This window comes from Ideonella sp. FW305-24 (assembly GCF_058788035.1).
The window spans coordinates 1,006,210-1,227,569 of sequence record NZ_JBYTAI010000001.1 but is presented as its reverse complement, the minus strand read 5'-3'; the positions used below and the strand labels follow the sequence as shown (position 1 = coordinate 1,227,569).

Annotated in this window: 212 protein-coding genes, 3 tRNA genes and 1 riboswitch (2 of these 216 only partly in view); of the genes, 134 read left to right on the top strand and 81 right to left on the bottom strand. The window is 68.1% G+C overall.

Annotated elements, in window-relative coordinates:
• From rbsK to AC3WR5_RS05455, 8 genes are all read left to right on the top strand, one after another.
• Positions 1-731 carry the 3' portion of a ribokinase gene (gene rbsK / locus AC3WR5_RS05490; RefSeq protein WP_492482477.1) on the top strand. The gene continues 220 nt to the left of window position 1, outside the view, so only the last 731 of its 951 coding nucleotides appear in the window; its start codon lies beyond the left edge, outside the window; the stop codon is at positions 729-731.
• Positions 728-1,117 carry a D-ribose pyranase gene (gene rbsD, locus AC3WR5_RS05485; protein ID WP_492482475.1) on the top strand — a complete coding sequence of 130 codons (390 nt, stop codon included), beginning with the start codon at positions 728-730 and terminating at the stop codon, positions 1,115-1,117. Before rbsK ends, rbsD begins: the two co-directional genes overlap by 4 nt.
• 27 nt (positions 1,118-1,144) lie before the next feature.
• On the top strand, positions 1,145-1,543 hold the full coding sequence (locus AC3WR5_RS05480; protein WP_492482473.1) for a gamma-butyrobetaine hydroxylase family protein: 399 nt from the start codon (positions 1,145-1,147) through the stop codon (positions 1,541-1,543).
• 23 nt (positions 1,544-1,566) lie between these two features.
• Positions 1,567-2,298 carry a bifunctional demethylmenaquinone methyltransferase/2-methoxy-6-polyprenyl-1,4-benzoquinol methylase UbiE gene (ubiE, locus tag AC3WR5_RS05475; RefSeq protein WP_141287230.1) on the top strand — a complete coding sequence of 244 codons (732 nt, stop codon included), beginning with the start codon at positions 1,567-1,569 and terminating at the stop codon, positions 2,296-2,298.
• A gap of 80 nt (positions 2,299-2,378) precedes the next feature.
• The gene (galE, locus tag AC3WR5_RS05470) at positions 2,379-3,395 is read left to right on the top strand and encodes a UDP-glucose 4-epimerase GalE (protein WP_492482471.1); all 1,017 of its coding nucleotides are present in this window, start codon (positions 2,379-2,381) and stop codon (positions 3,393-3,395) included.
• Positions 3,396-3,466: 71 nt separating this feature from the next.
• Positions 3,467-3,994, top strand: a complete 528-nt coding sequence (locus tag AC3WR5_RS05465; protein WP_492482469.1) for a hypothetical protein — start codon at positions 3,467-3,469, stop codon at positions 3,992-3,994.
• Positions 3,995-4,011: 17 nt separating this feature from the next.
• The gene (gene ubiB / locus AC3WR5_RS05460; protein WP_492482467.1) at positions 4,012-5,565 is read left to right on the top strand and encodes a ubiquinone biosynthesis regulatory protein kinase UbiB; all 1,554 of its coding nucleotides are present in this window, start codon (positions 4,012-4,014) and stop codon (positions 5,563-5,565) included.
• A 130-nt stretch (positions 5,566-5,695) separates the two neighbouring features.
• Positions 5,696-5,851: a DUF3309 family protein gene (locus AC3WR5_RS05455; RefSeq protein WP_141287234.1), complete on the top strand. Its 156-nt coding sequence runs from the start codon at positions 5,696-5,698 to the stop codon at positions 5,849-5,851.
• A gap of 76 nt (positions 5,852-5,927) precedes the next feature.
• Here the strand turns inward: AC3WR5_RS05455 and AC3WR5_RS05450 are convergent, their stop codons facing one another.
• Positions 5,928-7,043, bottom strand: coding sequence for a polyamine ABC transporter substrate-binding protein (locus AC3WR5_RS05450; RefSeq protein WP_141287240.1), 1,116 nt, complete (start codon positions 7,041-7,043; stop codon positions 5,928-5,930).
• A gap of 156 nt (positions 7,044-7,199) precedes the next feature.
• On the opposite strand from AC3WR5_RS05450, the gene AC3WR5_RS05445 reads away from it, so the two are divergent.
• From AC3WR5_RS05445 to AC3WR5_RS05430, 4 genes are all read left to right on the top strand, one after another.
• The gene (locus tag AC3WR5_RS05445) at positions 7,200-7,538 is read left to right on the top strand and encodes an FmdB family zinc ribbon protein (protein WP_492482465.1); all 339 of its coding nucleotides are present in this window, start codon (positions 7,200-7,202) and stop codon (positions 7,536-7,538) included.
• A gap of 12 nt (positions 7,539-7,550) precedes the next feature.
• Positions 7,551-8,210 carry a DUF502 domain-containing protein gene (locus AC3WR5_RS05440; RefSeq protein WP_492482463.1) on the top strand — a complete coding sequence of 220 codons (660 nt, stop codon included), beginning with the start codon at positions 7,551-7,553 and terminating at the stop codon, positions 8,208-8,210.
• A 139-nt stretch (positions 8,211-8,349) separates the two neighbouring features.
• Entirely contained in the window at positions 8,350-10,140 is a 1,791-nt protein-coding gene (aspS, locus tag AC3WR5_RS05435; protein WP_141287237.1) for an aspartate--tRNA ligase, read from the top strand.
• Between the two features lie 240 nt (positions 10,141-10,380).
• The gene (locus AC3WR5_RS05430; protein ID WP_492482461.1) at positions 10,381-11,037 is read left to right on the top strand and encodes a hypothetical protein; all 657 of its coding nucleotides are present in this window, start codon (positions 10,381-10,383) and stop codon (positions 11,035-11,037) included.
• On the opposite strand, the gene AC3WR5_RS05425 is transcribed toward AC3WR5_RS05430, so the two are convergent.
• Positions 11,018-13,906: a protein kinase domain-containing protein gene (locus tag AC3WR5_RS05425; RefSeq protein ID WP_492482459.1), complete on the bottom strand. Its 2,889-nt coding sequence runs from the start codon at positions 13,904-13,906 to the stop codon at positions 11,018-11,020. The two genes, AC3WR5_RS05430 and AC3WR5_RS05425, sit on opposite strands and share 20 nt — an antisense overlap.
• A gap of 396 nt (positions 13,907-14,302) precedes the next feature.
• Here AC3WR5_RS05425 and AC3WR5_RS05420 point away from each other — a divergent pair, with 396 nt between their 5' ends.
• Positions 14,303-14,959: an OmpA family protein gene (locus tag AC3WR5_RS05420; protein ID WP_492482458.1), complete on the top strand. Its 657-nt coding sequence runs from the start codon at positions 14,303-14,305 to the stop codon at positions 14,957-14,959.
• 88 nt (positions 14,960-15,047) lie between these two features.
• On the opposite strand, the gene AC3WR5_RS05415 is transcribed toward AC3WR5_RS05420, so the two are convergent.
• Positions 15,048-15,626, bottom strand: coding sequence for a Uma2 family endonuclease (locus AC3WR5_RS05415; RefSeq protein WP_492482456.1), 579 nt, complete (start codon positions 15,624-15,626; stop codon positions 15,048-15,050).
• A 66-nt stretch (positions 15,627-15,692) separates the two neighbouring features.
• A complete protein-coding gene (locus tag AC3WR5_RS05410) occupies positions 15,693-16,382 on the bottom strand; it encodes a hypothetical protein (protein ID WP_492482454.1) in 690 nt (229 codons plus the stop codon).
• 154 nt (positions 16,383-16,536) lie between these two features.
• Here AC3WR5_RS05410 and nudB point away from each other — a divergent pair, with 154 nt between their 5' ends.
• The 3 genes from nudB (at position 16,537) to clsB (ending at position 19,183) form a co-directional block, all read left to right on the top strand.
• Entirely contained in the window at positions 16,537-17,046 is a 510-nt protein-coding gene (nudB, locus tag AC3WR5_RS05405) for a dihydroneopterin triphosphate diphosphatase (RefSeq protein WP_141289275.1), read from the top strand.
• 68 nt (positions 17,047-17,114) lie between these two features.
• Positions 17,115-17,870 carry an endonuclease/exonuclease/phosphatase family protein gene (locus AC3WR5_RS05400; protein WP_231011604.1) on the top strand — a complete coding sequence of 252 codons (756 nt, stop codon included), beginning with the start codon at positions 17,115-17,117 and terminating at the stop codon, positions 17,868-17,870.
• On the top strand, positions 17,870-19,183 hold the full coding sequence (clsB, locus tag AC3WR5_RS05395) for a cardiolipin synthase ClsB (RefSeq protein ID WP_492482451.1): 1,314 nt from the start codon (positions 17,870-17,872) through the stop codon (positions 19,181-19,183). Before AC3WR5_RS05400 ends, clsB begins: the two co-directional genes overlap by 1 nt.
• A 9-nt stretch (positions 19,184-19,192) precedes the next feature.
• Here clsB and AC3WR5_RS05390 read toward each other — a convergent pair whose 3' ends face one another.
• The gene (locus tag AC3WR5_RS05390; RefSeq protein ID WP_492482450.1) at positions 19,193-19,684 is read right to left on the bottom strand and encodes a DUF805 domain-containing protein; all 492 of its coding nucleotides are present in this window, start codon (positions 19,682-19,684) and stop codon (positions 19,193-19,195) included.
• A gap of 146 nt (positions 19,685-19,830) precedes the next feature.
• Here AC3WR5_RS05390 and AC3WR5_RS05385 point away from each other — a divergent pair, with 146 nt between their 5' ends.
• From AC3WR5_RS05385 to AC3WR5_RS05370, 4 genes are all read left to right on the top strand, one after another.
• Entirely contained in the window at positions 19,831-21,750 is a 1,920-nt protein-coding gene (locus tag AC3WR5_RS05385) for a PAS domain S-box protein (RefSeq protein ID WP_492482448.1), read from the top strand.
• 84 nt (positions 21,751-21,834) lie between these two features.
• Entirely contained in the window at positions 21,835-22,263 is a 429-nt protein-coding gene (locus AC3WR5_RS05380) for a response regulator (RefSeq protein WP_141289469.1), read from the top strand.
• Positions 22,264-22,279: 16 nt separating this feature from the next.
• Positions 22,280-24,811 (top strand): two-component system response regulator, encoded by a 2,532-nt coding sequence (locus AC3WR5_RS05375; RefSeq protein ID WP_492482446.1) that lies wholly within the window; start codon positions 22,280-22,282, stop codon positions 24,809-24,811.
• A gap of 33 nt (positions 24,812-24,844) precedes the next feature.
• Positions 24,845-25,306 (top strand): metallophosphoesterase family protein, encoded by a 462-nt coding sequence (locus AC3WR5_RS05370; protein ID WP_492482444.1) that lies wholly within the window; start codon positions 24,845-24,847, stop codon positions 25,304-25,306.
• Between the two features lie 31 nt (positions 25,307-25,337).
• On the opposite strand, the gene AC3WR5_RS05365 is transcribed toward AC3WR5_RS05370, so the two are convergent.
• From AC3WR5_RS05365 to hutC, 5 genes are read right to left on the bottom strand one after another with little or no spacing between them, the layout of a single operon-like run.
• A complete protein-coding gene (locus AC3WR5_RS05365; protein WP_492482442.1) occupies positions 25,338-26,735 on the bottom strand; it encodes a formimidoylglutamate deiminase in 1,398 nt (465 codons plus the stop codon).
• Complete coding sequence (hutG, locus tag AC3WR5_RS05360) at positions 26,732-27,544, bottom strand: N-formylglutamate deformylase (protein WP_141291831.1); 813 nt, start codon at positions 27,542-27,544, stop codon at positions 26,732-26,734. Before hutG ends, AC3WR5_RS05365 begins: the two co-directional genes overlap by 4 nt.
• 50 nt (positions 27,545-27,594) lie before the next feature.
• Positions 27,595-28,872: an imidazolonepropionase gene (gene hutI, locus AC3WR5_RS05355; RefSeq protein WP_492482440.1), complete on the bottom strand. Its 1,278-nt coding sequence runs from the start codon at positions 28,870-28,872 to the stop codon at positions 27,595-27,597.
• 4 nt (positions 28,873-28,876) lie between these two features.
• Positions 28,877-29,527 carry a HutD/Ves family protein gene (locus tag AC3WR5_RS05350; protein WP_492482438.1) on the bottom strand — a complete coding sequence of 217 codons (651 nt, stop codon included), beginning with the start codon at positions 29,525-29,527 and terminating at the stop codon, positions 28,877-28,879.
• Entirely contained in the window at positions 29,524-30,243 is a 720-nt protein-coding gene (gene hutC / locus AC3WR5_RS05345) for a histidine utilization transcriptional repressor HutC (protein ID WP_492482436.1), read from the bottom strand. Before hutC ends, AC3WR5_RS05350 begins: the two co-directional genes overlap by 4 nt.
• Before the next feature lie 95 nt (positions 30,244-30,338).
• On the opposite strand from hutC, the gene hutU reads away from it, so the two are divergent.
• The 3 genes from hutU (at position 30,339) to AC3WR5_RS05330 (ending at position 35,268) form a co-directional block, all read left to right on the top strand.
• A complete protein-coding gene (gene hutU, locus AC3WR5_RS05340; protein ID WP_492482434.1) occupies positions 30,339-32,045 on the top strand; it encodes a urocanate hydratase in 1,707 nt (568 codons plus the stop codon).
• 6 nt (positions 32,046-32,051) lie between these two features.
• A complete protein-coding gene (gene hutH / locus AC3WR5_RS05335; protein WP_492482432.1) occupies positions 32,052-33,602 on the top strand; it encodes a histidine ammonia-lyase in 1,551 nt (516 codons plus the stop codon).
• Between the two features lie 73 nt (positions 33,603-33,675).
• The gene (locus AC3WR5_RS05330) at positions 33,676-35,268 is read left to right on the top strand and encodes an alkaline phosphatase D family protein (RefSeq protein ID WP_492482430.1); all 1,593 of its coding nucleotides are present in this window, start codon (positions 33,676-33,678) and stop codon (positions 35,266-35,268) included.
• 3 nt (positions 35,269-35,271) lie between these two features.
• Here the strand turns inward: AC3WR5_RS05330 and AC3WR5_RS05325 are convergent, their stop codons facing one another.
• From AC3WR5_RS05325 to AC3WR5_RS05305, 5 genes are all read right to left on the bottom strand, one after another.
• Positions 35,272-36,312, bottom strand: coding sequence for an asparaginase (locus AC3WR5_RS05325; protein ID WP_492482428.1), 1,041 nt, complete (start codon positions 36,310-36,312; stop codon positions 35,272-35,274).
• 13 nt (positions 36,313-36,325) lie between these two features.
• Positions 36,326-36,622 (bottom strand): hypothetical protein, encoded by a 297-nt coding sequence (locus AC3WR5_RS05320; RefSeq protein WP_492482426.1) that lies wholly within the window; start codon positions 36,620-36,622, stop codon positions 36,326-36,328.
• A gap of 134 nt (positions 36,623-36,756) precedes the next feature.
• The gene (locus tag AC3WR5_RS05315) at positions 36,757-39,195 is read right to left on the bottom strand and encodes a YgiQ family radical SAM protein (RefSeq protein ID WP_492482424.1); all 2,439 of its coding nucleotides are present in this window, start codon (positions 39,193-39,195) and stop codon (positions 36,757-36,759) included.
• Between the two features lie 200 nt (positions 39,196-39,395).
• Complete coding sequence (locus tag AC3WR5_RS05310; protein WP_492482422.1) at positions 39,396-40,496, bottom strand: DUF748 domain-containing protein; 1,101 nt, start codon at positions 40,494-40,496, stop codon at positions 39,396-39,398.
• Between the two features lie 90 nt (positions 40,497-40,586).
• A complete protein-coding gene (locus AC3WR5_RS05305) occupies positions 40,587-41,051 on the bottom strand; it encodes a C40 family peptidase (RefSeq protein WP_492482420.1) in 465 nt (154 codons plus the stop codon).
• Between the two features lie 45 nt (positions 41,052-41,096).
• On the opposite strand from AC3WR5_RS05305, the gene AC3WR5_RS05300 reads away from it, so the two are divergent.
• Positions 41,097-41,969: a DUF429 domain-containing protein gene (locus AC3WR5_RS05300; RefSeq protein ID WP_492482418.1), complete on the top strand. Its 873-nt coding sequence runs from the start codon at positions 41,097-41,099 to the stop codon at positions 41,967-41,969.
• A gap of 27 nt (positions 41,970-41,996) precedes the next feature.
• On the opposite strand, the gene AC3WR5_RS05295 is transcribed toward AC3WR5_RS05300, so the two are convergent.
• The 5 genes from AC3WR5_RS05295 to AC3WR5_RS05275 all read right to left on the bottom strand — a co-directional run bounded on the left by AC3WR5_RS05295 (position 41,997) and on the right by AC3WR5_RS05275 (position 47,268).
• Positions 41,997-42,707 carry a hypothetical protein gene (locus AC3WR5_RS05295; RefSeq protein WP_492482416.1) on the bottom strand — a complete coding sequence of 237 codons (711 nt, stop codon included), beginning with the start codon at positions 42,705-42,707 and terminating at the stop codon, positions 41,997-41,999.
• A 188-nt stretch (positions 42,708-42,895) separates the two neighbouring features.
• Positions 42,896-43,810 carry an arginase gene (rocF, locus tag AC3WR5_RS05290; protein WP_492482414.1) on the bottom strand — a complete coding sequence of 305 codons (915 nt, stop codon included), beginning with the start codon at positions 43,808-43,810 and terminating at the stop codon, positions 42,896-42,898.
• Between the two features lie 130 nt (positions 43,811-43,940).
• Positions 43,941-44,879, bottom strand: a complete 939-nt coding sequence (locus AC3WR5_RS05285) for an LOG family protein (RefSeq protein ID WP_141290095.1) — start codon at positions 44,877-44,879, stop codon at positions 43,941-43,943.
• 75 nt (positions 44,880-44,954) lie between these two features.
• On the bottom strand, positions 44,955-45,716 hold the full coding sequence (locus AC3WR5_RS05280; RefSeq protein ID WP_492482629.1) for a HesA/MoeB/ThiF family protein: 762 nt from the start codon (positions 45,714-45,716) through the stop codon (positions 44,955-44,957).
• Positions 45,717-45,837: 121 nt separating this feature from the next.
• Positions 45,838-47,268: a S41 family peptidase gene (locus AC3WR5_RS05275; RefSeq protein WP_141289333.1), complete on the bottom strand. Its 1,431-nt coding sequence runs from the start codon at positions 47,266-47,268 to the stop codon at positions 45,838-45,840.
• A 220-nt stretch (positions 47,269-47,488) separates the two neighbouring features.
• Between AC3WR5_RS05275 and AC3WR5_RS05270 the strand changes: the two genes are divergently transcribed.
• Together AC3WR5_RS05270 and AC3WR5_RS05265 are read left to right on the top strand one after the other, a co-directional pair.
• Positions 47,489-47,563, top strand: a tRNA-Arg gene (locus AC3WR5_RS05270).
• Between the two features lie 223 nt (positions 47,564-47,786).
• Complete coding sequence (locus tag AC3WR5_RS05265; RefSeq protein WP_492482412.1) at positions 47,787-48,770, top strand: aldo/keto reductase; 984 nt, start codon at positions 47,787-47,789, stop codon at positions 48,768-48,770.
• Here the strand turns inward: AC3WR5_RS05265 and AC3WR5_RS05260 are convergent.
• Genes AC3WR5_RS05260 through AC3WR5_RS05245 form a run of 4 tightly spaced genes read right to left on the bottom strand, consistent with a single transcriptional unit; the run spans position 48,758 to position 56,954 of the window.
• Positions 48,758-49,420 (bottom strand): GntR family transcriptional regulator, encoded by a 663-nt coding sequence (locus AC3WR5_RS05260; protein WP_492482410.1) that lies wholly within the window; start codon positions 49,418-49,420, stop codon positions 48,758-48,760. The two genes, AC3WR5_RS05265 and AC3WR5_RS05260, sit on opposite strands and share 13 nt — an antisense overlap.
• Positions 49,421-49,430: 10 nt before the next feature.
• A complete protein-coding gene (locus AC3WR5_RS05255; RefSeq protein WP_492482408.1) occupies positions 49,431-53,717 on the bottom strand; it encodes a translocation/assembly module TamB domain-containing protein in 4,287 nt (1,428 codons plus the stop codon).
• A gap of 13 nt (positions 53,718-53,730) precedes the next feature.
• A complete protein-coding gene (locus AC3WR5_RS05250; protein WP_492482406.1) occupies positions 53,731-55,788 on the bottom strand; it encodes an autotransporter assembly complex protein TamA in 2,058 nt (685 codons plus the stop codon).
• Positions 55,785-56,954: a vWA domain-containing protein gene (locus AC3WR5_RS05245; RefSeq protein WP_141288551.1), complete on the bottom strand. Its 1,170-nt coding sequence runs from the start codon at positions 56,952-56,954 to the stop codon at positions 55,785-55,787. Before AC3WR5_RS05245 ends, AC3WR5_RS05250 begins: the two co-directional genes overlap by 4 nt.
• Before the next feature lie 220 nt (positions 56,955-57,174).
• Here AC3WR5_RS05245 and AC3WR5_RS05240 point away from each other — a divergent pair, with 220 nt between their 5' ends.
• Entirely contained in the window at positions 57,175-58,392 is a 1,218-nt protein-coding gene (locus tag AC3WR5_RS05240; RefSeq protein ID WP_231011538.1) for a GGDEF domain-containing protein, read from the top strand.
• 12 nt (positions 58,393-58,404) lie between these two features.
• Here AC3WR5_RS05240 and AC3WR5_RS05235 read toward each other — a convergent pair whose 3' ends face one another.
• Together AC3WR5_RS05235 and AC3WR5_RS05230 are read right to left on the bottom strand one after the other, a co-directional pair.
• Positions 58,405-60,438 carry a S9 family peptidase gene (locus AC3WR5_RS05235; RefSeq protein ID WP_492482403.1) on the bottom strand — a complete coding sequence of 678 codons (2,034 nt, stop codon included), beginning with the start codon at positions 60,436-60,438 and terminating at the stop codon, positions 58,405-58,407.
• Between the two features lie 76 nt (positions 60,439-60,514).
• The gene (locus AC3WR5_RS05230; RefSeq protein ID WP_141288554.1) at positions 60,515-61,369 is read right to left on the bottom strand and encodes an AAA family ATPase; all 855 of its coding nucleotides are present in this window, start codon (positions 61,367-61,369) and stop codon (positions 60,515-60,517) included.
• 203 nt (positions 61,370-61,572) lie between these two features.
• Between AC3WR5_RS05230 and AC3WR5_RS05225 the strand changes: the two genes are divergently transcribed.
• The gene (locus AC3WR5_RS05225; protein WP_141288555.1) at positions 61,573-62,223 is read left to right on the top strand and encodes a c-type cytochrome; all 651 of its coding nucleotides are present in this window, start codon (positions 61,573-61,575) and stop codon (positions 62,221-62,223) included.
• Positions 62,224-62,429: 206 nt separating this feature from the next.
• Positions 62,430-63,683 carry an HD-GYP domain-containing protein gene (locus AC3WR5_RS05220; RefSeq protein WP_231011540.1) on the top strand — a complete coding sequence of 418 codons (1,254 nt, stop codon included), beginning with the start codon at positions 62,430-62,432 and terminating at the stop codon, positions 63,681-63,683.
• A gap of 184 nt (positions 63,684-63,867) precedes the next feature.
• Here the strand turns inward: AC3WR5_RS05220 and AC3WR5_RS05215 are convergent, their stop codons facing one another.
• Positions 63,868-64,299, bottom strand: coding sequence for a DUF1841 family protein (locus AC3WR5_RS05215; RefSeq protein WP_492482400.1), 432 nt, complete (start codon positions 64,297-64,299; stop codon positions 63,868-63,870).
• Between the two features lie 43 nt (positions 64,300-64,342).
• Here AC3WR5_RS05215 and AC3WR5_RS05210 point away from each other — a divergent pair, with 43 nt between their 5' ends.
• Positions 64,343-64,921 (top strand): malonic semialdehyde reductase, encoded by a 579-nt coding sequence (locus AC3WR5_RS05210; protein ID WP_492482398.1) that lies wholly within the window; start codon positions 64,343-64,345, stop codon positions 64,919-64,921.
• Positions 64,906-65,673 carry a sulfite exporter TauE/SafE family protein gene (locus AC3WR5_RS05205; RefSeq protein ID WP_492482396.1) on the top strand — a complete coding sequence of 256 codons (768 nt, stop codon included), beginning with the start codon at positions 64,906-64,908 and terminating at the stop codon, positions 65,671-65,673. Before AC3WR5_RS05210 ends, AC3WR5_RS05205 begins: the two co-directional genes overlap by 16 nt.
• Here the strand turns inward: AC3WR5_RS05205 and AC3WR5_RS05200 are convergent.
• From AC3WR5_RS05200 to AC3WR5_RS05175, 6 genes are read right to left on the bottom strand one after another with little or no spacing between them, the layout of a single operon-like run.
• On the bottom strand, positions 65,650-66,288 hold the full coding sequence (locus AC3WR5_RS05200; RefSeq protein ID WP_492482394.1) for a YceI family protein: 639 nt from the start codon (positions 66,286-66,288) through the stop codon (positions 65,650-65,652). The two genes, AC3WR5_RS05205 and AC3WR5_RS05200, sit on opposite strands and share 24 nt — an antisense overlap.
• Positions 66,285-66,866: a YceI family protein gene (locus AC3WR5_RS05195; RefSeq protein WP_141289357.1), complete on the bottom strand. Its 582-nt coding sequence runs from the start codon at positions 66,864-66,866 to the stop codon at positions 66,285-66,287. Before AC3WR5_RS05195 ends, AC3WR5_RS05200 begins: the two co-directional genes overlap by 4 nt.
• 39 nt (positions 66,867-66,905) lie before the next feature.
• Positions 66,906-67,754 (bottom strand): PhzF family phenazine biosynthesis protein, encoded by an 849-nt coding sequence (locus tag AC3WR5_RS05190; protein ID WP_492482392.1) that lies wholly within the window; start codon positions 67,752-67,754, stop codon positions 66,906-66,908.
• Positions 67,751-68,977 carry an aminotransferase-like domain-containing protein gene (locus AC3WR5_RS05185; protein ID WP_231011541.1) on the bottom strand — a complete coding sequence of 409 codons (1,227 nt, stop codon included), beginning with the start codon at positions 68,975-68,977 and terminating at the stop codon, positions 67,751-67,753. The genes AC3WR5_RS05190 and AC3WR5_RS05185 overlap by 4 nt, the downstream gene beginning before the upstream one ends.
• Positions 68,974-69,717, bottom strand: a complete 744-nt coding sequence (locus tag AC3WR5_RS05180; protein WP_492482390.1) for an aspartate/glutamate racemase family protein — start codon at positions 69,715-69,717, stop codon at positions 68,974-68,976. Before AC3WR5_RS05180 ends, AC3WR5_RS05185 begins: the two co-directional genes overlap by 4 nt.
• Complete coding sequence (locus AC3WR5_RS05175; RefSeq protein WP_492482388.1) at positions 69,714-70,658, bottom strand: DMT family transporter; 945 nt, start codon at positions 70,656-70,658, stop codon at positions 69,714-69,716. The genes AC3WR5_RS05180 and AC3WR5_RS05175 overlap by 4 nt, the downstream gene beginning before the upstream one ends.
• A 101-nt stretch (positions 70,659-70,759) precedes the next feature.
• Here AC3WR5_RS05175 and AC3WR5_RS05170 point away from each other — a divergent pair, with 101 nt between their 5' ends.
• The gene (locus tag AC3WR5_RS05170) at positions 70,760-72,256 is read left to right on the top strand and encodes an aminotransferase-like domain-containing protein (RefSeq protein ID WP_492482386.1); all 1,497 of its coding nucleotides are present in this window, start codon (positions 70,760-70,762) and stop codon (positions 72,254-72,256) included.
• 130 nt (positions 72,257-72,386) lie between these two features.
• Positions 72,387-73,538: an ABC transporter substrate-binding protein gene (locus AC3WR5_RS05165; protein ID WP_141288257.1), complete on the top strand. Its 1,152-nt coding sequence runs from the start codon at positions 72,387-72,389 to the stop codon at positions 73,536-73,538.
• Positions 73,539-73,548: 10 nt separating this feature from the next.
• On the opposite strand, the gene AC3WR5_RS05160 is transcribed toward AC3WR5_RS05165, so the two are convergent.
• Complete coding sequence (locus AC3WR5_RS05160; protein WP_492482383.1) at positions 73,549-75,513, bottom strand: aminotransferase class I/II-fold pyridoxal phosphate-dependent enzyme; 1,965 nt, start codon at positions 75,511-75,513, stop codon at positions 73,549-73,551.
• Positions 75,514-75,826: 313 nt separating this feature from the next.
• Here AC3WR5_RS05160 and AC3WR5_RS05155 point away from each other — a divergent pair, with 313 nt between their 5' ends.
• Together AC3WR5_RS05155 and AC3WR5_RS05150 are read left to right on the top strand one after the other, a co-directional pair.
• Positions 75,827-76,630, top strand: coding sequence for an iron-containing redox enzyme family protein (locus AC3WR5_RS05155; RefSeq protein WP_492482381.1), 804 nt, complete (start codon positions 75,827-75,829; stop codon positions 76,628-76,630).
• Positions 76,631-76,667: 37 nt separating this feature from the next.
• Positions 76,668-79,292: a PAS domain-containing hybrid sensor histidine kinase/response regulator gene (locus tag AC3WR5_RS05150; protein ID WP_492482380.1), complete on the top strand. Its 2,625-nt coding sequence runs from the start codon at positions 76,668-76,670 to the stop codon at positions 79,290-79,292.
• 10 nt (positions 79,293-79,302) lie between these two features.
• Here AC3WR5_RS05150 and kefC read toward each other — a convergent pair whose 3' ends face one another.
• The 3 genes from kefC to kefF all read right to left on the bottom strand — a co-directional run bounded on the left by kefC (position 79,303) and on the right by kefF (position 82,368).
• Positions 79,303-81,345, bottom strand: a complete 2,043-nt coding sequence (gene kefC / locus AC3WR5_RS05145) for a glutathione-regulated potassium-efflux system protein KefC (protein WP_492482378.1) — start codon at positions 81,343-81,345, stop codon at positions 79,303-79,305.
• A 30-nt stretch (positions 81,346-81,375) separates the two neighbouring features.
• Positions 81,376-81,546, bottom strand: coding sequence for a hypothetical protein (locus AC3WR5_RS05140; protein WP_492482376.1), 171 nt, complete (start codon positions 81,544-81,546; stop codon positions 81,376-81,378).
• Between the two features lie 216 nt (positions 81,547-81,762).
• Positions 81,763-82,368, bottom strand: a complete 606-nt coding sequence (gene kefF, locus AC3WR5_RS05135) for a glutathione-regulated potassium-efflux system oxidoreductase KefF (protein ID WP_492482374.1) — start codon at positions 82,366-82,368, stop codon at positions 81,763-81,765.
• A gap of 120 nt (positions 82,369-82,488) precedes the next feature.
• Between kefF and AC3WR5_RS05130 the strand changes: the two genes are divergently transcribed.
• A complete protein-coding gene (locus tag AC3WR5_RS05130; RefSeq protein WP_492482373.1) occupies positions 82,489-83,112 on the top strand; it encodes a ParA family protein in 624 nt (207 codons plus the stop codon).
• Between the two features lie 9 nt (positions 83,113-83,121).
• Here AC3WR5_RS05130 and AC3WR5_RS05125 read toward each other — a convergent pair whose 3' ends face one another.
• Entirely contained in the window at positions 83,122-84,225 is a 1,104-nt protein-coding gene (locus tag AC3WR5_RS05125; protein WP_492482370.1) for a M14 family metallopeptidase, read from the bottom strand.
• 192 nt (positions 84,226-84,417) lie between these two features.
• On the opposite strand from AC3WR5_RS05125, the gene AC3WR5_RS05120 reads away from it, so the two are divergent.
• Complete coding sequence (locus tag AC3WR5_RS05120) at positions 84,418-85,872, top strand: NAD-dependent succinate-semialdehyde dehydrogenase (protein WP_492482368.1); 1,455 nt, start codon at positions 84,418-84,420, stop codon at positions 85,870-85,872.
• A gap of 3 nt (positions 85,873-85,875) precedes the next feature.
• Here the strand turns inward: AC3WR5_RS05120 and AC3WR5_RS05115 are convergent, their stop codons facing one another.
• Positions 85,876-86,493 carry a DUF4337 domain-containing protein gene (locus AC3WR5_RS05115; protein ID WP_492482366.1) on the bottom strand — a complete coding sequence of 206 codons (618 nt, stop codon included), beginning with the start codon at positions 86,491-86,493 and terminating at the stop codon, positions 85,876-85,878.
• A gap of 92 nt (positions 86,494-86,585) precedes the next feature.
• Positions 86,586-87,245 carry a dihydrofolate reductase family protein gene (locus AC3WR5_RS05110; RefSeq protein WP_492482364.1) on the bottom strand — a complete coding sequence of 220 codons (660 nt, stop codon included), beginning with the start codon at positions 87,243-87,245 and terminating at the stop codon, positions 86,586-86,588.
• Positions 87,246-87,464: 219 nt separating this feature from the next.
• On the opposite strand from AC3WR5_RS05110, the gene AC3WR5_RS05105 reads away from it, so the two are divergent.
• The 3 genes from AC3WR5_RS05105 to AC3WR5_RS05095 all read left to right on the top strand — a co-directional run bounded on the left by AC3WR5_RS05105 (position 87,465) and on the right by AC3WR5_RS05095 (position 90,617).
• The gene (locus tag AC3WR5_RS05105; protein WP_492482362.1) at positions 87,465-87,950 is read left to right on the top strand and encodes a MaoC family dehydratase; all 486 of its coding nucleotides are present in this window, start codon (positions 87,465-87,467) and stop codon (positions 87,948-87,950) included.
• A gap of 121 nt (positions 87,951-88,071) precedes the next feature.
• Positions 88,072-88,758, top strand: a complete 687-nt coding sequence (locus AC3WR5_RS05100) for a response regulator (protein WP_141289535.1) — start codon at positions 88,072-88,074, stop codon at positions 88,756-88,758.
• 62 nt (positions 88,759-88,820) lie between these two features.
• Positions 88,821-90,617 (top strand): sensor histidine kinase, encoded by a 1,797-nt coding sequence (locus tag AC3WR5_RS05095; protein WP_492482360.1) that lies wholly within the window; start codon positions 88,821-88,823, stop codon positions 90,615-90,617.
• A 53-nt stretch (positions 90,618-90,670) separates the two neighbouring features.
• Here the strand turns inward: AC3WR5_RS05095 and AC3WR5_RS05090 are convergent, their stop codons facing one another.
• From AC3WR5_RS05090 to AC3WR5_RS05080, 3 genes are all read right to left on the bottom strand, one after another.
• Complete coding sequence (locus tag AC3WR5_RS05090) at positions 90,671-91,498, bottom strand: segregation and condensation protein A (RefSeq protein ID WP_231011610.1); 828 nt, start codon at positions 91,496-91,498, stop codon at positions 90,671-90,673.
• Positions 91,499-91,572: 74 nt separating this feature from the next.
• Positions 91,573-91,779 (bottom strand): DUF3460 family protein, encoded by a 207-nt coding sequence (locus tag AC3WR5_RS05085; protein WP_141288805.1) that lies wholly within the window; start codon positions 91,777-91,779, stop codon positions 91,573-91,575.
• Positions 91,780-91,813: 34 nt separating this feature from the next.
• Positions 91,814-92,044, bottom strand: a complete 231-nt coding sequence (locus AC3WR5_RS05080; protein ID WP_492482357.1) for a hypothetical protein — start codon at positions 92,042-92,044, stop codon at positions 91,814-91,816.
• Between AC3WR5_RS05080 and AC3WR5_RS05075 the strand changes: the two genes are divergently transcribed.
• Entirely contained in the window at positions 92,043-92,294 is a 252-nt protein-coding gene (locus AC3WR5_RS05075; RefSeq protein WP_492482355.1) for a hypothetical protein, read from the top strand. The genes AC3WR5_RS05080 and AC3WR5_RS05075 overlap by 2 nt on opposite strands.
• Positions 92,295-92,355: 61 nt before the next feature.
• Here the strand turns inward: AC3WR5_RS05075 and metG are convergent, their stop codons facing one another.
• Positions 92,356-94,401 (bottom strand): methionine--tRNA ligase, encoded by a 2,046-nt coding sequence (gene metG / locus AC3WR5_RS05070; protein ID WP_492482353.1) that lies wholly within the window; start codon positions 94,399-94,401, stop codon positions 92,356-92,358.
• 165 nt (positions 94,402-94,566) lie between these two features.
• Here metG and AC3WR5_RS05065 point away from each other — a divergent pair, with 165 nt between their 5' ends.
• Both AC3WR5_RS05065 and AC3WR5_RS05060 read left to right on the top strand, forming a co-directional pair.
• Positions 94,567-95,040: a nuclear transport factor 2 family protein gene (locus AC3WR5_RS05065; protein WP_492482351.1), complete on the top strand. Its 474-nt coding sequence runs from the start codon at positions 94,567-94,569 to the stop codon at positions 95,038-95,040.
• A 19-nt stretch (positions 95,041-95,059) separates the two neighbouring features.
• The gene (locus AC3WR5_RS05060) at positions 95,060-95,521 is read left to right on the top strand and encodes a CYTH domain-containing protein (protein WP_492482349.1); all 462 of its coding nucleotides are present in this window, start codon (positions 95,060-95,062) and stop codon (positions 95,519-95,521) included.
• Between the two features lie 52 nt (positions 95,522-95,573).
• On the opposite strand, the gene AC3WR5_RS05055 is transcribed toward AC3WR5_RS05060, so the two are convergent.
• Together AC3WR5_RS05055 and AC3WR5_RS05050 are read right to left on the bottom strand one after the other, a co-directional pair.
• Complete coding sequence (locus AC3WR5_RS05055) at positions 95,574-96,134, bottom strand: Mpo1 family 2-hydroxy fatty acid dioxygenase (protein ID WP_492482347.1); 561 nt, start codon at positions 96,132-96,134, stop codon at positions 95,574-95,576.
• Positions 96,135-96,262: 128 nt separating this feature from the next.
• Positions 96,263-97,255: a 2-dehydropantoate 2-reductase gene (locus tag AC3WR5_RS05050; protein WP_492482627.1), complete on the bottom strand. Its 993-nt coding sequence runs from the start codon at positions 97,253-97,255 to the stop codon at positions 96,263-96,265.
• Between the two features lie 297 nt (positions 97,256-97,552).
• On the opposite strand from AC3WR5_RS05050, the gene AC3WR5_RS05045 reads away from it, so the two are divergent.
• The 4 genes from AC3WR5_RS05045 to AC3WR5_RS05030 all read left to right on the top strand — a co-directional run bounded on the left by AC3WR5_RS05045 (position 97,553) and on the right by AC3WR5_RS05030 (position 101,342).
• Positions 97,553-99,652 carry a TonB-dependent siderophore receptor gene (locus AC3WR5_RS05045; RefSeq protein WP_492482345.1) on the top strand — a complete coding sequence of 700 codons (2,100 nt, stop codon included), beginning with the start codon at positions 97,553-97,555 and terminating at the stop codon, positions 99,650-99,652.
• Between the two features lie 58 nt (positions 99,653-99,710).
• Positions 99,711-100,256, top strand: a complete 546-nt coding sequence (locus AC3WR5_RS05040) for a deoxycytidylate deaminase (protein ID WP_492482343.1) — start codon at positions 99,711-99,713, stop codon at positions 100,254-100,256.
• 126 nt (positions 100,257-100,382) lie between these two features.
• Positions 100,383-100,751, top strand: a complete 369-nt coding sequence (locus tag AC3WR5_RS05035) for a hypothetical protein (protein WP_492482341.1) — start codon at positions 100,383-100,385, stop codon at positions 100,749-100,751.
• Between the two features lie 162 nt (positions 100,752-100,913).
• On the top strand, positions 100,914-101,342 hold the full coding sequence (locus AC3WR5_RS05030) for a DUF1801 domain-containing protein (protein ID WP_231011557.1): 429 nt from the start codon (positions 100,914-100,916) through the stop codon (positions 101,340-101,342).
• A 13-nt stretch (positions 101,343-101,355) separates the two neighbouring features.
• Here the strand turns inward: AC3WR5_RS05030 and AC3WR5_RS05025 are convergent, their stop codons facing one another.
• The 4 genes from AC3WR5_RS05025 to AC3WR5_RS05010 all read right to left on the bottom strand — a co-directional run bounded on the left by AC3WR5_RS05025 (position 101,356) and on the right by AC3WR5_RS05010 (position 106,122).
• Positions 101,356-103,281, bottom strand: coding sequence for a sensor domain-containing diguanylate cyclase (locus AC3WR5_RS05025; protein WP_492482339.1), 1,926 nt, complete (start codon positions 103,279-103,281; stop codon positions 101,356-101,358).
• A gap of 97 nt (positions 103,282-103,378) precedes the next feature.
• Positions 103,379-104,530 (bottom strand): alpha-hydroxy acid oxidase, encoded by a 1,152-nt coding sequence (locus tag AC3WR5_RS05020; RefSeq protein ID WP_141291942.1) that lies wholly within the window; start codon positions 104,528-104,530, stop codon positions 103,379-103,381.
• Between the two features lie 83 nt (positions 104,531-104,613).
• Positions 104,614-105,579 carry a LysR family transcriptional regulator gene (locus AC3WR5_RS05015; RefSeq protein WP_492482337.1) on the bottom strand — a complete coding sequence of 322 codons (966 nt, stop codon included), beginning with the start codon at positions 105,577-105,579 and terminating at the stop codon, positions 104,614-104,616.
• Positions 105,580-105,612: 33 nt separating this feature from the next.
• Positions 105,613-106,122, bottom strand: a complete 510-nt coding sequence (locus AC3WR5_RS05010; protein WP_492482335.1) for a hemerythrin domain-containing protein — start codon at positions 106,120-106,122, stop codon at positions 105,613-105,615.
• A gap of 111 nt (positions 106,123-106,233) precedes the next feature.
• Here AC3WR5_RS05010 and AC3WR5_RS05005 point away from each other — a divergent pair, with 111 nt between their 5' ends.
• On the top strand, positions 106,234-106,650 hold the full coding sequence (locus tag AC3WR5_RS05005) for a YbaN family protein (protein ID WP_492482333.1): 417 nt from the start codon (positions 106,234-106,236) through the stop codon (positions 106,648-106,650).
• 3 nt (positions 106,651-106,653) lie between these two features.
• On the opposite strand, the gene dinB is transcribed toward AC3WR5_RS05005, so the two are convergent.
• On the bottom strand, positions 106,654-107,943 hold the full coding sequence (gene dinB, locus AC3WR5_RS05000; protein WP_492482331.1) for a DNA polymerase IV: 1,290 nt from the start codon (positions 107,941-107,943) through the stop codon (positions 106,654-106,656).
• A 234-nt stretch (positions 107,944-108,177) separates the two neighbouring features.
• Between dinB and AC3WR5_RS04995 the strand changes: the two genes are divergently transcribed.
• The 4 genes from AC3WR5_RS04995 (at position 108,178) to AC3WR5_RS04980 (ending at position 113,855) form a co-directional block, all read left to right on the top strand.
• Positions 108,178-110,760, top strand: a complete 2,583-nt coding sequence (locus tag AC3WR5_RS04995) for a GAF domain-containing hybrid sensor histidine kinase/response regulator (protein ID WP_492482329.1) — start codon at positions 108,178-108,180, stop codon at positions 110,758-110,760.
• A gap of 230 nt (positions 110,761-110,990) precedes the next feature.
• Positions 110,991-111,881 carry a DUF6502 family protein gene (locus AC3WR5_RS04990; protein ID WP_492482327.1) on the top strand — a complete coding sequence of 297 codons (891 nt, stop codon included), beginning with the start codon at positions 110,991-110,993 and terminating at the stop codon, positions 111,879-111,881.
• A complete protein-coding gene (locus AC3WR5_RS04985) occupies positions 111,865-113,067 on the top strand; it encodes a DUF5666 domain-containing protein (RefSeq protein WP_492482325.1) in 1,203 nt (400 codons plus the stop codon). Before AC3WR5_RS04990 ends, AC3WR5_RS04985 begins: the two co-directional genes overlap by 17 nt.
• A 287-nt stretch (positions 113,068-113,354) precedes the next feature.
• Positions 113,355-113,855 (top strand): hypothetical protein, encoded by a 501-nt coding sequence (locus AC3WR5_RS04980; protein ID WP_141290853.1) that lies wholly within the window; start codon positions 113,355-113,357, stop codon positions 113,853-113,855.
• Between the two features lie 55 nt (positions 113,856-113,910).
• On the opposite strand, the gene argH is transcribed toward AC3WR5_RS04980, so the two are convergent.
• Complete coding sequence (gene argH / locus AC3WR5_RS04975) at positions 113,911-115,344, bottom strand: argininosuccinate lyase (protein ID WP_492482323.1); 1,434 nt, start codon at positions 115,342-115,344, stop codon at positions 113,911-113,913.
• A gap of 125 nt (positions 115,345-115,469) precedes the next feature.
• Between argH and AC3WR5_RS04970 the strand changes: the two genes are divergently transcribed.
• From AC3WR5_RS04970 to AC3WR5_RS04960, 3 genes are read left to right on the top strand one after another with little or no spacing between them, the layout of a single operon-like run.
• Entirely contained in the window at positions 115,470-116,546 is a 1,077-nt protein-coding gene (locus AC3WR5_RS04970) for a sensor histidine kinase (protein WP_492482321.1), read from the top strand.
• Between the two features lie 11 nt (positions 116,547-116,557).
• Positions 116,558-117,373: a LytR/AlgR family response regulator transcription factor gene (locus AC3WR5_RS04965; protein WP_492482319.1), complete on the top strand. Its 816-nt coding sequence runs from the start codon at positions 116,558-116,560 to the stop codon at positions 117,371-117,373.
• A 4-nt stretch (positions 117,374-117,377) separates the two neighbouring features.
• A complete protein-coding gene (locus AC3WR5_RS04960; protein ID WP_231011572.1) occupies positions 117,378-118,694 on the top strand; it encodes a hypothetical protein in 1,317 nt (438 codons plus the stop codon).
• Between the two features lie 130 nt (positions 118,695-118,824).
• On the opposite strand, the gene ppc is transcribed toward AC3WR5_RS04960, so the two are convergent.
• Positions 118,825-121,671: a phosphoenolpyruvate carboxylase gene (gene ppc, locus AC3WR5_RS04955; protein ID WP_492482317.1), complete on the bottom strand. Its 2,847-nt coding sequence runs from the start codon at positions 121,669-121,671 to the stop codon at positions 118,825-118,827.
• A gap of 78 nt (positions 121,672-121,749) precedes the next feature.
• On the opposite strand from ppc, the gene hemC reads away from it, so the two are divergent.
• The 5 genes from hemC (at position 121,750) to AC3WR5_RS04930 (ending at position 126,142) form a co-directional block, all read left to right on the top strand.
• Positions 121,750-122,730, top strand: coding sequence for a hydroxymethylbilane synthase (gene hemC / locus AC3WR5_RS04950; RefSeq protein ID WP_231011576.1), 981 nt, complete (start codon positions 121,750-121,752; stop codon positions 122,728-122,730).
• Positions 122,731-122,756: 26 nt separating this feature from the next.
• Positions 122,757-123,500, top strand: coding sequence for a uroporphyrinogen-III synthase (locus AC3WR5_RS04945; RefSeq protein WP_492482314.1), 744 nt, complete (start codon positions 122,757-122,759; stop codon positions 123,498-123,500).
• A 123-nt stretch (positions 123,501-123,623) separates the two neighbouring features.
• On the top strand, positions 123,624-124,772 hold the full coding sequence (locus AC3WR5_RS04940) for a uroporphyrinogen-III C-methyltransferase (protein WP_492482313.1): 1,149 nt from the start codon (positions 123,624-123,626) through the stop codon (positions 124,770-124,772).
• Between the two features lie 24 nt (positions 124,773-124,796).
• Positions 124,797-126,032, top strand: a complete 1,236-nt coding sequence (locus AC3WR5_RS04935) for a heme biosynthesis HemY N-terminal domain-containing protein (RefSeq protein WP_492482311.1) — start codon at positions 124,797-124,799, stop codon at positions 126,030-126,032.
• A 33-nt stretch (positions 126,033-126,065) separates the two neighbouring features.
• Positions 126,066-126,142: transfer RNA gene (locus AC3WR5_RS04930), tRNA-Arg, on the top strand.
• A gap of 455 nt (positions 126,143-126,597) precedes the next feature.
• On the opposite strand, the gene AC3WR5_RS04925 is transcribed toward AC3WR5_RS04930, so the two are convergent.
• On the bottom strand, positions 126,598-126,924 hold the full coding sequence (locus tag AC3WR5_RS04925; RefSeq protein WP_141288570.1) for a winged helix-turn-helix transcriptional regulator: 327 nt from the start codon (positions 126,922-126,924) through the stop codon (positions 126,598-126,600).
• A gap of 122 nt (positions 126,925-127,046) precedes the next feature.
• On the opposite strand from AC3WR5_RS04925, the gene AC3WR5_RS04920 reads away from it, so the two are divergent.
• Both AC3WR5_RS04920 and AC3WR5_RS04915 read left to right on the top strand, forming a co-directional pair.
• Positions 127,047-127,373, top strand: a complete 327-nt coding sequence (locus AC3WR5_RS04920) for a nuclear transport factor 2 family protein (protein WP_141288569.1) — start codon at positions 127,047-127,049, stop codon at positions 127,371-127,373.
• Complete coding sequence (locus AC3WR5_RS04915; RefSeq protein WP_492482308.1) at positions 127,370-128,152, top strand: SDR family oxidoreductase; 783 nt, start codon at positions 127,370-127,372, stop codon at positions 128,150-128,152. Before AC3WR5_RS04920 ends, AC3WR5_RS04915 begins: the two co-directional genes overlap by 4 nt.
• A gap of 316 nt (positions 128,153-128,468) precedes the next feature.
• Here AC3WR5_RS04915 and AC3WR5_RS04910 read toward each other — a convergent pair whose 3' ends face one another.
• Complete coding sequence (locus tag AC3WR5_RS04910) at positions 128,469-129,362, bottom strand: LysR family transcriptional regulator (RefSeq protein WP_141288567.1); 894 nt, start codon at positions 129,360-129,362, stop codon at positions 128,469-128,471.
• 205 nt (positions 129,363-129,567) lie between these two features.
• On the opposite strand from AC3WR5_RS04910, the gene AC3WR5_RS04905 reads away from it, so the two are divergent.
• A complete protein-coding gene (locus AC3WR5_RS04905) occupies positions 129,568-130,107 on the top strand; it encodes an isochorismatase family protein (protein WP_492482305.1) in 540 nt (179 codons plus the stop codon).
• Positions 130,108-130,577: 470 nt separating this feature from the next.
• Positions 130,578-131,687 (top strand): NAD(P)-dependent alcohol dehydrogenase, encoded by a 1,110-nt coding sequence (locus AC3WR5_RS04900; protein WP_492482303.1) that lies wholly within the window; start codon positions 130,578-130,580, stop codon positions 131,685-131,687.
• A gap of 292 nt (positions 131,688-131,979) precedes the next feature.
• Here the strand turns inward: AC3WR5_RS04900 and AC3WR5_RS04895 are convergent, their stop codons facing one another.
• A complete protein-coding gene (locus AC3WR5_RS04895) occupies positions 131,980-132,321 on the bottom strand; it encodes a hypothetical protein (RefSeq protein WP_492482301.1) in 342 nt (113 codons plus the stop codon).
• Positions 132,322-132,448: 127 nt separating this feature from the next.
• On the opposite strand from AC3WR5_RS04895, the gene AC3WR5_RS04890 reads away from it, so the two are divergent.
• From AC3WR5_RS04890 to AC3WR5_RS04880, 3 genes are all read left to right on the top strand, one after another.
• On the top strand, positions 132,449-133,384 hold the full coding sequence (locus tag AC3WR5_RS04890) for an NAD(P)-dependent oxidoreductase (protein WP_492482299.1): 936 nt from the start codon (positions 132,449-132,451) through the stop codon (positions 133,382-133,384).
• 148 nt (positions 133,385-133,532) lie between these two features.
• A complete protein-coding gene (locus AC3WR5_RS04885) occupies positions 133,533-134,594 on the top strand; it encodes a Bug family tripartite tricarboxylate transporter substrate binding protein (RefSeq protein WP_492482297.1) in 1,062 nt (353 codons plus the stop codon).
• A gap of 153 nt (positions 134,595-134,747) precedes the next feature.
• Positions 134,748-134,824 (top strand) — tRNA-Arg (locus AC3WR5_RS04880).
• 358 nt (positions 134,825-135,182) lie between these two features.
• Here the strand turns inward: AC3WR5_RS04880 and AC3WR5_RS04875 are convergent.
• Positions 135,183-136,463: an MFS transporter gene (locus tag AC3WR5_RS04875; protein ID WP_170200937.1), complete on the bottom strand. Its 1,281-nt coding sequence runs from the start codon at positions 136,461-136,463 to the stop codon at positions 135,183-135,185.
• 264 nt (positions 136,464-136,727) lie between these two features.
• On the opposite strand from AC3WR5_RS04875, the gene cyoA reads away from it, so the two are divergent.
• The 8 genes from cyoA (at position 136,728) to nifE (ending at position 145,378) form a co-directional block, all read left to right on the top strand.
• Positions 136,728-137,768 (top strand): ubiquinol oxidase subunit II, encoded by a 1,041-nt coding sequence (cyoA, locus tag AC3WR5_RS04870; protein WP_492482295.1) that lies wholly within the window; start codon positions 136,728-136,730, stop codon positions 137,766-137,768.
• 112 nt (positions 137,769-137,880) lie between these two features.
• Complete coding sequence (gene cyoB / locus AC3WR5_RS04865) at positions 137,881-139,884, top strand: cytochrome o ubiquinol oxidase subunit I (RefSeq protein WP_492482293.1); 2,004 nt, start codon at positions 137,881-137,883, stop codon at positions 139,882-139,884.
• A 33-nt stretch (positions 139,885-139,917) separates the two neighbouring features.
• On the top strand, positions 139,918-140,544 hold the full coding sequence (gene cyoC / locus AC3WR5_RS04860) for a cytochrome o ubiquinol oxidase subunit III (protein ID WP_492482291.1): 627 nt from the start codon (positions 139,918-139,920) through the stop codon (positions 140,542-140,544).
• On the top strand, positions 140,541-140,963 hold the full coding sequence (gene cyoD, locus AC3WR5_RS04855) for a cytochrome o ubiquinol oxidase subunit IV (RefSeq protein ID WP_492482289.1): 423 nt from the start codon (positions 140,541-140,543) through the stop codon (positions 140,961-140,963). Before cyoC ends, cyoD begins: the two co-directional genes overlap by 4 nt.
• Before the next feature lie 99 nt (positions 140,964-141,062).
• Positions 141,063-141,890: an SURF1 family protein gene (locus AC3WR5_RS04850; protein ID WP_492482288.1), complete on the top strand. Its 828-nt coding sequence runs from the start codon at positions 141,063-141,065 to the stop codon at positions 141,888-141,890.
• Positions 141,853-143,214, top strand: coding sequence for an ATP-binding protein (locus AC3WR5_RS04845; protein ID WP_492482286.1), 1,362 nt, complete (start codon positions 141,853-141,855; stop codon positions 143,212-143,214). The genes AC3WR5_RS04850 and AC3WR5_RS04845 overlap by 38 nt, the downstream gene beginning before the upstream one ends.
• Complete coding sequence (locus AC3WR5_RS04840) at positions 143,204-143,740, top strand: response regulator transcription factor (RefSeq protein ID WP_141289892.1); 537 nt, start codon at positions 143,204-143,206, stop codon at positions 143,738-143,740. The genes AC3WR5_RS04845 and AC3WR5_RS04840 overlap by 11 nt, the downstream gene beginning before the upstream one ends.
• Before the next feature lie 189 nt (positions 143,741-143,929).
• A complete protein-coding gene (gene nifE, locus AC3WR5_RS04835) occupies positions 143,930-145,378 on the top strand; it encodes a nitrogenase iron-molybdenum cofactor biosynthesis protein NifE (RefSeq protein WP_492482283.1) in 1,449 nt (482 codons plus the stop codon).
• A 24-nt stretch (positions 145,379-145,402) separates the two neighbouring features.
• Here the strand turns inward: nifE and AC3WR5_RS04830 are convergent, their stop codons facing one another.
• Positions 145,403-146,689, bottom strand: a complete 1,287-nt coding sequence (locus tag AC3WR5_RS04830) for a M16 family metallopeptidase (protein WP_492482281.1) — start codon at positions 146,687-146,689, stop codon at positions 145,403-145,405.
• 205 nt (positions 146,690-146,894) lie between these two features.
• Between AC3WR5_RS04830 and nifN the strand changes: the two genes are divergently transcribed.
• The 13 genes from nifN to AC3WR5_RS04765 all read left to right on the top strand — a co-directional run bounded on the left by nifN (position 146,895) and on the right by AC3WR5_RS04765 (position 156,224).
• On the top strand, positions 146,895-148,373 hold the full coding sequence (gene nifN, locus AC3WR5_RS04825) for a nitrogenase iron-molybdenum cofactor biosynthesis protein NifN (RefSeq protein ID WP_492482279.1): 1,479 nt from the start codon (positions 146,895-146,897) through the stop codon (positions 148,371-148,373).
• Between the two features lie 29 nt (positions 148,374-148,402).
• Positions 148,403-148,825 carry a nitrogen fixation protein NifX gene (nifX, locus tag AC3WR5_RS04820; protein ID WP_492482277.1) on the top strand — a complete coding sequence of 141 codons (423 nt, stop codon included), beginning with the start codon at positions 148,403-148,405 and terminating at the stop codon, positions 148,823-148,825.
• Positions 148,822-149,313 carry a NifX-associated nitrogen fixation protein gene (locus tag AC3WR5_RS04815; protein ID WP_141289926.1) on the top strand — a complete coding sequence of 164 codons (492 nt, stop codon included), beginning with the start codon at positions 148,822-148,824 and terminating at the stop codon, positions 149,311-149,313. The genes nifX and AC3WR5_RS04815 overlap by 4 nt, the downstream gene beginning before the upstream one ends.
• Complete coding sequence (locus AC3WR5_RS04810) at positions 149,306-149,524, top strand: CCE_0567 family metalloprotein (RefSeq protein ID WP_492482274.1); 219 nt, start codon at positions 149,306-149,308, stop codon at positions 149,522-149,524. Before AC3WR5_RS04815 ends, AC3WR5_RS04810 begins: the two co-directional genes overlap by 8 nt.
• A gap of 20 nt (positions 149,525-149,544) precedes the next feature.
• A complete protein-coding gene (fdxB, locus tag AC3WR5_RS04805; RefSeq protein ID WP_492482272.1) occupies positions 149,545-149,850 on the top strand; it encodes a ferredoxin III, nif-specific in 306 nt (101 codons plus the stop codon).
• 3 nt (positions 149,851-149,853) lie between these two features.
• Positions 149,854-150,507 carry a nitrogen fixation protein NifQ gene (locus AC3WR5_RS04800; RefSeq protein WP_492482270.1) on the top strand — a complete coding sequence of 218 codons (654 nt, stop codon included), beginning with the start codon at positions 149,854-149,856 and terminating at the stop codon, positions 150,505-150,507.
• An 8-nt stretch (positions 150,508-150,515) separates the two neighbouring features.
• Complete coding sequence (gene modA, locus AC3WR5_RS04795) at positions 150,516-151,268, top strand: molybdate ABC transporter substrate-binding protein (RefSeq protein WP_492482268.1); 753 nt, start codon at positions 150,516-150,518, stop codon at positions 151,266-151,268.
• A gap of 28 nt (positions 151,269-151,296) precedes the next feature.
• Positions 151,297-152,004, top strand: coding sequence for a molybdate ABC transporter permease subunit (gene modB / locus AC3WR5_RS04790; protein WP_231012477.1), 708 nt, complete (start codon positions 151,297-151,299; stop codon positions 152,002-152,004).
• Positions 152,001-153,125, top strand: coding sequence for a molybdenum ABC transporter ATP-binding protein (gene modC / locus AC3WR5_RS04785; protein ID WP_492482267.1), 1,125 nt, complete (start codon positions 152,001-152,003; stop codon positions 153,123-153,125). Before modB ends, modC begins: the two co-directional genes overlap by 4 nt.
• 45 nt (positions 153,126-153,170) lie before the next feature.
• Positions 153,171-153,536: a hypothetical protein gene (locus AC3WR5_RS04780; protein WP_141290286.1), complete on the top strand. Its 366-nt coding sequence runs from the start codon at positions 153,171-153,173 to the stop codon at positions 153,534-153,536.
• Positions 153,537-154,238: 702 nt separating this feature from the next.
• Positions 154,239-155,081 carry an SPFH domain-containing protein gene (locus AC3WR5_RS04775; protein ID WP_141290287.1) on the top strand — a complete coding sequence of 281 codons (843 nt, stop codon included), beginning with the start codon at positions 154,239-154,241 and terminating at the stop codon, positions 155,079-155,081.
• A gap of 95 nt (positions 155,082-155,176) precedes the next feature.
• A complete protein-coding gene (locus tag AC3WR5_RS04770; protein WP_492482264.1) occupies positions 155,177-155,602 on the top strand; it encodes a PaaI family thioesterase in 426 nt (141 codons plus the stop codon).
• 157 nt (positions 155,603-155,759) lie between these two features.
• Positions 155,760-156,224 carry a hypothetical protein gene (locus AC3WR5_RS04765; protein ID WP_492482262.1) on the top strand — a complete coding sequence of 155 codons (465 nt, stop codon included), beginning with the start codon at positions 155,760-155,762 and terminating at the stop codon, positions 156,222-156,224.
• A gap of 9 nt (positions 156,225-156,233) precedes the next feature.
• Here AC3WR5_RS04765 and AC3WR5_RS04760 read toward each other — a convergent pair whose 3' ends face one another.
• A complete protein-coding gene (locus tag AC3WR5_RS04760; protein ID WP_492482260.1) occupies positions 156,234-157,178 on the bottom strand; it encodes a LysR family transcriptional regulator in 945 nt (314 codons plus the stop codon).
• A gap of 96 nt (positions 157,179-157,274) precedes the next feature.
• Here AC3WR5_RS04760 and AC3WR5_RS04755 point away from each other — a divergent pair, with 96 nt between their 5' ends.
• Positions 157,275-157,613 carry a protocatechuate 4,5-dioxygenase subunit alpha gene (locus AC3WR5_RS04755; protein WP_141291695.1) on the top strand — a complete coding sequence of 113 codons (339 nt, stop codon included), beginning with the start codon at positions 157,275-157,277 and terminating at the stop codon, positions 157,611-157,613.
• Positions 157,614-157,624: 11 nt separating this feature from the next.
• On the top strand, positions 157,625-158,461 hold the full coding sequence (locus tag AC3WR5_RS04750; protein WP_492482258.1) for a class III extradiol dioxygenase family protein: 837 nt from the start codon (positions 157,625-157,627) through the stop codon (positions 158,459-158,461).
• A gap of 98 nt (positions 158,462-158,559) precedes the next feature.
• On the opposite strand, the gene AC3WR5_RS04745 is transcribed toward AC3WR5_RS04750, so the two are convergent.
• Positions 158,560-159,066, bottom strand: coding sequence for a hypothetical protein (locus tag AC3WR5_RS04745; protein ID WP_231012454.1), 507 nt, complete (start codon positions 159,064-159,066; stop codon positions 158,560-158,562).
• 307 nt (positions 159,067-159,373) lie between these two features.
• On the opposite strand from AC3WR5_RS04745, the gene AC3WR5_RS04740 reads away from it, so the two are divergent.
• The 16 genes from AC3WR5_RS04740 to AC3WR5_RS04665 all read left to right on the top strand — a co-directional run bounded on the left by AC3WR5_RS04740 (position 159,374) and on the right by AC3WR5_RS04665 (position 173,867).
• Positions 159,374-160,621, top strand: coding sequence for an IscS subfamily cysteine desulfurase (locus AC3WR5_RS04740; protein ID WP_492482256.1), 1,248 nt, complete (start codon positions 159,374-159,376; stop codon positions 160,619-160,621).
• A 46-nt stretch (positions 160,622-160,667) separates the two neighbouring features.
• The gene (iscU, locus tag AC3WR5_RS04735; protein WP_141290469.1) at positions 160,668-161,129 is read left to right on the top strand and encodes a Fe-S cluster assembly scaffold IscU; all 462 of its coding nucleotides are present in this window, start codon (positions 160,668-160,670) and stop codon (positions 161,127-161,129) included.
• A 61-nt stretch (positions 161,130-161,190) separates the two neighbouring features.
• Positions 161,191-161,610, top strand: coding sequence for an iron-sulfur cluster insertion protein ErpA (gene erpA, locus AC3WR5_RS04730; protein WP_492482253.1), 420 nt, complete (start codon positions 161,191-161,193; stop codon positions 161,608-161,610).
• Positions 161,611-161,617: 7 nt separating this feature from the next.
• Complete coding sequence (locus tag AC3WR5_RS04725) at positions 161,618-161,941, top strand: HesB/IscA family protein (protein WP_492482251.1); 324 nt, start codon at positions 161,618-161,620, stop codon at positions 161,939-161,941.
• 139 nt (positions 161,942-162,080) lie between these two features.
• Complete coding sequence (hscA, locus tag AC3WR5_RS04720; protein ID WP_492482249.1) at positions 162,081-164,006, top strand: Fe-S protein assembly chaperone HscA; 1,926 nt, start codon at positions 162,081-162,083, stop codon at positions 164,004-164,006.
• 65 nt (positions 164,007-164,071) lie between these two features.
• Complete coding sequence (fdx, locus tag AC3WR5_RS04715) at positions 164,072-164,491, top strand: ISC system 2Fe-2S type ferredoxin (protein WP_141292005.1); 420 nt, start codon at positions 164,072-164,074, stop codon at positions 164,489-164,491.
• A gap of 170 nt (positions 164,492-164,661) precedes the next feature.
• Positions 164,662-165,804, top strand: a complete 1,143-nt coding sequence (gene nifV, locus AC3WR5_RS04710; protein ID WP_231012450.1) for a homocitrate synthase — start codon at positions 164,662-164,664, stop codon at positions 165,802-165,804.
• A gap of 64 nt (positions 165,805-165,868) precedes the next feature.
• A complete protein-coding gene (gene nifW, locus AC3WR5_RS04705; protein ID WP_141288004.1) occupies positions 165,869-166,207 on the top strand; it encodes a nitrogenase stabilizing/protective protein NifW in 339 nt (112 codons plus the stop codon).
• 35 nt (positions 166,208-166,242) lie between these two features.
• Positions 166,243-167,091, top strand: coding sequence for an electron transfer flavoprotein subunit beta/FixA family protein (locus tag AC3WR5_RS04700; RefSeq protein WP_141288003.1), 849 nt, complete (start codon positions 166,243-166,245; stop codon positions 167,089-167,091).
• 14 nt (positions 167,092-167,105) lie between these two features.
• Positions 167,106-168,212 (top strand): electron transfer flavoprotein subunit alpha/FixB family protein, encoded by a 1,107-nt coding sequence (locus AC3WR5_RS04695; protein WP_141288002.1) that lies wholly within the window; start codon positions 167,106-167,108, stop codon positions 168,210-168,212.
• Between the two features lie 25 nt (positions 168,213-168,237).
• The gene (locus AC3WR5_RS04690; protein ID WP_492482246.1) at positions 168,238-169,545 is read left to right on the top strand and encodes an FAD-dependent monooxygenase; all 1,308 of its coding nucleotides are present in this window, start codon (positions 168,238-168,240) and stop codon (positions 169,543-169,545) included.
• A gap of 50 nt (positions 169,546-169,595) precedes the next feature.
• Positions 169,596-169,886, top strand: a complete 291-nt coding sequence (locus AC3WR5_RS04685) for a ferredoxin family protein (protein WP_141288000.1) — start codon at positions 169,596-169,598, stop codon at positions 169,884-169,886.
• 10 nt (positions 169,887-169,896) lie between these two features.
• Positions 169,897-170,484 carry an RrF2 family transcriptional regulator gene (locus AC3WR5_RS04680; RefSeq protein WP_492482243.1) on the top strand — a complete coding sequence of 196 codons (588 nt, stop codon included), beginning with the start codon at positions 169,897-169,899 and terminating at the stop codon, positions 170,482-170,484.
• Between the two features lie 222 nt (positions 170,485-170,706).
• Positions 170,707-172,455: a nif-specific transcriptional activator NifA gene (nifA, locus tag AC3WR5_RS04675; RefSeq protein WP_231012429.1), complete on the top strand. Its 1,749-nt coding sequence runs from the start codon at positions 170,707-170,709 to the stop codon at positions 172,453-172,455.
• A 200-nt stretch (positions 172,456-172,655) separates the two neighbouring features.
• Positions 172,656-172,871: a hypothetical protein gene (locus tag AC3WR5_RS04670; RefSeq protein WP_141291740.1), complete on the top strand. Its 216-nt coding sequence runs from the start codon at positions 172,656-172,658 to the stop codon at positions 172,869-172,871.
• 12 nt (positions 172,872-172,883) lie between these two features.
• A complete protein-coding gene (locus AC3WR5_RS04665; protein ID WP_492482241.1) occupies positions 172,884-173,867 on the top strand; it encodes a DUF6976 family protein in 984 nt (327 codons plus the stop codon).
• A gap of 41 nt (positions 173,868-173,908) precedes the next feature.
• Here AC3WR5_RS04665 and AC3WR5_RS04660 read toward each other — a convergent pair whose 3' ends face one another.
• The gene (locus tag AC3WR5_RS04660) at positions 173,909-174,331 is read right to left on the bottom strand and encodes a response regulator (protein WP_492482239.1); all 423 of its coding nucleotides are present in this window, start codon (positions 174,329-174,331) and stop codon (positions 173,909-173,911) included.
• Positions 174,332-174,574: 243 nt separating this feature from the next.
• On the opposite strand from AC3WR5_RS04660, the gene nifB reads away from it, so the two are divergent.
• From nifB to AC3WR5_RS04580, 16 genes are all read left to right on the top strand, one after another.
• A complete protein-coding gene (gene nifB / locus AC3WR5_RS04655; protein ID WP_492482237.1) occupies positions 174,575-176,161 on the top strand; it encodes a nitrogenase cofactor biosynthesis protein NifB in 1,587 nt (528 codons plus the stop codon).
• A 45-nt stretch (positions 176,162-176,206) separates the two neighbouring features.
• Positions 176,207-176,401: a 4Fe-4S binding protein gene (locus AC3WR5_RS04650; protein ID WP_141290929.1), complete on the top strand. Its 195-nt coding sequence runs from the start codon at positions 176,207-176,209 to the stop codon at positions 176,399-176,401.
• A 21-nt stretch (positions 176,402-176,422) separates the two neighbouring features.
• Positions 176,423-176,827, top strand: a complete 405-nt coding sequence (locus AC3WR5_RS04645; protein ID WP_211361600.1) for a HesB/IscA family protein — start codon at positions 176,423-176,425, stop codon at positions 176,825-176,827.
• Between the two features lie 31 nt (positions 176,828-176,858).
• Positions 176,859-177,515 (top strand): hypothetical protein, encoded by a 657-nt coding sequence (locus AC3WR5_RS04640; RefSeq protein ID WP_492482234.1) that lies wholly within the window; start codon positions 176,859-176,861, stop codon positions 177,513-177,515.
• A complete protein-coding gene (locus AC3WR5_RS04635; RefSeq protein ID WP_492482232.1) occupies positions 177,512-178,297 on the top strand; it encodes a 4Fe4S-binding leucine-rich repeat protein in 786 nt (261 codons plus the stop codon). The genes AC3WR5_RS04640 and AC3WR5_RS04635 overlap by 4 nt, the downstream gene beginning before the upstream one ends.
• On the top strand, positions 178,290-178,625 hold the full coding sequence (locus tag AC3WR5_RS04630) for a nitrogen fixation protein NifZ (RefSeq protein ID WP_141291073.1): 336 nt from the start codon (positions 178,290-178,292) through the stop codon (positions 178,623-178,625). The genes AC3WR5_RS04635 and AC3WR5_RS04630 overlap by 8 nt, the downstream gene beginning before the upstream one ends.
• A 26-nt stretch (positions 178,626-178,651) precedes the next feature.
• Positions 178,652-178,945 (top strand): nitrogen fixation protein NifZ, encoded by a 294-nt coding sequence (locus tag AC3WR5_RS04625; RefSeq protein ID WP_492482230.1) that lies wholly within the window; start codon positions 178,652-178,654, stop codon positions 178,943-178,945.
• Complete coding sequence (locus tag AC3WR5_RS04620; protein ID WP_492482228.1) at positions 178,942-179,301, top strand: DUF3024 domain-containing protein; 360 nt, start codon at positions 178,942-178,944, stop codon at positions 179,299-179,301. The genes AC3WR5_RS04625 and AC3WR5_RS04620 overlap by 4 nt, the downstream gene beginning before the upstream one ends.
• Before the next feature lie 17 nt (positions 179,302-179,318).
• The gene (locus AC3WR5_RS04615) at positions 179,319-180,497 is read left to right on the top strand and encodes a cysteine desulfurase family protein (RefSeq protein ID WP_492482227.1); all 1,179 of its coding nucleotides are present in this window, start codon (positions 179,319-179,321) and stop codon (positions 180,495-180,497) included.
• Positions 180,498-180,535: 38 nt separating this feature from the next.
• On the top strand, positions 180,536-180,754 hold the full coding sequence (gene nifT / locus AC3WR5_RS04610) for a putative nitrogen fixation protein NifT (RefSeq protein WP_492482225.1): 219 nt from the start codon (positions 180,536-180,538) through the stop codon (positions 180,752-180,754).
• A 9-nt stretch (positions 180,755-180,763) separates the two neighbouring features.
• Positions 180,764-181,060 carry a hypothetical protein gene (locus AC3WR5_RS04605; protein ID WP_492482223.1) on the top strand — a complete coding sequence of 99 codons (297 nt, stop codon included), beginning with the start codon at positions 180,764-180,766 and terminating at the stop codon, positions 181,058-181,060.
• Between the two features lie 77 nt (positions 181,061-181,137).
• On the top strand, positions 181,138-182,286 hold the full coding sequence (locus tag AC3WR5_RS04600) for a DegT/DnrJ/EryC1/StrS family aminotransferase (protein WP_492482624.1): 1,149 nt from the start codon (positions 181,138-181,140) through the stop codon (positions 182,284-182,286).
• Positions 182,287-182,309: 23 nt separating this feature from the next.
• Positions 182,310-183,149: an SIR2 family NAD-dependent protein deacylase gene (locus tag AC3WR5_RS04595; protein WP_492482221.1), complete on the top strand. Its 840-nt coding sequence runs from the start codon at positions 182,310-182,312 to the stop codon at positions 183,147-183,149.
• 52 nt (positions 183,150-183,201) lie between these two features.
• On the top strand, positions 183,202-183,507 hold the full coding sequence (locus AC3WR5_RS04590) for a 2Fe-2S iron-sulfur cluster-binding protein (protein WP_141291347.1): 306 nt from the start codon (positions 183,202-183,204) through the stop codon (positions 183,505-183,507).
• A gap of 14 nt (positions 183,508-183,521) precedes the next feature.
• Complete coding sequence (locus tag AC3WR5_RS04585) at positions 183,522-184,775, top strand: flavin monoamine oxidase family protein (protein ID WP_492482219.1); 1,254 nt, start codon at positions 183,522-183,524, stop codon at positions 184,773-184,775.
• Positions 184,776-184,778: 3 nt separating this feature from the next.
• Positions 184,779-185,135 (top strand): ribonuclease HepT family protein, encoded by a 357-nt coding sequence (locus AC3WR5_RS04580; protein WP_141285883.1) that lies wholly within the window; start codon positions 184,779-184,781, stop codon positions 185,133-185,135.
• Between the two features lie 196 nt (positions 185,136-185,331).
• On the opposite strand, the gene AC3WR5_RS04575 is transcribed toward AC3WR5_RS04580, so the two are convergent.
• Positions 185,332-186,606 carry a glucarate dehydratase family protein gene (locus tag AC3WR5_RS04575; RefSeq protein WP_492482217.1) on the bottom strand — a complete coding sequence of 425 codons (1,275 nt, stop codon included), beginning with the start codon at positions 186,604-186,606 and terminating at the stop codon, positions 185,332-185,334.
• Positions 186,607-186,617: 11 nt separating this feature from the next.
• Entirely contained in the window at positions 186,618-187,568 is a 951-nt protein-coding gene (locus AC3WR5_RS04570; protein ID WP_492482622.1) for a Bug family tripartite tricarboxylate transporter substrate binding protein, read from the bottom strand.
• 153 nt (positions 187,569-187,721) lie between these two features.
• Between AC3WR5_RS04570 and AC3WR5_RS04565 the strand changes: the two genes are divergently transcribed.
• Positions 187,722-188,420 (top strand): GntR family transcriptional regulator, encoded by a 699-nt coding sequence (locus AC3WR5_RS04565; protein WP_325651160.1) that lies wholly within the window; start codon positions 187,722-187,724, stop codon positions 188,418-188,420.
• A gap of 701 nt (positions 188,421-189,121) precedes the next feature.
• Positions 189,122-189,340 (top strand): hypothetical protein, encoded by a 219-nt coding sequence (locus tag AC3WR5_RS04560; RefSeq protein WP_492482214.1) that lies wholly within the window; start codon positions 189,122-189,124, stop codon positions 189,338-189,340.
• A 354-nt stretch (positions 189,341-189,694) separates the two neighbouring features.
• On the opposite strand, the gene AC3WR5_RS04555 is transcribed toward AC3WR5_RS04560, so the two are convergent.
• On the bottom strand, positions 189,695-190,642 hold the full coding sequence (locus tag AC3WR5_RS04555) for an AraC family transcriptional regulator (RefSeq protein WP_492482212.1): 948 nt from the start codon (positions 190,640-190,642) through the stop codon (positions 189,695-189,697).
• A 118-nt stretch (positions 190,643-190,760) separates the two neighbouring features.
• Between AC3WR5_RS04555 and AC3WR5_RS04550 the strand changes: the two genes are divergently transcribed.
• The gene (locus tag AC3WR5_RS04550) at positions 190,761-191,597 is read left to right on the top strand and encodes an NmrA family NAD(P)-binding protein (protein WP_170200760.1); all 837 of its coding nucleotides are present in this window, start codon (positions 190,761-190,763) and stop codon (positions 191,595-191,597) included.
• Positions 191,598-191,743: 146 nt separating this feature from the next.
• On the opposite strand, the gene AC3WR5_RS04545 is transcribed toward AC3WR5_RS04550, so the two are convergent.
• Positions 191,744-192,076, bottom strand: a complete 333-nt coding sequence (locus tag AC3WR5_RS04545) for a hypothetical protein (protein ID WP_492482210.1) — start codon at positions 192,074-192,076, stop codon at positions 191,744-191,746.
• Between the two features lie 17 nt (positions 192,077-192,093).
• A complete protein-coding gene (locus AC3WR5_RS04540) occupies positions 192,094-193,647 on the bottom strand; it encodes a DASS family sodium-coupled anion symporter (RefSeq protein WP_492482208.1) in 1,554 nt (517 codons plus the stop codon).
• 145 nt (positions 193,648-193,792) lie between these two features.
• On the opposite strand from AC3WR5_RS04540, the gene AC3WR5_RS04535 reads away from it, so the two are divergent.
• Both AC3WR5_RS04535 and AC3WR5_RS04530 read left to right on the top strand, forming a co-directional pair.
• Positions 193,793-195,217, top strand: a complete 1,425-nt coding sequence (locus tag AC3WR5_RS04535) for an O-linked N-acetylglucosamine transferase, SPINDLY family protein (protein WP_492482206.1) — start codon at positions 193,793-193,795, stop codon at positions 195,215-195,217.
• 270 nt (positions 195,218-195,487) lie between these two features.
• Entirely contained in the window at positions 195,488-198,226 is a 2,739-nt protein-coding gene (locus tag AC3WR5_RS04530) for an ATP-binding protein (protein WP_492482204.1), read from the top strand.
• 52 nt (positions 198,227-198,278) lie between these two features.
• On the opposite strand, the gene AC3WR5_RS04525 is transcribed toward AC3WR5_RS04530, so the two are convergent.
• The 5 genes from AC3WR5_RS04525 to AC3WR5_RS04505 all read right to left on the bottom strand — a co-directional run bounded on the left by AC3WR5_RS04525 (position 198,279) and on the right by AC3WR5_RS04505 (position 200,424).
• On the bottom strand, positions 198,279-198,473 hold the full coding sequence (locus tag AC3WR5_RS04525; protein ID WP_141285895.1) for a YgaP family membrane protein: 195 nt from the start codon (positions 198,471-198,473) through the stop codon (positions 198,279-198,281).
• A gap of 96 nt (positions 198,474-198,569) precedes the next feature.
• On the bottom strand, positions 198,570-199,007 hold the full coding sequence (locus AC3WR5_RS04520) for an Ohr family peroxiredoxin (RefSeq protein WP_492482201.1): 438 nt from the start codon (positions 199,005-199,007) through the stop codon (positions 198,570-198,572).
• 55 nt (positions 199,008-199,062) lie between these two features.
• The gene (locus tag AC3WR5_RS04515; protein WP_141285899.1) at positions 199,063-199,305 is read right to left on the bottom strand and encodes an FmdB family zinc ribbon protein; all 243 of its coding nucleotides are present in this window, start codon (positions 199,303-199,305) and stop codon (positions 199,063-199,065) included.
• Between the two features lie 22 nt (positions 199,306-199,327).
• Entirely contained in the window at positions 199,328-199,918 is a 591-nt protein-coding gene (locus AC3WR5_RS04510) for a hypothetical protein (protein WP_141285901.1), read from the bottom strand.
• Entirely contained in the window at positions 199,915-200,424 is a 510-nt protein-coding gene (locus AC3WR5_RS04505; RefSeq protein WP_492482199.1) for a group II truncated hemoglobin, read from the bottom strand. Before AC3WR5_RS04505 ends, AC3WR5_RS04510 begins: the two co-directional genes overlap by 4 nt.
• A 393-nt stretch (positions 200,425-200,817) precedes the next feature.
• Between AC3WR5_RS04505 and nifH the strand changes: the two genes are divergently transcribed.
• The 6 genes from nifH (at position 200,818) to hscB (ending at position 206,647) form a co-directional block, all read left to right on the top strand.
• Complete coding sequence (nifH, locus tag AC3WR5_RS04500) at positions 200,818-201,699, top strand: nitrogenase iron protein (protein WP_141285904.1); 882 nt, start codon at positions 200,818-200,820, stop codon at positions 201,697-201,699.
• 79 nt (positions 201,700-201,778) lie between these two features.
• The gene (nifD, locus tag AC3WR5_RS04495) at positions 201,779-203,242 is read left to right on the top strand and encodes a nitrogenase molybdenum-iron protein alpha chain (RefSeq protein ID WP_141285906.1); all 1,464 of its coding nucleotides are present in this window, start codon (positions 201,779-201,781) and stop codon (positions 203,240-203,242) included.
• Positions 203,243-203,402: 160 nt separating this feature from the next.
• Positions 203,403-204,962, top strand: a complete 1,560-nt coding sequence (gene nifK / locus AC3WR5_RS04490) for a nitrogenase molybdenum-iron protein subunit beta (RefSeq protein WP_492482196.1) — start codon at positions 203,403-203,405, stop codon at positions 204,960-204,962.
• Between the two features lie 295 nt (positions 204,963-205,257).
• Complete coding sequence (locus AC3WR5_RS04485; RefSeq protein WP_492482195.1) at positions 205,258-205,578, top strand: hypothetical protein; 321 nt, start codon at positions 205,258-205,260, stop codon at positions 205,576-205,578.
• A 24-nt stretch (positions 205,579-205,602) separates the two neighbouring features.
• Entirely contained in the window at positions 205,603-206,088 is a 486-nt protein-coding gene (locus tag AC3WR5_RS04480) for a hypothetical protein (protein ID WP_492482193.1), read from the top strand.
• The gene (hscB, locus tag AC3WR5_RS04475) at positions 206,078-206,647 is read left to right on the top strand and encodes a Fe-S protein assembly co-chaperone HscB (protein WP_492482191.1); all 570 of its coding nucleotides are present in this window, start codon (positions 206,078-206,080) and stop codon (positions 206,645-206,647) included. Before AC3WR5_RS04480 ends, hscB begins: the two co-directional genes overlap by 11 nt.
• Positions 206,648-206,775: 128 nt before the next feature.
• Here hscB and AC3WR5_RS04470 read toward each other — a convergent pair whose 3' ends face one another.
• The 10 genes from AC3WR5_RS04470 to AC3WR5_RS04425 all read right to left on the bottom strand — a co-directional run bounded on the left by AC3WR5_RS04470 (position 206,776) and on the right by AC3WR5_RS04425 (position 220,706).
• A complete protein-coding gene (locus tag AC3WR5_RS04470; RefSeq protein ID WP_492482189.1) occupies positions 206,776-207,969 on the bottom strand; it encodes a PepSY-associated TM helix domain-containing protein in 1,194 nt (397 codons plus the stop codon).
• On the bottom strand, positions 207,969-210,122 hold the full coding sequence (locus tag AC3WR5_RS04465) for a TonB-dependent receptor (protein ID WP_492482187.1): 2,154 nt from the start codon (positions 210,120-210,122) through the stop codon (positions 207,969-207,971). Before AC3WR5_RS04465 ends, AC3WR5_RS04470 begins: the two co-directional genes overlap by 1 nt.
• Positions 210,123-210,248: 126 nt before the next feature.
• On the bottom strand, positions 210,249-211,454 hold the full coding sequence (locus AC3WR5_RS04460; protein WP_492482185.1) for a polysaccharide deacetylase family protein: 1,206 nt from the start codon (positions 211,452-211,454) through the stop codon (positions 210,249-210,251).
• Complete coding sequence (locus tag AC3WR5_RS04455; RefSeq protein WP_492482183.1) at positions 211,451-212,644, bottom strand: tetratricopeptide repeat protein; 1,194 nt, start codon at positions 212,642-212,644, stop codon at positions 211,451-211,453. Before AC3WR5_RS04455 ends, AC3WR5_RS04460 begins: the two co-directional genes overlap by 4 nt.
• A 145-nt stretch (positions 212,645-212,789) precedes the next feature.
• Positions 212,790-216,413, bottom strand: a complete 3,624-nt coding sequence (gene uca / locus AC3WR5_RS04450; RefSeq protein ID WP_492482181.1) for an urea carboxylase — start codon at positions 216,411-216,413, stop codon at positions 212,790-212,792.
• 88 nt (positions 216,414-216,501) lie between these two features.
• A complete protein-coding gene (locus tag AC3WR5_RS04445; protein WP_492482179.1) occupies positions 216,502-217,161 on the bottom strand; it encodes an urea amidolyase associated protein UAAP2 in 660 nt (219 codons plus the stop codon).
• 7 nt (positions 217,162-217,168) lie between these two features.
• A complete protein-coding gene (locus AC3WR5_RS04440; RefSeq protein ID WP_492482177.1) occupies positions 217,169-217,972 on the bottom strand; it encodes an urea amidolyase associated protein UAAP1 in 804 nt (267 codons plus the stop codon).
• Positions 217,973-218,008: 36 nt separating this feature from the next.
• Positions 218,009-218,857 carry an ABC transporter ATP-binding protein gene (locus tag AC3WR5_RS04435; RefSeq protein WP_492482175.1) on the bottom strand — a complete coding sequence of 283 codons (849 nt, stop codon included), beginning with the start codon at positions 218,855-218,857 and terminating at the stop codon, positions 218,009-218,011.
• A 1-nt stretch (position 218,858) separates the two neighbouring features.
• Positions 218,859-219,659, bottom strand: coding sequence for an ABC transporter permease (locus AC3WR5_RS04430; RefSeq protein ID WP_492482173.1), 801 nt, complete (start codon positions 219,657-219,659; stop codon positions 218,859-218,861).
• Positions 219,660-219,668: 9 nt separating this feature from the next.
• Positions 219,669-220,706 carry an ABC transporter substrate-binding protein gene (locus tag AC3WR5_RS04425; protein ID WP_492482171.1) on the bottom strand — a complete coding sequence of 346 codons (1,038 nt, stop codon included), beginning with the start codon at positions 220,704-220,706 and terminating at the stop codon, positions 219,669-219,671.
• Positions 220,707-220,763: 57 nt separating this feature from the next.
• Positions 220,764-220,865, bottom strand: a riboswitch (guanidine-I (ykkC/yxkD leader).
• A 249-nt stretch (positions 220,866-221,114) separates the two neighbouring features.
• On the opposite strand from AC3WR5_RS04425, the gene AC3WR5_RS04420 reads away from it, so the two are divergent.
• Positions 221,115-221,360: the 5' portion of a hypothetical protein gene (locus AC3WR5_RS04420; RefSeq protein WP_141289829.1), read on the top strand. It continues 45 nt past the right edge of the window; the window shows 246 of its 291 coding nt (coding positions 1-246); it begins with the start codon at positions 221,115-221,117; its stop codon lies off the right edge, out of view.

Here is a 221,360-nt window from a genome sequence, read left to right as displayed (position 1 = left end):
GCCAGGCCTTGCGCGCCGCACTGCAGTCCGACCGCATCGATGCGATCGGTGTGCAGACCGATGTACAGGCGCCCACCGGCGTGGCTACCATCCTGGTCGACGACGCGGCGCAGAACCGCATCGTCGTCGCCGCCGGCGCCAACGGCCGCTTTGCGCTGGACGCGCCGGCGCTGTCGCCCGCCCTGTCGCAGGCCGACTGCCTGGTCGCGCAGCTGGAAGTGCCGCTGGCCGAAGTGTTGGCTGCGGCGCGGCTGGCGCAGGCCGCCGGCTGCCGCGTGCTGCTGAACCCGTCGCCGGTGCAGGCCTTGCCGGAGGCGATCTGGTCGCTGGTGGACACGCTGGTGGTCAACGAGACCGAAGCTGCGGCGCTGGGCGGCGGCGAGGTGGGCACGCTTGCCGAAGCCGCGCTGGCGGCGCAAAAGCTGCTCGGTCGCGGGCCAGCGCGCGTGGTGGTCACGCTGGGCGCAGCCGGGGCCGTGGCTGCGGACAGCGCCGGCTGCCGGCACCACCCCGGCATGGCCGTGCAGGCGGTGGACACCACCGCCGCGGGCGACACCTTCATGGGTGCGCTGGCCGTCGCGCTGGGCCAGGGCCAGTCGCTGGACGCCGCCGTGCAGCGCGGCATCCGCGCCGCGGCGCTGTGCGTCACCCGGGCGGGTGCCCAGCCTTCCATTCCCACCGCGGCCGAGGTCGACGCCTCGCCGCAGCCTTCGCCCTGGAGCCCGCTGTGAAACGCACCGCCTTGCTGCATGCCGAGCTGTCCCACGCCATTGCCAGCCTGGGCCATGGTGACATGCTGGTGATCGGCGATGTCGGCCTGCCGATCCCGCCGGGCCCGCGCCGCATCGACCTGGCCTTGACGCCTGGCATCCCGGCCGTGGCCGACGTGTTGAAAGCGGTGCTGAGCGAGATGCAGGTCGAGCGTGCGGTGATCGCCAGCGAGGCCGTGGAGCGCGCGGGCGGCGACCTGCCAGCCTGGTGTGTCTTGCCCATGAAGCCGGAAACGGTGACGCACGCGCACTTCAAGCAGCTGTGCCGGGAGGCGCGGGTGATGGTGCGCACGGGCGAATGCACGCCGTATGCCAACGTGCTGCTGATCGCTGGTGTGACGTTCTGACATTGGCTGGCGGCTAAACTGCCGGCTGTGCCTGCACCTACTCCCACCGCCCTCACATTGCACCAGGCCTCGCGCCAGCTGGAAATCAGCTTCGACGATGGCCAGGTCTTCCACATTCCGTTCGAGCTGATGCGCGTGATGTCGCCGTCAGCCGAGGTGCAGGGCCACGGCCCGGGCCAGGAGACGGTGCAGACCGGCAAGCGCGAGGTTGGCATCAGCGGCGTGGCGCCGGTCGGCCATTACGGCATCCAGCCCCAGTTCGACGATGGCCATGAATCGGGCATCTTCACCTGGGCCTACCTTTACGAGATGGGTTCGCAGCAGACTGCCTTCTGGGCCCGCTACGAGGCGCAGTTGAAGGCCAATGGCGTGGACCGCGACAGGCCGATGCCGCCCAAGCCTGGCAGCGCCTGCGCGTCGCATTGAACCGAGCTAACGAGAGTCCGCAAATGTCAGAAACCCACTTCGGCTTCCGCAAGGTCGACGAGGCCGAGAAGGCCGGCAAGGTCAAGGGCGTGTTCGATTCGGTCGCGTCCAAGTACGACGTGATGAACGACCTGATGTCCATGGGCATGCATCGCGCCTGGAAGGCCTACACGATTGCCGTGGCCAACCTGAAGCCGGGCGACAGCGCGCTGGACATTGCGGGCGGCACCGGCGACCTGGCCCGCGCGTTTGCCCGCCAGGTCGGCCCGACCGGCCTGGTGCTGCACACCGACATCAACGAAGCCATGCTGCGCACTGGCCGCGACCGGCTGCTGGACGAAGGCCTGGCCCTGCCAACCACCTTGTGCGACGCCGAGAAGCTGCCGTTCAAGCCGGGCACATTCGATCTCGTCAGCGTGGCCTTCGGCCTGCGCAACATGACGCACAAGGACCAGGCGCTGGCCGAGATGAACCGGGTGCTCAAGCCGGGCGGCCGGCTGCTGGTGCTGGAGTTCTCCAAGGTCGCCAAGCCGTTGCAGAAGCCGTATGACTGGTACTCCTTCAACATCCTGCCCAAGCTGGGCCAATGGGTGGCCGGCGACGCCGAAAGCTACCGCTACCTGGCCGAGTCCATCCGCATGCACCCGGACCAGGCGACGCTGAAGGCGATGATGAAGACGGCCGGATTCGGGCATGTGGACGTGCACAACATGACCGGTGGCCTGGTCGCGCTGCACGTCGGCATCAAATGCTAGCCCTGGCCAGCGCGTAGCCCGCACGGCCTGTCACGCGGCCCGCGTAGGCTGTGCCGGCCTCATCCTCTTCACGCCTGTCCATGTCCACCATCCTGCTCACCGGTGCCACCGGCTACATCGCGTCCCACACCTGGCTGGCCTTGCTTGCCGCAGGTTATGACGTGGTCGGGCTGGACGACTTTTCCAACAGTTCGCCCGAGGTGCTGAAGCGGCTGACCGAGCTGTCGGGCCGCGAGCTGGTGTTTGTGCAGGCGGACGTGAACGACCGCGCGGCGCTGGACGCCGTGTTTGCCGCGCACGAGATCGCGGCGGTGATGCACTTCGCCGCTTTCAAGGCTGTGGGCGAATCGACCGCGCAGCCGCTGAAGTACTACGCGAACAACCTGGGTGGGCTGGTCAACACGCTGCAGGCCATGGGCCGCGCGGGCGTGAAGACCTTTGTCTTCAGCTCCAGCGCCACGGTCTACGGAGAGCCGCAGTTCCTGCCGTACACCGAAGCGCATCCGCTGGCGGCCATGAACGTCTACGGCCGCACCAAGCTGATGGGCGAGCAGATCCTGCGTGACCTGGAAGCCGCCGAGCCGGACTGGCGCATTGGCTGGCTGCGCTACTTCAACCCGGTGGGCGCGCACGAGAGCGGCCGCATCGGCGAGGACCCACAAGGCATCCCGAACAACCTGATGCCGTTCGTGCAGCAGGTGGCCGTGGGCCGGCGCGAATTCCTGTCGGTCTTCGGCGGCGACTACGACACGCCGGATGGCACCGGCGTGCGCGACTACCTGCATGTGATGGATTTGGCCGAAGGCCATGTGGCGGCGCTGCGCTACCTGCTGGAGAAGCAGACCTCGGTGACGGTCAACCTGGGGACCGGCGTGGGCTACAGCGTGCTGGACCTGGTGAACGCCTTCAGCCGCGCGGCCGGCAAGCCCATCCCGTACAAGATCGTGGACCGTCGGCCCGGCGACCTGCCGAGCTATTACGCCGACGCCACCTTGGCCAAGTCGCTGTTGGGCTGGGAAGCCACACGCAGCCTGGATGACATGTGTGCCCACAGCTGGCGCTGGGCGTCTGGCAACCCTCGCGGATACGCCGCTTAAAAGGGGCGCGCTGGCGGATCGCGCGACCCCATGGCGCGCTGTCGATAGGCGCGCTTACCTACAATCCGCCGATGCCTGATCCCCTGACCGCCTTGAGCGACCTGGTGCTGCCCGCAGCCACCGCCCGATTTGTCCTGCTGGCCAACCATGTGCTGAGCGCTGCGCCGGTGGCGCCGGCCCGCCTGAAGGCGCATGGCGGCCGCGTGCTGCGGGTCGAGGTCGAGAACTGGCGCGGCCCCTTGCCGCCACCGCCAGCCCTGACGCTGCGGGTCAGCCCGGCCGGCTTGCTGGAAACGCTGGAAGAGGGTGCCGAAGTGGCCGTGCCCGATCTGCGCCTGCGGGTCGACGCTTCGCAGCCGTTTGCCGCTGCCACCAAGCTGGCGCAGGGCGAGCTGCCGCCGCTGCAGATCGAAGGCGACGTGGCCTTCGCGGCCGACGTGAACTGGGTGATTGCCAACGTGCGTTGGGACATTGCCGCCGACCTTGAAAAAGTGGTTGGCGCTACGCTGGCCGAAGGCCTGTCGCGCGCCGGCACGCAGGTGCTGGGTGCCGCCCGCCAGGTGGCGAACGGCGTGGCCAGCGTGCTGCGCCGGCCCTGAGCGGCGGGCACGTCCAGATGCGGTATTTCGCACGGCTGGTTTTCATCGTCGTCACGCTGCTGCGGCATGGCGTGGACGAACTGGTGCTGTCCGGCTTTCGCCATCGCTGGATCCGCAGCCTGTCGTGGGTTGTCACGCTGGGCCGCAATTTCGACCAACCGCGCGGCCAGCGCCTGAGGCTGGCGCTGGAATCGCTAGGCCCGATCTTCATCAAGTTCGGCCAGGTGCTCTCGACCCGGCCGGACCTGGTGCCGCCGGACATCACGCGCGAACTCTCGCTGCTGCAGGATCGCGTGCCGCCGTTCCCGGCCACGCAGGCGCGGGCCTTTGTCGAGGCGGCGCTGGGAAAGCCGATCGAGGCGATCTTCAGTCACTTCGAGGCCGAGCCGGTGGCCAGTGCGTCCATCGCGCAGGTGCACTTCGCCACGCTGCACGACGGCCGCGAGGTCGCGGTCAAGGTGCTGCGCCCGGGCATGCGCGCGGTGATCGACGACGACCTGGCGCTGCTGCACACGCTGGCGCGCTGGGTCGAGCGCTTGTCGGCTGACGGCAAGCGGCTGCGGCCGCGCGAGGTGGTGGCCGAGTTCGACATGTACCTGCATGACGAACTGGACCTGGTCAATGAGGCTGCAAATGCCGCGCAGCTGCGCCGCAACATGGCCGATCTGCCGCTGATCATGGTGCCCGAGATGCACTGGGACTGGTGCACCTCGACCGTGATCGTGATGGAGCGCATGCATGGCGTGCCCATCAGCCAGATCGCGCGGCTGCGCGAGGCCGGCGTGGACATCAAGAAGCTGGCGCGCGATGGCGTGACCATCTTCTTCACCCAGGTCTTTCGCGATGGCTTCTTCCATGCGGACATGCACCCCGGCAACATCCAGGTCAGCCTGGCGCCTGCCACCTTCGGCCGCTACGTGGCGCTGGACTTCGGCATCGTCGGCACGCTGACCGAGACCGACAAGGAATACCTGGCGCAGAACTTCATCGCGTTCTTCCGGCGCGACTACAAGCGTGTGGCCGAACTGCACGTCGAGTCCGGCTGGGTGCCGCCGGGTACGCGCATCGAGCAACTGGAGCAGGCCATCCGCGCGACCTGCGAGCCGCAGTTCGACCGGCCGCTGAAGGAGATCTCGCTGGGCCAGGTGCTGATGCGGCTGTTCCAGACCTCGCGCCGCTTCAATGTCGAGATCCAGCCGCAGCTCGTGCTGCTGCAGAAGACGCTGCTGAATGTCGAAGGCCTGGGCCGCGAACTGGACCCGGACCTGGACCTGTGGTCCACCGCCAAGCCCTTTCTCGAACGCTGGATGAACGAGCAGGTCGGCTGGCGCGCGATCTGGCGCCGGCTGAAGGACGAGGCACCGCTGTACGCCAAGCTGCTGCCCGAACTGCCTCGCCTGCTGCACCACCGCCTGGCTGCGCCGCAGCAGCAGGACGCACCGCTGCTGGCCGCATTGCTGCGCGAGCAGCGCCGCACCAACCGGCTGCTGTCCATGCTGCTGTGGAGTGGCGCGGGTTTCCTGGGCGGCGTGGTGCTGGCCCGCTGGCTGCTGCACTACGGCTTCTATTGAGCGGCGCTTCGCCTTCTTGAGTGCCGCGCGTCAGCCTTGCCTGACATGAGGACCCGCTGACGGCCTACCCCCAAGAGCGGTGGGGCGATGTGCAATGCATGCATCACCACTCATCTCAAGGGATGCCCAGATGCTCGGCACCATCCTCCTCGTTGTCCTGATCCTGCTGCTGCTCGGCGCACTCCCGACCTGGCCGCACAGCCGAGGCTGGGGCTACTACCCCAGCGGCGGCCTGGGCCTGGTCGTCGTCATCCTGATCGTGCTGTTGCTGATGGGCAGGATATAGCGCTCGATTGGCTCTGACCGCGCCAATGAAAAACGCCACCCCAAGGGTGGCGTTTTTCATTGCTGAAGGAGGCGGCTTACTTGCCAGCCTTGAAGCGCGTGAACAGCCGGGTCTGCACGCGCCGGATGTCCTGCGGCACGCTGTCGGGCGCGGTCATCTTGGCCATGTCGGTGGGGCTGAGGAACACGCTGGGGTTGTCGGCCACGTCCTTCTTGACGAACTTCAGCGAGGCCTTGTTCGGGTTCGCGTAAAAGACCTGGTTGGTCAGCGAAGCGTGCACTTCCGGGCGCAGGATGTAGTTGATGAAGGCTTGCGCGTTCTTCGGGTGCGGCGCGTCGGCCGGGATGGCCATCGAGTCGAAGAACAGCGTCGAGCCCTTGGGGGGGATCAGCGCCTGCAGGTTGACCTTGTTCTTGGCCTCGATCGCGCGCGACTTGGCAATGTTGATGTCGCCCGAGTAGCCCATCACCACGCACAGCGCGCCCTGGGACATTTCCTCGATGTAGCCCGAGGACGAAAAGCGCGTCACATAGGGGCGGATCTTCATCAGCATGTCGCCCGCGGCCTTGTAGTCGTCGGCCGTGCGGCTGTAGCCAGGCTTGCCCACGTACAGCATCGCCACCGGCAGCACTTCCGAGGCCGAGTCCAGGAAGTTGATGCCACAGCTCTTGAGCTTGCTGGCGTACTGCGGGTCGAACACCAGCGACCACGGATTCTCCGGCATCGGCGTGCTGCCCAACGCGGCCTTGACCTTGTCGACGTTGATGCCCACGGTCACGAAGCCCCACAGCCAGTCGACGAGGTACTGGTTGCCCGGGTCCACGCTTTCCATCTGCTTGAGCAGCGCCGGGTCCAGGTTGGACCAGTTGGGCAGCAGGCTGCGGTCCAGCTTGCGGAACAGGCCGGCCTCGATCTGCTGCTTGGCGAAGTGCGCGCTGGGCACGACGATGTCGTAGCCGGTCTTGCCGGTGACCAGCTTGGCGTGCAGGATCTCGTTGTTGTCGTAGTTGTCGTAGCGGACCTTGATGCCGGTTTCCTTCTCGAAATTGGCAATCGTGTCCGGTGCGATGTAGTCGGACCAGTTGTAGATGTTCAGGACCTTGGGTTCATCTGCGGCTTGCGCAGCCGGCAAGGCCGCCAGGCCGCTGCAGAGGACAGCCAGCGCCGCCGGCCACAAGCGGTTCCACACCATGCGCTTCACATCGTTCTCCTCGGGTGTCGGGTTCAGGGAATTCGGGGGTCAGGGGCGACGCGAGCAGACTGCACGGCCGCGGTCCATTCAATTCTAGGATGGCGGCCACGCTCCGTATAATCACGGGTTTTCGCTTTCTGAATCAAAGATTTAGCCATGCCGATCTACGCCTATCGCTGCGCAGCCTGTGGCCATTCGCGTGATGTGCTGCAAAAGATGTCCGACGCCCAGCTGACGGTGTGCCCGGTCTGCGGCGCCGAGCAGTTCCAGAAGCAGGTCACTGCGGCCGGTTTCCAGCTCAAGGGCTCGGGCTGGTACGCCACTGACTTCCGTGGCGGTGGTACCAGCGCCCCCGCGCCTGCGGCCGGTGGCGCAGCTCCGGCGGCGCCTGCCGTGGGCGACGGCTCTTCGGGCGGCGGTGAATCCTCTGGCGGCACGTCGGCCAGCGCCTCGTCTTCGTCCACCCCCTGCGGCGGCTCCTGCGCCTGCCACTGAGACCATCCCTTCGTGAAAAAGTACCTCCTCGCCGGCCTGCTGACCTGGCTGCCCGTTGCCGTCACCATCTGGGTGCTGCTGTGGGTGCAAGGCCTGCTGGACGGCATGTTCAAGGGCGTGCTGCGTCCCGTGCAGGCGCTGGTCTCGAAGGATGCGGCAGATGGCTTGGCCGGCTTCAGCCAGTTGCCTGGCGTGGGCGCGCTGGTGATGGTGCTGCTGCTGCTGCTCACCGGCATGTTCGTCGCGAACATCTTCGGCCAGTGGTGGCTGCGCCAGTGGGACATGCTGATGGGCCGCATCCCCATCGTCAAGTCCATCTACAGCTCGGTCAAGCAGGTCTCCGACACGCTGTTCTCCAGCAGCGGCAATGCCTTCCGCGAAGCCGTGCTGGTGCAGTACCCGCATGCCGAATCCTGGACCATCGCCTTTGTCACCGGCCGCCCCGGCGGCGAGGTGGCCGAGCACCTGGCCGGCGAACATGTCAGCCTCTACGTGCCGACCACGCCGAACCCGACCTCCGGCTTCTTCCTGATCATGCCGCGCGCCTCGGTGCGTCCGCTCAGCATGAGCGTGGACGAAGCCTTGAAATACATCATCTCGATGGGCGTGGTTGCGCCCCCGGCCGGCCTGCTGCCGTTGCCGGAGGGGGCCGACCCCAATCGGGTGGGCTGAACGCGCCGACACGCCCCGCGTTCAGTCCTGAGGGTTGATCACCCCACCCAGGCCGCCCCAAGCTTTTCCCTCCTGGTCCCCGGCGCATCTCGCGCCGCGGTAGACCGCTCCCCCGATACCGACGCACAGGAGTGCACTCATGAGAACCGAATACTGCGGCAAGGTCAGCGAAGCGCTGATGGGCCAGACCGTGACGCTGATGGGCTGGGCGCATCGCCGCCGCGACCATGGTGGCGTGATCTTCATCGAACTGCGTGATCGCGAAGGCCATGTGCAGATCGTCTGCGACCCGGACCGCCCGGAGATGTTCAAGACGGCGGAACTGGTGCGCAACGAGTTCTGCCTGAAGGTCGTGGGCTTGGTGCGGGCACGCCCGGCCGACAAGGAAAACACCAACCTGGCCAGCGGCAAGATCGAAGTGCTGTGCCACGAGCTGGAAGTGCTGAACGCTTCCGTCACGCCGCCTTTCCAGCTGGACGACGAGAACCTCAGCGAGACCGTGCGCCTGACGCACCGCGTGCTGGACCTGCGCCGCCCGCAGATGCAGAAAAACCTGATGCTGCGCTACCGCGTGGCGATGGAAGTGCGCAAGTTCCTGGACGCCAACGGCTTCGTCGACATCGAGACCCCGATGCTGACCAAGTCCACGCCCGAAGGCGCGCGCGACTACCTCGTGCCCAGCCGCGTGCACGACGGCCACTTCTTCGCGCTGCCGCAGTCGCCCCAGCTGTTCAAGCAGTTGCTGATGGTGGCCGGTTTCGACCGCTACTACCAGATCACCAAGTGCTTCCGCGACGAAGACCTGCGCGCTGACCGCCAGCCCGAATTCACGCAGATCGACATCGAGACCTCGTTCCTGGACGAGGAGGAGATCCGCGGCATGTTCGAAGGCATGATCCGCACCGTCTTCCGCAACGCGATGAATGTGGAGCTGCCGGTCTACCCGGTGATGACCTACGCCGACGCGATGTTCAAGTACGGCTCGGACAAGCCGGACCTGCGCGTCAAGCTGCAGTTCACCGAGTTGACCGAGGTCATGAAGGACGTGGACTTCAAGGTCTTCTCGACACCGGCCACGACCAAGGGCGGCCGCGTGGTGGCGCTGAAGGTGCCGGGCGGCGGCGAGATGAGCCGTGGCGAGATCGACGGCTACACCGAGTTCGTCAAGATCTATGGCGCCAAGGGCCTGGCCTGGATCAAGGTCAACGACGTGGCCAAGGGCCGCGAAGGCCTGCAGTCGCCGGTGGTGAAGAACCTGCACGACGCCGCCATCGCCGAGATCCTGGCGCGCACCGGCGCGTGCAACGGCGACCTGATCTTCTTCGGCGCCGACAAGGCCAAGGTGGTCAACGACGCCATCGGCGCGTTGCGCGTGAAGATCGGCCACAGCGACTTCGGCCGCAGCAAGGGCTTGTTCGAGGACAAGTGGGCACCGCTGTGGGTGGTCGACTTCCCGATGTTCGAGTACGACGAAGGCGAAGGCCGCTGGAACGCGACCCATCACCCGTTCACCTCGCCGAAGGACGGCCATGAGAACCTGATGGACACCGACCCGGGCGCCTGCATTGCCAAGGCCTACGACATGGTGCTCAACGGTTGGGAACTGGGCGGCGGCTCGGTACGGATCCACCGCGCCGAGATCCAGAGCAAGGTCTTCAGCGCGCTGAACATCAGCAAGGAAGACGCCCAGGTCAAGTTCGGCTTCCTGCTGGACGCGCTGCAGTACGGCGCGCCCCCGCACGGCGGCCTGGCCTTCGGCCTGGACCGCCTGATCACGCTGATGACCAAGGCCGAATCGATCCGCGACGTGATCGCCTTCCCCAAGACCCAGCGCGCGCAGGATTTGCTGACCGGCGCCCCGTCACTGGTCGACGAAAAGCAGCTGCGCGAACTGCACATCCGGCTGCGCAATGCGCAAGCGGCGGTCTGAACAGGCGCGTCGCCAGTTCGATCAAAAAAGGGCCTTCGGGTCCTTTTTTTCGTCTGTGGCGCCCGGTTGAAGGATGCGCCGCGTGTCCCGCGTCTTCGAGATGTGTCCGTGAGGAATCCGTGAGGGCCTGGCCGCCGCGTCTTGGGCTCTCGGCCAGGACACTGGCGGGGCCCGGTCGCGACAGGCCGGCCCGCTCCCAGGTTTCAGGGAGTGGCACCCACTGCTTCAAGGAGATTCTTCATGCCAAAGACATTCCGGCGGGCCTTCTGCGGATGCGCCGCCGCGCTCGCGCTGATCGTGTCGGCCCCGGTCATCGCCCAGACCTCCGAGGTGATGCTGCAAAACGCCACCACTTACAGCATCGGCAACACAGTCTATTTTTACGGCCTGCCCACCCGCGTCGCGGCGGACGGAACGGTCAAGTACTGGGACGGCCAGATCGTGCTTCAGGCCGATGACACCAATGGCAAGCCCAACAAGGCGACCATGTCCGGTGTGGTCAAGTCACCCAATGTCAAGAAGTCGGAGTTCGTGCCTGGTACCTATGTTTTTGGCAGCGCCACTTGCAAGCTGGTCGCGTCACCCTTTGCGGGGCGCACTGAGTACGAACTCGATTGCACCGACACCAATGGATATACCTACATCGGAGTGGTCTACACGGGTCCCGTCAGCGGCAACCCTTATGAAACGCAGCTCAAGGCCGCCAAGCTTGACTTGATTGTGGGCAGTGACGAATATGCCTGGGGCGCCACTTCCTACACCGGTGGGCACACTTGGTTCGGCTGCTTCAACGACCCTGAATTGATGTCTGCGCGCCAGAACGGCAACACCCTGACCCTGATCAACTGGGGTTCCAACAACGTGGAGGACTGCCGGGTCAACTTGACGAAGCAGTGACCGCTGCCCGCGCGGGTTGCCGCTGCGGCGATCGGGTCGAGCGGGCGAGAAAGAGGGCGTCCTGCAACGGCGCTTGGAACCAACCGGCGCTGCCGTTGGCTTTCATCCCGGCCAGCGCTGCTTCCAGCAGGGGCCTGGCCTCGCCGTCGCGTCCCAGCAGGGCCAGCGCTCGACCCCGTTCGCCTTGCAGCTTGAACTCCCAGTCCGCTGCCGGCGCCGTCTGGGCGATTGCATCGGCCTTCAGGGGCGCCAGGACATGCAGGGCAAGCGCAGGCCGGGCGAGTTCGTTCAGCGCCTGTGCGCGGTAGAAGTCAATGCCTTGCACAATCGGGTGGTCTTCGTGTTGAAAGGTCCGCACAGCCCAGGCCCGCAGGTCTTCCAGCATGCCCAGTCCCTGCCGGGCGTGCCCGGTGCGCACGCTGCTCACCGCAAGGTTCATGGCCGCGATGCGCGTGGCCTGGTGATCGGCGCCCAGGGTGCGCGACAAGGAATCATGGGTTTCCTGGCTTTCCTGGCGGGCCTCTTCGAACCGCCCCAGGACGGACAGCACGCCAGCCATCGAGATCCGCGCCGCGTTCACCGTGTACTCGTCGGGGCCCAGCACAGCGACGATGCGGTCGCGTACCAACTTCAGCTCCGACAGCACCTGGGTCGCGTCGGCGTCGGCGTCCAGCATGGACGCGTTGATCAGCGCCAATCGTGCCCGTTCAAATGCCACGGTTCCAATGCTCTCCGGCGAGAAGGGGGGCTTCAAGATGACGGTCAGCAGTTCCTTGGTGCGGTCGTGTTGATTGGCGCGGTAATAGCCGTCGCTGAGATCCCTGCGTAGGCTCGCTCGGTCTGCCAGGTCGTCGGGATGCAACTGCTCCTGCAAGGCCAGCGCTTGGTCGCCGAAGGGCAGTGCAGCGTTGGTTTCGTGGGTGAATGACAGCAGGGTAAAGCGAGTGCGGGCCAGTTGGAGTGCGACCTCTGTAGAACCCCGAGCGGCTAGCGGCCCTGCATCGCGCTCAGCCTCTTCCAGCCAACGTTTGGCCTCGTTAAACTTGGAGTCGCGGGTCAGTGCCCTCGAAAGCGCGAGCCTGGCGAGCACGCCCTCATTCAACGCGGCTGGCGCGCCGCCCTGGGACTGACAAAGCGCCCACGCGCGCTGGAACTCCATTGCGGCGCGCGAGAATGCGCTGACGTTCATGTTCATCTGTCCCAGTTGCTGGCGGATCGAGGCCTCCGCTGAGGGCTGGTCCTTGAACCTGATGCCGGCCCGCGCAGAGGCCTTTTCGAGCAACTCGGCCAATGACAGGTTGGCGTGCGTACCGCGCTCCGAGATGTCGGCCGACTGCAGCAGATCCTTGTTCAGGAAGTCGTTGATGGCTTGTGCTCGTTCCGTTTGCTGCTGCGCCAGCATGAGCGCCCTCTGGCTGCGTGAGTAGAACCACAGGCTTGTTGCCAGGCCCAGTGCTAGGCTCACTACGACCGCCGCGACCAGTGGCCGTCTGGCCCTGTTGCGGGCCAACTCCTGCGCCGTCGCAGCTGCCGCAACTGCCCTGGACTCGGCCACTGCCCTCGATTGGCGGCGTTCGACCAAACGTTCGAGCCGGCCGGCCCACTCCGCTACGCTGGCGCAGCGCTGCACCGCCTGGCCGTGGGTGGCGGCGGCAATGTCTTCCCGCAGCAGCGGGTCTGCGATGTCGTCTTCCCAGCCGGTCGACAAGGGCCTGCGGAAGTCGCCCACCAGCCACTGGTAGAGCATCAAGCCGAGTGCGTAGAGATCCGACTGCACCGTGGGCACTTCGCCTGAAAGCAGTTCGGGCGCCAGGTACATCAGGGTGCCTCGGCCAGAATCGAGGCTCACTCGCTCAGTGAGTGTCAGGCCCATCGCGGTCACCCCCAGCGCCTGAAGCGTGCCGGGATCCAGCAGCCGGCCGCTGCCGAAATCCGTCAGCCGAATCTGCCAGCCGGAGTCGCCGCGCGGTTCAATCAGCACATTGGCCGGCTTGATGTCCTTGTGCAGCACGCCCACGGAATGGGCAACTGCCACGCTCTGCGCCACCTGTAGAAACAGGGCGACGCGCTGGTCGGTGTTCATCGCCTTGGCGGCCGGGTCGGTGGTGGCCCAGTTCAGGAAGTTTTCTCCGCCATGTTCGCTCTGAAGCCAATACGGCGCATCGGAAAAATTGGCGGCGAGAATCTCGACCCTGTCCGGGCGTCTGCCCAGGCTCCGCCGCAAGACCTTGGCCAGCGTGAATTCGCGCTTGAGCGCGCTGAGGCCATCGCCACTATTGCAGAACTTGAAGACGCTTGGCTGTCTGCTGGATTTGTGCTCGGCCAGCCATACGCTGCTGTTGCGGCTTTCCGCCAGCAAGGATTTCAACCTGTAGTCCTCTGCGCCCGCTACCTTTTGGCCAGGTTTGAGCATGAGAGGCGCATCACCTCGGTGCGCCTGGGCCACCCGCTCAATCGGTCCCTCCAGCAAATACCCAACGCCCGGCACGGTTCGCACCAGGGCACCGGTCGCCTCCCCGAGCGCCCGGCGCAGTTTGGAAACTGCGTTGGCCAACGCGTTGTCCGACAAGTTGGCCTCATTGCGCTGCCACAACGAGGCGAGCAGTTCTGCCTTGGTGAGCACCACACCCGGGCTGTGCAGCAGGGCGGCCAACAATTCCAGCGGTCGTCGCTCCACAGCAATGGGCTCACCGTCAACACGCAGCAGCGACTCTGATTCGTCGAACTCAGCCTGCCCGAAGCGATAGCTGAACAGCGTGGAGGCAGGGTGCTGGGGCGTCGTCATGATGAATGGAGTGGTGAGCCGGGTCTTCGGTGCAAAGCGCGCGGGTGATTGCTCCGGGCCGACCGCGATGGCTTCAGCATTCAAGCTTATGCGATATGAACGGCTGCCCATGCCGGCCGGCACGCGCCGGATCCGCAAAGGAGTGGGCCTCGCCGGTACTTGTCGGGTGCCAGAGGCTGCGCCGTGAGCGATCCGTGAGGACCGCTGCCGCGCGAAAGCTGTTGCGGTTGGTTACGCTGGGCTTACCCGTGATCAGAGGCCATATGGCGCTTCTTTCGTGCCAACGCGGAAACTCTGGAATCTCCTTCAGGGGCATGCAGAGCCGACGCGGGCGCCATGCGCTGCGCGGGCCGTAATTTCTCTGTTTGATTCTTGATTGGGTTGATGATGAAACTTCCCCGAACCACTGGACCTTCCAGGACAAGCTTGGCACTCGCACTGGCATCGCTGGTACTCGCTGCGTGCAACACGAACCCGCCCTTGGGCAACAGCACCGCCGGAAACTCCGGCCTGCCTGCCCAGGCCGCAGCCGCGGCAGTCGCAAGCGAAACCGGCCCTGGAGGCTGCAAATACCTGAAGCCGAAAGCTGAAAATCCTCGCACCGACGCGGCCATCAAAGGCGGCGCAGTCGGTGCCATCATCGGTGGGATTCTCGGCTCAAGCACTGCGAATTCGCATCGCACCCAAGCTGCGGTCAACGGCGCCCTGGCCGGCGCATTTGTCGGTGCCCTGGCTGGGTCTCAAATCGCGATTTCGGAGCAGGCTGACGGGTCAGTTAAACTGAATATCCCCGGCAAAGTCCTGTTTGCAACGGGCAGCAGCGACCTCAGTCCCTCGTTTGCCGGTACCCTGGAGAAAGTGGGTGACACGCTGCGTCAATATTGCGGCGTCAATGCCCGTATCGTGGGTCATACCGACAATGTCGGCAAGCCGGACAGCAATAAGGTGCTGTCTCTGCGCCGGGCCACTTCTGTTCAATCCAGCCTGGCGTCATACCTGTCTCAGCGCGGCATCACCGATCGTCGCCTTGAGGTGTTTGGCATGGGTGCCGAAGCGCCGGTGGACGACAACAGTACCGAGATGGGGCGTGCCGCAAATCGCCGGGTTGAGATCGTGATCGTACCGCCGGCCGGGTGAGCACGATGAACCATTCACTGGTCTTTGATTCGATCCTGCCCGGCGCGGCGCTCACCACGAACTGCCCTGTGGGGCTCGTCTTGCCATGTCAAGGCAAAGTGGGCGCCTCGTCCACCTCGGCCCACAAGGCTTCCGGCGTGATCGACAGGTCGACGCTGGCCAGTGCCAGCGGCTGCGCGGGCTCGAAGGGGTGCAGCACCCACAGCCCATCCGCGCCTGGGCGGTAGACATCGGTGCGGCGGCTGTCCAGGTCCACCAGCACATATTCCTTCAGGCTGGCCAGCTGCCGGTAGTGGGCGAACTTGCCACCCCGGTCAAAGGCGGCGGTGCCGGGCGAGAGCACTTCCACCACCAGCACCGGCTCGCGCTTCACCAGCGCGCTGGCGCGGTCGGCTTCGCTGCACGTCACCAGCACATCCGGGTAGAAGAAGCTCTGGCTGGCGGCCACTTCCAGCTTCATGTCCGCCATGTAGGTGCGGCAGGGGGAGCCGGCCAGGTGCTGGCGCAGCGCCATCGCCAAATTCAGGCTGACGGTGACATGCCGGTCTTCGGCGCCGGCCATGGCATACGGCTCGCCGTTGATCAGCTCATGGCGCTCGGCCTGGGCGGTTTCCCAGGTCAGATAGTCTTCGCGGGTCAAGCGGGTGGGTGTTGCGGGTTGGCCCATTGGATGGCTCCGTGACGCCAGATGGCCTTGGATGATGACACGGGACAGGCCGGGCTGGCAGCGAGATCAGAGGAAGGGGCACAGCAATGCGGCCTTGCCCTGTCGTAGAACCTCGCCGTATGTGCTGGCCAGGCCCGGAAAGCGCGGCGGGTCTTCCCAGTCGCGCGCTGCCGTCAGCTGCACCTCCACGGCCTGCTGTGCCTCCAGCGTGTTGTCGCCCAGGTTGACCAGGAATTCGCTGCCGGTCAGGGCCAGCCGCGGCAGGCCGGCTGGGACCGGGCCGGCGTAGGGGCGTGACGCACCCAGCGAACTGAGTTCGATGACCAGCAGCTTGTCCACGCCGTAGCGGGTTTTCAGGCCACGAAAGTCATGCCTGGCGTGGTCTGTGCCAGGTCCCGAAAACGCGGGCAGTTGCGCCAGGTCCAGCGGCGCCGCGATCACCCGCACCCGCAGTCCCTTGGCTTCCAGCGCCCTGGCGATCTCGGTCTTCACCTGCTCGAGCTCGCTGGCGTCCAGCGTCTGCACCTGGTTGGCCAGGGCCTGGTGTTCGGTGAGGGCGGTGGCGAGGCAGGACGCGCAGTCCGCGCCGGGGAAATGGGCTTGCACCGGCGGCAACGGGGTCATCACGATGCCGATGGTGCGGGTGTCGGGTGCCTGGAACACCCAGCGGCTGGCAGTGGGCTGGCTCGGTGTGCTGCTGCAGCTCGCCAGCAGGGACAGCGCGAAGGTCGAAGCGGCGAGGACGTGGAGTTTCATGGCAATGCAGCGGCGGATCGGCGCTCGGGCCGGGGTGGGGCGCATGCTAGAAGGCTTCGATGACACTTCTCCCGTGCCGGGTGGTCCTTCGTTGGTGCGATGGATGTAGGCATCGTCCGGCACGGGAAACCGAGCGTCCGCGCTAGCATGTGGCATGACCCAAGCAGTCGATGAAGCGGTGGCGGCCCGGCCGGCGAAGATCCCGGAATCGGTGCTGGTGGTGATTCACACTCCGGCGCTGGACGTGTTGCTGATGGAGCGGGCTGATGCGCCTGGTTTCTGGCAGAGCGTGACCGGTTCCAAGGACAGCCTGGATGAGCCGCTGGCGCTGACCTGCGCGCGCGAGGTGGCGGAGGAAACCGGCATCGTGATCGGCGCTGCCGGCGTGCCGGCCAGTGCGCTGCGCGACTGGGGACTGGCCAATGTCTACGAGATATACCCGCGCTGGCGCCATCGCTATGCCGAAGGCGTGACGCACAACACCGAGCATGTGTTCGGCCTCTGCGTGCCGGACGGCACGGCTGTGCAACTGGCGCCGCGCGAGCACACGGCTTGTGTCTGGCTGCCGTGGCGCGAGGCGGCGGATCGCTGCTTCTCGCCATCGAACGCGGAAGCCATCCTGCAGCTCCCGAACTTTCTGCTGAATTCCCACGAGACCCGATGACGCCACCGCTGCAAGCCCATTCCTTCCGCTCGTCCGCTTTCGCCAGCAGCTACCTGCCCGGCAGCACGATGGTGGGGCCGCTGCGCGTGGCGACCTACAACATCCACAAGGGTGTGCGTGGCATGGGGCCGACCAAGCGGCTGGAGATCCACAACCTCGGGCTGGGCATCGAGTCGCTGGACGCGGACCTGGTGTTCCTGCAGGAGGTGCGCCTGTTCCACGCCCGCGAGTCGCGGCAATTCCAGCGCACCCATGGCGGCTGGCCGGAGCAGGGGCAGGCCGAGTTCCTGGCACCCGAAGGATACGGGGCCGCTTATCACACCAACTGCGTGACCCGCCACGGCGAGCATGGCAACGCGCTGCTGTCGCGCTGGCCCATGGGCAGCATCGGCCACCATGATGTGTCGGACCACCGTTTCGAGCAGCGCGGCCTGCTGCACGTGCCGGTGAAGTGGCATGGCATGGAGGTGCATGCGGTGGTCGCGCACTTCGGGCTGATCCATTCCAGCCGGCTGCGCCAGGTGCAGCGGCTGGCGGCCTTCATCGAGCAGACGGTGCCGGCCGGTGCGCCGCTGCTGGTGGCCGGTGACTTCAACGACTGGGGCGAGCGGCTGGACGGGCCGATGCAGGCCATGGGCCTGCAGCGCGCCACCCCGCCGCAGGCCACGAACACGCCGACTTTCCCGTCACGCGTGCCGGTGTTCGCGCTGGACCGGGTCTACATGCGCGGCTTTCGTTGCGTGCGCACCACCGTGCCGCGCGGCAGTGCCTGGGCCCGCATGTCGGACCACCTGCCGCTGCTGGTGGAACTGGAGCCCGCCTGATGGCCGTGCAGCCGGCCGCGTCGGTCTCCGATGACGAGCCTGCATCCGACGGCTTCCAGTTTCCCGGTGCCTGGTACACCCAGTCCACGCCGGTCTTCCTCAGTGGCAACGAGGCGGCGCTGCTGCGCGGCGGCGACGAGTTGTTTCCCGCCATGGTCCGGGCCATCGAGCAGGCGCTGCACGAGGTCTGGCTGGCGACCTACATCTTCCATGACGACCCCGCCTCCGAGGCAGTGGCCAAGGCGCTGATCGCAGCGGCCCGGCGCGGCGTGCGGGTCAGGGTGGTGGTCGACGGCTTTGGCAGCAGCCACAGCCTGACGACAGTCAAGCGCTGGTTCGGCGACAAAGGCGTGGACCTCGCGGTGTTCCGGCCGCTGACACGCTGGTGGAACTGGCTGCAGCCCGGTCAGCTGCGGCGGCTGCATCAAAAGCTGTGCGTGGTCGATGGCACGCGCGCGTTTGTTGGCGGCATCAATGTGATCGACGACCGCAACGACCTGCACCACGGTTTCAGCGATGCGCCGCGGCTGGACTTCGCGGTGGCGCTGCACGGCCCGGTGGTCGCGCCCATCGAGCAGACCGTGCGTGCGGTATGGACCCGCGCCACCTTCGGCCGCGACTGGCGCAAGGAAACGCTGCAGCTCGCCCGCAGCGCCGAGCCGGTGCGGGCCGCGCGCAAGCTGCTGCGGCGCATGCACCTGCTGCCGGCCACGCCGCCACCCTTGGCCGACGACACACCGGTGGTCGCCGCCTTCGTGGTGCGCGACAACCTGCGCCAGCGCCGCACCATCGAGCGCTGCATGATCGATGCGATCCGCATGGCGAATGTCCGCGTCCAGCTGGTGACGCCGTACTTCTATCCCGGCCGCAGTTTCAGGCGTGCGCTGATCAAGGCTGCGCGGCGGGGCGTTCAGGTGCGCCTGCTGCTGCAGGGCAAGCTGGACTACCGGCTGGCCGGCCTGGCGGCCAGGGTCATGTACGACGAACTGCTGACCGCAGGCGTCGAAGTCTACGAATACATCCCGGCCTTCCTGCATGCCAAGGCGGCCGTGGCCGACGATGAATGGGCCACGGTCGGCAGCTCCAATGTGGACCCGCTGTCCCTGCTGCTGAACCTGGAAGCCAACATCGTCGTGCGCAACACTGGCTTTGCCGCCGCACTGAGCGAGGAACTGGACCAGGCCATGGCCGTGTCCAGCCGCATCCTCGTCGCCCCGCTGCGCACCGGCCTCGGCGCGATGCTGGGCCGCGGGCTGGTGGCCTGGCTGGCGCATTGGTATTTGCGCCTGGCGGGCTCCAGCGAGAAGTATTGAAGGTCCGGGTCAGCCCAGTCGGTCGCGCAATGGCGAGGGCCCAAATCGGTTGTCACCCTTCATGCCGGGCAGCAGGCCGTTGACCACCAGCAGCCACAGGAAGCCGACCACGGGGATCAGGGCCACCAGCACCCACCAGGCGCTGCGGTCGCGGTCGTGCCAGCGCTTGGCAGAGACGGCGAAAGCGGGCCAGGCCAGCAGCAGGTTGACCAGGCCCTCGACCCGTTCACCGTGGAAGCCGGCAATGTTCAGCAGCGCGCCCAACACGATGCCCAGCGCGGCCAACCCCAGCATGCCGCCCCAGAAGCCGCGGCGCGAAATGCGGCCTTTTGGACTGAAGAACAGCTTGCCGGGCGGCATGGCCTCGGCAATCGGCGGCATGGCCTCGGCGGCGAGCAGATCCTGGCGGATTTGCTTGCCACCGGGCAGGTCCGCGCGACGGGTTTCGGGCAGGCCGTAGGCGCCGAGCGGCGAGGCGTAGGGGGCGGAGCTGCTGGACATGCGGCAAGTATTCCACGCTTGCCGGCGGTGCAGGCTCCGTCGCGCTGCCTCGCAGGTGGTGTGACGGGCCCTCGCAACGCAGAATCGGGTGGTCTGTTGCGCCCATCGCGCAGCGAAGTGCCGTAGCGAGTTCGCTGGAGACCTGCATGAGATCCGGATCGCCCAATGATGCAGACACGGCCGCCGTGGCTGCCGCCTGCTGGCAAGCCGCCGCAGAGCCCATGGCCGTGGTGGATGAGCATGGCCGGCTGTTGCAGGCCAACCAGGCCTTCGCGCGAGCGGTGGCCCAGCCCGCCGAAGCCTTGCCTGGCCAGGCCCTGGCCGATTGGGTCGCAGAGCCCGCCCATGCCCTCGATTCGCTGCTGGCCATGCCTGGCAGCGCAACGCCGCCAGGTGCCGGCATGGCTGGCCTGCGCATGCGCGGCCCTGCCGGCCCGGTGTTGACCGGCCCGCTGCAAACAGGGCCCTGGGTGGCGCGCGAGGGCGGCTGGATGCGCTGCCTCTGCTGGCCTGGCGGCAGTGCGGCGGCCGATTGGGCGGTGCTGCAGCAAAGCGAACAGCATTTCCGCCTGTTCGCCCAGGCGACCGGTGACGCGATCTGGCTCAGCCGGCCGGGTGAGCGACGCACGCTGTATGTCAGCCCGGCGTTCTGGCGCATGTGGGGCCAGGAATGCCGGCCAGATCTGTCGGACTGCCATGCCGTGTGGCTGGCTGGCATTCACCCCGAGGACAGGGACCAGGTGGCGGCCGAGTTCGTGGCCGCCGCGGCAACCGGCCAATACGAGACCGAGTATCGGGTGCAGCGGCCCGACGGCTCGATGATCTGGGTGCGCGACCATGCCTACCCGGTGCGCGATGCCACCGGTCGCATGACCCACATGGCCGGGCTGATCGAGGACATCACCGCGGCGCACGAGGCCCAGCAGCAGCAGCGCAAGCGCCTGGCCGCCGAGGCACAGCTGCTTCGCCTGGTGGCCACCGCGCCGGGGGTGCTGATGACCTACCGCCGCGCCGCGGACGGCGCGGTCGACGTGCAGTTGGCCAACGCCGAGGTGGCCAAGGATTACGGCCTGAACGCCGACGCGAGCGGCGGCGTGCGTGACCCGCACGAGGTCATCGTGCCTGAGGACCGAGCGCGCCTGCGCCAATCCATGGAAAGCTCGGCGCGCAGCATGGCGCCTTGCCGCGACGAGTTTCGCGTGCACCATCCCGCGCGTGGCCTGCTGTGGATCGAGATGCACCTCACGCCGGTGGCCGAGGCGGGTGGCGTGATTGCCTGGCACGGCTTCCTGCACGAGGTCACCGCGCGCAAGCAGGTCGAGGAGCAGATCCTGCGCACCAACGCCGAGCTGGAAGCCCGCGTGGCCGAGCGCACCGCCGAACTGGAAGCGCGGCACCGCGAGATGGAGGCGTTTTCGTATTCCGTCTCGCACGACCTGAAGGCCCCGCTGCGTGGCATCGACGGCTACAGCCGGCTGCTGCTGACCGACCATGCCGAGCAGCTGGACGAGGAGGGCCGGTTTTTCGTCGATACCATCCGCAAGGCGACCGTGCACATGGGCCAGCTGATTGACGACCTGCTGGCCTACTCGCGTGTCGAACGCAGCCGGCCGACGCTGGGCAGCATCGACCCGGCCGCGGTCATCAACCGCCTGGTGGGCGAATACCAGCGCGAGCTGGACCAGGGCCAGGTCACGCTGGAACGGGACTTGAGCTGCAGCCAGGCCACCGGCGAGCGCGAGGGCCTGACGATGGCGCTGCGCAACCTGCTGGACAACGCGCTGAAGTTCACCCAGGGCCGGCCCGAGCGCCGCATCTGGCTGCGCTGCACCGAGCATGCGGGGCGCTGCCGCATCGAGGTGCGGGACAACGGCACCGGCTTCGACATGCGATACGCCGAGCGCATCTTCGAGATCTTCCAGCGCCTGCACCGCGCCGAGGACTATCCCGGCACCGGCGTGGGCCTGGCCATCGTGCGCAAGGCCATCGAGCGCATGCAGGGCCGTGTCTGGGCCGAGAGCGTGCCTGGCGTTGGTGCGCACTTTTTCATCGAGCTGCCGCTCTGATGCCGGTGCCCACCCTGCTGGCGAGCAGGGCTTGGCTGTATTCTTAGGTTTTCCAACCTGGGCCCTGGGGCCGGAGCATGGGCAATGAGCGGTAACCGGCCTATCTTGCTGGTCGAAGACAACCCGATGGATGTCGACCTGACGCGCCGGGCCTTTGCCAAACGGCACATTGCCAACCCTTTGGCCGTTGCCCGGGACGGTGAGGAGGCACTTGATTGGCTGCCGCGCTGGGAAGCCGGCGAGCCGCTGCCCGTGGTCATCCTGCTGGACCTGAAATTGCCGCGGGTTTCCGGCTTGGAGGTCTTGCGGCAGTTCAAGGCCCACCCGCTGTGTTCGCGCATCCCGGTGGTCGTGCTGACGACCTCGCGCGAAGACGCCGACGTGGCCACGGCCTACGGCCTAGGCGTCAACTCGTACATCGTCAAACCGGTCGAATTCGAGAAATTCATCGAGGTCGCGGCGCAGATCGACTTGTACTGGTGTGTGCTGAACCAGAACGTGCCCAGCCACTGAAGCCGCCCGGTCGCGCATGAAGGTCCTTTACGTCGAAGACAACGCGCAGGACGCCGACCTGACGCACCGCAGCCTGGCCCGCAGCGCGCCGCACCTGCAGCTCACCACCGCCGGTGACTTGGCCGGCGCCCGCAGCCTGCTGGATGCGGGTGAACTGCCGGACCTGCTGCTGCTCGACATGCGCCTGCCCGACGGCAATGGCCTGGAGCTGCTGCAGCACGTGCGCGAGCGCAATCTGCCGCTGACTGTCGTGATGCTGACCGGCTCGGGTGACGAGGCGACCGTGGTCGCCGCGCTGCGAGGCGGGGCCGACGACTACATCGTCAAGCAGGGCGCCTACCTGGACCGCCTGCCGCTGCTGCTGCAGATCGCCTGGACCCGCTTCCGCTTTGCCAGCGAGCAGCGCGCACGGCCCATCCGCGTGTTGTACGCCGAGCGCACCGCCACCGACGTGGACCTGCTGGCCCGCCACCTGATGCGCTTCGCGCCGCACATCCTGGTCTCGGCCGTCAGCACCGGCGAGCAGGTCATTGCGCGCCTGGATGCGGGTGGTCCCGAGATGCCGCAGGTGCTGCTGCTGGACTTCCAGCTGCCGGGCATGAACGCGCTGGAACTGGTCAAGCTGCTGCGCCAGGAGCGGGACCTGGACCTGCCCATCCTCATCATCACCGGCCACGGCGACGAAGACAGCGCGATCCAGACCCTCAAGCTCGGCGCCACCGACTACCTGGTCAAGCAGGACGACATGCTGCGCCGCCTGCCCATGGCCATCGAGAGCGCGCATTTCCGCGTGCAGCTCGAGCGCGAGCGTGGCGCGCTGCGCGACAGCGAGGCCCGCTTCCAACAGATGGCCAACGCCATCGGCGACACCTTCTGGCTGGCCGACCCGCAGCGCCACAGTGTGCTCTACGTCAGCCCCGGCTTCGAGCGCATCTGGGGCGAGCCACCCACCGTGCTGCAGCAGAACTGGATGGCCTGGCAGCGCGCGGTGCATCCGAACGACCTCGGCATGGTCACGAAGGCGCTGGCCGCCGCGGTGGACGGGCACTTTTCGCTCGAATGCCGCATCCAGCGGCCAGACGGCCAGTTGCGCCACATCGCGATGCGCGGCTACCCGGCCAACGACGAATCCGGCCAGCCCTTCCGCCGCGCCGGCGTGGTGCAGGACATCACCGAGCGCAAGGCCCAGGAAGCGCGCATCCAGCACCTGGCGTACCACGACGCATTGACCGGCCTGCCCAACCGCAGCCTGCTGATGGACCGCCTCGCGCTGACCTTGGCCCATGCGCAACGGCAGCGCGGCCAGATGGCGCTGTTGTTCCTGGACCTGGACCGCTTCAAGACCATCAACGACACGCTGGGCCACCTGGTCGGCGACGAGATGCTCAAGTGCGTGGCCGAGCGGCTGCGCGCGGTGCTGCGCGACGACGACACCGTGGCCCGTCTCGGCGGCGACGAGTTTGTCATCGTGCTGCCGGACATTGAAGACGTGGCCGATCCTGCCCACGTCGCCGAGAAGCTGATGGCCTCGCTGTCGCGCCCATTCCAGATCGATGGCCACGAGCTGCACGTCACCTGCAGCCTGGGCGTGAGCCTGTTCCCGCGCGACGGCGAAGACGCCGAAACGCTGCTGAAATTCGCCGACACGGCGCTCTACAAGGCCAAGGGCGCCGGCCGCAACGACTACCGCTTCTTCAGCCCTGAGATGGATGCCCGCGCGCACGACAAGCTGCGCCTGGAGAACGACCTGCGCCGCGCCATCGAGCGCCACGAGCTGCTGCTGCACTACCAGCCGCAGATGGACTTGCTGACAGGCAAGGTGCGCGGCGTCGAAGCGTTGGTGCGCTGGCTGCACCCGCGCCTGGGCCTGATTGCGCCGAATGACTTCATTCCGCTCGCCGAGGAAACCGGCCTGATCCTGGAGATTGGCGACTGGGTGCTGAACACCGCCTGCCAGCAGCTGCGCCGCTGGCGCGAGCAAGGCCAGACGGACCTGGTGCTGGCCGTCAACCTCTCGGCGCGCCAGCTGCAGCGCCCCGGGCTGGACCTCGGCGTGGCCCGCACCTTGGCCGCCAGCGGCGTGCCGGCGCATTGTCTGGAGCTGGAGATCACCGAGTCCAGCGTGATGCAGGATCCTGAGCAGGCGCTGGCGCTGCTGCGCCGGCTGCACCAGATGGGCGTGCTGTTCGCCATCGACGACTTCGGCACCGGCTACACCAACTTCGCCTACCTCAAGCAGCTGCCGCTGCAGGCCCTGAAGATCGACCGCAGCTTCATCCAGGGCATCTCGCAAGCCGGTGGTGACGACGCCGCCATCGCCGAAGCCATCATCGCGATGTCGCGCAAGATGAACCTGCGCGTGATCGCCGAAGGCGTCGAGACCGAAGAACAGCGGCTTCGCCTGCAGTCCCTGGGCTGCGATGGCATCCAGGGCTACCTGCTGGCCCGGCCGATGCCCGCCGAGGCCTTGATGGCCTGGCTGGCCGGCCACGCGGCCCACCACGCGTCCGCAAGCGACATGGCCGACACGGAGCCCGCGTCCCTTTGAAGCCCCATCGGGCTGACGGTGCTCCAATCGGCCATGTTCCGAATTGGCTTGATCTCCGACACCCACGGCCTGCTGCGCCCTGAGGCGCTGTCCTTCCTGCGAGGCAGCGACCACATCGTGCACGCGGGCGACATCTGCGAGCCGTCAGTGCTGGAGCGGCTCGCCACCATCGCGCCCGTCACCGCAGTGCGTGGCAACAACGACCGCGGCGCCTGGGCGGAAGCATTGCGCGCCATCGAATACCTGCAGTTCGGCGGCGTCACCATCGCCGTGGTGCACGACCTGGCCGACCTCGACGTCGATCCGCCGGTCGCCGGTCTGCGCGCCGTGATTTCTGGTCACTCCCACCGACCGTCCATGACCGAGCGCGATGGTGTGCTCTACCTGAACCCCGGCAGCGCCGGCCCGCGCCGCTTCAAGCTGCCCGTCTCGGTGGGCGAACTGCAAATCAGCGGGGAGGCCGTCAGCGGCAAGCTGGTCGAACTGATGAGCTGATCGCTGCAGCGTCGCCCACCCGCCGCCTGCCTCAGCTCCACAGCTCCTCCATCGCGCTGACAAAGCCCGAGGTGATGGCGTCGCTGCCAGGCATCTGTTGCTCGCGCAGCTTCCATTGGCCGGCGACCATCACGTCGCGCCAGGGCAGGGCGGGGCTGGAGAAGATCAGGGCGTCGAGGCTGCGGGCGGCGGGGATGCCGGCGAGGCTGGTGTCGCGGGGGTCGGCCACCAACAGGTCGGCGCGGGCACCGGGCGTGAGGCCCCAGAGCGGGAAGCCTGCGGCCATGCGGCCGCCGTCCAGCACGCTGCGCCACAGCCGCTCGGCGGTGGACGGCTGGCCGCGTTCGGGGGCCGCGGCCACGTTGCGCTGGCGCAGGCCCAGGCGCTGGCCGTATTCCAGCCAGCGCAGTTCCTCCCGCCAGCAGCGGCTGACGTGGCTGTCCGAGCCCAGCGAGATCGGCACCTCGGCCTGCAGCCAGCCGGGCAGGTCGGTCAGGCCGTCGCCCAGGTTGCCTTCAGTGCTGGGGCAGATCACCACGGCCGAGCCGCTGTAGGCCACGGTCATGATCTCGGCCTGGTTGATGTGCGTGGCATGCACCAGTTGCCAGCGCGCGTCCAGCAGGCCTTCGCTGGCCAGGTACTCGACCGGGCGGCGGCCGGTGGCCTGGAGGCAGTCCTGCACCTCGGCCGTCTGTTCGGCCACATGGATGTGCACCGGGCCGACGGTCTGCTCGGCCATCCTGGCGAGGGTGTGCAGCGAGGCCGGCCGCGCGGCGCGCAGCGAGTGGACGGCCAGCCCAGCGTTCAGGCAGGCATGGGTGCGCTCCTGCACCGACTGGTGCGCGTTCAGCACGCCCTCGGCATGCAGGCGGAAGCGCTGCTGGTCCGGCCGCAGCATCGGCTGGTCGAAGCCGGCGCGCTCGTACAGCACCGGCAGCACCGTCAGGCCGATGCCGACGTCGGCGGCCGCGTCGATCAGCGACTGGGTCATTGCCATCGGCGCGCCATAGGGCTTGCCGCCCGGCGCGTGATGCAGGTAGTGGAACTCGCAGACCTGCGTGTAGCCGCCGCGCAGCAGCTCGGCATAGATCTGCGTGGCGACCGCGCGCAGCTGGTCCGGCGTGATCTTGCCGGCCACGCGGTACATGCGGTCGCGCCAGCTCCAGAAGTTGTCGGCCGCGGCTTCGCGGCGCTCGGCCAGGCCGGCAAATGCGCGCTGGAAGGCATGGCTGTGGCCGTTGACCAGGCCGGGCAGCGTGAGGCCGGCCAGGCGCTCGGCGTCCGGCGGGCAGGGCTGGCCGGGGACCACGCGCGACCAGCGGCCGTGCGCGTCCACCTCCAGCAGCACTTCCTCGCGCCAGCCTTCGGGCAGCCAGGCGCGTGGGGCCCAGAAGCGGCGAACGGTGGGGCTTGTGGCGCCGCCGCTCATGCCTGGCCTGCCTCGGCTTGCGGCTGCCAGGCCAGCAGCGTGTCCATCATCTGGCGCAGCAGCGGCATGGCGCCTGCGGCGCGCTCTGGCGACCAGCTGAACGGCGGCTGTTCGTCCATGTAGCAGCACCAGCACATTTCCAGCTGCACCGCATGCCAGCCACGCGCGGGCTGGCCATAGTGGCGTGTGATGTAGCCGCCCTTGAAGCGGCCGTCGACCACTTGCGTGAAGTCCTGCTGCGCGGCCAGCAGCTGGCCCAGCGCGTCGCGCATCGAAGGGGCGCAGCTGGCGCCATTGGCGGTGCCGAGGTTCAGGTCCGGCAGCCGGCCCTCGAACAGCCAGGGCAGCTGCGAGCGGATGCTGTGGCCGTCGAACAGCACGGCGTGGCCATGCTCGGCCTTCAGTCGCGTGAGTTCGCCGGCGAGCGCGTCGTGGTAGGGCTGCCAATAGGTGCCGCGGCGTTGCTGCACTTCGGCCGCGTCAGGTGCCTGGCCTTCGAGGTACAGCGGCTCGCCGGTGAAAAAGCGCGTGGGGCACAGCTCGGTGTTGTTGGCGCCGGGATACATCGGCGTGTTGTCGGGCGGCCGGTTCAGGTCGATCACGTAGCGCGAGTGGCGCGGCACGATGAGGCTGGCGCCCAGGTCGCGCACGAAGTCGTAGAGCTTGTCCAGGTGCCAGTCGGTGTCTTCGACGGTGGCGGCATGGGGATGCATGCGGGCCAGCAGTTCGGCCGGAATGTGCTGGCCTGCATGCGGCACGCTGACCAGCAAGGGGCGCGTGCCGCGGTGCAGGGTGTAAATCTCGTCCATCAGGTCTCCGACATCGGGCCGAACTGCCGGGGCGGTGCTCGGCACTGTTTTCAAAACTCGGGGGCAGGCGCGATGCGCGCCAGGTCGGCCGCATCGGGTACGCCCGCATGGACCCGCAACTGGCAAGGCTTGTGCCCGAACTGGTAGGCCAGCTCGTTGGGATGGTCCACGGCCCAGTGCACGAAATCGGCCTGCCGGCCGGTGCTCAGCTGGCCATGGCTGTGGCCCAGGCCCAGCGCCTGCGCGGCATGGCGCGTCATGCCGGCCAGGGCTTCCTCGGGCGTCATCCGGAACAGCGTGCAGGCCATGTTCAGCATCAGCAGCGGCGACAGCGTGGGCGACGAGCCGGGGTTGTGGTCGGTGGCAATCGCCATCGGCACGCCGGCTTCGCGCAGCGCGCCCACCGGCGGCAGCTGCTTCTCGCGCAGGAAATAGAAGGCGCCGGGCAGCAGCATGGCCACCGTGCCGCTGGCCGCGAGTGCCTGCACGCCGGCAGGGCTGAGGTATTCGAGGTGGTCGCAGCTTAAAGCGCGGTACTGCGCGGCCATCTCGCTGCCGCCGCAGTCGCTGAGCTGCTCGGCATGCAGCTTGACCGGCAGGCCCAGCGCGCGCGCTGCGTCAAACACGCGCTGCATCTGGCTGGCCGAGAAGGCGATGTTTTCGCAGAAGCCGTCGACCGCGTCGACCAGCCCTTCGGCATGCCAACGCGGCAGCCAGTCGATGATGGCGGCGATGTAGGCGTCCGGTTTGCCTTCGAACTCTGGCGGCAATGCATGCGCTGCCAGCGCGCTGGTGCGCACCGTCAGCGGCAGGCGCTCGCCCACGCGGCGGGCCACACGCAGGCAGCGCGCCTCGTGGTGTTCGCTCAGGCCGTAGCCACTCTTGATTTCCAGCGTGGTCACGCCTTCGCTCATCAGCGCCTGGGCGCGCTTGAGCGCGCTGCGCAGCAGCTCTTCGTCGGTCGCAGCACGGGTGGCGGCCACGGTGGAGCGGATGCCACCACCGGCGCGGGAAATCTCCTCGTAGGTGGCGCCCTGCAGCCGCAGCTCGAATTCGCGCGCCCGGTGGCCGCCGTAGACCAGGTGGGTGTGGGCGTCGATCAGCCCGGGCGTGAGCACGCCGCCGGGCAGCTCGATCTCGTCGTCCGCGCGCAGCCCGGCCGGCAGCTCGGTTGCTGCGCCAACCCAGGCGATGCGCGCGCCTTCGGTCAGCAACGCACCATCTTCGATCCAGCCCCAGGGCTTGCCGGGGGCCATCGTGGCCAGACTGGCACCACGCCACAGGGTGCGGGGGGCGTCGGCTCGGGAAGGCAGGAAATCGGCGGGCATTCGGTCAATTCTCCAGGGCGATCCACCAGGCGCGTGGCGGGCGTGCGGCAGGCTTGAGTTGCCAGCCTTCGGTCAGCGCTGCGGGATCCTGGCCAACGGTCGATTCATCGGCCCATCCGGCAGCTTGCCATGCCAGGCTCATGGCCGGCAGGGCGAGGGTGTCAGCAGGTGTGAGCAGGGTGCAGGCCTCGGCGCAGAACAGCCCGCGCCAGCGCAGTGTGCGCTGACCCGCTTCGGCTTGCCACGGGGCATCTGCCGGCCACAGGCGTCCACTGGCGGGCGCCTTCAGCATCAGGTTCAGGTCGCGCGTGGCGCCGCCCAGCAGCGTGCAGCCGGGAGGCTCACCGCCGTCGAAAGCATGCGGGTTGTCGCCGGGGCGCAGGTCGATTTGCTGGCCGCTGTGGTCCAGCCGCACGCCGTCGCCACTCAGCACCACGAACCAGCGTGCAATGCCGGGGAAGGCGGAGAACGGGCCATCGCGCTCGATGTCGGCCACGCTGAGGCGGAGTTGCCAGTCGGTGGCGTTAGGCCACGCGGCGAGCTCGCGCGTCACCCCCCCACCATTGCGCCAGGGCTGTGCCGGCACGTCGTCGAAGTGCACCACCTGCAAGCGGGGAGGCGCGCAGGGAAACGCCGGGCCGTGTGCTGCCGTCATGGCGCGAACTGGCCGGTAAGCTGGTAGAGCCGGCCTGGGTGCACCAGGCGCGCCAGCGTGATGGCCGCGTCGCGCGTGAAGGTGCGGCGCACCATGATCAGGCAGGCGTCGGTGGCGGCCAGGTTCAGCAGGCGGGCTTCCTGCGCGGTGGCATGGCCGGCCTCGATTGAATACTGGGCCCGCCACAGCGCGGTGACCTCGAACAGGTATTGCGTGGGCGTGGTGTGCTGGAAGTCCTGCGCGAGGTAGTGCGGCGCGCAGGCCGGGTTCACATAGCGGTCCTCGCACTGCAGCGGCACGCCGTTTTCCAGGTGCACGATCAAGCTGTGGAACACCGTGTCGCCCTCGTGCAGGCCCAGCTGCGCGGCCAGTGCCGCGCCGGCTGGCTCGGGCTCCTGCAGGTGCACGATGGCCTCGTGCCGGTGGCCTCGCTCGGCGATCTCGTCCTGCAGGTTGCGCAGCGTCAGCGTGGCCGAGACCTTGTGCAGTTGCGCGGCAAACGTGCCCACGCCCTGCACGCGCTCGATCAGGCCCTCGTTTTGCAGCTCCTTCAGCGCCCGGTTCACCGTCATGCGGCTCACGCCAAAGCGGGCCACCAGTTCGGCTTCCGAAGGCATCAGCACGCCGGGCGCCCAGTCGCCCGCGGCCAGGCGGTCCTTCAGGTACTGTTTGACCTGGGCATATGGCGCCAGGCCGGTTCGGGGCGAAATGGACATGGCCGCATGCTACTTGCGCCGCCTTGTCTAGACAAGTAGGATGCGCCCGTTCGTTCATCCTTGTTTGACTTCATCCGTCCATTGCAGGAGCTGCCATGCCCGACCTGAGCTCGCCTTCCGCTGCCACCATCGCCGGGCCCCGCCCCGTCAAGGCCCCCACCGGCACCACGCTGCACTGCCAGAACTGGCTGATCGAAGCGGCCTACCGCATGGTGCAGAACAACCTGGACCCGGAAGTCGCCGAGAACCCGGACGCGCTGGTGGTCTACGGCGGCATTGGCAAGGCGGCGCGCGGCTGGGCCTCGCTGGAGCAGATTCTTGCCACGCTGCGCACCTTGAAGCCGGATGAATCGCTGCTGATCCAGAGTGGCAAGCCGGTCGGCGTGTTCCGCACCCATGAAGACGCGCCCCGTGTGCTGATCGCCAACTCCAACCTGGTGCCCAAGTGGGCCACCTGGGAACACTTTCACGAGCTGGACCGCAAGGGCCTGATGATGTACGGCCAGATGACGGCCGGCAGCTGGATCTACATCGGCAGCCAGGGCATCGTGCAGGGCACTTACGAGACCTTCGTCGAAGCCGCGCGTCAGCATTTCGATGGCCAAGCGCAAGGGCGTTGGATTCTCACGGCTGGTCTGGGCGGCATGGGTGGCGCGCAGCCGCTGGCTGCAAGCTTCGCCGGCTTCTCGTCGCTGACCATCGAGTGCCAGCAAAGCCGCATCGACTTCCGGCTGCGCTCGCGTTACCTCGATGAGCAGGCGACCGACATTGACGACGCGCTGGCCCGCATGCAGAAGTACGCCGCCGAGGGCAAGGCGATCTCGGTCGGCCTGCTGGGCAATGCCGCGGACGTGCTGCCCGAGCTGGTCAAGCGTGCCAAGGCCGGTGGCGTGAAGCCGGACCTGGTGACCGACCAGACCTCGGCGCACGACTTGGTCAACGGCTACCTGCCGGTGGGCTGGTCGGTCGAGCAATGGCGCGCTGCGCAGGCCGATGCCAGCCAGCACACCAGGCTGCGCGACGCTGCTGCCCAGGGCTGCGCGGTGCATGTGCAGGCCATGCTGGACTTCCAGGCCATGGGCATCCCGACCGTGGACTACGGCAACAACATCCGCCAGGTCGCCTTCGACCAGGGCGTGAAGAATGCCTTCGACTTCCCCGGCTTTGTGCCAGCCTACATCCGCCCGCTGTTCTGCCGCGGCAAGGGCCCGTTCCGCTGGGTGGCGCTGTCGGGCGACCCGGAAGACATCCGCAAGACCGACGCGAAGATGAAGGAACTGTTCCCCGAGGACCAGGGCCTGCACCGCTGGCTGGACATGGCCGGCCAGCGCATCGCCTTCCAGGGCCTGCCGGCGCGCATCTGCTGGATAGGCTTGGGCGACCGCGACCGCGCCGGCCTGGCCTTCAACGAGATGGTGCGCAATGGCGAGTTGAAGGCCCCCATCGTGATCGGCCGCGACCACCTGGACAGCGGCTCGGTCGCCTCGCCCAACCGCGAGACCGAAAGCATGATGGACGGCTCCGATGCCGTCTCCGACTGGCCGCTGCTGAACGCGCTGCTGAGCACCGCAGGCGGCGCCACCTGGGTCAGCCTGCACCACGGCGGCGGCGTCGGCATGGGCTACTCGCAGCATGCCGGCGTGGTGATCGTCTGCGACGGCACCGAAGCGGCCGACAAGCGCATTGCCCGCGTGTTGTGGAACGACCCAGCCACCGGCGTGATGCGCCACGCCGACGCTGGCTACGAGATCGCCCGCCAATGCGCCCGCGAGCACCACCTGAACCTGCCGATGCTGGGCTGAACTGACATGACGAGCGAACTGACCCTGACCCCCGGCGCACTGACGCTGGAACAACTGCAAGCCCTGCATGCCGGCGGCGTGACGCTGGTGCTGGACGACGCCGCGCGCCCGGCCGTTCGCGCCAGCGCCGCAGTCGTGCAGGCCGCTGCCGCGGGTGATGCGCCGGTCTACGGCGTGAACACCGGCTTTGGCAAGCTGGCCAACAAGCGCATCAGCAACGAAGACCTGGCGCTGCTGCAGCTCAACCTGATCCGCTCGCATTCGGTGGGCGTGGGCGAGCCGCTGCAGCCTTCGGTGCTGCGACTGATGCTGGCGACCAAGGCGGCCAGCCTGGCGCGTGCGCACTCCGGTGTGCGCGAGGTGGTGATCGACACACTGCTGGCCGTGCTCAACGCCGGCCTCGTGCCCTACGTGCCCAGCCAAGGCTCAGTGGGTGCCTCTGGCGACCTGGCCCCGCTGTCGCACATGACGCTGGCGCTGCTGGGCGAAGGGGAGTTCCTGGTGGACGGCAAGCGTGTGCACGCGGCCGGAGTGTTGACCGATGCGGGCATTGCCCCGCTGGTGCTGGAGGCCAAGGAAGGCCTGGCGCTGATCAACGGCACCCAGACCTCGACCGCGCTGGCGCTGCACGGCTTGTTCGCCTTCGAGCCGGTGCTGGAAGCGGCGCTGGTGATCGGCGCGCTGACGGTGGACGCCGCGCGTGGCTCGGACGGCCCGTTCGACCCGCGCATCCATGCGCTGCGCGGCCAGCCCGGCCAGATCGACGTGGCGCAGTACTACCGGGCTTTGCTGGCCGGCAGCGCGATCCGCGCGTCGCACGAAGAAGGCGACGACCGGGTGCAGGACCCGTACTGCCTGCGCTGCCAGCCGCAAGTCGTTGGCGCCTGCCTGGACCAGCTGCGCCATGCCTCGCTGGTGCTGGTGCGCGAAGCCAATGCGGTCACCGACAACCCGCTGGTGTTCCCGGAAGACGGCGCCATGATTTCCGGGGGCAACTTCCACGCGGAACCGGTGGCCCTCGCGGCCGACGCGATGGCCGTGGCCATCGCCGAAGTGGGCGCCATCGCCGAGCGCCGCATCGCGATGCTGATCGACGCCAGCGTCTCGCGCCTGCCGGCCTTCCTCAGCGCCGACGCCGGCCTGAACAGCGGCTTCATGATCGCCCATGTCACCGCCGCGGCGCTGGCCAGCGAGAACAAGTCGCTGGCCCACCCGGCCAGCGTCGACAGCCTGCCCACCAGCGCGAACCAGGAGGACCACGTTTCGATGGCCACCTTCGCCGCGCGCCGCCTGCAGCCTATGGTGGCCAACGTCTCGCACATCCTGGGCATCGAGTTGCTGGCCTCGGCCCAGGCGATCGAATTCCTGCGTCCGCTGCAAAGCTCGGTGGTGCTGGAATGGGTGCACGCGCTGCTGCGCCAGCACAGCGCCGCCATGCCCACCGACCGCTACCTCGCGCCAGAGATCGAACGCGCAACCACGCTGGTCCGCAGCGGCGAAGTGGGCAGCGTGCTGCGCACATTGCCGGGCCTGCCGGCGTTGTGGGTGCCGGCGTAAGCGCCCGCCGCTGTCATCAAGCTGCCGCAACTCGCGGCAAGCATGGCGGGTTGTCCTTCCAGGAATGCCCGCCATGTCCAGCCTCATCCTGCCTCGTCGCCGCCTGCTGATCGCTTCTGCCGCACTGAGCGGTGGCGGCCTGAGCGGCATCCTCGCGCACGCCCAGGCGCCGGCCGCGATCACGCGGGACGCGGCGCGGCCGAACTTTCCCTCCGGCGTTCAGAGCGGTGATGTGCTGGCGGACCGCGGCATCGTCTGGGCGCGTGCCGACCGGGCGGCGCGTTTGTGGGTCGAATGGGACACCACGCCGACCTTTGCCAACGCGCGCCTGCTGCGTGGCCCGTACGCGCTGGAAGCGACCGACTTCACTGCCCGCATTGACCTGACGGGGCTGCCGGCCGGGCAGGGGATCTTCTACCGCGTGCAATGGGAAGACCTGGCTGGCGGCACGCGCTCCGAGCCCATGGTGGGCCGCTTCCGCACCGCGCCCGCCTCTCGCAGGGACATCCGTTTCCTGTGGTCCGGCGACGCCGTGGGCCAGGGCTTTGGCATCAACGGCGACCTGGGCGGCATGACGATTTACGAGGCCATGCGCAAGCGCGAGCCGGACTTCTTCATCCACAGCGGCGACACCATCTACGCCGACGGCCCGCTGCAGGCCGAGCTGAAAGCGTCTGACGGCAGCACCTGGCGCAATACCGTGCTGACCGAAGAGAAGAGCAAGGTCGCCGAGACGCTGAAGGAGTACCGCGGCGCGCACCGCTACAACCAGCTCGACGACAACCAGCGCCGCTTCGCCGCCGAGGTCATGCAGCTCTGGCAGTGGGACGACCATGAGGTGACCAACAACTGGTCGGACTCGAAGGACGTTTCGGGTGACCCGCGCTACACCGAGAAGAACGTCGCGCTGCTGACCGCGCGCGGCGCGCGCGCCTTCCTCGAAAACGCGCCGATGCGCTGGTTCGCCCAGGAGGAAGAGCAGCGCGTGTACCGCCGCATTCCCTACGGCCCGCTGCTGGACGTGTTTGTGATCGACATGCGCAGCTACCGCGGCGCCAACAGCTTCAACCTTCAGCCCACGCTGGACGCGTCCTCCGCCTTCCTCGGCCCGCAGCAGATGGCCTGGCTGCGTGACGGCCTGAAGGCCAGCCGCGCGACCTGGAAGGTGATCGCGGCCGACATGCCCATCGGCCTGCTGGTGCCGGACGGCAAGGACGCCCAGGGCCGCGACAAGTTCGAGGCCGTGGCCAATGGCGACGGCCCGGCGCTGGGCCGCGAGCTGGAGATCGCGCAGCTGCTGTCCTTCATCAAGCACCAGCGCATTCGCAACACCGTGTGGCTGACGGCCGATGTGCACTACACGGCAGCGCACCACTACCACCCGAACCGCGCGCAGTTCCAGGACTTCGACCCGTTCTGGGAATTCGTCAGCGGCCCGCTGAATGCAGGTACCTTTGGGCCGAACCCGTTGGACAACACCTTCGGCCCCGAGCTGCGCTACGTCAAGGCCCCGGCGCCGGGCCAGAGCAACCTGCCGCCCAGCGCCGGCCTGCAGTTTTTCGGCGAAGTGCAGATCGACGGCAGGAGCGCGGCGATGACGGTGCACCTGCGCGACATGCGTGGCGAGTCGCTGTGGCAGACGACGCTGGCGCCGCAGCGCAGCTGAGGCTCAGTTCGGCAAGCTGGCGCTCAGGCGGCCGACCTCGATGCCGTTCCAGTTGCGCAGCGTGACGCTGCGCAACGGTGCCAGCAGCGCATGGTCCGCATCGTCGCGCGCGACCAGACTGGCCAGCAGCTCGGCCATCACGACTTCGGCGGCGCGCGCGGTGTTGCCGTCGTCCATCTTCAGCGCCACGCCCAGGCCCAACTCGGGCAGCGCGGCGCAGTAGACGCCTTCGGCGCCGACCTTGCAGCACACGCGTTCGCCGAAGTGCTGCATCACGGTGGTGTCGAACCGGCGGGTGCCGGCGACCATGAAGGGCTCGCGGGCGATGGCCTGGCGCAGCCGCAGCGCGGCCGCCGCGTGGTCCGCCGACAGGCCCTGGCCGCTGGCCACGCGTGCAAAGCCCAGCGCGAGCTGGCGCAGCGGCACGCCGTAGGTGGGAATGGAGCAGCCGTCGGTGCCGACCGGCGCATCGGCCAGGTCGTAGCCGGTGGCGGCCTGCAGTGCGGCCTCGACCTCGCGCATGACCGGGTGGCTGCGCTGCACATAGCCGCGCAGGAAGGCGCGCGGGTCGGCGCCCTGGTCCTGCGCCAGCAGGCAACCCAGGCAGACAAAACCGGCGTGTTTGCCGGAGCAGTTGTTGTGCAGCGCGCTGGGCACCTGGCCAAGCGCTGCGAGGGCGCGCGTGGCCTGGTCGAAGCCGGGCCAGTGGGCGCCGCATTCGAGGGCCGCGGCGTCCAGCCCGGCCTGGGCCAGCGTGGCGGCGGCCGTGGCCACATGGGCCGGCTCGCCGCCGTGGGAGGCGCAGGCCATCGCGAGTTGTGCGTCGCTGAGGCCGAAGCGTTCGGCGGCGCCACTGGCCACCAGTGGCAGCGCCTGCAGGATCTTCACCGCGGAGCGCGGAAAGACCGGGCGGTCGATCTCACCGAACTGCAGCCGCAGTGCGCCGGTGGCGTCCATCACCGCGACCGAGCCGCGGTGTTCGGATTCAACCGTCTCGCCGCGCCAGGCCTGCGCCAGCACCGGGTGGGCAGCGCCCTGGCTCATCGCGCCGGAAGGATCAGGCGAAAGTGCCGACTGCGGCCAGCGACGCGGTGTGCGCGCTCTTATGGGTCTTCTTGGCGTGCTGCGAGCTCTTGGCGGCGCTGGCCGTCTTGGTCTTCTTGCTGCCGCTCTTCTTGGCCTTGTGCGAGCTCTTGTGCGCCTTGTGCGCGGTCTTGGACTTCTTGGCCTTGGCCGGGGCGGCCTGCTCGGTCGGGGCCGCTGCCTGTGCCTGGGCGGCGCCAACGGCGCCAAACGCCATGGCGAAAGACAGCAGCAGGGGGGGCAGGTGGCGCAGGCGGGAAGGGGTGGACATGGGGTTCTCCTGAGGGATTCAGAGGCCGGCGGGCGAGCCGCCAGCTGCGTTGCCATCCTATCTCGGCCCATGGGTGCCGGCCAGCGCAAAAGCGAGTGTGCACTGCGGGCAGAGGCCTGTAGGTGCCTGCTGACTCAGCGCGGTTTGCGGCCGCCGGGCTTGGTCGCCGAGGCGGGGCGCCCCACCGGCTTCGCGGCCACAGGCCGGCTGGCCGGCTTGGCAACGCCGGGGCGGGCCGGGCGGCTGCCGTTGTCCCGCGGCGGCAGGCCGGTGTGCTGGGTCAGGATGCGGCCCGCTGTGGGCCTGGTGGCGGTCTTGGCGCCGGTCTTGGCCACCGGCGTCGAATTGCTGCGGCGAGCGCTCTGGTAGCTGCCGTCGGTCGTCGGCTGCCAGGTGGGAATGAGATGGTGCTTGCCGTTGCCGATCAGGTCGGCGCGGCCCATGTCCTTCAATGCATCACGCAGCAGCGGCCAGTTGTTCGGGTCGTGGTAGCGCAGGAAGGCCTTGTGCAGGCGGCGGCGCTTGTCGCCCTTGACGATGTCCACGCGTTCGCCCTTGCGCGCGTCGCGGCTGATGCCCTTGAGCGGGTTGTGGCCCGAGTGGTACATGGCCGTGGCGGTGGCCATGGGCGACGGATAGAAGGTCTGCACCTGGTCCGCGCGGAAGCCGTTGTGCTTGAGCCAGATCGCCAGGTTCATCATGTCTTCGTCGCTGGTGCCCGGGTGGGCGGCGATGAAGTACGGGATGAGGAATTGCTTCTTGCCGGCCTCGGCGCTGAACTTCTCGAACATCGCCTTGAAGCGGTCGTAGGTGCCGATGCCCGGCTTCATCATCTTCGACAGCGGGCCGCCTTCGGTGTGCTCCGGCGCGATCTTCAGGTAGCCGCCCACGTGGTGCGTCACCAGCTCCTTCACGTACTCGGGCGACTGCACGGCCAGGTCGTAGCGCAGCCCGGAGCCGATCAGGATCTTCTTGACGCCGCGCAGCGCACGGGCGCGGCGGTACATCTTCACCAGCGGGCCGTGGTCGGTGTTCAGGTTGGAGCAAATGCCGGGGTAGACGCAGCTCGGCTTGCGGCAGGCGGCCTCGATCTCGGGGCTCTTGCAGCCGATGCGGTACATGTTGGCGGTGGGCCCGCCGAGGTCCGAAATGATGCCGGTGAAGCCCTTGACCTTGTCGCGGATCTCCTCGATCTCGCGGATCACCGAGTCTTCCGAGCGGCTCTGGATGATGCGGCCTTCGTGCTCGGTGATGGAGCAGAAGGTGCAGCCGCCGAAGCAGCCACGCATGATGTTCACGCTGAAGCGGATCATCTCCCACGCGGGGATCTTGGTCTCGCCGTCATGGCTGCCGTTTTCGTCGGCGTAGCTCGGGTGCGGGCTGCGCGCGTAGGGCAGGTCGAAGACGTGGTCCATCTCCTCGGTGGACAGCGGCAGCGGCGGCGGGTTGATCCACACGTCGCGGGCGGTGTGGCCTTCGCCGTGGCGCTGCACGATGGCGCGCGCGTTGCCGGGGTTGGTCTCCAGGTGCAGCACGCGGTTGGCGTGGGCGTAGAGCACGTTGTCGCTCTTGACCTGCTCGTAGGCCGGCAGGCGGATCACGGTGCGGTCGCGCGGCGTGGTGATGGCGCGGCTGCCCAGCTTCTCGACCGGGCGGCGGATCAGCAGCATGGGCTTGGCACCGTCGGCCGCAGGCGGCGTGTCGCCCGTCTTCGCGGCTTCGGCCTTGGCGCAGCTGGCGCCGTTGTCGTCGGCCTGTTCCTCGATGGTGAGGTAGGGGTTCAGCAGCTTGTCGACCTTGCCGGGGGTGTCGACCTCGCTGGAGTCGACTTCGTACCAGCCGTCCAGCGCCAGGTCGTCCGGCTTGCGCATGAAGGCGGTGCCGCGCACGTCGGTGATGCTCTCGATCGGCTTCTTGGCCGCCAGCCGATGGGCGATCTCGACGATGGCGCGTTCGGCATTGCCATAGACCAGCAGGTCGGCCTTGGCGTCCACCAGGATGGAGCGGCGCACCTTGTCGCTCCAGTAGTCGTAGTGGGCGATGCGGCGCAGGCTGGCCTCGATGCCGCCGATCACCACCGGCACGTCCTTGAAGGCCTCGTTGCAGCGCTGGGTGTAGACCAGCGTGGCGCGGTCCGGCCGCTTGCCGCCGACGTTGCCGGGGGTGTAGGCGTCGTCGCTGCGGATCTTGCGGTCCGCGGTGTAGCGGTTGATCATCGAATCCATGTTCCCGGCAGCCACGCCGAAGAACAGCTTGGGCTTGCCCAGGGCGCGGAAGGCGTCGGCCGACTGCCAGTCCGGCTGCGCGATGATGCCCACGCGAAAGCCCTGCGCCTCCAGCGTGCGGCCGATCACGGCCATGCCGAAGCTGGGGTGGTCCACATAGGCGTCGCCGCTGACGATGATGATGTCGCAGCTGTCCCAGCCCAGCTTGTCCATTTCCCTGCGGCTCATCGGCAGGAAAGGCGCGGTGCCGAAACGCTTGGCCCAGTACGGACGGTAAGCCGTCAACGCCTTGGGCTTGGCATTGGCCTTGGCATCGGAACGGACGGGGGCTTCGAGGGTGGCGGACACGGTAGCGGCAGAGGAAGGGGGCCGGAAAGACCAAAGCCGGGCGGGCCACAGGCACGTCCGGCATCAAGAGCCCGCATTGTCCCAGGTGTCGGCCTTGCTGGCGATAACCCCACGCGGCGACCGGCTCAGGCCTGCGCAGGACCGCACACTGCCGCCGCAGCCGCAGCCGCAGCCGCAGCCGCAGCCGCAGCCCGGTCCGCTTAGCGCCCCAGCAGCCCCTTGAACATCTGGCCCACGCCTTCGACCACGCCGCCGACGCTGACGCCCACGCCCTCGGCCAGGCCGGCAGCAAAGCGCCTGGCCAGGCTGTCGTTGACCGAGAAGTTCGGGTCGTCCAGCCGGCCTTCCAGCGTGAAGTTGACCTCGATCCGGCCCTTGTGCGCCATGGTGTCCAGCACGGCCTGGCGGCTGGCGGTGCCAAGGCCGTCCCACCAGCTGCCGCTGTGGTTCAGCGCCAGCCCGGTGAGGGTGACGCGGCCGGGCGCATGCAGGTGGTCGGCCTTGACCTGGGCCTTCAGTTGCAGGTCCAACTGGCCGCGCTGGATGCCGCCTTCGGCGACCTTCAGCAGGTAAGGCTGCAGCGCGCGCAGGTCCACGCCTTGCAGTTCGGCGCTGAGGTCGGCGTCATGCGTGGCGGGTGTCAACTCACCGTCCAGCTTGAGCTGGCCGTCATGGTTGCCGGCGCCACCCGGGCCACGAAGCAGGCCGCACACCTTCAGCGACATGGGCCGGTCCAGCGCCGGCAGCTGCAGGTTGCCCAGCGTGGCGTTCAGCTCGCCGAGCTGCAGGTGATGTGGCCGCGCACGCAGCGGCTTCAGCGAGTCGTCGTAGAAGTCGACCTGCACATCCTTCAGCTGCACCTCGTTGATCACCAGCGTGGGCGCGCTGGCTTCGGCCTGGCTGGCGGCGCTGGCCGGTGCGGTTTTCGGCGCCGCGGGGCGGGTTGGGGCGCGGGCGGGCGTCGTGGCGCTTTCCGGCTGCAGCAACCCGGGCAGGAGCTGCAGCTTGCCATCACGGCCACGCAGCAGGCTCAGGGACGCACCTTCGACCTCGATGCGGTGCAGCTGCCACGGCCCCGAGAAAAGGCTGCGTAGCGCCGGCTGCACGAAGACGCGGCGGGCGCTGAGTTCATCCTCGGCGGGCCAGCCTGGCGCCGCGGCCAGGCGCAGGTCCTGCACCGTCAGCCCGTTCCAGTCCACCGAGATGGCGCCGACGCTGGCGCGCGGCCCCAGGTGCTCGCGCAGCGTGCTGTCCAGCCGGTGCAGCAGCAACTGGTACAGGCCTGCGAGGCCCACCAGCATGATCAATCCAATCCCCAGCCACCATCCGGCGCGACGCGAAACACTCACCATGGGCTGGATTGTCGCCAAGCCGGCAAGGCCGGCCATGGATCATGGTCGGCGGTAGGCGGTGGGCTGCCGCGCCCAGTAACCGCTGTCCAGCCGGTCCAGGCGCACCTCGCCGCCGGTGGATGGTGCATGCACGAAGCGGCTGTCGCCCACGTAGATGCCGGCATGCGTGGGCCGGCCGCGGCCGAAGATCACCAGGTCGCCGGTGCGCAGCTCGCCGGCCTCGACTGGTTGGCCGAACTGGTTCAGGTCGGCCACCGTGCGTGGCGGCGCCACGCCGGCCTGGTTGCGGTAGACGTAGCCGATCAGGCCGCTGCAGTCGAAGCCGCCTGCGGGTGTGTTGCCGCCATAGCGGTAAGGCGTGCCGACCAGGCCCATCGCATGGATGGCGATGTCGGATGATTGTTCAGGCGTCAGGCGCGCGAAGCGTGGCGTTGTGCCGCACGCCGCCAGCAGCAGCGGCAACAACAGACAGAGTCGCCAGGCCAGGCGATGGAATGCGTGCATGGCGGCAATTCTGTTGCAACTCGGGCGGCCGGGGACAATCCTCGCATGTCTTCTGCTGCGCCACCTGTCACATCGTCGCCGCCTGCCTGGGCCCAACTGCCGCTGCTGGGCGTCGACTTTTCGAGCGCGCCCAGCCGGCGCAAGCCGGTCATCGTCGCAAGGGGCACGCGCGCCGGTGCGGCCGTGCGCCTGGACGGGCTGGACGCGCACGAAACCCTGGCCGGCTTCGGCGACTGGCTGGCCACCACGCCGGCTTGGCTGGGCGGCTTCGACCTGCCGTTTGGCCTGCCGCGCGAACTGGTGCTGCAACTGGGCTGGCCGGCAGAATGGGCCGCGCTGATGGACCACTACGCCGGCCTCACGCGCGAGCAGATCCGAGCTCACTTCTCGGCCTTCTGCGACGCCCGCCCGGTCGGCGGCAAGTTCGCCCACCGCGCCTGCGACGGGCCGGCCGGATCGTCGCCCAGCATGAAGTGGGTCAACCCGCCGGTTGCCTTCATGCTGCATGCCGGCGTGCCGCTGCTGCGCGCGGCCGGCGCCTGGTTGCCGGGGCTGATGCCGCAGCCGCAAGCTGCGCAACGCATCGCGCTGGAGGCCTATCCCGGCCTGCTGGCGCGTGAACTGCTGGGCAACCGCTCATACAAGGCTGACGACAAGGCGCGCCAGACGCCGGAGCGCCTGATCGCCCGCAAGGACCTGGTGGATGCCTTGGAGCAGGGCCGCACCCGGCTGGCACTGCGGCTGCGGCTCAGCCACGCCCAGCGCGACGCACTGGTGGCCGACGCCAGCGGCGACAGGCTGGACGCGGTGCTGTGCCTGCTGCAGGCCGCATGGGCGCAGCAGCACGCGGGCCTGGGCCTGCCAGCGGGCGTGGACCCGCTGGAAGGCTGGATCACCAGCGCCGTGCTGGCGGGTTGAGGGCCGCCGGCGAAGGCGCTGCGTCGGTCAGAGCGTCGACATCGAGACGGTGGTGTTCACGCCGTTTTGCGTGTACACCGCCGAGATCCTGGCCGCGGAGCCAATGGTGCCGGACGTGTTGATCTCGAAGCAGTCCTTCTCGGTCGAGCTGAAGCTGTTGCCGGCTGCCGTCGAGGTGTAGGTGTTGGTGACGCAGAAGTACGGCGTGCTGTCTGCCTTCTCGACCGACCAGGTGGCAGCACCGGTGCCGATCTGCGGCGAGCCCGCCGAGCAGCTGCTGTATTCGGTCCACGAGGCCAGCGGGCCGCTGTTACCCATGGCCGCCGAGGTCGGCGGCAGGCCGACGTTGCTGGGCAGCGCGCAGCTGCCATCCGAACTCACGGTGCCGACAAACGCGTTGCTGGCGTTCAGGTAGTGGGTGACGTAGTCGCTGGACGAGCCGCCATTGGCGGTCGCGGTGGTCGTCAGCCGGCGGATCTTCGCGGCCTCACCGGTGCCGGGGAAGGTCCCGTCGGCCAGCAGGCTCAGGTCCAGCGTGGACGACACCGAGGTGTTCTGCCCGGAGCCGCTGACCGTGCCCGACAGCGACCAGCTGTGGGCGCTGGCATACAGGTTGGCCCAGGCCGCATTGGTGGCGTAGACCGTGCTGGAGCCGGATTCGTCGGCACTGCCACCACCGCAGCCGCCGAGGATGGCGGCGGCAAGCGCCACCACCGAAATACCGCAGAAACGTTTCATGGGCCCTCCCTGGCCAAAACGAAATTCGAAGGAGGGCGATGCTAGCCGAAGCGCATGAACATCCGTGGGCGTCAGGGCAAGCTGGGTGGCGTGCCGTGGCATCTCCAAGCGGCCGGCGCCGGGCCGTCCCAAGGCGGCCGCGCAACCCGCCCGGCGGGTGGTCTCGTGTACCCGCGGGACCGGGTGCCTCATTTCCGCATCAGGGTGCTCTTGCCGAACAGGCTTTCGATCAGGTCGACGGCGATCTCTGCGGTCTTGTTGCGCACGTCCAGTGCCGGGTTCAGCTCCATCACGTCCAGGCTGCCCATGCGGCCGGTGTCGGCGATCATTTCCATGCAGAGCTGGGCTTCGCGGTAGGTCGGGCCGCCGGGGATGGTGGTGCCGACGCCGGGGGCGAGGTCCGGGTCCAGGAAGTCCACGTCGAAGCTGACGTGCAGGTGGGTGTTGGCATCCATCGTCGCCAGCGCCAGCTCCATCGTGTGGCGCATGCCCATTTCGTCGATGTAGCGCATGTCGTAGACCTCCAGGCCCACCTCGTGCACGAACTTCTTCTCGCCCGCGTCCACGCTGCGGATGCCGATCTGGCGCAGCCACTTCGGGCTGATCGCCGGCACCTGGCCGCCGATGGAGGTCAGCTCGGTCGGGCCATAGCCGCACAGGCAGGCCACCGGCATGCCGTGGATGTTGCCGCTGGGGGTCAGGTCGCTGGTGTTGAAGTCGGCATGGGCGTCCAGCCACAGCACGCGCAGCTTCTTGCCGGCGTCGCGGCAATGGCGGGCCACCGCGCTGATGGAGCCGAGTCCCAGGCAATGGTCACCGCCCAGCAGGATGGGCATGCGGCCGCCGCTCAACTCGGTGTAGACGGCGTCGTGCACCAGCTGGTTCCAGGTCACCACCTCGGCCAGGTGACGGTAGCCCTGGTCCGGTGGCAGCCAGGGGTTGGGCGGGCCGTTGAGGTTGCCGCGGTCCTGCACTTCAATGCCGTGGCTTTGCAGGATCGGGCCGATGTTGGCCACGCGCAAGGCCTCCGGGCCCATGCTGGCGCCGCGAGCGCCGGCGCCGATGTCGGTCGGCGCGCCGATGAGGGTGACTTTGTTCAGCATGCCCGCGATTGTGCGACGACACGGGCCGAGAACAATGCGTCATTGACCCGCCCGCGCCGAAGGATGCTCGGCAGGGCGGGGAGGCGTCCAGGTTGCCGCCGGGCCGCCCCAAGGCAACTTGACTCCGGTTCTAGATGTCCTCTTCGAACTCGCGTGCCTGGGCGTCGCCGGCGTGCAGGCCGTAATCCTGCGCCAGGATCTGCCAGGCCTCCTCGGCGGTCTCGACGAAGCGGAACAGGTCCACGTCGCCGGCGCTGATCATGCCGGTCTCGACCAGCCAGTCGAAGTTGATCAGCCGGGTCCAGAACTCGCGGCCGAACAGCAGGATGGGCCGGCGCCGGCACTTGCCGGTCTGCATCAAGGTCATGGCCTCGAACAACTCGTCCAGCGTGCCGAAGCCGCCGGGGAAGCACACCAACGCGACCGAGCGCATCAGGAAGTGCATCTTGCGCAGTGCGAAGTAGTGGAACTGGAAGCACAGTTCCGGCGTGATGTACGGGTTCGGTGCCTGCTCGTGCGGCAGCACGATGTTCAGCCCGATGCTCCTGCCGCCGCATTCGAAGGCACCGCGGTTGCCGGCTTCCATGATGCCGGGCCCGCCGCCGGTGACGACGTAGATCGGCGTGGCCAGCGTCTGCGAGCGGGAGGTGACCAGGTGGGCGAAACGGCGCGCTTCCTCGTAGAAGCGGCTCATGCGCAGCTGCATCTCGGCGCGCGCAATCTGCGCGGCGTCGCCGCTCGCCTGGGCGTTGGACAGATGTTCGCTGGCCAGTGCCTCGGCGGGAATGCGGGCGCTGCCGAAGATCACGATCGTGCTCTCGATGCCCTGCTCCTGCTGCACCAGCTCGGGCTTCAGCAGCTCCAGTTGCATGCGCACCGGGCGCAGCTCCGGGCGCAGCAGGAAGTCGGTGTCGGTGAAAGCCAGCCGGTAGCTGCTTTCGGGGCCGTCATAGCGCGGCGCGGCCGGCAGGAGCTGGGTGGCCTCCTGGGAGGCTTCCTGCTCCGCACTGGGAAAGTTGCGGGCCGTGAGCTTGGGTTTGGCGGTATCGGCTTGGGTGGTGGCGTCCATCGAGACAAGGCTAGATCGGAAGACGTGACCGGAACCCCGGAAAAAGCGGGGTTTCGATCGCCTGGGGAAGGGAGCTTAACCCGGCGCGGTGCCAGGGCTGCAGACCGGGCAACCGGCTTGGCGCGCGAGCCGGATCTCGCTCCAGGCCATGCGCCGCGCGTCCAGCATCTGCAGCCGGCCGGCGAGGCTGGTGCCAATGCCGGCCAGCAGCTTCAAGGCTTCCGCGGCCTGCACGCTGCCGATGATGCCGACCAGCGGCGCAAACACGCCCATGGTGGCGCAGCGGGCTTCGTCGGGCGCGCTCTCGGGCGGGAACAGGCAGGCGTAGCAGGGCGAGGCGGGCAGGCGCGGGTCGTAGACCGAGACCTGGCCGTCGAAACCGATGGCGGCGCCGGACACCAGCGGCTTGCCGTGGCGCACGCAGGCGAGGTTGATCGCGTGGCGGGTCGCGAAGTTGTCGCTGCAGTCCAGCACCACGTCGGCCTCGGCGACCGCCGTGTCCAGCCAGGCGGCGTCGGCCCGCAGCGCCACCGCGGTGACCCGGGCTTCGGGGTTCAGCGCCAGCACGGCCTCGCGGGCCGATTCGACCTTCCGCTGGCCGACGCGGGCCTGGCTGTGGGCGATCTGGCGCTGCAGGTTGGTGGTGTCCACCGTGTCGGCGTCCACCAGTGTCAACCGGCCGACGCCGGCCGAGCCGAGGTACAGCGCCACTGGCGAGCCCAGCCCGCCGGCGCCTATCACCAGCGCATGCGAAGCCAGCAGCCGGCGCTGGCCTTCTATGCCGATCTCATCCAGCAGCAGGTGGCGCGAGTAGCGCAGCAGCGCGTCGTCGCTCAGACCATCATCAAGGCCATCGTCTTGGGTCATGCGGAGAGGTCCGGCCGGGCCGGAAACAACAAAGGCGAAGCGGTGGCACAGAGCCGCCGGCTTCGCCTGGTGTGGCTTGCAGCGAGCGAGCTTATTCGGTCGCGGCTTCGGCCTTGCGCTCGGTCATGGACTTGCTGACCATGACCTGCTTGCCCTTGAGCTGGTTCAGGGCCTGCACCAGCTGGAAGTCCTCGGCGCTGCCGAATTCAGGCAGCGGCTTGGGCGGTTCCTTGGACTTGGCGACCTGCTCTTCGAGCTTCTTGCGCGCTTCTTCGCGGGCCTTTTCGCGGGCTTCGTCCTTCTCGTCGCCATTGCCCAGGTGCTTTTCCAGGTCGGCTTCGCGGGTGCGCAGCGCAGCGAACACATTGCCTTCGGCGGTTTCGTCCAGCCAGATGTCCGGCACGATGCCCTTGGCCTGGATGGAGCGGCCGCTGGGCGTGTAGTAGCGCGCGGTGGTGATCTTCAGCGCGGTGTCGGCCGTCAGCGGGCGCACGGTCTGCACCGAGCCCTTGCCGAAGGTCTGCGCACCCATCAGCGTGGCGCGCTTGTGGTCCTGCAGCGCACCGGCGACGATTTCGCTGGCCGAGGCCGAGCCTTCGTTGACCAGCACCACCATCGGCACCGTCTTGAGCGAGGCCGGCAGCTTCTTCAGCGGGTCGGCGCCGCCGCGGCGCAGGTAGTTGTCAGGCGTGGCGCGGAATGTCGCCTTCGATTCGGCGATCTGGCCATTGGTGCTGACGACGACCGAGTCAGACGGCAGGAAGGCCGAGGCAATGGCCACCGCACCTTCGAGCAGGCCGCCCGGGTCGTTGCGCAGGTCCAGGATCACGCCCTTGATGTTCGGGTCCTGCTTGTAGATGTCTTCCAGCTTGCGCGAGAAGTCTTCCACCGTGCGGTCCTGGAACTGCGTCACGCGGATCCAGGCGTAGCCGGGTTCGACTTCCTTCGCGCGCACGCTCTGCACGCGGATTTCCTCGCGGGTGATCGTGACCGGGAAGCTGCGGTTTTCGTTTTTGCGGAAGATGGTCAGCACGACCTTGGTGGACGGCTCGCCGCGCATGCGCTTGACCGCCTGGTCCATCGACAGGCCCTTGACGGCCGAGTCGTCGATCTTGGTGATCAGGTCACCGGACTTCAGGCCGGCGCGGAAGGCGGGGGAGCCTTCGATCGGGGAGACCACCTTGACCAGGCCGTCTTCCATGCCGATCTCGATGCCCACGCCGACGAATTTGCCGGTCGTGCCTTCACGGAATTCCTTGAAGGACTTCTTGTCGAAGTACTGGGAATGCGGGTCCAGCCCGGCCACCATGCCGGAGATGGCATCGGTGATCAGCTTCTTCTCGTCCACCGGTTCGACGTAGTCATTCTTGACCATGCCAAATACCGCGGCGAGTTGCTGCATTTCCTCCAGCGGCAGCGGGCCGTAGGTGTTGCGCGCCTCGGCCTGGAATTGAATGGTCGTCAATGCGCCGGCCAGCGCCCCCATCGTGAGGAGACCTGCCACCTTCAATTTGGCACCCATGTGATGTCCCGCTTTCAAACTAGAAGTCATTCGACCAGATGGTCAGTATAGGACTCGCCGCTCTCAGCAAGACTTTGAACTGGCCGTAAAGTTGCTGGTTTTTGAAGGCTATTGGCGTGAGCCAACACTCACTGCGCTCACTTTTCAGGCCAGCCTTCGCTGCGTCACCCCGGCTCCGCGTCAATCGACGTGCGCAGCTGAGGCACAATGCGCGCCGGTCGGCTCCATGGTTCAATGGATAGAACAGCCCCCTCCTAAGGGGCAGATCCAGGTTCGATTCCTGGTGGGGCCACCATTTCGGCCGCCGACCACACAGCGCATCTGCGCTCAAATTGGCCGAAATCAAGGGCATGCCGCCCGCCAAGCGCGTCTTCTCGCGTTCAACATGTTTTTCTCATTGGATCGCCCGCCGCGCAGCAGGCAGCGTTGCGCTGCGCATCTGGAGGCGCAGGCAGGCCATGTTTCGTCTGGGTTAGGATTATCGATAATCCAATTCCTGTGCTTCGGAGACCTGTCCCATGCAATACCGTGAACTCGGCCGTACCGGCTGGAAGGTGTCGACCATCAGCTTTGGCGCCTGGGCCATCGGCGGCACCTGGGGTCAGGTGAACGACGAAGAATCGATGGCCGCGCTGCACCGCGCGCTGGACCGTGGCATCAATTTCTTCGACACCGCCGATGTGTACGGCGACGGCCACAGCGAGCGGCTGATCGCCCGGCTGCGCAAGGAGCGCAGCGAACCCTTTTACGTGGCCACCAAGGCCGGCCGCCGGCTCAGCCCGCACGTGGCCGAGGGCTACAACCGGGAGAACCTGACGGCGTTTGTCGAGCGCAGCCTGCGCAACCTGAACACCGAGGCCCTCGACCTGCTGCAGCTGCACTGCCCGCCAACGCCCGTCTACTACCTGCCCGAGGTTTTTGGCGTGCTGGACGACCTGGTGCGCGCCGGCAAGCTGCGCCACTACGGCGTCAGCGTCGAGAAGGTGGAGGAGGCGCTGAAGGCAATCGAATTCCCCGGCGTGCAGACGGTGCAGATCATCTACAACATCTTCCGCCAGCGGCCGGCCGAACTGCTGTTCCGCGAGACGCTGGCGCGCCGCGTCGGCATCCTGGCGCGGGTGCCGCTGGCCTCGGGGCTGCTGTCGGGCGGCATCTCGCGCCAGACCCGGTTCGAGGCCGACGACCACCGCAGCTTCAACCGCGAAGGCGCGGCCTTCGACAAGGGCGAGACCTTCTCCGGGCTGGATTTCGAGAGCGGCCTGGCCGCGGTCGAGGCCTTGCGGCCGCTGGTGCCGGCCGGGCAGACGCTGGCGCAATTTGCACTGCGCTGGATCCTGATGCAGCAGGCCGTGACCTGCGCGATTCCCGGTGGCCGCCGGCCGTCCCAGGTCGAGGACAACGTGCGCGCGGCCGATCTGCCGCCGCTGCCTGACGCGACGATGCAGGCCGTGGGCGCAATCTACGCACAATACGCCAAGCCGCAGGTGCATCACCTCTGGTGATCGGCGCCCTGCAGGTAGTCGAGCTTCGCCAGCTGCAAGTGGGCGACACACAGCTCGGCGAGTGCCACGCTGTCGCTGCCCTTGAGCAACTGGATCATCGCCAGGTGCTCCTCTGCCGCGGCTTCCGAATGGCCCGCCGTCGCGGTGCGCTGGGCGCGTACCGGCAGGCTCAACCCCATGTAGTGGCGGATCGAGGCCACCAGGTACGGGTTGCCGCAGCCGCTGAACAAGGTCAGGTGGAACGCGTCGTTGACGCGATGCAGCGCGCTGAAGTCACGCTCCCGCAGATGCTGCAGGAACTGCGTGTGCAAGGCCTCCAGCGCTTCGACCAGTGCAGGCTCGGCCGGCAACGGAATGTGCAGCGCGGCCTGCCGCTGCAGCAGTTCGCGCACCTCGTAGATCTGCCGCACCTCGGTCGGCGCCAGCGCCCGCACGCTGGCGCCCTTGTTCTTCTCGCGCACCACGATGCCCAGGCGCTCCAGCTCCACCAGCGCCTGACGTACGCCGTGCCGCGTGGCGCCGAAGCGCGCCATCAGCGGGTCTTCGATCAGGCGGCTGCCGGGCGGCAGGCGGCCGAAGATGATGTCCTCGCCCAGTGCCTTGACCACGCCTTGTGTATCACTGAACAGTGTCGACTCGGGCTTGGACACAATGTCCCCGCTAGTCCCAGCGCCAGGTCCAGATGGCATCAAGCGCGCTGTCCTCTCCGGACTGCGCCCGCAGCGTGAACTTCTGGGCAACGCGGTAGATGAGCTGCCAGGTGCCGGTGGCGGCGTTGACGCCGCGTTCGTAGCCCACGTACCAGCGGCGCGTGAGCTGTTTGCCGACGGTGACGACGGTGGTTTGCACGTTGTTTTCGCCGGCCGCCTGGCGCAGCGAAAAGTCGCTGAGGCCGATGTTTTCCAGCAGGTTGTCGGTCGGGCTGCCGCTGTTGCCCATCAAGAGGGCCAGCGCGGCGCGCTGCAGCAGCGCGGTGTCGGCCTGGCCCAGGCCTTCGGGGGCGCGGCCCATGACCAGCCAGCTGAGCTTGTCGGTGTCGCTCATCTCGGTGTCGCTGGCCAGGCGCACGCGTGGGTTCAGCGCGGTGCCGGTGATCAGCACGCCGACCTGCACGTCCAGGTTGGGCCGGATCGCGTAGATGTCCAGCCGCGGGTCGTCCACCGGGCCGGTGAACAGGATGCTGCCGCGCTCGATCTGCAGCTTCTGGCCGTAGGCCGCGTAGTTGCCGCCGACCGTGTGCACTGTGCCGGCGACCGCCAGCTTGCCGCGCGGGTTGGTGATCTTCAGTGCGCCTTGCAGCCCGGTGTCGATGCCCTTGCCGCGCAGCCGCAGCTTCTGGCCCAGGTCCAGCTGCAGCGCCAGCTGGGTCACGCGCTGGCTCTGGCCGTTGGCCTTGTCGTCCTGCGCGGCTTCCTCGGCCTCGGTCCTGGCCATCACCACGTCTTCGGGCAGCGTGGGGCCGTCGCCGCGGCTGATGTCGATCAGCCCTTCGTCCAGCGTGACGTTGCCGTTCAGGCTCAGCGTGTCCTTGTCCAGCCCGAGCTGGGCCTGGCCGCTGGCAACAATGGTGCGGTCAATGCGGCCCAGCGCCTTGAACTTCTGGGCCTCGATGCTGACCTTGGCCGAAGGCTTGGCCCCCAACTCTGCCGTGCCAGTGGCGCTGATGCTGCCGTCGCCGCCCTTGAATGCCAGCTGCTCCAGCCGTGCGCGCTGGCCTTCCAGCAGCAGCCTGGCCTGGCCATTGGTGAGCGACACGCCCAGCAGCGGGTTCTGCACGCTCAGGCGCTGGCCGGTCAGCTCGCCGGAGATTTCCGGTGCGCCCAGCGTGCCGGCGATCTTCGCCGAGCTGGCCAGCTCGCCGCCCAGGCGCCAGCCGGCCGGCATCCACGGCGCCCAGGCGCTGAGCTTGGTGACCTGCAAGGTGAGCGTGCCCTGCATCGGCGAGCTGCTGGCAGGCAACAGCTGGTCCGGCCCGGCCTGGATGGACAGCGCGGCACCCAGCGCGCCGAGGTACTGGCCGGCCAGCGCCTGGGTGAACTGCCAGCTGCCATCGTGCGCCTTCAGGCTCAGCCGCAGGTCGGTGAGGCCCAGCGGCAACTGGCGCGTGGTGGACAGCAGGCCGTCCTCGTCCAGCGCCAGGTCGCCGCTCAGGCGCTCGATCACGGCTTCTGCTTCCAGCCTGCCGTCATAGCGCAGCTGCAGCTGGCCGCCCAGCTTCAGGTCGCCGGCCCACACGGCATCCGGCTGCAGCCGCTGCAGCAGCGGGGCGACGCTGGTTTCCTTCAGCTTGGCCTGCAGCGCCAGCAGCGGGGGCCGGTCCGCCGCGGGCTGGCTGAAGCGGGCTTCGCTCCATTGCAGCGCGGTGCCCAGCAGCGTGAGCTCGCCGGGCGACAGCTGGGCCTGGCTGAGCCGGCCGTCGGGCTCCCAGTGCAGCTGGGCGCTGAGCTCGCGTGCGGCCAGCCAGTCCTGGCCATTCGCTTGGCCATTCGCCTGGCTGTTGGCCTGCACCCCGCGCAACTGCAGCTGGCTCAGCTGGCCGGTCCAGTCGGCGCTGCCTTGCGCATTTCGGGCGTAGTGGCCGGCGAGTTGCAGCTGCAGCTTCGCACCGGGTTTGTTGCCGTTGGCGGCCAGTTGCTGCAGCCAGTGGGGCGGCTGCACCGGGCTGTCCAGTGCCAGTTGCAGCTGGTGCTGCGCCAGGCCGCCGTTCAGCGAGGCCTTGAGCTGGTTCAGCTTGACCTGGCCGACGATGAGCTGGCTGCCGTCGAGCTGCAGGTCCAGTGGCCAGTCGCCGCCCACGTCGCCCTTGCCGTGCAGCTGCGCCTTGTCCAGCTTCAGCGTGCCGGCCTGCAGGGCGGAGACCGTGCCATCGGCACGCCATTGCCAGTGGCCGGCCTGGCCGGCGGTTTCCTGCAGGCCCAGCTGCAAATCCAGCCCGCCGGCGCTGGGTGCCCAGGCGCTGGTGGCCGCCTGCAGCCTGGCCAATGGCGCCAGCGCGGCCAGGCGCGGTGCCTTCAGTGACAGGCTGCCGCGGCCGTCGCTGCCGGGGTTGTCGCGCCAGCTGGCCTGCAGCTTCGCGTCATCGGCCAGCAGTTCGGCATCGGCTTGCTGCTGCTTGTCGTCGTTTTTCAGCTGCAGGCTGCCTTGCAGCGGCAAGCCGGCGAAGGTGCTGGGCGCGAGATTCAACGCCAGCTGGCCGCGCAGTGCGCGCCACAACACGCTGGGGTCCTGGGCGGCGGCCTCCAGCGCGCTTTCGGGCAGGCTGGCCTGGCTGTCCAGGCTGGCGTTGAGTTGCTGCGGTGCCTGTTGCCAGGCGCTGTTGGCAGCGCCCGGCCACCAGACGCGCAGGTCCAGCGCCTGCAGCTGGCCGGCGAGCTGCCAGTGCAGCCGCGCGTCCGGGCTGCGCTCGATGCGGCCTTTCAGCGATGCGGAGGCCGCGTCGGCCTTCAGCTCCAGCGTGTTGATCAGCGCCTCTTGGGTGGAGAGCTGGGTGTCGAGCTGCAGCGAGACCGGCGGCGTCGGGTCGCCACGGCCTTGTCCGGCCGGACCCTGGCGGCCTTGCAGCTGGCCGGTCAGCTTGGCGAGCACGGACAGCACCGGATCGGCGGCCGGCGGCGGCGTGGGGGCCGAGGCGGCTGAGGCTGACGCGGCGGCTGCGCCGGGTGCGGGCACCGGCGCCAGCGCAAGGTCAATCGGGCCGCTGAGCAGCAGCGCCGGCAGCCGCTTGTCCAGCGCCGCGGGTTGCCATTGCTGCAGCTTCAGCGCCAGCTCTGCGCGGGCGCTGCCGGCCTTGGCATCGACCAGGTAGCGGCCGTCGCCGGACCAGCGGCCTGCCGCGGCCTGGCCGTTGGCCCACTCGATGGACAGGTTCTCCAGCCGCAGTTCGCTCAGCGGCTGCGGCGTGCCGGCGGCACGCAGGCTCAGCTCGCGCACCGGCAGGCGTTGTTCGTCCCAGCGGCCTGGCTGGTCGTTGTGCAGGCTGAGCTCGGCCTGGGCGGGCTGGTTCAGCCCGCTGCTGTGCAGCGTGGCGGTGCCGCGCAGGGCGGTGTGCGGCGCGTTGCTGACCAGCGCCGCCAGGTCCAGCGCCTCGGTCTTCAGGTCCAGCTCGCCCAGCGGCCACGGGGCAAACGGCTGCAGCCGGGTCTGCAGCTGCACGCTGGGCGCAGTCTTGCCGGCCACCGCCTGGCCTTGCAGCTCGGCTTGGGCAGCCAGGTCGGCCAGCGGGCCGTGGGCGTTCAGCTTGGCCTGCCAGGCCGGGCTGCTGCCGGGCTGGCTGCGCAGCGCCAGCTGGGACTGCAGCGTCATCGCGCCTTCGGTCAGCAGGCTGGCAGCGCCACTGAGCTGGAAGCGGTCGCTGTCGAGCTGGGCGATGGCGATCTGGTGCTGGCTGCCACCCTTGGCGCCCAGGTGCAGCTTGGCCTGCAGGTTGCGCAGCAGCGGCAGGGTGTCGACCTGCAGGCTGGCCACGCGCAGCTCGTCCACCAGCAACTGCACCGGCAGCCGCAGGCTCTTGGGCGCACCGCTGGGCGGGGTGGCCGGGGTCGCGGTGGTTTTCGAGTGCCACTGGGCGCTGCGGGCGCTCAGGTGCTTCATTGCAATGCCGGCCCAGGCCTGGGCATCGGGCCGCCAGGTCCAGCGCAGGCCGTCCAGCGAAACCTGCTCCATCACCAGCTCGCCGGCGCCCAGCGTCAGCGTGAGGCGATCGGCGGTCAGCGCATCGCCGCCCAGCGCGCCGCGCCAGTTGTCCAGCTTCAGGCCGGGCACCTGGGTCAGCAGCCAGTAGGTGCCAGGTTCGCTGCGCCACAGCCAGCCCAGGCCGCTGCCCACGAGCACGACCAGTGCCACCAGCAGCCCGCCCAGCGACCAGGCCAGGCGACGCAGCCAGCGGCGCTGCGCGCGCGTTGGCGCAGCGGGCACGGTGTCGGTTTCGGTGCTGGGGGAATCGGACATGGAATGCAGGTGCTCAGAAGGCCACGCCAACGTTCAGGTGGATGCGGCCGCGGTGCAGTTCCTGGCCCCAGGCCCAGTCCAGGCTCAGCGGGCCGACGGGGCTGCGCCAGCGCACGCCCAGGCCGTAGCCCAGCGCGGGCTTGAGCTCGGGCAACTGGTCGGCGGCGCGGCCGGCGTCAATGAAGACCGCACCCCAGACCGAGGGCAGCGAGGCGAGGATGGGGTGCGCAGCTTCCACGCTGCTGGTGAACAGCAGCCGGCCGCCGGTCACGCCGCCGTCTGCCGTGGCCGGGGCCAGCGTGCGCCAGGGGTAGCCGCGCACCGAGTTGTCGCCGCCGGCGCGAAAGCGCTGCGAGTCCGGCACCTGCACGCCGGCCGGCGTGAAGACCTTGCCCAGCTCCAGCCGTGCCTGGGTGTACCAGCTGCCCACCGGCCAGTAGCCGGTGGCGCGGCCGTAGGCGCGGGCGAATACGCCGCGCTTGCTGGCATTGCCATCGGCCAGGCCACCGCCGAACTCGGTGGCCAGCGTGTAGCCCTCGGTGGGCAGCAGCACGTTGTCGACCTCGCGCCAGGTGTTGTGGGTGTTGGCCGACAGGGCGGCCAGTTTCTCGCAATCGACCAGCGCGCCGTTGTCGCGCACGCATTCGACCGCGCGCTCGGCTTCCAGGTAGTTCAGCCGGTCGAACTTCGGCTTTTCCAGCGAGCGGCCCACGCGCAGCCGCTGCGACAGCACCATGTCGTCGTCGGTCCACAGGCGCTCGACCGAAGCGCCGACCAGGTCGCGGCTGAAGCGCTCGTCCGGATGGGTCGAGACTTCGCCGTCGTAGGCCTGGCGGTTGCGGCCCCATTCGAGCTTGTTGCGCGAGGTCAGTGCGTAGCCGAAGACCCGGCGGTGGGTGTATTCCAGCGTGGTACGCGGCCCGCTGGTGGCGCTGATGCCGATGGCGGTCACGGCCGACTGCAGCGGCGTTTCCTTCAGGTGCACCTGCACGGTGGCATGGTCGGCCTGCGCAGGGTCCGGGTCCATGGTCACGGTGACCTGGTCGAACAGCCCGGCCTTGCTCAGCCGCTCCTGGAATTCCTGCAGCCGGTTTTCGGTCAGCGTGGCGCCGCGCGGGAAGCCGGCCATGCCGCGCACCTGCTCGGCCTGGTGGTGGACCAGGCCGGTGATCTCGAAGTCCCCGGCGCGGTAGAGCGGGCCGCTGTCGGCCACGATGAACAGGCGCACGCGGTGCTGCGTGTCGTCCACTTCGGCCGCGGTGCCGCTCCAGCTCGCCGCGGCGTAGCCGGCGGCGCGCAGCTGGGCCAGCGTGCTGTTCTTGGCGTCGCTCCAGGCGTCGGCGCTGAATTCGGCGTCGGTCGCCAGCGCCCAGTCGCGCTTGAGCGCGTCGCGCACCTGCTGTGCCTCGGCCACCCCGGCTTCGGCCTGCTCGGCCAGCGGGCCTTGCACCTCCAGCGTGACCCGGCCGACCCTGGCGCGCGGCCCGGTCTCCACCGTCAAGGTGACCTTGGGCGGCTGGCCCGCGGCTTCGGGCTCGCGTGTGACGATGGCATTGGCCGAAAAATAGCCCTCGGTCTTGGCCAGGTCCTCGGCTTGCGGCGGCAGCGCGGCGATCAGCCGCGACCATTCGATGTTGCTGATCTGCTGCGCAGTGGGCAGCGCGGCGGCGCGTTGCAGGTCCAGGTAGTTTTCCAGCAGCTGCTTCAAGGGCTGGGGTGCCTTCACGGTCAGCTTGGGCACCAGGCCGGTGACCTGGCTGGCGTCATCTTCGGCATCGCTGGCGGCGGAGGCCGGGGCGTTCGCGGCCACTGCGTCGTGCGCGGATTCGTCGGCATTGGCGGCGGCCCGCACCGCGACCTGGCCTGACGCCGCGGCCGCCACAGGCTTGGCCACCGCCGCGGCGGCAGGCTTGGCCGGCGTGACTGGCAGCGCGCCGGGCGGCGCAGCCGAAGCCGCGGCTGCCGAGGCTTGCGCGGCCGAATCCATCGAACGCAGGTCGGCGCAGCCGGTCGCCAGCCACACACCCGTGGCCAGCACCGACAGCAGGACCGCGTGACGCAGCCGCTTCATTTGCTGAGCAGCCGCATCGCTCCTTCCAGCCCCGCCAGCGTGAGCGGGAACATGCGCTGCTGCATCAGCTGCTGCACGATGCCGATGCTTTGCCGGTACTGCCACACCCCTTGGGGTTCCGGGTTGATCCAGGCGTATTTGGGGAAGGCATGGGTGAGCCTTTGCAGCCATTCGGCACCGGGCTCCTCGTTGTTGTATTCGACGCTGCCGCCGGGCTGCAGGATTTCGTACGGGCTCATCGTCGCGTCGCCGACGAAGATCAGCCGCCAGTCCTTGTTGTACTTGCGGATCAGCTCCCAGGTCGGGCTCTTCTCGGCATAGCGGCGGCGGTTGTTCTTCCACATGAAGTCATAGACGCAGTTGTGGAAGTAGTAGAACTCCAGGTGCTTGAACTCGCTCTTGGCGGCCGAGAACAGCTCCTCGACCCGGTGGATGTGCTCGTCCATCGTGCCGCCAACGTCCATCATCAGCAGCACCTTCACCTTGTTGTGCCGCTCCGGGACCATCTTGATGTCCAGGAAGCCGGCGTTGGCCGCGGTGGCGTGGATGGTGTCGTCCAGCGCCAGTTCCAGCTCCGAGCCCTCGCGGGCGAAGCGGCGCAGCCGGCGCAGCGCGACCTTGATGTTGCGCGTGCCCAGTTCGCGGCTGTCGTCATAGTCCTGGAAGGCGCGCTGGTCCCACACCTTCACGGCACTCTTGTTGCGCCCAGGGCCGCCAATGCGCACGCCCTGCGGGTTGTAGCCGCCGTGGCCGAACGGGCTGGTGCCGCCGGTGCCTATCCACTTGTTGCCGCCCTCGTGGCGCTCCTTCTGCTCTTCGAGGCGCTTCTTCAGCGTCTCCATCAGCTCGTCCCAGTCCATCTTCGCGATGGCGGCCTTCTGCTCGGGCGTCAGCTCCTTTTCCAGCAGCTTCTGCAGCCACTCTGCCGGAATCTCCTTGCCGAAGTCGGTCAGCATCTGCACGCCGTTGAAGTAGGCGCCGAAGGCCCTGTCGAACTTGTCGAAATGGGTTTCGTCCTTGACCAGCGTGGTGCGGGCGAGGAAGTAGAAGTCGTCCACCGACGGGCCGATCACACCCAGTTGCAAAGCTTCCAGCAGCGTCAGGTACTCCTTGACCGAGACCGGCAGTTTGGCGGCGCGCAGCGTGTAGAAGAAGTTGATCAGCATGGCGGCAAAGAAGGTCTGGGGCAGCGGGGCGCAGCACTTGGCGCCATGAATCCTCGGCCGGGGCAGGCGGATGGCCGGACCATTGTGCCGAAGGCCGAGAATACCGCGCCCTTCGACCGAGAAACACCGCTGCCGGCCCGGGCGCTGGGCCGACCGGCTGGCAGTCGCTCAAGCGGGTTCGGAAAAAGGCCGATATGGCATCGAGGAACCGCCCGCATTCATGACCGCCACCATTGCCTTGCTGCTGCTGCAGGCCAGCATGCACCTCTTCTACGCTGCCAGCTGGGCGATGGCGGGCACCTTGCTGGGCCTGCAGCGCAGCGCCGCGCTGCACTGGGCCGGCTACTGCCTGCTGCTGTCGCTGGGTTCCTTCGTGTTCCTGGCGATGCCCGCAGGGCTGCCGCCGACGCTGGGCGTGCCCATGGCCAACATGAGCTTGCTGGCCGCTGCGCTGCTGGCGCGACGCGGCGTGGCCCGCTTCGCGCAGTACCCGCCGCGTGACGGCGAGGGCCTGCTGATCCTGTCGACAGGCGCGCTGGCGCTGGTCGTCACCGGGCTGGACGCACCCAATGCGGCCATGCGCATGGTGATGCAGTCGACGCTGGTGTCCATGGTGCTGCTGCGCATGGGCGGCGAGATGCTGGGTGCGATCCAACGCGAATTCGGCCGTGTCGGCGCCTGGCTGCTGGCCGGGCCGGTGGTCGTGCTCGGCATTGGCCTGGGCGCGAGGGCGGTCGCGGTGGCACTGCGGGCCAGCCATCCGGAGCAGTCGGTGATGACGGCCGACAACCCGATCAACGTTGCGGTGCTGCTGTTGCTGGCCGCTTTCTCGACGCTGTTCCAGCTGTCGCTGGTCTACCTCGTGGTGCTGCGGCTGGTGCGCAAGCTGCACGAGCTTTCGCACCACGACGCGCTGACGGCGCTGCTGAACCGCCGCGCCTGGCACCACGCCCTGCTGCAGGAGCGCCAGCGCCTGCGCCGCACCCCACGCGACACGGCGCTGCTGGTGGTCGACATCGATCACTTCAAGCACTTGAACGACCGGCACGGCCACGCCGTGGGCGACCGCGCGCTGGCCGCAATTGCCCGCACGCTGCAGGCCACCGCCCGCGCGACCGATGCAGTGGCCCGGCTGGGCGGCGAGGAATTCGGCCTGCTGCTGGGCGACACCGACCTCGAAGGCGCACGGCTGGCGGCCGAACGCCTGCGCGAGGCAGTGGCGCAAATGCAGCTGGTGCACGACGACCTGCCGCTGACACTCACCGTCAGCATTGGCGCCGCAGTGCTGCCCGCCGCCGCCTGCCGGCTCTACAAGCTGGAGCAGCTGCAGCTCAAGGCCGACGCCGCGCTCTACCAGGCCAAGGCGGGCGGCCGCAACCGTGTCGTGCTGGGCGTGCTCGATTCAGGCGGCCTGACGCTGGTGGCCGCCAGCGCCTGAGCGCGCCCGATTTCAGCCCTTGCTGCGCTTGGCCTTGGCCTTGCCCTTTTGCTGCGTCACGTCGTGGCGGTGCAGCCAGGCGAAGAATTCCTGGTACCAGAGCTGGCTGTTGCGCGGTTTGAGCACCCAGTGGTTCTCATCCGGAAACCACAGCAGCCGGCTGTCGATGCCACGCGCCTTCAGCGTGTTGTAGTAGGCCAGGCCTTGCTGGTCCGGCACGCGGTAGTCCAGTGCGCCATGGATGACCAGCGTCGGCGTGCTGAAATTCGCGGCATAAAGGTGCGGGCTTTGCGCGCCAACCTTGGCCGGGTCTTCCCAGTACCAGGCACCGAGTTCCTTGGCATGCCAGCTCCAGGCGTCGTCGGCGAACATGGCGGTCCAGTCGAAGCAGCCGGCGTGGCAGACATAGGCGGCGTAGCGGCCGGGTTTCACATGGCCGTTCATCCAGGCCACCATGTAGCCGCCGTAGCTGCCGCCTGACGCAAACACGCGCGCCGGGTCGCACCAGCGCTGGCTCAGCAGCCAGTCGGTGCCGGCCTCGACGTCCTGCAGCTCCAGCTCGCCCCAGCGATGGGTGATGCTGTCCAGGAACGCATGGCCGAAGCCGGACGAGCCGTGGTAATTGACGCTGGCCACCACATAGCCTTGCGCGGCAAACAGCTTGCTGCTCCAGCGGTAGTGCCAGTTGTCGCCTGGGCCGGTGTGCGGCCCGCCGTGGATGCTGTGCAGCACCGGGTATTTCTTCTTGGGGTCGAAGCCCGGCGGGAAGTGCAGCCACATCTGCACCTTGTCGCCCTCGGCGCCGCTGAACCACACCTCTTCGTGGTGGCCCAGCGTGTAGCGGGCCAGCAGCTCGTCGTTGAAGCTTTCGATGCGGCGCGGCTTTTCGCCGGGCGCATGGGCGCACAGCTGCGCCGGGTGCTGGGCGGTGTCGGCCAGGCTGACCAGCGTGCCTGAAGCCTTGTCGAAACCGGTCACGGTGCCGCCCTGCACGACGATCTCGGCGCGCCGGTCCGGCAGGTCGAAGCGCCAGACGTGGCTGCGGCCCTGCTGCTCGGCGGTGAACAGCACCGCCTGGCCATCGTCCTCCCACAGCAGAGGGGCGTTCACCGCGTGGTCCCACTGGGCACTGATCACTTCCCAGCTGCCGAATTCGTCCTCGAAGACCGCCAGTTGCGCTGGCATCGTGTGCTTGCGGCCCTGGTGGGAGGCGAGGAAGGCGATGCGATCACCGGTCGGGCTGTAGCGGGGCGCGGAGGTGTCCCATTCCGCGTCCCGCACCAGCTCCCGGAAGCGGCGCTGGCGCAGGTCCAGCTCGACCATCGCGAAGCGGCCGTCGACCTTCTTCTCCGGCGCCGGGTCGTAGGCGAAGACGATGCGCTTGCCGTCGGGCGAGATGTCGAAGCAGGTCGCATCCGGGTCGAAGCGCGGCAGCTCATAAGGCGTGCCTTCGAACAGGTCGGTCACCTTGCCGCTGGCCAGGTCCAGCGTCAGCAAATGCGGCACGCGGCCTTGCGGCAGGTTCTGGTCCCAGAAGCGGTAGGCCGATTCGCTGGTCACGTAGCCGGTGGCCTTGCGGTCCTTGAAGGCCTTGTGCTGCTTGGCCTGGGCTTTCATGCCCTTCAGCTCGGGCCAGAGCCAGGAGATGAAGGCGATGCGCTTGCCGTCCGGGAACCACTTGAAGGCCTCGATGCCGGTGGCCACTTCGCCGACGCGCCGGGCCTCGCCGCCATCGGTGGCTATGACATAGAACTGCGGCGTTTCGTCCTTCTTGCCCTGCTGCTCGCGGCGGGCAATGAAGCCGACGGCGTGCTCATGCGGCGAGAAGCGCGGCTGGCCGTCCTTGTCGCCGCAGTGGGTCAGCGCCCGCGGCCGGCCGCCCAGCGTGGACAGCAGCCACAGCGTGGTGCTGGCCTTGTTCTCTTCCATGTCGTAGCGGCTTACCGTCGCCACGGCTTGCGCGCCGTCGGGCGACAGGCTGGGGTTGCCCAGCCTTTCCAGCTGCCACAGCGCGTCGATGGTGAAGGTCTTGTCGGAACGGGCCAAACGCATCTCCTGTAGGGTCGGCGGGATCGCCGCCGGAAGCCTTCAACGATAACGCGGCTGCGGCCCGTGACAACGGTCAGCGGTTCTGTCTTTGCATGAAGACGAGTTTCTCGAACAGGCTCACGTCCTGCTCGTTCTTCAGCAGCGCGCCGACCAGCGGCGGCAGCGAGACCTTGTCGTCCTTGCTCTGCAGCACTTCGGCCGGGATGTCCTCGGCCACCAGCAGCTTGAGCCAGTCGATCAGCTCGGAAGTCGAGGGCTTCTTCTTCAGGCCGGGCAGGTTGCGCACGTCATAGAAGCTCTTCAGCGCCGCGGCCAGCAGCTCCTGCTTCAGGCCGGGGAAGTGCACGTCGACGATCTTCTGCATCGTCGCGGCCTCCGGGAACTTGATGTAGTGGAAAAAGCAGCGGCGCAGGAAGGCGTCCGGCAGCTCTTTTTCGTTGTTCGAGGTGATGAAGACCAGCGGCCGGTGCTTGGCGCGGATGGTCTGGCGCGTTTCGTAGCAATGGAACTCCATGCGGTCGATCTCGCGCAGCAGGTCGTTCGGGAATTCGATATCGGCCTTGTCGATCTCGTCGATCAGCAGTGCCACCGGCGTCTCCGATTCAAACGCCTGCCACAGCACGCCCTTGACGATGTAGTTCTGGATGTCCTTGACCTTGGCCGAAGTTTCGACATCGCCGAGCTGGCTGTCGCGCAGGCGGCTCACCGCGTCGTACTCGTACAGGCCCTGGTGTGCCTTGGTGGTGCTCTTGATGTGCCACTCCAGCAGCGGCAGGCCCAGCGCCTTCGAGGCTTCCTCGGCCAGCATGGTCTTGCCCGTGCCTGGCTCGCCCTTGACCAGCAGCGGGCGCTTGAGCGTCATCGACGCATTGACCGCCAGCATCAGGTCGGCGGTGGCCACGTAGTTGTCGGAACCTTGGAATTTCATGGCGTGTGGCCGGGGCGAGCCCGAGTTTTGACGACTTGGAAATGCGGTGTTGCCAGGGGTTTGGCAGGGGTCGGATCAGTATAAGGTCGTGCCTATAATCGTTGACAAATCGCAAGCCGGTGCAGCCAGGCAGGCATTTTTTGCCATGCCGTACACCGTACCGGCCCTCCTCGAAACCGTTCGCCAAGACGAATCATTCCGCGATGAAAACCAAGGCAAGCCTTTTGCTGCTGGCGCTGGCCAGCTTCTTCTTTTCAGCAGCCCAGGCCCAGGAGGTCAAGGGCGATGCGAAGGCCGGTGAAAAGAAGAATGCGATGTGCATCGGGTGCCACGGCATCGTCGGCTACCAGGCCAGCTTCCCGCAGGTCTACCACGTGCCGATGATCTCCGGCCAGAACGCCAAGTACATCGCCTCGGCGCTGGACAGCTACCGCAAGGGTGATCGCAAGCACCCGACCATGCGCGCCATTGCCGGCTCGCTGAGCGACCAGGACATTGCCGACCTCGCGGCCTACTACGCTGACCACGGCCATGCAGGTGCCACCGCGCCGCCGCCGGCCGAACTGCCGGCCGCGCTGAAGGACAAGCTGGCCGTCTGCGTGGCCTGCCATGGTGCCAACTTCAGCACCACCCCCGACCCGGCCAACCCGCGCCTGGCCGGCCAGCATGCCGACTACCTCACGCTGACCCTGAAGTCCTACCAGGCCGACGCCGGCCACCTGGTCGGTCGCAGCAACCCGACCATGAACGCCATGGCCAAGACGCTGAGCGAAACCGAGCTCCGCCAGGTGGCGGAGTTCCTGTCCACGCTGCCGGGTGAGCTGAAGACGCTGCCGCAATCGCACTTCCGCTGAGCCCCGGCGCCGCAGCGCCCGCGTTTGCGAAATCTCAGGCGGGGCCCGCCTGAAAAAGCCGCCGCCCGGCAGGGTTGGCGGCTTTTTCATGTCCGGCCAGGGAAGAGGCCCAGGCCAGCGGCCATGTCACCCGCTCAAGCGACATGGGCTTGTGGCCGATAACAGGCTGTTGCCCAGGGTCTTGGGTACGGACACATTGGCCGGACATGCTTAAAAAAATACTGGTTTCGCAGGTCAGACTGGGCATGCACATCCACGCGCTGGAGGGCGCGTGGATCGACCATCCTTTCTGGAAGACCAAGTTCGTCATCAAGGACCACAACGACCTGGCCAAGCTGCATGCGAGCGGCTTGCCCGGTGTGTGGATAGACTCGGAAAAAGGCCTGGACCTGGCCGATGCGACCGAGCGCCTGCCGGGCCTGCGGGCGCCGGCCCGTGCCGCCGAGGCGCCGGCTGCCGCGCCGGTGACGCCGCCCGCTGCGCCTGCCTCGAGAATGCCGCCCGAGCCGGACCGCGACCTGAAAACCGAGCTCTCGCAGGCTGCGGCGCTCTACAAGGAGGGCCGGGCGCGTGTCGTGTCGATGTTCACTGAAGCCCGGCTGGGCAAGGCCGTGGATGCCGAGCAGTGCCTGCCGCTGGTCAACGACATTGCCGATTCGGTGTTCCGCAACCCTGGCGCGCTGGTCAGCCTGGCCCGGCTCAAGACCCAGGACGACTACACCTACATGCATTCGGTGGCCGTCTGCGCACTGATGGTGTCGCTGGGCCGTGAACTGGGCCTGGACGAGGCTGGCTGCCGGGATGCAGGCCTGGCCGGTCTGCTGCACGACCTGGGCAAGGCGGCAATGCCGCTGGACGTGTTGAACAAGCCCGGCAAGCTGACCGACGAAGAATTCACCGTGATGAAGTCGCACCCCGACCGCGGCCATGAAATGCTGCTGGAGGCCAAGGGCGCGAGCGCTGGCGCGCTGGACGTCTGCCTGCACCACCACGAGCGCATGGACGGCACCGGCTACCCGCACAAGCTGCCAGGCGAGCAGATCAGCCTGCTGGCGCGCATGGGCTCGGTCTGCGACGTCTACGACGCCATCACCTCGAACCGCCCTTACAAGGCCGGCTGGGACCCGGCGGAGTCGATTGCCAAGATGGCTTCGTGGCAGGGCCATTTCGACCCCAAGATCTTCCAGGCCTTCGTCAAGAGCCTGGGCATCTATCCGGTGGGATCGCTGGTCAAGCTGCAGAGCGGCAAGCTGGCGGTGGTGGTGGACCAGAATCCCAAGGCCCTGGTGACCCCGATGGTCAAGGTCTTTTTCTCGACCAAGTCCCAGATGCCACTGAACCCGCAACTGCTGGACCTGGCCCGCTCGACCGACAAGATCGTCGGCCGCGAGAACCCGGTCACATGGGGTTTCAAGCAACTGGATGAGCTGTGGGCCGGGGACAAGCTGCCGAAACGATAGGGCTTCGGTTTGGGTTCGCCTGCGTGAACTGAACCGTTCGGCCTGAGCTTGTCGAAGGCGGCGCAAGCCACCATGCCCTATGCAGGCTTCGACAAGCTCAGCCCGAACGGGAGGTGGGATCAGGCCGAACGGGAGGTGGGATCAGGCCGAACGGGAGGTGGGATCTGCCCAAACGGAAGGCGGATCAGCGCGTCGCGCGTCGCCGCACCGCATCCAAGTACGCATGCCCGTCCGGCGGCAGGCCGCTGCGTTGTGAGGCCCACAGCATCTCGCCCAGGCAGTCCATGACCTCGTGCTGCGCGTCGTGCAGCGAGTTGCGCTTGGCGGCCAGCAGTTCGACCGCCTGGCGGATGCCGCGCGGCTGGTCGATCGAGACCTGTTCGCTGATGCTCAGGTGCATGGACAGGTGCAGGAAGGGGTTGGTGCGGCCGTCTTCCACGTCGTAGACGGCGGCCAGCGCCGCTTCCACGTCGGCCAGCTCGGCGTGGTACTCCGGGTGCTCGGCGATCCAGCCGGCGGCCAGGGTCTCGATGGGCGAGAGCAATTCCCCGTTGCGCTGCTTGGCCAGGGTCTGGCAGAAGAAGTTGCGAACGTCGTGCTGGGAGGGCTGGAACATCCGAGAATTGTCGCTTCTTCGCCTTCCCACCGCCGAGCACCGCATGAATGTCACCACGGAACAGCTGTTCACCGAAGCCCGCACCGCCAACGCCTACCTGCCCACGCCAGTGGCCGAAGCCACGCTGCGCGAGCTCTATGAGCTGACAAAGTGGGGCCCGACGGCGTCCAACAGCTCGCCGATGCGGCTGATCTTCGTCACGTCCGATGAAGCCAAAGCCAGGCTGGTGCCCTGCATGGCACCCGGCGGCAACCAGGCCAAGGTCGGCCAGGCGCCGGTGACGGCCATCGTCGGCATGGACATGGCGTTCTACGAGCACTTGCCCAGGCTCTATCCGCAGGTCGACTTCCGCAAGATGTTCATCGACAACCCGGCGCGGGTGCCGGACGCCGCGCTGCGCAACAGCAGCCTGCAAGGCGCCTACCTGATGCTGGCAGCCCGCGCACTGGGCCTGGACTGTGGCCCGATGGGTGGCTTCAACGCGGCCGCGGTGGATGCGGCCTTCTGGGCCGGCACCACGGTGCGCACCAACTTCATCTGCACGCTGGGCAAGGCCGACCCGGCGGGCGTGCGCCCGCGCAACCCGCGCCTGAGCTTCGAGGAAGCTTGCCAGGTGCTGTGAACGAGCTGTTCGCGCACGGCTGGTCGTTCTACGCCATCGCCATCCCGGCGGTGGTGCTGATGGGCCTGTCCAAGAGCGGCTTTGGCGCAGGCTTCGGCGCGCTCGCGGTGCCGCTGCTGGCGCTGGTGGTGCCGGTGCCACAGGCCGCAGCCATCATGCTGCCGCTGCTGGCGGTGATGGACGCGATGGGCCTGGCTGCGCTGGTGCGCGAGTGTGACCGTGGGCTGATCAAGCTGCTGCTGCCGGCCGGCCTGCTGGGCACGGTGATCGGCACGGTGCTGTTCGGCGTGCTGTCGGCCCACACGGTGGCCGGCGTCGTCGGCGCGATCACGCTGCTGTTCCTCGCCATCCGCCTGGTCTTCCCGCCAAAGGCAGACGCGCCACCGCCGCCGCGCTGGCTGGGCTTCACGCTGGGCACCGTGAGCGGTTTCACCAGCTTTGTGGCCCATGCCGGCGGCCCGCCGGTCAGCTTCTACGTGCTGCCGCTGCGGCTCTCGCCGATCAAGTTCACGGCGACCATGGCGGTCTTCTTCGCCGCGGTGAACCTGTCGAAGTGGATTCCCTATGCCTTCCTCGGCCTGATCGACACGCGCAACCTGTGGACCTCGCTGACGCTGGCGCCGTTCGCGCCGCTGGGCGTGTGGCTGGGCCTGCACGTCGTGCGGCGCATCAACCAGGTCTGGTTCTACCGGCTGTTCAACATCGGCATGGCGCTGACCGGCAGCAAGCTACTCTGGGACGCCATCCGCTGAAGGCCCGGTCGGCGGTGGCATTACCTCAGGCGCCATGTCCGCGGGCACCGCCACGGCAACGATCCGCACCTGCAAGGTCACCGCCATGCGCAGGCCCAGGTCCTTCCCGATGTCGATGCCGAACTCGTCGCGCTGCAGCTTGCCCACTGCGCTGGCGCTGCAGGCCTCGCGTTGCAGCGTGTCGTCCGGCGCGCAGCGAAAGGACTGGATGGCAAGCCGCAGCGGGCGCGTCACGCCATGCATCTGCAGCTCGCCTTCGACTGCGCCGGGCACACCGCCGATGAAGTCCACCAGCCGACCCTGGTAGCAGATCTCGGGAAAGCGGGCCGCCTCGAAGGCCATCGGCCCGCGGGCCAGGTCGTTCAGCATCGACAGGCCGAAGTCAAGGCTGTCTGCCGGCAGGCACACCGCCACCTGGCCTTGCCCGGCCTCGCGGTCCAGCAGCACTTCGCCTGTGCTGCGCGCAAGCTGGCCTTCGACCATCGACAGGCCCGCATCGGCCTCGACACTGGCCTGCGTGCGGGCCGGGTCCAGCGCGTAGCGCTGCGTTGCGGCCAGGCTGCCCTGGGACAGGCTGGCCACGGCCAGTCCCCATGCCACGCCCCTCAGTGTCACGGTGCCTGGATCGCTTCGATCTGGATGCGCAGCGTCACGTCCATCTTGAAGCCGTAGTCCTTGCCTGCGGCCATGCCGAACTCGTCGCGCTGGATCACCGCCAGCGCGTCGGCACCGCACACCTCGCGCTTGAACATCGGGTGCGGCATGCACTTGAAGCTGTTGATCACCAGTGCCACCGGTCGGGCCACGCCATGCAGGCGCAGCTCGCCTTCGACCGCGGTGGGCGCGCCGTTGACGAACTTCACCAGCTTGCCCACGTAGGTGATGCTGGGGTATTTTGCGGTGTCGAACAGCATGTCGCCGCGCGCTGCCTTGTTCATCGCGTCCAGCCCGAAGTCCAGGCTTTCGGCGTCCATGCGCACCGTCACAGTGCCGGTGCCGGCTTCCTTGTCCAGCGTGATCTCGCCGGCGCTGCTGTTGAGCTTGCCGCGCCAGACCGACAGGCCGTTCAGGTGATCGGCCTCGAAGCTGGGGTAGGTGTGCGAAGGGTCGATCTCATAGCGCACCGGCGCTGCGTGGGCGCCAGCGGCGAGGGACGCGGCGGCGAACGCCGCGAGCAGGGGGTGTGGGCGGATGTGCATGGCCAGCATGCTGCCACAGCCCTGCCGCTCACATCAAAGCCGCACCTGGCCCTCGATGCAGCCAGCCACGTCGCCGCCCACCCACACCGTCTCGCCCTCGCGTTGCAGGTAGACCCGCCCCATGCGGCCCATGGCCGTGCCTTGCGAAACCACGTAGCTCGCAGGCGCCGCGTCGCTGTCCATCAACCATTGCGCCAGGCTGGCGTTCAGGCTACCGGTGACCGGGTCTTCGTTCACACCGATAGCGGCCGCGAAGGCGCGCACTTCGAAGGTGGTGTCGGTGCCGGCGGGCTGCGGGGCGATCAGGCCCGCCTTCGCCAGAGGCCTCAGGCGGGCATGGTCGGGCGTCAGCGCCAGCAGGCGTGCGGCGCTGCGGGTTTGCAGGCCCAGCCAACGCGGGCCGTTGTCCAGCCACTGCGCGGCCACCAGTTCATCGGCCGGCAGCGCCAGGGCCTGCAGCACTTCGCTGAGCAGTCCGGCATCCACCTCGCTGCGCCTGGAAGGCGGCGCGGCAAAGGCCAGGCGCGTGCCGTCTCGGCGAATGCTCACCAGGCCCAGCGCACACTGCTGCACCACCTCGGTTGCCTGCCGGGGCTGGCCGCCGGCACGCAGCCACGCATGGCAGCTGCCCAGCGTCGGATGGCCGGCAAAGGGCAGCTCACCACCCGGCGTGAAGATGCGCACGCGATAGTCGGCGCCCGGCTGCGTGGGTGGCAGCAGAAAGGTGGTTTCGCTCAGATTGGTCCAGCGCGCGAAGGCTGCCATCTGTGCGTCGCTCAGTCCGTCGGCGTCGTGCACCACGGCCAGGGGGTTGCCCCGCAGCGGTGTGTCGGTGAAGACGTCGAGCTGGCTGAACTGCCTGGACTGACCCGCTTCGCTCATGGCGTTTCCTGTGCCAGGTCCTCGAACAGGTGCTTCTTCAGCACGCCGCCCAGCGTCGCCACCGCGTAGCGGATCTCGTCGGGCGTCAGCGTCACGAAGGACAGGCGCATCGTGCGCGTGTCCGGCGCATGTGCGTAGAACGGCTCGCCCGGCACGAAGGCCACGCCGGCGGCGACGGCCTTGGGCAGCAGCGCCATCGCGTTGCAGCCTGCCGGCAGGCGCAGCCAGAAGAACATGCCGCCTTGCGGCGCGGCCCATTCGGTTCCGGCCGGCATGTGTTCGGTCAGGGCCTGGGCCATGGTGTCGCGCTGGGTCTTGTAGCGGGCGCGGATGGTCGGGATGTGCTGGTCCAGGAAGCCGTTGCGGATCACCTCGAACACCATGCGCTGGTTGAAGCTCGGCGTGTGCAGGTCGGCCGCCTGCTTGGCCTGCAGCAGCTTGGGTGTGAGCGCGGCGGGCGACACCACGTAGCCCAGGCGCAGGCCGGGCGCCAGCACCTTGGAGAACGAGCCCATGTAGACCGTGCCTTCGGGCCAGCGCGCGGCCAGCGGCGCGGCAGGGGCCTGGTCGAACCACAGGTCGCCATACGGGTTGTCTTCGACCAGCGGCACGCGGGCGGCCTGCGCCGCGGCAACGACGGCCTGCCGGCGCGCCTCGCCCATCACCCGGCCGGTGGGGTTCTGGAAGTTCGGCAGCACGTACAGGAAGCGGGTGCCGGGCGCGTCGTGCGGCAGCGCGCGGATCGCATCGGGAATCGGGCCCTGGTCGTCGCTGGCCACGCTGGTGAACAGCGGCTCGAAGGGCGCAAAGGCCTGCAGCGCGCCGAGGTAGGTGGGGGTTTCGACGGCCACCGGCGCGCCAGCGTCCACCAGCACCTTGGCAATCAGGTCCAGCGCCTGCTGCGAGCCGGTGGTGATCAGCACCCGGTCCGGGGTGACCTGCTGGCCTTGCGCGTTCAGCGTGGCGGCCACCCATTCGCGCAGCGGGCCGTAGCCTTCGCTGGCGGCGTATTGCAGCGCTTCGCGCGGGCTGTCGGTCAGCACCTTGGCGCTGGCTTCGCGCATCGCTTCGATGGGGAAGGTGTCCGGCGACGGCAGGCCGCCGGCCATGGACAAAACGCCAGGCTGTTCGGTGACCTTCAGGATCTCGCGGATGATGGACGGGTTCATGCGCGCGGCGCGGTGCGCGAGCGTCCAGGGGCTTCCGGTGGTCTTGTCGGTCATGGCAGTTCCTTCGTTGTCTCAGGCGAATGGTCAGCAAGCATCCACTGCACGGCCGCCTGGGCGTGCAGGGTGGTGGTGTCGAACAAGGGCAGTGGCCAGCCGCCAGGTTCGGGGGGATTCTGCGGGTCGGTCAGCAGCGCGATCTCGGTGCAGCCGAGCACGATGGCTTCGCAGCCCCGCGCTGCCAGGGCGGTCATCATCTCGACGACCCGCTCGCGCGAGCCGCCCAGCACCTGGCCGCGGCACAGTTCTTCGTAGATCACGCGGTGCATCTCGGCGCGGCCAGCCGCATCGGGCACCACGGTTTCGATGCCATGCTGCTGCGCCAGGTGCTCGCGCAGGAAGCCGTCTTCCATCGTGAAGCGTGTGCCCAGCAGGCCCACGCGGCGGTGGCCGGCGGCGCGCAGTGCGTTGCCGGTGGCGTCGCCAATGTGCAGCAGCGGCAGGCCGCCGAGTTCGGTGATGGCCGGCGCCACCTTGTGCATGGTGTTGGTGGCGATGATCAGGCCTTCGGCGCCGGCCGTGCGCAGCTGCGCGGCAACCTGGCCCAGCAGTGCGCCGGCTCCGGCCCAGTCACCGCTACGCTGCTGCTCGGCGATCTCGGCAAAGTCCACGCTGGCCAGCCGCAGGCTGGCGCTGTGCAGCCCGCCCAGGCGCTCGGCCACGCCCTGGTTCAGCAGCCGGTAATAGACCAGCGTCGACTCCCAGCTCATGCCGCCCAGCACACCCAAGGTCTTCATGCAGCGCCTGCCTTCTTGGTGGCCATCGGCATCCGCTTGCCCAGCATCACCACAGCCAGCACCGCTAGCGCAAAGCCCAGCGTGTGGGGGCTCAGGGCCTCGCCCAGCACCGGCACCGCCAAGAGCAAGGCGAGGAAAGGCTGCAGCAGTTGCACCTGGCTCACGCGCAGCGTGCCGCCCATGGCCAGCGCCCGGTACCAGGCGAAAAAGCCGACCCACATCGAGAACACCGTGACGTAGGCAAAGCCGCCCCAGGCCGCGGCCGCCACCGCATGCTGCGGCCAGCTCAGGGCAGCCACAGGCAGCGTCACCGGCAGGCTCAGCACCAGCACCCAGCTGATGACCTGCTCGGCCTGCCAGCCGGCGCTCAGCCGGGCGCCCGAAACGTAGGCGACCGAGGCGCTGAGCACCGCCAGCAGCAGCCAGCCGTCGGCCAGCACCAGTTGCCCATGGCCTTCCCAGGCGGCGAACACCAGCACCAGGGCACAGCCGGCGCAGGCACACAGCCAGAAGCCCAGCGGTGCGCGCTGGCGCAGCATCAGCGCTGCCATCGCCGCAGTCGCCAGCGGCAGGATGCCGGTGACGACCGCGGCGTGCATCGAAGGCACCTGGCGCAGCGCCAGGCCGAGGAACAGCGGGAAGCCGACCACGCTGCCCAGCGCGGTGACCAGCAGGTCGCGCAGGTGGCGCTGCTGCGGCCGGGCTGCGCGCGTGAGCAGCAGGTAGACGGCGGCCAGCAGCCCGGCGCCGGCGGCGCGGCCGGCGGTGACGAACAGCGGCGGCAGCTGCGGCGCGTCCGCCGGGCCGACGGCCAGGCGTGTCATCGGCAGCGTCATCGCGAACATCAGCACACCCAGCGCGCCCAGCCACAGGCTGCGGTGCAGCGTTGCGGCGCTGGGTGCGGAGGAGGAGGAAAGGCTGGCGGAAGCAGAACTGCCCATGCAGCCAGTGTAGGGTGGCGCACCGGTACAGTTCCAGTACAGTTCAAGGGTGCACAGCCGGAATCTGTACCGGTTGGCCAGCAGACACAGATGAGCTTTTCATGAGCCCTGCAGACTCGTCCTTGACGTTGAACGACCGCCTGCTCGCCGGCGATGCCCCGCTGGCCGCAGGCGGCAGCGGTGGCGCCTCCGGCGCTTCGGTCGGCACACTCGCTCGCAGCGCCGGCCAGACGCTGACCGAACAGCTCGCTGCGCAGTTCGCCGAGCGCATCCGCCAGCGCCTGCTGGCGCCCGGTGCGCGACTGCCTTCGGTGCGCGACTGCGCGAGCCGGCACGGCGTGAGCGCGCACACGGTCGTCGCCGCTTATGACCAGCTGCTGGCGCAAGGCCTGGTCGAGGCGCGGCGCCAGCGCGGCTTCTTCGTGCGCGAGCAGCGGGCCGCGCAAGCGGTGCGTGCAACCTTGCCACCGGACACACCGCGGGTGGCGCCGGTAGACGCCACCGCGCTGATCCGCGGCATGTTCCACGGCCTGTCGGACAAGCCCGCGCCAGGGTTGGGCACACTGCCGGCCGACTGGCTGGACCTGCCACTGCTGTCCAGCGCGCTGCGCCGGGTGCTGGCCCAGGGTGACCCGATGATCGCGTTGCAATACGGCCACCCGGCCGGCGACCGGCGGCTGCGCGATGCGCTGTCCATCAAGCTGGCCAGTTTTGGCGTGCGCGCAGTGCCCGAGCAGATCATCACCTCCACCGGTGCCACGCACGCGCTGGACCTGATCTCGCGCACGCTGCTGGCCCCTGGCGACGCGGTGCTGGTGGACGAGCCGGCCTGGGCCGTGGAATACGCGCGGCTCAGCCAGCTCGGCATGCGGCTGCTGCCGGTGCCGCGCGGCGTGGACGGGCCGGACCTGGGCGTGATGGCCACGCTGATCCGGGAGCACCGGCCGCGCATGTACGTGACGGTGCCGGTGCTGCACAACCCGACCGGCAACTCCATCAGCCTGGCACACGCCCACCAGGTGCTGAAGCTGGCCGAGGCGCATGACTTCTGGGTGGTCGAGGACGACACCTATTCCCACCTCGCCCCCGCCCACCTGCCGCGCATGAGCGCGCTGGACGGGCTGCAGCGCACGCTCTACGTTTCCGGCTTCTCGAAGATCCTCACGCCGAGCTGGCGCGTGGGCTACATGGCCGTGCCGCCGCAGGTCGTGGAGCGGCTGGTCGACACCAAGCTGCTGTCCACGCTGACCACGCCTGCCGTGCTGGAGCAGGCGGTGGCGCTGTGCCTGGAGCAGGGCAGCCTGCGCCGCCACGCCGAGCGGGTCACGCAGCGGCTGGACGCGGCGCGTCACCGCACGGTGCAATTGGCACAGGCGCACGGCTGCCGTTTCGTGACGCCGCCCAACGGCCTGTTTGGCTGGCTGGACACGGGCGTGGACACCGAGGCGCTGGCGCAGGTGATGCTGGACCAGGGCTGGCTGCTGGCGCCCGGCCACCTGTTCCAGGCCACGCGCAAGCCCGGCACGCTGATGCGCATCAACTTCGCGACCAGCCAGGACCCGGTGTTCTGGCAAGCCTTGAGCGCGGCAAGGCGCTGAAGCTGGCGTGCGGACGCGCGGGTGCCACATGGTTTATCCCGTGTTGCAGCGGCCCCCGCCTGTCGCCCTGGGGACAAGGCAAGACCCTTGCGCTGCCTAGACTTTGGCGCTCACGAAACCCGGAGCTGCCATGTCACGCCGTCGCCAATTCCTTGTTCGAAGTTCAGCGCTCGCGCTGGCCGCAACCGGGCTGCCGGTGGCGCGGGCTGCGGACGAAGCGCTTGGCCCGCAGCAGGTGACCCTGGGCTGTTCGCTGGCCATGACGGGCCCGCTGGGCGGTGCCGGCACCGCGCATGTGGCGGGCATCAAGGCGGCCTTTCGTGCGGTCAACGAGAACGGCGGCATCAATGGCCGGAACCTGCGTCTTGCCGTGCGGGACGATGCCTACGTTGCCACCCGGACTTTGGAGAACGTCAAAGGCCTGCTGGACGGCAATGCCGCGTTCGCGCTGATGTCCTGCATGGGCACGGCCAACACCGCGGCCATCCTGCCGCTGATCGAGCAGGCCGGCGTGCCTTGCGTGGGGCCGGTGACTGGCGCAGCCTCGCTGCGGCGGCCTGACCTGAGGCAGGTCTTCCATGTGCGTGCCAGCTACAGCGACGAAGCCATCCGCGTGGTGCAGCAGCTGGTCTCGATGGGGCTGAAGGACATTGCACTGGTCTACCTGGACAACCCGTTTGGCAAGGAAGTGCTGCGTGATGCAGAGGCCGCGCTGAGTGACAAGGGGCTGAAGTCGATCGGCCAGTTTGCGCTCGCGGTGAATGGCGCGAATGCCGGTGAGCTGAGCCAGCAGGTGCTGGCCGCCAGGCCGGGCGCGGTGCTGCTGGTCACGACAGGCAGCGCCAACACCGCGCTGGTGCTGGCGCTGCGCAGCAAGGCCGGCGGGCTGCCGATGGTGGGGCTGTCGGTCTCGGTCATTGCGTCCGAGCTGCCACGGCTGGGTGCCGCCGCCAAGGGCATGGCCATGACGCAGGTCTTCCCGGATGCAGAGAAGACCAAGCTGGCCGCTGTGCGCCAGTACCAGGCCGAGATGAAGGCGCTGGGCGACGAGCACTACGACGCCAGCAGCTTCGAAGGCTGGGTCAATGCGCAGATGATGATGGAAGGCCTGCGACGCGCTGGCCGCGACCTGAGCCGCGACAAGCTGCGCCAGGCCCTGGCCAGCATCAAGCGCCTGGACCTGGGCGACTACAGCCTGGGGTACGCAGGCGCCGGGCCGTTTGTCGCGTCACGCTTCATCGAGCTGGCGGTGATGGGCGCCGACGGCCACCGCGTCGGCTAGAGAGGGTGCTTCAGCAGACGCCGGGCAACGCCGCCTGTTCGGCCAGGCTGAGCACGCGCAGGTGCAGCTCGCCGTCCAGCGTGGCCAGGCCGTGCAGGTCGATGGACTTCTGCGTCTGAAGCAGCCGCGCCAGGTAGGCAATGATGGCCGGCTCGATCACCTGGCCCGGCACCAGCACCGGGATGCCGGGCGGGTAGGGCACGATCTGGTCGCAGCAGATGCGGCCGTTCAGCGCCGGGTTGGCGCGGCCGTTGTCGTCCAGCACCGGCAGTTTCTCGCCGGCCTCGTAGAAGGCGTCCCGCGGCAGGCAGGCCAGGCGGGTGAAGCGTGGCGCCTCGGGCATGCGTGCGTAGGTCAGCGGCGTGCGGCGGTCCTTGGCCAGGCGCAGCATCGCGTCGAACAGGCGCGAGACCTTGCTGCGCGTGGTGCCGATGGTCAGCAGCAGCGTGAGCGTGTTGTGCGTGTTCTTCTCGACCTGGATGTTGTAGCGGCCGATCAGTTCGCCGCGCAGTTCGTCGGCACTCCAGCCGCTGGCCGAGATGTCGATGGTCAGCTTGGTCGGGTCCAGGCGGATGCCGTCTTGCTTCACCTCGTCGGACAGCAGCTCGTCCAGCTCCAGCACCCGGAACGCGCCGGTGGCGTTGATCTTCTGGCGCAGCTCGTGGGCGAACTTCAGCGAACGGTCCAGCAGCCGGTAGCCTTCCATCACGGCCTGCTTGCGCGCCACGTCCAGGCTGGCGATCAGGTTGTACTGCGGGCTGGTGCTCGCGTGCATGTTGAAGTTCTCGCGGAACAGGTGCTCGTCGAACGCCGGGTCGTTGACGTGGATCATGCTGGCCTGCGAGAAGGCCGAGAGGATCTTGTGCGTGCTTTGCGTGGCGTAGTCGGCGCCGCACTCCAGCGCGGTCGGCCGCAGCTCGGGGTGGAAGCGGGCATGGCCGTACCAGGCCTCGTCGACGATGACCTTGATGCCGGCCTCGTGGGCCGTCTGGATGATGGGGCGCAGGTCGTAGCGCAGGCCGTCGTAGGTGCAGCTGGTGAGGATCAGCACCTTGGCGTCCGGGTTGGCGGCGATGGCCGCGGCAATCGTCGCCTTGGGCACCGGGCCGAACAGGCCGAAGTGGCGGTTGACCGACGAGTCCAGGTAGACCGGCATGGCACCCGACAGGATCACGCCGTGGTGGACCGACTTGTGGCAGTTGCGGTCCAGCAGCAGCTTGTCGCCCGGTGCCAGCAGGGTCTGGAAGATGACCTTGTTCGAGGTGCTGGTGCCGTTGGTGGCGAAGTAGGTCTTGCGCGCACCGAAGGCCTTGGCGGCCAGCTTCTGCGACTGGGCGATCACGCCGGTTGGATGCAGCAGCGAGTCCAGCTCGGGCACGCTCACCGAGAGGTCGGCGCGCAGCATTTCCTCGCCGACGAAGTCGTAGAAGTCGCCCACCCAGGGGCTGTTCTTGAACGAGTCGCCGCCGCCGTGGCCGGGCGTGTGCCAGCTGTCCTTGGCCTGGGCCACGTAGTCGCGCAGCGCGTCGTAGAAAGGCGTGTCGGCCTTCTCGGCCAGCTCGGCCGCGAGGATGCGGAACCAGCCGTTGAAGTCCATTTCCTCGCGGAAGAAATAGCCGTCCACCGCGTCGCTGGCGAGCTGCTCGACCAGCAGCTTGTCGCTGTCGTCCTCCAGCAGCATGTAGAGCGACAGCTCGGGCCGCGCTTCGATGATGCGCTGGGCGGTGAGCACGGCCGGCGCGCCATGGTCTTCGCTGCCGCGCGCGCCGTGGTCCATCAGCACCACCTGCACGTCCGCGCCGGCGGTGGTGGCCAATGCGGCTTCCAGTGCGCCGCCGTCGCAGGCGCAGGCCATGGCCTGCAGGCCGAAGGGGTTGTCCAGCCTCGCGGCCGCGGCATTCAGGCCATGGACCACGGCGGCCCGCCAGGTCTCGTCTGCGCTGACCACCAGCACATGGGTTGCGGGCTTCGTCACTTGTCTCTCCTCATTGCACTGCCTGTCGCTGGCGGCCGGCTCGTGGCCCGCTGCCGAATCCTGTCCTGCCACACGCGGGTGCGCAGGCAGCCCGCCAGTGTAGGAGCGCCCAAGGCGCAGAAAACTCGGTTCGAAGCCGCTGGCGGCTGGCGGGGCGCCGCTGCCGGGCCTCAGCCTAGGGGTTGCCTCGGCGGCTTGCGCGCCATGCCGGATTCATTGATTGTCAGCCGGCTGCCAAGTGGTTAGAGTCAATCGGCGACCCGTTGTTCTGTCTCATGGCCGCGAACAGGGATCAGGGGATCAAGGGATCAAGATGAACAACGAGTTCGCCTTGCAGGGCGCGCTGACGGACATTCGCAGCTACCCTGACTGGGTCCAGGACCTGGTCAGCGAATGTGAGCCTACCCGGCTGGGCGTGACGCAGCACGAACTGTTCCGCCTGATGCGGGACGCGCGCCTGGCGCCCGGGCAGACCCGCAATTTCCTCGCCGGCATCTGGCCGGTGATCGAGCAGTTCCCGCAGTACATGGCGCTGAACCTGCTGAAGGTGGCGCTGGGGCGGGTGCGCGGCCACGACCAGGCGCGCAGGTACCTGATTCGCAACATCCGCGTCGAGCAGAACCATGCGGATCATTGGCAGGCCTGGGCGCTGGCGGCCGGGCTCTCGCTGGACGACCTGGTGCACGGTGCGGTGCCGCCGGCCACCGAGGCCTTGTCGCACTGGTGCTGGCACAGCTGCGAGCGGGACTCGCTGGCCGCCGGCATGGCGGCGACCAACTACGCGATCGAGGGGGCCACGGGTGAGTGGGCTGACCTGGTCTGCGCCAGCGATGCCTACGAGAACAGCCTGCCCGAACTGCATCGCACCAAGGCGATGAAGTGGCTCAAGCTGCACGCCAAATACGACGACACCCATCCCTGGGAGGCGCTGGAAATCATCAGCACGCTGGTGGGCATGACGCCCAACCGGGGCTACGTGGACCTGATCCGCTCCCGGGTGCTGACCAGCTACAACTACATGAAGATGGCGCTGGACAAGTGCCTGGACGCCCCCTCCCCCGTGCAGGTGCCGAGGTGGGATCCTTCTCGCCATGAGGCGGTCCGCGAGCGGGTTTGAGGCAATGCAGGGAGTCGGCGCCGACCTCCAGCCCATCATGCAACGCCGCCCCGCCCGCCGAATCTCCTGGGTCGTCGTGGCCCTTGGCACCATCGGCCTGTTCCAGGTGCTGCTGGCCATTTTCAGCATTCAGTTGCTGGCAGCGGTGCAGTCGTACGTGATTGGCGAGAGCCTGTATTCCAAGGCCCAGAAGGACGCGCACATCCACCTGCTGGAGTACCTTCAGTCCGGCACGGAGGAGGACCACAGGCAGTTCCTGGATGCCGTCGCCATTCCGGTGGGCGACCGCATGGCCCGCGAAGAACTGGACAAGGCGGCGCCCGACTTCGAGGTGGTGAGGCGAGCCTTTCTCGCCGGCGGCAATCACCCCGATGACATCGACGGGCTGATCTGGCTCTATCGCTGGTTTCATGATTCTTCGCTGATGGCCGAGGCGATTGCGAGCTGGCGCGAGGGCGACCTTGCCGTTGCCGAGTTGCAGGCGGTGGACAAGCAGTTGCGGCTGATTCCGCCACCCAGGCGTTTCGACGAGGCCCTGACCGCGGAGATGCGGGCCAAGGTGGCCAGCATCAATCTGCGCCTGACACGCCTGGAGCGCACGTTTTCCGATCGCCTTGCCTTCAACGCGCGCCTGCTTCGGCGAGCTGCCATTGCCATCAATGCGCTGGCGGCTGCGTTGCTCGGGTTTCTGGGCCTGGGCATCGTGCGCCGCGGGCTGCGGGACAGGGAGTTGGCGGCACACGAGATCCGGCGTCGGCAGCAACTGCTGCAGCAGTTGCTGGACTCGACGACGGAAGGCTTGCTGGGGGTCGATACCCGGGGCTTTTGCACCTTCGTGAACCGTGCCGCGCTGGATCGCCTGGGGTACCGGCAGGAGTCGGAACTGGTCGGCCACGAGGTTCATTCGGTGATTCATTCCCGTTGCGAGCTGGTGGCGGGTGAACAGACCTGCCCGGTGCAGCAGACCTTCCTGAAGATGGAGCCGGCGCACCGCCAGGCCAGCCAGTTCTGGGACCGGCAGGGCAGGGCGTTTCCGGTCGAGTACTGGGCCCACCCGATGTACCAGGATGGCCGGCCCGACGGTGCGGTGGTGACCTTCTTCGACGTGAGCGAGCAACGGCGCACCAAGGCCGCGCTGGAGAAGAGCGAAGCCAAGCTCGCCAAGCTCATCGAGGCGGTGGCCGATGCCGTGATCTCGGCTGATGAGCATGGGCGGATCGTGCTGTTCAATCGTGCGGCGGAACAGGTGTTCCGGCTGCGCGCCGAGCAGGTCCTGGGTCGGCCCGTGGCCGAGCTGTTCAAGGATCTGGCCCTGCTGGACGGTGGTGCACCTGCAGCGGCTCCTGGCGGCAAACCACTGGAACTGGTGGGCCTGCGGGGCGACGTGCCATTTCCCGCCGAGGCCACGTTCTCGAGAGTGGACACCGGCCCTGGGCCGCAGACCACCATCGTGCTGCGCGACGTGAGCGAGCAGCTGGCCATGCGGCGCGAGCGCGAGCAGCGCCAGACGCTGGAGGCCCACAGCCGCGCCAAGACGGAGTTCCTGTCGCGCATGAGCCATGAGTTGCGCACGCCGCTGAATGCCGTGCTCGGGTTCGCGCAGCTGATGAACATCGACCTGGCGCACCCGCTGGATCCGCTGAACCAGGGGCGGGCACGTCAGATCGAGCGCGCAGGCGCCCACCTGCTGGCGCTGGTGAACGATGTGCTGGACCTGTCGATGGTGGAATCCGGCCGGCTCTCGCTGAGCCTGCAGGCGGTGGAGGCCCGTGCCGTGGCGGAAGAGGCCAGTTCGGTGGCCGGCACGCTTTCGGAGGAAGGGCGGATCGAGCTCGACGTGAGCTTCCCCGGCCCGCTGTGGGTGCATGCAGACGAGGTGCGCCTGCGGCAGTCGCTGATCAACCTGCTGAGCAACGCCGTCAAGTACGGCGGCCGCGAGGGACCTGTCACGCTGTCCCTGGTGCCGCAGCACGATCACTGCCAGTTCAGCGTGAAGGACCAGGGACCCGGCATGACGGACAGCCAGTTGACCCACCTGTTCGAACCCTTCAATCGCCTGGGCGCCGAACACTCCGGTGTCGAAGGTACAGGCATCGGACTGGTGCTGACACGCCAGCTCGTCCAGGCGATGGGCGGCGAGCTGGCGGTGGAGAGCGCGCCTGGCCAGGGCACCCGGGCCACCATCACCTTGCCCTGGGCGGCGGCGCCGCAGGCACTGGCTGCGCCCCGCTGGCCGGTTGCCGCGTCAAGCAGCGCCGCCCGGCTGGACGTGCTCTATGCCGAGGACAACGACGTCAACATCGAGCTGATGTCGCAGCTGGTCAAGCTGCGCTCGTGGGTCACCTTCCGGGCTGCCAACAGCGGTGCGCTTGCACTGGCGATGTTCATGCAGCGGCGGCCCGACCTGGTGCTCATCGACATGAACCTGGGCGATGTCTCGGGCCTGGAGTTGGCGGCGCAATTGCGTGCCCTGCCGGGCGCGGCCACGGCTCGGCTGGTCGCCCTGTCGGCCGACGCGCTGCCGCACCAGGTCCGCATGGCACTCGACAGCGGCTTCGAGGGCTACCTGACCAAGCCGATCAACTTCGCCGAGGTCCTGGGGCTGTTTGATCGGCTGGGCGGCGCGCCGGCCCCGCAGTCCGCCAGCACGGTGGGGCACTAGCGGCCGGGTCTCAGCGGCTGGTGATGGGCGGCGGCGGGGGCGGCACGGCCGGCGGGTCGCGCGGCGAGGTGACCGGTACCGGCGCGGGATGAGGCGGCGGCGCCGGAGGAGGCGTGGGCGGGCTGGGCGCGCGGGTCGCGGCCTGGGCCGCCCGTTCCTGCAGGATCTCGTCGTTCATGTCGTCTCCTGGTGATGCCTCTTCGGGCGGTTCGTCGTCATGCGCGAAAAAGCCATGGCCGTGGCCGCGCTCGGCCTGGGTCTCGCGTTCGCGGGCAAACGCTTCTTCGAGTTGCTGGCGGCCGGCCTTGGCCATGCTCATCAGTCTGGCCTGGTCGCCATAGTGGGGTGCCATTTCCTTGAGCAGCTGCACGCTGTGGCGGCGGAAGCGCTGGGCCAGCGTGCGCGCCTGGTAAGGCCGCAGGCCCAGGCCTTCGAGCACGCTGCGGCCGCTCATCAGCGCCGAGTCGAAGGTTTCGCGCTCGATGTGCGCCACGCCACGCTTGTTCAGTTCGTACCAGTGCTGCGCATTGCGCGCCCGCGCCACCAGCTGCAGCGCTGGAAAGTGGGCCTGCGCGAGGTCGACGATGGCCAGGCTTTGCGCCATGTCGTCCACCGCCACCACCAGCACCTTGGCGCTGCCGGCACCGGCGGTGCGCAGCAGGTCCAGCCGCGTGGCGTCGCCGTAGAACACGCGCCAGCCGAACTTGCGCAGGCTCTCGACCTGGTCCGGGTCGTGTTCCAGCACGGTGGCCTTCAGGCCGCTGGCGAACATCAGCCGGCCGACGATCTGGCCGTAGCGGCCGAAGCCGGCAATGATCACCGGCGCCTCCTGCGGCTCGTCGATCTCCTTCAGCTCGGTGCCGGTGGCCCGGCCGCCACTGCGCGCGGCGCGGCGCTTGTCCAGCCTGTCGTTGAGCACCAGCAGCAAGGGTGTGAGCAGCATGGACAGCGCCACCACCGCGACCAGCAGCGACGAGGTCGCCGGCTCGATCACCTCGCCCTGCTCGGCCGCCTGGAAGACCACGAAGCCGAACTCGCCGCCCTGCGCCAGCAGCACGCCGAACACGCCGCGCTGCGCCAGCGGCAGCTTCATGGCCCGGCCCATGCCCCACAGCACCAGTGCCTTGATGGACAGGAAACCCAGCACCAGGCCGGCCACCAGCAGCGGCTGCGCGCGCAGCACCGACAGGTCCAGGCTCATGCCCACGGCGATGAAGAACAGGCCGAGGAACAGGCCCTTGAACGGCTCCAGGTCGGTTTCCAGCTCGCGCCGGTATTCGCTTTCAGCCAGCAGCACGCCGGCCAGGAAAGCGCCCAGGGCCATCGACAGGCCCACCGTCTGCATCAGCGAAGCGGTGGCCACCACCAGCAGCAGGGCCGCGGCGGTGAAGATCTCGGGTGTCTTGCTGCGGGCGATCCAGCGCAGCGCGGGCCGCAGCACCAGCCGGCCGCCCAGCACGATGATGGCGATCACCGCGACCGCCTTGGCCGCGCCCAGCCAGCCGCCGCCGTGGCGCGCTTCGCCGGCCAGCATCGGCACCAGCGCGAGGATGGGGATGGCCGCAATGTCCTGCAGCAGCGCCACGCTGAGCACGCTTTGCCCGCCGGCCGTGGCCATCAGGTTGCGCTCGGCCAGCACGCCCAGGCCGATGGCGGTGGACGACAGCGCCAGGCCCAGCGAGGCCACCAGCGCCAGCTGCCAGTCCACGCCCAAGGCCATGGCCACGCTGCACATCAGCGCGGCCGAGCCCAGCAGCTGCAGGCTGCCCCAGCCGAAGATGGGCCGGCGCAGTGCCCAGAGCCGTTTGGGCTCCAGTTCCAGGCCGACCAGGAACAGCATCAGCACCACGCCGAACTCGGCGAAGTGCAGCATTTCCTGCGCATCGGTCACCAGCCGCAGGCCCCAGGGCCCGATGGCGATGCCGGCTGCCAGGTAGCCAATGATCGCGCCCAGCCCGGCCAGGCGCGCCAGCGGGACTGCGAAAACGGCTGCACCCAGGTAGACCAACCCCAGGTGCAGCCAACCACTGCCGGAAGGTTCAACCGGCGTCATGGGGACTGCAAAGGTTTGAAGGGATCACGTTCAGGAAGTGCGTTTTCTCTGCATCACGCATGCTGTGTAGGCCTCGCCAGCGTCATCGTCGTCCAGGTAGACGGCGCACGGATCTTCGCCCGGATCGAGCACCAGGCTGTGGGCGCTGATGTTCATCAGCGCAAATGTCAGGGCCAGGACTGCTTTGATCGTGGTTTTCATGACAACCTCCTTTTGCGGTTTCCGACAGGGAGGAAACCTTTCCCGGACAGCTGCTGCGACTGCACCCGGCCTCGGCACGGCAGGCGGGCGCGGTGGCTTGCAGCATGTTCCAGGCCATTCTTGCCGGGGGTCATGACGACTTTGATCGTGGGCATCCTCGCGTTTCGGGATCTTTCGGCCACTTTGGTGCATAGCACCGGTTCGGTCGTAACGGGACTAACGCTGCGGCCGGTCGCCGGGGCCGACGTCGCAGGGTTCGGTGTCGGGCAACTCGGCCAGCTCGGGCCAGTTCGGGTAGCTGGCCAGCCGGTCGGCGAACAGCGCGGTCCGCGCCGCGATCTCGCGCTGGGCCACGCGGTGTGCATCGTGCACCACCATGGGCGGCAGGAAACGCATGCCGGTCAGCATGGCGGTCTGTTCGTGCGGCGGCCAGAAGGCGTCGATGAAGTGGCGGTTGTGGCCGCTGGGGTGGTACGCCTGGGCACTGCCGCCGGTCGACACGACCATCCACAGATCCTTGCCGCGCAGCGCGTGCGCACCCGGCCCGTAGGCCCAGCCGAAGCCGAAGACTTCGTCGACCCAGAGCTTGAGCAGCGGCGGCAGCGAGTACCAGTGCAGCGGGTGCTGCCAGACCAGCAATTTGGCCTTGGCCAGCACCGCGCGCTCGGCGGCGATGTCGATCAGGTAGTCGGGGTAGAGCGCGTACAGGTCGCGCACCATCACATGCTCGGCCGGCAGCTGTTGCGCCGCCTGCATCAGCGCCAGGTTGACGCGGGAATGTTCGAGCCGGGGATGGGCGGTGAGGACAACGATGTCGGCCATGCGGACGGCGGCGGGTGATGCAGGAAATTGCCGCGGCGCGTGGCACTGCGGGGGAAAGCGGGGAGCCGGTGGCTCGCGGCGCGCCGCTACCATACCGCGGTTTGCATTGTGGAGGCGCCGATGCCGGTGTTTGCAATCGCCAATCCCAAAGGCGGCGTGGGCAAGAGTACCTTGGCCACCAACCTGGCCGGTGCGCTGGCGCATCAAGGTCACGCGGTGATGCTCGGGGACCTGGACCGCCAGCAGTCCTCGCGCCAGTGGCTGGCGCTGCGGCCGGCCAGCCTGCCGGCGATCCGCGGCTGGGAGGTGCGCGAGGGCGGCGGCGTGGTGCGCCCGCCCAAGGGCACGACGCATGCGGTCATCGACACCCCCGCCGGGCTGCACGGCAAGCGGCTGGACGCGCTGATGCAGCTGGCCGATCACGTGCTGATCCCGCTGCAGCCCAGCCTGTTCGACATCCAGGCCACGCACGCCTTCCTGGCCGAGCTGCAGGCCCATCCCCAGCATGCCAAGGTGCGGCTGGGGCTGGTCGGCATGCGGGTCAAGGACCATACCCTCGCCCAGGAGCGGCTCAACGAATACCTGGCCGCCTTGCCCGCGCCCAAGCTGACGGTGCTGCGCGACACGCAGAACTACGTGCACCTGGCCGCGCACGGGCTGACGCTGTGGGACGTGGCGCCTGGCCGCGTGGCGCAGGACCTGGCGCAGTGGGCGCCGCTGCTGGCCTGGGCGGCGCAGGGCTGAGATGCTGGCTCAGGTCGCCGCGAGGCCGCGCACGGCCTGCAGGGCCAGCTCGCAGCCCTGCGCCAGCACGGCCGCCTGCCAGGCCGGTGTCTCGGTGTAGAAGGCCTCGCGCATGCGCTGGTGGATGGCCGCACGCTGCTTCTCGCCGGCTTGCGGATGCAGGCGCAGCCACTGGTCGCCGCGCAAGGCGTCCAGCACTTTCAGCTTGGACTGGGTGCCCACCTCCATCACCATGGCCGTCAGCTCGGCCTGCGGGCAGGTTGCCGCTGCCGCCTGCCACATCTCGCCCGTCAGCACCGCTGAACTGGAAGAGCCTTCCTGCGTGCAGGTGAGTCCAGGGCCCCACCAGGCCCGCGCGCGTTTGAGCAGCACCGGTTCAGGCCGTCCAGCCAGGATGCGCTCGGCCACGCCGTTCGGGCCCAGTCCGGTGTGAACGTCGATCCAGCCGATGCGGCGGGCCTGGCTGCCAAAGCGCGCCAGCAGCCGTTCCAGCGCCAGTCGGCTCCAGCTCGGGCCGTTGCCACCGAAAAACAGCCCTTCCGGATCCTGGTACTGGCCTTGCGAAATGGTGGTCTGCGTGGCGCGAATGCCGTGGCGCAAGGCAAAGCCGTACAGCGCAAGCCGGTTACCCGGCGTGGGCGGCCAGCGCTCGGGCAGCAGCACAGGGGCCAGCCGCGGCAGCAGCCGGTTGTGCGGCCGCGGCTGGCTGAAGTCGACGAAATTGCGGTTCAGGTCCACGTTTTCGTGCGTCACCCGGTGGCCGAATGAAAAGCCATGCGGGTTCAGGGCATGCAGGTGCAGCAGCGCCACGCCGGTCCCGTGGGCCGCTTCGCGGAACACGGCGTCGCGCAGCAGCGCGATCTGCACGGCCGAGCCGGCATGGCCTTCAATGCCGTGGCAGCCGCTGGAGACGATCAGCAGCCGTTGCGCGTCGGACGCGCCATCCAGCACCGCGTCCACCGCCAGTGCCTCGCCGTTCCGGCCGGGCAGCGGGTGCGGCTCGCTGTGCACGGACAATGTCGCGGCTTGGGCGGTTTGCAGAAAGCGCCGCCTCGCCTGCGCGTAGTCGGGCGCAAAGCAGTCACCTGGGATGGAAGGCTGCGCGGGGCTCATTCGGGCCGATTGTGGCGCTGGCGGGAAGACGACGGGCCGTTCCACAACATGTCTGACATCCGACATCACCTGCAAGGGTTTGCCATCGGTGCGAACATTGCGGCCACGCCCGCCGCTGCATCCTGCCGGCCTTGACTGGTCGCGCCGGCCGCAGCGGCCCCCATGCCTTGACCCGAGACTGTGGAGCACATCATGTCCAATCCCTCGCACCCCGCCTACAAAGACACCCAGCTGCTGATCAATGGCGAGTGGGTGGATGCCACCGGCGGCCGCACGCTGAATGTCGTCAATCCCGCCACCGGCGAAGTCATCGGCCGCGTGGCCCATGCCAGCATTGCCGACCTGGACCGTGCGCTGGCCGCCGCGCAGCGCGGCTTCGAGACCTGGCGCCGGGTGCCGGCCAACGAGCGCGCCGCCATCATGCGCAAGGCCGCCGGCCTGATGCGCGAACGCGCGCCGCAGATCGCCGCGCTGATGACCCAGGAACAAGGCAAGCCGCTGGCAGAAGCCAAGGTGGAAGCCCTGTCCTCGGCCGACATCATCGAATGGTTCGCCGACGAAGGCCGCCGGGTCTACGGCCGCGTCGTGCCATCGCGCAACATTGCCGCGCAGCAGCTGGTGCTCAAGGAGCCGGTCGGCCCCGTCGCCGCGTTCACGCCATGGAATTTCCCGATCAACCAGGTGGTGCGCAAGCTCTCGGCCGCGCTGACCACCGGCTGCTCCATCATCGTCAAGGCACCGGAGGAAACCCCCGCCTCGCCGGCCGCGCTGCTGCAGGCCTTCGTGGACGCAGGCGTGCCGGCCGGCGTGATCGGCCTGGTCTATGGCGACCCGGCCGAGATTTCCAGCTACCTGATCCCGCACCCGGTGATCCGCAAGATCACCTTCACCGGCTCCACCCCGGTCGGCAAGCAGCTGGCCTCGCTGGCCGGCCTGCACATGAAGCGCGCGACGATGGAGCTGGGCGGCCACGCGCCTGTCATCGTGGCCGAAGACGCGGACGTGATGCTGGCCGTCAAGTCGGCCGGTGCCGCCAAGTTCCGCAACGCCGGCCAGGTCTGCATCTCGCCCACGCGTTTCCTGGTGCACAACAGCATCCGCGCGGAGTTTGCGCAAGCGCTGGCCGCCCACGCGTCCAGCCTGAAGGTGGGCGACGGCCTGGCAGACGGCACGACCATGGGCCCGCTGGCCAACCCGCGCCGCCTGGCCGCGATGGCCAAGATCACCGAAGACGCGCTGAGCAAGGGCGCGAAGGTCGCCGCCGGTGGCGAGCGTGTCGGCAGCAAGGGCAACTTCTACGCGGCCACGGTGCTGGACAACGTGCCGCTTGAAGCCGACATCTTCAACACCGAGCCCTTCGGCCCGATCGCCGGCATCCGCGGCTTCAACACGCTGGACGAGGCCATCGCCGAATCCAACCGCCTGCCGTTTGGCCTGGCCAGCTATGCCTTCACCAGGTCGCTGAAGACGCTGCACGAGCTGTCGCAGCGGCTGGAAGTCGGCATGCTGTGGGTCAACCAGCCGGCAGCCCCGGTGCCCGAGCTGCCGTTCGGCGGCGTGAAGGACTCCGGCTACGGCTCCGAAGGTGGCCCGGAAGCGCTGGAAGCCTACCTGGTGACCAAGACGGTCAGCGTGATGAACGTCTGAGGTTCACGAGAGAAGTTTCGTCAGCGTGTCCGGGTGCACGGCCCAGCCGAGCAGCCCTGACAGGCCCATCAGCACGCCCGCGCCGATGGGCAGCCACGAGACCCAGTACATCCACCACAGCCGGGTCAGCGCGGTGACCGCGAGCAGCGAGATGGCGATGGCCAGCGCGGCGTCGGACAGATCGAACTGGTCGTCCCGGTAGTTGAGGCTGTCGTAGGTCTTCTGGTCCTCCGCGGCGGCGGCGCTGAGCGTCTGCTTCTTCTGCGCTTCCTGCGCCGCCTTGGCCTCGTAGCGCTGGATCGCCTCGTCATAGCCGGCCGCGTTGTCGGCTGGCGCGGAGGCCTTGGCCAGTTTCAGCTGCGTGACGCTGGCCTCCGCCACGTCCTGGCGGATGTTGCGCGCCTGGTAGAAGTTCCAGTGGTCCAGCTTGTCGGCCTGGGCCTGCTGCATGGCCTGCACGATGTTGTCGTCCTTGACCTTGCAGATGCCCATGAAGGTCGCCAGCAGCGCAACGGTGATGGCGACAAAGGTGTTGAGCCTTGCGCTCTTGCGGTCCGAGCGGCGCTCGGCCGGATCGTCCTCGTCGTCGGTCTTGATCAGGTCTTGTGGGTCGATGTCCATGGGGCGGTGCTGGGCTGGGAAGCTCTGGCCGGTGAGCCGGTCTTGCAGGTGAGTGAACGCGTCCGGCCGTGGTGCGGAAGACCAGCAACCTGTCAGCTCGCTGTCGGCCCGCGCCGCGCCAGCACCACGTGCGTCGCATGCGGGCTGCAGACCCGCTCGGTGCATTCGAAGCCCAGCGCCGGCAGGTCGATGCCGGCCAGCAGGGCTTCGCCTGAGCCGAGCAGCGCATTGCCCAGTGCCAGGTGCATCTCGTCGACCAGGCCGGCCTGCAGGTACTGGCGGATGGTGGCGACGCCGCCGCCGACGCGCACGTTCTTGCCGCCTGCTGCAGCCTTGGCGCGTTCGAGGGCGGCGTGGATGCCGTCGGTGACGAAGTGGAAGCTGGTGCCGCCTTCCATCTCGATGGACTCGCGCGGGTGATGCGTCAGCACGAAGACTGGCACGTGGTAGGGCGGGTTGGTGCCCCACCAGCCCTTCCATTCGTCGTCGGGCCAATCGCCGCGCACCGGACCGAACATGTTGCGCCCGAGGATCCAGGCACCGATGTTGGCGAAGCCGCGGGCGGCGAAGTCTTCGTCTGGGCCGGTGTCGCCGCCGTTGCCGCCGTGCATGGCCTGGAAGGTGCGCGTGGTGAAGGCCCATGTCATCAAGGCCAGGCCGCCAACGCCCAAGGGGTTGTCGAGGCTCTGGTTCGGGCCGGCGCTGTAGCCGTCAATCGAGACGCCGATGCTGCTGACGATGAGCTTGGACATGGGTGAAGTTCTCCTGGTGGTGGTTGCCACGGGCCGGCAACCTCTGCCGTACGACGATCAACGCGCGCCAGCTTCGACAAGCCCGGGCTTTCGCCAATGCCGTCTTGTCGCGCTTGAGACAGGTTCGGCCTGGGTTCCCGCCTAGGCTTGGCGGCGAGGCCGCATGGTAAGTTTTTGCAGGCCCGAACGGCCTCCCAGTCCTCCCGATTGCATTGCCTCATGAGCCTTGAACTTGCAGTTTCCGCGGCGGCCCCGACCCGCATCGCCCACCTCGCCGACCTGGCCAGCCGCGTCGGCGAAACGCTGGGCCACAGTGGCTGGATCACCATCGACCAGGCGCGCATCGACCGCTTCGCCGAAGCGACCGGCGACCACCAGTGGATTCATGTCGACCGTGAGCGGGCGGCGCAAGGGCCGTTCAAGACGACGATTGCCCACGGCTTCCTGACGCTGTCGCTGCTGCCGTGGATGTTCGAGCACGGCTTCGAGGTCGACGACGTGCGCATGGGCGTCAACTACGGGCTGAACCGGGTGCGGTTTCCGGCCCCGGTACCGGTCGACAGCCGGTTGCGCGGGCATTTCAAGTTGCTGGGCTACGAGCCGCTGGAAGGTGGGGCGCAACTCGTGGTCGAGGTCACCATCGAGGCCGAAGGCGGTGCCAAGCCGGTCTGCGTGGCGGAGTCCATCACCCGGCGTTACATCTGACCTGGTATCGACTGATGATGTAAGGGGACAAACGGCGGGCAAACACGGGATGAGACAGCCGAAAAAACGTGCTGTCACGGTACGATGTGCTTGTGCTCACCCTGCCGTACCGTGCCTTCCGATGAAAGTCCTGCTGGTCGATGATCATCCGCTGATCCTGTCCGCCCTGAAGGCGATGATGGAAAGCATCAAACCGGGCGTGCAGGTCACCGCGCTGTCCAGTGGCAGCGCCACCCGCCGTTCGCTGGCGGTGGACCATGACTACGACCTGGTGCTGCTGGACCTGCAGCTTGGCGACGCGCTGGGTTTCGAGCTGCTGGGCGAACTGCGCCGCAGCTACCCTGACATGCCGGTGGTCGTGATCTCGGCCTCTGACCGTTCCAGCGACGTGATCCAGGCCATCGACCTTGGTGCGATGGGTTTCCTGCCCAAGCGCATGAGCACCGAGGGCCTGTCCGACGCGCTGCGCCTGGTGATGGACGGCGGCATCTTCGTGCCCACGATGTCGCTCGGCAGCACGCCGGCGGCCGAGACGCCGGCGGCCGAGCCGTCTGACGACGATTCTGCCTACCAGACCCTGCCTTCCTTCGAACGCCTGGGCCTCACGCCGCGCCAGGCCGATGTGCTGAGCATGCTGCTGCAGGGCAAGCCGAACAAGGACATTGCGCGCCGCCTGGGCCTGTCTGTCGAGACGGTGAAGGACCATGTGCAGGCGGTGCTGCGTGCGCTGGGCGTCAGCTCCCGCACCCAGGCCGTGTTGGCCGTCGGCCAGATGACCCGCCAGCGCCGCGCTCCGGCGGCCGAGTGAGAGCCGAAGGAAACGCCGGGCCGCCCCAAGTTTCCGTGACCCCCGCGGGGGGCGGGTCGGGCATGGCCCGGCCCTGGGGGCATGCTGAACCGGACGCCCTGCTCGCGGAGCAGGTGGACTCGCTGTTTTCGTTTGCGCCTGCGGCCGCCTTTGGCAGTGCGCTGGGCATCATCGTGATGCTGATGCTGTTCCACAGCGTGGCCCCGCCCGAATGGCTGTGGCCCTGGGGTGCGTTGACGCTGCTGCTGTGGAGCGCGCGCGCGGGCCAGGCGTTGCTGTGGCACCGCTTGCCGATCTCGCCGCAGACCAATGTCGAGCTGCTGCGCTGGCGCCTGGGTTGCTACCTGATGACGCTGGGCTCGGGCGCGCTGTGGGGCGTTTCCACCTGGCTGTTCTTCGACCATGCGGACCCACTGTCGCAGGCGGTGCTGGTCATCATCATCTTCAGCTTCTGCATTGCCGCGGTGCCCATCCTGGCGCACAAGCCGCCGGTCTTCTACGGCTATCTGGCGCTGGCCTTCGGGCCGCTGGTGCTGCGGGTGGCCATGTCGGGCCAGGACCGGGCGGCCGTGTTGACGGGCGTGCTGCTGCTGATCCTCGGCTCGATGATGGTGCTGGGCCGCAGCACGCGGCGCGAGTTCGAGCGTGGCGTGGCACTGAAGCAGGAAACCCAGGCCTTGCTGGCCCAGCTGCGCGAGGAAAAGCAGGCAGCGGACGCCGCACGCCAGGCCGCCGAGCTGGCCAACAAGGCCAAGACCCGCTTCTTCGCCGCCGCGAGCCACGACCTGCGCCAGCCGCTGCACGCAATGGGCCTGTTCGCCGAAGCGCTGCGCGGCCGCGTGGGGCCGGACCCGGAGGTGCAGCGCCTGGCCGCCAGCATCAACAGCGCGGTCGACGCATTGGAAGGCCTGTTCTCCGAGCTGATGGACATCACCCGCATCGACAGCGGCGGCGTGCAGGTGCGGCCGGAGCACGTCAACGTCGGCGAACTGTTCCAGCGCTTGAAGCTGCACTTCGAGCCGGTGGCTTTCGACAAGGGCCTGTCGCTGCATTTCCGCGGCGGCCAGCACCATGTGCACGCCGATCCGGTGCTGCTGGAGCGCGTGGTGCGCAACCTGCTGTCCAACGCGATCCGCTACACCGAGGACGGCGGCGTGCTGATGGCTGCGCGGCGCCGCGGCAGGCAGCTGCGGCTGGAGGTGTGGGACAGCGGGCGCGGCATCGCGCCGGCCGAGCAGCAGCGCATCTTCGAGGAGTTCTACCAGGTGGGCGAGGCGCCAGGGGCGGTGCACGGCCAGGGCCTGGGCTTGGGCCTGGCCATCGTGCGCCGGCTGGCCGGGCTGATGGACGCGCCGCTGGTGCTGCGCTCCGCACCTGGTCGCGGCAGCCTGTTCATGCTCAGCCTGCCGCCCGGCGAGGCCAGCCGCAGCCTGCCGCCGGTGCTGCCGCAGGCGCAAGGCATGCTGTCGCTGGCGCAGCGGCTGATCGTGGTGGTGGAAGACGACACGGCGGTGCGCGAAGGCCTGTTGCTGCTGCTGGGCGGCTGGGGTGCCAGCGTGGTCGCGTTCGACAGCTTCCGCGCCTGCCAGGACTGGACCCGTGCGGTCGAACCTTCCATGCTCACGCCGGACCTGCTGCTGGCCGACCACCGCCTCGAAGATGGCCACACCGGGCTGGAGGTGGTGCAACTGATGCGCAACGTCTTCGGCGCCAAGGTGCCCGCGGTGCTGGTCACCGGCACGCTGGGTGCCGAACTCGAAGCCGCCGCCCGCCAGCAGGACTGCCACCTGCTGCTCAAGCCCGTGCTGCCGCACAAGCTGCGGGCGATGCTGGCGGCCAAGCTGCGACGCCTGGCCTGACGACGGTGATTCAGCGAGTGGTTCGCGGTCTCCCCGCGAACCGGGTGCTCCATCTAAGCGGGCTGGTAGGCCAGGCGCACGTAGATGGGCGCGAAGGCTTCCGCTTGCGTGAGTTCCAGCAGGCGTTCGCGGGCCAGCTCCAGCATCGCGATGAAGGTCACCACCATCACCTGCTGGCCGCGAGTGATGTCGAACAAGTCCTGGAACTCGACGAAACGTTCGCCCTGCAGGCGGCGCAGCATCTGGCTCATGAATTCGCGCACCGACAGCTGCTCGCGCGAGATCTTGTGGTGCTGGGTCAGCTTGGCGCGGCGCAGGATGTCGGCCCAGGCGCTGCGGATGTCGTCCACCGCCACGTCCGGGAAACGCGGCTGCGTGGCCTGTTCGACGAAGACCTGGGCGCGCAGGAAGTCGCGGCCCAGCACCGGCAGCGCGTCCAGCCGCGCGGCGGCCAGCTTCATCTGCTCGTATTCCAGCAGCCGGCGCACCAGCTCGGCACGCGGGTCCTCGGCTTCCTGGCCGTTTTCGCTGGGCTTGGGCGGCAGCAGCATGCGCGACTTGATCTCGATCAGCATCGCGGCCATCAGCAGATAGTCCGCCGCCAACTCCAGGTTGTGCTGGCGGATCTGGTCGACGTAGCGCAGGTACTGGCGCGTGACATCCGCCATCGGGATGTCGAGGATGTTGAAGTTCTGCTTGCGGATCAGGTAGAGCAGCAGGTCCAACGGGCCCTGGAAAGCTTCCAGGAAGACCTCCAGCGCATCCGGCGGGATGTAGAGGTCGGTCGGCATCGCGAACAAGGGCTCACCGTAGAGCCGCGCCACGGCAATGCCGTCGACTTCGCGGGGGCCTTCGGTCTCGGGGGCCACGGCGGCAGGCAACTCGGCGGGCGCGGTGCCGCGGCTCGGCAGGGAGGTGCTCACGGCGCGGCCGGCGGGCGCGTCAGGCCGGGGGCTTACAGGCTGCTGCCGGTCTGGTAGACGTAGGGCTGCTGCGCCACGTGGGCGGCATCGAACTCGGCCGCGTCGTCACGGCTTTGCGGGCGGTCCCACAGCAGGGCACGGCCGGCGCGTTGTTCTGCCTCCAGCGTCGGCTTCTTGGCCTTCAGCTCTTCGATGAACTGGGTGACTTCGGACTTGTAGGGCTTCCAGAACAGCGGCATGAGGGATCCACGTGAGAGTGCACAACAATGCATTTTAGCCGGCAGGCGGCGCCAGCCAAGCCGTCCCGATCAATGCCTGCCGCGGCAGGCCGCGCGCCGGGCTCGGCGTTTGAGCTGGGACAACTGCCGACGCGAATTTAGGGGGATAGCGGCGGAGTGCCGTGCATGGATTGGTGAAAACCCTGATAATCAAACTAATGGTTTTCCCTTGGTGCTGCACAGCAAGCGCATCAGGCGCATCGGATTTTTTGAAGGAGCTTTCCATGATTCGCACCCCCATCCTCGCTGTCACCCTGACCTTGCTCGGTAGCGTGGCCGCTCATGCCGCCGAAGAAGGCAAGCAAGTCGCGGCCCACAGCAACTACGACCATCCGGCTGTTGCCGTGGCCCGCATGGCCAAGGTCCGCAGCATCGACCCGAACACCGCGCTGGTCCAGCCGCCCGCATCGGTCACCTGGACCGTGCAGCCGGAAGCCAAGGTGGTCGCCAGCGCCGGGCAGCCGGAACTGAAGTAAAGCCAGTCGCTTTGGCGGCACACCCCGCCGCCAGCCCGGGAGGGCGCAGGGGCGGGGCGCTTCAGCGCACGCGCATGCCAGGCTGGGCGCCAGGGAAGGGCTCGAGCACGAAGATGCCCGGGTTGGCCTTCTCGTCCGCATGGCTGGCGGCCAGCACCATGCCTTCGCTGAGGCCGAATTTCATCTTGCGCGGCGCCAGGTTGGCCACCATCACGGTCAGCTTGCCTTCCAGGTCTTCCGGCTTGTAGGCGCTCTTGATGCCGGAGAACACGTTGCGCGTCTTTCCTTCGCCCACGTCCAGCGTCAGCCGCAGCAGCTTGTCCGAGCCTTCCACGGCTTCGGCCTTGACGATCCTGGCGATGCGCAGGTCGACCTTGCTGAAGTCGTCGATCTTGATCTCGGGCGCCAGGTCTTCGCCGCCCGGTACGACCGCCGTTGGGGCCGGAGGCGTCAGCAGTTCGTCGACCAGCTTCGGGTCCACGCGCTGCATCAGGTGCTTGTATTCGCCGATCTTGTGCGCGCCCAAGGCGGTGGCCGCGTCCGCGAACTGCAGCGGCGCCACGCCCAGGAATGCCTCGACCTGCGCGGTCAGCGCCGGCAGCACGGGTTTGAGGTAGATCGTCAGCAGCCGGAAGGCTTCGATGCAGGTGCTGCAGACGTCCTGCAAAGCCTGCTCGGCGCCTTCCTTCTTGGCCAGTTCCCAGGGCTTGTGCGCGTCCACGTATTCGTTGACCTTGTCGGCCAGCGCCATGATCTCGCGCAGCGCCTTGCCGAACTCGCGTTCCTCGTAAAGCTCCTCGATGACGGCGCGGTGCGCGCGCAGCGTTTCCAGCAGCGCATTGCCTTCCACGCCCAGATCGCCGGAGAGCTGGCCGCCAAAGCGCTTGCTGAGGAAGCCGGCGGCACGTGACGCGATGTTGATGTACTTGCCGACCAGGTCCGAGTTGACGCGGGCGCTGAAGTCCTCTGGGTTGAAGTCGATGTCCTCGACCTTGCTGTTGAGCTTGGCGGCGATGTAGTAGCGCAGCCATTCCGGGTGCAGCCCCAGGTCCAGGTACTTCAGCGGGCTGATGCCGGTGCCGCGGCTCTTGCTCATCTTCTCGCCGCCGTTCACCGTGATGAAGCCGTGCACGAAGATGTGGTCCGGTGTCTTGCGGCCGCTGAATTGCAGCATCGCGGGCCAGAACAGCGTGTGGAAGTAGGTGATGTCCTTGCCGATGAAGTGCACCTGCTCGACCTCGGGGTCGGCAAAGAAGGCGTCGAAGTCACGGCCGGTCTTGTCGAAGTAGTTCTTCAGCGAGGCCAGGTAGCCCACCGGCGCGTCCAGCCAGACGTAGAAGTACTTGCCCGGCGCGTCCGGGATCTCGATGCCGAAGTAGGGCGCGTCGCGGCTGATGTCCCAGTCGCCGAGGCCGCCGTTGCCTTCCTCGTCCTTGTTGAACCACTCCTTGATCTTGTTCAGCACCTCGGGCTGCAGCCGGCCCGGCGTGTGGGTCCATTCCTGCAGGAATTCCACGCAGCGCGGGTCCGAGAGCTTGAAGAAGTAGTGGTCCGAGGTCTTCAGCACCGGCACCGCGCCGGAGAGCGCCGAATACGGGTTCTTCAGCTCGGTGGGGGCGTAGACCGCGCCGCAGACTTCGCAGGAGTCGCCGTACTGGTCCTTGGCCCCGCACTTCGGGCATTCGCCCTTGATGAAGCGGTCCGGCAGGAACATCGCCTTTTGCGGGTCGAAGAACTGTTCGATGGTCTTGACCTCGATCAGCTCGTTCTTGCGCAGCGCCAGGTACAGCGCCTGGGCCAGCGCGTGGTTCTCGGGGCCGTCGGTCGAGTGCCAGTTGTCGAAGGCAATGTGGAACCCGTCCAGGTACTTGGCCCGGCCGGCGGCCACCGCGCCCACGAAAGCCTGCGGTGTCTGCCCGGCTTTCTCGGCGGCAATCATGATGGGCGCGCCGTGGGCGTCGTCTGCGCAGACGAAGTGCACTTCGGCGCCCTTCATGCGCTGGGCCCGCACCCAGATGTCGGCCTGGATGTACTCCATCATGTGCCCGATGTGGAACGGCGCGTTGGCGTAGGGCAGGGCGGTGGTGACGAAGAGTTTGCGGGTCATGGTGGTCGATCGCGAAATGCAGGTGGCGGGCGCGATGAATCAAGCGCGGAACCCATCATTTTAGGCGGGCTGCCTCACCGCTGCCGCGGCGGGTTTCCGGCCTGCCGGCGCAATGGTTTAATGGCCGCCCAACGGGGCATTGCGACCCCGCGCCAGAGGAGCCCCATGCACGCCGCCCGACCGTTCGCCCGCTTCTTCCTTCTGCTGGCGCTGCTGGCGGGCCTGTCGCCCGTGTTCGCCGCGGACGCCGGCCAGGACGCGCTGGTGCAGCAGCTGACCGCGCAGTCCGCGGCCTGGGACCTGGCCATCGTGCGCAAGGACAAGGCCGCGATCGAAGCCAACATGGCCGAAGACTTCCGCCAGATCGACGGCGACGGCGACCTGGAAACCAAGGCCTCGTTTGTCGCCGGCCTGCTGTCGCCCAAGCTGGTGCTGGACCCGTACACGGTGCAGGAATTCGAGCTGCGCCTCTATGGCAGCACCGCGCTGCTCAGCGGTCGCATCCACATGACCGGCAGCTACGACGGCAAGCGCATCGGCAGCCACTACCGCTACATCGACATCTACGTGCGCCAGCCCGACGGCCAGTGGCGCATCGTCAGCGTGCAGCTCACGCGCCTGCCACCCGCACCCCTCTGAGCTGCGCACGGGAGTCCTGATGGCAATCGAGATTGAACGCAAGTTCCTGGTCGTGGGCGAGGGCTGGCGCCAGCCGGACGCGATGCACCTGAGCCAGGGTTACCTGAATCGTGACCCGGCGCGCACGGTGCGGGTGCGCATCGCGGGCGAAGAAGCTTTTCTGACCATCAAGGGCCGTAGCCAGGGCTTGAGCCGGGCAGAGTTCGAATACCCGCTGCCGCTGGCGGACGCGCAGGCGCTGCTGGCGCTGTGCGACGGGCCGCTGGTCGAGAAGCACCGCCACCGGGTGATGGTGGACGGGCTGCTGTGGGAGGTCGACGAATTCCACGGCGCGAATGCGGGCCTGGTCGTCGCGGAGCTGGAGCTGCAGTCGGAGGACCAGCCGTTCACGCGGCCGGCATGGCTGGGCGAGGAGGTGAGCGACGATGCGCGCTACTTCAACAGCCAGCTGGCGAGCCGGCCGTTCAATACTTGGCCGTGACCAAGTCGGGTTGGGTGGGCTTGCGTACCCGCAGGACCGGGTGCCCCATCGCCTAGCCGAGGGTGGGCGCAGCAAGGTCGCGCAGGCGCGTCGGGCCGGCCTTTTCCTCGATGGTCTGCTTGAGCCGGCCCAGCAGGCCGATCCCGAACAGCGCTTCTGCGACGACAAATTCCGGGCCGACCAGCAGGCCGACCAGATCGTCTGCAAACGCCGGCTTGCGGCCTTCGTAGTAGTGGCCGATGAACTGGAACACCCAGCCGACGACGAAGGTGCCCACGCCCCAGCCCAGCCAGTGGCCGACGCTGCCAGCCGCCAGCGGCGCTGCCAGCGCGATCAGCAAACCATTGACCAGGCTGGTGGCCAACCCCAGCGCGAACTGGCCGCGGGTCAGGTACCACAGCGTGGACGCGAGCCACAGCAGCAGGGCAGGGCTCAGCGCCAAGGTACCCAGTGGCGTGTCCAGTTCAGCCCAGACCGGCCGCGCCGCCAGCACGCCAATGGCAAATACGATCATCGGGATGCCGATGAAGTGCGTGGTGATGTTGCGCGGGTCGCGGTGATAGCGGGCGTACTGCACCAGCAGCTCGGTGGCGGGGCGAAACGGCGAGGGCATGGTGGGCGGCCTCCTGAAGAATGGGTACTGCGCGAACATCCTAGCCCTGCGGCCGCTTGGCGGCCAATGGGGATGAGCCCGCAGGCTGCGACATTTGGCCGCTCACGCGACAGTTTTGGCCAGCGCGGTCAGCCGCGGCCAGCCACCGCGCGCTGCAATTCAGCTGCCGGCCAGGGCTTGCGGCGCTGCGGCCAGGCTTCGACCAGCGCCAGCATGCGGGCATTCAGCGGCGCCGGCACCTGGTGCCTGGCGGCCAGCCGGCAGACCTCGCCGCACAGCGCGTCGATCTCGGTGGCGCGGCCCAGGGCCAGGTCGTCGGCCATGCTGGAGCGGGCTTTTTCGTCGATGTTCAGCATGCGCCCGGCCAGCCGCGTGAAGATCCAGTTCGGCAGCTGCATCAGCCGCGCCAGCCGGTGGGGCGGCAGGCTGGCCACCTGGGCGGGCTGGATGCCGGCGGCGCGCAGCACCTTCAGCGCTTCGAGCTGCAGCGCGGCGAACAGCCTGCGATAGCCGACGTCCAGCAGCTCCGCGCGCAGCGGCAGGCCGGACATTGCGTTGACCGGGTTGTTCAGGTTCAGCAGCAGCTTGCCCCACTGCACCGGCGCCAGGTCGGCATGCAGCTTCAGGCCCAGCCCGGCGCGCTCGCAGGCCGGCTGCAGCCGGCGCAGCACAGGGTGGTCCTGCGCGGCCAGCCTGCCGCCGGTGCCGCGGTGCAGCCGGCCCGGGCCGAGCTCGGCAATGTTGTACGGCACCATGCCTGGCAACCAGCAAAGGCCGGGCGCCAGCTGCGCGCCCAGCGCATCGTTGCCAATGCCGTTTTGCAGCGACAGCACTGGTGTGCCGGGCGCCAAGGCCGCTGCGAGCTGGGCGGCGGCCTCGGCGGTGGCGCCACTCTTCACCGCCAGCAGCACCAGCTCGGGTGGCGGGCCGCTGGCCGGCAGCGTGTCAAGCACCTGCAGCTCGGCCGCCGGCAGCGTGAGCCGTTGAGCTTGCAGGTCGGTCAGCACCAAGCCGTGTTCGCGCAGCGCCAGCGCCATGCGCGGCCGCGCGACGAACTGCACCGGCACGCCAACCGCCTGCAGCGAGCCGCCGACAAAGCCGCCCACGCTGCCGGTGCCCATCACCAGCACCCGCGGGAGGTTGGCGCTCGCGGCGGTTATCGGGGAAGAGGCGAGCGGCGCGACGGCAGGCATGGACGGCGGGTTCCTCAAGCTGGAAGAGACGCTCCCGACGAGCGGCCGAGGGCCTAGCGATGATGCCTTTGGCCGGCGCGGTTTTCGGCCCACGGCGCTACGAGGAAACCCGCTCCGCGCACCGCCTGCTGTTCCGCAAAACCCACAGCAGCGGCGGATTCATGCATACAACTGAGAATGATTCGTATTAGCTTGTAAACTGCCAGGTTGATGTTGGAGATGCAGATGAAGCAAGAATTCCTGATGACGACCTGTGCCATCGCGGCCTGCCTGGCGTTGGGCGATGCCCGCGCGCAGGAAGCCGCCGCTCCCGCGCAGGACGTCGCGCCGCAGCAAACGGTGATGGTGAAGGGCAAACGGGCCAACCGCGTGTCCAAGGGCGCGACCGGCCTGCCGATGGAGGTGAAGGACACCCCGCAGACCATCAGCACCATCGACAAGGACGAGATGGCCGACTTCGGCCTGACCGGCAGCAACGAAGCGCTGGCCCTGGCCACCGGCATCAACGTCGAGCAGTACGAAACCAACCGCGCGACCTTCAATGCGCGCGGCTTCGAGATCCAGCTGACCCAGGTCGACGGCCTGGGCATGACCAATTCCTGGGGCACCGTGGTCGGCCGCGAAGACACCTTCCTGTTCGAGCGCATCGAGTTGATCCGCGGCGCCAACGGCTTGCTGACCGGCGTGGGCAATGCCTCCGGCACGATCAACTACATCCGCAAGCGCCCGACCAACCAGGACGGCGGCGAAGTCACGGTGACCGGCGGCTCCCATGGCCTCAAGCGCGTGGGCCTGGACTACAACAAGGTCCTGACCGAAGACGGCGCGTGGGCCGCGCGTGTGGTCGTGGCCCACGAGGACAAGGATTCCTACCTGCGCGACCTGCATGACAAACGCACATCGCTCTACGGCGTGGTCGACGGCCAGATCGGCGACAACGGCACGCTGACCATCGGCGTCACAGGCGTGAATGCCAAGCAGGACTCGCCGATGTGGGGCTCGCTGACGCTGCTGCGCTCGGACGGCACGCAGGCCGACTTCGCGGTCGGTTCTTCCACCGCGCCGGACTGGGCCTACTGGAACACCAAGTCGGTGACCAGCTTCGCCGAGTATTCGCATCGCCTGTCGCCGGACTGGGAAGCCAAGTTCACCGTCAACCGGCGCCATGGCGACGAGGCGACCAAGCTGCTCTACGCCTACTCGAACACCGGCATGCTGAACCCGGACGACACCGGCCTGATTGGCTGGCCGTACCACAGCATCAGCCACACGGACAGCCGGGTGCTGGACGCCAACCTCAGCGGTCAGTTTTCCGCCTTCGGCCGCAGCCACAGCCTGCTGGTCGGTGTGAGCAACTCCAAGGAAACCACGGCCACCGACATCTACGCGGCGACGAGCAACAACTTCCTGCCGCTGCCCGCCTTCCCGTATGGCGGCGACGCCTATCCGGAACCGGAGTGGGGCGCGCGCGAACCCAGCACCAGCGGCGAACAGACGCTGACCCGCGTCTACGCCGCCTCGCGCATCGCGTTGACCGATTCGCTCAAGACCATCGTCGGCGTGAACGCGGTGCGCCATTGGCGCGCTGGCGAGTCCCGCTATGGCAGCGGCGGCCAGTTGCTGGACCCGACCACCAAGAAGCTCAGCCCCTACCTGGGCTTCACCTACGACTTCACGCCGAACGTGCTCGGCTACGCCTCGTACTCCGACATCTTCCTGCCGCAGGAGCAGGCCGACGTGAAGGGTGACCTGCTGGCACCGGTGAAGGGCACGAATGCCGAAGTGGGCGTGAAGGCGGATTGGCTGGACAAGCGCCTGTTGACCACTTTCGCAGTCTTCACTTCAAAGGAACAAGGCCTGGCGACCTACGCCGGCATTGATGCGAACCAGCAGTACTACTACGAAGCCAAGGACGTGAAGTCCAAGGGCTTCGAGACCGAAGTCACCGGCCGCATCAACAAGGACGCCAAGCTAACGCTGGGCTACACCCACCTGACGCTGACCGGCCCGGACGGCCACGGCATCTACGAATGGGTGCCGCGCAACACGCTCAACTTCCGCGTCGACAGCCGCATGCCTTTCCTGCCGGCGCTGCGCATGGGCCTGGGCGGCCGCTGGCAGTCCGACGTCAGCAAGATCGGCAGCGCCGAGCAGCCCGCCTACATGGTGGCCAACGCCTTTGCCGCCTACGAGCTGACCAAGGACGCCACGCTGCGGCTGAACATCAACAACCTGTTCGACAAGAAGTACATCGGTGGCCTGGCCTACGGCGCGATCTACGGCGCACCGCGCAACGGGGCCGTGACGCTGGAATACAAGCTCTGAAGCGGGGGCCTCCGCTCGCTACACTGCGGCGATTGCCTTGTCCACGGCCGTTCCACGCATGCAAAACACCCCGCTGATCCCCTGGCATTCCATGTTCATGGGCGTGGCGCTGCTTGCCGCGGCGCGCTCCAAGGACAGCCGCAAGCGCAACGGGGCCTGCATTGCCAGCCCGGACAACAAGATCATGGGCGTGGGCTACAACGGCCTGCCGCGGGGCTGTGACGACAACGACGAAACCTACTGGAGCGACGTCGACGAGGACCCGCTGCGCTCGCGGCACAGCTACATCGTGCACGCCGAGGTCAACGCGATCCTCAACTGCGTGGTGTTGCCGCTGACCGGCAGCACCATCTACGCGACCCAGTTTCCCTGCCCGCGCTGCGCCCAGTCCATCATCCAGGTGGGCATCCGCCGCGTGGTCTACCTGGAGCAGAAGGCGCACCAGGCCGCGTCCATCCAGGCCGCGAACAAGATGCTGGCCGATGCAGGGGTGCAGGTGCTGAGCCTGGACGAACTGGAACAGCCCTCGGCCGAGTGGTGTGGCAAGCTCGACGAGTTCATCCGCCAGACCGGCCCGGTGGTGCACGGCACGCCGCCGGCTTGAACCGAACAGCGTCAAACAGCGGCGCTTTCAGGCCTGTTTTTGCCGCTTCCTGTCGGTGGGCTGTCGCGCACCATGCGGTCATGGCGCCGGACCTTCGTCCGCGCGGCCAGCAACCAGGAGGCCGCCATGTCGTCGCAACACACCACTCCCCCCGTCCAGAACCCGCCGGCTTCGCCTGCGGTGACGCGGCTGTTGTCCGGCCTGGGCCTTGCTGCAGTGCCGGTTGCGGCCATGGTCGCACCCGAGACCGGGCAACTCGACGATGCCGAACTCTCGCGGCCGGTGGTGGCCGACGTGGGCATGGGCACGCTGCTGCGCTTCAAGTCGCTGATGGCGATCGAGGGGCAGACGGTGCATGTCGCCCGCATGTGCTACGACCGGCAATACGCCTTCGAGCGCATTGCCAATGCCCACACCAGTGCCTTCGACCCGCTTCGGCGCGTCGCGCTGGAGCTGTTCCAGGCCTACCACCGCCGGGAAGAGGGCAGGCTCTGACGCTGGGCCAGCGGCTTCACCACTGTCGGCGGTGAGGTTGTCGTCCTAGCCAAGCATGGGCAAAGTGCCCACAATGGCTTCAGTTCCGCTGCGCCCCAACCGGCCGGCGGCCGACGGACGATGCGCCCCGTCGAGGGGCGTGCCTGATGCAAGGCCGTTCCGATGAGAACTGCAGCCCGCCCCAAAGCCTTGGTGGCCGCCTGGTTCGACTTCCTGACCGAGCCGCAACGCGGACTGGCCGAGCAGTTGCAGGCCGCCGTGCGCCAGGCCGTGCCCGAAGCCACCGAAACCGTCAAATGGGGCAACCTGGTCTTTGGCGTGGACGACACGCTGCTGATGGCCATCGTCCCATTCAAAGGCCATGTGAATCTGCAGCTGTTCAACGGCAGCCAGCTGCCGCCGGGCATCGCGCCGCTGGATGGCAGCGGCCGTGGCTCGCGCAGCCTGCGCTGCCGGCTGGGCTTGCCGATCGACAGTGTGCAGGTGCAGATGCTGGTGCTGGCCAGCGTGACCCTGGCGCGGCGCCAGGCCGCCGAGCGCCAGCAGGACGAACTGGCCGCATTGCCCGACGCCGACCTGCCGCGCGGCTGAGCCGCCGCCGGCCTCAGCGCAGGTCCAGCGCCTGTGGGTTTGGCGCTGGCGCAGGCATGGCTGCGTCGCCCAACTGCATCACGACCTGGTTGCGGCCGTTGCGCTTGGCGCGGTAGAGCGCCTCGTCGGTCGCCTTCAGCAGCACCGCCAGGTCTTCCGGCGTGCGCGGCACCAGGCTGCAGACGCCAATGCTGACGGTGATGCCGACCGCGCCGACCGAGGTCGGCACCGCCAGCGCCTGCACCGCCTGGCGCATGCGCTCGGCCACGGTCAGCGCGCCATCCGGTCCGGCATGCGGCATCACGATGCAGAACTCCTCGCCGCCAAAGCGTGCCACCAGGTCCTCGGTGCGGTGGGCCTGGCGCTGCAGCTCCAGCGCCACGACCTGCAGGCACTGGTCGCCCGCGAGATGGCCGTGGGTGTCGTTGAACTGCTTGAAGTGGTCGACGTCGATCAGCGCCAGCGACAGCGAGCGTTTGCTGCCGATGGCCTCGCCGATCAGGTGCTCCAGCGCCTGGTCCAGGAAGCGCCGGTTCGGAATCGCGGTCAGCCCGTCGGTCATGCTCAGCTCGGCCAGCCGGCGGTTGGCCTGCTCCAATGCGCTCGTTCGTTCGTTGACCCTGGCTTCGAGCAACTCTTGGGCTTCCCGCTGGGCCTTGAGCGCCTCGATCTGGCTCTTTACGCGCAGCTCGCGCTCTTCGTTGAGCCGGCTGGCCAGGCCCAGCGAAATCATCAGCACTTCCATCGCGCTGCCCAGTTGCAGCGCGTTTTCAGTGAACACGCTGCGCGCCACCAGGCCGAACTTGTCCAGCGCCAGCAGCACGCCGCCCAGCAGCACCGAGCCGAAGGCCAGCAGGAAGATGCGGGCTGGCGCGTAGCCTTCGCGGGCCCGCAGCAGCGCCAATACCGTCAGGATGAAGATGGCGACGACCGAACTGGAGATCGCCGTGCGGATCGCCACGCTGTACGGCAGCACCAGCGCGGCCGCAGCCACCAGCAGGGAGGCCCCGGTCGTGCAGTGGATGGCCCAGCGGCGCCAGCGCGGCCCGGGCGCGATGCGGATGAAATCGGCGGCGAAGGCCGAGCCGGAGGCGCCGGTCAGCGCCAGCAGCACGACGATGGCGGTGTCGTTCCACTGCGTGGCATGCGGCCACAGGTACTGGAAGCTCAAGCCCTTGAGCGAGGTGATGCAGCCGGCAATCGAGATCACCCACAGCCCGTAAAGCAGGTAGCCTCGCTCGCGCACCGAAGCCCACAGGATCAGGTTGTAGGCCAGCAGGCCGAACATCAGCCCGAGGTAGCCCCCCAGCAGCAGGTTGGTGTCCTCTGCGTGTGGATGGAAGGTGGCCGGTGTCCACAGCAGCAGCGGGAATTGCACCGCGCTGCTGGTCGTCACGCGGGCCAGCACCTCCAGCTCGGCGCCCAGCGGAATGTCTACCGGCACGACGAAGTTGGCATGCCGCACCGGGCGCAGCTCGAAGGCCTGCTTGTCGCCCAGCACCAGCTCCTTGTGCCAGGACGGCGGCTGGCCGGCCGGCGTGACCTGCAGGTGCAGCTCGATGCGGTCCAGCACCGGGTAGGCAATCTCCAGCAGGCGCCGGAGCTCGGTTGGGTCGCGCTGCAGCACGCGGGCGCGGAACCAGTGGGTCTTGTCGGAATAGCCCAGGCTGGCGCCACCGGCAGGCGCGTGCTGCCAGGCCGATTCGGGCAGGGCGCGCACGGCGGCCAGGCTCAGTGGCTGCGCGCCCGCGGCGCCGGGCTCGGCCAGGTAGTCCAGCGCCAGGGTTTCCTGGGCCCATGCGGGCTGCAGCGCAGCCAGGCCGGCCAGCAGGCACAGCAGCATGAACAGCCGGCGCAGCAGCGCGGCAGCCAGCACTGCGGGTGTGCGTGGGCAGGACGACGGCGCGGCAGGGCAGGGGGGCAGGGCGGGCAAGGGCATGGGCAGGCGGGTGGCAGCCGGCCGCACTGCGCGGTCGGCTTGCACCCACACGGCTTATCGGCTTGCCGCCGGTCCGGATGAAGCGCCGATGCCCTGTTCAAACCGGGAAAGAGCCCGGCAAAAGAATGTCTTTTCCGACGTTCTGCAAGCGCGTGTGGCCGCAGAAGGCCATCGTCAGTTCCAGCTCGCGCTGGATGATCTCCAGCGAACGCGTCACACCGGCTTCGCCCATCGCGCCCAGCCCGTAGAGGAAGGCCCGGCCAATCATCGTGCCGCGCGCGCCCAGCGCCCAGGCCTTCAGCACGTCCTGGCCGGAGCGGATGCCGCCGTCCATCCAGACCTCGATGCGCGGGCCCACCGCGGCGACGATGGCAGGCAGCGCCTCGATGGACGATTGCGCGCCGTCCAGTTGTCGGCCGCCGTGGTTGCTGACGATCAGCGCATCGGCGCCGGAGTCAGCCGCCAGGCGGGCATCTTCCACGTCCATGATGCCCTTGAGGATCAGCTTGCCGCCCCAGCGCTGTTTGATCCACTCGACGTCGCCCCAGTTCAGCTTCGGGTCGAACTGCTTGGCCGTCCATTCCGACAGCGAGCCCATGTTCTCGACCCCGCTGACGTGGCCGACGATGTTGCCGAACTGGCGGCGTTTGGTGCCCAACATGCCCAGGCACCAGCGCGGCTTGGTGGCCAGGTTGATGAGGTTGGGGATCGTCAGCCTGGGCGGCGCGGTCAGGCCGTTTTTCAGGTCCTTGTGGCGCTGGCCGAGGATCTGCAGGTCCAGCGTCAGCACCAGCGCCGAGCAGTTGGCGGCCTTGGCCCGGTCGATCAGGCGCTCGATGAAGCCGCGGTCCTTCATCACGTAGAGCTGGAACCAGAACGGCGCCTGCGTGGCCGCGGCAATGTCCTCGATCGAGCAGATGCTCATCGTGGACAGCGTGAACGGGATGCCAAAGCGCTTGGCGGCCAGCGCGCCCAGGATCTCGCCGTCGGCATGCTGCATGCCGGTCAGCCCGGTCGGCGCGATGGCCACCGGCATCGCCGCGTCGATGCCGATCATCTTCACCGCGGTGCTGCGCTTGTCCATGTCGACCGCCACGCGCTGGCGCAGCTTGATCTTCTGGAAGTCTGCCTCGTTGGCGCGGTAGGTGCCTTCTGTCCACGAGCCGGAGTCGGCGTAGTCGTAGAACATGCGGGGCACGCGGCGCCGGGCCAGGACCCGGAGGTCTTCGATGTTGGTGATGGTGGTCATGCGGTGGTGGTCATGCGGTCTCCTGCCGGGCGATGCTAGCCGCGGAGCCTTCCGTCACCATGCGGGTTGGACCGGAAAAGATTTCAGGCCGGACCGGAAATCAGTGCCAGCCCTTCGGCTGCCGCCTGCGAGCTGGCGCGGCGCAGCCAGCTCGCACCGCTGGCCGCCAATCCTTCGGCCGGCAGCGGCGATTGCAGCTGGTAGGCCCAGCGTGCCGTCACCCACGGCGTGCGTCCCAGCCCCAGCGCTGGCACCAGTCGGCCGCTGCGAAGCGCCTCGCGCGCCAGGCTGGGCCGCGCCAGCGCCACGCCCTGGCCTTGCAGCGCGGCCTCCAGCGTCAGCCCAAGGTCGACCAGCCGCGGCCCGCGGTCCGGTTCCGGCCAGCCCAGGCCCACGGCTTCGAACCAGGTCGCCCAGGGTTCGATCGGCGTGCGCAGCAGCGGCAGCCGCGCCAGGTCGGCTGGCTCGGCCAGCGGCCCGGCCTCGGCCAGCAGCGCAGGGCTGGCCAGCGGCAGCAGCACGTCGTGCATCAGCACGGCGGGGTCGTCGGCCGTGGCAGCGGCATGGCGCACGTCGAGTTCGGCGTCGCTGCCGCCAGCGTCGATGAACGGGGCCGACAGCACGATCTCCAGCTCCACGCCCGGCTGCTCGGCGGCAAAGCCGGGCAGGGCCGGCACCAGGACCTGGCGTGCGAAGGTGGGCGGCGCGCACAGCCGCAGCCGCGGCCGCTGCTGGGCCGCGCGCTGGTGCAGCGGCACGGCGGCCAGCAGTTCCAGCGCGCTGCGCACCGAGCCCAGGTATTCGCGCCCGGCGGCGCTCAGCAGCAGGGCCTTGCCTCCGCGCTGGAACAGCGCCACGCCCAGCAGTTCTTCCAGCGCCGCGATGCGCTTGCCGATGGCGCTGGCCGTGATGTGCAGCGACTCCGCAGCGCGTTCGAAGGTGCCCAGCCGGGCGGCAGCGTCAAACGCGCGCAGGGCGTCCAGCGAAGGCAGGCGCATGCCGGCCTCTGTCGAGAGTGGGAAGGGCGAAGCATCGTGCGGCGCGGCCATGCGCCGGACTTTAGCGGGTCAGGCCCGGGCGGCTCAGGCGGTGGCGGGCTGCGGTGCGGGCGTGCACTGGCTGCCGCCGCAGCCGCTCATCGGGGCATGCTCGGGCGCGGGCGGATGGGCCATGGCGCCGGTGCTGGGGTCGAAGCCGAGTTGCTGCAGGTGGGCGGCGAGGGCGGCGTCCATGCTTTGGACATGCCCGACAAACCACTGCGCCAGCCCGGGCAGGCAGTCACTCATCGGCCGGAAGTCACCGATGTCGGCTGCCAGGCGGCCCACCTCTTCCAGCACCGTCAGCACCTGTGCATGCTGGCGGCTGTGGCAGTTGTCCGGCGCGAAGCCGGTGGCCAGCATCCAGCGGTCTTCCTGACCGAAGTGGCCCACGGTGTGCAACACGAGTTCGGCCCAGTGGGCCAGTGCGCTGGGGCCTGCACCTTGTGCCAGCGCGCGTTCGGTCTGGCCCAGCAGCGTGATGAAGGCCTGGTGGGTCTGGTCCATTTCCGGGTGGTCCAGCTGCAGCGAGGGGGACCAGTCGAGCAAGGGCATGGTGGGTCGTGGCAGTGCAAGCGGTGCGGTCGATTGTGGGCAGCGCTGGCGCGGCGGGCCTTGCGTTGGCGCAAGAAGCCCGCAATGGCAGGCCGAGGTGACAATGCCGCGATGCCGCCGCCTGTTGTGTCGCCCCTGCCCACGCGCCGCCTGGCCTGGCTGAGGCCGCTGTGGCTGCTGGCGGGCGGGCTGTCGCTGCTGCTGGGCGTGATCGGCATCTTCCTGCCGCTGCTGCCGACCACCCCGTTTGTGCTGCTGGCCGCCTGGTGCTTCTCCAAGGGCAGCGAGCGCTGGGAGCACTGGCTGGTGACGCACCGGCACCTGGGCCCCATCGTGCGCGACTGGCGTGCCAACCGCGCGGTGCCGCTGCGCGCCAAGCAACTGGCCACCGCGATGATGAGCGCCAGCTCGCTGTGGGCCTGGTGGACGATTCCTTCGCCGATCTGGCGCTGGACGCCGGCGCTCTGCTGCACGCTGGTGGCGCTGTGGCTGTGGCATCTGCCGACTCGCCCGCCGCGAGGCGACTGAGCGTCAACCCGGCGCTTCGTCCGGCAGGTCGTCGAACAGCCCCGGCTCGCGGGCGACCAGCACTGCGGTCGCCGCAGGTTTTGGCGCTGGCCGGCCAGGGCGGGCCGGCGCGCGCGTGCTGCGGCGCGAAGGCAGCTCCGGCAGATCCGCGCGATGCAGGTTGCCCACGCGCACGCCCAGCAGGCGCAGCCGGCGGCGCAGGTCCACGCGCTTCAGGCACTGGCCCGCGGCCTGGCGGATGCTCGCGAAGTCGGCGGTGTTGGCCGGCAGCGTCAGGTCGCGGGTCACGATCTTGAAGTCGTCAAAGCGCAGCTTGATGCCCACGGTGCGGCCGACGTAGCCCTTGCGTTGCAGGTCCTCGGCCACGCGCTGGCACAGCTCGGTGAAGATGGCCGAGAGCTGGCTGCGGTCGCGCACCGCGTGCAGGTCGCGGTCGAAGGTGGTCTCGCGGCTCATCGAAACGGGCTCGCTGTCGGTCACCAGCGGGCGCTCGTCGCGGCCCCAGGCGGCACGGTGCAGCCAGGCGCCGTAGCTCTGGCCGAAGCGCTCGATCAGCCACTCGGGCTCGCACTGCGCCAGCTGGCCCAGCGTCTCCAGCCCCAGCCCCGCCAGCTTGGCACCGGCCTTGGGGCCGATGCCGTTGAGCTTGCGCACCGGCAGCGGCCAGATGCGGGTCGGGATCTCGTCCAGCGTCAGCACCGTCAACCCGTCCGGCTTGTCCAGCTCCGAGGCCAGCTTGGACAGCAGCTTGTTTGGCGTCACGCCGATGGAGCAGGTCAGGCCGGTGGCGCGCTGCACGTTGTTCTTGATCTCGCGGGCCAGCGCGCGGGCGCCGCCCAGCGGGTCGTGGCCGATGGTGTCCTGCGCGCCGGGCACCTCGGTGAGGTCGATGTAGATCTCGTCGATGCCGCGGTCCTCGATCACCGGCGCCAGCTCGGCCACGGCAGCCTTGAAGGCGCGCGAGCAGCGCTTGTAGAGATCGAAATCGGTGGGCAGCAAAACAGCCTGTGGCGCCAGCGCGGCGGCCTTCATCAGGCCCATGGCCGAGTGCACGCCGAAGGCCCGGGCGGCGTAGGTGGCGGTGGTGACCACGCCGCGGCCGGCGTAGTCGGCCAGCCTGGCGTAGCGCCGCGTGCCGTCGGGCTGCAGTTCGGGCTGGTGGCGCCGGCCGCCGCCGATCACCACCGGCTCGCCGCGCAGGTCCGGGTAACGCAGCAGCTCGCAGGAGGCGTAGAACGCGTCCATGTCGAGGTGGGCGATGAGCCGGCGTGGCGGTGTCGGGTTGGCAGGCATGGTGGGTAACAACTGGATGGATTATCAGTCTTTTGACTGCGCCCCGACACCCCGCCGCCGCCTGCCGGCATCGCTGCCGGCGGCTTGCGAAGCGGTGTCGTCTGACGTGGGGCCGCCAGCTTGTTGCGGTATGGTCCCGGGCTGGCATCCGGCGCGCGGGACGGCACGACTGCCGCGCCACCGGACCTCGTTCACATCTGCATGCCGCGGGACACGCGGCCCTGGGAGACGCCATTGGCTGGCCAGCTTGACCCGGGCGCACAAGCGCCAGCCTTTGACTTCCTGCCGGGCGGCGGCCAGATGGGCGCCCTGGTGCGCAGCTTCGACTGGGCCGCCACGCCGCTGGGCCCGACTGTAGGCTGGCCGCAGTCGCTGAAGACGGTGCTGGGCATGCTGCTGGCCGCCCGCCAGCCCATGTTCCTGGCCTGGGGGCCGCAGCAGACCTGGTTCTACAACGACGCCTTTGCACCCATCCTCGGCCGCAAGCATCCGGCTGCGCTGGGCCAGCCCAGTGCGCAGGTCTGGCAGGAAGCCTGGGGCGACCTGGCGCCGCTGTTCGAACAGGTGTTTGCCGGCGAGGCGGTGCACATGGACGGCTTCACCGTCGGGCTGGACCGGGACGGTGTGGTCAGGGACGCCAGCTTCGACTTCTCGTACACGCCCATGCGGGACGAAGCGGCGCAGGTGGCCGGTTTGTTCGGCGTGTGCATCGAAACCACGGACCGGCTGCAGGCGGTGAGCGCGCTGCGCAGTGGCGACACGCGGCAGAACGTGCTGGTGGCGCTGGCCGAGCGCTTTCGTGAGCTGGACGACCCTTCGGACCTGTCGTTTGCCGCGGCCGAGATCCTGGGCCGCGCGCTGGGAGTGAGCCGCGCCGGCTACGGCACGGTCAGCAAGGCCGACGAGACCATCAGCATCGAGCGCGACTGGAATGCGCCCGGCATCCGCAGCCTGGCCGGTGTGCTGCACTTCCGGGACTATGGCTCCTACATCGAGGACCTGAAGGCCGGCCGCACCGTGGTGGTCAGCAACGCCGACCTGGACCCGCGAACCGCCGCCACCGCCGGCGCGCTGAAGGCGATCAGCGCGCACGCGCTGGTCAACATGCCGGTGACCGAGCAGGGCGGGCTGGTGGCGCTGCTGTACCTGAACCATGCGCAGCCCCGCGAGTGGCCCCAGGAGGAGCTGGCGTTGATTCGCGAGGTGGCCGAGCGCACGCGCAGCGCGGTGGAGCGGCGGCGGGCCGAGGAAGACCTGCGGCAATTGGCCGCCTCGCTGGAGCAGCAGGTGGTGGCCCGCACCGAGGAGCGCGACCGGGTGTGGCGCAATTCGCGCGACCTGCTGGTGGTGATCGGGGCCGATGGCGTCTTCCGCGACGTCAATCCCGCATGGACGGCGATCCTGGGCTACCGGCCGGAAGAGGTGATAGGCCGCAGCTTCGTGGCCTTCGTCTGGCCCGGGGACGCTGGCTTGACCCAGACCGGACTGGATGCCGCGCTCAGCAAGCGCAACCTGACCGGCTTCGAGAACCGCTACCTTCACAAGGACGGCTCGCTGCGCTGGATTTCCTGGCACACCGCCACCGAGGGCGAGCTGGTGTTTGCCTATGGTCGTGACGTCACGGTCGAGAAACAGGCGCAAGCCGAACTCGCCGCGGCGCACGAGGCCTTGCGGCAGTCGCAGAAGATGGAGGCGGTGGGCCAGTTGACCGGCGGCATCGCGCACGACTTCAACAACCTGCTGGCCGCCATCAGCGGCAGCCTGGAACTGCTGAGCCGGCGGCTGGCGGAAGGGCGCACCGCCGGGGTGGAGCGCTTCATCGGCACCGCGCAGGGGGCGACCCGGCGCGCCGCGGCACTGACGCACCGTCTGCTGGCCTTCTCGCGCCAGCAGACGCTGGACCCGAGGCCGGTCGACGCCAACCGCCTGATCGCCGGCATGGAAGACCTGGTGCGGCGCAGCGTCGGCCCGAATGTCGAGCTGGAAGTGGTCGGTGCGGGCGGCGTGTGGACCATCAAGGTCGACCCGTCGCAGCTGGAAAACGCCTTGTTGAACCTGTGCATCAACGCCCGCGACGCGATGGCGCCGCAGGGCGGGCGGCTGACCATCGAGACCGCCAACAAGTGGCTGGACGAGCGTGCGGCCAAGGAGCGCGAGCTGCCGCCGGGCCAGTACGTGTCGATCTGCGTGACCGACACCGGCACCGGCATGGCGCCCGAGGTCATCGCCCGCGCCTTCGATCCGTTTTTCACCACCAAGCCACTCGGTGAGGGCACCGGGCTGGGCCTGTCCATGGTCTACGGCTTCGTGCGCCAGTCTGGCGGTCAGGTGCGCATCTATTCCGAGCTTGGCAAGGGCACGACGATGTGCCTGTACCTGCCGCGGCACACCGGCGAGGACCTGTCTGCGCCAGAGCCCGAAGCCGAGCACCACGGCCTGGGCGCTGGCGAAACGGTGCTGGTGATCGACGACGAGCCCGCCATCCGCATGTTGATCACCAGCGTGCTGCAGGAGGCTGGCTACACCACGCTGGAGGCAGGCGAGGGCGCCAGCGGGCTGCGCATGCTGCAATCGGACACGCCCATCGACCTGCTGATCACCGACGTTGGCCTGCCCGGCGGCATGAATGGCCGCCAGGTGGCTGACCAGGCGCGCGTGGCCCGGCCGGCGCTGAAGGTGTTGTTCATCACCGGCTTCGCGGAGAACGCGGTGGTCGGCAACGGGCACCTGGCCCACGGCATGGAAGTGCTGACCAAGCCCTTCGACATCGAAGCGTTGGAAAACAAGGTCCGCGACCTGATCGACCGCACGAACTGAGGCAGCTGGCCGCCAGCACAAATTTTTGTGCACCGATTGCCGCCGCCTGGGCGATCAATGGGCACCGGCTCACCAACACAGGCCTGTGAAAAGGCTGTGTCGGAACTGCTCAGGGGCTTGTAAATGTGCAATTCACACATTTATCATCAGTCTGTGAGTTCGGTGGCCCGTGCGCCTGCGGTATTCGACTGCGCGCCTATGCTTCCGGCCTCGCTCTCAGGCCTGTTGCCATGTCCGATCCCTCCACAGCCCTTTCTTTGCCATCGCCGGAGCACAAAGCCTTGCTGGAAGCCATGCAGTCACTGCTGGCCCCGCTGGGCCGCCTGGCCGTGGCGCAGGGCTTGCACTTCGACTCGCTGGAAGCGCTGTTGAAGCTGGCCATGGTGCAGGCCGCGCGCGAAGCCGCGCTGAAGGCCAAGCCCGAGGCGCTGCCGCACCGTCTGGTCAGCCGCATTGCCACGGCCACCGGCATCAACCGGCGCGAGGTCACGCGGCTGGTCGGCGAGTCGCTGGAAGCACCGCGGCCACGGCCGTCGATGGCCCTGCGGCTGTTCTTCCGCTGGTCCACCGACCCGGCGCTGCCGCAGGACGAGGCCGGTCTGCCACGCCAGGGCCCGGCGCCCAGTTTCGACGCGCTGGCCGCGCTGGTGACACGCGACGTGCATCCCCGCAGCCTGCTGGACGACATGCTGCGGCTGAAGCTGGTCACCTGGCTGCAGGACAGCGACCGCGTCAGCCTGAACCGTGCCGCGCTGGTGCCCGACCGGGACCAGGCCCGGTTGCTGGGCCTGCTCGGCGGCAATGTGGGTGACCACCTCAGTGCCGCCGTCGACAACGTCGCAGGCGAGCAGCCGCGCCACTTCGAGCAGGCGATCTGGGCCAACGGCCTGTCGCTGGACTCGGCACAAGGCGTGCGAGGCTTGGTCGAAAGCCATTGGCAGCAGCTGACGCAGCAGCTGGTGCCCGAATTGCAGCGCCGCATCGACCGCGACGAAGCCGACGGCGCGCCCACTGACGCGGTGGTGCGCGTTGGCATGTTCATGTACTCGCAGCGCAGGCCGGCACCGACGGCCGAGCCCGCGCGCGATGAGGAGGATCTTCCCGATGGCGCGAATGACTGAACGGCCCGGCCGCCGCTGGCGAACGCCGTTTGCCCTGGCCTGCAGCCTGGCGGCGCTGCTGCTGGCCGCCTGCGGTGGCGTGGAAGGCGGCGGCACCGGGGCCAGTCCTCAGGGCTACACCGAAGGCTCGGCGACCGGCCTGGGCGGCCTGATCGTCAACGGCGTGAACTACGGGCAGCGCAGTGCCCGCATTGCCGACGACCAGGGCCACCTGCTGGGCGCCGACGCGCTGCGGCTGGGCATGGTGGTGCGCATCGACAGCGCTGCGGTGGGTGGCGACGAGCCGTCCGCCGAGGCCTTGCAGGTCACGGTTGCCAGCGCGCTGGCCGGCCCGGTCGGCGCCAGCGACCTGATGGCGCGTTCGCTCACGGTGCTGGGCCAGACGGTGCTGATCGACGGCAACACGGCCTTCGACCCGGCCATCGCTGGCGGCCAGGCCGGCATTGCGCTGGGGGACGTGGTGGAGGTCCATGCGATCTATGACGCAGCGACCGGCCGCTACCTGGCGCGGCGCATCGAGCCGCTCCTCAGCCCGGCGTCCTACGGGCTGCAGGGCCGCGTGCAGGCGCTGGACCTGGCCACGCGCACGCTGCAGATGGGCGGCCAGCCATTCCAGTTGTCCACGCGCATGTCGCTGCCAGGCGAGCTGACCGACGGCGCCTTCGTCAAGCTGCTGTTCGACACCCAGCCCAATGCGCAGGGACGCTGGCTGGTGCGCAGCGTGCTGGTGCCGGCGCAGCGGGACGCGGCCACCGGCCCGGTGGCGCTGCAGGGCCTGATCGAACAGCTCGACGGCAGCAGCCTGCGCGTGGGCGGCCTGCGTGTGGACCTGCGCCAGGCGCAGGTGCTGCCGGCCGGCAGCGTGCTGCAGACGGGCCTGCGCGTGCGGGTTGAAGGCAGCGCCAGCGGCGGCGTGGTGCAGGCCAGTACGCTGACGGTGAGGCCGGTGGCCGAGGATGGCGACCGGGTCAACAAGCAGAACTTCAGCCTGGTGGGCCAGCTCTCGGCGCTGGACCTGGCAGCGCAGCGCTTCACGCTGCTGGGCACGCCGGTTTCGTTTGCCGACACGGTGCTCAGCCAGGGCACCGAATCGGCGCTGGCCAACGGCGTGCGCATCGAGGTGCGCGGCACCTTGTCGCTGGACGGCACCAGCCTGGTGGCCCAGGGCCTGAAGTTCGACCCATGACACCCGGCGCGCCGGGCCTGGCGACAGCCCAGGCCTGAAGCGCGCGTCGCTTCCCCCTGTTCCCTTTCTTCGCCTCGGGCGCCCGGTTTTCAGAATCGGACAGCGCCGCAGGCGGAGCCATGTCCGCGCGGCAGACGGCCGGCTGCCTCGCGCTTTCTTCAACCCCTCAACCGGAGGGCTACGCATCGATGCACTGACGCCTCTTCAACCCGGCATCCGGTGAATGGATGTGCGCTTCCTTCCCTCTCTTCGCTTCTTTCCTGTTCCTCTTTTCGAAAGTCATTCGCATGTCTCTCTCTTTCTGGAAAAAGGCCGCGCTGGCGGCTGCCATGGGCTTCTGGGCCGCTGGCTCGGCCCTGGCGGCCGACACCGTGGAAGTCTTCTATCACCCGTACGTGGACAAGGCCCTGGACTATGGCCAGATGGGCTACACCAACAAGAAGGGCAAGTTCATCCCGCTGACCGGCCAGCAGATCCTCGGCACGCGGGTGGAAATCACCTTCAAGCCCGAGGCCCAGCACGACCTGAAGGTCTTCCATGTGGACATGGTGGTCCCGGTGTCCGGCTCGGTGAGCCAGTACATCTCGGTCGAAGGTTCGCAGCTGACCAAGATCGGCTCGCACAAGTACCAGTTCGAGCTGCCGTCCTCGACCGACTACAACGGCGAGATCGTCGCCGGCCGTTTCTCGGTCGACTGCTACGGGCTGAACGAAAACGGCGAAGTCGTGCCGATGGCCGGCACGCTGTCGGCCAAGTCCGGCTTCTACTTCACCGTGACCAAGCCTTGAGCATCTGGGAATGAGTGGCCAGGTTCGGCGGAGCCAGGGCCACTCTCCCTTTTTGTCACCGACCCAGGCGGGCCTGGTGACGCGCAATCTGCGCCAGCGCCTGCACCGGCGCGGTGCCGCCCAGCACATTGCGGGCATTCAGCGAGCCGCGCAGCGTCAGCACCGAGAACACATCGTCGGTGATGCGGGCATCAAAGCCCTGCAGCGTGGCCAGTGGCAGTTCGGCCAGGTCCACCCCCTGCTTCAGGCCTTCCTTCACGGCATGCGCCACGACCTCATGTGCGTCGCGGAACGGCAGGCCTTTCTTCACCAGGTAGTCGGCCAGGTCGGTCGCCGTGGCATAGCCGCGCAGCGCGGCGCGCTCCATCGCCTCGGCCTTGACCTTCAGGCCGCCACTGCGTGAACCGTCGGCTGCCACTTCGCCGCCCACCATCTCGGCCATGATGCGCAGCGTGTCCTTGACCGTGTCCACGGTGTCGAACAGCGGCTCCTTGTCTTCCTGGTTGTCCTTGTTGTAGGTCAGCGGCTGGCCTTTCATCAAGGTGATCAGGCCCATCAGGTGGCCGACCACGCGGCCGCTCTTGCCGCGCGCCAGTTCGGCCACGTCCGGGTTGCGCTTCTGCGGCATGATGGAAGAGCCGGTGCAATACCGGTCCGACAGGTCGATGAAGCCGAAGTTCTGGCTCATCCACAGCACGATCTCCTCGGCCATGCGCGAGACGTGGATCATCACCAGCGCGGCAAAGCTGCTGAACTCGATCGCGAAGTCACGGTCGCTCACGGCGTCCAGGCTGTTCTGGCAGATGCCGTCAAAGCCCAGCGACCTGGCGACCAGCTCGCGGTCCAGCGGGTAGCTGGTGCCGGCCAGCGCGGCGGCGCCCAGCGGCAGGCGGTTCACGCGCTTGCGCAAGTCCGTCAGGCGTTCGGCATCGCGGGCGAACATTTCCACATAGGCCAGCAGGTGGTGCGCAAAGCTCACCGGCTGGGCCACCTGCATGTGGGTGAAGCCTGGCATCACGGTTTCGGTGTGGTCCGCGGCCACGCTCACCAGCGCGCGCTGCATGTCGGCCAGCAGCTCGGCGATCTGGTCGATCTCGCTGCGCAGCCAGAGCCGCACGTCGGTGGCGACCTGGTCGTTGCGGCTGCGGCCGGTGTGCAGGCGCTTGCCGGCGTCGCCCACCAGCTGGGTCAGTCGGGCCTCGATGTTCAGGTGCACGTCTTCCAGCTCGAGCTTCCACTCGAACTGGCCGGCCTCGATCTCGCCCTTGATCTGCGCCATGCCGCGCTGGATGTCGGCCAGGTCCTGCGCGCCGATGATGCCTTGCGCGGCCAGCATGCCGGCATGGGCCAGGCTGCCTTCGATGTCGGCCGCCCACAGGCGCTTGTCGAAGAAGACGCTGGAGGTGTAGCGCTTGACCAGCTCGCTCATCGGCTCGGAAAAGAGCGCGGACCAGGCCTGGGATTTCTTGTCGAGTTGGTTGGAGCTCATCGGGCAGCAGGCCACCGCGGCCGAAAGGGCGCCGCTGCGGCAGAGTGGGGGAGGGAAGCCGAGTATTTTAGGCGGTGCCCTGGCGCGGACGAGCGGGCACGGCCCCGGGGGCGACTTGGCCGAGAATGACCGCCGTGGCAAAACGCTCTGAAACCGGCACCAGCACCTTGTTCGACGACCTGCGCGAGGTCGTCACCGCGCCCGACGCGGTGCGCGCCGCTGCCTTGCCCGGCTGCGGCAGCGGCATGCTGCTGCGCGCGCTGGTGGGCGTGCACGGCGTGCTGGGCGTGGGCTTGCTGTTCGCGGCGCGCAACCTGGTCAACTGGCTGGCGATGATGAGCGAAGCCGCCACCGTCGCGGTGCCCGCAACGTTGGCCTGGCTGCTGCTGGTCTGCCTGGGGCGGCCGCTGCTGGTGAAGCTGGCGCCCGCGCTGCAGATGGGCGCCGTGGCGCTGGTGGGCGCGCTCACCACGCTGGCCGCCTGGGTGCCGTTCAGCCGCATTGGCCTGATGAGCAACCCCGGCGCGAATGACGACTGGCCCTGGCTGGCCCCGGCGCTGGCCGGCGCGCTGCTGGCGGCGCTGCTGCAGCAGTCCGAACGCTGGCGCCAGCGCGCGCGGCTGCCGGCCGCCGCGGCGGCCCGGCTGGCCGACCTGCAGACCCGCATCCGCCCGCACTTCCTGTTCAACACGTTGAACACCGCCATCGCGCTGGTGCAGGTCGACCCGAAGCGCGCCGAGGAAGTGCTGGAAGACCTGGCCGAGCTGTTCCGCGCTGCGCTGGGCGGGCTGGACGAAGCCACCACCTTGGCCGCTGAAGTCGAGCTGAGCCGGCGCTACCTGGACATTGAGCAGCTGCGCTTTGGCGCCCGGCTGCGCGTGGACTGGCGGCTGGACCCGGCCGCGGACGACACCCGGCTGCCACCGCTGCTGCTGCAGCCGCTGATCGAAAATGCGGTGCGCCACGGCGTGGAGCCCAGTGACCGCGGCGGCCGCATCGAGATCGTCACCCGCCGCCGCCGCGACCGGGTGCTGATCTCGGTCACCAACTCTGTGCCGCTGGGGCCTTCAAAGCGCGGCCACGGCATTGGCCTGGCCAGCGTGCGCGAGCGGCTGCGGCTGATGCACGACCTGGACGCCGACTTTCGCAGCGGCATCATCGAAGATGGCCGCTGGCGCGTCAGCGTCGGCGTGCCGGTTTAGGGACCTGGACCATGGACACCGACAACGAACGCCTGCGCCTGCTGATCGTCGACGACGAGCCACTGGCGCGCATGCGGCTGCGCAGCCTGCTGGCCGATTGCGCAGCGCCTTCGGTCGAGGTCGTCGGCGAAGCCGGCAGTGCCTCCGAGGCGCTGCACCTGCTGGCCCGCCAGCCGGCCGACGCGGTGCTGCTGGACATCCACATGCCTGGCATTGATGGGCTGGAACTGGCGCGGCGGCTGCGCTCGCCAGCGCTCGGCCAGCCGCAGCAGGCTTCGCCGGTGGTGGTGTTTGTCACCGCCCATGCCGAGCATGCGCTGCAGGCCTTCGAGATCGAGGCGGTGGACTACCTGACCAAGCCGGTGCGCCGCGCGCGCCTGCAGGAGGCCCTGGGCCGCATTGCGCAACGGCTGGGCCGCGCGCGCGTGGGCTTGGCGGCGGTGAGCAAGCCGGCGGTGGACGAGCCGGTGCTGGTCGTCAGCGACCGTGGGCGGGTGCTGCGCATCCCGGTGGGGGACGTGGTCTACCTGCGAGCCGAGATGAAGTACGTGACGCTGCGCACCCGCGAGCATCAATATGTGCTGGACGATGCGCTGGCCGACCTGGAGCAGCGCCTGGGCGCGCGGGTGGTGCGCATCCACCGCAATGCCGTGGTCGCCAAGGCGGCGGTGCGGGCGCTGGAGCGCCGCGTGCTGCATGGCGACGAACAGGAAGAAGGCGGCGGCGAGGCCTGGGCGGTGCGGCTGGCGCCGTACGACGAATGGCTGGCGGTCTCGCGCCGGCAGTTGGCCGGCGTGCGCGAAGCGCTGGTCGGCGAAGGGCTGTGAGCGCGTGAGTTCGACCCGGGTCTCACGGCCACTGGCCATTTCGGTCATCGGCGTGGCGCTGGCTGCGCTGGTGCTGCTGGCCTGGCGCGCCTGGGCGCCGGCCGCGCCGCAGGTGCAGGTCGCGGGCCACGCCGCATCGGCCAGCGAGTCTTCTGCTGCAGCGCCCCAGGCTTTGTCGGCCTCGGCCGAGGCGGCGCCCGCTTCCCAGCCGGCCAGCGAGGCCGAGGCCGGCAATGCGATGGCGGCCAATTGCGGCATCGGCCCGCTGCCGGATGTCAACGGCCGCCGCCCGTCGAACGCCCGTTTGCAGCAGGCCGCGCAGGACGCGGCGCTGCTGGCCCAGCGCGAGCTGGTGAACAGGCTGCGCAACTCGCCCGACGAGGTGGCGCGCGCGGTCGGCCTGATGCTGGCGGCCAGCGACTTCACGCTGCCGCCGCCCGACCTGGACGCCTGCCTGTCCGGCAGCCCGGCCAATCGCAACAGCGCACCCGACCCGGCGGCAGAGGCTGCCTGCATGGCCGAAGGCGAAAAGCGCCAGCGCGAGGTGGACCAGCAGCGGCGCACCGCAGCGGTGGACCTGGAAGCGCTGATCGACCAGGCGCAGATGACACAGTCGCCGGCCGTCTATGCGCTGGCGCTGCAGGCCTGCAGCGGTGGCAAGGCCGCCACCGGCCGCTGCGCCGGGCTCAGCAATGCCCACTGGGCCGAGCTGGACCCCGACAACGCCGCGCCTTGGCTGGCGCTGGCACAGGACCTGGCCAACGACCCGGCCGCGCAGGACCAGGCGATGCTGCGCGCAGCCCAGGCCAGCCGGCACGACGGCGACCTGAGCTGGGTCTCGCAGCAGGTGATGCAGGCCTTGCCGCCGACGGTGCAAGGCCAGGTGCGGTTGCAGGTTGAAGTGGCGGCGATGGGGGTGAGCACCACGCATGTCTACGGTGGCTACCAGGCGCTGGGCCGCTGGTGCTCGGCCGAGGTCATGGCCGACCCCGCGCGGCGCGACACCTGCGGCCACTTCGGCGAACTGCTGTCCCAGCATGGCCGCTCGATGCTGGACCTGGGCATGGGCATGCGCCTGGGCGAACGGACAGGGCAGTCGCCCGAGCGGCTGCAGGCGCTGGCTGCGCGCCGCCAGACCTACACCGACGCGCTCTCGCGCATCGCCACCCAGGAGTGGCCCACGGTCTCTGGACAGAACACCGCCTCGCAGGACCGCCAATGCGCCGCCGCACTGCGCATGAGTGCCTACCTCAGCGAGGTCGCGCGAGACGGCGAACTGGCCACGATCTCGCGTTTTCTGAAGCAGGAAGCGCGCAGGTAGATTCGCCGCTGTCCGAGAGATTGAGGTTTCCCAATCGTTGGCGCTGTGGACCGTTCGGGCTGAGCCTGTCGAAGCCAGCGCGTCACGGCGACGCGGGCACTTCGACAGGCTCAGTGCGAACGGATCAAGATCAACCCGTGTTTCGGAGGCCTGCTGCAACCCCGTTGATCGAGATGTGGATGCCGCGCTGCAGCCGCTCGTTGGCCGGATCGCCTTCGCGGCGCTTGCGGTAGCGGCGCATCAGTTCCACCTGCAGGTGGTTCAGCGGGTCCAGGTACGGGAAGCGGTGTTCGATCGAGCGGGCCAGGCTGGGGTTGGACTGCAGCGGCTGCCCGTCACCGGTGATGGTGGCCAGCGCCTGGCAGGTCAGGTCCCACTCAGCGCGGATGGCCGCGAAGATGCGCTTGCCCAGCCGCTTGTCCTCGACCAGCTCGACATAGCGCGAGGCAATGCGCAGGTCGCTCTTGGCCAGCACCATGTCCAGGTTGGACAGCAGCGTGCGGAAGAACGGCCACTGGCGGTGCATGCGCTGCAGCAGCTCCAGCCGCGCGGCCCGCTGCTTCTTGTCTTCGCCCAGGAACTGCTCGACCGCCGAGCCGAAGCCGCACCAGCCCGGCAGCGCCACGCGGCACTGGCCCCATGAGAAGCCCCAGGGAATGGCGCGCAGGTCCTCGATGGCGCGGGATGCCTTGCGCGAGGCCGGGCGCGAGCCGATGTTCAGCTCGGCGATCTCGCGGATGGGCGTGGCGGAGAAGAAGTAGTCGGTGAAGCCTGGTGTCTCGTAGACCAGTGCGCGGTAGGCCGCCATGCTGCCCTGGCTGAGCTGCTCGGCGGCGTCCAGGAAGGCCTTGGGCGCGGCCTTGGTCGGGTGCAGCAGCGTGGCTTCCAGTGTCGCGGCGACCAGGGTTTCCAGGTTGCGCCGGCCGATCTCGGGGTTGGCGTACTTGGAGTTGATGACCTCGCCCTGCTCGGTCAGGCGGATCTGCCCGCCCACGGTGCCGGGCGGCTGGGCCAGGATGGCCTGGTAGCTCGGGCCACCGCCCCGGCCGACCGTGCCGCCGCGCCCATGGAACAACCGCAGCTGGATGCCGTGCTCGGCCTCCAAGGGGGCGAACATCTCGACCAGCGCAATCTCGGCGCGGTAAAGCTCCCAGTTGCTGGTGAAGAAACCGCCATCCTTGTTGCTGTCCGAATAGCCCAGCATCACATCCTGTTCGCCACCGCCCCTGGCGACCAGCGCGGCAATGCCGGGCAACGCGTAGAACTCCTGCATGATGCGGCCGGCGTTGCGCAGGTCGCCAATCGTCTCGAACAGCGGCGAGACGATCAGGTCGGCATGCGCCTCTTCGCTGAGCAGGCCGCGCATCAGCCCGCATTCCTTCTGCAGCAGCAGCACTTCCAGCAGGTCGGACACGTCCTCGGTGTGCGAGATGATGTAGTGGCGGATGGCCAGCTTGCCGTAGCGGCGCCGGCCTTCGACCGCGGCCTCGAAGATGGCCAGCTCGCGCTGGGCCCATTCGCTGTAGTCCACGCCGCGCACGCGCAGGCTGCGGGCGTCGTTCAACAGGCGCAGCAGCAACTCGCGGCGGGCGGTTTCGTCGAGCGCGCTGTAGTCCGGCTCGATGCGCGCCACCCGCAGCAGCTCGCCAATCACCGCTTCGTGCTGGTCCGAGCTCTGGCGCAGGTCCACCGTGGCCAGGTGGAAACCGAAGACCTGCACCGCGCGCATCAGCGGCGCCAGGCGCGGCCCGATCAGCGCACCGGCGTGATGGGAGCGCAGCGAGCGCTCGATCACCCGCAGGTCGGCCAGGAAGTCTTCCGGCGCGCGGTACGGGTCCTGCGGTGCCACGGCATGGCGCAGCGCCTCGGTGCCGGTCAACTCGTGCAGCGTGGCGGCCAGCCGGGCGTAGATGCCGGTCAGCGCGCGGCGGTAGGGCTCGTCCTCGCGGTGCGGGCTCTTGTCGGGCGAGCTGTCGGCCAGCGCGATCATTTCGGCCGAGACCGGCGCCAGCATCTGCGAGATCGACAGCTCGGCGCCCAGCGTGTGCACTTCGGTCAGGTAGTGGCGCAGCGCGGTTTCGGACTGGCGCGAGAGCGCCAGGCGCAGCGTCTCGGCGCTGACGTTCGGGTTGCCATCGCGGTCGCCGCCAATCCAGTTGCCCATGCGGAAGAAGGGCGCCACTTCATGGCCGGGCAGCGCTTCCTCGACCTCGGCATACATGCGCGGGATCTGGCGCAGGAAGGTGGCGTGGTAGTACGACAGCGCGTTCTCGATCTCGTCGGCCACCGTCAGCTTGGCGTAGCGCAGCATGCGCGTCTGCCAGAGCTGGGTCACGCGGGCGGTCAGCAGCGCTTCGTTGATCCGGCGCTCGCTGTCGGTGCGCAATTCGTCGCGCTGGCTGATCAGCTCGGCAATGGCGCGCTCGGCGTCCAGGATGCTCTTGCGCTGCACTTCGGTCGGGTGGGCCGTCAGCACAGGCGAGATGTAGGCCTTGGCCAGCGTGCCGGCAATGTCGGCGGCGCGGTGGTCGGCACGGGCGAGCTTCTCGAAGCAGTGGGCCAGCGAGCCTTCCTGGTGGGTGCCTGCCGCCTCGTGGTACATGCGCCGGCGCACGTGATGGCGGTCCTCGGCAATGTTGGCCAGGTGCGAGAAGTAGCTGAAGGCGCGGATCACGCTCACCGTCTGGTCGGCCGACAGGTTTTTCAGCAGCCGGTCCAGCACGCGGCCGGCGCTGGCGTCTTTCTTGATCCGGTAGGCCACCGAGAGCTGGCGCACCCGCTCGATCAGGTCGAAGGCCGGCCGGCCTTCCTGCTCGCGGATCACATCCCCCAGGATTCGGCCAAGTAACCGAATATCCTCCACCAAAGGCTTGTTCTTCTCGGTGGCATCACTGGCAGATGGCTTTGCCACCTTGGAAGATGCGGCGCGCGGCGGGCGCACGACGGGGGTCTTGGCGGGGGCGGCAGCACGCGGCATCGAAAGTCTCCGGATGGTGTAACCGAATTACCAATTCGCAATCCTATCAGTTGCCCGTGGCGGCGCGATAATTTCGGCATGAATCACACGCCTGCCTCGCCCACCTTTCCGCCGGTGTCGGCACCGATCCCTTCGCCGGTGGTCATCGCCACCCGCGAAAGCCGGCTGGCGATGTGGCAGGCCGAGCATGTGCGGGATCGCCTGGCCACCGAGCTGGGTCTGCCGGCCAGCCTGCTGGGCATGACCACGCGCGGCGACCAGATCCTGGACCGCAGCCTGTCCAAGGTCGGCGGCAAGGGCTTGTTCGTCAAGGAACTGGAGCTGGCCATGGCACGCGGCGAGGCGCACCTGGCGGTGCATTCGCTGAAGGACCTGCCGATGGAGCTGCCCGAGGGCTTTGTGCTGGCGGCCGTGCTGGCGCGCGAGGACCCGCGTGATGCGTTCGTGTCGAATCACTTTGCCGACCTGCAGGCCTTGCCGCAGGGGGCTTGTGTCGGCACCTCCAGCCTGCGCCGCGTGGTGCAGTTGCTGGCCTTGCGGCCGGACCTGCGCATCGAACCGCTGCGCGGCAACCTGGACACCCGGCTGCGCAAGCTGGATGACGGCGGTTACGACGCCATCGTGCTGGCAGCAGCCGGCCTGAAGCGCCTGGGCCTGGGTGAGCGCATCCGTTCGTTCTTCAGCGTCGAGCAAATGATCCCGTGTGCCGGCCAGGGCGCGCTGGGCCTGGAGCTGCGCGAGAGCGCGGACGCGCTGGTCGGCGCGGTGGCGCAGTTGGGCCACGGGCCGACCTGGCTGGCGGCGCATGCCGAGCGGGCCGTGTCGCGTGCACTCGGTGGCAGCTGCAGCGTGCCGCTGGCCGCGCATGCGGTGGTCAGCGCCGGGCGGTTGGCGATGAGTGTGGCGCTGGGCCATGCGGTCGACCCGCTGCAGCCGCTGCTGAAGGCGGCGGTGGATGGCGCGGTGCCCGACGTGGCCGCAGCCGAAGCGTTGGGGCAGCAGGCGGCGCAGCTGCTGCGCGACGCAGGGGGCGAGGCCTACCTGGCGATGCCGGCGTGAGCCCGACGCGACCTGCCGTTTGCCGGGTGCTGGTCACCCGTCCCGAGCCACAGGCCTCGGAATGGGTGGCGCGGCTGCGCAGCCATCAGGTCGAGGCCGAAGCCTTGCCCTTGATGGGCATTGCCGGCGCGCCAGCGCCGGCGCGGGTGCGTGAAGTGTTTGCCGGCTTGTCTGCGGGCGCCTTGCTGATGTTTGTCAGCCCCAACGCAGCGCTGCAGTTTTTCGCCTGCCTGCCGCCCGGTGCGAGCTGGCCGGCTGGCGTGCAGGCCGCGGCCACCGGGCCCGGCACGGTGGCCGCGCTGTGCGCAGCCGGCGTGCCGGTGGACTGCATCACCGCGCCGGACGAGTCCGCGGCGCAGTTCGACTCCGAAGCGCTGTGGGAACAGCTCCGCGCGCAGGACTGGCAGGGCCGGCCGGTCTGGGTCGTGCGCGGCGATGGCGGGCGCGACTGGTTCGCCACCACGCTGGCGCAGGCTGGCGCCGTGGTGGACTTCGTGCAGTCCTATGCCAGGCTGGTGCCCGACTGGAACCCGGCCCAGCTGGCGATTGCGCATCGGGCGCTGGCCGAGCCGGCGCAGGTGCGCTGGCTGCTCAGCAGCTCTGTGGGCATCGAGCATCTGGCGCGCCTGTTGCCGCAGGCGGATTGGGCCAAGGCCATCGCCCTGGCCTCGCATCCCCGCATCGAGGCGCGGGCCCGGGCGCTGGGCTTTGGCACGGTGTTGCCGGTGCGGCCGGGCTGGCGGGCGGTGGTCGAGCAGGTGCTGGCCTGAGCGGCGTGGTTCCTTCAGTCATGGGATGCCGCGGGGCTTTCCACGGTGTTGGCTGTGGCGCCGCTGCGTCGCCGGCTCAGGGCACGCAGGGTGCGTCTATACAATGATCTTCACATGGTGAACATGCCTGACACCCCCCCTTCCGAGGCGTCCGACGCGGCCAGCGTCGTGCTGCCGGCGCTTTCGCCTGCAGCGGGACCCGTGCCCCTGGCCCGCACGCCCGGCTGGTTACCGTGGCTGGTGCTGATCCTTGGTGGCACCGCCGCTGTTGGCCTGGGCCTGGCCTGGAACACCCAGCAACGCCTGAAGGCGCTGGAGCCCGAGCTGGTCAAGCGCCAGCAGGCCAGCCAGGAGCAGGTGACCGAGGCCAGGCTGCTGTCCAAGCAGGCGCATGACACGGCGGTGGAAACCGCCAGCAAGCTCTCGCTGCTGGAGGCGCGCGTGGCCGAGTCCGCGCTGCAGCGCAGCCAGGTCGAGGAGCTGATTTCTTCGCTGTCGCGCTCGCGCGACGAAAGCGTGGTCGCCGACGTGGAAGCCGCGCTGCGCGTGGCCCAGCAGCAGGCCGCCATCACCGGCAGCGCCGAGCCGCTGGTTGCCGTGCTGAAGCAGGCCGACGAGCGGCTGGCGCGCTACAACCAGCCGCGGCTGGAGCGGGTGCGGCGCGCAGTCGCGCGCGACCTGGACCGGGTGCGCTCGGTGGCGCTGGTCGACCTGCCTTCGCTGTCGATCCGCCTGGACGAAGCGGTGCGCCTGGTCGACGAGCTGCCGCTGCTGTCAACCCCGGAACGCCGCTCGGCGACTCGCCCGGTCGCGCCCGCTGCGGGCGCTTCGGCCGTCGCCGCCGGATCGGCGCCGGCGTCCGCCAGCGCCACTGGCTTCACGCTGCCCTGGGGCAACGCGCCATGGTGGCAGGCCTGGACCCGCGTGGGTGGAGACATCTGGGGAGAGGTGCGCGGGCTGGTGCGGGTTACGCAGATCAAGCAGCCCGAGGCAATGCTGATCGCCCCCGAGCAGGCTTTTTTCCTGCGCGAGAACCTGAAGCTGCGGCTGCTGAATGCGCGGCTTGCGCTGCTGTCGCGCCAGTTCGACCAGGCGCAGACCGACCTGAACCAGGCCCAGCAGTCGCTGGACCGCTATTTCGACAGCAGCTCGCGCCGTGTGAATTCTGCGCAGGAACTGGTGCGCCAGGTGGCCAGCCAGAGCCGTCAGGTCGTGCTGCCGCGGCCTGATGACACGCTGGCCGCACTTGCCGCTGCGGCCGCGGGCCGCTGAGCGCCGAACGGAAACGGAAGCTGCATGCGTTCGGTGATCTGGCTGGTGTTGCTGTTTGTCGCGGCGGTGGTCGCAGCGGCTGCGTTGGGGCGCAATGACGCGCTGGTCTCGCTGTTCTACGGCGAGTGGCGGCTGGACATGTCGCTCAACCTGTTCCTGCTGGGCATGGCGGCGACGGTGTTCGTGCTGTTCGGCAGCCTGCAGGCGATCCAGTCGCTGCTCAGCCTGCCTTTGCGGGCTCGCGAATGGCGCGCACTGAAGCGCGAACGGGCCGCGCAGGCGGCGCTGCGCGAAGCCCAGGCCGAGCTGTTTGCCGCACGCTACGCCCGCGCCCACCGTGCGGCCCAGCGCGCGCTGGACCTGCAGGTCGACGTGCCTTCGCTGAAGGACGACCGCGAGTTCACCATCCTGGCGCACCTGCTGGCCGCCACCGGCCAGCACCATCTGCAGGACAAGAAGGGCCGCGACGACCGTGTGACCGCCGCGCAGGCCCGTGCCAGTTCGGGCAGCGCATCCGAAGGCATCCTGCTGCTGGCGGCCGAATGGGCGCTGGACGATCGCGACGCCGGCCGCGGCATGGCCTTGCTCGGTGAGCTGCCACCTGGCGTGGCGCGCCGCACCCAGGCCTTGCGCCTGAAGCTGCAGGCTGCGCGCCAGCGCCGCAAGCCGCTGGAGGCGCTGCAGACCGCGCGCCTGCTGGCCAAGCACCAGGGCTTCTCATCGGTCGCCGCCCAGTCGCTGCTGCGCTCTTTGGCTTTCGAGGCGCTGGACCAGGCCTTCGACGAGGGTCAGCTGAAGCGCGCCTGGCAGGGCCTGGACGACGCCGACCGGCGCGACGCCTGGGTGGTCGCCCGCGCCGCGCAGCGCGCCGCGAAGCTCGGCCACCTGACCTTGGCCCAGTCCTGGCTGATGCCGGCCTGGGAGCAGGCGCACAAGCTGGATGTCGAAGCCCGCGAACAACTGGCGCTGGCCCTGGTGTTCTGTGCCGACGGCCTGGGCAGCCAGTGGTTGCCGACGGTGGAAGCCGTGCTGGCCCAGCATGGTCGTGAGCCAGCCGTGGTGGCCGCAGCCGGCATGGCCTTTGCGCAACGCCAGCTGTGGGGCAAGGCGCGCCGGCTGCTGGAACAGACCGCCAGCGCCGAAAGCCTCAGCACGCCGGTGCGCCGGCTGGGCCTGCGCACGCTGGCCCGCATCGCGCGCCAGGAAGGTGACGAACTGGTCGCCAGCAACTGCGACCAGCGCGCCGCAGCACTGGATTGATGACCGGACATGTCATAATTCACCGAACTATCAGCGGCTGTAGCTCAGTTGGATAGAGTACTTGGCTACGAACCAAGGGGTCGTGGGTTCGAATCCTGCCAGCCGCACCAAAGTCGACGAGGGTCAGTGGGTTAGCGCCTGCTGACCCTTTAGTCTTTCTGGACTGCTAGCAGGTTGCTGAAATACCGCGTACCGGTACTCGCCCCGACCCTGTTGCTGACCGAATCTTGATGATCCAGGTCACCGATTCGGTCCAATGAACTGTTTCCGGCTCGATTCGGGTCCTTTTCGGGCTCATTTGCGTCTCTTTTCCATTCATCCGGCTACCTGCAGACGGACGTGTCCCAGCGTGCGCATGCGCACCAGGTTGTAGGCCGCCACGATGCAGCCAGCATCGGCTGATGCGGGGTAGTCGCCGAACGCCGCCTTGGCGCGCCTGTCGCGGTGTGAGCTTCCAGCAGTCACGACGCTGTATCCGACGACCGGACTGCAACGCAGAGCAAGTGCGGTTGCCGCCGGGGGGCTCCGCTCCCCCACGGTCGGTCCCGACCATGGGCGGTTCGAGTCAGCCTTCTCTCAGCGATGCCCATTTGAGCAGCGCATCAAGCGCGGGGCAGAGTGCCTGGCCCCAATCGGTCAGTCCGTATTCGACCTTCGGCGGCACCTGGTGATGGACGATCCGCCGCACGACTCCATCCAGTTCCATCTGGCGCAACTGCTGGATCAGCATCTTCTGAGTGATGGCTGGGATGGCCCTCTCAAGCTCGGAGAAGCGCAGCAATTTGCCGCCGAACAGGTGGAACAGGATCACGAGCTTCCACTTGCCCTCAAGCACCTTCAGCGCCTGCTCGACGCCATCGGCGGCCGTTGTGGGTGTCCATTCTTTACTCATACAGTTGGTGGGTACCTTACTTTTGTGTATGTACTTGCTATTTTATAGCCCACCCCTATTCTTGCAGCCCATCAATTCGGATTGCCCACGGTGATCCGCCCACGCACACAGGAGCTGGCTGCATGTCTCTCGATCTACCGAAACCCATCACCGATTACTTCTCGTCCGATCGCGTTGACCCCGACGCCGCGGTCCAGTGCTTCACCGACAACGCCGTTGTCAAAGACGAAGGCCGCACCTACATGGGTTCGGCGGCCATCAAGGAATGGAAGGGCGGCTCATCGAAGAAGTACACCTACACCATCGAGCCTCTTGCTGCTGAGGAAGTGGCTGGCAAGACCGTCGTCACGGGCCACGTCACGGGCAACTTTCCTGGCAGTCCCGTTGATCTGCGGTTTTCCTTCGGCCTCGATGGCGCCAAGATTGCGTCACTGGAGATCACGCTGTGAGCTTCGACCTGGAACTCTCCGGGCGCACAGCGCTCGTCACTGGCGGCACCAAGGGTGTTGGCGCGGCCCTCGTAGAGTCCTTGCGCAATGCCGGCATGACCGTCGTGGCCACGGCGCGATCGGTTCCGGACTCGGCTCCCGACCGCGTGATCTATCTGGCCGCCGATCTGATGACGGCTGAGGGATGCCAGGCGGTCGCCAAGGCTGCGCTTGAGCGTCTCGGTGGCATCGACGTCATCGTCAACGTCCTTGGCGGTTCGAGCGCGCCGGGCGGCGGGTTCGCAGCTTTGACCGATGCCGAGTGGGACACCGCGATCACGCAGAACCTGATGGCTGCCGTGCGCATCGACAGGGCGTTGCTTCCATCCATGATCAAGCGGGGATCCGGCGTCGTGATCCACGTCACCTCCATCCAGCACGAGCTGCCGTTGCCGGAGTCCACCACCGCCTACGCGGCGGCCAAGGCGGCGCTGTCGACCTACAGCAAGAGCCTGTCGAAGGAAGTCTCGCCCAAGGGCATCCGTGTGGTGCGCGTGTCGCCAGGCTGGATCGAAACCGAGGCGGCCGTTCGTGCCGCCCAGCGTCTGGCGGATCATGCCGGAATCGACTACGAGGGCGGGAAGAAGATCATCATGGATTCCCTGGGAGGCATCCCGCTCGGACGCCCCGCGCAGCCTCAGGAGGTTTCCGACCTGATCACGTTCCTGGTCTCGCCGCGCGCCGCATCGATCACCGGCGCGGAGTATGTGATCGACGGCGGTACCGTTCCCACGGCCTAGTGCGCGCAGCGCTCGAAGCTGCCGCACCTGTCCGAGGGCACCGCGTGGGCGCCCTCGAAGACGGGTTCCAACGAAGCGCCGTGTTGGGTCAAAGTTCGGTCGGCGCGAACAAGTTCCTGAGCTCCAGAGAAGATTGCGGCGGTCGGAACGGGCCGAAGGCCGTGGCGCTGGCGATCAAGGCCAAGGTCCTGAAGGCGCTCGAACTGCAGGACAGAGCTTGTCATCTTCGAGAAGAAGGCGGTAGGTGCCGCCTCGGATGGCCAGAACGGGTACCCCGACGGCGAGCAGCGACATGCCGGCGCAAGCCTCCAAAGCATCAGGCGTGTTCGACCAGCGTCTGGATCAACCAAGCGCCGGCAGGGCCGGGCGGCGTGTCGGGGCGGTACATGGCTTGAAACAGGTAGAAGCCCCCGAGGGATTCGGGAACCTTCAGACGAACCAATCGCCCGTCGACGATATCCTGGCGAACCGCGGGCTCGGGCATGTATCCCCAGCCCAATCCCGCCAACAGCAACGCATGCTTGGCACCCAGATCCGACATTGACCACGTGTCCGCCGCGTAGACGGCAACGTCGGGTCCCGGTTGAAACGCTTCGCGCACGCGCAAGACCAGCTGACGGTGTCGCTTCGCCGCGCCGACAACGTTGCTGTCCACGCCTGCCAAGGCATGCGTCGGCGTCGCGACGGGAATCATCTCGACCTGGCCCACTGAAACGACTTCGAAGCCCGTGGTGTCGGAGTGATGGATTCCGCCGATCCCCAGCCGCGCGACGCCACGCTGCACCAACTGGGAGACTGCGCCCAATGCTTCCAGATTCAGGTGCAGCGTCACGGTCGGGAATTTCTCTTCAAAAGCTCGCACGGCATCAACCAATCTCTGCGTGGGGAACATCACGTCGACCACCATCGAGATCTCAGCTTCCAGACCCTGCCGGATGCTTGCCACGCGCGCTTTGATATCGCTCACACCACTGCTTACCGATCGGGCCTTGGCGAGCACTGTCTCGCCGGCGCTGGTCAACTTCGGGCGGCGCGCGTTGGTTCGATCAAAGAGTTCCAGTCCGAGCTGCGTCTCCAGCGAGGATATTGAATAGCTGATCGCAGATGTCGCGCGGTGAAGCCTGCGCCCCGCGGCCGCGAAGCTGCCTTCGCGCACAACGGCGATGAGCACTTGCAACTGATCAAGCGAGGGTGTTCCAACGACTGGCATGTTCGATTCATTTGAACAATTTGGCTGGCATTTTGCGGCTTTCTCGAACAGAGCGTGTGAAGCAAACTCAACGCCGTCGAGCCATCAAGGGGCCGACGAACGGATTTCAAAGCCAATCCAGACCAACCGACGTGGTCGATGGTCTCCACCGAAACGGAAGTCAATCGCGATGCACAAGAAAGTATTCACGCCCGAGAACTCCGCCATGCTGCTGATCGACCATCAGGTCGGCACGATGGCCTGGACCCACTCCCACGACATCAACCTGGTCCTGCAGAATGCCCTCAAACTGGCGCGGATCGGCAAGGCCGCGGGAATTCCGATCGTGCTGACGTCCAGCATGGAAGACCAGGTCCAGGGCCCGCTGATTTCGGAACTGCAGGCCATCCTGCCGGAAGAGTATGCCGCGCGCATCAAGCGCCCCGGCATCGTCAATGCCATGCATCACGATGGGTTCAACAAGGCCGTCAAAGCCACCGGTCGCAAGAAGCTGTTCGTCGCCGGTGTCACCACCGAGATCTGCATTACCTTCCCGGTCCTGCAGATGCTCGATGAGGGTTACGAAGTACAGGTGTCGGCTGACGCTTCGGCTTCCTACACGAAGTACGGCGATGACATCTCCCTGCGCCGCATGGAGCAGGCCGGCGCCATCATCACGACCGTGGACATGATCGTCTCCGAACTGGCGGTGGATTGGACAAGCCCGCTTGGTGCAAAGCTGGTGCCGATCCTCGGGTACCGCTAGTCGCGAGGTCTGACCTCACAGGTCGCCTCCAGGGCGACTTCTTGTCACTGTGGGGGAGGAACCGTCGCAGTAGAGCTCGACATGCAGGCCTTGGCTGTGCAGCTTCGGGGTGAGCTTTCGGCCTCCCATGCGATCGCCGAGAACTAGCATCGGGATCCGTGGTTACTCCCTGCAGCAGTTCAGCGATCCCAAGACTATGGCGCTCGCATCCCCGACTCGCCCCGAAGCATCTTTGGTGTCGGCCCATCGGCCAGGTGGGTGGGGTCACGGCAGAACGATGGTGATAGCAAGCGCCTACGAGTTCGAAGCCGAAACCGCGATGCAGGCTGCCTGGGCGGTCTGCGCTTGATGCGGATCTTTGAACTCCGAAGAAACGGATTGCCGTGGCTCGCGACTTGTATTCACCAACGGACCGCCCGCGAAACAGTGCCGAACGGCTGGCGTAAACACGTGTCCGAGGACATCTTCACATGAGCATCAAGATCAGTGCTGCTGTCGCCGAAGCCAAGGGCGAGCCGTTCCAGATTCAGGACCTGGAACTGGACGAGCCTCGCGCCGATGAGGTGCTCGTTCGTATTGTCGCCTGCGGCGTCTGCCAGACCGACGCGCATGTCTGGCATCAGCGGCTGCCAACTGCGCTGCCCATCGTGCTCGGCCACGAGGGTTCCGGTATCGTCGAACGAGTGGGGGTTGCCGTCACGTCGCTCAAGCCTGGCGATCACGTCGTGCTTTCCTATCAGGCGTGCGGCCACTGCCAACCGTGCCTGAAGGCGCACTATCCCTACTGCGATCACCAAGCCGAGGTGAACTTCTCGGGCGCGCGGCTGGACGGCACGATCGGTGTGCATCGCCCGGCCGGCTCGCAGGCCCCGGCTGTGCGTGGCCACTTCTTCGGACAGTCCTCCTTCGCGACCTATGCGCTGACCACCGAGCGCAATACTGTGAAGGTTCCCGTGGATATGCCTCTGGAATTGCTCGCTCCGCTGGGCTGCGGATTGCAGACCGGTGCCGGCGCGGTGCTCAACACCTTCAAGATGACGGCGGGCGAAACTCTCGCCGTGTTCGGGGTCGGAGCTGTGGGCCTGGCCGCGATCATGGCGGCCAACGCCATCGCGGCTAGGGCGATCATCGCGGTCGACGTCAACGAGGCCCGACTCACGCTAGCCCGTGAACTCGGTGCCACGCACACGATCAATCCGATGGAGCAGGATGTGGGCGAAGCGCTGCGTGCGATCACCGGCAGAGGCGTGAATTATGTATTCGAGACCAGTGGCCGCAGCGAGATGCTGGCGCATGCGTTGAAAGGTCTGGCCACGCTCGGTCAGATCGGGTTTGTCGCTCCAGGTCCACATGGTGTCGTCGAGCTACTAAAGCTGAGCCCTGGAGCGCTCGTTCGCTTCATCATTCAAGGCGACGCCGTGCCGCAGCTGTTCATTCCAGAATTGATCCGGCTGTATCGGTCGGGGCGCTTTCCGTTTGATCGGCTTGTTCGCTACTACCCGTTCGAGAAGATCAACGAAGCCTTCGCCGACAGCGCTCGAGGCGAGGTCATCAAGCCAATCCTTCGCATGACTTCATAGGGCACCCAACAGTTCCACCCGCCTTGGGTACAACTTGCTGCGAGCTGATGGGCTTCCCTTCGACGACACCTCGTCACCGTTCACTACCCGTGCGACCGGAGAGAATCTGACCGACGAGGTGGCGACGAAGCATCGGGCGATGCTTCACGAGAGGTTGTCTGCCTCACGTCTGAAGGCAGGCCATCCGGCAAGGTGTGCCCTCATGGGGCACAAGCTCTCCATACGTTGCGAGTGCTCGACGGGACCGGGTCCTGCAGGCCGCCCGGTCTGCATGATCCATCCCGTAGCTGGTTCAAAGAGCGGGCGCCTTTTGCGGCCACGCATGCCCGGGCTCGCACCGGGACAGCGGTCTAGGCCCTTGAACTGCTCCGCAGCTGCCTTGACGTGCTGCAAAGCCGCACCGATGTTGGCGATGAGCCGTTTCGTCGAAGGCGTTCTCCGCGTCGGCGCGGTCGCGGTACAACTGACCGACCGACTCCAGCGGGTAGGCCACGTCTGTGACCAGCAGCGCGTACTCCCACAGCCGGTTGCCCTCGTGCACGCTCGGGCCGGCCAGGTCCAGCCGCAGTTGCTTGCCGTCCAGGCGCCTCTCCCGGGCAATGCCGCCGCGAATGCGCTGGCGCACGATGACCACGCGGCGGTTTCGGGATCCGTCATTCGGATTCCTAGGATCGATATCCTGTTTTGTGCTGAAGGCATGGCGGCAGGCTCGCGATACTTGCGCGTTTATTCAGGGGCCGCTGTCCCGCTGCCTGATGCCCATGAAGATCCTGATTCCCGAAGCCATGCACGCCGAGTCGGTGGCGCGCCTGCAAGCTGCGCATGACGTGCGCTATGAACCCGGCCTGGTCGACCGCCCGGCCGACCTGCTGGCCGCAGCGCCAGAAGCCGATGCGCTCATCGTGCGCAACCGCACGCAGGTGCGCGGCCCGCTGCTGGCGACGCTGTCGCGTTGCCGCGTGGTCGGCCGCCTGGGTGTGGGGCTGGACAACATTGACCTCGACACCTGCCGCGCGCGTGGCATCGAGGTCATACCGGCGGTAGGCGCGAATGCGCGCTCGGTCGCCGAATACGTGCTGACCACCGCGATGGTGCTGCGCCGCCTGGGCAGCTACACCGCGACCGCGGATGTGGCGGCCGGGCGCTGGCCGCGCGGCCCTGCCAGCCAGGGCCGCGAGATTGCCGGTGCGGTGATCGGCATCATCGGTTTCGGCTCCATCGGCCAGCTCACCGCGAGCCTGGCGCAAGGCATCGGCATGCGGGTGATCGCCTCGGCGACGGGCGCGCCGGACGAGCACCTGCCCGAGTTGGCCGGCGTGCCCTTGCTGTCGCTGGACGAGATGCTGGCGCAGAGCGACGTGCTGAGCCTGCACCTGCCTTTGACACCCGAGACCCGCGGCCTGATCGGCGCCGAGCAGTTGGCCCGCATGAAGCCCGACGCGGTGCTGATCAACACCGCGCGCGGTGGCGTGGTGGACACCACCGCGCTGCTGGACGCGCTGCGCGCCGGCCGGCTGCACGGCGCGGCACTGGACGTTTTCGACACCGAACCCTTGCCCGCCGGCTCCACCTTCGCCGAGCCACCGCCGAACCTGTTGCTCACGCCGCACATCGCCGGGCTGACCACGGATTCGGAGCGCCGCGTCTGCGAGCTGGTGACCAGCAAAGTGCTGGCACTGCTGGCCGGGCAGGGGTGAACCTCCCGGAGCTTGGTCGCGCAATTTGGCGATGCATCATCATGCGCAACCCGCATGATGATGGCGATAAATATCAGTTCCCACGGAGGTTTGGCGTCCGTAACGTGGCCCCGATTCCGCAGCGTTGGCCTGCGGCCGGAGCTGTTGCGTGAGTGCTGTTTTCCCCCGTTCCCTTGTTGATGCCGTCTCGTTGTTGAACCCGCCGCAGAAGGCGCCAGGCTTTGCGCTGCGGCGAATGGGCCGGCTGGCCCTGGCCGGCGCGCTGGCGCTGCTGGCGTTCGGCATCCAGCCAGCCGCGGCGCAACCGGACGCCTGGCCCGCTCGCCCGCTGCGCCTGATCGTGCCATTCCCACCTGGCGGCGCGGCCGACGTCATTGCCCGCGCGGTGGCCGCCAAGCTGGGTGAGCGCCTGGGGCAGTCGGTGGTGGTCGAGAACCGGCCGGGCGCCGGCACCATCGTCGCGGCGCAGGCCGCTGCACAGGCGGCGCCGGACGGCTACACCTTGTCGCTGGCAACCAATGGCCAGCTCGCGATCAACCCCGCGCTGCATGCCAAGCTGCCCTATGACCCGGTCAAGAGCTTCGCGCCGGTGGGGCTGGTGGCGTCGACTGCGTTCATCATCGCGGTCAATGCCGCGTCGCCCATCCAGACCTTGCCGCAGCTGATCGCCGAGGCCAAGCGCCAACCCAGCGCGCTGGCCTTCACCTCCTGCGGCAATGGCACGACCTGCCACCTGACCGGCGAGTTGCTGAAAGCACAGGCCGGCGTGGACATGCTGCACGTGCCGTTTGCCGGCAGCGTGCAGGCCGTCACCGCCTTGCTGGGCAACCAGGTGCAGGTGGCGTCCGACACCGTGGCCATCCTGGCGCCGCAGATCCGCGCGGGCAAGCTGCGCGGGCTGGTGGTCACCAGTGCGCAGCGCTCCCCTGTGACACCGGACGTGCCTTCGGCCACCGAGGTGGGCCTGCCGGACTTGCTGGCCGAGTCCTGGTTCGGCATCGTGGTGCCGGCAGCCACGCCGCCCGAACTGGTGCTGCGGCTCAACCGTGAGCTCGCCGCCATCACCCAGGGCAGCGATGTGCGCGATCAGTTCGCCAGGCTGGGCGTGGAGCCCTTGCAGAGCACGCCAGAGCAGTTCGCGAAGCTGATCGATTCGGACATCGTGAAATGGGGCCGCGTGGTGCGCACCGCCAAGGTCACGGCGCAGTGAGGTTTCGTGGGCGCTGCCTCCGTCTGGCCAGCGTCGCGGCAGTACGCTCCGGGGCGTCAGCGGGGCGCCCAGCCGAGGTGCCCAAATTTTTCGGCCGAACACTTGCGCGGCAAGTTTAATCCGGCATATACTGCTAGCTTCAGCGAACAGCAAGCGGCTGTAGCTCAGTTGGATAGAGTACTTGGCTACGAACCAAGGGGTCGTGGGTTCGAATCCTGCCAGCCGCACCAGAACTTCGGTTCAGATCAACGCCTCAGAGCTCATGGCTCTGAGGCGTTTTTCTTTGCGCTTTCGGAAAACCGGTGGAATGGACAGCAGCCGAGCTGCTGGGCTGGTGGGAGGCGATTGGAGGCGATTTGCATCGCCCGTTCCCGCTTGAAAAGTCAAAACGCGCGGCACAAAAAGAAATGGCACCGCGAGGGTGCCAAAGAGGCCGACTGAAAGGGAGGGAGGGAGGATGTCGGCCCCGTGAGAAGTCTAGCCCCCTGCGCGGCGCCGGGTTGTAGGACGAAGCCTACTTTTGCAAGCGCAGGTGACAGGGCGGCCGTTTCGCTGCCCACAGACACGAAGAGCGCATGCCCACGGCTTTCATTCGCCGCTGTCACGCATCATGCGGTTGAAGCGCAGCGCCAGCAGCGTGCAGGCCGCCGCGGACAGCAGGTAGACCGTCACCGACACCAGCCCGAAGCGGGCCGACAGGCCGAGTGCCACCAGCGGCGCGAAGGCTGCGCCAATCAGCCAGGCCAGGTCTGCAGTCAGCGCAGCGCCGGTGTAGCGGAAGCGCGGCAGGAAGTTCGAGGTCACGGTGCCGGCGGCCTGGCCGTAGGACAGGCCCAGCAGTGCAAAACCGATCAGCACGAACAAGTCCTGTCCGCTCTTGCCGCCATTGAGCAGCAAGGGGATGAACAGGCTGAATGCCGCGATCAGGCCGGCCAGCAGGCCCAGCGTGCGGCGCCGGCCAATGCGGTCGGCCAGTCGGCCCGACAGCAGCATCGCGGCGCCTGCCAGCAGTGCGCCGACGATCTGCAGCGAAAGGAAGCTGCCGACGTTCTGTTGCGAATACAGCAGGATCCACGACAGCGGGAAGATGGTCACGATGTGGAACAGCGCGTAGCTGGCCAGCGGGGCAAAGGCGCCAATGAACAGGTTCGGTCCTTGCAGCCCGACCAGGTCGGCCACATTGCAGGGTTCCAGTTCCCGGGCCTGCAGTTCCTGCTCGTATTCATGGGTCACCACCAGGCGCAGCCGGGCGAACAGCGCGACGACGTTGATCGCGAAGGCCGCGAAGAACGGGTAGCGCCAGCCCCAGCTCAGGAAGTCCACCGTCGTCAGGCCGTTCCACAGGTAGGCGAACAGGCTGCAGGCGATCAGGAAGCCCAGCGGTGCACCCAGCTGGCCCAGCATCGCGTACCAGCCGCGCCTGCCTGCGGGCGCATTCATGGCCAGCAGCGAGGGCAGGCCATCCCAGGAGCCGCCCATTGCCAGTCCCTGGCCGAGCCGGCACAGCGCCAGCAGCACGATGGCCATCGTGCCCGCCTGCTCGTAGCTGGGCAGCAAGGCCATCACCGCAGTGGACGTGCCCAGCAGGAACAGCGCGACCGTCAGCTTGGTGCTGCGGCCGAAGCGGCGCTGGATCTGCATGCCGATCAGCGTGCCTGCGGGCCGCACGACAAAAGCGGCTGCGAACAGCGCAAATGCCAGCAAGGTGCCTTCCAGTCGGTCCACGAACGGGAAAAACAGCGACGGGAAGACCAGCACCGAGGCGATGCCGTAGACAAAGAAGTCGAAGTATTCCGAGGCGCGTCCGATGACCACGCCGACCGCGATGTCGCCAGGGGCGACGCTCGGCTCGTTCTGGTGGTCCACCATCGGCACATGGCCGCGGCTGGGCGTTGAGAGGCCTGGGTGCGACAGAGTTTGGGTAGGTGTGCTGCTCATGAGGTGTTATAGGTTGAAATCACTGCACTGAACGCCTGGGGATACCCCGGGTCCCTACCACAAAAAGTACAGTCGGACATTGCGGCAAGAAAGGTCATGGCTTGGACAAAACGTCCAATGGCTTGTTTTGCGCAATCCGCTTACATTCGGCCGCGCTGCACAACTGTCGTTTACCCGTTGGTCTGGTTTCTCCTGATGTTGTTCCCAAAGCCTAGAACTCTCGCCCGCCTGGCTGCTGCGCTTGCTGTGCTGCCCCTGGCGGCCTGCAACATGGTCGTGATGAAGCCCTCGGGCGACATTGCCGCCCAGCAAGCCCAGCTGGTGGTCACGTCCACGCTGCTGATGTTGATCATCATCATTCCGGTGATCGCATTGACCTTGCTGTTCGCGTGGCGCTACCGCCAGTCCAACCAGGAGGCAATCTACACGCCCGACTGGGACCACTCGACCAAACTCGAGTTGCTGATCTGGGGTGCACCGCTGCTGATCATCATCGCGCTGGGCGCGCTGACCTGGATCAGCACCCACAAGCTGGACCCGTACCGCCCGCTGGACCGCATCGACGCCGCCCGCGCGCTGCCGGCCGACGTGAAGCCGCTGGAAGTGCAGGTCGTGGCGCTGGACTGGAAGTGGCTGTTCATCTATCCCGAGCAAGGCATTGCGACGGTCAACGAACTGGCCGCGCCGGTGGACCGCCCCATCCGCTTCCGGATCACCGCCTCCACGGTGATGAACTCGTTCTACGTGCCCGCGCTGGCTGGCCAGATCTACGCCATGCCCGGCATGGAAACCTCGTTGCACGCGGTGATCAACCAGGCCGGCGTGTACGACGGCTTCTCGGCCAACTACAGCGGTGCCGGCTTCTCGCACATGCGCTTCAAGTTCCAGGGCCTGTCGGACGCCGACTTCGCCAAATGGGTCGACAGCAACAAGGCCCAGGGCACGCCGCTGGACCGCGCGGTCTACACCGAGCTGGAAAAGCCCAGCGAGCGCGAGCCGGTGCGGCGCTACGCCAGTGTCGACAAGGCGCTGTACGACGCGATCCTGAACCGCTGCGTCGACACCAACAAGATGTGCACCGGCCAGATGATGGCGATCGACGCCGCTGGCGGCCTGGGCAAGGGCAGCGTCACCGGCGTGGCCAGCCGCACCTGGCGCGAAGCCGACCAGACCTATGTCGCGGCCATCTGCACGCCGGAGAATCCGGACGGCCGGCCGCTGCTGGCCCGCCCCTGAGGCTGGCGCGGCCCGCCCCTGAGGCCAGAGACCCCGCTTTTTCCATCTGCCCGCCGCGCCTCGGCCGTGACAATGCGCATGGCCGCCGCGGCACCAGTTTTCCGAGATCATGATGTCCGATCCACACGACCTCAGCACGCTCATCTTTGGTCGCCTCAGTCTTGAGGCGATCCCCTATCACGAGCCCATCCTGATAGGCACCTTCATCATGGTCGCGCTGGGCGGCCTGACGCTGCTGGCGCTGATGACGCGCTACCGCGTCTGGGGCCCCTTCTGGCGCGACTGGATCACCAGCATCGACCACAAGAAGATCGGCATCATGTACATCGTGATGGGCCTGATCATGCTGCTGCGCGGCTTCGCCGACGCGTTGATGATGCGGGCCCAGCAGGCCATGGCCTTCGGCGACTCGGCCGGCTTCCTGCCGCCGCACCACTACGACCAGGTCTTCACCGCCCACGGCGTGATCATGATCTTCTTCGTGGCGATGCCGCTGGTCACCGGCTTCATGAACTACGTGGTGCCGCTGCAGATCGGCGCCCGTGACGTGGCCTTCCCGTTCCTGAACAACTTCAGCTTCTGGATGACGGCCAGCGGCGGCGCGCTGGTGATGGCCTCGCTGTTCGTCGGCGAATTCGCCCGCACCGGCTGGCTGGCCTACCCGCCGCTGTCGGGCATCCTGGCAAGTCCTGACGTGGGGGTGGACTACTACATCTGGTCCCTGCAGATTGCGGGGGTGGGCACATCGCTGTCAGGCATCAACCTGATCGCCACCATCATCAAGATGCGCGCGCCCGGCATGACGATGATGAAGATGCCGGTCTTCACCTGGACTGCGCTGTGCACCAACGTGCTGATCGTCGCTGCCTTCCCGATCCTGACCGCCGTGCTGGTGCTGCTCAGCCTGGACCGCTACGTCGGCACCAACTTCTTCACGAACGATCTTGGCGGCAACGCGATGATGTACGTGAACCTGATCTGGATCTGGGGTCACCCGGAGGTCTACATCCTGGTGCTGCCGGTGTTCGGCATCTTCTCTGAAGTCGTCTCCACCTTCTCCAGCAAGCGCTTGTTCGGTTATGCCTCGATGGTCTACGCGACCGTCGTCATCACCATCCTGTCCTACCTGGTCTGGCTGCACCACTTCTTCACGATGGGCTCCGGTGCCAGCGTGAACTCGTTCTTCGGCATCACGACGATGATCATCTCGATCCCGACCGGGGCGAAGATTTTCAACTGGCTGTTCACGATGTACCGTGGCCGCATCCGCTTCGAGCTGCCGATGATGTGGACCGTGGCCTTCATGATCACTTTCGTGATCGGCGGCATGACCGGTGTGCTGCTGGCCGTGCCCCCAGCCGACTTCGTGCTGCACAACAGCCTGTTCCTGATCGCCCACTTCCACAACGTCATCATTGGCGGCGTGGTGTTCGGTGCCTTCGCCGGCATCAGCTACTGGTTCCCCAAGGTCTTCGGCTTCAAGCTGGACCCGTTCTGGGGCAAGTGCTCGTTCTGGTTCTGGGTCATCGGCTTCTACTTCGCGTTCATGCCGCTGTACGTGCTGGGCCTGATGGGCGTGACCCGCCGCATGAGCCACTTCGACGACCCGTCGCTGCAGATCTGGTTTGTCATCGCTGCCTTCGGCGCGGTGCTGATCGCGCTGGGCATCGGCTCGTTCCTGATCCAGCTGCTGGTCAGCTACCTCAAGCGCGAACAGCTGCGCGACCTGACCGGCGACCCGTGGAATGCCCGCACGCTGGAATGGTCGACCTCGTCGCCGCCGCCGGACTACAACTTCGCGTTCACGCCGCTGGTGCACGACAACGACGCCTGGCACGACATGAAGCAGCGCGGCCATCAACGCCCGACCAGCGGCTTCAAGGCCATCCACATGCCTAAGAACACGGCCGCCGGCTTCGTGATCTCGGTGATCTGCGCGGCCTTCGGTTTCGCGATGATCTGGCACATGTGGCTGCTCGCCGGCCTGTCGTTTGTCGCGATGCTGGTGGCCGTCATCGTGCACACCTTCAACTACAAGCGCGACTTCCACATCCCGGCTGACGAGGTCACCCGCACCGAAGACGCCCGCACCAAGGCCCTGGCCGCGCTGGCTTGACCTGAAGCCGACCGATCACCTGAGAAGTCCAACATGAGTTCTTCCCCCACGCTAGCCGCCGGCGCCGAAGCGCCGGTCTTCTACGACGACGGCCACCACCACCCCGAGCAGGGCACGCTGCTGGGCTTCTGGCTGTACCTGATGAGCGACTGCCTCATCTTCGCGGTGCTGTTCGGCTGCTACGCCGTGCTCGGTCGCAGCTATGCGGCCGGCCCGTCGGGTGCCGACCTGTTCGACCTGCCGGTCGTCGCGGCCAACACCGCGATGCTGCTGTTCTCGTCCATCACCTACGGCTTCGCGATGCTGCAGATGCAGGCAGGCCGCAAGAACGGCGTGCTGCTCTGGCTGGGCATCACCGGCCTGTTCGGCCTGGCCTTCCTGGGGCTGGAGCTGACCGAGTTCGCGCACCTGATCCATGAAGGTGCCGGCCCGCAGCGCAGCGCCTTCCTGTCCTCCTTCTTCACGCTGGTCGGCACCCACGGCCTGCACGTCACCTTCGGCATCATCTGGCTGGTGACGCTGATGGTGCAGGTCAACCGGGGTGGCCTGATCCTCGAGAACAAGCGCCGCCTGGTCTGCCTGTCGATGTTCTGGCACTTCCTGGACGTCGTGTGGATCGGCGTCTTCACCTTTGTCTACCTGATGGGCACGCTGCCATGAGCGACCACCGCACCCACGTCGTCGAGACGAACTCCCACCTGCAAAAGCGCGGTCAGGGCCACCATGACCATGACGACCACCACGGCGACATCGCCTACCACGCCAGCTTCAAGGGCTACCTGGTCGGCTTCCTGCTGTCGGTCGTGCTCACCGCCATTCCGTTCTGGCTGGTGATGGCCAAGGTGCTGCCGTCCTCCGGCGTCACCGCTGCCGTGATCCTCGGCTTTGCCGCGGTGCAGATCGTCGTGCACATGGTGTACTTCCTGCACATGAATGCCAAGGTCGAAGGCGGCTGGTCCATGCTGGCGCTGATCTTCACCGCTGGCGTCGTCTTCATCATGTTGTCGGGTTCGATCTGGGTGATGTACCACCTGAACACCAACATGATGCCGATGCACGACATGCGCACCGCGCCGTAACGGTGCCCCCAGACCTGTCGCTGGGCGTCAGGCCCCCCGAGGGGGACGAGGAAACCTGGGGCGGCCCGGCGTTTCCTCATGCGAGCGCACGCCAGGCACATGACGCAGGGCGCTGACGCCGCGCACACGCCGCGCGGGCGGCTGGCGTTGTTCGTGGCCCTGCTGGCCGGCGGGCTGGTGCTGGCCGGGCTGCTCGCGCTGGGCACCTGGCAGGTCAAGCGCCTGGCCTGGAAGCAGGACCTGATCGCCCGCGTGACACGCCAGCAGGTCGCCCCGCCGGTGGCTGCACCGGCCCAGGCCGACTGGCCGGCGCTGAACCGCAACGCCGACGAATATCGCCGCCTGCAGCTGCAGGGCGAGTTCGACCACGGCCGCGAAACCCTGGTGCGTGCCAGCACCGAATACGGCACCGGCTATTGGGTGCTGACGCCGCTGCACACCCGCCAGGGCTTCTGGCTGCTGGTCAACCGCGGCTACGTGCCGCCCGAGTTCCGCAGCCGCGAAAGCCGGCTGGCCACCGAGCCGCAAGGCCCGCAGGTGCTGACCGGCCTGCTGCGGCTCACCGAACCCAAGGGCAGCCTGCTGCAGGCCAACGACCCGGCGGCAGGGCGCTGGTATTCGCGTGACGTGCAGGCCATTGCCGCCGCGCGTGGCCTGAACGGTCTGGTTGCCCCTTATTTCGTCGACCAGGCCTTGCCGCCCGGAGCTGCAGGCGCCGACGGCACACCCGAGACCTGGCCGCGCGCAGGCCTGACGGTGCTGAACTTCAGCAACAATCACCTGGTTTACGCCGTCACCTGGTTCACGCTGGCGGCCATGCTGGCCGCAGCGCTGATCTGGCTGTCCCGCCGGGCCTGGCAGCGGCAACTTCCTGCCGCCACCACCGCCCATGCCGCTCCTGACCCCGCTGCCGATCGCCGAGGCTGAGCCTGCGCGGCCCACTGCCGAAATCGGCCGTGCGCCCGAACGCCTGGCCGGCCGCAAGAACCTGCTGCAGCTGATCCAGCTGCGCTGGGTCGCCGTGGCGGGGCAGCTCGCCACCATCGGCACCGTGCAGCTGGTGCTGGACCTGGCGCTGCCGATCCGCGAAATGCTGATCCTGCTGGCCTCGCTGGCGATGTTCAACCTGGCCTGCGGCCTGCGGGCCCGCGCCAGCCGCGAGATCAGCCAGGCAGAGCTGTTCGCAGGCCTGCTGGTGGACGTGCTGGTGCTCACCGGCCAGCTGTTCTTCAGCGGCGGCATCACCAACCCCTTCGTCTTCCTCTACCTGCTGCAGGTGGTCGTCACTGCCGTGCTGCTGAGCACGCCGTTTGTCTGGGCCATGGTCGGCCTCACCTCGCTGTGCCTGGTGGTGCTGACCCAGTGGCATCACCCGCTGATCCTGCCGGACCTGGACGACTCGCCGCTGTCCATGCATTACATCGGCGGGCTGCTGATGTGTTTCCTGATCAACGCCGCGCTACTGGTGATCTTCATCGGCCGCATCGGCAGCAACCTGCGCCAGCGCGACGCTCGCCTGGCCGACCTGCGCCAGCGCGCCGCCGAAGAGGGCCACATCGTGCGCATGGGCCTGCTGGCCACCGGCGCGGCCCACGAGCTGGGCACGCCGCTGGCCACGCTGTCGGTCATCGTCGGCGACTGGTCGCGCATGGCGCCGTTTGCCGGCGACCCGGAGCTGCGCGAGGAAATCGAGGAAATGCAGGCCCAGCTCAAACGCTGCAAGACCATTGTCAGCGGCATCCTGATGGCCGCCGGCGAGGCCCGCGGTGAATCACCTGTGCTGACCACGCTGCATGCCTTCCTGGACGAACTGGCCACCGAATGGCAGCTCACGCGCCAGCCAGCCGAATTCGTCTACGAGCGCAGCGACGCACCCGACCTTCCCATCGTGTCGGATACCGCCCTGAAGCAGATGATCTGCAATGTGCTGGACAACGCGCTGGAAGCCGCGCCGCAGGGATTGTTGCACCTGCTGGCGAGCTGTGAAGACGACATGCTGGTGCTGCGCGTGCAGGACCAGGGCCCCGGCTTTGCCGAGGACATGCTGGCCCACTTCGGCCAGCCCTACCAATCCACCAAGAACAAGCCCGGTCGTGGCCTGGGCCTGTTCCTGTCGGTCAACGTGGCCCGTTTGCTGGGCGGGCGCATCATGGCCCGCAACCCTGCCGAAGGCGGCGCCGAGGTCAGCGTGACGCTGCCGCTGGCCAGCCTCACGTTGCAGAAATCCGAAAGAAGCCGCCATGGACACTGAACCGCAACTGCTGATCGTCGAGGACGACGACGCGTTTGCGCGCACGCTGGCCCGCTCCTTCGAGCGCCGCGGCTACGAGGTGCGCCGCGCTGCCAGCCTGGACGGCGTGCAGGCTTTGCTGCCGCTGCACAGCCCCGAATACGCCGTCGTCGACCTCAAGCTCGCCAACGGCTCTTCAGGCCTGGCCTGCGTGCAGGTGCTGCTGGCGCACAACCCGGAGATGGTGGTGGTGGTCCTCACCGGCTACGCCAGCATCGCCACCGCGGTCGAAGCCATCAAGCTGGGCGCGCGCCACTACCTGGCCAAGCCGGCCAACACCGACGACATCATTGCCGCCTTCGACCGCAGCGAAGGCAACACCGAAGTGGAGCTGACCGAGCGCACCACGTCCATCAAGACGCTGGAGTGGGAACACATCCACGACACGCTGGCCGCGACCAACTTCAACATCTCCGAAACCGCACGCCGCCTGGGCATGCACCGCCGCACGCTGGCGCGCAAGCTGGAGAAGCAGCGCGTCAAGTGAGGCGCTGCTGCGGACTTTGTCGCAAAGCCGCCAATCGCGGCACGCCTCGCACCGTCGGATGCCGGCCATGCCGGCGCTGCAAGCCCTTGATTTGCAAGACCTTGGTGCGGCCCGGCAGGCCTGGCACCGAAGCTGCAATGGCAGGCACGAACCGCCTTGTTTGTTCGTCGCTCAGCCGGGAGGCCCGTCATGTCCGCATCGCTTCAAGCCAAGATTGCCCAGGTCTTCGATGAGCCCGGCTGCGACAAGAACCAGGGCAAGAGCGAGAAGGAACGCAAGAAGGGCTGCACCAAGCAGCTCACGCCCGGCGCTGCGGCCGGCGGCTGCGCCTTCGACGGCGCCAAGATCGCGCTGCAGCCCATTGTCGACGTGGCTCACCTGGTGCATGGCCCCATCGCCTGCGAAGGCAACTCCTGGGACAACCGACACAGCGCGTCCTCCGGCTCCCAGCTCTACCGCACCGGCTTCACCACCGACATCAACGAGCTTGACGTGATCTACGGCGCCGAGAAGCGCCTGTTCAAGTCCATCCGCGAGATCTGCGAGAAGTACGACCCGGCCGCCATCTTCGTCTACCAGACCTGCGTCACCGGCCTGATCGGAGATGACATCGAGGCCGTCTGCAAGCGCGCTGCCGAGAAGTTCGGCAAGCCGGTCATCCCGGTGAACGCACCCGGCTTTGCCGGCCCCAAGAACCTGGGCAACAAGCTGGGCGCCGAGGCCCTGCTGGATTACGTGATCGGCACCGTTGAGCCCACGCACACGACGCCCTACGACATCAACATCATCGGCGAATACAACCTCTCTGGCGAGCTCTGGCAGGTCAAGCCGCTGCTGGACGCCCTGGGCGTGCGCATCCTCAGCTGCATCTCGGGCGATGGGCGCTACGCCGAGGTGGCCTCGGCCCACCGAGCACGGGCCAACATGATGGTCTGCTCCAAGTCCATGATCAACATCGCCACGCGCATGCAGCAGCGCTGGGACATCCCGTTCTTCGAAGGCTCGTTCTACGGCATTGGCGACATGAGCGAGACGCTGCGCGAGATCGCCCGGCTGCTGGTGGAGCGCGGCGCGCCGGCGGAGCTGCAGGACCGCACCGAGGCCTTGATCGCGGTGGAGGAGGCGCGAGCCTGGGAGCGCATCCGCGCCTACAAGCAGCGCCTGGCCGGCAAGAAGGTGCTGCTGATCACCGGCGGCGTGAAAAGCTGGAGCGTGGTTGCCGCGCTGCAGGAAGCCGGACTCGAAGTGGTGGGCACCAGCATCAAGAAGAGCACCAAGGAAGACAAGGAAAAGATCAAGCAGATCATGGGCGAGGAGGCCGATGCCCACATGATCGACGACATGACCCCGCGCCAGATGTACGCCATGCTGCGCGAGGCGAAAGCGGACATCATGCTCAGCGGTGGCCGCAGCCAGTTCGTGGCCCTCAAGGCCCGCATGCCCTGGATGGACATCAACCAGGAGCGCCACCACGCCTTTGCCGGCTACGAGGGCATGGTCACGATGATTGCCGAGATCGACAAGGCCTTGTTCAACCCCATGTGGGCCCAGGTGCGCACGCCCGCGCCCTGGGAAACGGTGGACCCGCTGCTGGTCGAGCAGGACGCCGCACAGCTCGCCGCCGAAGCGGCTGCCTGAATCAGCCGAGGCCCGCGCTGGGGGTCACGCGAAGGTCCACAGTTCCCGCGCCTGGTCGGCCAGGCGGGCCGGCACGCTGCCGCCCAGGCCCACCGCGGCAGGCCGGGCCAGCATCTTCTCGAAGACTTCCTGTACCTGTTTTGGCCGTACGGCCAGCAGGCGCTCCAGCCCTTCGTTGGCGTCCCGCAGTTCGCCGAAGGTGAACAGCTCCTGCGCGGCAGCTTCCAGCCGGCGGCTGGGGTGCTCCAGCCCGCGCAGGAAGCGCACCTGCATCTGCCGGCGCGCACGCGCCAGGCCCACCTTGTTCGGCCCCTCGTCGGCCTGCCGGCGCAGCAGGCGCGCCACCTCGGTGAACAGCTCGGCCGCCTGCCTGGAAGCGGTGGCGGCCTCGATCACGAACTGCCCGGTCATCGGCAGCACATCGGCCGTGCAGGCCGCGTAGTACGCCAGCCCGCGCCGCTCGCGAATTTCGTCGAGCAAGGGCGAGCTCATGCCTTCGCCCAGCAGCGCAGCGGCCAGCACATGGGCCACGTGGCGCTTGTCGGTCAGCGTCGGGGTTTCGAAGCCCAGCACCACCTGGCACTGCGAGCTGCCGGCCAGCCGGCATTGCTGGATGCCGCCCACCCAGTCCGGCGCCGTGGCCAGGTTCGGTTCGCCGCGCGGCATGCCGCCAAAGGCCGCTTCCACGGCGCGCAGGAAGGCATCAGGTTCGACCGGGCCGGCCGCGGCCACCACCACGTTGCAGGCGCCGTACTGCGCCTGCACATAGCCCAGCAGGTCCTCGCGGCTGAAGCGCTCGATGTTCGCGCGCAGGCCGATCACCGGCCGGCCCGCCGCATGGCGCCGGCCGTAGCAGGCGCGGTCGAAGGCCTGGAAGGCCACGGCGGCCGGGTCTTCCTCCACCTCCGCCAGCTCGTGCAGGATGACCTGGCGCTCGCGCTCCAGCTCGTCCGCCGGGAAGCTGGGGTTCAGCACGATGTCGGCCAGCAGCGGCACGAAGCTCAGCAGGTCCTCGGCCAGGCCCTCGATGTGGAAGGCGGTGTGGTCCTTGTCGGTGTGCGCATTGACCTCGGCGCCCAGGCGCTCGGCGTCCAGGTTGATGCGCTGGCAGTCCCGCGTGGCCGTGCCCTTGAAGGCCATGTGTTCCACCACATGGCTGATGCCGGCCAGGCGCTGGCTCTCGTGCAGGCTGCCCGTGCGGATGTACACGCTCAGCGACACGGTGGAACGCCACGGCATGGGCAGCGCGACCACGCGCAGCCCGTTGGGCAAGGTGGCCAGATGGGGGGCGGGCAGGGCAGGCAGTGACACGGGCAAGGGGCTCAGGGCGGACCAGAGGTGGACAAGGGGCGCAGTGTCGCCGAGCCAGCGTCGGTTTGTCTCAAACCCTTCAAAAGCCATGCAGGGCAGGGTCGGAAGTGGGTTGGTTCATTTCTCCCAAGTCATTGATCCATAAAGAATTTGTGGTTGGCACCAAACCTGCGAATGCAGCCCCTGAGTCGGTTCAGGAGCACCCATGGCCCATGTCAGCGAGAGCAAGAAAGCCTGCGCGGTCAACCCGCTGAAGATGAGTCAGCCGCTGGGCGCTAGCTTCGCCTTCATGGGCCTGGCCAGCTGCATGCCGGTGATGCACGGTTCTCAGGGCTGCACCTCCTTCGGCCTGGTGCTGCTGGTGCGCCACTTCAAGGAGGCCATTCCGCTGCAGACCACGGCGATGAACGAGGCCACCACCATCATGGGTGGCTACGACAACCTCGAGAAGGCGCTGCTCAACATCCGCAGCCGCACCCGCCCGGCGCTCATCGCCATCTGCTCCACCGGCCTCACCGAGACCAAGGGCGACGACGTGCTGGGCTACATCGCGCTGGCCCGCAAGAAGCACCCCGAGCTGGCCGACACCGAGATCGTCTACGTCTCCACGCCCGACTACAGCGGCGCCTTCCAGGACGGCTGGGCCCAGGCGGTCACGGCGCTGGTCCAGCAGGTGCCGCAGGAAGAGGCCGCACCGCGCGCGCCACAGCGCATCAACGTGCTGCCCGGCTGCCACCTCACGCCGGGCGACATCGACGAACTGCGCGAGCTGATCGAAGCCTTCGGCCTGCAGCCGGTCTTCGTTCCCGACCTGTCCGGCTCGCTGGACGGCCACATCCCCGAGGACTGGCTGGGCACCACGCTGGGCGGCACGCCGCTGTCAGCATTGCGCACGCTGGGCACGGCGGCCCACACCCTCGCCATTGGCGAGCAGATGCGGCCGGCCGCCGAGGCCTTGCAGGCCCGCTGCGGCGTGCCCTTCACGCTGTTCGAGCGCCTCACCGGCCTCACTGCGACCGACGCGCTGGTGCAGCAGCTCGCCCGCCTCTCCGGCCAGCCCGTGCCCGAGCGCATCCGCCGCCAGCGCAGCCAGCTGGTGGACGCGATGCTGGACGGCCACTTCCACTTCGGCAACGTGAAGGTCGCCTTGGGCGCCGAGCCTGACCTGCTGTTCGCCGCCGGCAGTATGCTGGCCGAGATGGGCGCCGAGCTGGCCGTCTGCGTCACCACCACCGCCTCGCCGATGCTGGCCCGCGTGCCGGCGGCCGAGGTTGTCATCGGCGACTTGGAAGACTTCGAGAAGGCAGCGCAGGCGGCAGGCTGCGACCTGCTGATGACCCACTCCCACGGCAGGCAGGCGGCCGAGCGCCTTGCCAAGCCGCTGTTCCGCTTGGGCCTGCCCATCTTCGACCGCATCGGCAATGCGCACCGCTGCTGCGTCGGCTACCGCGGCACGCGCCAGTTCGTCTACGAAGTGGGCAACCTGCTGATGGAACAGATCCCCCACCACGGCCCGGACCACTGGCCGCTGCCTGCCGCCGCGCTGGCCGCCGCCCAAGGCCAGCCGCAGCCCATGCCCGTCTTCAGCACGCTGCCCGACCCGGCCGTGCAGCACCTCAGCGCCGAGATCCCGCGCATGGCGCGCCTGCCCAGCGGCGGCTCGGTGGCCGAAGCCTCGGCCTGAATCTCTCTCTTCCTCTTTCAGGAGCGCCCATGAAAATCGCCTTCGCCACCCAGGACCAGCAGCGCGTGGATGCGCACTTCGGCTGGGCCAAGCACCTGGCCGTCTACGAGATCGACGCCCAGGGCCATCGCTTCGTGCAGGACTTTCCGTTCGGCGACGACCTGGCCGAGGACGGCAACGAAGACAAGCTCGCGCCCAAGCTCGAAGCCATCCGCGACTGCGCCATCGTTTACGTGGCCGCCATCGGCGGCTCGGCCGCGGCCCGCGTCGTGGCCAGCAAGATCCACCCGATCAAGGTCAACCAGCCCGAGCCCATTGCCGAGCTGCTGGACCGCATGCAGGTGGTGCTGCAGGGCACGCCGCCGCCCTGGCTGCGCAAGGCCTTGCTGAAGGACCAGCCGCAGGATGCCGCGCTGCGCCCCGACTTTGAAGACGAAGAGGTGACCCCATGACCGATGCCATCGCCACAGAACCCGCGGCCGAAGCCGCAGCCGAGGAAGCACTGCTGCAAACCCCCTTCCTGCGCGAACTCGTCAAGCAGCTGCGCGCGCAGGACACCCACGGCACCTGGGAGGGCAAGCGCGACATCACGCTGCTCGCCCCCTACGTGCTCAGCGCCGAGCAGCGCCGCGCGCTGCCCATGATGGGCGACCCGGACCCGGACACCTTGTGGCGCCTGGACCTGTTCCACAACGCCATCGGCCTGTGCATCGAGCGGGCCACCGGCTGCATGGTCAGCCCGATGATGAAGATGAGCCACGAAGGCTTTGGCCGTGCCGTGCTCACCGCCGGCCGCCTCATCGTCGTCAACCGCCACCTGCGCGACGTGCACCGCTTTGGCTACGCCAGCCTGGCCAAGCTGGCCGAGGCGGGGACCAAGCTGGTCGACGAAGGCGTGGGCATGGTCGAGCGCTACAAGGAGGTGGCCACCTATGGCTGAGATCGACCAACTCAAGACCGAGGCCAGGAAGCTCAATGCCAAGGCCACGCAGGCCAAGATGGACCTGCACGACCTGTCCGAGGACCTGCCGACGAACTGGGAACGCATCCTCGCCGTGGCCCAGGTCGCGCACGACGCCCACGCCGCGCTGATGGCTGCGCGGGCCCGCGTGGCCGAGGCCGAAGCGGTGGCCGCGTCCGCTAAAGCCTGAAGCCGCAGGGAGCAGATGACATGAGCAACTTTTCCGTTACGCTGCCCAGCGGCAAGGTCTGGGTGCCCACGTTCGTCCAGCAGATCAACGAGGCCAGTTGCATCGGCTGTGGCCGCTGCTTCAAGGTCTGCCCGCGCGGCGTGCTGGCCATGGTCGGCCTCAACGAAGACGGCGAGCGCGTGGCCGTCGGCCAGGACGAGGACGAAGACGAGGAATACGAAAAGAAGGTGATGACGATCGCGCACGGCGAGCTGTGCATCGGCTGCACCGCCTGCGCCAAGATCTGCCCGAAGAAGTGCTACACGCACGCGGCGCTGCCCGCCTGAGCCATGGCTGCCGAAGCCATCTCCTCACGGCCCACGCTGCCCCCGCACGGCGCCTTGCCCACGGGCGAGCGCCTGCGCCTGTGGACCTCGCTGATGTGCCATGCACCCGAGGGCGAGGCGCCCGAGGTGCAGGCCATGGCAGGCGTGCTGGCCACCGCCTGGTCCCGCCACGGGCTGGCCTGGCTGCCGCTGACCGACCTCGGCGCGGCCGACACCCGGCAGTTGCTCGCGCGCTGGTTCCCCGGCGTGGACCGTGCGCTGGCACTGGACTGGCCCGCGCTGGAGAGCGCTGCGCGGCCGGAGTCGCGGCGCGACGAGATCGAGGACCTGGTGCGCCTGCTCACCACCTGCGCAGGCGAGGCCGGGGCGCAGTGCCCTGCCGAAGACCGCTGGCTGGCCCATGCGCTGGCCCAGGCCACGCTGGGCCAGGACCACCTCTGGCAGGACCTGCACCTGCCGTCGCGGCGCGAACTCTCGGCCCTGATGCAGGCCCGCTTCCCCCGGCTTGCCGCGCGCAACGACCGCGACATGAAGTGGAAGAAGTTCCTCTACAAGCAGCTCTGCGACCAGGCCGAGATCAGCCTGTGCCGCGCGCCGAGCTGTGGCGTGTGCACCGACCAGGCCTTGTGCTTCGGTCCGGAAGACGCCGCGCATTGAGGCCCGTCATGCCTGCAACATGCCGCCTGGTCTTTGCCCTGCTCGCCGGCCTGGTGGCAGCGCAGGTCGGTGCCGCCGAAGTGCAGGTGGCCGTCGCCGCCAACTTCGCCGGCCCGCTGGCCCGCATCGCCGAAGGCTTTGCCAGCGCCACCGGCCACACGCTGCTCAGCACCAGCGGATCCACCGGCAAGTTCTACACGCAGATCCAGGCCGGCGCGCCCTTCGAGGTGCTGCTCGCGGCGGACGACGAAACCCCGCGCAAGCTGATCCAGGAAGGCCTGGCGGTGCCGGCCAGCAACTTCACCTACGCGCTGGGCAAGCTGGTGCTGTGGAGCGCGCAGCCCGGCCTGGTGGACGCCGAGGGCCAGGTGCTGGCTGGCGGCAAGTTCCAGCACCTGGCCGTGGCCAATCCCAAGCTCGCGCCCTATGGCGCGGCCGGCATGGAAGCGCTGAAGGCGCGCGGCCTCACCGAGGCGGTGGCGCCCAAGCTGGTCACCGCCGAGAGCATCGCCCAGGCCTACCAGTTCGTGCTCACCGGCAATGCCGAGCTGGGCTTTGTCGCGCTTTCTCAGGTGGCCGAGCCCGGCAAGCCGCCGCGCGGCTCGTACTGGCTGGTGCCGCCCACGCTGTATGGCGAGATCCGCCAGGATGCGGTGCTGCTCAAGGCCGGCGAGGGCAGCGCCGCCGCCCGTGCGCTGCTGGACTACCTCAAGACCCCCGCCGCCCGCGCCGTGATCGCCGCCTACGGCTACGGCCATTGAGGCACCTGTGACCACGCTGTCCTTCTCCGTGGCCTTCTCCCCGGCTGACTGGCAGGCCATCACCCTGAGCCTGCAACTGGCCGGTCTCAGCACCGTGCTCCTGCTGCTGCTGGGCACGCCGCTGGCCTGGTGGCTGGCGGGCACCCGATCGGCGCTCAAGCCATTGTGGACGGCGCTGGTGGCCATGCCGCTGGTGCTGCCGCCCACCGTGCTGGGCTTCTACCTGCTGGTGCTCATGGGCCCGCAGGGGCCGGTGGGCCAGGCCACGCAGGCGTTGGGCCTGGGCCGGCTGCCCTTCACCTTCGCCGGGCTGGTGGTGGGCTCGGTGCTGTGCTCGCTGCCTTTCGTGGTGCAGCCGCTGCAGCAGGCATTCGAGGCGATTCCGCCGCGCCTGCTGGAGGCCGCCGCCACGCTGCGCGCCGGCCCGCTGGACCGCTTCTTCTCCATCGCGCTGCCGCTGGCCCGCCCCGGCCTGGTGACGGCGCTGGTGCTGGGCTTCGCCCACGCGCTGGGCGAATTCGGCGTGGTGTTGATGCTGGGCGGCAGCATCCCCGGCAAGACGCGCGTGCTCAGCGTGGCGCTGTACGACCACGTCGAAGCCACCGAGTTTGCCGACGCGCACCGCCTGGCCGCCGCGATGGTCGTGTTCGCGTTGGCCGTGCTGGTCTCGCTGCAGCTGGTCAACCGGCCGCGCGCAGCGGCGCGGGTCGCGTCCACCGTGGCGGGCGCGCCATGATCAGCCTGCAGCTGCGCCTGCCCCGGCGTGACTTCACGCTGGACCTGGCGCTGCAACTGCCCGCGCGCGGCATCACCGCGCTGTTCGGCCCTTCGGGCTGCGGCAAGACCACCGTGCTGCGCGCGCTGGCCGGGCTGGAGCGCGCGCAGGGCAGCGTCGCCGTGGGCCAGGCCGCCGAGCAGGTCTGGCAGGACGATGCGGCCGGCCGCTTCCTGCCGCCGCACCAGCGCCCCATCGGCTACGTGATCCAGGAAGCCGCGCTGTTCCCTCACCTCAGCGTGGAGAAGAACCTGCGCTACGGCCTGCGGCGCGTGGCGCCTGGCAGCGCCCGCATCGAGCTGGCGCAGGCCGCGGCACTGCTGGGCATCGATCACCTGCTGGCCCGCCAGCCCGTCACGCTCTCGGGCGGCGAGCGCCAGCGCGTGGCCATTGCCCGCGCACTGCTCACCAGCCCGCAGCTGCTGTTGATGGACGAGCCGCTGGCCGCGCTGGACGCTGCCCGCAAGGCCGAGATCCTGCCCTACCTGGAGCGCCTGCATGTGGCGCTGGCCATGCCCATCGTCTACGTCACCCACGCGCTGGACGAGGTCGCCCGCCTGGCCGACCACCTCGTGCTGATGGCCGCCGGCCGGGTGCAGGCTTCCGGCCCGCTGGCCGAGCTGCTGGCCCGCACAGACCTGCCACTGGCCTCCGCCGAGGATGCCGGCGTGGTGCTGCAGGCTACGGTGCAGGCGCATGACCCGCCGTTCGGCCTCAGCCTGCTCGGCCTGGACGGCGCCGGGCAAGGCGGCGGTGAGCAAGCACTGGGGCTGTGGGTAGGCGCGCTGGCGCAGCCGCCCGGCAGCCCCGTGCGCGCCCGCGTGCTGGCGCGGGACGTGAGCGTGGCCCGCAGCGCCGCGGCCGACAGCAGCATCCTTAACGTGCTGCCCGTCACGCTGGCCGAGGTGCAGCTGGGCGCCGCCACCGCGCTGCTGGGCCTGCGCCTGGGCCATGCCACCCAAGCCATGCCCGCCGCTACACGCCTGCTTGCCCGCATCACCCGGCGTTCGTTCGAAGGCCTGCAACTGGCGGTGGGCCAGCCCCTTTTCGCCCAGATCAAGGCCGTCTCGCTGATGCGCTGAAGGGCGCTGAATGTCGCTGAGGGCCGGTCAAAGGAGAGACACACCATGGAGCGTGAACCCCAGAGCTGGCAGGCGCGCCTGCCGGCCGAACTGCAGGCCCAGGTCTGCTGGCCGGTGCGCATCGAATCGCACCACGACGACGGCGTGCCTGCCTCCAAGTGGCGCGGCTACGACGCGCTGGGCCTGCTCTGCTACTACCGCCACCACTTCTCGCAGTGGGACTACAGCTTCGACGACGAAGACCAGCCCTGCATGCGCATGCTGCGCGCCGAAGACTTCGAGGCCTGGCGCTGCCTGAACGGCCAGTGGTTGCGCACCGTGGAAGTCATCGAAGGCGAGGGCAGCTGCGGCGGCCGGGCTCACCACAGCGGATTCGAGATCGTGCCGCCGCAGCACATTCCCCGCCTTTGAAACCTGCGTGGGGCGCCCGCGCCATGGACCGCCTGAGCGACGAACTGCTGCGCTGCTGGTGGCGGAAGACGCGCCACTCTGCAGCGGCGCGCCGGCCGTGCGTGCGGTGGCCGCGGGTGGCGCCGTGATGCCCCGCCTGGGCCTGTCCGAATCCTTGCTGGTCTTCCCTGAACGCAGCCTGTTCCTGGCCCGCCGCGCTGCGCGCTGCCCAGCCCGAAAAGCGCCTGGTCGTGGAAGTGGGGCAGCGAGGCCCAAGCCCTGGCCGAGCGCGGCCTGCGCCCCTCGTTGCCCCCGCAGGCGGCGTCAGCGCCACCAACGCCCTGGCTAACGCCCAAGCCGGCGCCGACTTCCTCGTCAGTTCAGCGCCCTGTCTCGCCCGCGCCCGCAGATGTGAAGGTGGTGTTCGAGCGCAAGGCTTGATGCCGATTGGCCATTCACCAGCGCTTTACGCGACCCCGCCAGTGACCACAATGGCCCGAAAAAAGCGCCGGGGGGCGATCCCGCGCATGGCTCACCGCATCTCCAGGCCGGGGGCGCCGTGATGGTTCAGTTCAACACGGCCTGCCTGCTTGCTCAGCCAACGGTGAAGAATGGGCACTGCCGACCGTTTTCGGTCTCCGCGGGCGGCCGAACTGCCGCCCTGGGCGCGCAAGGTTCAGGTGACGAGGCTCCTGCGACGCCGTCCTGCGAACAACCAGCGCAATGATCTTGCGCCGCGATGCAATCCGACATTCTCTTCATCATGGACCCAACATGCGGCACTTGAACTTGCTTCTTTCCGTCTTGCTCCTGTCGGGCTGTCACCGCATCGTGACGCCGCCGGGGTCGGAGACCGTCTTGATCGACAACCCCTGGTTCTTCGGGCACGGCGGCCCGCGCGACGAAACCCAGAAGCCGGGTCTGTCCTGGTACTGGCTGACGACCGATGGCTTGGAGGTTTCGCTGGTGCCGACGAAACGCGACGAACCTTTGGAGCATCTGGCCACGGGGGACAACAACTTCATCAACTACGCGAGTTACGTCGTCATCCAATGGAAGGATCCGGCCGAGCTGGTCAAGAAGTTCGGTGCCAGCGGCTGGTATGAGAACAACCTGAAGGAGCAATACCGGACCATCGTCCGGGACGTGACGAAGAAGTATTCGATGACGCCCATCATGACGGACCCGGAGACCCTGGCGGCGATCGAAAAGGAAATCGCGCGGCAGTTTCGGGAGCACATCAAGGCGACCGGCCTGCACGTCGAATTGCTCAACGTGAACATGGGCAAGGCCTTGCCCGATGCACCGGTGATCGCCGAGATGAATGCGACTGCGGTGCAGCAGCAGCGCAAGAAGACGGAGACACAGCGCAAGCTTGCCGAGGATTCACGGTTGCAGGCGGAGCAAAGCCGCGCCAACGCGGACAACGCCTACCGCGAGCAGATGAAGCTGGACGCGGCGCAGTTCGTGCAGCTGGAGGGCATCAAACGCTATTCGGAGGCCTGCAAGGAAAGCAAGAACTGCGTGATCGTGCAAGGCAACACGCCTGTGCTGGTTGGCCGGTAGCGGGAAGGGCCGTGCGGCAATTGTCCCCGCCTTGACAGCCGCGCCCGAACCCGCGGCCTACATTGCCCTTGTCTACCTTCTCGGGACGCATCGCAATGGACTCACTGCCTGACCCGCTGGCCCAGATCCGAGCCATCAACCAGACTGCGGCCTTCAATCGATGGTGCGGCATCGAGGTCATCAGCGCGGAGCCTGGCAAGGTCGAAATTGCCATGGCATGGCGGCCGGAAGTCGGGCAGTACGCTGGCTTCCTGCATGCCGGACTGATCGGCGCGCTCATCGACACGGCCTGCGGCTTCGCCGCGGCGACCGTCGCCGGGCGGGTGCTGGCCTCGCACTTTTCAGTCAACTGCCTGCGCCCGGCGACGGGCGAGCGGTTCGTGGCCAGGGCGCGTGTCGTCAAGCCAGGCAAGTCGCAGGTGTTCACCACCTGTGAGTTGTATGCCCAGGCGGCCGGTGCCGAGAAGCTCGTTGCCACCGGCGAGACCTTGCTGTCGGTCGTGGCGGGTCCGGTGGCCTGACGGTCCGTCAACCTTCCATCCCCGCAGGTTCTGACTACGGGCCGACTACGCAGGCTGCCTAGCATGCGCAGCCATGGCAACTGCTGGCTCCCGCCTTCGAGGCGAGCACATGCGGCTGCCAGCCCTGCGGCCCCTCGCTTCTGACAAGCATCAGGAAGTGCAGGCCGCCGTCATTTGGAATGAATCATCAAGGGGAATCGAAATGTTGAACGCGATCAAGAAAATTGCTGTTGTGGGTTTTGCGGCCGTGGCCGCTACCAGTGCCATCGCGCAGGACGTGTTGATCGACGCCAAGGCGGCCTGCCTGAGCCTGGACACGATGACCGGCGGCCGGGTCACCTTCCAGCTGGACGCCGGCAGCTACACCGTTTCGCTGGTGGACAACGACATGAGCTGTGGCGGTGAAGATCCCACCGGTGGTTGCCTCATTGACACCGTCGTCATCCGCGGTGGCAGCGCGGCCAAGACGGGATGGGGCCTGGCCGTGAAGGCTGGCAAAGCCCAGCAGTTCAAGGTGAAGGGCGTTGGCAAGTTCTCGGCCATCGTCATCGACGAGCCTTGCTACGACAACACCGGTTCGGCCATCCTGAGGTTTGAAAAGATCACGCCGCAGGCGGAGTGAGGCCCACCTTCAGGACCTGGGTTCACCGCCCGGGTCCTGGGCACTGATCGCGGCGGCCAGTGCCGCTTCAACTTCCGCTGCCAATGCGGCGCGCAGCCAGCGGTGCACCGGGTCCTCCTGGTGCCGCAGGTGCCACACGGCATACATGGGCAGCGGTGGCGTGGCCAGCGGCGGCGCGACCGAGGCCAGGCCAGCCAGTGCGCCTTGTGCCAACAGACTGGGCGCGGTGGCCAGCCAGGCGCTGCCGCGCAACATCGCGCCCAGGCCGGCCATGCCCGGCACCGTGGCCACGATGCTGCGCGCCACGCCTTGCGCGGCGAGCCAGTCGTCCACCGCCAGCGTGCGGCGCGGCGCGTACAGCACGCTGACATGCTCGGCCGCGAGGTAGTCCGCCAGCCGCTGGGGTGCGGCGCGGCAGGCCGGATCGTAGAAGACGCGGTAGGCGTCCTCGAACAAGCGCTTCTGCATCAGGTCCGCGCCTTCAGGTGGGCGCGGCGTGAGGATCAGCTGGCAGGCCTGCTCGCGCAGCAGGGCCGGCTCTGGCGCGCCTGAATCCATCACCCTCAGCGTCAGGCCCGGTGCCTGCGACCGCAGCCGGCGCAGCAGCCGCGGCAGCAGCAGGTCGCGCTGCAGGTCGTTGGCCGCCACGGTGATGCAGGCCTGCAGCCGGGCCGGCTCGAAGCCTGCGGCCAGGCTGAAGCCGCGCAGCTCGTCGAGCAGCCGGCGCGCACGGCCGGCCAGCAGGTCCGCCTGCGCGGTGGGTGCAATGCCGCGACCCGACTTCACGAACAAGGGGTGGCCGACGATGGCCCGCAGCCGGTCCAGCCCGTGGCTGACGGCCGACTGCGTGAGGTCCAGGCGCTGCGCAGCGCGCGTCACCGAGCCCTCTTCATGCACTGCCAACAGCAGCGCGAGCAGGTGGCCGTCCAGGTCCAAATGATCGATGGCGTTCATGGGTTGCATGAGTGTGGCGGCCTTTATCCGGCGCCGGGGCGCCGGAATACTGAGCGGCATCAAACCCCGTGCTGAAACCCCGAGAAAGGGCTCGCCATGTGCACACCCGACATTCCCGGCACCACCTTGTTCGATGGCCGGCAGGCCATCAAGGGCTACGCGCTCAACAAGATGTGCTTCTCGTTCAACGAAGCCGCCAACCGCGCCGCTTTCCTGCAGGACGAGGATGCCTACTGCACCCGCTACGGCCTCACGCCGCCGCAGCGCGAGGCGGTGCGCAGCCGCCAGGTGCTGCAGATGATCGAGGCCGGCGGCAATGCCTACTACCTGGCCAAGCTGGCCGGCATCTTCGGGCTGGACATGCAGGACATCGGCGCCCAGCAGACCGGCACCACCAAGGCCGAATTCCAGGCCAAGTTGCTGGCCGCGCGCTGAAGGAGAACCCCATGGCCCAACTCATCGGCGGCATCTGCACGTCCCACGTCCCGGCCATTGGCCGCGCCATTGCCAAAGGCTTGCAGCAAGACCCTTACTGGAAGCCCTTCTTCGACGCCTTCGTCCCGGTGCACCGCTGGCTGGCCGAAGCCCGGCCGGACGTGCTGGTCGTCTTCTACAACGACCACGGCCTGAACTTCTTCCTCGACAAGATGCCCACCTTCGCGCTGGGCGCCGCGCCGCAGTACCGCAATGCCGACGAAGGCTGGGGCCTGCCCACGCTGCCGGCCTTCGAGGGCCACCCGGCGCTGTCCTGGCACCTGATCGAGCAGCTGATGGCCGAGGACTTCGACCTCACCACCTGCCAGGAGATGGTGGTGGACCATGCCTTCACGCTGCCCATGGCGCTGCTCTGGCCGGACCAGCAGTGGCCGGTGAAGGTGGTGCCCATCTGCATCAACACCGTGCAATTCCCGCTGCCTTCGGCACGCCGCTGCTGGGCGCTGGGCCAGGCGGTGGGCCGGGCCATTGCCTGCTGGCCTGGCGATGCCCGCGTGGCCGTGCTCGGTACCGGTGGGCTGAGCCACCAACTCGACGGCCAGCGCGCCGGCTTCATCAACAAGGCCTTCGACCTGCAGTTCATGGACAGCCTGGTGAGCGACCCCGAATGGGCAACCCGGTTCAGCATCCCCGAACTGGTGGAGAAGGCCGGCACTCAGGGCGTGGAGCTGCTGATGTGGCTGGCCACCCGCGCAGCGCTCGGCGGCCCGGTGCGCTGCCTGCACCGGAACTACCACATCCCCATCTCGAACACCGCTTCCGGGCTGATGCTGATGGTGCCGGCTTGAAGCAGCAGGCTGGTGTCGACTTGCCTGTCGGACGTCGCAGCCCTTGCCGGTGAGCAAGGGTGAGGGACACCGGGCTTCGGTGAATTCAGGCGCCTGTTTCAGACGCCGGCACCGCCGCTGATCGAGGCCAGCAGCGAGGCCACCACCTCGTCGCCGATGCGCGCCTGCGGGTCCAGCGCGGCGATGGTGGCCAGCAGTTCACGGGCCTCCTCAGGGTGGCCGCCGCGCAGGCTGAGGAAGGCCAGGGCCTTGAGCGTGAACAGCCAGAAGCGCGCCGGGCCGCTGCCCTGGAAGTCCACGCCGGCCGGCAGCGTGGCCGGCGTGACCGAGCGCCAGTCTGCCGCCAGGCCGGCCTGGCGGGCGGCCTCCTGCAGGCCGCGGCGCGCGGCGCGTTCGGCCTCGGCCAGTTCGCGCTGGCTGGCGTGGTGCTTGTAGAGCACGTAATACACGCCCAGCGCCTGCGGCGCCATGGCCTGCGCGGTCCACAGCAGCGAGGCCACTTCCTCGCGCGGCGCGTGGGCTGCCAGGCGAAGCGCCTGGCGAGCGGCCGCCGGCATCTCGCCGCCAAAGAATTCGTCTGCTGATTCGCCGGTGAAGAGGTTCATGGTCGGTCGCTTGTCGGGTTGCGTCTTGCGCGGGGCGCTGCCTTGCTGCTGACGCAAACAACGGGCCCGCAGCGCCTTCGCAGGCGGAGCGCCAGACTGCCCGGCGCCGCTGCGTCGCACATCCGACAAAGCCGACAGCGGCTGTCCGCACGACAGGGACCAGCGGTCGTCCGGCATCGATTCCCAGGCCGCTCGAATGGCGCCAAGTGCCTGATTCATTTGATGTTTCCGGCGCCGGGAAATGAGCCGCCGGAACTGGCACGTTCCTTGAGAAGAAGGAGCACCTGACCTGACTGGGAGTGGTGCGATGAATGGCTCGACACGGGGTTCGCTGGATCTGAAGCTGGACGGCAAGCCGATCTATCTCGACTATGCCGCCACCACGCCGGTGGACCCGCGCGTGGTCCATGCGATGGTGCCCTACCTGTACGAGCAGTTCGGCAACCCGGCCTCCCGCAGCCATGCCTACGGCTGGGCCGCCGAAGAGGCGGTGGAGATCGCCCGCGAGCACGTGGCCGGACTGATCGGCGCGGACCCGCGCGAGATCGTCTGGACCTCGGGCGCCACTGAATCCAACAACCTGGCCCTGAAGGGCGTGGCGCACTTCTACCAGGCCAGGGGCAAGCACCTGATCACGCTGAAGACCGAGCACAAGGCCGTGCTCGACACCATGCGGGAACTGGAGCGCCAGGGCTTCGAGGTGAGCTACCTGGACGTGCAGCCCGATGGCCTGCTGGACATCGAGGTGCTCAAGGCCGCGCTGCGGCCGGACACCTTGCTGGTCTCGGTGATGTTCGTCAACAACGAGATCGGCGTGATCCAGGACGTGGCCGCGATTGGCGCGCTGTGCCGCAGCAAGGGCGTGCTGTTCCATGTGGACGCGGCGCAGGCCAGCGGCAAGGTAGAGATCGACCTGGCCACGCTGCCGGTGGACCTGATGAGCCTGTCGGCCCACAAGACCTACGGCCCCAAGGGCATTGGCGCGCTCTATGTGCGGCGCAAGCCGCGCGTGCGCATCGAGGAGCAGATGCACGGCGGCGGCCACGAGCGCGGCATGCGCTCGGGCACGCTGGCCACGCACCAGATCGTCGGCATGGGCGAGGCCTACCGGCTGGCGCGGCAAAGCATGGCCAGCGAGAACCAGCGCATCGCGGCGCTGCGCGACCGGCTGCTGGCGGGGGCTCGCGAGATCCCCGAGGTGCTGGTCAACGGCAGCCTGCAGCAGCGCGTGCCGCACAACCTGAACCTGAGCTTCACTTTCGTCGAGGGCGAATCGCTGCTGATGGGAATGAAGGGCATTGCCGTGTCCTCCGGCTCGGCCTGCACCTCGGCCAGCCTGGAGCCCAGCTACGTGCTGCGCGCGCTGGGCCTGTCCGACGAAGTGGCCCACAGCTCGATCCGCTTCTCGTTCGGCCGTTTCACCACCGAGGCCGACATCGACACCGCACTGGCCCGCGTGAAAGCCACGGTGGCCCGCCTGCGCGAGCTGAGCCCGCTGTGGGACATGCACTGCGCCGGCGTGGACCTCGCCAGCGTGCAGTGGGCCGAGCACTGAACCCCACCCAACCCGCCCCTTCATTCCCAGAGCCCCAGGAGCCCCCATGGCCTACAGCGAAAAAGTCATCGAGCACTACGAGAACCCGCGCAACGTGGGCGCCTTTGGCGCGGACGACGATGGCGTGGGCACCGGCATGGTCGGTGCGCCGGCCTGCGGTGACGTGATGAAGTTGCAGATCCGCGTGAACCCGGCCACCGGCCTGATCGAGGACGCACGCTTCAAGACCTACGGCTGCGGCTCGGCCATCGCCTCCTCGTCGCTGGTCACCGAATGGGTCAAGGGCAAGACGCTGGACCAGGCGCTGGCCATCAAGAACACCAGCATCGCCGAGGAGCTGGCGCTGCCGCCGGTGAAGATCCATTGCTCCATCCTCGCCGAAGACGCCATCAAGGCGGCGGTGGCCGACTACCGGCAGCGCCATGTCGCCACGGATGCGGGCGCCGCGACCACGCTGGAACAGCCCGCCTGCAGCCCGTCCGCCGCGAACGCCACTGCAGTCGCCTGAGCGCCGCGGATTTCCTTCGCCTCCCTGGCCCCAGTGGCCGTTCACCGAACAGGAACCCACCATGTCCGCTTGCCAATCCCAACCGAACGCCGGCAGCAGCTGCGCCACCACGCCCCGCCCGCCCTCAGAGCCCTTCGTACTGCCCGAAGGCGCACCCAAGCTGCAGGTCAGCGACGCGGCCATCGGCAAGGTCGGCGCGATGCTGGCCGAGGAGGGCGACCCTGAGCTGAAGCTGCGCATCTTCGTGACCGGCGGCGGCTGCTCCGGCTTCCAGTACGGCTTCGCGTTCGACGACGTGGCCAAGGAAGACGACCTCTGCGTCGAGGCCGGCGCGATCAAGGTGCTGGTCGATGCCTCCAGCCTGCAGTACGTGATGGGCGCGCAGATCGACTACGAGGAAAGCCTGGACGGCTCGCGCTTCATCATCCGCAACCCGAATGCCGCCAGCACCTGCGGCTGCGGCAGCTCCTTCAGCGTGTGAGGCCGTCATGACCCTCAGTGTGACGCCCAAGGCCGCGAAACAGATCCAGAAGGCGCTGGCGCAGCGCGGCGGCGGCTACGGCCTGCGCGTGGCCGTGAAGACCAGCGGCTGCTCGGGCTATGCCTACGCGCTGGAATTCGCCGAGTCCCCCGCACCGGAAGACTTGCAGTTCGCCAGCGAAGGCGTGACCCTGCTGGTGGACGCCAAGAGCCTGCCGCTGGTCGACGGCACCCAGCTGGACTGGGTGCGCGAAGGCCTCAACGAAGGCTTCAAGTTCCACAACCCGAACGCCACCGCCAACTGCGGCTGCGGCGAGTCCTTCGCGGTCTAGACGGGCCCACCCCCTACGCGCTTCGCGCGCCCCCTCAAGGGGGCACCGCTGGCAGGCCGGCAAAGCCGTCCTGCGGCGGTCGCTGGGTTTGGGGGAGCCTGATCGCCGGCTGTTCCCTGTTCACTCCAAGAGGTACATGATGGCTTTGCTGCAGATTGCCGAACCCGGCCGCGCGGCGGCGCCGCACCAGCACCGGCTGGCGGTGGGCATAGACCTGGGCACCACCCATTCGCTGGTGGGCACCTTGCGCAGCGGCGTGCCCACGGTGCTGGGCGATGCGCAGGGCCGGCTGCTGCTGCCTTCGGTGGTGCACTACGGGGCCGATACCGCGCCGCTGGTCGGCCACGAGGCCCGCGAGATGGCCGCGGCCGATCCGCAGAACACGGTGGCTTCGGCCAAGCGGCTGATCGGCCGCGCGCTGCAGGACATAGCGCCCGGCAGCCTGCCTTACGCGCTGGAGGCGCTGGGGCCGGGCGCCATCGGCGTGCCCACGCGGGCCGGCCTGAAGAGCCCGGTGGACGTGGCGGCCGAGGTGCTGCGCACGCTGCGCGAGCGCGCCGAGGCTGCGCTCGGTGGTGCGCTGGTGGGCGCCGTCATCACCGTGCCGGCCTATTTCGACGACGCCCAGCGCCAGGCCACCAAGGACGCCGCCCAACGTGCCGGCCTGACGGTGCTGCGCCTGCTCAACGAGCCCACCGCCGCGGCCGTGGCCTACGGGCTGGACAACGCCAGCGAGGGCGCCTATGTGGTCTACGACCTGGGCGGCGGCACCTTCGACGTGTCGGTGCTGCGGCTCAGCCGCGGCGTCTTCGAAGTCCTGGCCACGCATGGCGACGCCATGCTGGGCGGCGACGACTTCGATGCCGAGATCGCCCGCTGGTTCACCACGCAGACCGGCGGCTCGGGCCTGGCATGGACCGGGGCCGATGCCGGCGCGCTGCACGCCGCAGCCCGCCAGGCCAAGGAAGCCCTCAGCACCGAAGACCAGGTGTGGATGCGGTGTGCCCATGCCTCGGGCCAGCAAGCCAGTGCGCGGCTGGACCGTGCCACGCTGGAGGCGTTGACCCAGCCGCTGGTGCAGCGCACGCTGGGCCCGCTGCGGCGCGCGCTGCGCGACGCCGAACTGACGGTGGACCAGGTCGACGGCGTGGTGCTGGTCGGCGGCGCCACCCGCATGCCGCTGGTGCGCCAGGCCGTGGCCGGCTTCTTCGGCAAGCCGCCGCTGACCAACATCGACCCCGACCAGGCCGTGGCGCTGGGCGCCGCCATCCAGGCCGACCAGCTGGCAGGCAACCATGCCCGCGGCCCTGGCGGCGAAACCGGCCTGCTGCTGCTGGACGTCTGCCCGCTGTCGCTCGGGCTGGAAACCATGGGCGGCCTGGCCGAGAAGATCATCCCGCGCAACACCACCGTGCCCACCGCCCGCGCGCAGGAATTCACCACCTTCAAGGATGGGCAAACGGCCATGTCCATCCACGTGGTGCAGGGCGAGCGCGAGCTGGTGAGCGAGTGCCGCTCGCTGGCCCGCTTCACGCTGCGCGGCATTCCGCCGATGGTGGCCGGCGCGGCGCGCATCCGCGTGACCTTCCAGATCGATGCCGATGGGCTGCTGTCCGTCAGCGCCAGCGAGCAGACCACCGGGGTGCAGACCCATGTGGAGGTCAAGCCCAGCTACGGCCTGGCGCACCACACCGTGGCCGACATGCTGCGCAGCGCGATGCACAGCGCCGAAGCCGATGCAGCCGCGCGCATGCTGCGCGAGGCCGAGCTGGATGCGAGGCGCCTGCTGGACGCGGTGGACAGTGCGCTGGCCGCCGACCAGGCGCTGCTGCTGCCGCGCGAGCAGTTCCTCATCCTGCGCGCCATGCAGGACGTGGCCGACCTGCTCGAACAATGCGCCAGCGACGAAGGAACGGGTGCCACGGCGCACCAGCAGCTGCGCCAGGCCTTGCGCGACGCGACCGAAGGCCTCAACGCGGCCACCACGCCGTTTGCCGCGCGCCGCATGGACCTGCGCGTGCGCGAGGCCTTGTCCGGCCGCTCGCTGGACCAGTTCGCTGCATAGGGCGTCGCGCCCATCCGGGTGCCGATTGAGGCGCCTCTTCATCTCCGTTCTCCACAAGGCCTGCCATGAGCTCCTCCGCCGATCCGCAGGCCCTGCCTGCGTCCGTCCCTTCTGCCAACGCCGCCGCCACCTCGGCCGCCACGCCGGAGCGCACCCAGGTGACCGTGCTGCCGCATGCCGAGCTGTGCCCGCAAGGGCTGGTGCTGCAGGCCAGGCGAGGGCGCAAGCTGGTGGACGAGTTGCTGGCGGCGGGCGTGGCCATCGAGCACGCCTGCGAGAAGGTCTGCGCCTGCGCCACCTGCCATGTGCACGTGCGCGCTGGCGCCGAGTCCCTGGCCCCGGCCGACGAGGAAGAGGAAGACCAGCTCGATGACGCCTGGGGCGTGGACCCGCAGTCGCGCCTGTCCTGCTGCGTGCGGGTCAAGGGCGAGGCCCTGGTGATTGAGCTGCCGCGCTACACCAAGAACCATGCGCGTGAGCGCTAAGAAGCCGAGCCTCACCCGCTGCGCGTCGGCTGTCGAACAAGCGACAAATGACACAGGCCCTCCGCGCGCCCGAACAAGTCAGAGATTTCCTTGTGAATCAATGACTTGAGTGACCTGAGTGGCATGGCACACCGCTTGCGATGAAGCACTCAGCAATGCAAGGAAGGCACATGCAAGCCCCTGGATCTCCCCGGCCCTTCACAATCAACGACACCACGCTGCGCGACGGTGAGCAGACCGCGGGCGTGGCCTTCAGCGACGACGAGAAGCTGGCCATCGCCAGCGCACTCGACGCCGCTGGCGTGCCGGAGATGGAGGTGGGCGTGGCGGCGATGGGGCCGCATGAAGAGGCGGTGATCCGAGCCATCCAGCAGCTGCGGCTCAACGCCCGCACCATGGTCTGGGGCCGCATGTGCGAGGCCGATCTTGCTGCGGCCCTGCGCTGCGGCGCGGACATCGTGCACCTGTCGATCCCGGCCTCCGACATCCAGATCGAGCGCAAGCTGCGGCGCGACCGGGCCTGGGTGCTGGCCACGATCACGCAGTTCGTGCGCCGCGTGGCGGACGCTGGCGCGCGCATCAGCGTGGGCTTCGAGGATGCTTCGCGCGCCGACGATGCCTTCCTCGCCCGCGCCGCCACCACCGCGCAGGCCGCGGGCGCAGAGCGCGTGCGCTATGCCGACACGCTGGGCATCCTCGATCCGTTCGAGACCGCGCATCGCATCGGCCTGCTGCGCCGCGAGGTGGACCTGGACATCGAGATGCACGCCCACGACGACCTGGGCCTGGCCACCGCCAACACGCTGGCCGCCTGGCGCGCCGGCGCCACCCATGCCAGCACAACCGTCAACGGCCTGGGCGAGCGGGCCGGCAATGCGGCGCTGGAAGAGGTGGTGATGGCCATGCGCCACCTGCACGGCGTGCACACCGGCGTCGAGGCGCGTGCGCTGCCGGCCATCTCGGCCCTGGTCGCCGGGGCCTCGGGCCGGCCGGTGGCGGCGAACAAGAGCATCGTTGGCGCGGCGGTGTTCACGCACGAGTCCGGCATCCATGTGGACGGCCTGCTCAAGGACCCGCTGAACTACCAGGGCTTCGACCCGGCCGAGCTGGGCCGGCAGCACACCACGGTGTTGGGCAAGCACAGCGGCAGCCATGCGGTGCAGGCGGCCTACCAGGGCCTGGGCCTGAGCCTGGCTGCCGAGCAGGTGCCGGCCTTGCTGGAGCGCATCCGCGGCCATGTGCTGGCCACCAAGCGCACACCGGGGCGGGCCGAGCTGCTGCAGTTCTACCAGGCCTTCCAGCCAGCGCTCTGACGCCGCCTCAGTCAACCGACTTTCCGCCTCAGCCCACCGACCCCACGCCACCCGGAGACCCGAGATGACCGACCTTACCACCCGCCTGAAGGCCCTCTCCAGTGCCAACGAGTTCCTGGAGTTCTTCGGCATCGCGTACGACGAGCAGGTCGTCAACGTGAACCGCCTGCACATCCTCAAGCGCTTCTACCAGTACCTGCACCGAGCCGAGGGACTGGCCGATCTGGACGAGATCGGCCTGTTCAGCCGCTACCGCGCGCTGCTGGGCCGGGCCTACCAGGACTTCACCACCTCGAACGCCGTGACCGAGAAGGTCTTCAAGGTCTTCCAGGACGCGCAGGGCCAGCAGCACGTGTCGCTGGGCTCGCTGCGCGAAAGCCTGGCGCAGCGCCGCGCCGCCTGATCCCCCACCGCTGGCCGCAGCACAGGAGAGCACCCATGCACATCGTCGTCTGCATCAAGCAGGTCCCGGACTCGGCGCAGATCCGCGTCCACCCGGTGACCAACACCATCATGCGCCAGGGCGTGCCGGCCATCGTCAACCCCTACGACCTGTTTGCGCTGGAAGAGGCGCTGCGCCTGAAGGACGAATTCGGCGGGCGCGTCACCATGCTGTGCATGGGCCCGCCGCAGGCCGAAGACGCGCTGCGCAAATGCATCAGCTTCGGCGCGACGGACGCCATCCTGGTGACCGACCGCGCCTTCGCCGGCGCCGACACGCTGGCCACCTCCTACGCGCTGGCCGCGGCCATCCGCAAGATAGCCCAGGAGCAGGCGGTGGACCTGGTGTTCACCGGCAAGCAGACGATTGACGGCGACACCGCCCAGGTCGGCCCCGGCGTGGCCAAGCGCCTGGGCCTGAACCTGCTGACCTACGTGAGCCGCGTCGTGAAGGTGGACCTGGACGCCCGCCGCCTGCAGGTGGAGCGGCGTGCCGAAGGCGGTGTGCAACTGCTGGACACCACCTTGCCCAGCCTGATCACGATGCTCGAAGGCACCAACGAAATGCGCTTTGCCGGCATGGACGACATGCTGCGTGCCGCGCGCTTCCCGGTGCGCCGCTGGAACAAGGAAGACGCCGGCATCGAGGACCTGACGAAGATCGGCCTGAAGGGCTCGCCCACCGTCGTCAGCAAGGTTTTCGGCCCCACGCCGCGCAGCCAGAAGGCCGACCTGATGAGCGTGGTCGACACCAGCCTGAACGACGTCACGCTGAACCTGCTCGACAAGATCTTCACCCAGCACCCGCTGCTGGAAGAAGAGATCGTGTCTCAACTCTCCGTCTGACCAAGGACGCTGCCATGGCTGAAGCCGCCAAACCCGCTGCCCCCCGTCCCGCTGGCCGTGCGGGCCGCAACATGGAGTTGCCCGAGCACCTGAAGGCCTACAAGGGCGTCTGGGTGTTCATCGAGCATGACCGAGGGCAGGTGCACACCGTCAGCTGGGAACTGCTGGGCGCGGGCAGGGTGCTGGCTGACAAGCTGGGCGTGACGCTGCATGGGGTGATCCTGGGTGGGCCGGACGAGCCGCTGGACAGCTTCGCCAAGGAAGCCTACGCCTTCGGCGCCGACACCTGCTATGTGATGCGCGACCCGGTGCTCAAGGGCTACCGCAACGAGCCCTTCACCAAGGGCCTGACCGACCTGGTCAACCAGTACCAGCCGGAGATCGTGCTGCTGGGCGCCACCACCATGGGCCGCGACCTGGCCGGCTCGGTGGCGACCACGCTGGCCACCGGCCTCACGGCAGACTGCACCGAGCTGAACATCGACGGCACCACCCGCGCGCTGGCCGCCACCCGGCCCACCTTCGGCGGCTCGCTGCTGTGCACCATCATGACCCTGGCCTACCGGCCGCAGATGGCCACCGTGCGCCCGCGCGTGATGCCCATGCCCCGGCGCGATGCCAGCCGCAGCGGCACGATCACCGAAGCCACGCTGGGCATGATCGAGACCGACATCGTCACCAAGCTGCTGGCCTTCATCCCGGACGCCAAGCGCAACACCGTCAACCTGGCCTATGCCGACGTGATCGTCTCCGGCGGCAAGGGCCTGAAGCACCCGGACAATTTCAAGCTCGTCTGGGACCTGGCGCGGGTGCTGGGCGCCGAGGTGGGCGCCACGCGGCCGGTGGTCCAGGCCGGCTGGGTGGAGGCCGAGCGGCAGGTGGGGCAGACCGGCAAGACGGTGCGGCCCAAGCTCTACATCGCTGCCGGCATCTCGGGGGCGATCCAGCACCGCGTGGGCATGGAGGCGGCGGACGTGATCGTCGCGATCAACACCGACGCCAACGCGCCCATCTTCGACTTCGCCCACTTTGGCATCGTCGGCAATGCGCTGCAGGTGCTGCCGGCGCTCACCGAAGCCTTCCGCGCCCGGCTCACGCCGCAGATCCGCAAAGTCGCCTGAACGCCGACCCCACAGGAGCAAGAAGATGGCCAACGAAAAGTTTGATGCGATCGTCGTCGGCGCCGGCCCTTCGGGCAATGCCGCGGCCTACACGCTGGCCAAGGCTGGCCTGCAGGTGCTGCAGATCGAGCGCGGCGAATACCCCGGCAGCAAGAACGTGCAGGGCGCCATCCTCTACAGCGACGCGCTGGAGAAGATCATCCCGGACTTCCGCGACGATGCGCCGCTGGAGCGCCACATCATCGAACAGCGCATGTGGATGCTGGACGAGCACAGCTTTGTCGGCACCCACTACCGCAGCGATGACTACAACAAGCCGCCTTACAACCGCTACACCATCATCCGCGCGCAGTTCGACAAGTGGTTCTCATCCAAGGTGCGCGAGGCCGGCGCGCTGCTGATTTGCGAGACCACGGTGGAGCACCTGCTGATGGATGGCGAGCGGGTGATGGGCGTGCACTGCGACCGCCTGGGCGGCGACGTGTTCGCCGATGTGGTGATCCTGGCCGACGGCGTGAACTCCACGCTGGCGCGCAAGGCCGGCTTCCATGGCGAGCTGTCGGCCAAGAACGTGGCGCTGGCGGTGAAAGAGATCCTCTTCATGCCGGAAGAGACCATCCAGGCCCGCTTCAACATCAACGAGGAAGAGGGCGTGGTGATCGAGATGATGGGCTCGGTCACCGAAGGCATGGTGGGCACCGGCTTCCTCTACACCAACAAGGACTCGCTGACGATTGGCGTGGGCTGCATGCTGGCCGACTTCAAGTCCAACCCGAACCGCACCGCGCCGTATGCGCTGCTCGAGAAGCTCAAGCAGCATCCGTCCATCGCGCCGCTGATCGAAGGCGGCGAGATGAAGGAGTATTGCGCCCACCTGATCCCCGAAGGCGGCTTCAACGCGGTGCCCAAGGTCTATGGCGAGGGCTGGATGATCGTGGGCGACTCGGGTGGCTTCGTCAATGCCGCCCACCGCGAAGGCTCCAACCTGGCCATGACCAGTGGCCGGCTGGCTGCCGAGACGGTGATCCAGGCCAAGGCCGCCGGCAAGCCCATGAGCGCGCGCACGCTCAAGGCCTACAAGGACGCGCTGGACCAGAGCTTCGTGATGAAGGACCTGAAGAAGTACCGCCGGCTGCCCGAGGTGCTGGAGAAGAGCCCGCAGTTCTTCACTGCCTACCCCGGCCTGGTCAACAACGCCGCCAAGACCCTGTTCACCGTGGACGGCGTGGACAAGATGACCAAGCAACGCGAGGTGATGGGCAGCTTCACGGCGGCGCGCAGCCTGCGCGGCCTGCTGGGCGACGCCTTCCGGCTCTGGCGCGCCACGCGCTGAGCCTGCCTTCCCACCGACCCCACACCACGCATCCGACGCAAGAGGCCGCCATGACCGTCAATGTCGAAGACAAGCTGTTCCAGAACCGCTACAAGGTCGACCCCGGCCGGCCGCACATCCAGATCAAGGACGCCGCCGTCTGCGCCAACGAATGCGAAGCGCAGCAATGCACCTTCGTCTGCCCGGCGGCCTGCTACAAGGCCGAGGGCAACGGGGCCGTGACGCTGATCACCGACGGCTGCCTGGAATGCGGCAGCTGCCGCGTGATCTGCACCGAACACGCCAACGTCGCCTGGGAGTACCCGCGCGGCGGCCACGGTGTGCTGTTCAAGTTCGGATGAACGTTACCCCATGCAGCGCTGCCTGAGCGGCTCGGCCTCGCGCGCGGTGGCCGCGATGATCGAGCTGGCCCTCAGCTCGCGCGGCGGGCCGGTGCCGCTGCATCGCCTTCAGCCGCAGCCGGCCAGTTCCAAGTCCTACCTGGACCTGCTGTTCGGCAAGCTGCGGCGGGCCGGCCTGGTGCGCTCGCTGCGCGGGCGCGACGGTGGCTACGTGCTGGCCAGGCCGGCCGGCACCATCAGCGTGGCCGACATCGTGCGCGCGGTGGAGCCACCCACAGCGGCGCCGTTCCTCGATGAAGAAGACCGGACGGGCACCGTGCCTGGCGGCGCCGGAAGCCGGCCTGCCAGCCCGATGGAGGCCTGCACCCAGGCGCTCTGGGAGGCGTTCAACACCCAGTCCATGGCCTGGCTGTCGGACCTCACGCTGCTGGCCCTGGTGGACGCGCAGCGGGCCGCCATGCAGGCGCGGCAGCACGAGGCTGGTGCCGGCACCGGGCTGGCGGGCGCATCCTTGTTGGGCGGCACCGGCGGCCCGCGCCCACCGCGGCTGCCGCGCGGCCCGAACTCGGTCTTCGCATTGGCCAATGCCTGCCTGTGACCTGGGCCGGCATGGCTGGCGAAATGGCATTTCCTTGATGTGCATCAGCCCGCGTGCCAAAGCCGCGCGCAGGCGCCTGCGCCGAGGGCAAACAGGCCAATTTCTTGCAGCGCGAGACACAGCGGCCCGCGCCGCCGGCATTTGCGCCTCGTGGCGTTCGAACATGCACCGGTGTGCGTCGACATGCATGCACCCGGTGCGCAACCGTGAGTGAGGTGGACCATGGCCCGCACCAGTCAGGAAGATCGCTCCCACGTGGAGCTGATCACGGTCTACGAGATCTGCCGCATCCTGGGCGCCTCGCTGGACCTCAAACGCAGCTTTCGCGAGGTGCTCAACGTGCTGACGGCCCACATCGGACTGTCGCGCGCGATGATCGTGCTGGTCGACGAGGACGACGAGCTGCTGCGGGTGCACAGCGCCGTGGGCCTGGACCGTGAGCAACTGGCGCGCGGTGTCTGGCATCGCGGCGAGGGTGTGATCGGCCGCACCTTCCGCTCCGGCGTGCCAGTCACGGTGCCGGACGTCACCCAGTCGGCCGAATTCATCGACCGCACCGGTGCCTTCAGCCAGCGCGACGGGCAGATGATGTCCTTCCAGGTCGAGCCCATCAAGACCGAGCACACGGTGCTGGGCGTGCTGGCCGCGCAGCGCGAGGTCCAGGGCAATGCGCGCCTGTCGGACGACCAGCGCCTGCTGCACATGGTGGCCGGGCTGCTGGCGCAGGCCATCGTGCTGGCGCGCGCGGTGACCGAGGAGCACCAGCGCCTGCAGACCGAGACCACCCGGTTGCAGAAGGCCCTGGCACCCGAGCCACGAGGCCGCTACGCGCTGGACAACGTGGTGGGCGTGTCCAAGGAAATGCAGCAGGTCTTCGGCGAGGTGCACCAGGCAGCACCCTCGCGCGCCACGGTGCTGTTGCGCGGCGAATCAGGCACCGGAAAAGAGGCGGTGGCGCGGGCCATCCATTTCCTGTCGCCGCGCAAGGATGCGCCCTTCATCAAGGTCAACTGCGCAGCGCTCACCGAGTCGCTGCTGGAGAGCGAGCTGTTCGGCCACGAGCGCGGCGCCTTCACCGGCGCGGTGGGCGACCGGCGCGGCCGTTTCGAGCAGGCCCACACCGGCACGCTGTTCCTCGACGAGGTGGGCGACATCTCGCCCTCGTTCCAGGCCAAGCTGCTGCGCGTGCTGCAGGAGCGAGAGTTCGAGCGCGTGGGCGGCAACCGCTCGATCAAGGTGGACGTGCGGCTGATCTGCGCCACCAACCGCGACCTGGAGAAGATGGTCAAGCGCGGCGAGTACCGGGCTGACCTCTACTACCGCATCAACGTCGTCTCCATCTTCCTGCCGCCGCTGCGCGACCGCCGCGACGACATTGCCCCGCTGGTCGCCCACTTCGTGGAGCGCTACAACAAGGACAACCGCCGCAAGCTCAAGATCGCACCGGACGCGATGGAGGTGCTGACGCATTGCTACTGGCCAGGCAACGTCCGCGAGCTGGAGAACTGCATCGAGCGCACCGCCACAATGGTGCAGGGCGAGGTGATCCGCGGCCTGGCCTTCCCGTGCCGGCACAACCGCTGCCTGACCCAGACCCTGCACCACCTGGACAAGGACGATGCCGTGGCGCCCATCCGCATGAGCGGGCCGGTGCCCGGCACCGGCCGGCCCGGCGCGCGCGACGCCCGCCTGCCTGCGCCCGTGCGCCCGGCGGATATCGAACCGGAGGACGAGGACTTCGACGCGGGCGAACTGGACGACGAGGTGCTGCGCATCGGTCCGACGGCCCACCTCAACGGCACGGAGCGCCAGTTCGGCAACGAGCCGCCGGACGGTGAACGCGAGCGCTTGATCTGGGCCATGGAGCAATGCGCCTGGGTCCAGGCCAAGGCCGCGCGGCTGCTGAAGGTCACGCCGCGCCAACTGGGCTATGCCCTGCAGAAGCACCGCATTGAAGTGCGCAAGCTCTGAGCGGCGGCGCCGGTGGTGCTCGCGCGGTGACTGCGTTCACCTCACCGCGCCGAAATCGTTCGACATTTGATCTGGCGCAAGAGCGAGTCTGTTTGTTGGACTGACCCATCAACTCGTCGGCCCCCCGCGACGATATGCCCGATGTCCCCCAGCGAAGCGACATCACGCATCCGGACAACATCCTTAGAAGGAGGCACATCATGGCTGTTCCAACGATCACACACGCCTGCTGGCAACGCCTTGCAGGCGGTGCCCTGGCAAATCTGAAAACCCAGCACTTGGGCATCCAGTTGCTGACCAAGCGACTTCAGCGCAGCACCGATCCGCTCTCGGTCAAGGCGAGCGAGCTTCACGCGTTCTTCGCCAAGTGGGAGCGCGTCCTCCCCAATGAAATCCAGCAACTCACCCATCTTTGATCGGATACCGCCATGAATGAACTGATTACTGTGGCGGCCGCCGCCGCACTCATCCGCCGCGGTGTGCCACTGAGCGTGGCGGGCCCGGAGGCCGCACTTGACCAACTGCCCGCAGGCAATTGGATCGGTGGCACGATTCCTTACTTCATGGTCGCCGATGGCGGCACCGTTGTGACCGATGACAGGGTGTTCGTCACCGACCTGTCGCACATCGGTCAGGTCCGGATTGCTTGTTATGGTGCCGACGAACTGGCCGGCATCGTCGGCCATGCGCCGGACAACGGCTTCTCGCTGACCATCATCCCGGCGGGCGGGCAGACGCTCCAGCGCTTCTCTGCCGAGGCCGCGAACTACCCAGACGCCTTCCTCAAGCCCACGGTGGGTTGGATTGCCGGCGTGCACCTCTCCGACCTGGCGCGCGCGACGCCAAAGGTCTACGACGGGCGCAGTGCCGCCAAGCACGAGGATCGCGCGGTCGTGGCCTATGTCGAGCTGCCGGCAGACAAGATGGTGTCGTTGGAAATCGTCAATCTGTTCGAGCCCGGCAGTGGCGACGTGCTGCGCTTCAATGACACCTCGTTCCATGTGCGCGAGTGCGAGGTCAACGGCGAGCGCGTGAATTTTGTCGACTATGTGCGCCGTGTCGGCCTGGACCACGGCAAGCTGCCGATGGTGGGTGATTTCGCTGGCGCGCACCTGAACGTCTCGCTGCAGGGCATCGACGACGCGCAAGGGGTCGTCAATCTGTACGCGCCTGTGTTCACGGGCGTGGACTATCGCTTCGCCAAGCCGGTGGTCGACTATGCCGCAGCATTTCGCACGCGCCTGGCCGAGGTCGATTCGAAGGGCGTGGTGATGGGCTGCAACTGCATCCTGAACTTCGTCTTCGGCGAACTCGAGGGCAAGGCCATCGGGGGCGTGCAAGGTCCGGCCACCTTCGGTGAGATTGCTTATCAGCTACTCAACCAGACCATGGTGATGATCCGCGTCGACTGACGATTGCGGGATGGGCCGGGCATTGACCCCGGTCCCATCACCTATCCGCGCACCACCGGAATCGTCAACACGGCCCGGCGCCCGATCTGCGCGTTGACGCGCTGGCGCACGGTTTCCAGCTTGAACGGCCGCACGATGGCCGAGCGCGCGCCCAGCGCCAGGGCCTCGGTCACGCCCGCATCGCCGGCCGGGCCGCAGGCGATCACCGGCACGCCGGGCAGCGCGGCCAGCAGCTGGCTCACCACCTGAGCCCCCTCGGCCTCGATCACGCTGGCGCCCAGCAGGATCACGTCCAGCGGCGCGCCCGCGGCGCGCGCAATCGCCTCGGCGCTGCTCGCCACGACATTGACCTCCAGCTCGTCAGCCAGCATGAATTGCAGGCCCATGGCGCTGATGTCGTCGCTGTCGATGATGAAGGCGCGCTTGGTCTCCACGGCGCGCTGGGTGTCCACACCAATCTGCATGACGGTCTCCTGAAGGAATGAAGCGGTAGGGCGTGCCGGCTGCAATTGCCATGCCGTCCCCATGCCGTGGCGCGCTGCCGGGAAGCGCCCGCGGACGAGGCCGGTGTGTCGCTCCACGACGTGTCTGGTTTGTCGGCATCCCCACACCATGCGACACACGCAAGTGGTTGATTCAAAAGGAAATCACGCTGGCACGCGTCTCGCAATGGAGGGCCATCCACCCCCGATTCAAGAGGCCTGCCGATGTCAACCAACACCGCCTATGTAGATGCTTCTCAACTTGGCAAATCCCGCCAGGCCGTCAGCCAGATCCTGGAGACCGCCGCGTCCGGCGGTTGCGGCACGACGGGCGGCGAGGGCAAGGCCAGCTGTGGTTCTTCGGGAGGCCCTGGCGACATGCCCGAGGAGATCTGGAACAAGGTCAAGAACCACCCCTGCTACTCGGAAGAGGCGCATCACCACTATGCCCGCATGCACGTGGCCGTGGCGCCGGCCTGCAACATCCAGTGCAACTACTGCAATCGCAAGTACGACTGCAGCAACGAGTCGCGGCCGGGCGTGGTCAGCCAGAAGCTCACGCCTGAACAGGCGGTGAAGAAGGTGGTCGCCGTGGCCAGCGAGATCCCGCAGATGACGGTGCTGGGCATTGCCGGCCCCGGGGATGCTTTGGCGAACCCGAAGAAGACCTTCGACACCTTCCGCATGCTGCAGGAGCAGGCGCCGGACATCAAGCTGTGCCTGTCCACCAACGGCCTGGCGCTGCCCGAGATGGCCGACGAGATCTGCAAGTACAACATCGACCACGTCACCATCACCATCAACATGGTGGACCCGGCGGTGGGCGAGAAGATCTACCCGTGGATCTTCTGGGACCACAAGCGCGTGACTGGCATCGAGGCCGCGACCATCCTGCACCAGCAGCAGATGAAGGGCCTGGAGATGCTCACCGAGCGTGGTGTGCTCACCAAGATCAACTCGGTGCTGATCCCCGGCATCAACGACGAGCACCTGATCGAGGTCAACCGCGAGGTCAAGAAGCGCGGCGCCTTCCTGCACAACATCATGCCGCTGATCAGCGAGCCCGAGCACGGCACGGTGTTCGGCCTGACCGGCCAGCGCGGCCCATCGGCGCAGGAGCTCAAGGCCGTGCAGGACGCCTGCATGGGGGGCGCGAACCTGATGCGGCATTGCCGCCAGTGCCGGGCTGACGCGGTCGGCCTGCTGGGCGAGGACCGCAGCGCCGAATTCACGCTGGACAAGATCGACGAGATGGAAGTCGTCTACGACCTGGACAAGCGCAAGCGCTACCAGGACGCCGTGGAAGTGGAGCGCCAGGCCCAGCACGCGGCCAAGGTGGCCGCGCTGGAAGCCGCCGGCGTGGACGATGGCGTGGACCCGGACATGACCGTGCTGGTGGCCGTGGCCACCGAAGGCCATGGCAAGGTCAACCAGCATTTCGGCCACGCCACCGAGTTCCAGATCTTCCAGGTGAGCAAGAGCCAGGCGCTGTTCGTGGGCCACCGCCGGGTGGACCTGTACTGCCAGGGCGGCTACGGCGAAGACGAGGCGCTGCCCTCGGTCGTCAACGCCATCAACGACTGCCACGCGGTGCTGGTCTCCAAGATCGGCGCCTGCCCGAAGGATGAGCTGAGTGCCGCCGGCATCGAGCCGGTGGACGCCTATGCCCACGAGTTCATCGAGAAGGCCGCGCTGTCCTGGTTCGCGGACTACCGCAGCCGCGTGGCCACCGGCCAGGTCAAGCACCAGGCGCGAGGCGACGCGCAGATCCGCCAGGGCGCCTTCTCCAGCGCCACCGAACAGGCTGCCTGAGCAGCATTTCCATCCCTCCAGCCCCCGCCCGAAGGAGTTCTTTCCATGGCCTTGAAGATCATCGCCTCCATGTGCACCGGCTGCTCCGCCTGCGAGCCCGAATGCCCCAACGTCGCCATCCGCGAAAAGGGCGGCACTTTCATCATCGACCCCAACAAATGCACCGAGTGCGAAGGCCAGTTCGACTCGCCGCAATGCGTTGCCGTCTGCCCTGTCGACAACTGCATCAAAGCAGCTTGACCCGATTTCAAAGGAGACCTCATGATCCAACCGAACGTCACCGTCACCCCCGCCGCCGAAAAATTCATCAAGCGCATGGTGCGTTTTTCGGAGCACCCTTCGGGCGGCTTTCGCCTGAGCGTGTCGCCTGGCGGCTGCTCGGGCTACAACAGCGAGTTCACCGTGGTGCCTGCCGCGCAGCAGGGCGACAGCGAGTTGCTGGTCAACGGCGTGAAGGTCTTCCTGCCGGCCGAGAGCCGGCTGATGCTGGACGGGGTGACGGTGGACTTCGCCGACACGCCGACCCAGAGCGGCCTGACCTTCTTCAACCCGAACGCTGCCGCCTGCGGCTGCTCCACGTCCGGCGACAGCGCCGCAGCGCCCGCCCAGGCCACCGTCTCGGTGGCTTCCATCGCCCGGCGTCCGCCGGTTACGTCCAGCCACTGAGCGCAGCCTCGCCACCCCGGACGCCACCGCCATGGACAGCCGCCTGGACTTCGATGACGCCGTGCTTGGCGGCGGCTTGCCGCCCGAGGCGCAGCAGGCGCTGGCCGAGGCCGGCGCGGCCCGGGGCGACTCGCTGCAGGTGATGGCGGCGCTGATGCGGGCCTGCGTGCTGGCGCCTGAGCATCCGGCCGTGCTGATCGCCTTCTATCGCCACTACTTCTACAGCCACCGCCTGCGCCTGGCGCGGGCCGTGGCGCGCAAGGCCCTGGTGGTGGGTGCGGGCGCACTGGGCCTGCCGGCGCTCTGGCGCGAGGTGCCCGACCAGGCCCTGGCCGGCGCACGCGATGAGCCCGCCACGCGTTTCTACCTCTGGGTGCTGAAGGGCTACGCCTACCTCAGCCTGCGCATGGACGACCCGGTGGAGGCCCGCGATGCGCTGGCCAAGCTGCGCTGCCTGGACCCGCAGGACTGCGTGGGCGCGGCCCTGCTCGAAGCCGTGCGGCAGCGGCAAGGCCTGGAGGGTGACGATGACGGCCCGGCGCTGCCGGTGTTCGGCGCCGCCGCCTGGGCGCGCGTGGCGGCCACCGCCAGCCTGGGACAGGGCTCACTGGTGCACCCTCCGCTTCGCGGGTCCCTCCAAGAGGGACGGCGCGCTCCCCTTCGGGCGGCCGTGCGGGGGCGCTCATGACCGCATCCTGGCAGGACATCCCGGCCCTGCACTGGGAAGGCGGCGCGCTGGACTGTGCGAGCTGCCCGCACGCCGTGCTGCGTTCGCAAGGCGGCTGCGAGCCTGGTGTGTCCTGCATGCAGGACGCCTACGCCCGCCGCATCGACCGCTTCTTCCGCAGCCACCCCGAACTGGCCGCCCAGCACCTGGGCCACGGCTACTTCGAGGTGCGCGCCATCGCCGCCCGCTACGCGGACCTGTTCTGCCTGCCGCCGCTGATGGACGACCCCGATGAGACCGTGCGCCTGCAACTGGCCCTGCGCCTGCCGCAGCGCCAGCTGATGCAGATGCGCACCGACCCGCACCGCGAGGTGCGCATCCGCGTGGCCCAGCGCCTGGCGCCCGAGCAACTGGCTTCGATGCTGCATGACGAGGACTACCAGGTGCGCGCCACCGTGGCCCGCCGCCTGCCCGAGGCCTTGCTGCCGCTGCTGATCAGCGACCCGGACCTGACCGTACGGCGAGAGGTGGCCCGGCGGGTGCGCATGCCTTCGCTGTGGCGCATGGTGGAGGACCGCGAGCCCGACGTGCGCCGCATCGTGGCCGAGCACCTGCCCGTGCCGCTGCTGCAGGTCTTCGCGGACGACCCGGACCTGCTGGTGCGCTGGGAGGTGGCCGGCCGGGCGGCGCCTTCGCTGCTGGCGCGCCTGGCCTGCGACCCCGATGCAGAGATTCGTGAACGTGCCCGTGCCCGGCTGATGCAAAGCCCGGCGCTGGCCAGCCAGGAGGCCCAGCATGGCTGACATCAACCGCGACGATGACGTGATCGAGGTGGCCCAGCCGCCGCGCTTTGCCATGGGCGAGCGCGTGATCAGCCGCACCGTGATCCGCAATGACGGCACCTACAACGGCCGGGACATTGGCGAGGTGCTGGTGAACAAGGGCGAGATCGGCTTTGTCACCTCCATCGGCACCTTCCTGCAGCAGTTCTACATCTACGCGGTGGAGTTCGTGGACTCGGGCCACCGTGTGGGCATGCGGGCCAAGGAACTGTGCACGCTGGATCACCTGCCCGACGAGGTGCTCGCCCAGCTCGGCGATCGCGTGGCCGAGCTGCAAAGCCTGCGCTGAACTTTTCCCCTCAACGGAGCTTCGCCATGATGGACCAACGTCTTCCCTGCTACGAATGGGGCCAGGCCGTAATCGCCGCGGTCGACCTCTACAACGATGGCAGCCACCCCGAGGCCGAAGAAGACCAGCTGCTGGTGGTGGCCGGCGGGCCGGGCGAGATCGTCCAGGTCGGCCAGCATGTGGACAGCCAGGAGCCGGTCTACATGGTGGACTTCGGTGTGGCCGTGATCGGCTGCCTGGAAGACGAGATCGCCGTGGAGGGTGCGGACTTCTGCGCGCTGCCATCGCCGGCCCCGACGCTGGAAGAGGTGCCTCTGTGAGCGCGCTTCGGGCCCGAGAACGCCAGCCTGGCGCGCCTGTCGAGGCGGTGGCCTCGCTGGATGCGCGCCGCATCCGCCGGGCACTGGCCCTGCGGGCTCGCTACAAGTACGTGCAGCCGCGCGTGCTGGCCGAAGGGCAGGGCTGGAAAGTCGTCAGCCCCAACTGCTCGCGCAATGTCGACAAGGCCGGTGGCGAGATCGACATTGCCTGGCTGGCCCCTTCGGACGACGGGGGCTGGTTGCTGTTCTCCCGCGACCATGCGGAGGACTGCTGGCAACTGCGCCACCACGAGCGCAGCCTGTCCGCCGTGCTGCTGCACCTGCAGCAAGACCCCGAGCGAATCTTTTGGCCTTGAGACACGGAGAGCGCACCATGCCTGACTGGCTCTACCTGGACCACAACGCCACCACCCAACCCTGCGCCGAAGCGGTGGAGGAAATGTTGGACGGCTTGCGCACGCTGTGGGCCAACCCTTCCTCCACCCACGCCAGCGGCCAGGCCGCGCGCCGCGCGCTGGCCGACGCCCGTGCCCGCACGGCCAGCCTGATCGGCTGCCAGGGCGCCGAGCTGGTCTACACCAGCGGGGCCACCGAGGCCAACCACATGGCCGTGCTGGGGGCGCTCGCCCTGGGGCGGAACCAGGGTCGGCAGCGCCTCGTGCTGAGCGCGGTGGAGCATCCGGGCCTGCTCGCGCTGGCCGAGCGGCTGCGCGGGCAGGGCCATGCGGTGGACCTGATTCCGGTGGACCGCCAGGGCCGGCTGGACCTGGACGCGGCCAAGGCCTTGATCGGCCCCGACGTGGCGCTGGTCAGCGTGATGGGCGCGAACAACGAGACCGGCGTGCTGATGCCCACCGAGGCGCTGGCCGAGCTGGCGCATGCCGCCGGGGCGCTGCTGCATGTGGACGCCACCCAGCTGCTGGGCAAGAGCCTGCAGCGCTTTGACCGCAGCGGGGCGGACCTGTGGTCCGTCTCGGCGCACAAGTTGCACGGCCCCAAGGGCATTGGCGCGCTGGTGGTGCGCAAGGGCCTGAGCTGGCCCGCGCTGATCAGCGGCCGGCAGGAGCGCCAGCGCCGCGGCGGCACCGAGAACCTGCCCGCGGCGCTGGGCTTTGCCGCCGCGGCCCAGCGCTGCCTGCGCACGCTGGCAGATGACCTGGCCCAGCTGCGCGCCCGGCAGCAGCAGCTCGAAGCCGGCCTGCGCGCCGCGCTGCCTGGCCTGCATCTTTACGGCGAGCTGGCCGAGCGACTGCCCAACACCAGCTGCCTGCGCTTTGGCCAGCTCGATGCCGAGCAGGTGTTGGGCAAGCTGGAGCGCGCCGGCGTGCTGGCCTCGTCCGGCGCGGCCTGCTCGGCCGGCGGCACCCAGCCCTCGCATGTGCTGCTGGCCATGGGCGAGCCGGCGCCGCTGGCGCGCGCCGGCATCCGCCTTTCGCTGGGCCGCGAAACCCGCGAGGCCGATGTCGCCCGCGCCATTGCCGCGGCCGTGCAGGCCATCGGTCCCTTGCTGCCAGAGGCCAGCCCGGCGCCTGCCGAGGCCGTGCCCGCTTGAGCTTCTTCCTTGTCCGTCACCCCAACCCGAGATCCCCCATGAAAGTCATGATCCGCCGCAGTTCCGCCGGGGTGCTCTCCGCCTACGTGCCGAAGAAGGACCTGGAGGAGCCCATCGTCTCGCAGGACGCGCCCGAGCTGTGGGGCGGCAACGTCACGCTGGCCAACGGCTGGGTGCTGGCCCTGCCCGAGATGGCGGCCGGCACCTCGCTGCCCATCACCGTCGAGGCGCGCCGGCTGTCCGGCGGCGCAGACTGAGTTCGTCCCATGGGCACCCTCATGGACCCCGCCACCACCTCCGAAGCCCTGGGCCTGGCCGAGGCTGCCGCCACCGTGCGCGAGGCCGCCCAGGCCTTGCGCCAGCGCTTCGCGCCGCTGCGCGTGGTGGTGGTCGACGCGCTGGACATGCGCGACGAAACCCCCGCCGCGCTGGGCCCCACCCGCGCCCTGTACTACGGCGCCAGTGACGGCCACTGCTGGACCGTGACCCAGGATCCGGCGCAGGCCGCCGGGCTGTTCCTGACCGACAGGGCTCCGGCATGTATCGACAGGGGGCCGGCATGAACGCGCCCGAGTTGATGGACCCGATGGTCGTCTTGCCGCACGCGGCAGTGGCCGAGGCAGACGAGCCCGAGCTGCAACTGCCCGACGACTGGCTGCTGCTGTCGGCGCCAGACGTCGGCGAGGTCGAGCAGCAACTGGTGCAGGCGGCGCTGTCCCAGCCCAGCCTGTCGGCCGGCACCATGGTGCAGCACTTCGAGCAGCGCTTTGCCCAGCGCGTGGGCCGCAAGCACGGCGTGGCCGTGGCCAGCGGCACGCTGGGCACCTGGCTGGCGCTGCGCGCGCTGGGCATCGGCCCGGGCGACGAGGTGATCGCCTCGCCCTATGGCTGGCACCAGGTGGCGCACGCCGTGGCGCTGGTCGGCGCGCGGGTGGTGTTTGCCGACATCAACTACTGGTCCGGCTGCCTGGACCCGGTGCGCGCCGAGGCCCGCATCACGCCGGCCACCAAGGCCTTGCTGGTGGGCAATGTCAACGGCCATCCGGCTGCGTGGAAAGCGTTTCGCGCGCTGGCCGACGCCCACGGCCTGGCGCTGATCGAGGACTCCACCGAGGCCATCGGCTCGCGCTACCAGGGCCGGCAGGTGGGCAGCTTCGGCGACCTGTCGGTGTTCGACTTCTCGCAGCCCTCGGCCCTGTGCTGCGGCGAAGGCGGCATGGTGCTGACCGACGACGACGCGCTGGCCAGCGAGTTGCGCTACCTGCGCGCCCGCTCGCTGCGCGACCGGCGGTCGGTCTCGGTCGGCTCGAGGGTGCCCACGCAAGCCTGCCTCAGCGAACTCACCGCCGCACTCGCCGCCGGCCAGCTGGCCCGGCTGGACGAACTGCTGGCCACGCGCAAGCAGGTCGAAGGCTGGTACCAGGAGCAGATGCAGAGCTTCGAGGGCATCAAGCCGCCGTACATCGCGCCGGATGTCGACGAGGTGCACTGGATGCTCTACACGGTGCACCTGGGCAAGCGCTTCTCGGTCAGCACCTGCGAGCAGATCATCGACGACATGGCCGCGCAGTACATCGAGACGGTTCTCTACTGCCAGCCGCTGCACCAGCAGTTCCATTACATCCAGCAAGGCTGGCAGCGCGGCCAGCTCCCGCTGTGCGAGCGCATTGCCGACAGGGCCGTCTCGCTGCCATTCCACGCCCATCTTGAGGCCGACCATGTCAAGTTCATCGTCAAGACGATGAAGGACAGCTCGGTCAACGTCGGCGCCGGCGCCGCCATCTACTGACACCGACTTTGGAAAGCATCGCCATGTCCGACCCGCTTCACACCCTTCCTGCGGCTTTGATCGAAGGCCTGGCTGCCGGCCAGCTCGCCCCCTATCTCGGCCCGCTGGTGCTGGAACTGTGCCCCACGCAGCCAGTGCCCGCCACGCCGCTGGCGCTGGCCGGCTTCCTCAATGCCAAGACCTCGGTGCCCGGCAAGATCCGCAACCGGCTCACCGCAGTGGCCCAGTTCATCGAGAACTTCAAGCACCGCAAGACCCTGGTCACCGCGATGAACGAGGCCTTTGCCGCCACGCCCCAGCCTTCGCCGCTGCACCGCTGGCTGGCCTCGCTGTCGGCGCCGCTGATCGTCGATACCTGGTACGACGACACCGTGCGCGCCGCACTTTCTGGCAGGGCCGACTGGGCCGAGGTTCAGGGCCTGTCGCAGTCCGAACACTTCGGCACCTGGACCGGCTGGTACCAGCCGGACGGCCAGCTCAGCCCCGACCCGCTGGCGCCCACCACCGTGCTCTACAAGCCCTGGGGCGGCCATGCGCCGGCCGGCAACTACCTGGTCTCGGACACCGACTACGTCGAGGTGCTGACCGAGATCGACATCCAGACCCCCATCCCCGCCGTGGTGCAGCAGCGCCGCGCTGCGCTGGGCTTCGTGTTCCTCGGCTGCCGCTTCAACGACCAGCTGCCGCGGGCCTTCGCGCGCCAGATCATGAAGCGCTCGGCCGGCCCGCACTTCGCGGTGCTGCCAGACGAGCCCACGCGCATGGAGCAGCGCTTCCTCGAAGAGCAGGGCATCACCCGCATTGCGCTGCCGCTGGCCGAGGTGGCCGCGCAGCTCGTTGCTGGTGTGCCGCAGCCGGCCTGAGCGCGCCGCTTCCTTCCTGTTTTCCCCACCCGCCCCATCCGGAGCCATCGCCATGACCACGCTCACCATCCTGCCTTCGGGCACCACCACCGAATTCACCGCCGGCACCTCGCTGCTGCAGGCCATCCTGGACGCTGGCGTCAAGCTGGTCAGCAAGTGTGGCGGCGAAGCCAAGTGCGGCGCCTGCCACCTGTTCGTCACCGAGGGCCGCAAGGGCATCTCGAAGATGACGCCGGCCGAAAACGCAAGGCTCGACAGCCTGATCGGCATCGGCAGCAAGTCCCGCCTGGCCTGCCAGGTCACGCTGCTGGGCACCGAGGCGGTCACCGTCGAGCTGCTCGGCGCGCTCTCGGGTTGAGCGAGGGACTGGCCATGCTGGACCTGGCCCTCGTCGGCGGTGGCGCCTGCGGCCTCGCGCTGGCCCACAGCCTGCACGCGCGCGGCAGGGACTGGCGGCTGTTCGAGGCGCGCGAGCGCCTGGGCGGCCGCGTGCTCACCGCGCAGTCGCAGGACGGCACGCCGCTGGACCTGGGCGCCACCTGGTACTGGCCGGCAACCCAGCCGGCCATGGCCGGCCTGGTGGCCGACCTGGGCCTGGCCGACCTGGCCCAGGTCGACGATGGCCGGGTGCTGCACCTGGCCGACCCCAACCGCGTGCCGCAGGCCGTCGCCCTGGGGCCGGACCAGCGCCCGGCCGCTGACGCCACCGCCACGTCCGGCGCGGTACATGGCGGCGCCCGCCGCCTGGCAGGCGGCATGGGGGCGCTCATTGGCGCGCTGGCCCGGCCGTTGCCGCCCGAGCGCCTGCGCCTGGGCCACGCCGCGCTGGCGCTGGTCGACCACGGCGAATTCATCGAGCTGCGGCTGCAGGTGGGCGAGCGCCTCCAGGCCGTGCATGCGCGGCATGTGGTGCTGGCGCTGCCGCCCCGGGTCGCCGAGTCCCTGCTGCAGTTCACGCCCGCCTTGCCAGCGCCGGTGCAGGCCGCGCTGCGGCGCACGCCCACCTGGATGGCCACCGCCGCCAAGGCAGGCTTTGCCTATCGCCGCCCGTTCTGGCGCGAGGCAGGTCTCACCGGCAATGCCTGGGTCACCCACTCGCAGGCCATGCTGGCCGAGGTCTTCGACACCAGCGGGCCCGAAGGCGAGTCTTCGGCCGGTGCCCTGGCCGGCTTCGCCGCGCTGGGCGCCACGCAGCGCGAGCGCTTCAGCAAGGGCCGCGAGCTGCTGCTCGGCAGCCAGATGGCCCAGCTCTTCGGCCCCCAGGCGGTGGACGAAGCCCTGTGCACCGGCCGCTTCTGGCAGGACTGGGCGCAGGAGCGCTGGACCTGCAGCCCGGCCGACATTGCCGAGGAGGACCAGCCCTCCGCCGCGCACCCTGCGCACCCCGGGCACCCCGCACAGGGCGAGCCGCTGCTGGCCGAGCCGCACTGGGGCGGCAAGCTGTTCTTCGGTGGCTCGGAGACGGCGCACCGGGGCTGCGGTTATCTCGAAGGTGCGCTGGTGGCGGCGGGCCGGCTGCGCAGCCAGCTGTCGCCGGCAGGCATCGCAGCGCGACCAGAGCCGCTGCCGCGCCCTTCAGCCGCTGCCAACGACGCTTGCGCCGTGGTGCCGGGCAGCTCGGCCTGAACCATGTACCACCGCTCGCTGTTCGACATCCTGATGGACACCGGCCGCGCCATCGGCACGCTCACCCACGAGATGCAGAACGAAGACGAACTCTTCGCCAGCACGCTCACGCTGCGCGCCGTCGAAGCCCAGTTGCTCATCATGGCCCACACCATGGGCAACATGACCCCCGCGCTGCACCAGCGCCTGCTGCAGGTCGACTGGCCCGGCTGGGCCACCCTGCACGACAAGCTGCGCCACGGCATCCAGCCCCGCCGCGAAGAAATCTGGTACGCCGTCAACGGCCTGGTGCCACAGACCCTGGAGTTGCTGCGTGAGCTGAGGCGCAAGCAGCCGGTGTGGTTTGAGGTGGGGTATTGAGGGCATGGCGGCTGCTGCAGGGCCGTCCAACCGGGGTGATCGGTCGGCTGCTGTGGACCCGTTGCAGCCGGCCACGTTGATCGATTGATCGCCGCGGAGCGGACGCTCAGCGGGCCACCAAACGAGCGCCTCGGCCGGTCAACAACTCCACCGGACCTGGATCTGACGGAACCGCCAGACCGTTCCATGCGCGAATTCAGAACCTCGGGCTCTTGCCGGTAAAGCCCGCGTCGTACTTGCGCATCTGCGTCAGATCGTCGCGGTTGCGCACGCCACAGGTCCGGTACTGCTCGTGCAGTTCTGCGAGCTTGTCGGGATCGATCTCCACGCCCAGACCCGGACTTTTCGGCACCGGCACCGCACCGTGGTCGAAGGCGATGCGTCCGCCTTTGACCACTTCCTCTTCTTGCCATGGATAGTGCGTGTCGCAGGCATAGGTGAGGTTCGGAATGGCGGCCGCCACGTGCGTCATCGCCATCAGGCTGATGCCCAAGTGCGAGTTCGAATGCATCGACATGCCGAGGTCCCAAAGCGAACACATGCGTGCCAGTGTTTGGGTGACGCGCAGTCCGCCCCAGTAATGGTGGTCTGACAACAGTACCTTGACCGACCCCATTTCCGCGCCCTTGCGGAAATCGTCGAGGGTCGTAATGACCATGTTCGTAGCCAGCGGCAGCCGTGTATGCCCGGCGAGCTCGGCCATGCCCTCCAGTCCCGGCGTGGGATCTTCGTAGTATTCGAGCAGTTCATCGAGTTCAGGCGCGGCCTTGATGCTGGTCTCGAGCGACCAGTTCGCGTTCGGGTCCAGCCGCAAAGGCAAGCCTGGAAAGGCCTCGTGCAACGCACGCATGCAAGCGATCTCGTGCGCAGGTTCGAACACTCCGCCCTTCAGTTTGATGCTCTGGAACCCATACAGGCCGACCATGCGCCGCGCCTGCGCGACGATCTGTGCCGGGCTGATGCCCTCGCCCCAGGCGTCCGCGGCGTACGGCTTGTCGATGTGCTCGGCGTACTTGAAGAACAGGTAGGCGCTGTACGGCACCGCGTCGCGCACCGCGCCGCCCAGCAGATCGACCACCGGTGCACCGACGATCTGCCCCTGCAGATCAAGCATCGCCACCTCGAAGGTGCTGGTCACCTTGGCGGCGTTCTTCGCCGTGTGCGAACCCGGCGCGAGTTCGAATTCGACGGCACCGGCGCTCGGGCGGATGGCCGCGCGCACCCGCTCTTCCATGCGGTTGAGGTCGAATGGCGACAACCCGAGGACGAGCGGCTTCGCCTGCGCCAGCACCCGCAGCATCGGCTCGTCGCCGTAGGTCTCCGAGATGCCGGTGCGGCCGTCGCTGGTTTCGAATTCGACAATCGCGCGCAGCGCCCAGGGCTCGTGGATGCCGGCCGCGTTCAGCAGCGGGCCGTCGCGAAACGCGATCGGGGTGATGCGGACGTCGGTGATGCGGATGTCTCGGCTCATGGGCTGGCTCCTCAATTGACCGTGGCGCCGGACTTCTTCACCAGCGCGCCCCAGCGCGGGATCTCCTTGGCCATCAGCGCGGCCAGCTCTTCGGGCGTGCCGCCGACCAGGTCCATTCCGAGGCCGCCGAGCTTGGACTGCACATCGGGCATCTTCAGCGCCTTGGCGATCTCGGCGTGCAGCCTTTGCACGATGGCCTTCGGCGTTCCCTTGGGCGCGTAGATCGCCTGCCACGACGACATCTCGAAACCGGGCACGCCGGACTCGATCATCGTGGGCGTGTTCGGCGACAGCGCGATGCGCTTGCCCGTCGTCACCGCCAGCAGCTTCAGCTTGCCCGATTGCAGCAGTGGCAGCGCCGCCGTCATCTGGTCGAACATGAAGGTGACCTGGCCCGCGGACACGTCGACCATGGCCGGCGGCGTGCCCTTGTACGGGATGTGCGTCAGTGGCACGCCGATCAGGTCGGCGAACAGCTCGCCGGCCAGATGAGTGGACGTGCCTGCGCCGGACGACGCGAAGGTGCGCCGCTTCTCGTCCTTCTTCAGCAACGCGACCAGCTCGGCCACCGAGTTCAGGCCGAGATTCGGGTCCACCAGCAGCACGTTGGGCAGCGTGGCCACCAGGGCCACCGGCTCGAAATCCTTCACCGGGTCGTAGTTCAGATGCTTATACAGGCTGGCATTGATCGCGTGGGTGCTGATCGTGCCGCCGAAGAGCGTGTACCCGTCGGGCGCGGCCTTGGCCACAAAAGAAGCACCGATGCCACCGCCCTGTCCGGGTTTGTTGTCCACGACGACCGTTTGCTTCAGCGCGGCCTGCAGCTTCTCGGCGATCACGCGCCCGACCACGTCGGTCGAGCCGCCCGCCGTGAACGGAACGATGTAGGTGATGGGCTTGGCCTGGGGCCAGTCCGGCGTCTGTGCTGCAACTGAGCCGGCAGCAGCGAGAGCCGCTGACAGGGCGAGGCACGAGAAGAGGTTTCGACGGTTCAAGGGGATGTCTCCGCAGTTTGGCCTGGGTTCCGTGCCTCAAGGGCGGCGCGGGCTCTTTGAGCGGAGTAAAGCACTAATATATTAGTATGTCAACGAGGCGACCTTGCTAAACTTCGAGTCATGCCCGCCCCGTCCGCCAGCCGCTTCGCGCCGTTCGACCGCTCGCGCCACGCCGCGCCACAGGTATTCGAGCGGCTGCGCGACATGATCTTGTCTCTCGAACTGGCCCCGGGCACCCTGCTCTCGCGTGCCGATCTGGCGGCGCATTTCGGTCTCAGCCAAACGCCCGTCCGCGATGCGCTGAACAAGCTCGGCGAAGAGGGCTTGATCGACATCCGTCCGCAGCACGCCACGGTCGTGAGCCGCATCGACGCAGCTGCGGCCGTGCAAGCGCAGTTCCTGCGCCGGGCAATCGAAGCCGAGGTGGTGCGCACCCTTGTCGGTCACGCCGACGCGGCCCTCGTCGACCAGCTGCGTGCACAGATCGACGTACAGGCCGCGCTGATGGGCAGCGCGGCGTACCTCGAGTTCATCGCTGCCGATCGGGCCTTTCACCGGTTGATGTACGTCGCCGCGGGCGTGCCGGACCTGTTCGACCTGGTGCGGCAACGCAGTGGGCATGTCGACCGCTTGCGCATGCTGAGCTTGCCCTCGGTGGGCAAGCAGCGGGCCATCGTGCGCGACCACCGCCGAATTGTCGATGCCATCGCGAGCGGCGACGCCGCGGCGGCGCAGACGAGCTTGCGCGACCACCTCTCCGGCACACTGGGCCAGATCGACGCGATCCGGCTGGCGCATCCGGACTACTTCACGGCGTAGGAACGACCAACGGGGCTTGCCAACTGCAACTCGAAGAGCCTCACGCCAGTTCCGCCAGTTCATGGCCGTATGGCGGGCGGACTGAATCGCAGTCTGGTGTGTCGCGTTGCGCGTGGCCGGCCCGAAACAATGAACAACATCCGCTGGAGTGGCGCGCTCGCAAAACCGCTTCGCGCGATTGCTGACTGCAGAGGAGTCACGCGTTGGCTATCCACAATACACAGAGCGGACTCTCGCGAACTGCGGCTCATGGCCGACTGCTGTCGCGACCGCCGGCTTGGGTGGATATTTGCCTGCCTCTGATGGATCACCGAAAGACGGTGGGCCTTCTTGCTCATTCTTGCCAGCCGACATATCAGGCATCACTCGGAGGCTCATCGATCGGCTGTGGGTTTGGTTCGCGATGCCAGTCGTCGCCAAGTTCCTTGCGGTCGGCGCCCCACCCGGCAGGCATGTCCGCCAGTTGCCAAAGTGTGGCGTCCCTTTCAACCATGCAGCCCAGGCAGACCAGCTTTGGCTTCTCGCCTTGGTGGGGTGCGCCGCAGAGAAACTGCAGTGTTCTCCGCTTCACGAAAGGGCCACGTGCCGACGAAATTGTGTGGGTGCGAACTCATCGCGAATAGCCTACCTGAAACCTGCTGGTGGCAAGCGGCAGTTCTTGCCGCCCGTGTCCACTGGCCCATTGGCCCCAGCTGCTCATCATGGCCCACACCATGGGCAACATGACCCCCGCGCTGCACCAGCGCCTGCTGCAGGTCGACTGGCCCGGCTGGGCCGCGCTGCACGACAAGCTGCGCCACGGCATCCAGCCCCGCCGCGAAGAAATCTGGTACGCCGTCAACGGCCTGGTGCCGCAGACCCTGGAGCTGTTGCGCGAACTGCGCCGCAAGCAGCCGGTGTGGTTTGAGGTGGGGTATTGAGGGCATGGCGGCTGCTCCAGGGCCGTCCAACCGGGGTGATCGGTCGGCTGCTATCGACCCTCAGCTGCCCTTCGGATCTCTCCAATGCTGCCCGACAGTCAAACCACGGCTCTACGCGTTGCGCATCCAGGAAGCAGCCGCCCACGGCCTCCGGGAACCGGCCAGAAGCGCTTGTCGGCGAAGGTCGTCTGCCATGGGGCATAGCGGTCAAGAACGCCGTGTGCCGGGGTATCAAGCTATCCCGCCACGGCCAGAAGTTCCTGGCCGAGAGTGGACGAGGAAGCGGGCCGTCGCCGGCCTGTTGCACAACGGACAAGCCCGCCGCCAGCCGGCAAAGCCTGGCGTGCGGCCCGCTCAGCCGTTGCGAAAGCGCCAAGGCAGCTGGCGCTCGGCGGCGTCGCGCTGGCGGAACTCGCGCGGTGACAGGCCCAGGGTGCGCTTGAACACCTTCGAGAAGCCAAAGGCGTCCTGATAGCCCACTGCTGCGGCTACCGCCTCCAGCCGCTGCTCGGTCTCGGACAGCAGCTGCATCGCGCGCTGCATGCGGAGCGTGCGCAAGTGGTTCAGCGGCGTGTCGCCCATGGTGTCTCGAAAGCGCTGGGCGAACGCGGTTCGCGACAGACCTGCGCGCTGCGCCAGCTCTCCCAGCGTCCAGGGGTGGGCGCAGTCTTCGTGCATCAGCGCCAGCGCACGCTGGAGCTGCGGGTCGCGCGAGGCCTGGCTCCAGCCGGCCCCGGCCTGCGCGCAGCGTGCGCAGACCTCGCGCATCGCATAGGCGAACACCACGTCGAGGAGACCGTGCACGATGATCGAGCGACCGGCTTGGCTGCCGCGCAGCTCGGCCTCGACCAGGCTGGTGCTGAGCGCCAGCGGCCCGAGCTTGGGCAGCATGGCGGCACGCAGCACCGTCCACGCTGGCAGCTCGGCAAAGAAGGGATGCAGCGGCGTGTTCCAGAACTGGTAGACGCCGCTGATCACCGAGCCGGCGTCGGCCGCCGGCACGTCGTCGGCGTCGGCCGGGGCGCCGATGAACCGCACCTCCAGGCCCTCGATCCGCCCTTGCGCGCTGAGGTGATGGTCGCAGCCGCGTGCTATCACCGCGACGTCGCCGCTGTCCAGCGCGAGCGGTTCGGCCAGTGCGGCCGCGTGCACGTAGACCGGGCCGCGCAGCACCAGGTGCAGCCCGATGCTGCGGTCGCAGGGGAAGCGCAGCGCCACCGTGGACTCCAGCACATGCAGGTCGAGCACACGGCGGTGCAGTCCGCTGTCGCGCAGCAGGTCGGCAAGCAAGTCGGCTGTCATTGATCAATTATCCATGACTTGCGTACTACAGGACATGAAATATGTACGTTTGTCCATTCATGGTTCAACCAAATGGATCGACGATGAATGTGTCTTCAATCCCAACAGGACCGTCATCATGTCCAAGATCCTTGTCGTCGGCGCCAGCGGCACCGTCGGATCCGAACTCTCCCGCGTGCTCGCGGCGCAGGGCCATCAGCTGCGCAAGGCCACCAGCCGCGCGCCGACCGCTGCCGACCAGGTGCAGCTCGACGTCGTCGCGCGACGCGGCCTGAACGAAGCCCTGTCCGGCGCCGATGCTGCCTTCCTGCTGGCGTTGCCGGGGCACGCCAACCAGGACGAGTTGCTGGCACCGCTGATCGACGCCGCGCGCGCCCATGGCCTGCGCAAGGTGGTGCTGATGTCGATGATGGGCGCCAACGCCGACGACAACGCGCCGCTGCGCAGGGCCGAGCGCTACCTCGAAGCCTCGGGTCTGCCCTACAACATCCTGCGCCCCAACTGGTTCATGCAGAACTTCAATACCTTCTGGCTGCCCAGCATCGTCACGCAGGGAACGATCCTGCTGCCGGTGGGCACGGCCAAGGGCAGCTTCATCGACACACGCGACATCGCCGCCGCCGCCGCCGTGCTGCTGACCAGCGACACGCTGGCCAACCGCGACTTCGACCTCACCGGACCCGAGGCGCTGAACCACGACCAGGTGGCTGCCATCCTGTCGCGCGAAAGCGGCCGCCGCATCACGTTCCAGGACATCCCGCCCGAGGCGATGCTCGACGGGCTGCTGGGCGCCGGGTTGCCGAAGCCCAACGCCGAGCTCATGGTGATGCTCCTGGGCTTCTTCAAGGCCGGCTACGCCGAGCGCACCACAGACGCGATGGCGCAGATCACCGGCCGCGCGCCGGGCAGCTTCGAGCGCTACGCCCGTGACCATCGGCAGGCCTGGCAGGCCTGATCGAAGCAGACGCGGCCTCGCAGCTGCTTGCTCACACGGCACCTGCTGGACTTCGCCGGGGCTGTTTGCCGAACACGGCCACGGCGGCGCGTGAGGCAAGGTCTTCGAGCGCGTCGGGAAGGACGGCTACTGGCCGACTGCAGGCATCAGGACGCGAGCAATTCTCGCAGCTGTTTGAGGTACAGAACCTGCAAGCGGTGAGGCTCCGCGCGCGTCCCGCACACCTCGAAGCCTTCCTGCAGATTGAGGCGCGCCATCGCCAGGTTGCCCTGGTACTTGGACTCCGTCATGGCATATCCGAGCTTGAATCCGATGAGCCGCGCGTCTGACCTTGCTGTGGCCACGCTCGCGTTGGGCATGGCCGAAAGCCGCCAATCGACGTTCAGGTCTGGTTGATCGAAGACGCGCGGTGGTTGGAACTCAAGAAGTCTATCGCGTGGGTCCGCCGTGGCCGAACGCGAAGATTCGCGATTCGTCACTCGGCAGCCTCAGGCGGTCAGCCTTTCACCGTCAGGTACCCCATCCAAGGCCAGTAGCTGAGGGAGAAGAGAAGCAGCAGCGCGGTGGCCGCGGCGGTGATGGCCAGGCCGGTGCGGACGAAGTCGCGGGCCTCGAAGGTGTCGGTGCCGTAGGCGATCATGTTCTGCGGGGCGTTGACCGGCAGGATGAAGCCGAAGCTGATGACGAACTGCAGCAGCATGGTCATGCCGATGATGTTGATGCCCGGGGTCTGCACCGCGCCCAGCACGCTGATGACGATGGGGATCATGGTCGAGGCCAGTGCGGTGGCACTGGCAAAGCCCAGGTGGATGACGATCAGGAACAGCGAGAGCAGGATCAGGATCGCGAAGGCGCTGGCCTGTTGCAGGCCCAGGTGCTGCACGATGAGCTGGGCCAGCCAGCTGGCCGCCTGCGTCTTGAGCAGCGCGGTGCCCACGCTGATGCCCACGGCGAACAGCAGCACCGTGCCCCAGGGAAAGCCGCGCTGGGATTCCTTCCAGTCCATCACGCCGATCCGTGGCATCAGCATCAGCGCAACGGCGGCAATGGTGGTGGAAGAGGTGTCGAAGTCGTGCAGCACCTTCTCGGTGGACCACAGGCCCAGCAGCGCGAGCACGATGCCCAGGAGCTTCCACTCGCGCGCGGTGGTGGGGCCGATCTCGGCCAGCTGCTGGCGGATGGCTGCCTGCCCGCCGGGGACTTCGTCCATCTCGGGCTTCATCATGCGCGTCATGATGAAGTACAGCGCAATGGTGAGCGCCGCAGAGAAGGGCGCCCCGGCGATGAACCAGTCCAGCCAGGTGATGCTGGTCTGGAACTGTTTCTCGATGAAGCCGATGGCCACCATGTTCTGCGCGGCGGCGGTCTTGATGCCGATGTTCCAGACGCTGGCGGTTTGCGCCGCGGTGATCACCAGCAAGCCTGCGAAGCGGCTTTTGCGGTCCACCTGGAACGCACGGATGAAGCCCATCATGATGGGCACCAGGCAGGCCACGCGGGCGGTCGTGCTGGGCACGATGAAGGACAGCAGGAAGCCGACCACCATGGCACCGATGACGATGTGGCGGCAGTTGGCGTCCACATGCGAAAGCACTCGCAGCGCGATGCGTCGGTCCAGCCCGGTGGCGCTCATCGCGGCAGCGATGAAGCAGGCCGCGGCCACCAGGGCCACGGCGCTGTTGGAGAAGCCAGAGAGCGCGAGATTCAGTGCCGCGCTGGTGCCCATGGCGCTGGCCGCGGCCTTGCCGGGTTCGGCCACCTGGGCCAGTGCGAATGTCATCAAGGCGCCGATCACGACGGCGCTGACGGCGTAGTCCAGGGCTTCGGTGATCCAGACGATCACCGCGAAGGCCAGGATGCCGAGCATCACCTGGCCGGCCGGCGGCAGGCCGGTGGCAGCAGGCATCAGCAGCACCGCCAGCAGGGCGGCGAGCCCGGCCAGGAGACCGGCGCGTTGGACGAGCAGGCGCTTGCCTGAGGCTGGCGCTGCGGCTGTCGATGGGGGAAGAGGCGTATTGGTGCTTGTGGTGTTCGGGGTGGTGGTGGTCATGGGGACACACGCGCTTGCGCACTGCAGTCATGCTTTGAAGAATGAAGCGAGTCTGGGCACGGCCTGTCGTCCCGGTCTTGACCTTGCGCAAGGCGCTGTCGCATGGGCAGGCGCGCTGGCGGCGCGGATCTTGCGGCTTGCCCGCATGACCATCGCGCGCACGCCGCCCCGCTCGCCCATGCACCACTACGCGCGCAGTCGTGCCTGGTGCGAGTGGGAAGACTTTGCGCAGTGGCCAGCGCGGGCCCTGGCCATGCTGGCAGACCCTGGCGAGCAGGGCCGGTTGCCACCCTTCCATCTGCTGTCGCTGCCGGGCATCAGCGCAGCCGATCAACGTGACTGCGCAGACCAGTGGATGGCCGGGCGACTTGCAGCCAGTGCCGACGAGCGCGCTTTGCTGGCGCGGGAATTCGCCAGCACCGATCTGCTGGCAGCGCCCGGCCCCCGGCCTGCCACGCGCCGGCTGCGCATCGGCTACCTCTCCTGCGACTTTCACCAGCACGCCACCGCGCTGCTGATGGTGGAGATGCTGGAGGCGCACGATGCGGCCGATTTCGAGCTGCACGCCTACAGCCATGGCGCCGACGACGGGCTGGGCATGCGCCAGCGGCTGGCCAGATGCTTCGCGCAGTTCCACGACATCAGCGGCCTGGACGACCTGCAGGCCGCACGTGCCATTCATGCAGACGGCATCGACATCCTGGTCGATCTCAAGGGCTACACCGCCGGGACCCGCACCGCGCTGCTGACCTACCGGCCTGCGCCGCTGCAGGTGAGCTTTCTGGGCTATCCAGGCACGCTGGGCGGCGGCTTTTGCGACTACCTGATCAGCGACCATTTCATCACCCCGCAGGACCGGGCAGGCGACTACAGCGAGGCACTGGCCTGCATGCCGCACAGCTACCAGCCGCACGGCCGCAGCATGGCGTTGCCGCCAGCGCCCAGCCGTGCCGCGGCCGGGCTGCCCGAGCAGGGACTGGTGCTGTGCTGCTTCAACCAGGCCTACAAGTTCACGCCGGCGATGTTCGACATCTGGTGCCAGCTGCTGGCGCGGGTGCCCGGCAGCGTGCTGTGGCTGCTGCACAGCGATCAGGCCGAGGGCAACCTGAGGCAGGAGGCGATGCAGCGCGGCATTTCGCCGCATCGCCTGGTGTTTGCCGAGGACCAGCCCCACGCGGCTCATCTGGCGAGGCTGCAACTGGCAGACCTGGCGCTGGACACCTCGCCGTACAACGCCCACACCACGGCCAGCGATGCGCTGTGGGCCGGCGTGCCGCTGGTGACCTGTGCGGGCGAGACCTTTGCCTCCCGCGTGGCGGGCAGCCTGCTGCGCGCAGTGGGCCTGCCGGAACTTGTCACGCATGACCTGGCGGCCTACGCCGCACTGGCCGCCTCACTGGCGACCGACCCGGCCCGGCTGCAGGCCCTGCGCCTCAGGCTGGCGGGCCTGCGGGTGCATGCGCCACTGTTCGACGTGCCTGGCCATGCGCGCAGCCTGGAGACGCTCTACCGCGCCATGTGGGCTCGCCATCAGGCCGGGTTGCCGCCTGCAGCGCTGTCCCTCAGCTGAGCTTGGGGCAGCGGCGTGCCCAGGCCGCTCCAGAGTTGCCCCATGGTGAAAAAGCCCCATCCCTGATGCAATTCGCGCATCGGCATGAGCGACATGGTTCGCATACATTCGTGCTTGAGCCAACTGAAGGGGTCCAGCGGGATGAGAGCCGATCGGCGCTGGTGGTGGCGAGGCGCTCCGGCCGTGCCGGGAGGGGAAGTCCTTCCGCTTGCCAGTGACTCCCCGGCCCGTCGCTTCCCCTGGCGGCGCAGCTACCTTCTCTCCCGCCTGGTGCTGGTGGTCCTGTCGGTGGTCGTGCCACTGACCGCGCTGCAGGTGGCGGGCCTGCTGCGCGACAAGCAGGCGGCAGAGGCCGAAGTCCATCGAAATCTTGAAGCCAGGGTGGCCATCGTGGCCGGGCGCCTGGAGGTGGTGCTGGGCCGTGCCGAGCAACTGCTGACCTTCCTGGCCTCGCGGGAAGAACTCAAGGCCATGAGTGCCAGCCGCTGTGTCGAGTTGCTGCGTGACGGTGCCGACATCGGGCAGCCCTTCAACAACGTGCTGCTGGTCGACGCCGAAGGGCAGCTCGTCTGCGCGGCGGCAGGGGCGGCCGCCCCTGTCAGTTTTGCTGATCGCGAATGGTTCAAGCAGGGCATGGCGACCGATGGCTTCAACCTGGGCCGGCCCGTCATCGGTCGGCTCACCGGCAAGCAGGCGGCGGTGTTGACACTGCCGGTCCAGTCTCGCATGGGAACCAAGGTTGGCATGCTCACGGCCTCGATCGACCTGCGTCAGCTGGCCGAGCTGCTGCCTCGGGGCGACCTGCCGGCGCAGGGCACGATTGCCATCGTGCAGTCCCGCGCAGTGTTCCTGGCGCGCAGCCCCGACCCCGACCTCTGGATCGGCCGCACCGTGTCACAGGACGTCCAGGACAAGCGCCGGAAGTCGCCCACCGGCATCATCGTGGCCACCGGGGCCGATGGCATTGAGCGCACCTACGCAACGGCCAACCTTGCGAAGTACGACCTGAGCGTGTGGGCGGGGACGCCGGCCTCGCTGCTGTATGCCAGCTCGAATCACGAGATCTTCTGGCGCGCCGCGACCGTCGGGCTCGTCACCTTGCTTGGCCTTCTGGCGGCCTTCATCGGGGCTCACAGGCTGGCATTGCCACTGCACAGCATGGCAGCGACCACCCGTGAGCTTGCAGCAGGGGGCTCAGGCATGCGGGCCGACGAAACCCTGCCCGGCGAGTTCGGTGAGGTGGCGGTGGAGTTCAACCGGCTGATGAACCGGCAGGAGGACAGCGCAGCGCAACTCCGGGTGTCCGAGCGGCGTGCGCTTCGGGTCAGCAAGCTGTACGAGGCGCTGTCGAGCATGAACCAGGCGATTGCACGCGGCCCGGAGCCGCAGGCCTTGTTCGAGGAGGTGTGCGGCATCTGCGTGCGCACGCAGCTGGCCGAGGTGGCGTGGATCGGTGAGGTGCGGGGCACAACGCAGGGTTGGGTGGTGGCGCCCGTCGCCTGGGTGGGCCGTGGCGAGGGCGGCACCGAGGGCTTGTTGATCACGCTAGATGCCGACTCGCAGGCGCAGGAAGGGCCGATCTCGACCGCACTGCGCCTGGGCCGCCCGACGATCGCGAATGACCTGGCGAGCGCCGAGGGCGGCGCCGGGTGGCACGAGTTCCGCAAGCGCCATGCGCTGAGCACGCTGATCGTGGTGCCCTTCATGTGCGACGGTGCGGTGGTCGGCGTGCTCGGGCTCGGCGTGGGCGAGGGCGACATCTTCGACGAGCCCCTGGTTGCGCTGCTGGAAAACATGATGCATGACATCACCCTCGCGCTCGACTCGCACAAGCGCAAGGCGGCGCGCGTGGCGCTGATGGACGCCGAAGCCGCCAATCAGGCCAAGACGGCATTCCTGTCGAGGATGAGCCATGAACTGCGCACGCCTCTGAATGCGATCCTCGGCTTCACGCAGTTGCTGCAACTGCACAGCCGCGAGGCGCTGGACGAGACGGCCCGCCAGCGGCTGGACAACGTGTTCCTGGCGGGGACGCAGCTCCGCGCGCTGATCGATGACGTGCTGGATGTGTCCAGGATCGAGGCCGGGCAGTTCTCGCTGCAATGGATGGAAACCGGATTGCAGCCCCTGCTCGACGGGGTGCTGAGGATGAGCGAGCCACTGGCCGAAAAAACCGGCATTGCCTTGCAGGCAGCGTATGCGCACACGCCGATGCTGTGCGTGAACACCGACCCGACGCGGTTGCGGCAGGTGCTGCTCAACCTGGTTTCGAATGCCATCAAGTACAGCAGGCCCGGCGGGCGCGTGATGCTGGAAGTCGACCAGCTGGACACGCAGTTGCAGATCCGGGTGATCGACCACGGGATCGGCATGTCGCAGGACCAGATGGCCGGCCTGTTCCAGGCCTTCAATCGACTGGGCCGGGAGAACACCCCCATCGAGGGCACCGGCATCGGGCTGAACCTCTCGCGTCAGCTGGTCGAGTTGTTGGGTGGCACGCTCACTGTTGCGAGCCAGGAAAACGCAGGCACGCAGGTGACGCTGCGCCTTCCCCATGGCGAGGGCGCTTCAGGCGCGGTGCGCACCGCTGATCTTGACCCCATGAGGGCTTCAGTCGGCCTGGTGCCTGGCAGAGGGCCCAAGGGGCGGGTGCTCTACATCGAAGACAACCCGGTCAATGCGATGCTCGTCGAGCAGTTGCTGGGCCACTGGCCGGAGGTTCAGGTCGTCATCGCCTCCACCGGTGCGCAGGGGCTGGCCATGGCAGAGTGCCTGCGGCCCGATCTGATCCTGCTGGACATGCAGTTGCCGGACATGACGGGACTGGAGCTGCTGGCCAGGCTGCGGGCCCGGGACAGCACCGGCCATCTTCGGGTGATCGCCTTGTCGGCCAGCGCCATGGCGGCAGACATCGAGGCCGCCCGGCGCGCCGGCGCCGAAGCCTACTGGGCCAAGCCCATGGACTTTGGGGAGGTGTTGCAAGGGGTGGCCGCCCGGCTGAGCGGGTGAGGGCCGCAGTCCAGCCGGGGCCCGCCAGCAGGCCGGCCTCAACCAGCGGCGCTCAGCCTTGCTTGACGGTGCAGGTGTTGAAGCCCAGCGCGGTGTAGAGCGGGCACCAGCCCAGCGCGCCGGTGAGCAGCGGCACCACGCCCACCCAGCCCCAGACGCCGATCTGGCCGGTGAGCGAAAGGGCGATCAACACCAGTCCGAAGAGGATGCGCACAGCGCGATCCAGCGTGCCTTCATTGCGTGGCATGGGCAATCTCCTGACACCGGCCGAGGGGCCGGCTTGTGATGCAAGTCTGCGCCGTGGTCCGGTGCCCGGCATTGACCTGGGTCAGTCCGGCCTTGCTCAGGCCGTGACCGGCGTGTCCAGCACTGCCTTCAGGTTGAGGGTGATGTTGGTCTTGGTCGCGTCCACGTAGGGGCAGATGCCTTTGGCGCGTTCCAGCAGGTTGTCGGCCGCCGCCTGGTCCAGCGGGCCGGCCATGTGCACCGTGAGCGTGAGCGCCATGCGGTAGGCCTCTTCGAAGGTGATGTACATCGACAGCTCGGCCTCGACATAGCAGCCGCGCAGCGGCAAGTGGGCCTTCTTTGCGATGTGCCGCACCGACTGCTCGAAGCAGGCCGCGAAGGCGCCGGCGAAGAGTTGCTCCGGGTTGGGACCGTCGCCCTTGCCGCCCATGCTGGCGGGCACGGCCAGCTTGAGTTTGACGCTGCCGTCATGGCTCTGCACGGTGCCGCTGCGGCCGCCCTGGCTCAGCATCACGGCCTTGTAAACCAGCTCCATGGGAATCTCCAGTAAGCGTGTGGTTGGGGTCCGGGTTTCGAGCGCAGGCTTGGCGCTACTTCAGCTTGAGCAGCTTGTTGCGCTCGGCGGTGCTAAGGTGGCTGAAGTGGCCTTCGCGCGCCGCCTGGCGGCGGTTGGACATGCGGATGGCTTCGATCTTGCCGGCCGGCGCAATGCGTGAGACGGCGCGCTCCAACGTGGTGGCGCCGCAGTGCGGGCAGGTGGGCACGGTGCCAGCGCGCACCAGCACTTCGAACTCGGCCAGGCAGGCCGGGCAGTGGTAGTCGTAGAGCGGCATGCGCAAGCCTCCTGCGTCGCGGTCAGACGGGCCGGTTTTCGTAGACGTTGCGCACCGGGCCCATCAGCTTGAGGCCCTCCTCGAAGCTGAGCGTGGGGAAGCTCTGCGTGAAGCTGCTGGCCTTGTCCGCAATGGCGTCGACCTTGCCGGCGGTGTCCAGCCGCTTCAGTTCGGTCTTCTCCAGGTACAGCAGTTCCAGGGTCTCGTTGTAGACCGTGGCTTCGTCGATGGGCAGCACGTAGAACGTGGCGCCGCCGTACGCCACCTGGTAGCGCTTGGAGATGTCGATGTTGTCGCAGAACAGGAAGTACTTGCCATCGGGTGAGAGGGCGTCGCCCAGCACCTCGGCCAGCAATTGCAGGTACTCGAAGCTCAGCAGGAAGCCGGCCAGGAACCGCAGGTGCGGTTCGCCTTCGTGCGCCACGGCGATCACCTGTTCGCAGCTGATTTCGGGCGGGCGCGCTTCGTCGGCCATCTTGGCCTGGAACTTCAGCGCAAGGTCGCCGCGAAAGCCGATGCGGCCGGCTTGCCTGGTCGGGCCTTTGAGCACGCAATTGAGAAGGCGGCCTTCGGTCTCGAGGCGGCCGAGCACGGTCTGGGCAAGGGTGGTCATGGAAGCGGCTTTCGGTGGGGGTGGAAGGAAGAGGGCAGGACGGGCAGGTGGGTGGTGCCAGCCATGGAGGGAGGGCCGGCCGGATCCGGGGCCGGCTTGTTGCGAATGGCGCGGGCGACCTTGTCGAAGGCCGCGTCGAGTTCGGCCATCAGCGCGTGGTCCGCGCAGGTCTCGGCCAGTGCCTGGCGCATGCAGTCCATCCACGCATCGCGTGCGGCGTCGTCGACCTCGAAGCGCCGGTGGCGGCGGCGCAGCATGGGCGCGCCGTGCAGCGCGCTGTAGCGCTTCTCGCCGCCCATCCATTCCGTCAGGTAATCGACCAGCACGGCGCGCGTGGTCGTCAGGTCGGCCTCGTGCATGGCGCGGATGACGGCAGCTTCGGGCCGTGTGTCCATCGCCGCATAGAAGGCGTTCACCAGGCGCACGACGGCCTCGCGGCCGCCCAGCCGCAGCAGGTGCGAGGGGGCGGGCGGGGCGTTGGGAACAGATGCAGGAAGGGCTTGCATGGGCCCTTCTCTGCAACCCCCGTACCAGCGCGCCCGAGGCGGTGTTCGCATGCCGCTTTCTCCTCGCAGCGGACCCGCCGCAGCGACCCTCAGCGCGCATGCCTGCATGTTGCTGCGGCCTTGTCGCAAGCCCCCGATTTGTCGGTTTCCGGACAAAGGTCACCACCCCGCTTCAGTCCTGGTGGAATGGCACTTTTCCTTTGTAAAACAATGAGTTGTATCGCTTCAGAAGGGGTGGCACGCCCATTGCGATAAGCAGTTGGCGCGGACCCCATGTCAAGCACCGAGGGACCTTCATAAGAAGACCCACACAGGCACCGAAGGCTGCATTGAGATCGCGACGAACCCCTTGTGTCTCGTCTACCTCCTTCAATCCAACTGGAGCAACAAGCAATGTCCAAACTGCGGCAAATCGCCTTCTACGGCAAAGGCGGCATCGGCAAGTCCACCACCTCCCAGAACACCCTGGCCGCGCTGAGCGACCTGGGCCAGAAGATCCTCATCGTCGGCTGCGATCCCAAGGCCGACTCCACCCGTCTGATCCTGCACGCCAAGGCGCAGGACACCATCCTCTCGCTGGCCGCGGAAGCCGGTTCGGTGGAGGACCTGGAACTCGAAGACGTGATGAAGGTGGGCTACAAGGACATCCGTTGCGTCGAATCCGGTGGCCCGGAACCCGGTGTCGGCTGCGCTGGCCGCGGCGTGATCACCTCGATCAACTTCCTGGAAGAAAACGGCGCTTATGACGGCGTGGACTATGTGTCCTACGACGTGCTGGGCGACGTGGTCTGCGGCGGCTTCGCCATGCCGATCCGCGAGAACAAGGCGCAGGAAATCTACATCGTGATGTCCGGCGAGATGATGGCCATGTACGCGGCCAACAACATCTCCAAGGGCATCCTGAAGTACGCCAACAGCGGTGGCGTGCGCCTGGGCGGCCTGGTCTGCAACGAACGCCAGACCGACAAGGAGCTGGAGCTGGCCGACTCGCTGGCCAAGATGCTGGGCAGCCGGCTGATCCACTTCGTGCCGCGCGACAACATCGTGCAGCACGCAGAGCTTCGCCGCATGACAGTGCTGGAGTACGCGCCGGAATCCAAACAGGCACAGGAATACCGCACCCTGGCCGAGAAGATCCACAACAACGCCGGCAACGGCACCATCCCCACGCCCATCACGATGGACCAGCTGGAAGACCTGCTGATGGAGCACGGGATCATGAAGGCCGTGGACGAAAGCCAGGTTGGCAAGACCGCCGCTGAACTCGTCGCCTGACGGCACGCCCCGGAGCGGCGCCCACCGGTGCCGCTCCTCTCTCAGCTGACCCTCGCGCAGCACCCACGGAGCACACACCATGAGCATGACGGTTGAAGACCGCAAGGCCGCGAACAAGGCCTTGATCGATGAAGTCCTGAAGGCCTATCCGGAGAAGATGGCCAAGCGACGCGCCAAGCACCTCGGCCAGTTCGAGGAGGGCAAGCCCGACTGCGGCGTCAAGTCCAACATCAAGTCATTGCCAGGTGTGATGACCATCCGCGGTTGCGCCTATGCCGGCTCCAAGGGCGTGGTGTGGGGTCCCATCAAGGACATGATCCACATCTCGCACGGCCCGGTGGGCTGCGGCCAGTATTCGTGGGCTGCGCGCCGCAACTACTACATCGGCACCACCGGCATCGACACCTTCGTCACGATGCAGTTCACCTCCGACTTCCAGGAGAAGGACATCGTCTTCGGTGGCGACAAGAAGCTCGACAAGATCATCGACGAGATCCAGGTGCTGTTCCCGCTGAACAAGGGCATCTCGATCCAGAGCGAATGCCCGATCGGCTTGATCGGCGACGACATCGAGGCGGTCTCGAAGAAAAAGACCAAGGAATACGGCGGCCACACCATCGTACCGGTGCGCTGCGAAGGCTTCCGCGGCGTGAGCCAGTCGCTGGGCCACCACATTGCCAACGACGCGATCCGCGACTACGTCTTCGACAAGGCAGACCCGAACAAGCGGCCGGACTTCGTCTCCACGCCCTACGACGTGGCCATCATCGGCGACTACAACATTGGCGGCGACGCCTGGTCCAGCCGCATCCTGCTGGAGGAGATGGGCCTGCGTGTGATTGCGCAGTGGTCTGGCGACGGCACCATTGCCGAGCTGGAGAACACCCCGCGCGCCAAGCTCAACGTGCTGCATTGCTACCGCTCGATGAACTACATCAGCCGGCACATGGAAGAGAAGTACGGGGTGCCCTGGGTCGAGTACAACTTCTTCGGCCCGACCATGATCGAGAAGAGCCTGCGCGAGATCGCCGCTCACTTCGACGACACCATCAAGGCCAAGGCTGAAGAAGTCATCGCCAAGTACAAGGCGCTGACCGAGGCGGTGATCGCCAAGTACAAGCCGCGCCTGCAGGGCAAGAAGGTCATGCTGTTCGTGGGTGGCCTGCGGCCGCGCCACGTGATCGGCGCCTACGAGGACCTGGGCATGGAAGTGGTGGGCACAGGCTACGAGTTCGGCCACAACGACGACTACCAGCGCACCACCCACTACGTGAAGGACGGCACGCTGATCTATGACGACGTGACCGGCTACGAGTTCGAGAAGTTCGTCGAGAAGGTGCAGCCGGACCTGGTGGGTTCGGGCATCAAGGAAAAGTACGTGTTCCAGAAGATGGGCGTGCCCTTCCGCCAGATGCACAGCTGGGACTACTCCGGCCCGTACCACGGCTACGACGGCTTTGCCATCTTCGCCCGCGACATGGACATGGCGATTGCCAGCCCGGTGTGGGCACTGGCGAAAGCCCCGTGGAAGAACGCTGCTTGACCCACTTCCGTTCGCGCTGAGCCACCCTTCACCGTTCGCGCTGAGCCGCCCCTCACCGTTCGGGCTGAGCCTGTCGAAGCCTGTCCTGAGCCCGGTCGAAGGACCCTTCGACAGGCTCAGGGCGAACGGAACCCAATCACTGCCTCACCAGGAGTTCACCATGCCCCAGAACGCAGACAAGGTCATTGACCACGAGATGCTCTTCCGCGAGCCTGAGTACCAGGACATCTTCGCGCGCAAGAAAAACGAGTTCGAGTTCAACCATCCGGACGCCAAGATCGCCGAGATCCGCGACTGGACCAAGAGCGTCGAATACAAGGAAAAGAACTTCGCCCGCGAAGCGCTCACCGTCAACCCCGCCAAGGCCTGCCAGCCGCTGGGTGCGGTGTTCGTGGCCAACGGCTTCCACAAGACGCTGAGCTTCGTGCACGGCTCGCAAGGCTGCGTGGCCTACTACCGCTCGCACTTCAGCCGCCACTTCAAGGAACCCACGTCCTGCGTGTCGTCCTCGATGACGGAAGACGCGGCGGTGTTCGGCGGCCTGAACAACATGATCGACGGCCTGGCCAACACCTTCAACCTCTACAAGCCGGAGATGATCGCCGTCTCGACCACCTGCATGGCCGAGGTGATTGGCGACGACCTGAACGCCTTCATCAAGACCTCCAAGGAAAAGGGCAGCATCCCGGCAGAGTTCGACGTGCCGTTTGCCCACACCCCCGCCTTCGTCGGCAGCCACGTGACCGGCTACGACAACGCGCTGCTGGGCATCCTGCAGCATTTCTGGGACGGCAAGGCCGGCACCGCGCCGGCGCTGGAACGCCAGGCCGACGAGAGCATCAACTTCATTGGCGGCTTCGACGGCTTCGTCGTCGGCAACATGAAGGAAATCAAGCGCATCTTCGACCTGTTCGGCGCCGACTACAACGTGCTGTGCGACCCGTCGGAAACCTGGAACACGCCCACCGATGGCGAGTTCCGCATGTACGAAGGCGGCACCACCAAGGAGACAGTGATCCGCGCGCTGAACGCCAAGGCGACCATCGTCTTCCAGGAGTACAGCTGCGAGAAGACCATCAAGTACCTGCGCGAGAAGGGCCAGGAAGTGGTGGTGCTCAACAGCCCCATCGGCGTGGCCGGCACCGATGCCTTCGTGATGGCTTTGTCGCGCCTCACCGGCAAGCCGGTGCCCGCGCTGCTCGAGAAGGAGCGTGGCCAACTGGTGGACGCGATGGCCGACAGCCAGGCCCACCTGCACGGCAAGCGCTACGCGATGTACGGCGACCCGGACATGATGCTGGGCCTGACGCAGTTCCTGCTGGAGCTGGGCGCCGAGCCGGCGCATGTGCTGGCCACCAACGGCACCGACGCCTGGGCCGCCAAGGTGCAGAAGCTGTTCGACGCTTCGCCCTATGGCGCCGGTTGCAAGACCTACCCCAAGCGCGACCTCTGGCACCTGCGCTCGCTGCTGCACACCGAGCCGGTGGACTTCCTGATCGGCAACACCTACGGCAAGTACCTGGAGCGCGACACCGGCGTGCCGCTGATCCGCATGGTCTTCCCGATCTTCGACCGCCACCACTACCACCGCTATCCCATCTGGGGCTACGACGGCGCGCTGCGCACGCTGGTGATGTTCCTGGACGAGTTCTTCGAAACCCTGGATGCGAACACCATCATTCCGGGCAAGACGGACTACAGCTACGACATCATTCGGTGAATGGTGCCCCTCGGTCGACGGGTACGTCGACCGATCCCCCGAGGGGACGCGGGCCGGCTTGGGGCGGCCCGGCGCTCGGCCCTTGGGGGGATGGAGCACCCGGTCTCGCGCAGTCGCGAGGCCGGTCTACTCCGTCGAGGTTTTCAGAATCGCGACACAGCTCCCGTTCGGGCTGAGCCTGTCGAAGCCGGCGCGTATCTCGACGCAAGCACTTCGACGGGCTCGGTGCGAACGGATTCAAAACTGTTTCGATTGAGGGAACTCTCAAGGGCGTTCTTTCAGTCAAGGGGACGCAATGACCGAAGCGGTGTATGTCAAGCACCTGTCCGACGATCGCGTGGTCGAGGTGATCGGGCGGCATGTGTGCATTGCGGGGCAGCCCGAGGCGGACCATCTGGTGGTGCTGGACGAGCACCCGAACCGGCAGGCCATCCTGAAGGCGGTGCCGGGGGCCACGCATGTGGCGGGCCGGGTGCCGCTGACGCTGCCGCAAGCCTCTGTCGCGCAGGCTGCGCTGAGGCGGGCGCACGAGACCTACGACGGTAGCCCGCGTGCGGTCAGCGAGCGGCTGCGCCAGGCGGTCTGGCAGAAGACCATGGCCGATGGCGCGGATTGACGAACCTGAAGCTGGAGCCTCGTCATGATCTACGTGGTTGAAGTGCCATCCGAGGGGCGCCCGCAAGCCTGGTTTGCGTTTGACGAGGTGGACCTGCTCAGCAAGGTGGCCAGCGGCGATGCGCGCGAGGACTTCGAGATCTGGGACAGCGCCACTGCGCGGGAACTGCTGGCGCTGTTCGACGAACAGCCCGAGGCGCCCGGTCTGGACCAGCGCCTGCCCGGCCTGCATGGGCTGGGGCAAGGGCAGGGCTGGGATACGCCACTGTTCCGTGCGGACTACCTGCAGGCCCCCGGGCTCTACCAGGCCGAGCCGGTGCGCGTGGTCGATGCCTGCCGGGCCGCGCTGCGTGCCCGTGGCGGCGAATGGCGCTTCTACGAGGGTGAGGCGCACGCGCTGGTGGCCGTGGACAAGCCCGACGCACTGTACGACCGCCCGGGCGGCTGGCGCGCGCGCTGGGCCCTGCGCGAGCAGTTGATCGCCGTGGAGGCGCTGGCCGATGACCTCTGACGCGGCACCGGCCCAGCCCGCCGTCCGGCTGGAAGACGACGACTTCACGCTGCTGGGCCTGCCCGCTCGCCAGGCGCTGGACCTGGCGGTGCTGGCGCAGCGCTGGAAGGCCTTGCAGGCCCAGGTGCATCCGGACCGCTTCGCTAGCGCCGGCGCGGCGGCGCAGCGGCTTGCCATGCAATGGGCCTTGCGCGTCAACGAGGCCTACCAGCGCCTGCGCCAGCCGCTGTCCCGCGCCGCCTACCTGTGCCAGCTGCATGGTGTGCCACTGGACGCCGAGCGCAACACCGCGATGCCGGTGGCCTTCCTGATGCAGCAGATGGCCTGGCGCGAAGCGCTGGAGGCTGCCACCACCGCGCAGGCGGTGACCACGCTGGCCAGCGAGGTGCAGGCGCATCAGCGCGCCATGCTGGCCATGCTGGATCAGCTCATCGACCAGCAGCAGGACTGGCCGGCCGCCGCCGCTCAGGTGCGGGCATTGATGTTCGTGGCGCGCTTTTCCGAGGACTTGTGCGACCGGCAGGACCGGCTGGATGCCGCTTCAGCGTTGCCTTATTGAGGCTTCCCTTATTCGAGACAGTTTTGAATCCGTTCGCACTGAGCTTGTCGAAGTGCCTGCGTCGAGGTACGCGCCGGCTTCGACAGGCTCAGCCCGAACGGGGGGCTGTATCACGAATTTTGAAAACATCAATAACTGCCAGGCGAGGCAGATGTCGGGCGGCTGCGCGCGCGGCTGGCTGCGCTGGCCCGCCTGCGGCGCCACCACAGCCACAGCCCGGTGCCGAACAGCAGGGCAGGCAGCAGGCCGAACACCGTCCACAGCAGCCGCGCGAGCAGCCCCAGGGCTTCGGCGCTGTGCAGCGGGAAGACCCAGTCCAGCAGCACATTGCCTGCCGGTGCGTTCAGCGGGTCCGACTGGCTCAGCACCCGGCCGCTGGCATCCAGTCGCACGCGGGTGTTGCCGGTGTCCACCCGCGGCTCGCCGGCCTGCAGCAAGCGAAGCTCGAAGGGCGCACCGGCCTTGGCCGGCAGGCTCAGGCGTGACCAGGTGGCGGCGGGAAAGCGGGCCTGCGCCCGCTGCACCAGCTCATCCAGTGGCAGCGCTGGGCCGGGCACAGATGGGCCTGCATCCTTGGCATCGACCGTCATCGGCTTGGCCTGCCGCGGCTGCGTAGGCAGCACCGCCGACACAACAGTTCGAGCGCTGTCGCTGAAGACCAGCATCGCGCCGGTCAGCGGCAGCAAGAGCAGCAGCGGCGCCGACCACAGGCCCAGCGCGCGGTGAGCATCGAACCACAGGCGCACGGCCGAGGCATCGGTCTTGATGCTCAGCGTGCGGCGCCAGGCCTCGCGGCTGCTGCGGCGCGGCCAGGCCAGCACCACGCCGCTGATCGCCAGCGCCAGCAGCAGCAGGCCACCGCTACCAATGATCAGGTGGCCGGTCTCGCCAGCCAGCAGCCGGCTGTGCAGTTCATAAAGCGCGGGGACTGCATGGGCGCGGTCCATCACCCAGGCGCCGCGGTCCCGCTGGCCCAGGTAGCGACCGCAGGCCGGGTCCACGAAGTGTTCGCGGCGCAGGCCGGTGCGCGCGTCTCGCGCTTCCCAGACCTGGTAGCTGGCGCCAGGGCGGCTGGGCGCCACGATGATGGCGGGGCGCACCTGCGGCGCTTCGCGGGCCAGCACGGCCAGCACTGTCGCCACCGGCTTGTCCGGCTGCACCGCGGTACCGGCGCAGGCACTGGGCCCGAACCAGTGCGGGTTCAAGGCGGCATCCAGTTCCGCCTGCCAGACCATCACGCTGCCGGTGAGGCCCATCATCGCCATCAACAGGCCGGCCAGCAGGCCCACCCAGCGATGGCCCCATGTCCACCATTTCCTCATCAGAACTGCCGCTTCCAGCTGACGGTGAAGGTCCGGCCGCGACCTGCGTAGTAGTCGTCATTGCCGCCGGAATAATTGGCCTGGCCGTAGTAAGTGAAGTATTGGCGGTTCAGCAGGTTCTCGACGCCCAGGCCCAGATCGCCCCAACGCGAATGCCAGCTGGTGGCCAGGTCCAGCACGGTGTAGCCGCTGAAGTGTTCGGCCAGGCTGGTGGTGCCGGAGAGCTTGTCTTCATTGGCATTGCGCGGCCGGAAGTGCGAGACGGTGAGGCGGCTGCTCCAGTCCGGCGCGAAATCCCATTGGCCGGCCATCACCAGCTTGTCCGGCCCTTGCGAGCGGGCGCCGAGGTCCAGGTCCAGCGGCTGGCCGGCGGCGGCGGCCGTGCGTCCGCGGGTGAGCGCGTAGCTGGCGTCCAGCTTCAGCGTGGGCAGCACGCGCCACTGGCCGCTGAACTCGAAGCCCTTGACCTGGATGGGCACCCGCTGCACGGTGCCGATGCCATTGCTCACCACCAGCTGGCTGCCCAGCGAGGAGCGCGAGTCGTAGACCGAAGCGCTGAAGCTCGCACCGGCGCCGCGCCAAGCCAGGCCCAGCTCGCGGTTGTAGGTCACGATGGGCTGCAGGTCCACCAGGCTGTCCACCGACTGGCCGGCCGTCTTGATGGCCCGCAGGATCAGGCCCACGTCCGGCATGCCGAAGCCTTCGTTGTAAGAGACGAAGCTGGACCAGCCGCTGTCGCCAAAGCGCCAGACGCCGCCCAGGCTCTTGACCAGCTTGGCCGAGTCGCGCGTGCCGCCCTGCACCTCGCGGTTGCCGTAGAAAGCCAGTGTGGTGTAGCTGTCCACGTTCAGGTGGCTGTTCTCATGGCGCAAGCCGGCGCGCAGCGTCAGGTCGTTCCAGGTGTATTCCAGCTGGGTGAAGGGCGCCAGGCTGCGGTACTTGAGCGGCGGCACCCAGGTGCGGCCTGTCATGGTCAGCGTCTGCGACGAGGTGTCGTGCAGCAGGTCCACGCCACCGGTGAACTCCAGGCCGTGAAGGCCGAAGTCCGGCCGCACCCAGCTGCTGCGCAGGCCCCATTTGTCGGCGTCGATCTGGCTCTGGTCCACCAGCGTGCCGGTGGGGGCGAGGCTGGCGTCCTGGAAGGTGGTGATCACGCCGCCGGTGTAGCGGGCACTGAAGGTCTGCTTGAACAACTGCACCGAGGCCACGCCACCGGCGAGATCGCTGTCGCTCCATTCCAGGCTGGTCGAGCGCACCTGGTTGCGCGGCGCCTGCCAGTCCAGCGTGCCGTGTTGGGCCGAGGTGGGCAGGCCGGTGGCTCGGTCGCCATCCACATCAACCCAGTCGTCAAAGCCGTCCGCGTGGAACTGGTTGAGCATCAGCTGGAAGCGCTGCGTGCCCACCTGCTGGCCCAGCTTCAGGTAGGCATCCCTGGCCTCGTGCAACGACTCGGTGGCCAGGTAGCGGCCGTCGCCGTCCACGCCGATGTCCTGTTCGCGCTTGCCCAGGTAGAGCAGCACGTCGTAAGGGTTTTCGCCTTCGCTCAGGTGCTCCAGCATGTAGCCGGCTTTCCAGCCCTGGCTGTTGCTGTGGCCCTGGGTGCTGTATTTCAGCTCCACCGTCTGATGGGTGCCGGGCGTCTGTGGCGTGCGGGTGATGGTGTTGACGATGCCGCCGGTGGCGCCCATGCCCTGTACCGCCGAAGCGCCGCTGACCACCTCGATGCGCTGCACGATCATCGGGTCGGCGAAATAGCCTTCGCGGCCTCCCAGCCGCAGCGGGTTGGTCTGCGGAATGCCGTCGAGCAGCAGCAGGGCATTGCGCCCGCGCAGGCCCTCGCCGAAGTTGCTCAGCTTCTGGCGCGAAGGCGCATAGCCCGGCACCTGGACGGCCAGCAGCGCGCTCGGGTCTTCGCTGACCAGGCCCTGGGCCTCGATCTCGCTGCGGCCGATCACGCTGACCGCGCCGGGGATCTTCTCCACCGCCTTGCCACCCCGGGTGGCGGTGACCACCACCTGCTCGGGCGCCGGGGGCGGGGTGATCGCTGGCGCATCGCCAGCCGTTTGGGCCTGGGCGCCGAGGCTCATCAGCGCGGCAGCAAGGGTGGTCAGCGCCAGGTGCGGCGCAGCGAAGGCGGTGGAACGGTGGGGCATGAAGTGAGAAGGCGACTACGGGAAAACCATGAATTATATTGAGAATGCTTCTTAATTGCATGATTCGCCGACTTGCTCCCGAAGGTCGCCCCAAGCTCACCCGACCTCGCGAGCCCCGGGCCGAACTCAGCGCGGGCCGGCGTGACAGTCGCGCCAGACCACCGCTTCGCCCACCTTCGCGAAGAGGGTTGGCAGGGCCACGAAGGCCTTGGCGTGCACGTCGTGGAACAGCATCACGCCGTGGCGCTTGATCAGCATCAGCGTGACCATGCGGTCGGTCACGTCCGCTGCCGTGACACGCGCATTCCAGTCCTGCGAGTCCAGGTTCCACAGCGCCACCTGCAGGCCTTGTTCGGTGAAAAACGCGCCGCTGTCTGCCGTGCGCTGGCCGTAGGGTGGGCGGAACCAGGGCAGGACCTGGTCCTTGCCGAAGCTGGCCTGCAGCAGCGCCTGCGTTCGGCGCACCGAGTCCTGCCAGCCGTCCCAGCGTGCATGCGACTGATGCTCCCAGCCGTGCGAGGCCACGCACTGGCCCTGGTAGGCCTGCGCGAGCGCCGGCGCGCCCAGCTTGTTGACCCGGGCCTGCAGGTTGCCGCCCAGCATGAAGAACACCGCGCTGCGCTGCTGCGACGCCAGCATGCGCAGCGTCTCGTCGGTGCTGCCGCCGGGCGGCGTCGGGCCGTCGTCGAAGCTCAGCAGGAACTGGCCGTCGGGCAGGGCGTCGCCGGTCCATTCGTCGTCGCCGAAACGGTCGATCTCGCTGCTGATCTTGGGGAAGAGGGCGGCCAGCCGCATCTGCTCAGCGAGGTAGGCGCGTGAGAAGGCCGCCAGGTTGGTCCGCCAGGCGGCCGACGCGCCTGGCACACGCGCCTGCCATTCGATGGCAGCGCTGGAGAACTCGGCGGGTGAAGGCGGCAAGGTGGGCAGGCAGGTCCAGTCTTTGTTGGCGCTGCCTTCTGCACACTTGGCTGCAGCCGCGCGGTAGTTGGCCGTCGCCTGCGCAAGCTCGCGCTGCAACCACTTGTCGGTGGAGGCCCGATTGACGCTCCGGATCGAAAACGCGGCCATCATGTCGGCGTCCGAAAGCTTGCGCATCTCGCCCAGCACGCCCACGTGGACCAGGATCGCGGCGCGCGAGGCCTTGTCGTAGCCGGCACGCTGGTCGATCGCCTCCGGCCACAGCGAGAGGTCCGCCTTTGCCACCACCGCCGGGCCGACGGACGCGCTGGGGGCCGCGTGTGCCGGGGCCGGCAGCAGCACGGCGGCAGCCCAGGCCGCGGTGATGGCGGCCAAGGCCACGCAGCCTGCCGCCAGTTCGCGATGCCGGCTCATTGCGCACCTTTCTGCTGCATGCGCAGCATGGCCTTGTCGTAGCTGGCGTTCGGGGACTCGGCCTTGGCCTCGCGGTATTCGCGCAGCGCATCGCTCCATTGGCCGGCGTCCTCGTAGATCTTGCCGTTGTTGTAGTGCGAGCTGGCGCGCACCTTGGCGGCCGTGGGTCCGTTGGCCAGCGCAATGGCCTTGCGGTTGGCCCACATCGCCTCGGCCACGCGGCCGGTTTTTTGGAAGGCCAGGCCCAGGTTGCTCCAGGCCTGGCCGAAGTTGCCGTCCAGCTCGATGGCCGCCTGGTACAGGCGGATGGCCTCGTCCAGGTTGCCTGCGTGGTATGCGGCTTCGCCCTGAGTGTTGAGCGGGCGGGCATCGGCCTGGCTGGCTGCGCTGTAGCTTACCGCTGCGGCAGTTTGGCTCACGGTTTCCTGCAAGCCTGCAAGCTCAAGCCGGTCCTGGCTTTGCACATACTTGATTGTGTTCAGGTCCTGGAATTCACCGGCCTCGGTCACCGCGAACACCGACCACAGGTTGCCCACCCGCTGCGGTGGCACGTAGTAGGTCTTCACCAGCGTTTGCCCCACGTAGACGAAGACCTTCGCGCCGCTCATGGACAGGCGCGCCGATTGCGGATCGGTGCGGTCCGAGAAGTTGTGCACCGCGTAGACGTAGCGTTCGCCCACGTGCTTGCGTGAGAGCGTGATGGTCTCGGGGCCGAAGCCTCGGGTGTTGTCCACGTCCAGCATGGCGTCCGTCCCGCGCATGTGGCTGAAGTAGACATGGTTGCCAGGGTAGACCACGTGCGAATCCAGGTCGCGCGGCTCGGCCCCCCAGTTCAGCACGATGCGCATGCCGTCCAGGTTGTTCATCACCGGGCTGATCGCGTAGGTGGTGCCGGCGCAGGGGCACTTCACGACCAGGTTGGAGTAACCGGGCTTCTTGACGATCAACAGCGCATTGGTGTCGTCGGCGAAGGTGGTCGGCAGCGAGACCTGGCCCTGCGCATCGGTGCTGCCACTGGCAGACTGCTCGCCGTTCTTCTGCAGCGTGACCGATGCGCCTGCTATGTGCTGGTCGCGCACCGTCGCGCTGAGGATCTGCACGTCAACATTGGTGGCCAGCGCCGATGCGCAAGGCATGGCCAGCGCGGCGGCGACAAGGGCGGTGGAGACGGCAGAGAGGCGGTGGAACATGGGGTGTCCGGGTGGTGAGGGGTGGCTTCACTGTAGAAGCGCAAGCGCCCTTCACAGCGGAGGCTTTGCCGCCACTGCGCGGCCTCTTTGTTCCGCCGCCCGGAGTTTTTCTTCCGCCTTTCTTCCTCTGTTTACGGGGGCAGTGTCAGGGCGCCAGCAACACCACTTCCTGCCCCGCGTTGACGGCGCCGCCCTCGCGGCAAGCCACGCGCCACACCTGCCCGGCGCAGGGCGCCACCACCGCGAACTCCATCTTCATGGACTCGACGATGACCAGCGTGTCGCCTTCGGCCACGGTGTCGCCTTCGTTGACCAGCACGCGCCAGACGCTGCCGGGCACTTGCGAGTGCACGGCGCGGGTGCCGGGTGGCCGTGGGCTGTCATCGCTTGGCGCGGTGGCCTCGGGTTCGCCGACGTATTCGGCCTGGCCGGCCTCGCGCCAGCGTTCGCGCTCTGCATCGAAGGCGGCTTGCTGGCGGGCTTTGTGGGCGACGATTTCGGTGGCGTGTTCGGCCAGCAGCGCCCGGTAGTCCTTCAGCCGGAACGTGCCTTCCTCGATGCGCAGCCGCAGCCGGCCGGCGGGGAAGTCGCGGCGCATCTGCAGCAGCTCAGCCTCGCTGACCGGGTAGAAGCGGATCTGGTCGAAGAAGCGCAGCAGCCAGGGCTTGCCGGCTTCGAATTCCAGCGCACCGCTGCGCGCATCGCGCCAGCGGTTCCACATCTGCACCGTGCGGCCAACGAACTGGTAGCCGCCCGGGCCTTCCATGCCGTAGACACAGAGGTAGGCGCCGCCAATGCCCACGGCGTTTTCCGGCGTCCAGGTGCGGGCCGGGTTGTACTTGGTGGTGACCAGGCGATGGCGCGGGTCCACTGGCGTGGCCGCCGGCGCGCCCAGGTACACATCGCCCAGGCCCATCACCAGGTAGCGCGCGTCGAACACGGTGCGGTGGACGGCGTCGATGTCGTCCAGGCCGTTGATGCGGCGGATGAACTCGATGTTGCTCGGGCACCAGGGCGCGTCCGGTCGCACCGACTGCATGTACTTCTCGATGGCCAGCTTCGTTGCCGGATCGTCCCAGGACAGCGGCAGCCAGACGGTGCGCGAGGGCACCTCGAAGTCGTCGCTGCGCGGCAGCGCGTGGTCGGTGGCCAGCAGGCATTGCAGCAGCGCCTCGCGGCCGAGCAGCGTCGGGTCGTGGTGCACCTGCAGCGAGCGGATGCCGGGTGTCAGGTCGATGATGCCGGGCAACTCGCCCGCGTCGCGCCTGGCCTGCAGCGCCAGCATCAGCGCGTGCACCCGCATGCGCAGCTCCAGGTCCAGCACCTGCGGGCCGTATTCGACCAGCAGGTAGCGGTCCCCCGCCTGACGCACCACCATTTCGGGCAGCTCGCCTTCGGCCGGGTCACGCAACAAGACCGGGCTGTGAAGGGCCGTGACCTGTTCGGCTGGCGTGCCATCGGGCAGCTGGGGCCATGGCGCGTCCAGCGACTCGACCAGCGCGTCTTCGGCGGCTTGAAGTGCCGCAGCCTCTTCGGCATTCAGGCATCGGAATCGGATCGTGTCGCCAGGCCGCAACTGGCCCAGCTTCCAGCGTTCGGCGGCCACGACCACGGCCGGGCAGACAAAGCCGCCCAGGCTGGGCCCGTCCGGCCCGAGGATGACCGGCATGTCGCCGGTGAAGTCGATCGCGCCGATGGCGTAGGCGTTGTCGTGCAGGTTGGAGGGATGCAGCCCGGCTTCACCGCCATCGGGCCGCGCCCATTCGGGCTTCGGGCCGATCAGGCGCACCCCCGTGCGGCTGGAGTTGTAGTGCACCTGCCAATCGGCGCCGAAGAAGGCTGCGATGTCGGCAGGCGTGAAGAAGTCCGGCGCACCATGCGGGCCGTAGAGCACACCGATGTCCCAGTGCTTGGCGTAGACGGGCGGTGTGACGGTGGGCGTGGCTGCCGGCAGGCCCGCGTCGCAGGCGATGTGCAGCAGGTCGCCGGTGCGCAGCGTGCGCCCGCCGTGGCCGCCGAACTGGCCCAGCGTGAAGGTGCTGCGGCTGCCGAGATACTGCGGCAGGTCCAGCCCGCCGCGCAGCGCCAGGTAGGCACGCGCGCCGGCGCCTTGCACGGCACCCAGGCGCAGCAGGCTGCCGGCGGCCACCGCATGAGACTGCCAAGGCGCGAGCGGCTGGCCGTCCAGCGTGGCGCCCATGTCTGCGCCCGTCAGCGCGATCACCGCGTCCGCATGGAAGCGCAGCGCCGGGCCGGCGAGTGTGCATTCGAGTGCCGCGGCGTCCGAGGCATTGCCCACCAGGCGGTTGGCCAGGCGCATCGCCAGGCTGTCCATTGGGCCCGAAGGCGGCACGCCCACGGCCCACAGGCCTTGCCGGCCCGGCCAGTCCTGCACGCTGGTCTGCACGCCGGCTTCCAGCACCTCGATGGCGCGCGGCGCCCAGCTGAACCGGCCCAGCGTGGCCGTGATGACGCGGCCCTCGCGAAAGGTCTCGCTGGCCACCACTGCGCGCAGGTAGCGCAGGTTGGTCTCGATGCCGGCCAGGCGCGTGGCGTCCAGCGCTTCGGCCAGCTTGGCCACGGCCTCCTCGCGCGTGGCGGCGGTGACGATCAGCTTGGCCAGCATCGGGTCGTAGCTCGGCGGCACTTCGGTACCGGCTTCGACCCAGCCGTCCACCCGCACGTCGTCTGGCCAGACCACTTCGGTGAGCAGCCCTGCGCAGGGCTGGAAATGGCGCGCCGGGTCTTCGGCGTACAGCCGCACCTGGATGGACGCGCCTTGCGGCGCGGGGGCGACCAGCGGGAAGGCCTCGCCGCGCGCGAGTTTCACCATCCACGCCACCAGGTCCACGCCGGTGACCTGCTCGGTCACGCCATGCTCCACCTGCAGCCGGGTGTTGACCTCCAGGAAGTAGAAGGCGCCGCTGGCCGCGTCCAGTACGAATTCCACGGTGCCTGCGGAGCGGTAGTGCACGGCTTCGCCGAGTCGCAGTGCTGCGGCCTGCAGCGCCTGGCGTGTCTCGTCCGCCAAGTGCGGGGCCGGGGTTTCCTCGATGACTTTCTGGTTGCGCCGCTGGGCCGAACAGTCGCGCTCGCCCAGTGCCACCACCTTGCCCTGCCCGTCGCCAAACAGTTGCACCTCGATGTGCCGTGCCTGCTCGACGAACTTCTCCAGGAACAGCCCCGCGTCCTTGAAATTGGCCCGCGCCAGGCGGGACACGGCCTCCCAGGCCGCCGCGAGTTCGGCCTCGTCGCGCACCAGCAGCATGCCGATGCCGCCGCCGCCTGCGGTGCTCTTGAGCATCACCGGGTAGCCGATGCGCGCCGCTTCGCGCTGCGCCTCGGCGGCGTCCGCCAGCAGCCCGCTGCCGGGCAGCAACGGCACGCCATGCACCAGCGCCAGTTCGCGTGCGCTGTGCTTGAGGCCGAAGGCGCGCATCTGCGCTGGCGTGGGGCCGATGAAGGCGAAGCCGGCGGCCTCGCAGGCTTCGGCAAAGCCGGGGTTCTCGGACAGGAAGCCGTAGCCGGGATGGATGGCACCGGCGCCGGTGTCGCGCGCCGCCGCGAGGATTCGGTCTGTATTCAGGTAACTTTGGGCCGCTGGCGCGGGGCCAATGCAGACGGCCTGGTCGGCCATTGCGACATGGCGTGCGTCGGCGTCTGCCTCGGAGTAGACGGCCACGGCCTTCAGGCCCAGCGCGTGCAGCGTGCGGATGATGCGGCAGGCGATGGCGCCGCGGTTGGCGATGAGGACGGTGTCGAAAGACATGGTGACCTTCACCTGTGCGGTGAGGGCGGGTCGTCCCGCCGGGTCAAAGGGCAGCCGGGCTCAGGTCGTCCTGAAGGCTGTTTCTGCGTCAGGCCCAGACGAGCACCTGCGCGGGGGTCGGGTCGTAGCCGTTGCAGGGGTTGTTCAGCTGCGGGCAGTTGGAGATGAGCAGCCACAGGTCGATCTCGGCGCGCAGCTCCACGTACTTGCCGGGGGCGGACACGCCGTCGTCGAACTTCAGCCCGCCTTCGGGGGTGACCGGCACGTTCATGAAGAAGTTGATGTTGGGCGCCAGGTCGCGCTTGCCCAGGCCGATGTCGGCCGCCAGCAGCGCGCTGAGGAAGTTGTCGCGGCAGGCGTGCATGTAGCGCTTGCCGAGGGCGTAGCGCACCTGGTTGCTCTCGGTGGAGCAGGCGCCGCCCAGGGTGTCGTGGCGGCCGCAGGTGTCGGCCACGATGGTGGCCATCTTGCGGCCGGTGTTGCTCATCAGGACCGAGCCGGTGGTCAGGTAGATGCCGCCCTGGGCCAGCATGGTGTTGGTGGCGCTGTAGCGCTCGCCCAGCGGGGCTTGCGCGTAGAAGAGGGCGTCGATGGCCTGGTTGCCTTCGAGGTCGACCAGGCGCAGCGTCTGGCCGGCCTTGATGGCCAGCAGGCAGGGCTCGCCCGCCGGCACGGTGTGGTCATGCAAGGCGTCGGCCGGGTCCAGCGGGCTCTCCTGGATGCGGAATGCAGTGGCGTTGGCAGTCATCGCGGCCTCAGGCAAAAAGCAGTTCGGTGTTGTGCAAGGCACGGGCGTTTTCCGGGCGGAAGCTGCGGCAGAAGTCGTCTGCCGGCGCAGTGCCGGAATGCCAGGCGGCCAGGCCGATGCGGCCGGGCGTGTAGACGGGCGCCGGGTCCAACGGATGCGGCGCGCTGCTGTAGGCCAGCAGCAGGTCCATTTCGCAGCGCAGTTCCAGCGTGCTGCCGGGCTTGGCATGGCGCTCGGCGAACTGGAAGCGGCCCTCCAGGTCCACCTGCACCTTGCTGAAGGCGTTCACCGGCGCGATCAGGTCGCGCGGCGCGAGGCCGAACTTGGCCAGTTCGACCTGCAGGCCTTCGCGGCCGGCGCGGGCCATTGCGTTGCGGTGCGTGGCGTAGCGCTGGGCCGGGTACTTGGCGGCGAGCAGGGCTTCGTCCAGCAGCGCGCCCAGCGGGTCGTGCCAGCCCAGCGTGTCTTCGGTGATCGAGGCCATCGCCCGGCCCATGTCGCTCATCAGCACATGGCCGCGGGTGAGGTGTGCGGTGTGCTGGGCCTTCAGCGTGTCAGGCATGTTGTAGCGCTCCAGCAGGTCGGCTGCGGCGTACAGCACCAGGCTGAAGTTGGCCGAGGCGTCCAGCGCGACCATGTGCAGCGAGGTGCCGCGGCGCAGCAGGCGCGCGCCGTGGCAGCCGCCGGGCACGATGTCGGACCAGAGCAACTTGTCTGCGGGCAGCGTGGGGGCGAACTCACGCCACAGCTCGGGCGTGTCCACCGGCGCGCTGGCCGGCGGGTTGTCCAGGGTGTGGACCAGGGTCTTCATTCAGGTCTCCCAATGAGGTGACGCTCAGGTGTTGCTTCAGGCCGCAGCCTGGCTGAGCTTTTCCAGCAGCTCCAGGTCGGTCTTCATGCCGGAGGTGTCGCGGATGCGTTCGAGGATTTCGCGCTTGAGCGCGAGGAACTCCGGTGCCAGCTTCATGTCCTGCTTGCGGCGGGCGGGCAGCGGAACCCGGTAGATGGTGTCGATGCGGCCGGGGCGCGGCGCCATCAGCACCACGCGGTGGCCCAGGTACAGCGCTTCTTCCACGTCGTGCGTGACGAACACGATGGTGCTGCGCTCCTGCCGGTGCACGTGGGCAATCAGGTCGTGCATGACCTCGCGGGTCTGTGCGTCCAGGGCGCCGAAGGGCTCGTCCATCAGCAGGATGGGCGGTGCGCTCATCAGTGCGCGGGCAATCGCCACGCGCTGCTGCATGCCGCCGGAGAGCTGGTTGGGGTAGGCGTCGCGCACGGCGCCCAGGCCCATCAGCTGCAGCAGCGCGTCGGCCCGGCCGCTGGCGGCTTCCACGTCGCTGCTGCTGCGGTCCCGCGTGTGGGCGGCCAGCCGGCGCACGAAGCGGATGTTCTCGATCACCGTCAGCCACGGGTAGAGGCTGTAGTGCTGGAACACCATCGCGCGGTCCGGCCCTGGCCCGGCAATGGGCTGGCCGCAGACGCGCAGCTCGCCCTGGTCGTGCCGCTCCAGCCCGGCCATGCAGCGCAGCAGCGTGGACTTGCCGCAGCCCGAGGCGCCAACGAGTGTGACGAACTCGTTGGGCGCAATGTCCAGGTTCACGTCCACCAGCGCCGGCTGCTTGCCGCCGGGGTAGGTCTTGCCCAGGGCCCGGCAGCAGAGGGACGGCATCACGTCCAGGGTGGCGAGGGTCATGTCAATTTCTCCCGTATAGCCAGGGGAATGCCTTGCGGTGCAGCAGCCGGAACAGCTGGTCGATGGCCAGGCCGATCAGGCCGATCAGCAGGATGCCGGCGAAGATCTTGTCGGTCTGCAGGAAGCGCTGGGCCTTCAGGATGGCAAAGCCCAGCCCCGAGTTGGCGGCCACCAGTTCGGCCACCACCAGGTAGGTCCAGGCCCAGCCCATGGTCACGCGCAGCGTGTCCAGCAGCGCCGGCTTGGCCGAAGGCACGATGACCTGCTCGACCACTTCGCGCCGGGTGGCGCCCATGGTCTGCGCGGCCTCGATCTGCGCCATCGGCACGCGCCGCACGTCCTCGGCCACCATCAGCACCATCTGGAAGAAGGTCCCGATGAAGATGATGGCGACCTTCGCGCCTTCGCCAATGCCCACCCACAGCATCACCAGCGGCACGAAGGCGACGGCCGGCATGTAGCGGATGAAGTCGGTCAGCGGCTCCAGCAGCGCCTGCATCGCCCGCCAGCTGCCGATGAACAGGCCTAGCGGCAGCGCCAGCAGCGCGGCCAGCGCCCAGCCGGCGACCACGCGCAGGATGCTGATGCCGGCATCACCCAGCAGGTCGTCCTCGGACCACCAGGTGACGATGCGGCCCAGCACCTCTTGCGGCCCCGGCATGAACACCGCCTCGACCTGGCCGCTGGCCGCCAGCAGGGCCCAGCCGGCCAGCGGCAGGATCAGCCCGGCCAGCGCCAGCGCGAGGTAGGTGCGGCGGCCGATGGCCTGCCGGATCTGCAGCATCTGCAGAAGCTGTGACACGGCGGCCCCTTACTTGGCCGCGGTGGCGGTGCCCAGGGCTTCCTGCAGCAGAGAACCGTCCACGCCAGCGGCGGCGTCGGGCTTGCCGTCGATCAGCTTGTGCTCGGTGAGGAAGGCGGCGATGGTGGGCGCCACGGCGACCAGCGACTGCGGGTTCTTCGCGTCGAAGGCGGCCTTGTTGGTGGCGGCATCGAAGAAGCGGGTGCCGGGCAGGAAGACCTGGTATTCGTCGGGCTTCATGCTGACGACCTTGGCCATGATCTTGGCGGCTTCGGCCGGTTGCTCGCGCACGAACTTCTCCACCTCGAACCACGCGCGGATCATGCCGACGAACTCCTTGCGCTTGGACGCGATGGCCTTCTCCTGCGCCACCAGCAGGTCCGGCACCAGGCCCGGCATGTCCTTGGAGGTGAACAGGGCCCGGCCTTTGCCGGACTGCTGGATCTGGTTGACCCAAGGGTTCCAGACCACGGCGGCGTCCACGCGCCCGGCCAGGAAGGCGGCGGCAGCGTCGCCGGCCGGCAGGTTGACGATCTTCACGTCGGCCGGCTTCATGCCGTTCTTGGCCAGCGCGGTGGCCAGCACGAAGTGCGAGATGCTGTATTGCTCCAGCGCGATGCTCTTGCCTTTCAGGTCCGCGTAGCCCTTGATCTTGGGCGAGACCATCAGCGCGTCATTGCCGGCCGAGTTGTCGTTGACCAGCACGGCCTTGAGCTTGATGCCCTTGGCCAGCGGGCCCAGGGTGTCGCTCCAGGTCTGGCTGTTGGCGTCCAGCTGGCCGGAGGAGAGGGCGGAGATCGAGTCGGTGTAGTTGGCGAACCAGACCAGCTTCACATCGGCGCCGTATTTCTTGAAGTAGCCCTTTTGGTCGGCGATGTACCAGGCCACCCAGCCTGGCCAGTCAGACAGCCCGACCTTGACCTCGGCTTGCGCCGCTTGGGGCGAAACGGCAGCGGCCGTGCAGACCAGCAGGGCCACTGCAAAGGTGGCGCGGCGCAGTGCCGAACGAGTGGCGACAAGGACGGGAAATTGGGCAACGGAAGACATGGGCGGGGCACTCCGGCGTTGTAGGGACGAATGGCGAGAGGGACCTCTGACGAAGCCGCCTCCCGGGTTTTTGTCCCGCCGTGTAACGTGCCTTGCGGCCCGCCGGCAGCTCTCGGACCAGACACCGCCGAAGCGATCGGAACCCTAGCCACCATTCAAAGAACGGCGCTGTCTCGGCCGTCCCTCTCGGGCAGACGGGCATGCAAGCGATGTGCCAGGCCTTGGCGCCAAAAAGCGCAGGGCAAGGCACCAAGCTGAAGCGTCAGCCGCCCCTTGCCGCCTCGGCGAGGGGCATGCATGCACCACCGGCCACTTGCAGAGGCGGTGTGCCGCAAATGCCCCGAAAGACCCGGGATGACGCCGGTGTTCCGGGCTTGCAATGGGCGGGCCGTCGCTAAGATCCCGCCCATGCAGATCCTTGGCGTTCAATGGCGCAAGCCGACTTTCAAGGCCTTCACCGAAGCCTCGGTGATCGGCCTGGGCTTGTGGCTGTGCGGCGTGGCCGCAATGGTGCAGGCCAACCCGCAGGTGGGCGCCGACGAGGTCGGCGCGCTGCTGGTGATGGTCTGGTGGTTCAGCCTGGGTGCTCGCATGGGGCTGGACCTGCGCACCGGCCTTCGGCCGCTGCTGGTGAACCTCGGCATTGCCGCGGTG

What these genes read in the sequence shown, in the direction of transcription:
- ubiE (WP_141287230.1), top strand. Translation starts at nt 1,567, where the DNA reads ATGTCAGAAACCCACTTCGGCTTCCGCAAGGTCGACGAGGCCGAGAAG.
- galE (WP_492482471.1), top strand. Translation starts at nt 2,379, where the DNA reads ATGTCCACCATCCTGCTCACCGGTGCCACCGGCTACATCGCGTCCCAC.
- AC3WR5_RS05465 (WP_492482469.1), top strand. Translation starts at nt 3,467, where the DNA reads ATGCCTGATCCCCTGACCGCCTTGAGCGACCTGGTGCTGCCCGCAGCC.
- ubiB (WP_492482467.1), top strand. Translation starts at nt 4,012, where the DNA reads ATGCGGTATTTCGCACGGCTGGTTTTCATCGTCGTCACGCTGCTGCGG.
- AC3WR5_RS05455 (WP_141287234.1), top strand. Translation starts at nt 5,696, where the DNA reads ATGCTCGGCACCATCCTCCTCGTTGTCCTGATCCTGCTGCTGCTCGGC.
- AC3WR5_RS05450 (WP_141287240.1), bottom strand. Translation starts at nt 7,043, where the DNA reads ATGGTGTGGAACCGCTTGTGGCCGGCGGCGCTGGCTGTCCTCTGCAGC.
- AC3WR5_RS05445 (WP_492482465.1), top strand. Translation starts at nt 7,200, where the DNA reads ATGCCGATCTACGCCTATCGCTGCGCAGCCTGTGGCCATTCGCGTGAT.
- aspS (WP_141287237.1), top strand. Translation starts at nt 8,350, where the DNA reads ATGAGAACCGAATACTGCGGCAAGGTCAGCGAAGCGCTGATGGGCCAG.
- AC3WR5_RS05430 (WP_492482461.1), top strand. Translation starts at nt 10,381, where the DNA reads ATGCCAAAGACATTCCGGCGGGCCTTCTGCGGATGCGCCGCCGCGCTC.
- AC3WR5_RS05415 (WP_492482456.1), bottom strand. Translation starts at nt 15,626, where the DNA reads ATGGGCCAACCCGCAACACCCACCCGCTTGACCCGCGAAGACTATCTG.
- AC3WR5_RS05410 (WP_492482454.1), bottom strand. Translation starts at nt 16,382, where the DNA reads ATGAAACTCCACGTCCTCGCCGCTTCGACCTTCGCGCTGTCCCTGCTG.
- nudB (WP_141289275.1), top strand. Translation starts at nt 16,537, where the DNA reads ATGACCCAAGCAGTCGATGAAGCGGTGGCGGCCCGGCCGGCGAAGATC.
- AC3WR5_RS05400 (WP_231011604.1), top strand. Translation starts at nt 17,115, where the DNA reads ATGGTGGGGCCGCTGCGCGTGGCGACCTACAACATCCACAAGGGTGTG.
- clsB (WP_492482451.1), top strand. Translation starts at nt 17,870, where the DNA reads ATGGCCGTGCAGCCGGCCGCGTCGGTCTCCGATGACGAGCCTGCATCC.
- AC3WR5_RS05390 (WP_492482450.1), bottom strand. Translation starts at nt 19,684, where the DNA reads ATGTCCAGCAGCTCCGCCCCCTACGCCTCGCCGCTCGGCGCCTACGGC.
- AC3WR5_RS05385 (WP_492482448.1), top strand. Translation starts at nt 19,831, where the DNA reads ATGAGATCCGGATCGCCCAATGATGCAGACACGGCCGCCGTGGCTGCC.
- AC3WR5_RS05380 (WP_141289469.1), top strand. Translation starts at nt 21,835, where the DNA reads ATGAGCGGTAACCGGCCTATCTTGCTGGTCGAAGACAACCCGATGGAT.
- AC3WR5_RS05375 (WP_492482446.1), top strand. Translation starts at nt 22,280, where the DNA reads ATGAAGGTCCTTTACGTCGAAGACAACGCGCAGGACGCCGACCTGACG.
- AC3WR5_RS05370 (WP_492482444.1), top strand. Translation starts at nt 24,845, where the DNA reads ATGTTCCGAATTGGCTTGATCTCCGACACCCACGGCCTGCTGCGCCCT.
- AC3WR5_RS05365 (WP_492482442.1), bottom strand. Translation starts at nt 26,735, where the DNA reads ATGAGCGGCGGCGCCACAAGCCCCACCGTTCGCCGCTTCTGGGCCCCA.
- hutG (WP_141291831.1), bottom strand. Translation starts at nt 27,544, where the DNA reads ATGGACGAGATTTACACCCTGCACCGCGGCACGCGCCCCTTGCTGGTC.
- hutI (WP_492482440.1), bottom strand. Translation starts at nt 28,872, where the DNA reads ATGCCCGCCGATTTCCTGCCTTCCCGAGCCGACGCCCCCCGCACCCTG.
- AC3WR5_RS05350 (WP_492482438.1), bottom strand. Translation starts at nt 29,527, where the DNA reads ATGACGGCAGCACACGGCCCGGCGTTTCCCTGCGCGCCTCCCCGCTTG.
- hutC (WP_492482436.1), bottom strand. Translation starts at nt 30,243, where the DNA reads ATGTCCATTTCGCCCCGAACCGGCCTGGCGCCATATGCCCAGGTCAAA.
- hutU (WP_492482434.1), top strand. Translation starts at nt 30,339, where the DNA reads ATGCCCGACCTGAGCTCGCCTTCCGCTGCCACCATCGCCGGGCCCCGC.
- hutH (WP_492482432.1), top strand. Translation starts at nt 32,052, where the DNA reads ATGACGAGCGAACTGACCCTGACCCCCGGCGCACTGACGCTGGAACAA.
- AC3WR5_RS05330 (WP_492482430.1), top strand. Translation starts at nt 33,676, where the DNA reads ATGTCCAGCCTCATCCTGCCTCGTCGCCGCCTGCTGATCGCTTCTGCC.
- AC3WR5_RS05325 (WP_492482428.1), bottom strand. Translation starts at nt 36,312, where the DNA reads ATGAGCCAGGGCGCTGCCCACCCGGTGCTGGCGCAGGCCTGGCGCGGC.
- AC3WR5_RS05320 (WP_492482426.1), bottom strand. Translation starts at nt 36,622, where the DNA reads ATGTCCACCCCTTCCCGCCTGCGCCACCTGCCCCCCCTGCTGCTGTCT.
- AC3WR5_RS05310 (WP_492482422.1), bottom strand. Translation starts at nt 40,496, where the DNA reads ATGCTGGTGGGCCTCGCAGGCCTGTACCAGTTGCTGCTGCACCGGCTG.
- AC3WR5_RS05305 (WP_492482420.1), bottom strand. Translation starts at nt 41,051, where the DNA reads ATGCACGCATTCCATCGCCTGGCCTGGCGACTCTGTCTGTTGTTGCCG.
- AC3WR5_RS05300 (WP_492482418.1), top strand. Translation starts at nt 41,097, where the DNA reads ATGTCTTCTGCTGCGCCACCTGTCACATCGTCGCCGCCTGCCTGGGCC.
- AC3WR5_RS05295 (WP_492482416.1), bottom strand. Translation starts at nt 42,707, where the DNA reads ATGAAACGTTTCTGCGGTATTTCGGTGGTGGCGCTTGCCGCCGCCATC.
- rocF (WP_492482414.1), bottom strand. Translation starts at nt 43,810, where the DNA reads ATGCTGAACAAAGTCACCCTCATCGGCGCGCCGACCGACATCGGCGCC.
- AC3WR5_RS05285 (WP_141290095.1), bottom strand. Translation starts at nt 44,879, where the DNA reads ATGGACGCCACCACCCAAGCCGATACCGCCAAACCCAAGCTCACGGCC.
- AC3WR5_RS05275 (WP_141289333.1), bottom strand. Translation starts at nt 47,268, where the DNA reads ATGGGTGCCAAATTGAAGGTGGCAGGTCTCCTCACGATGGGGGCGCTG.
- AC3WR5_RS05265 (WP_492482412.1), top strand. Translation starts at nt 47,787, where the DNA reads ATGCAATACCGTGAACTCGGCCGTACCGGCTGGAAGGTGTCGACCATC.
- AC3WR5_RS05255 (WP_492482408.1), bottom strand. Translation starts at nt 53,717, where the DNA reads ATGTCCGATTCCCCCAGCACCGAAACCGACACCGTGCCCGCTGCGCCA.
- AC3WR5_RS05250 (WP_492482406.1), bottom strand. Translation starts at nt 55,788, where the DNA reads ATGAAGCGGCTGCGTCACGCGGTCCTGCTGTCGGTGCTGGCCACGGGT.
- AC3WR5_RS05245 (WP_141288551.1), bottom strand. Translation starts at nt 56,954, where the DNA reads ATGCTGATCAACTTCTTCTACACGCTGCGCGCCGCCAAACTGCCGGTC.
- AC3WR5_RS05240 (WP_231011538.1), top strand. Translation starts at nt 57,175, where the DNA reads ATGACCGCCACCATTGCCTTGCTGCTGCTGCAGGCCAGCATGCACCTC.
- AC3WR5_RS05230 (WP_141288554.1), bottom strand. Translation starts at nt 61,369, where the DNA reads ATGAAATTCCAAGGTTCCGACAACTACGTGGCCACCGCCGACCTGATG.
- AC3WR5_RS05225 (WP_141288555.1), top strand. Translation starts at nt 61,573, where the DNA reads ATGAAAACCAAGGCAAGCCTTTTGCTGCTGGCGCTGGCCAGCTTCTTC.
- AC3WR5_RS05220 (WP_231011540.1), top strand. Translation starts at nt 62,430, where the DNA reads ATGCTTAAAAAAATACTGGTTTCGCAGGTCAGACTGGGCATGCACATC.
- AC3WR5_RS05215 (WP_492482400.1), bottom strand. Translation starts at nt 64,299, where the DNA reads ATGTTCCAGCCCTCCCAGCACGACGTTCGCAACTTCTTCTGCCAGACC.
- AC3WR5_RS05210 (WP_492482398.1), top strand. Translation starts at nt 64,343, where the DNA reads ATGAATGTCACCACGGAACAGCTGTTCACCGAAGCCCGCACCGCCAAC.
- AC3WR5_RS05190 (WP_492482392.1), bottom strand. Translation starts at nt 67,754, where the DNA reads ATGAGCGAAGCGGGTCAGTCCAGGCAGTTCAGCCAGCTCGACGTCTTC.
- AC3WR5_RS05185 (WP_231011541.1), bottom strand. Translation starts at nt 68,977, where the DNA reads ATGACCGACAAGACCACCGGAAGCCCCTGGACGCTCGCGCACCGCGCC.
- AC3WR5_RS05180 (WP_492482390.1), bottom strand. Translation starts at nt 69,717, where the DNA reads ATGAAGACCTTGGGTGTGCTGGGCGGCATGAGCTGGGAGTCGACGCTG.
- AC3WR5_RS05175 (WP_492482388.1), bottom strand. Translation starts at nt 70,658, where the DNA reads ATGGGCAGTTCTGCTTCCGCCAGCCTTTCCTCCTCCTCCGCACCCAGC.
- AC3WR5_RS05170 (WP_492482386.1), top strand. Translation starts at nt 70,760, where the DNA reads ATGAGCCCTGCAGACTCGTCCTTGACGTTGAACGACCGCCTGCTCGCC.
- AC3WR5_RS05165 (WP_141288257.1), top strand. Translation starts at nt 72,387, where the DNA reads ATGTCACGCCGTCGCCAATTCCTTGTTCGAAGTTCAGCGCTCGCGCTG.
- AC3WR5_RS05155 (WP_492482381.1), top strand. Translation starts at nt 75,827, where the DNA reads ATGAACAACGAGTTCGCCTTGCAGGGCGCGCTGACGGACATTCGCAGC.
- AC3WR5_RS05150 (WP_492482380.1), top strand. Translation starts at nt 76,668, where the DNA reads ATGCAACGCCGCCCCGCCCGCCGAATCTCCTGGGTCGTCGTGGCCCTT.
- kefC (WP_492482378.1), bottom strand. Translation starts at nt 81,345, where the DNA reads ATGACGCCGGTTGAACCTTCCGGCAGTGGTTGGCTGCACCTGGGGTTG.
- AC3WR5_RS05140 (WP_492482376.1), bottom strand. Translation starts at nt 81,546, where the DNA reads ATGAAAACCACGATCAAAGCAGTCCTGGCCCTGACATTTGCGCTGATG.
- kefF (WP_492482374.1), bottom strand. Translation starts at nt 82,368, where the DNA reads ATGGCCGACATCGTTGTCCTCACCGCCCATCCCCGGCTCGAACATTCC.
- AC3WR5_RS05130 (WP_492482373.1), top strand. Translation starts at nt 82,489, where the DNA reads ATGCCGGTGTTTGCAATCGCCAATCCCAAAGGCGGCGTGGGCAAGAGT.
- AC3WR5_RS05125 (WP_492482370.1), bottom strand. Translation starts at nt 84,225, where the DNA reads ATGAGCCCCGCGCAGCCTTCCATCCCAGGTGACTGCTTTGCGCCCGAC.
- AC3WR5_RS05120 (WP_492482368.1), top strand. Translation starts at nt 84,418, where the DNA reads ATGTCCAATCCCTCGCACCCCGCCTACAAAGACACCCAGCTGCTGATC.
- AC3WR5_RS05115 (WP_492482366.1), bottom strand. Translation starts at nt 86,493, where the DNA reads ATGGACATCGACCCACAAGACCTGATCAAGACCGACGACGAGGACGAT.
- AC3WR5_RS05110 (WP_492482364.1), bottom strand. Translation starts at nt 87,245, where the DNA reads ATGTCCAAGCTCATCGTCAGCAGCATCGGCGTCTCGATTGACGGCTAC.
- AC3WR5_RS05105 (WP_492482362.1), top strand. Translation starts at nt 87,465, where the DNA reads ATGAGCCTTGAACTTGCAGTTTCCGCGGCGGCCCCGACCCGCATCGCC.
- AC3WR5_RS05100 (WP_141289535.1), top strand. Translation starts at nt 88,072, where the DNA reads ATGAAAGTCCTGCTGGTCGATGATCATCCGCTGATCCTGTCCGCCCTG.
- AC3WR5_RS05095 (WP_492482360.1), top strand. Translation starts at nt 88,821, where the DNA reads ATGGCCCGGCCCTGGGGGCATGCTGAACCGGACGCCCTGCTCGCGGAG.
- AC3WR5_RS05085 (WP_141288805.1), bottom strand. Translation starts at nt 91,779, where the DNA reads ATGCCGCTGTTCTGGAAGCCCTACAAGTCCGAAGTCACCCAGTTCATC.
- AC3WR5_RS05075 (WP_492482355.1), top strand. Translation starts at nt 92,043, where the DNA reads ATGATTCGCACCCCCATCCTCGCTGTCACCCTGACCTTGCTCGGTAGC.
- AC3WR5_RS05080 (WP_492482357.1), bottom strand. Translation starts at nt 92,044, where the DNA reads ATGGAAAGCTCCTTCAAAAAATCCGATGCGCCTGATGCGCTTGCTGTG.
- metG (WP_492482353.1), bottom strand. Translation starts at nt 94,401, where the DNA reads ATGACCCGCAAACTCTTCGTCACCACCGCCCTGCCCTACGCCAACGCG.
- AC3WR5_RS05065 (WP_492482351.1), top strand. Translation starts at nt 94,567, where the DNA reads ATGCACGCCGCCCGACCGTTCGCCCGCTTCTTCCTTCTGCTGGCGCTG.
- AC3WR5_RS05060 (WP_492482349.1), top strand. Translation starts at nt 95,060, where the DNA reads ATGGCAATCGAGATTGAACGCAAGTTCCTGGTCGTGGGCGAGGGCTGG.
- AC3WR5_RS05055 (WP_492482347.1), bottom strand. Translation starts at nt 96,134, where the DNA reads ATGCCCTCGCCGTTTCGCCCCGCCACCGAGCTGCTGGTGCAGTACGCC.
- AC3WR5_RS05050 (WP_492482627.1), bottom strand. Translation starts at nt 97,255, where the DNA reads ATGGGCACCGGCAGCGTGGGCGGCTTTGTCGGCGGCTCGCTGCAGGCG.
- AC3WR5_RS05045 (WP_492482345.1), top strand. Translation starts at nt 97,553, where the DNA reads ATGAAGCAAGAATTCCTGATGACGACCTGTGCCATCGCGGCCTGCCTG.
- AC3WR5_RS05040 (WP_492482343.1), top strand. Translation starts at nt 99,711, where the DNA reads ATGCAAAACACCCCGCTGATCCCCTGGCATTCCATGTTCATGGGCGTG.
- AC3WR5_RS05035 (WP_492482341.1), top strand. Translation starts at nt 100,383, where the DNA reads ATGTCGTCGCAACACACCACTCCCCCCGTCCAGAACCCGCCGGCTTCG.
- AC3WR5_RS05030 (WP_231011557.1), top strand. Translation starts at nt 100,914, where the DNA reads ATGAGAACTGCAGCCCGCCCCAAAGCCTTGGTGGCCGCCTGGTTCGAC.
- AC3WR5_RS05025 (WP_492482339.1), bottom strand. Translation starts at nt 103,281, where the DNA reads ATGCCCTTGCCCGCCCTGCCCCCCTGCCCTGCCGCGCCGTCGTCCTGC.
- AC3WR5_RS05020 (WP_141291942.1), bottom strand. Translation starts at nt 104,530, where the DNA reads ATGACCACCATCACCAACATCGAAGACCTCCGGGTCCTGGCCCGGCGC.
- AC3WR5_RS05015 (WP_492482337.1), bottom strand. Translation starts at nt 105,579, where the DNA reads ATGGCCGCGCCGCACGATGCTTCGCCCTTCCCACTCTCGACAGAGGCC.
- AC3WR5_RS05010 (WP_492482335.1), bottom strand. Translation starts at nt 106,122, where the DNA reads ATGCCCTTGCTCGACTGGTCCCCCTCGCTGCAGCTGGACCACCCGGAA.
- AC3WR5_RS05005 (WP_492482333.1), top strand. Translation starts at nt 106,234, where the DNA reads ATGCCGCCGCCTGTTGTGTCGCCCCTGCCCACGCGCCGCCTGGCCTGG.
- dinB (WP_492482331.1), bottom strand. Translation starts at nt 107,943, where the DNA reads ATGCCTGCCAACCCGACACCGCCACGCCGGCTCATCGCCCACCTCGAC.
- AC3WR5_RS04990 (WP_492482327.1), top strand. Translation starts at nt 110,991, where the DNA reads ATGTCCGATCCCTCCACAGCCCTTTCTTTGCCATCGCCGGAGCACAAA.
- AC3WR5_RS04985 (WP_492482325.1), top strand. Translation starts at nt 111,865, where the DNA reads ATGGCGCGAATGACTGAACGGCCCGGCCGCCGCTGGCGAACGCCGTTT.
- AC3WR5_RS04980 (WP_141290853.1), top strand. Translation starts at nt 113,355, where the DNA reads ATGTCTCTCTCTTTCTGGAAAAAGGCCGCGCTGGCGGCTGCCATGGGC.
- argH (WP_492482323.1), bottom strand. Translation starts at nt 115,344, where the DNA reads ATGAGCTCCAACCAACTCGACAAGAAATCCCAGGCCTGGTCCGCGCTC.
- AC3WR5_RS04970 (WP_492482321.1), top strand. Translation starts at nt 115,470, where the DNA reads ATGACCGCCGTGGCAAAACGCTCTGAAACCGGCACCAGCACCTTGTTC.
- AC3WR5_RS04965 (WP_492482319.1), top strand. Translation starts at nt 116,558, where the DNA reads ATGGACACCGACAACGAACGCCTGCGCCTGCTGATCGTCGACGACGAG.
- ppc (WP_492482317.1), bottom strand. Translation starts at nt 121,671, where the DNA reads ATGCCGCGTGCTGCCGCCCCCGCCAAGACCCCCGTCGTGCGCCCGCCG.
- hemC (WP_231011576.1), top strand. Translation starts at nt 121,750, where the DNA reads ATGAATCACACGCCTGCCTCGCCCACCTTTCCGCCGGTGTCGGCACCG.
- AC3WR5_RS04940 (WP_492482313.1), top strand. Translation starts at nt 123,624, where the DNA reads ATGCCTGACACCCCCCCTTCCGAGGCGTCCGACGCGGCCAGCGTCGTG.
- AC3WR5_RS04935 (WP_492482311.1), top strand. Translation starts at nt 124,797, where the DNA reads ATGCGTTCGGTGATCTGGCTGGTGTTGCTGTTTGTCGCGGCGGTGGTC.
- AC3WR5_RS04925 (WP_141288570.1), bottom strand. Translation starts at nt 126,924, where the DNA reads ATGAGTAAAGAATGGACACCCACAACGGCCGCCGATGGCGTCGAGCAG.
- AC3WR5_RS04920 (WP_141288569.1), top strand. Translation starts at nt 127,047, where the DNA reads ATGTCTCTCGATCTACCGAAACCCATCACCGATTACTTCTCGTCCGAT.
- AC3WR5_RS04910 (WP_141288567.1), bottom strand. Translation starts at nt 129,362, where the DNA reads ATGCCAGTCGTTGGAACACCCTCGCTTGATCAGTTGCAAGTGCTCATC.
- AC3WR5_RS04905 (WP_492482305.1), top strand. Translation starts at nt 129,568, where the DNA reads ATGCTGCTGATCGACCATCAGGTCGGCACGATGGCCTGGACCCACTCC.
- AC3WR5_RS04900 (WP_492482303.1), top strand. Translation starts at nt 130,578, where the DNA reads ATGAGCATCAAGATCAGTGCTGCTGTCGCCGAAGCCAAGGGCGAGCCG.
- AC3WR5_RS04890 (WP_492482299.1), top strand. Translation starts at nt 132,449, where the DNA reads ATGAAGATCCTGATTCCCGAAGCCATGCACGCCGAGTCGGTGGCGCGC.
- AC3WR5_RS04875 (WP_170200937.1), bottom strand. Translation starts at nt 136,463, where the DNA reads ATGGTGGACCACCAGAACGAGCCGAGCGTCGCCCCTGGCGACATCGCG.
- cyoA (WP_492482295.1), top strand. Translation starts at nt 136,728, where the DNA reads ATGTTGTTCCCAAAGCCTAGAACTCTCGCCCGCCTGGCTGCTGCGCTT.
- cyoB (WP_492482293.1), top strand. Translation starts at nt 137,881, where the DNA reads ATGTCCGATCCACACGACCTCAGCACGCTCATCTTTGGTCGCCTCAGT.
- cyoC (WP_492482291.1), top strand. Translation starts at nt 139,918, where the DNA reads ATGAGTTCTTCCCCCACGCTAGCCGCCGGCGCCGAAGCGCCGGTCTTC.
- cyoD (WP_492482289.1), top strand. Translation starts at nt 140,541, where the DNA reads ATGAGCGACCACCGCACCCACGTCGTCGAGACGAACTCCCACCTGCAA.
- AC3WR5_RS04850 (WP_492482288.1), top strand. Translation starts at nt 141,063, where the DNA reads ATGACGCAGGGCGCTGACGCCGCGCACACGCCGCGCGGGCGGCTGGCG.
- AC3WR5_RS04845 (WP_492482286.1), top strand. Translation starts at nt 141,853, where the DNA reads ATGCCGCTCCTGACCCCGCTGCCGATCGCCGAGGCTGAGCCTGCGCGG.
- AC3WR5_RS04840 (WP_141289892.1), top strand. Translation starts at nt 143,204, where the DNA reads ATGGACACTGAACCGCAACTGCTGATCGTCGAGGACGACGACGCGTTT.
- nifE (WP_492482283.1), top strand. Translation starts at nt 143,930, where the DNA reads ATGTCCGCATCGCTTCAAGCCAAGATTGCCCAGGTCTTCGATGAGCCC.
- nifN (WP_492482279.1), top strand. Translation starts at nt 146,895, where the DNA reads ATGGCCCATGTCAGCGAGAGCAAGAAAGCCTGCGCGGTCAACCCGCTG.
- nifX (WP_492482277.1), top strand. Translation starts at nt 148,403, where the DNA reads ATGAAAATCGCCTTCGCCACCCAGGACCAGCAGCGCGTGGATGCGCAC.
- AC3WR5_RS04815 (WP_141289926.1), top strand. Translation starts at nt 148,822, where the DNA reads ATGACCGATGCCATCGCCACAGAACCCGCGGCCGAAGCCGCAGCCGAG.
- AC3WR5_RS04810 (WP_492482274.1), top strand. Translation starts at nt 149,306, where the DNA reads ATGGCTGAGATCGACCAACTCAAGACCGAGGCCAGGAAGCTCAATGCC.
- fdxB (WP_492482272.1), top strand. Translation starts at nt 149,545, where the DNA reads ATGAGCAACTTTTCCGTTACGCTGCCCAGCGGCAAGGTCTGGGTGCCC.
- AC3WR5_RS04800 (WP_492482270.1), top strand. Translation starts at nt 149,854, where the DNA reads ATGGCTGCCGAAGCCATCTCCTCACGGCCCACGCTGCCCCCGCACGGC.
- modA (WP_492482268.1), top strand. Translation starts at nt 150,516, where the DNA reads ATGCCTGCAACATGCCGCCTGGTCTTTGCCCTGCTCGCCGGCCTGGTG.
- modC (WP_492482267.1), top strand. Translation starts at nt 152,001, where the DNA reads ATGATCAGCCTGCAGCTGCGCCTGCCCCGGCGTGACTTCACGCTGGAC.
- AC3WR5_RS04780 (WP_141290286.1), top strand. Translation starts at nt 153,171, where the DNA reads ATGGAGCGTGAACCCCAGAGCTGGCAGGCGCGCCTGCCGGCCGAACTG.
- AC3WR5_RS04775 (WP_141290287.1), top strand. Translation starts at nt 154,239, where the DNA reads ATGATCTTGCGCCGCGATGCAATCCGACATTCTCTTCATCATGGACCC.
- AC3WR5_RS04770 (WP_492482264.1), top strand. Translation starts at nt 155,177, where the DNA reads ATGGACTCACTGCCTGACCCGCTGGCCCAGATCCGAGCCATCAACCAG.
- AC3WR5_RS04760 (WP_492482260.1), bottom strand. Translation starts at nt 157,178, where the DNA reads ATGAACGCCATCGATCATTTGGACCTGGACGGCCACCTGCTCGCGCTG.
- AC3WR5_RS04755 (WP_141291695.1), top strand. Translation starts at nt 157,275, where the DNA reads ATGTGCACACCCGACATTCCCGGCACCACCTTGTTCGATGGCCGGCAG.
- AC3WR5_RS04750 (WP_492482258.1), top strand. Translation starts at nt 157,625, where the DNA reads ATGGCCCAACTCATCGGCGGCATCTGCACGTCCCACGTCCCGGCCATT.
- AC3WR5_RS04745 (WP_231012454.1), bottom strand. Translation starts at nt 159,066, where the DNA reads ATGAACCTCTTCACCGGCGAATCAGCAGACGAATTCTTTGGCGGCGAG.
- AC3WR5_RS04740 (WP_492482256.1), top strand. Translation starts at nt 159,374, where the DNA reads ATGAATGGCTCGACACGGGGTTCGCTGGATCTGAAGCTGGACGGCAAG.
- iscU (WP_141290469.1), top strand. Translation starts at nt 160,668, where the DNA reads ATGGCCTACAGCGAAAAAGTCATCGAGCACTACGAGAACCCGCGCAAC.
- erpA (WP_492482253.1), top strand. Translation starts at nt 161,191, where the DNA reads ATGTCCGCTTGCCAATCCCAACCGAACGCCGGCAGCAGCTGCGCCACC.
- AC3WR5_RS04725 (WP_492482251.1), top strand. Translation starts at nt 161,618, where the DNA reads ATGACCCTCAGTGTGACGCCCAAGGCCGCGAAACAGATCCAGAAGGCG.
- hscA (WP_492482249.1), top strand. Translation starts at nt 162,081, where the DNA reads ATGGCTTTGCTGCAGATTGCCGAACCCGGCCGCGCGGCGGCGCCGCAC.
- fdx (WP_141292005.1), top strand. Translation starts at nt 164,072, where the DNA reads ATGAGCTCCTCCGCCGATCCGCAGGCCCTGCCTGCGTCCGTCCCTTCT.
- nifV (WP_231012450.1), top strand. Translation starts at nt 164,662, where the DNA reads ATGCAAGCCCCTGGATCTCCCCGGCCCTTCACAATCAACGACACCACG.
- nifW (WP_141288004.1), top strand. Translation starts at nt 165,869, where the DNA reads ATGACCGACCTTACCACCCGCCTGAAGGCCCTCTCCAGTGCCAACGAG.
- AC3WR5_RS04700 (WP_141288003.1), top strand. Translation starts at nt 166,243, where the DNA reads ATGCACATCGTCGTCTGCATCAAGCAGGTCCCGGACTCGGCGCAGATC.
- AC3WR5_RS04695 (WP_141288002.1), top strand. Translation starts at nt 167,106, where the DNA reads ATGGCTGAAGCCGCCAAACCCGCTGCCCCCCGTCCCGCTGGCCGTGCG.
- AC3WR5_RS04690 (WP_492482246.1), top strand. Translation starts at nt 168,238, where the DNA reads ATGGCCAACGAAAAGTTTGATGCGATCGTCGTCGGCGCCGGCCCTTCG.
- AC3WR5_RS04685 (WP_141288000.1), top strand. Translation starts at nt 169,596, where the DNA reads ATGACCGTCAATGTCGAAGACAAGCTGTTCCAGAACCGCTACAAGGTC.
- AC3WR5_RS04680 (WP_492482243.1), top strand. Translation starts at nt 169,897, where the DNA reads ATGCAGCGCTGCCTGAGCGGCTCGGCCTCGCGCGCGGTGGCCGCGATG.
- nifA (WP_231012429.1), top strand. Translation starts at nt 170,707, where the DNA reads ATGGCCCGCACCAGTCAGGAAGATCGCTCCCACGTGGAGCTGATCACG.
- AC3WR5_RS04670 (WP_141291740.1), top strand. Translation starts at nt 172,656, where the DNA reads ATGGCTGTTCCAACGATCACACACGCCTGCTGGCAACGCCTTGCAGGC.
- AC3WR5_RS04665 (WP_492482241.1), top strand. Translation starts at nt 172,884, where the DNA reads ATGAATGAACTGATTACTGTGGCGGCCGCCGCCGCACTCATCCGCCGC.
- AC3WR5_RS04660 (WP_492482239.1), bottom strand. Translation starts at nt 174,331, where the DNA reads ATGCAGATTGGTGTGGACACCCAGCGCGCCGTGGAGACCAAGCGCGCC.
- nifB (WP_492482237.1), top strand. Translation starts at nt 174,575, where the DNA reads ATGTCAACCAACACCGCCTATGTAGATGCTTCTCAACTTGGCAAATCC.
- AC3WR5_RS04650 (WP_141290929.1), top strand. Translation starts at nt 176,207, where the DNA reads ATGGCCTTGAAGATCATCGCCTCCATGTGCACCGGCTGCTCCGCCTGC.
- AC3WR5_RS04645 (WP_211361600.1), top strand. Translation starts at nt 176,423, where the DNA reads ATGATCCAACCGAACGTCACCGTCACCCCCGCCGCCGAAAAATTCATC.
- AC3WR5_RS04640 (WP_492482234.1), top strand. Translation starts at nt 176,859, where the DNA reads ATGGACAGCCGCCTGGACTTCGATGACGCCGTGCTTGGCGGCGGCTTG.
- AC3WR5_RS04635 (WP_492482232.1), top strand. Translation starts at nt 177,512, where the DNA reads ATGACCGCATCCTGGCAGGACATCCCGGCCCTGCACTGGGAAGGCGGC.
- AC3WR5_RS04630 (WP_141291073.1), top strand. Translation starts at nt 178,290, where the DNA reads ATGGCTGACATCAACCGCGACGATGACGTGATCGAGGTGGCCCAGCCG.
- AC3WR5_RS04625 (WP_492482230.1), top strand. Translation starts at nt 178,652, where the DNA reads ATGATGGACCAACGTCTTCCCTGCTACGAATGGGGCCAGGCCGTAATC.
- AC3WR5_RS04615 (WP_492482227.1), top strand. Translation starts at nt 179,319, where the DNA reads ATGCCTGACTGGCTCTACCTGGACCACAACGCCACCACCCAACCCTGC.
- nifT (WP_492482225.1), top strand. Translation starts at nt 180,536, where the DNA reads ATGAAAGTCATGATCCGCCGCAGTTCCGCCGGGGTGCTCTCCGCCTAC.
- AC3WR5_RS04605 (WP_492482223.1), top strand. Translation starts at nt 180,764, where the DNA reads ATGGGCACCCTCATGGACCCCGCCACCACCTCCGAAGCCCTGGGCCTG.
- AC3WR5_RS04595 (WP_492482221.1), top strand. Translation starts at nt 182,310, where the DNA reads ATGTCCGACCCGCTTCACACCCTTCCTGCGGCTTTGATCGAAGGCCTG.
- AC3WR5_RS04590 (WP_141291347.1), top strand. Translation starts at nt 183,202, where the DNA reads ATGACCACGCTCACCATCCTGCCTTCGGGCACCACCACCGAATTCACC.
- AC3WR5_RS04585 (WP_492482219.1), top strand. Translation starts at nt 183,522, where the DNA reads ATGCTGGACCTGGCCCTCGTCGGCGGTGGCGCCTGCGGCCTCGCGCTG.
- AC3WR5_RS04580 (WP_141285883.1), top strand. Translation starts at nt 184,779, where the DNA reads ATGTACCACCGCTCGCTGTTCGACATCCTGATGGACACCGGCCGCGCC.
- AC3WR5_RS04575 (WP_492482217.1), bottom strand. Translation starts at nt 186,606, where the DNA reads ATGAGCCGAGACATCCGCATCACCGACGTCCGCATCACCCCGATCGCG.
- AC3WR5_RS04565 (WP_325651160.1), top strand. Translation starts at nt 187,722, where the DNA reads ATGCCCGCCCCGTCCGCCAGCCGCTTCGCGCCGTTCGACCGCTCGCGC.
- AC3WR5_RS04560 (WP_492482214.1), top strand. Translation starts at nt 189,122, where the DNA reads ATGGCCCACACCATGGGCAACATGACCCCCGCGCTGCACCAGCGCCTG.
- AC3WR5_RS04555 (WP_492482212.1), bottom strand. Translation starts at nt 190,642, where the DNA reads ATGACAGCCGACTTGCTTGCCGACCTGCTGCGCGACAGCGGACTGCAC.
- AC3WR5_RS04550 (WP_170200760.1), top strand. Translation starts at nt 190,761, where the DNA reads ATGTCCAAGATCCTTGTCGTCGGCGCCAGCGGCACCGTCGGATCCGAA.
- AC3WR5_RS04540 (WP_492482208.1), bottom strand. Translation starts at nt 193,647, where the DNA reads ATGACCACCACCACCCCGAACACCACAAGCACCAATACGCCTCTTCCC.
- AC3WR5_RS04535 (WP_492482206.1), top strand. Translation starts at nt 193,793, where the DNA reads ATGACCATCGCGCGCACGCCGCCCCGCTCGCCCATGCACCACTACGCG.
- AC3WR5_RS04525 (WP_141285895.1), bottom strand. Translation starts at nt 198,473, where the DNA reads ATGCCACGCAATGAAGGCACGCTGGATCGCGCTGTGCGCATCCTCTTC.
- AC3WR5_RS04520 (WP_492482201.1), bottom strand. Translation starts at nt 199,007, where the DNA reads ATGGAGCTGGTTTACAAGGCCGTGATGCTGAGCCAGGGCGGCCGCAGC.
- AC3WR5_RS04515 (WP_141285899.1), bottom strand. Translation starts at nt 199,305, where the DNA reads ATGCCGCTCTACGACTACCACTGCCCGGCCTGCCTGGCCGAGTTCGAA.
- AC3WR5_RS04510 (WP_141285901.1), bottom strand. Translation starts at nt 199,918, where the DNA reads ATGACCACCCTTGCCCAGACCGTGCTCGGCCGCCTCGAGACCGAAGGC.
- AC3WR5_RS04505 (WP_492482199.1), bottom strand. Translation starts at nt 200,424, where the DNA reads ATGCAAGCCCTTCCTGCATCTGTTCCCAACGCCCCGCCCGCCCCCTCG.
- nifH (WP_141285904.1), top strand. Translation starts at nt 200,818, where the DNA reads ATGTCCAAACTGCGGCAAATCGCCTTCTACGGCAAAGGCGGCATCGGC.
- nifD (WP_141285906.1), top strand. Translation starts at nt 201,779, where the DNA reads ATGAGCATGACGGTTGAAGACCGCAAGGCCGCGAACAAGGCCTTGATC.
- nifK (WP_492482196.1), top strand. Translation starts at nt 203,403, where the DNA reads ATGCCCCAGAACGCAGACAAGGTCATTGACCACGAGATGCTCTTCCGC.
- AC3WR5_RS04485 (WP_492482195.1), top strand. Translation starts at nt 205,258, where the DNA reads ATGACCGAAGCGGTGTATGTCAAGCACCTGTCCGACGATCGCGTGGTC.
- AC3WR5_RS04480 (WP_492482193.1), top strand. Translation starts at nt 205,603, where the DNA reads ATGATCTACGTGGTTGAAGTGCCATCCGAGGGGCGCCCGCAAGCCTGG.
- hscB (WP_492482191.1), top strand. Translation starts at nt 206,078, where the DNA reads ATGACCTCTGACGCGGCACCGGCCCAGCCCGCCGTCCGGCTGGAAGAC.
- AC3WR5_RS04470 (WP_492482189.1), bottom strand. Translation starts at nt 207,969, where the DNA reads ATGAGGAAATGGTGGACATGGGGCCATCGCTGGGTGGGCCTGCTGGCC.
- AC3WR5_RS04465 (WP_492482187.1), bottom strand. Translation starts at nt 210,122, where the DNA reads ATGCCCCACCGTTCCACCGCCTTCGCTGCGCCGCACCTGGCGCTGACC.
- AC3WR5_RS04460 (WP_492482185.1), bottom strand. Translation starts at nt 211,454, where the DNA reads ATGAGCCGGCATCGCGAACTGGCGGCAGGCTGCGTGGCCTTGGCCGCC.
- AC3WR5_RS04455 (WP_492482183.1), bottom strand. Translation starts at nt 212,644, where the DNA reads ATGTTCCACCGCCTCTCTGCCGTCTCCACCGCCCTTGTCGCCGCCGCG.
- uca (WP_492482181.1), bottom strand. Translation starts at nt 216,413, where the DNA reads ATGTCTTTCGACACCGTCCTCATCGCCAACCGCGGCGCCATCGCCTGC.
- AC3WR5_RS04445 (WP_492482179.1), bottom strand. Translation starts at nt 217,161, where the DNA reads ATGACTGCCAACGCCACTGCATTCCGCATCCAGGAGAGCCCGCTGGAC.
- AC3WR5_RS04440 (WP_492482177.1), bottom strand. Translation starts at nt 217,972, where the DNA reads ATGAAGACCCTGGTCCACACCCTGGACAACCCGCCGGCCAGCGCGCCG.
- AC3WR5_RS04435 (WP_492482175.1), bottom strand. Translation starts at nt 218,857, where the DNA reads ATGACCCTCGCCACCCTGGACGTGATGCCGTCCCTCTGCTGCCGGGCC.
- AC3WR5_RS04425 (WP_492482171.1), bottom strand. Translation starts at nt 220,706, where the DNA reads ATGTCTTCCGTTGCCCAATTTCCCGTCCTTGTCGCCACTCGTTCGGCA.